Source organism: Streptomyces flaveolus (genome assembly GCF_014648815.1).
Taxonomy (GTDB): Bacteria; Actinomycetota; Actinomycetes; order Streptomycetales; family Streptomycetaceae; genus Streptomyces; species Streptomyces flaveolus.
Map to the genome: position 1 here is coordinate 393,407 of NZ_BMRV01000002.1, position 225,440 is coordinate 618,846.

Consider the following 225,440-nt stretch of genomic DNA (forward strand, 5'->3'; position numbering starts at 1 on the left):
AGGTCCACGCGGACCTCCGTGCCCCGCGCGTGGCCGCCCCGTCCGATGCGGATGCGGGCACCCACCGAGGCGGCCCGCTCGACCATGCCGACCAGGCCGAAGTGACCGGAGCCGCGCAGGCGTTCGAGGTCGGTGCCCGGAGGGAGGCCAGTGCCGTCGTCGTGCACGCTGATGCGCAGGAGGTCGCCCCGCACGGCCGTGCGGACGTGGACGTGGGCGGGTGCGGCGTGACGGTGGGCGTTCTCCAGGGCCTCGGAGACGATCGTGAGAAGCTGGCGGGCCACCGCCGGGGGCACCGGGGGGACCGGCGCGTCGGGCGCGGGATGGTGGCAGATGGCGGGCACGCCGGTGCGGGCCGTGAAGTCCCGGACCCTTTCGGCCAGTTCCGCCGCGAGGTCCGTGCCGTGCGCCGGGTCCGTCTCGCGGCGCAGGTCGGTCAGGAGTTCGCGGGACTCGGCCGCGGCTCTGCGGGCCGAGCGGGCCACCAGTTCTGCCTGGCGTCTGGCCTGCGCCGGGTCCATGCGGTCGCTGCCCGCCGTGGCGGCCAGGGCGTCGGCCGCCAGGGCGACGCCGTGCAGGGTCTTGGCGACGGAGTCGTGCAGTTCGCGGGCGAGACGGGCGCGTTCGGCGCTCACCGCCTCGGCGACCGCCAGTCGGGCCCGGACCGCGGTCAGGGCCTCGGTGGCGGAGCCGAAGCGCAGCAGCAGCCCGCGCAGGCTGGAGCCCGCCGCCCCGGCGATGACGCACAGGCCCGGCAGGAGCGAGGCCTCCGCCACGCCCGGGTGCGGGTTCAGCGTCGCGTGGACCAGCAGCAGGATCAGCGACTGGAGCGACGCGAAGACGGCAGCGCCGCGCCAGCCGTAGACGAGTCCGGCGAGGAGCGGGGTGCAGACGCTGACGTAGGCGAGGGTCGTGTCGGGGCCGGCGGAGATCAGGAGCAGGGAGCCGAAGAGCGTGTCCACCGCCAGGAGCGTGGGGTGGCGCAGGAGGAGGGGGCCGAAGCGTTCCCAGTCGCGGACGAGGACGTACGAGACCATGAAGGTGACGACCACGGCGGCGCCGACCAGACGGGCGCCCAGGCCCGGGCTGGCGTTGAGCAGGGCGGCGGGGGCGGCCAGCGCGATCATGGCCAGCCGGAAGCCGAAGACCTGGCGGCACAGGGCCTGGAGGGCGTTCACCTGGAGGGTGAGCGCGGGGGCCTGCGGCGTCTCCTCGGTGCCGGGCGCGGGGAGCGGACCCCGCGTCGCGTCCCGGGCGTCCGGGCGTGCGTCGGTGCCGGCCGCCGGCCGGTCGGGTGCCGATGGCGTCTCAGGCGGTGCTTCCGCCGTTTCCCGTCCCGGCGGCGGCGCCGTCGGCGACTCCAGCGGTTCCCAGCCCGGCGGCAGTACGGGGGTCGCCGGGACGCTCGGTGCGGCCTCGCGGGCGGTGCCGGCCGGCGGAGCCGCGTCCGCGGGTGGGGCGGTGACCGGCGGAGCCGGCCGCGGCGGGCGGTGGCGGCGCCGCGTGCGGGTGGGCCTGTCGCCCGGCTGGTGTGCCGTCAGGTCCCTCGCCGGCGGGTTGGTCGTGGCCATGCCGTCCGTCCTCCCCTACTCGCCCGTGATCGTGCCGAAGTCCGTGCCCGAGCCGAGGATCAGCCCGGCGCCGAGCAGGATCATCGTGGCCGGGACCATGAACGTGGTGATCATCATCGTGGCCTTGGGGACGGCGCGGGCGGCCTTGCGGCGGGCGTTCTGGGCGTCCGTGCGGCGCATGTCCTTGGCGAGGGACACCAGGGTGTCCACGATGGGGGCGCCCAGCTCCTCGCCCTGCTGGAGTGCCGTCACGAACATCGCCACCTGTTCGGAGTCGTTGCGCCGGCGCAGTTCCGCGAAGGCCTGGCGTCGGCTCATGCCGAGGTCCATCTGGCGCAGGGTGATGCGCAGTTCGTCGGCCCAGGGACCCTCGTAGCGCATCGCGACGCGGTCCAGGGCCTGGCGGAAGCCGAGGCCGGCGCTGACCACGACCGCCAGGACGTCGAGGAAGTCGGGGAGCGTGCGCTCGATGACGTCCTTGCGGATGCGGATCGCCGACCAGATGCCGACCTCCGTCCAGAACGCCCCGAAGGCCAGCAGCAGCAGCGCGACGAGGTACTGGCCGCGCAGCAGGAAGACCAGGAAGCCGACGGCGCCCAGGAAGCCGTAGACGGCGCGGCGGGCGGCGTAACGGTCGATGGTCAGGCCGCCGGGGTTGCCCGCCAGGTCGATGCGGCGGCGGTACCTGGCGACCAGGGCCGGGCCCATGAGGCGCAGCACGGCGGGGGCGTAGCGCATGCCGAGGCGGTCGACCAGGGAGTCGACGGCGCCGGTGCGGGTGGAGCCGACCTCCAGCGCGAGGGCGAGGTCGCCGGGGAGCTTGGCGTCGGCGCGATACATGCGGATCCCGGCGAACGCGCCCCAGACGCTCAGGCCCATGACCAGTGCGAGCAGCAGTCCCATGGCTCCTCCTTCCTCAGACGTCGATGCGGGACAGGCGGCGGATGAGGACGAAGCCGACGGCGTAGAGGCCGAAGGCGGTGATCACCGCGACCTGGCCGACCGGGGAGCCCGTCATCCGCTCCAGGGCGCCGTCCTTCACCCCGTTCATCAGGAACAACGAGCCGACGCCGAGCACCGGTACGGCGTACGACGTCATGCTGACCTGGGACAGCTGGGTGCGGACCTCGCGCCGGGTCTCCTTGCGTTCCTCCAGGGTCTCCGTGAGGTTGCGCAGCGCGCTGACCACCTGGCCGCCCGCCCGGTTGGACAGGACGAGGGTGGTGACCAGGACGACGAGCTCGCGGGAGGGGAGGCGTTCGGCGAGTTCGCCGAGGGCGTCGTCCATCGAGGAGCCGATGGCCAGCTGGTCGGCCACCTTGCCGAGTTCCTCGCCGGCCGGGGCCTCCAGCTCCTCCGCCGCCATGCCGATGGCGGTGCGCAGGGCGAGGCCGGCCTGGGTGGCGTTGGCGAGGATGCGGGCGAGTTCGGGGAGCTGGTTGATGAACTTCTCGATGCGCTTCTGGCGTTGCCAGGTGAGGAACTGCATCGCCGCCCAGATGCCCAGCAGGCCGGCGAGCGGGCCGAAGAACGGTGCCAGGGCGGCCTGGCCGACCAGCCACAGGCCCGCGACGGTGGCGAGCATGTAGGCGAAGAACTCGCCGGGGGTGATGTCCAGGCCGGTCGCCGCCAGGCGCAGTTCCAGTTTCCTGCCGAGCCGCGTGCGGCGCAGGCGGCGGTCCAGGGTGCGGAAGCGGCGCCTGCGGCCGGCGGAGGGGAGCTGCCCGGTGGCGGAGAGGCGGTCGACCAGGGCTTCGCGCTGGGCCTTTCCGGCGGCGTAGGAGTGCAGGCCCATGACCGCCAGGGCGCAGGTCAGCAGCGTGATGCCGGTGGTGAGCGTGACGAGCGTGTGCAGTTCCATCGGGCGGTCCTACCTGGCTTCTCGGGTGGCGAGCTGTTCTGCGGAGTGGGCCACGCCGAAGGCCTGCGGAATGGGCTGGCTCGCCATGTAGAGGCGCTCGGCGGTGCGGCGCGGGAGGGGGTAGTACTCGAAGGCGCCGTAGATGCGGCCGTCGGCGGTCATCGGCTGGGCGTTGAACCGGGCGACCGTGGCCAGGCGGTAGGGCTCGCCGCCGTGGCTGGCCAGCAGGGCGATCTCGGTGATGCGGCGGGCGCCGTCGGCGAACCGGGTGAGCTGCACGATGACGTCGACGGAGCTGTTGATCTGGTCGTGCAGCGCCACGAAGGGGATCTCGACGTCCGACATGGAGGCGAGGGTCTGGAGCCGCATCAGGGCGTCCTCGGCGCTGTTGGCGTGGACGGTGGCGAGCGAGCCGTCGTGGCCGGTGGACATGGCCTGGAGCATGTCCAGGGACTCGCCGCCGCGGACCTCACCGACGACGATGCGGTCGGGGCGCATGCGCAGCGAGTTGCGGACCAGGTCGCGGATGGTGACGCGGCCCTTGCCCTCGACGTTGGGCGGGCGCGACTCCAGGCGGATCACGTGGGCCTGCTGGAGCTGGAGTTCGGCGGAGTCCTCGATGGTGATGATGCGTTCGGTCTCGGGGATCAGGCCGGACAGCGCGTTGAGGAGGGTCGTCTTCCCGGTGCCCGTGGCGCCCGAGACGATGATGTTGAAGCGGGCCTGCACCAGTCCGGCCAGCAGGTACAGCATGTGCTCGTCGAGCGAGCCGAGGCCGATCAGTTCCTGGAGGGTGAAGGAGCGCGGGAAGCGGCGGATGGTGAGCGTGGCGCCGGTCAGGGACAGCGGCGGGATGATGACGTTGACGCGCTCGCCGGAGGGGAGGCGGGCGTCGACCATCGGATTCGACTCGTCCACACGGCGGTTGACGGTGGACACGATCCGCTCGATGGTCTGCATCAGCTGGTCGTTGGAGGCGAAGCGGAGCGGGAGCTGTTCCACGCGGCCGCCGCGCTCGACGAAGATCGAGTCCGGTCCGTTGACCATGATCTCCGTGATCGAGGCGTCCTCCAGCAGGGGTTCGAGGATGCCGAGGCCGAGGGCCTCGTCCACGACCCGGCGGATCAGCTGGGAGCGCTCGACCGTGGACAGGACCGGGCCCTCGCGACTGATGATGTGCCCGAGGACGCGCTCCAGCCGGGCCCGGCGCTCGGCCATGGCGAGCGAGCTCATCTCCGCGAGGTCGATCTCCTCCAGGAGCTTGGCCCGGTAGGAGGCGACGAGGTGTCCGTCCTCGCCCCGGCTGCCGTGCTCCTCGGGCGAGTGGATGCGTGCGCGCAGGCTCATGCGTCCGGTGCTCCTTGCTCCTCGTTCACGCGGTCACTCGTCCGCTCGGTGGTCGAGCGGCATGGTCGCCGTCCTGGTCGCGTCCCCGAAGTCCCAGCCCGGGACGATGGAGGGGATGTCGACGGAGGCGGTGACCGTCACCTCGTCCCCGCCGTACGAGGGCGGGCAGTCCGTGCCGTCGGCCAGCCAGTCGCTGACCGCCGTGTGGCAGGCCTCCTGGGCGCTCTCCTGGAGCGAGGCCCCCCGGGCCCCGGCGCGGGCCGCGGTGCCGGCCTGCTGGGCGGTGTACGCGATGAGGCCCAGTTGTACGGCGGCCATGGCGACGATGATCAGGATCGGGAGGAAGCCGAGGTACTCGATGGCGACCTGGCCGCGGTCGGCGTCCCGTCCGCGCCGGTGGGAGTACGGCATCTCAGTCGTCCTCCTCTTCCTCGACGGCGCCCGCGTGCCCGTGCACGGTGTAGGGGAAGCCGACGACCCCCGGGAAGAGGATGGGGACCTCGAGCCGCACGTCGGCCGTGACGTACCCGTTCGCGGTGCCGCAGTCCACACCGGCGCCCCCCTCCCAGGCCCCCGGCAGCTTGTCCCGGCCGGCGTCCTGGCAGGCTCCCTGCCGCGCCCCCGGACCGGCCGCCGTCGCCGCCCGTACCGCCTCGTCCGCAGCATTACCCGCGAGGGTGAACGTGTATCCCACGAGGACGAGCTGCCACAGCACCACCAGCGTGACGATGATCGTCGGTGTCATGCCGAGGAACTCGACGGTGACCTGGCCGCGGTCGCCGTAGCGGTCCCCGTTCCCCGCCCGCCGCAGGGGTAAGCCGTAGGTCCTCATCCCCCACCGTCCTTCCGGCGCCGGAAGCTCACCGACCCCCGGTCGCTGCGGAACCGGCCGCCCTTCCGGTCGCCCCCGGCCGCCTTGGCGAGCCCCAGCTCGCCCGCGAGAGCCCACAGGGCCTGCTTCACGGTGCTCCGGCTGTCGAGTTCGTGGATGCGCCCGGAGTCGACGGCGCCCTGGAGTTCCTTGAAGCCCGCGGGGACGGTGGTGGCGGCGACCGCCGTGCCGGTGATCCTGCGGACCAGCGGGGGCTGGATCTCCGTGGCGCGCGTGTGCCGGTTGACGACCACGGTCGTCTCCTCCGCCTTGCGGATCTGCAGCCGGTCCCACATCCGCACCGCCCGCTTGGCGCCCCGGACGGCGATCACGTCCGGGGTGGTGACCAGCAGCGCCTTGTCGGCCATCTCCACGGCCGCCGCACCGGCCCCGCCGAGCTGGGCGCCGCAGTCGATCACGACGACCTCGTAGCGGGAGCGCAGGGCGCTGACGACCTGGCGTGCGGCGCGGTCGGTGACCTCCTCGCCGCGTTCGCCCTCGCCGGGGGCGAGCAGCAGGGCGAGGCCGGTGTCGTGGCGGAAGACGGCGTCGGCCAGGACGCGCGGCGAGATGTCGTTGATGGCGGCCAGGTCGACCACGGACCGGCGGAACTGGACGTCCAGGTAGGACGCGATGTCGCCGGCCTGGAGGTCCATGTCGACCAGGGCGGTGGCGCGCCCCGACGCCTGTGCGGCGAGCGCCAGCTGGATGGCGGTCAGGGTCGCTCCGACCCCGCCCTTGGCGCCGCTGACCGTGACGACGGTGCCGCCGACGCCGGTGAACACGTCGCCGCCGCTGCCGAGGTGCCGGCGTACGCCCACCGACCACTGGGCCACCGCCTGGACGCGGCTGGCGAGTTCCTCGTAGCTGAGCGGCAGGGCGACCAGGCCGCGGGCGCCGTAGTCCATGGCGGCCTGGAAGAGGCCGGGGCTCGCGTCGGAGGTGACGAGGATGACGCCGACGGCCGGGAAGCGCAGGGCGACCTCGCGGATCAGCTCCAGCGCCGGGACCGGGCCGATCCGCTCGTGCACCACGACGACCTCGGGCAGTTCGTCGACCGACTCGGCGGCCAGCCGGGCGAGGGTGTCGACGAGCTGGGTGGAGTCGGTCACCGGGGCGACCGGTTCGGCGTCCGGGAGCTGGCTGAGCAGGGTCGTGATGGACCGTACGGCGTCCGCGTCGCCGACTGCCGGGAGGATCCTCGTGGGCATGCGGGCCTCTCACTTGTCCTTCGCGAGTTCGTACGTACGGTCCTGGTCCGGGACCGTGGTGTCGCCGCCCGGCGCCACGAGCGCGAGCCGGACCCGCTGGGCGAACGACTCGGCGTAGGTGATGCGCTGGGCGTCGATGGTGGACAGGGCGAAGGTGATGGGGACCGCGTCGGTGGGCCGGCGGTCGTTGCTCTTGTCGCCGGGCTGGAGCGAGGTGAGTTCGCCGACGTCGATGACCTTGGCGTTCGTCACGATGATCTTGGACAGGTCGGGGGCGCCCTCGCGCTCTCCCTCGAAGGTGGCGTACACGTTCACGGTGGCGCCCGGCGTGATCTTGCCGGCGACGCCGGTCGCCGCGTCGATCATGATGGCGACCTCCTGCTGCCCCGGCTGGAGGGCGGGCTGGTCGACGATCATGTCGCTCTGCAGCAAGGAGCCCGCCTTCAGCGTCGTCACGGCGATCTTGCCGCGGATCCCGGAGAGGTCCGTGACCGCGTTGTCCGACAGCCAGCGCTCGGGCATCTCGATCTTCTCGAACTGGTCCGCGCTGAGGGACGTGTAGGGCGCCACGTTCTTCTTGACCTGGTACGCGGTGACCTCGGGGCCGACCTTGGACTTGGCGTCGTTGATGACGGACAGCACGCCGGCGAAGGCGCCCAGGGCGCAGAGGACCGACAGGATCAGCAGGATGATGCCGCGGCGCTGACGGGAGTTCATGGGCCGTGCAACCTCATTGGGGGAATCGGTTGAGCCGGATCGGAGGGCGGGACGATGGACGGTTCGGGCCTACCCGGTGAGCGCGCGTCTGCCCCGTTGGAGCTCGCGGCGGGGGCCGGGAGCGGGGTGGCCGCCGTCGGCGGGTGGTGTCGCGGAGCAGAAGACGCAGCGGTCGCCGATGACGTCGATGCCGCACCAGTGGCAGGTGCTCTGCCGTACGGAGGTGACGAGCTGGTAGAGGACCGACAGGTCGGGCAGGTACGCGCAGAACTCGGTGAGCCTGCCGGTCCCCCACCAGCCGGGGGACTCCGCCGGGAGCGGGGTCTCGCGCAGCCCTTGGACCTTCCAGGAGGGGGCCAGGGTGCCGGTGACCCAGTCGGACGCGAGCTGCCCCTTGGCGAGGAGCATCCAGGTCCCGAACTCGGGTCCGGCCAGGGCCGCGTCCGGGCCGATCCGCACCAGCTGCGGCTCGGGGTGCGCGACGACGCCGAACTGGCTGCCCGGCACCCATGACTTGGCGTGCGACTTCAGACCCACGGGGACGTGGTCGAGGCGGGCGACGGAGCCGAGCAGCGCGCCGGCGTGGATGTAGTGGGTGAGCAGCCGGCCGGCCGAGGCGAGGACGCCGGGGCTGAGGTCGCAGGAGGCCAGCTGCCGTAACTGGCGGGCCAGCACGGCGAGCCCGAGCGGCGGCAGGGCCGGCCGGAACAGGGCGATCCGGTCGGTCTCCAGCAGGGACCGGACGGTGTGCAGCCGTCGCTCCACCCCCGGGGAGACGCCCTGCGAGCACACCACGATCACGTGCCCGTGCTGCTCGACCAGCGCCTGCAACTCGCCCAGCGCCTGCTCCAGGGGACGCTGGTCGACGTCCTGGAGCACCACCGCGGGCATGGTCCGTTCGTCCTGCGGCGGCAGCGCCATGTCGGCACTGGTCACGGCAATGGCAGTTGGCACGCGCGGCTCCCCGTCTCCCCATGCCCCCGGGCCGGCCGGCATCACTGCGGCCCACCCGGACGACTTCACTGCGTGACTACGTGAGCACTGTAACCACGCGTCTGTGACCGGAGAACAGCGTTTCTGTACCTCAAGGGGAACTTACGGGGCACAAGAGGCGGCAAAACGGGACAGGTTGAGCAATCCGCCGCCGGCCGGGGCCGGGGCGGGCTCGCTCAGGGTGAACGGGCTTGCCGGGACCGGAAGACTGCGTCGGGCCGGGGCGTTGGGTCTCGGTATGAAGATCGGAGAAGCCTCCAGGGCCAGTGGCGTGAGCGCCAGGTCGCTCCGGTACTACGAAGACGAGGGTTTGATCGTCCCCGGCCGGTCCGGCAACGGATACCGGGACTACTGCCGGTCCACCGTCGACCGGGTCCGCGTCATCCGCTCCCTGCTGGAGTCCGGGCTGCCGGTGCGTCTGATCCGGGAGGTGCTGCCCCACCTGGCCGCCGCGCCGGATGCCGACGCGGGTGCGGTGTGCGCGGAGTTCCTGCGAGAGGTGGAGGACTACCGCGACCGGCTCGCCGCGCGCATCGCCGGTCTCAGCGAGCAGCAGGCGGCTCTCGACGCGTACCTGCGCGAGGCGCGGCAGAGCGACCGCTGAGGGCGGCCACTTGACCTTGACATCTGTGTGAGGCTTCTACGTTCCCGTGCATGGACATCGAGGAGCAGCGGCAGGCCGCTGAGCAGACGGTACGGGCATTGGTGCAGGGGACGCGGCGGGGCCCGGGTGACCTGGCCCTCACCACCGATCGGCGGATCCCTGTGCCGGGCCCCGGGGAGTACCTGATCCGCGTGGGTGCGGCGGGGGTCAACTTCGCGGACGTCATGCAGAGCCGTGGCACCTACGGGGGTGGCCCACAGGCGCCCTACGTGGCGGGCTTTGAGGCCGCCGGCGAGATCGTGGGCGCCGGCCCGGGCATCGAGCGCCCGATCCCCCACGGCACTCACGTCGTCGGCACCGGGCCGGGGGCGTTCGCGCAGTACATGACGATGCCGGCCGCGGGCGTGCTCCTTGTCCCCTCCGGCTGGAGCGACGCCGAGGCTCTGGGCCTGGTGCTGAACTGGGCCACGGCACTGGCGGCACTGAAGCCGCTGGGGGAGATCTCGGCCGGTGAGGTGGTCCTCGTCCATGCCGCGGCCGGCGGAGTGGGGCAGGCCGCCGTCCGCCTGGCCCACCACTACGGGGCGCGCGTGATCGCCACCGCGTCGCCGGGCAAGCACGACACCGTCACGGCGCTCGGCGCGGACGCGGTCCTGGACAGCGCACGACCCGATCTGGCCGCGGAGATCACCCGCCTGACCGGCGGTGTCGACCTGGTCCTGGAGTCGGTGGGCCGCGCCACGATGGGCGTCAGCCTGTCGGTCACCAAGCCCTTCACCGGCCGCGTGGTGGTGTTCGGCGCCGCGTCCGGCGAGGCCGACATCAACACCCACGACCTGGTGTTCAGGCACCAGGTCCAGCTCAAGGGCCTGCACATCGGCGCGCTCGCGACCGCGGCGCCGTCCCTGTACGGGTCACTGCTGACCGAGCTGACGGACCTCATCGCGCGGGGGGTGTACCCACCGGGCACCCCCGAGGTTCACCCGCTGGCGGAGGGGCCGGCTGTGCTGCGACTCCTGGAGGCGGGGCGGACGCGGGGGAAGCACGCGCTTGATCCGTGGCGCTAGGAACGTGGCCCGAGGGGGCGGACCGAGTGTCTCAGTCGGCGGCCTGGGATGATCGCGCGGTGTTGCGAAGCGTCGAGATCACTGCCGAACTGGCCGTCCCCGCGCGGGACGAGAGCTTTCACAACCTGCACTGGCAGAAGGGGCTGGAGCTGAGCCTGGACTGCTTCGTCTGCCGACGCACCCGGCGCACGACCTCCTTCCAGCACGGTCAGGAGCATGCACTGTGCTCAGCCGACGACGAACACCCCGAGCACCCTTCCCCGGCCAGGATCGCCGCCTTCGACGTCACCAACGAGCGGGAACGGACGTCGCTGCGGGCCGTCGTCGACTATTGGTGGGCGCCGTTCCACGACACGAAGGGAGGCCGGGCGGCCACCGCACTGTCGCTCACGCCGTGGGTCCGCCTGCACCTCGGGTACTACTGCCCTCAGGCCCAGGAGTCCGGAACGTTCAGCACGCAGACCAACCTGGTCCGACCGGTGCACGACACATGCGCCCACTGCACCCACCCGCTCGCCACCAGCAAGAACGCCCCCTGCATCCGGCTCCTCACCTGAGCGCCTCCGCGAGCCTTCCCTTGTTCCGGAAGATCGGCCCTTCTGACCAGTACTGCGCCGTACGGGAAGAAGGTCTACGGCGGCAACCCCAAGCTGCGAGACGCGCTGGAGAAACGCGGCACCGGCTACATCCTCGCGGTGGCCTGCTCGCACGAAGTCATTACCGGCGCGGGGAAGTTCCGTGCGGACACGCCGGCCAAGGAGGCACCCAAACGGGCCTGGCAGAAGCTCTCCGCCGGGTCCCGAACCAACGGCCATCGCTTCTACGACTGGACCGTCGTCGACCTCGCCGACCAAAGGCCCGGCAGTCGCCAACTGCTGATCCGCCGCCACCGCAGCACCGGCGAACTCGCCTACTACCACTGCTACTCGCCCACACCTGTGCCGCTGACCACGCTGGTGCGAGTCGCTGGATCAAGATGGCGAGCAGAGGAGTTCTTCCCATCCGGAAAGGGCCTGGCCGCCCTGGACGAGCATCGGGTCCGGCACTACGCGTCCTGGTCCCGCTGGGTCACCCTGGGCACGCTCGCGCACGCCTTCCTCGCCATCCTCCCAGCAGACGAGCACGCCCGCCGTCCTGCACGAGACGCTCACGCCTCGAACAGTAGTCAGGAACTCCGAAGGGTCACCCGTGGGCCCCATGCCCATTCAGCACGAATCCGACATCAGGACCGGACACCCGAGCCGGAGTCAGGCCGGAAGCCAAGCATGCGATTTACTTCCGCGGAAATTGCAATCAGATCATCTCGAGCCACAGATGGCACCGTAAAATCATGCTCATGCATAAATTGGATGAACTCTTGAGGCAAGGCGATGGAATGATGACTCACATAATTCGCGAGATCCAACCGCCAGGCATACGATCCATCGGTCAGCACTGACGACCCTCCGGGTACGCGGAACTGGCCCCCTATCACGTCCGTCGTCAGTTCCATAACATCAAGCACCGGGTGCCCAGAAGTTAGGTACCGTTCCACACTCCTGGTCGGATATTGACCAATCCCTGAACTCGCCTGCGGAATGACCTCTTCATACGGCGACTCTCCCTGAGACATTTCGCGATAGAAACCAACGAGTTTCATCAATTTCCTCCTATGATGGGCAGGAAGGTTCTCCAGTACCCGTCGTTTGCGATCTGAGGGACCTGCCCTCTCCCAAGAACGGGATTCGTTCCCACCTTATCCGTGGGTGCCTTCACTGTCACGCCGAGCTCGTTGGCTATTTGCTGAGCTATGCCAGAGGTGTCAGCCCCGGAATGACAGACCATGAGGCGAAGCGGCCCGCCATTATAGTGCGGGTTATTGATAACGGCATCGACAATTTGCCCCCCATTGACATTGCCGCCCGGAAACTCGAGGAAGCCGTCCCGTGAACCATGCGCAACCACATCGTGGCGGCCTTCGTTCAGTACGTTCTGGAAGTTCCGCATGCTTGCTGCATCGTTGCCGATCAACGTGCTGCTAGGGCCATGCGTGACCGGCGCTCCCGCAGGGATGCCGCTGTCCTCCATGTAATCAACGCTCGGCCCCCCAGGGCGGCAGGGTGCGAGTCCCAGCGGATCCGCCCATGCGTGCGGGTTAGGAACATACGACACGGAATTGGGTGCAGGTGTCAGCCCGAACGGGTCTGGAGTCAGGTATCGGGCCGTTTCGGGGTCGTAATGGCGAAAGTAGTTGTAGTGCAGGCCCGTTTCCGGGTCGTAGTACTGGCCCGGGAAGCGCAGGGGTGTGTACGTCGTGCTGTTCGTTGCCCAGGCTGTCGTGCCCCACAGGGTGCTCTGGGTTCGCCAGGCGATCTCGCCCTGTTCGTCGATCAATTCGCTCGGAGTGCCGACCAGGTCGGTGACGATGGCGAAGAAGCGGGTGTCGATCTCCGTTTGCGTGGCCTCGCCGGAGAGGATGCGTTCCGTTTGGGCGAGGGGGCGTAGGCCTTGGTGGTCCCAGGTGACGGCAACCGGGTGGGGAAGGTCCGGTGAGGTCGTGGTCTGTTCGCACAGGGTCGTGCCGTCCCAGGTGAAGTTCACCCGCTCCACGACCGTCTCGCCGTCTTCCGCGAGGCGGAGTTTCGCCGTGCGGCGGCCGAGCGGGTCGTAGGTGTAGCGCCAGCGGGTGCCGTCCGGGGTGGTCACCGCTGTCAGGCGGTCCTCCGCGTCCCATTCATAGCGCCATGTGTCCGGCTTGCGTGACACGCGAGTCTTCTGGCGCAGGGTGATGCGGCCCAGGGCGTCGTGCTCGTAACGGACCCGGCCGGCGCGGGTGATGCGCGTACCCGTGTAAGCGCGTTCGCCGGTGGCCTCGGTGCCCGGGTGGGACGCCGGCCACTCGGCGTGCGCCTGGTTGCCGGCCGCGTCGTAGGCGTACGTCTCCGTCCAGTCGGCCGCGTGGACCGCCGTGACCCGGCCCGTGGCGTCCAGGTCGAAGCGTCGGCGCCCGGTGAGCTGGTCGTCGATGCCGATCAGGTTGCCGTCGGCGCGGTAGGTGTACGTGCGGTGCTGGACCGTACGGCCACCCGCCCCCGTGACCGACTGCGTCGTCAGGCGGCCGAGGGCGTCGAAGGTGTGGTCCAGCGCGACATTCTCGCCGACGCGGCGGGACAGCTCGCGGCCCGCCGCGTCGTACGTGATGTCGATCGGGCGGCCCGAGGCCACCAGGTCCGTCCTGCGGCCCGCCTCGTCGTACGACCACGTCGTCGTCGCGCCGGTCGGAGTCGTACGGCCGGTGCGACGGCCCAGTTCGTCGTACGCGTACGTCAGCGTGCGGCCGTCGACCGTCTCCTCGCGCACCCTGCCGTAGCGGTCCCGCAGGATCGTCAGCGTCGAACCATCCGGGCCCGTGGCCTGGGCGAGGCTGTCCGTGAAGTCGTACGCGTAGGTCGTGACCCGGCCCTCGGCGTCCTTGCGGGTCACCTGGCCAAGGTCGTTGTGCTCGAAGCGGATCGTCTGGCCCAGCGCGTCCGTGCGCGAGATCAGCCTCCCCACCGGGTCGTGGGTGTAGGCGAGGGTGCGGTCGTCGAAGTCCGTTTCCCTGACCAGGCGTCCGGCCGGGTCGTACGCGTAGGTCCACGTCAGGCCCTGCGGGTTGGTGACCTTCGTGAGGCGCAGTTCCGTGTCGTGGTCGAACTCGTAGCGGACGCCGTCGGGGCCCGTGCGGGCCGTGAGCAGGTCGAAGTGCGTGTACTCGTACCGGGTCACGCCGCCCATGGGGTCGGTGTGGCTGGTGTTGTTGCCCTCGCCGTCGTAGGTCCAGGACTCCGTCGTGCCGTCGGGGGCCGTGCGGCGCAGCAGGTGACCTTCCACGGACCAGTCCAGCCTGGTCACCGCGCCCGTGGGGTCCGTCACGGCGACCGGGCGGCCCAGTTCGTCGCGCTCGTAGGTCGTGACCGCGCCGAGCGGATCGGTGACCGAGATGGGCAGGCCCGAGCGGTCGCATCGGACCGTGGTGACGTTGCCGCGCGGATCGGTCACCGAGGTGAGGCGACCGGCCTCGTCGTACGTGAAGGTGCTGGTGTTGCCCGCCGGGTCGGTGACCGACGTCCGGTTGCCTCGGTCGTCGTACGTCTGGCGCCAGACCCTGCCGTCGGGGTTCACCACCTTCACCGGGAGGCGCAGGTCGTTGTACTCGGCCCTCGTCTCCCGGCCGTCGGGACGGGTGACCCCGGTCAGGTTGCCGGTGTCGTCGTAGCGGAACGACGTGGTGTGGCCCAGCGGGTCGGTCCGCGACAGCAGGCGGTTGTAGCGGTCGCGTTCGTAGCGGGTGACCGCGCCCAGCGGGTCGGTCTCGGCCACCACCTGGCTGGCCTCGTTGACCAGGAAGCGGCGTGTGTGCCCGGCGCCCGTGGTCGTCGTGGTGGTACGGAGTCCGGTGTCCGGGTCCGGGTCGCCGTAGGCGAGGCGCAGGCTCATGTGGCCCGCCGGTCCGCCCTCGGCGACGCAGCGGTCGCGGTCGTCGTACTCGTAGGTGTAGCTGAGGTCGTTCGTGTCGGTCCACGAGGTGACGCGGCCCGCTGGGTCGTAGGTGAAACGCAGTGGCCGCCCGGACGAGTTGACGACTTCGGTGAGGTTGCCGTCCGTGTAGCCGTAGCGCTTCAGCTCCTGGCCGGTGGCGGCCAGGTGAAGGGCCGTGATTCTGCCCTCGTCGGTGGTCACGCGGACCTCGTGACCACCGCTGGAGGCGACCGTCAGCGGCGTGCCGTCGGCGTCGTACTCGAAGGTGATCCAGTTGCCGTTGCGGTCGTCGATCTGCTCCAGCACGGCGAGGTGCTCGCCGCGGTCGGCGAAGTGCCGGACGCTTCGGGTGCGCGGGTCCGTGATCGTGTAGCCGCCGTCCTCCCGGTCGAGCGGCCAGCGGGGACCGTGGCTGGGCAGGGTGGGGACGCCCGGTGCCGGATGGGGGTACGTCAGCAGCATGCCGTCCTCGGTGACGAAGACGACGCCCTCCGGGTCGATCTCCAGCCGCTGGTCGAGCGTGGAGGACCAGGAGGGACCGAACCATCGGCCGAGATGGTAGCCCGACTCGACGCGTCGGCCGAGGACGAGGGGCAGGGCGCCCGGCAGGTCGACGTCGGTCTGCGGGAGGTACATCTTGCCGGTGGCGAGGTCGACGGGGTCCGTTCCCCTGTTGACCCGGGCGTCCTCGGCGACGGAGGCGGCCGAACGGTCCGCTTCGGCGGCGTTGCGCGCGGTCCGCCGCGCCCCGGCAGCCGCCGCTTGCTCCGCCCCCTCCTTCGCCGCCACCCGCAACCCGCCCCGGGCCAGGCCCAGGCCCTTGGTGCCGACCAGCTCCGGGATCAGGCGTCCGATGCCCTCGGAAGGGTCCTGCTTGAAGCCCTCCCACGCCGTCTTCAGCGTCCGTTCCGGCTGGGCGACGGTGGAGACCAGACCGGAGAGCGTCATGCTGACGTTCTGCAGGTACTGGGCCGGGTGGGTGATGTTGTACAGGTCGAGCGGGTTCAGTCCGCGGACGAAGTTGACCAGGCCGGCTCCACCCTTGACCACGCCGCCGACGACGTGGGTGAGTTCCGTGGCGGCCGACTGGGCTCCGTCGACGGTGTTCGCCATGAGCCGGTCCAGTGGCGGCGGTTCGGCCGGGGCGTGCGCCAGGGCGGCGCGGACCGAGTCCGCGGCGGTGCCGCCCGCGTCGTTGCGCTGCCGGCGAGCCTCGGACAGGATCTCGTGGGCGCGTTTGACGTCGGCGGCGCCAGGGTCCTTGAAGGGCTCCGGGCGCGGGCCCGGGTCCTCGTTCGCCTTGACGGCGGAGTTGTAGGCGTCGACGCGCTTGTTGTACGCCTCCACCGCCTCCTTGGAGGCCTTCTGCCCCTTCTCGTACAGCTCGACGGCCTCCTTCGCCTGCCCCTGCGCCCACTTGACCGTGTCGGCGTAGGACTCCAGGGCCTTGGCGGCCTTGTCGCAGGCGTCCGCCGCGTGCAGCCACTTCGTGGGGTGCATCGCGAACTTCTTACGGAAAGCCTCCGCCGCCTCGCCCTTCCACTGCGAGGAGTCGAGCTTGCGCATCCCGTCGCCGACCTTGTCGAAGCCCTTGTGGAAGTCCTTGAGGTGCTTCGCGCTGGACCGGATCGTCTCCGGGTTTCCGTGGATCAGTTCGTTGGCCTGGTCGGTCTGTCCGAGTTGCTGCTCGCCCGGGGTGGCGCCGAGGTCGGAGGCCCATTCGTCACCGAGGTCCTCGACCTTGTCCGCCCAGCCCTCGGCACCGACCTTCTCCAGACCGGCACCGAGCAGGTCGGAGCCCTTGTCGATGCCCTGGCCGACGATCTTCTTGCCGGCGTCGAAGCCGTCTTCCAGTGCTCCGAGGCCGGAGTTGACGAGATCTCCCACTCCCATCAGCCGGCGCTCCCGTCCTGACGGGCCTGCCAGTGCTGCCGGGGCTGCTCCGGCTGCGGTTGCTGGGCCGCCTGGGCGCGCTCCTCCGGTGACGGCCCGAAGGTCTCGTCCAACGCCTGCTCGTACTGTTCGTCACTGATGCCGGCCCGGTGGCGCAGGTCTTCGGGGCTCAACCCCGGCGGCATCATCGTGTTCGAGGTCATGACGTCCCGGCCGGCGTCCATCCACCCCTGTTTGCTGTTCGCCCAGGCCTGGTCGAACGACTCCTTGCTGTAGTCGGGGTTGAGGTAGGCGTCGACGGTGTCGCTGCCCAGTTGGGACCAGCTCTTGCCGGTGATCTCCTCCTCGGTCGCGTACGGATTGCCCACGAGGGAGTTCGTCGCGACCTTCAGCGTGCCCTCCACGTACTGGTCGGTCTCGTACAGCGTCCCCGCCGCGAGCCCCACGCCGGCCGCGAAGTTGTTGCCCTCGACCACCAGAGCGCGCACGCCCCACTCCCAGCGCTCACAGAAGGACGTGAACGCGGACGTCAGGCCCTCGTGTCCGACCTCCAGGCCCGAGAGGGAGATGTCGGAGAAGCCCCGGCCCGCTCCGGCCTGCCCCACCATGCCGAGCTCGCGAAGCTCCTCCAGGGTGAGGGTGATGCCCTGGGTGATCAGGTTCAGGCCCTCGGCCTGCAGGTCCTTGCCGTCAGCGCCGCTCATCGCGGTTCCTCCCCGTCCCCGTTCCCGTCGGCGTCCACAGCCATGGCCTCCGGCACGACCCCCGACACCGGAGGCAGCAGCACTGCGTCGTCACTCCCGACGTCCACGGCCACCCCGCAGGGGACCCCGGCCGCGGGGACGCCGACGTCCAGCAGCCGCGCTCCAAGGACCCGCCGATAGGCCCACTCGCGCGTCTGTTGCCCCCTCGCCATCGCGAATCGCGCGAGGGCCGCCTCGTCGGTGAAGGCGTAGATCCACCGCACACCGCCGTGGTCTCCCGTCAGCGGTACGTCGTCCTCGTCGAGCGGGACGAGGACGGCCGTCCGCCGGAACTCCCCCACCAGGGCTGCGAACTCCCGGCGTGCCGCGGCTACGCCCGCGCTGTCTCCCGACGAGTCCTCAACAGGCGGTACGTCGTCCGGCACCGTCGCGCTCACTGTCTCCGTGATCGGCGGCACGGCGCTCCGTGCCGCTTCCGCGTACTCGGCCAGGCGCGACCGCTGTCCGCTGCTGGTCGTCCCGTCGGCTCCCCCGTGATCAGCCATGCCCGGGATCATCACATTGTCACTTTGCTGACTGCAACGCGAACACGTCGCGACCGGGCAAGGAGGGGCGATCTCCGGTCATCTTCCGTAGGCCGGCGTCGACTTGGTCCGTACCTACCCCTTGACACCCTCAATTGGTCTGGACCACCTTGTAGGTCAACGCGGTGGCCACCGTCGGCAGTTCGTGAGTCCCTCCCCCTTCCTCCCCACTCCCCCACCGGAGGCCCCAGTGGAGCCCGTACTCAGACGGCGCGGACAACGACGGATACGGGTCGGGTCCGCGGCCGGTGCCGTGGCCGCCGCTCTGGCGCTCACCGTCAGTGCCGTCGGCCAGGCGTCCGCCGCGGACGTCAACAACGCGAAGAACGCCGGTTTCGAGGCCGGCCTGAGCAACTGGACCTGCTCCGCGAACAGCGGGACGACCGTCGCCTCCCCCGCGCACTCCGGCAGCGCCGCGCTCAAGGCGACGCCCGGCGGGCAGGACAACGCCCGGTGCGCGCAGACGGTCAAGGTGCAGCCCAACTCCACGTACACGCTCAGCGCGTGGGTCCAGGGCGGGTACTCCTACCTGGGCGTGACCGGTACGGGGACGACCGACGTGTCGACCTGGACCCCCGACTCGGCCTCCTGGAAGCAGCTGTCGACGAGCTTCAGGACCGGCGCCTCGACCACCTCCGTGTCCGTGTACACGCACGGCTGGTACGGGCAGTCGGCGTACTACGTCGACGACGTGTCCGTGTACGGCCCGGACGGGGGCGGCGGCAGCCAGGAGCCCGGCCCGACCGTTCCCGCCGCGCCGGCCGGGCTGAGCGTCTCCGGGACGACCTCCTCCTCCGCGTCACTGGCCTGGAACGCGGTCTCCGGTGCCACCGGCTACAGCGTCTACCGCGACGGTACGAAGGTGACGGCCGTGACCGGCACCTCGGCCACCGTGACCGGCCTCGCGGCCTCGACGTCGTACTCCTTCCAGGTCACGGCGACCAACGCGGCCGGGGAGTCCGCGAAGTCGGCGGCCGTGACCGCCCGTACGGCGGAGTCCGGCGGCGGTGGCGGCGGCGACGTGCCCAAGCACGCCGTCACCGGGTACTGGCAGAACTTCAACAACGGCGCCGCCGTCCAGAAGATCTCGGACGTCTCCCCGCAGTACGACATCATCGCCGTGTCCTTCGCGGACGCGACGACGACGCCGGGCGCCGTCACCTTCAACCTCGACACGGCCGGGCTGAACGGCTACACCGTCGACCAGTTCAAGGCCGACATCCGCGCCAAGCAGGCGGCCGGGAAGAAGGTCATCATCTCCATCGGCGGCGAGAAGGGCACCGTCACGGTGAACGACTCCGCCTCCGCGACCAACTTCGCCAACTCCGTCCATTCCCTCATGCAGACGTACGGCTTCGACGGCGTCGACATCGACCTGGAGAACGGGCTCAACCCGACCTACATGACGCAGGCCCTGCGCGCGCTGTCGGCGAAGGCCGGCCCGGGCATGGTCCTCACCATGGCGCCGCAGACCATCGACATGCAGTCGACGTCCGGTGGGTACTTCAAGACCGCGCTGAACGTGAAGGACATCCTCACCGTCGTCAACATGCAGTACTACAACAGCGGTTCCATGCTGGGCTGCGACGGCAAGGTGTACTCCCAGGGCACCGTCGACTTCCTCACCGCCCTGGCCTGCATCCAGCTGGAGGGCGGCCTCGACCCGTCCCAGGTCGGCCTGGGCCTGCCGGCCGCCACCCGCGCCGCCGGCGGCGGCTACGTGTCGCCGAGCGTCGTGAACAACGCCCTCGACTGCCTGACCAAGGGCACGAACTGCGGCACCTTCAAGCCGTCGAAGACGTACCCGTCCCTGCGGGGCGCCATGACCTGGTCCACGAACTGGGACGCGACGGCGGGCAACGCCTGGTCGAACGCGGTGGGAGCGCACGTCCACGCCCTGCCGTGACCCGTCCGGCTCCCCGCAAGCCCCTGCCCACGGTGACGTGGGCAGGGGCTTGCGCCGTTCGGCAGTGCACGCGCATGCCCGTGAAGTCGTATGAAACATTTCCCGGGCCCCACCGCATCAATGAGGTGTAGGCAGTACCGGGCGAGCGCAGGGGGACGCGTCGTATGGGGCAGGGGCGGGCGGACGACTACGCCGAGTTCGCGGGGGCGCGGGCCGGGCATCTGTACCGGTCCGCGTGTCTGCTCACCGCCGGGGACACGCATCTGGCCGAGGATCTCGTGCAGGACACCCTCGGGCGGCTGTACGTCCGCTGGGGCCGCGTCTCCCGGGCCGAGAACCCGGCCGCCTACGCGCAGACCGTGCTCACCCGGGCGTTCCTCGCCCACCAGCGGCGGCGCAGCAGCGGCGAGCGGGCGACGGATGTGTTCCCCGACCTGCCGGGCGCCGCGGACGGGGACGCTCCGCTGCGGCTGACCCTGCTGGCCGCGCTCGCCCGGCTGCCCGCCAAGGACCGGGCCGTCATCGTCCTGCGGTACTGGGAGGACCGGTCCGTCGACCAGACCGCCGATGTGCTCAACGTCAGCTCGGCGGCCGTGCGGACGCGGTGCTCGCGGGCGCTCGGCCGGCTGCGGGAGCTGCTGGGCAAAAATCTCGCCGAGTACGCCAGACCCTGACGGCCACCGCCTCCCTCACCTCTCTCCTCTCACCTTGTCGAAAGGGTGGTTCGCCATGCCCGAGAACCAGCACCGGGATCCCTTCGAGGACCGGCTCAGCGCCGCACTGCGCGACACCGGCGACAGCTTCGACGCCGACCGGACCGCGCTGGCCGCCGGTGGGCAGACCCGCGGGCGCCGGGCCCGGCTGCGGCGGCGGGCCGGTGTGCTCGGCGGGGCGGCCGGGATCGCCCTGGTCGGCGTCGGCGGGGCACTGCTGCTGCCGGGCGGCGGTGACGCCGCCGAACCGCGGCAGGCGTCGGTCGCGGCGCCGCCGAGCGCCACCACCGCGAGCCCCGCACCCACCGCCTCCTTCTCCGGCGACGACCTCCTCCAGGCCCTCAAGGAGCTGCTGCCCGAGGGCCAGGTCAGCGAGGAGCAGGCCCAGGGACCCGGCCCGGGGCTGCCCCCGTACGCCCACGTCGTGTTCGACGACGGCGAGGGCGCCGCGGCCGTCGGCATCAGCCTCGACCGGGTGGAACCGGGCAGCCGGGACGTCCGCGAGCGGACGACCTGCCCGGACAGGACGATCGTCGCGTACGACGACTGCACCACCAGCCGGCTCGCCGACGGCTCGGTGCTCATGATCTACCAGGGCTACGAGTACCCCGACCGGCGCGTGGACACCAAGTGGTGGTCGGCGGAGCTGGTCACGCCCCGGGGACAGCACGTGTCCGTGAGCGAGTGGAACGCTCCGGCCGAGAAGGACGCCGCGATCACACGGCCGCAGCCGCCGCTGTCGCCCGCCGAGTTGCAGAAGGTCGTCACCGCCGACGTGTGGCGCCGGGTCGTGGACGCCATCCCCGAGGACCCGAAGGCGGGCGCCAAGGCCAAGGCGTCGGAGTCCGCGGCACCGAGCCGGATGCCCGAGGCGTCCGGCACGGCGATCGGCAAGACGCTGGTGTCGCTGCTGCCCGACGGCGTCGACGTCGTCTCGCGGGGCGAGCAGGAGACGGGATACGCCTACCTCGTCCTCGACGACGGCGAGGGCAGCAGCCTCGTCCAGATCAACGTGCAGCCCGACATGCGCGACGTCGCCGACCAGCTCTACGGCAACGCCGAGACCCGCCCCGACGGCACCCTGCTCGCCACCTCGCAGGGGCCCGGCGAGAAGGGCGGCTCCGGGGTGGTGATGTGGACGGCCGACGCCATGCGGCCCGGCGGCCTCCGCGTCGTGGTCAGCGCCTTCAACACCGGAGCCCAGCACGAGGACGCCACCCGTGACGCCCCCGCGCTGACCATGGAGCAGCTGGAGAAGATCGCGCTCAGCCCCGAGTGGGACCGGTTGCGCTGAGCCACTCGGGCGGGCTCAGAAGAACTCCGACCACGGCTGGTCCCAGACCTGCTTCACGCACAGCACCAGGAACAGCAGGCCGGCGACGGCGAGCATGCCGTTGCTCAGCGCGCCGTTGCGCCATTCGCGCGGTGTGCGGGCGGAGTTGAGGAGCCAGATCAGGGTGAGGGCGAGGAAGGGCATGAAGGCGGCGCCCAGGACGCCGTAGATGATGATCAGGCGGAAGGGCTGGCCCTGGAAGAGCAGGACGATGGGCGGGAAGGTGAGCCAGAGCAGGTAGGCGCGGAAGGCCCAGGAGCGCTCCCGGCTGCCCGACGCCAGCTCGTCGCCGCGCGCCTCCCGCTCGCCCCGCTGCCGGGCCAGGAAGTCGGCGAACATCAGGCTCACGCCGTGCCAGACGCCGATCAGCGAGGTGAAGGAGGTGGCGAAGAAGCCGATCAGGAAGAGCTTGCCGGTCGCGGTGCCGTACTGGGCCTCCAGGACGTCGCCGAGCTGGATCAAGCCCTTGTCGCCGCTCGCGATGGCGATGTTCGCCGAGTGCAGCAGCTCGGCGCCGACGAACAGCATCGCGACGACGAAGATGCCGGTGGTGGCGTAGGCGACGCGGTTGTCGAGGCGCATGACCTTCATCCAGCCGGTGTCGGTCCAGCCCTTGGCGTTGACCCAGTAGCCGTAGGCGGCCAACGTGATCGTGCCGCCGACCCCGCCGATCAGGCCGAGCGTGTTGAGGACGGAGTCCTTCTCGTCCGGGAGGACCGGCAGGAGGCCGGCGAAGGCGTCGCCCAGGTGGGGTGTGACCCTGATGGCCAGGTAGACCGTCACCACGAACATGACGCCCACCAGGACCGTCATGACCTTCTCGAAGACGGCGTACTTGTTGAACCAGACGAAGACCAGGCCGACCAGGCCGCAGGCCACGCCCCACCACTTGAGGTCCATCACGTCCGGGAACAGGGCCTGCAGCGGCAGGGCACTGGACGACATCGCCGCCGCGCCGTAGACGAAGCCCCAGATCACGGCGTAGACGGCGAAGAACCACATGGTCCAGCGGCCGAGGCTCGCCCAGCCGTCGAAGAGCGTGCGGCCGGTGGCCAGGTGCCACCGGCCGCACGCCTCCGCGAGGGAGATCTTCACCAGACAGCCGACGATCGCGGCCCACAGCAGCGTGTAGCCGAAGTTGCTGCCCGCGATCAGGGTGGCCACGAGGTCGCCGGCCCCCACACCGGTCGCGGCGACGACGATGCCGGGCCCGATGTGGCGCCAACTGGACTTACGGGGGGCCGAGTCGGCCCCGGCTCCGAGTGGTGCACCGGTGTCCCTGGTGTTGCCCGTGGTGTCCGCCATGCGAGTCAAGGAAGCGGAAAGCGGCCCGTGGGGCAAGAGGGCGTGCGGGGATCTTCACGTGATGTGCCTACTCGGCGGTGGCTCGCTCGGGTTCCTCGGAGGGCTCGGGGGCGCCGTCCTCGAAGTACGCGTCGAGGACCTCGTCGAGTGCCGCCTCCCAGTCCTTGAAGCGGCTGCGGGACGTGGCCTCGATCTCGATCGGGTACCAACGGCGGTCCGGGGTGTGCACCGTGATGGTGAACCGCCTGCCGAAGCGCCCCGTCTCCGTCTCCACCGCGCCGATCTCGTCCCAGCGGAACTCGCACTCCTGGTCGTCGAGAGCCAGGCGTACGCCCTTGTGGTCGGCGACGATGCGGGCGCGGCGGTCGGACGCCTCGAAGACCGGGCCGTCGGGGACCTCCTCGGTGCCGGGTTCCGCGTCGTCGTCGGGGCCGGAATCCTCGACGGTGGCCGTGTCGGCGGTGGGCTCCGCGGCCGCCGGTGGCTTCTCCTCCTCCACCTCCTCCGGCTTCGCGTCCTCCGGCTCGCCGGACACGGGCGAGGTGAGCCCGGGGATGAAGGCCGGGTCGAAACCGGCGCCTTCCAGGGGCTTGCTGCTCGAACCTATGCGCTGCTCCACGGCGGAAGTATGGACGACTTTCCTGTGCCGGGAACAGCCGGACCGCGGGTCACCCGCGTTCACGCACGTCACAGTTGTGCGTCGGCCCCCGCCGCGCCCGTCATTCGTCCATGAAGACGATCCGCCGCGTCCGCGCCCCGTCGCCCGGGACCGGCGTCACCGCGCCGCGGCCGGCCGGTACCGCGCGTTCGCGGCCCCAGGCGCGGATCTCCTCGATCTGCTCGGGGTTGCTCACGCTCAGCGGCCGTACGTCGGCGAACGTGTCGAGGACGAAGGAGTCCTTGAGCGCCGCGACACCGCCACGGATCAGGGCCTCCTCGCCGACGTCGTGCAGCGCGGCCTCGATGTCGGAGCCCGCGAAGCCCTCCGAGAGGTCGACGAGCCGGTTGATCAGATCGGGCTCCGGCTCGGTCTCCAGGTAGCGGCGGTAGTAGATGCCGAGGATCTCCCGGCGGTCCTCGGCGTCGGGCAGGTCGACGAAGAACAGCTCGTCGAAGCGGCCCTTGCGCAGCAGTTCGGGCGGCAGGCTGCGGATGTCGTTGGCGGTGGCGACGACGAAGGCGCGGGACTGGGACTCCTGGAGCCAGTACAGGAACTGGCCGATGATGCGCTGCGGCACACCGGACATGTCGTCGCGGCCGGCGAGGCCCTTCTCGATCTCGTCGATCCACAGGATGCAGGGGGCCACCCGGTCGGCCATGGCGAGCGCCTCGCGGAAGCGGCCCTCGGACTCGCCGAGGTACTTGCCGTGGATGCTGGCCATGTCGAGCCGGTACAGCGGCAGCCGCCATTCGTGGGCGATGGCCTTGGCGGACAGGGACTTGCCGCAGCCGGGGACGCCGACCAGCAGGACGCCGCGGGGCGGGCGCAGCGCGGTCTGCCGCAGGTCGCGGGAGATCATGTCGTTCTTGCGGCGCAGCCAGGTGCGCAGGCCGACGAGGCCGCCGACGGCGTAGTCGCTGTCGCGGAGCTGGACGCGTTCGAGGCCGGTCAGGTCGCTGAAGATGCGGTCCTTGGCCTGGGCGAGGCCGAGGACGTCCTCCTTGAGGATGGCGCCCTTGGCGGCGATGGTCGCCATCAGGTTGATGCACTCGGCCTCGGTGACGCCGCTGAGGAACTCGGCGGCGCGGCGGGCGTCCTCCTCGGTCCACTCGATCGGGATGTGCCCGTGGTGGTCGCCGAGGAAGCCGCTGAGGATGGCGTACATCTCCTCGGAGTCCGGCAGGTCGAGCCTGAGGCTCATGCCGAGCCGCTGGAGGCCGCTCCAGACGGGCGTGTCCGTGATGATCACGATGCTGCCCATGTTGCTGTCGGCGAGCCGGGCCAGTTCGGCGAAGTGCCGGGTGACGGGGGTGTCCGACTCGAGCTCGTCGGGGTCGACGAAGACGACGGTGGCGTTGGCGCGGCTGCCGAACTGGGTGGCGGCGAAGTCCATGGCGCCGGTGAGCGAGCGGTCGTCCTGCACGGAGGCGTTGGTCCGCAGGTCGCGCAGGCCGGTGGCGCGGGTGTAGATCCAGAACGGCATGTTGCTGCGCCGGGACTGGGTGGCCGCCTCCCGCAGCAGCCTCAGGGCGCGCTGCTGTTCGATGGTCCGCATGGCGATGACCGGGACGCGGGCGGAGATGTAGCTGTCGAGGTGGGTGAGGCTCTCGGCGTAGTTCGACATACGGGTGCGGCCTTCGGGGCGAGGGTGGGCGGGGTGCGCGTGCCGGTGCGGGGCGGGTCTGTGCGGGCGGCCCCTGGGGGGTCAGCCGGGGACGATCCGGCGCCGGGGCGGGCTGCCGGGGACGTCGGCCGCCCAGGGGTCGGGCACGGTCGGCGTGGCCGGCGGGGGCGCGGCGAGGACGCCGGTGAGGGCGTTGTCCCGCAGGGTGCGGCGGCGGCGTTCCAGCAGGCGCCGGTCGGCGCCGCGGCGTTCCTCCTCGGCCAGCTGGTGCTCCAGCTGTTCCTGCACGTGGGGGATCTGCTGGTCGACGAGGCGGAGCAGTTCGGTGCGCAGGGACTCGGGCAGCCCGGGGTGGGCGGCCAGGGCGCGGACCTCGCGCAGTCCGGCGCGGGCCTGGGTGAGTTCGCGGCCGTAGCTGAACTCGTCGCGGGCCTGGTCCAGGGCCCGTACCAGCGCGTCGGCCCAGGAGCCGAGGCGGGTGTTGAAGGCGCTGGTGAGGTGGGCGCCGAGGCGTACCCAGGTGGCGGCGTCGTACTGCTCGTCGGTGAGGGCGGGCAGGGCGGCCGGGTCGACGGGCTCGCGCGCCGCCCAGCGGCGCAGGAAGTCGGCCCAGGCCTGGTAGGCGCCGCCGTGGCCCCACAGTCCGCTCACGGGGCGGTGCTCCCGGGGCGGCGTACGAGGGTCTCGCCGGGCGGCAGCGGTTCCCAGTCGGGCAGGCCCTCGACGAGCTTGCGCAGCCTGCTGGTGACGCGCTCCTGCTGCGGCCGGCGGACGGCGCCCCACGGGGAGGACTGGGTCCGTCCGGCGTCGGCGGAGCCGGCCCACGGGGACGCGCCCGGGGGTGTGCGGGGGTGGGGCGGGGTGGGGGAACCGGCCGGCGGGGTGCTGGGGGTGGTCATCGGTTGTCGTCCTCCTGGCGTACGGTGCGGCCCTCGAACGGCGAGGCCGGTCCGCTCTCGGTCCGCAGGGACGCGATCAGTTCGCGGACCTTCGCCTCCACCTGGTCGGCGGCGCGGAACTTCTCGTACCAGTCGGTGAGTTCGGCGGAGGCGCCGCGCAGGGCGTGCAGGGACTCGGTCTTGGCCTGTTCCAGGGCCTGGCGGGCGGTGTCCTGGTTGCGCCGGGCGGCCTGGGCGCCGTTGTTCAGGACGAGGCCCCATACGACGCCGACGACCGCGGCGGCGCCGAGCGCGAAGCCGACGCTCGCCTGGGTGACGATCAGCAGGATGCCGATCACGACCGCGACCAGCGGCGCGGCCTTCTTCAGCCACGGGTAGCCGAGCGCTTCGACGAACGGGGTCATGTGCCGGTCCCAGTGGTCGGCGAGGGACTTCTCCAGGGTGGCCAGGGGCTGGGTGAACGAGCCGGTCCAGGGCGGCAGCCGGAAGGACTGGGCGGCGACGGTGTACGCGGTGTCGAAGTGCGCCTGGACGTCCTGCGGCATGGCCGCGCGGTAGTCGCGGGTGTGTCCGGCGTGGGCCTGCTGGAACCATTCGTGGCAGGCGGCGACGGCCAGGCGCTGCGTGGCCGGTGAGGTGCCGATGGCCTCCGGGTTGAGGGCGGCCGTGGTCTGCACGGTCAGGTAGTCGAGGGTCTCCTCGTACGAGGCGGCGTCGGCGTCGGCGACCCGGCGCGCGGAGTCGAGGTCGCCGTCGTGGTCGACGACCGCCTGGTTGAAGGCGAGGTCGCGGCGCAGCGGCAGCTCCTCGTTGTCGTACTCGGAGACCAGCCGGTCGAGGATGTCGTCGACGGCGTCCTCGATGCGTTCCGAGGGTGCGAACTCCCGGTCGAGGATGGCCCGGTACTTGTCGAGCAGGAGCTGCTGGCCGCGGGCGCCGGAGAGCACGCCGTCGAGCTGGCCCCACTGCGGGGAGACGGCCGCGAGCCGCGGGAACTCCTGTTGGCTGGAGGCGCCGCGCAGGGCGGCGATCTCCTCGCGCCAGCGGGTGATCTGCTTGGTCTGCGCGTCGGCGCTGTCCGCGAGCTGGGAGCGCCATTCGGCGAGGGTGCGGTCCAGCAGGTCGCGGCCCACGACGCCGAAGGCGCCCTGGGCGATGGCCTCCAGGATGACGGCGAACTCGCGGCCGAGCGAGGCCGGGTCCTGGGCCAGCAGGTAGTGCCGCAGCCAGCGCACGGCGCCCTCGCGGCGTCCCTGGCGGCGCAGGACGAGGGCGAAGAACAGTGCGGTGCGGTCGGGTGAGCGGCGGAACGCCTCGTCGACGGCGCGCTCGCACAGGCCCCGGTCGTCGGCCGACCAGGAGGCGAGGGCGACGAGGGCGGGCGCCAGCCAGTAGCGGGGCGTCTGGATCATCAGCTGGTCGCTGACCATCCGGACGTTGTCCTCGGAGACGAGGCCCACGTCGAAGGCCTGGAGCATGCCGACGGCGGTGCGGCGGACCGTCTTGTGGTGACCGAACTCGTGGTCGATCTTGTCCTCGATGACACCGATGCGGGTCTCGGCGCGCTGCACGTTGGCCGTGGTCTCGGCCTGCCGCACGAAGGCGAGGAACTCGTCCCGCAGCTCCTGGAGTTCGGTGCGGGTCTGCTGCTGGTTGGCCTCGACCGTGGAGACCTGGCCGGACACCGAGCCGACCTGTTCGGTGAGTCTGACGACGAGGTTGCTGACCTCCTGCACCTTGCGGTGCAGTGCGTAGTCGACCTCGGACATGCGCGAACTCCGTTCACGTGCGGGGGCTTCGGGTGCCGGCGTTCTTCTCGGGGCGGGGCTGTGTCAGGGCCGTACGACCGTGCCGTCCTCGAGGACCGGCAGGATCAGTCCGTCGCTGTACACCTCGATGTACGCGTAGCCGCCGGAGCGGGCCAGCATCCGGGCCGAGGAGTACGGGTCGGGCATGGGCTCGGCGGGGGCGAAGTGCCGCACGATGACGCCGAAGAGGTTGAGCATGTGGTCCACGTAGGGCGGGCCGAGGTAGCAGCGGGCGACGAAGCCGAGCGGGACCGCGCCGTACGTGGTCGTGTACTCCTCGCGGATCCACTCGGCGAGGGAGCGGCAGGCCTGGTCGTCCAGTCCCGCGTCCAGCCGGTGGAGGGCGTCGCGCAGTGCCTGCGGGCGCGCCCGGTACAGCTCGCGGCGGGTCACGTCCGGGCCCGGGGCGCCGCCGGCCTGGCGCCGGGGCGTACCGAGGTCGCCGACCAGGCGGCGGCCGGCGCCCGGTGACGACAGGGGCCGGGCGGACTGTCCCTGTGGCCCCTGCTGTCCGGGCCGGACGATGCGGCGTGGGTGTTCTGCGTACCCCATGGTGTCCCCCGAGAGTCATGGGTGGCGCGCACCGGAGGACCGGTTGCGTGATGCACGGGAAGTGAAGCGTAATGACGTTCCGTCAAGAGCGCGACTCCAATCACCAAACGACCTGTCGGTGACCCGAACACGCCCGGAATGGACCCGGTTTGGTCATCGCGTTCGCGCGGCGTGGTGTCGCGGGCACTGACAGACTCTCCGGCATGGGGAAGATCCATGCGCTCCTGGTGGGAGTGGACGGTTATCCGGCCGACGTGGCGCCGGCCCTGTCGGGCTGCGGCAACGACATCGCCGAGGCGCGCCGGCTGGTCGCGGACCTCGCCGGCGAACGGGCGGTCGTCACCGTGCTGCTGGACGGCGCGGCGACGGTGGCCGCGGTGGAGGACGCGGTCGTACGGGAGTTGGGCAAGGCGGGGCCCGGGGACACGGCGCTGCTGTGGTTCTCCGGGCACGGCACGCAGCTGCCCGCCACGGGGGCGGACCTGCTCGTCGAGGCGACCGGCATGAACCAGGCGGTGCTGTGCGTGGACGGCCCGCTGCTCGACAAGCGGCTCGGTGCGCTGCTGAACACGGTCGCGGCGGGCGGTGCCCAGGTCACGGCGGTGCTGGACTGCTGCCATTCGGGCGGAGGGACCCGGTGGCCGGAGGGGGTGCGGTACGCCACGCCGAGCCCCGCCTGGAGGGTCCCGGCGGACGGTGCGGCGGCGCGGGAGGCGGTGGTGGAGGCGCCCGGCGGGCATCTGCTGATGGCGGCGAGCCGGCTGAACCAGCCGTCGTACGAGGACTGGTTCGACGGGCGGCAGCACGGTGTGTTCACGCACGCCCTGGTCGGCGCGGCGCGTGCCGCGGGGCCGGACGCCACTTGCCGGCAGCTGCTGGCGGCCGCGGCCGGGCGGGTCGCGCGTGCCGGGCGCGAGCAGCATCCGGTACTCCTGCCGGACGCGCCGGGCGGCCCGGCGGACCAGCCGTTCCTCGGCGTGCAGCACCACCGCTCGGCACCGGCGGGCCCCCACCTGCTGCGCTACGGCCCGGACGGCTGGGAGGTCGACTGCGGCACGGTCCACGGGCTCCGGGAGGTGACCGACGGGGCGGAGTTCACGGTGGCGGACACGGAGGCGGGCGGAGCCGGACCGGCTCCAGGCACGCCCACCGGAGCCGTACCGAACCCTGCGGGGCCCGTGGGCCCCGGGGCTGGGACGCCCCTGGCCGGGCCGGGCGGGGTCGGGCTCACCGCTGCCGGGCCCCACGGAACCACGCAGGCCGCGACCGAGCCGGTCGGCGCCGGGGCGGGCCTGGCCGGACCGGGCGGGAGCGGACCCACCGCTGCTGCGCCGAACGGAACCTGGCCCATCGACGCCGGGCCGGGAGGGGCCGGTCAGGCCACGTCCGAGTCGGTCGGCGCCGGGGCCGGTGCTGCTGGAACCGTCGCGGGCGGGCTCGTGCTGCGGGCCCGGGACGTGCGGATGGAGCGGACGCTCGTCGATCCGGTGGGCTGGGTGCCCGATCGGGGCCGGGTCTACCCCGTGGTGGTCTCGGCGCTCGCGTTGGCGCCGGGCAGCGTGCGGCTGGAGGGCCCCGCCGGGGCGGTGCGGGAGCTGGCCGAGGCGGTGGCGCCGTTGCCGTTGCTGCGGGTGGTCGACGGGCCCGGGCAGGCGGCCAACCTGGAACTGCGGGTGCGGGTGGTGGAGCACGAGGCGCACGTGGAGCGGCGCGACGGGACGCCGTTCACCGCGCCGCTGCCGTACCGGGACGGCGGCGACGCCGCGCGGGTGGCCCTCTGCCTGCAGCACCTGACCCGCTGGCACGAGATCCGCGACCTCACCCCCCGGCCCTCACCGCTGGACGGCCTGGTCCGGGTGGAGATCGCGCCGTGGAACGCGGCGGGCGAGGTGCTGCTGCCGGACGGCGGCGGGGAGATCGTCTGCCCGTACACGCCCGGTCAGGCCGGCCTGGAGGCGCCCTGGGTGTCGATCCGGCTGCACAACCGCTCCCCCGACCGCACCCTGTGGTGCCTCCTGCTCGACCTGACGGACAGCTACGCCTGCCACTCCCTGCTGTACCCGGGGCACTTCATCGGCCCCGGCCGCACGGGCCACGCCCTGGACGGCAGGCCCGTTCAGCTGGCCCTGCCGCCCGACCGGCCGGCGACGCCCGGCGCCCAGGTCCGGGACTGGCTCAAGCTGATCGTCGCCGAACGCGAGCTGAACACACTGCCCTTCCAGCTGCCCGCGTGGGATCCGCACACCGTCCCGACCCCCCGCGACCTGGGCCCGGCACTCGGGCCCGCCCCGGGACAGTGGACGACGCTCACCGTGCCGCTGCGCACGCTCGTACCGGGCGGGGAGGCCGGACAGGCCGGTCCGGTCACCGGCCCAGGTGGGTGAAGCCGGCCCAGGCGGTCAGGTCGTGCGGGTCGATGCGGCGGGAGCGGGCCGCCAGGGCCGGGGGGAGGTCGTCGGGGAGCTCCCGGTCGGGGTTCAGCATCCACAGCTGGGCGCGGCGCAGCGCCTTCGCCGGGGGCTCGCCGTGGGTGCGCAGGAAGTGGTGCGTGAGGAACATCAGCACCGAGGTCGCCTCGTCCGGGACCGGCCACAGCGAGCCGACGACCGAGTCCGCGCCGGCCACGAGGAACGCGGTGGAGAGGCTGAACGCCTCGTTGTGGCCACGCCCCGACACATGGCTGCTGCAGGCGGCCAGCAGCACCAGTGACAGCCGGCGGTTCTGCCCGCCGGCCGCGTCGGTCAGCTCCTCCGCGGCCAGCCTGCCGCCGTTCAGGGCGAGATAGGCGCTGCGGCGGGCGTTGGCGGCGACGGCGGCGTGGCAGGCGAGGTGCAGCACGCCGCCGTCCTCGGCCGCCGCCGGGCCGCGCAGCCAGTCCAGCACCTCCCGCGGGGTGCCCGCGCCGTCCGGTGTGTCCGCGGCGGCGGTGGTGCGGCGGCCGAGGAAGCGGCCCTGCGGATAGAAGACGCGCTGCACGGCGTCGGCCTCCTCGCCCGCGTAGCGCAGGTCGCCGGTGGGGTTGCCGACGACGAGCGCGGGGCCGGTGTGCGGTGCGGCGGGCCGGGCCGCGACCTGGCACAGCAGGCGGGCCGAGGCGGCGTAGGAGATCTCGGCGGCCTGGAGGGCGTAGCGGCGGCCCCGCGGCCCGCCGGACTCCCAGGCGGCGTGCCACGGGACGAGCCCGAGCGTGCCCATCGGTACCAGTACCAGGCGCGGGGGCCGTCCGCCCGGCATCTGGAACGCCTCCAGCAGCGGCCGCATCGCCGCGTACCAGGCCCAGCCGCACAGCCGCTCGATCTGCTCCCGCAACCGGGTCTGCGCGTCCTGGGGCCGCCCGCCGTCACCGGGGGTGTAGCCCGGCACGGGACCGAGGTCGCGGCCGGGAGCGGCCCCGTCGGTGCGGGCGAATGCCTGGGACGCCGGGGCGTACGCCCTCAGCGGTGCCGCCTCCTGGCTGAGCGTGGGCAGCGGTACGGCGTGCACCTGGGCGGAGGAGGTGACGACCAGGGCGGTGCCGGGGACGTCGTCGCCGGCCGGGACCAGGTAGACCAGGGCGTCCTTGTCCACGGCGCGCAGGGCCCGGCCGATCTCCTCCGGCGTGGGCGGGTCCAGGAGCTGCGCCGCGCCCGGGGCGTCGTCTCCGGTGAGCGCGGCGAACACCCGCCGGCGCAGCGAGCTGGGCACGCTCGGCGGGGTCTGCGCGGCCGTGAGCGGGTCGGCCGGATCCTCGGCGGCAACGGCGCCGGAGGCACGCCACTCGTCGGCGAGGTCGGTGCGGCCGGCCGCCGCCAGCAGGCCGGGCACGGTCGTCGAGGCGACGGCCGCGTGCAGCACGAGCCCGCGGCAGGCGTCGAGAGCCTGGAGGGCCTCCTCGGGCCTGCCGTCGTTCAGGCACCAGCCGGCGACCTCCAGCGCCGCCCCGGTGGCCTGTGTCACGGCCAGGGCGGCGTGGTCGGTGCCGGTCTGGAGCAGCGCGGCCCAGGTGTGGCCGCGCAGCGAGGACAGGCCGACGCGGCGGGCGGTGGGACGGTCGCGCCGGTGGAGGTCGTCGCGGGTGCGGTAGGCCCGGGCCAGGGCGAGGCCGATCTCCGCGTAGAGGCGGTGCTCGGGCCCGCCGGCCTCCTCGAAGACGGTTTCCAGGAACGTGATGCCCTTGGCCAGCCGCTCCCGGCTGTGCAGCCGGTCGAACTGGAGCGTGGACAGGGCGCAGTGGGCGACGCCGAGGCAGTAGGCGTAGCGCAGCCGGTCGTCGCTGCCGTCGGCGGACAGGTCGTGGGCCTCCTGGAGCAGGCCGACGGCGTCCACCAGGCCCGGCCCGTCGTTCGCCTCCCCGGCCCGCATGAACCGGCGCATGCCGTTGTCGCCGAGCACCCAGGCACGGTGGTCGCGGGGCAGGCGCTTGGCCTCGCGCCGGAGTTGAGCCGCGCTGGGACGGCCGACGAGCGGGGGCAGCGGCGCGGCCCCCAGGTTGCGGGCGAGGGCGTCGCGGGCGTCCCGCACGTTCTCCAGGGCGGTGAAGGCCTCGATCCGCGAGGGGTCCTCGTCCGGCATCGCGGCGTGCCCCTCGGCCAGGGCCGCGATGTGCCGGTCGGCCGCGGCCAGGTCCCCGCGCCGGACGGCGGTCTGCGCGTCGAAGCCCGCCTGCTGGAGGTCCAGCGTGCGGCGCACGTGCGCGGGCAGGTCGGGGTCGTCCCGCAGCCGCCGCCAGACGGCCGCGCCCTCCTCCATGTCGTCCGCCGCGCCGCCGGTCTGGCCGCGCTGGGTCCGCGCCATGAACCGGGCGAGGGCGAGCCCGTAGTCGTCCTGACCGCCGGCCTCCTCGGCCCGGTCGAAGTGGGCGAGGACCTCGTCGAGCCCGGCACCGGAGCCGGTGCTGGTCTCCTCGTGGAGGCGAGCGATGCCGATGACGGCGTGCGCCCGGCCGGCCCAGCCGGGGTCGGTCTCGGCGCGCCGCAGCACGGCCTCGGTCAGCTCCCGCCGGATGTCGGGACCGATCAGGTCGCCCTCGGGGTCGATCATGGGCAGGTTGCTCAGGATCATCGCGGCGGCGTGGGCGCGGGCCTCGCCGCCCGGCTCGGCGGCGTGGAACTGCTCCAGCAGCCGGGCGAGATGTCCGGTGCGGGCGCGCCGTGACGTCATGTCCCGGCCGATGCCGCGCAGGAACTCGTCCTCGCCGAAGTCGACGAAGGACCGGCCCTCCTGGAAGTCTTCGAGAAGGCCGCCGGTGGCCTTCCTGAGCGCGTCGAGGTCGAGGCCCTGCGGCTGTCCGTCGACCTCCGGCAGCATCCCGTGGTCGGCGAGCATGTACCGGGCCCAGCCGTCCAGCGCGCGTGCCATCCGGCCGATCTCCGAGTCCGCGGACGTCCGCTCCAGCAGCCGCCCGGTCGCCACCAGCACGTCGTCGAGGCGTCGCGCGTCGGGATCGCCGGTGTAGCGGGCCTGCTGGAACGCGGCGAGGAAGAACGCGGTCGCGGTGAGGTCCCCGTCGCGGGCCGGCTCCCACCGGGTGAGGGCCCGCCGCACGAGCGCGATGCCCCGGTCCCGGCCGGTGTCGTCGTCGCGGTCGGCGGCCCGCTCGTAGAGGAGCCGGCCGAACAGGTCGAGGTAGGGGGGTGCCAGCCGGTCCTCGGCGTCCGGCCGGGCCAGCAGGTCCCGCAGCTCGACCTCGGCGGCGGCGCACTGGCCGTTGTCCCGCCACGAGGTCCAGATCAGCGCGCGTACGAAGACGGCGTCGGCCTCGGACTGGAACGCCCAGCCGGGTTCTTCCCCGCCGGTCCGGCCGGCCCGGCGCAGCTCCGCGCGGGCCGTGCCGAAGGCGTCCCGCGCCGCCTCCAGCAGGGTGCGGTCGGCGGTGGTCCGGCCGCGCAGCAGCAGGGCCAGGCCCAGGCTGTGCCGGACGTGCGGCAGGTCGACGCCCGGCGGGCCGGCGTCGAGGACCGCCGCGTAGTGGCGTGCCGACTCTGCGGCGGCGCCGGGGTCGGAGCGCAGCTCGGCGCGCTGCAGATGCAGGAAGCCGAGGGAAATGTGCAGTTCGGTCTCGTCCTCGTCTCCGGGTGTCGCGTCGTCCAGGGCGTCGGCGTGGCGGAGCACCGCCTCGTCGAGCAGCGCGCCCGGGTCGTCGTCCGCGCCGCGCCGCACGTAGCGCTCCTTGGCGCAGTTGGCGAGGACGCGGCGGCCGAGGACGCGGATCTCGTCGAAGTCCGGGTCGTCGGTGGTGGGGTCGTCGGGGGCGAGCGCGTCGGCGCCTGCCCGCAGCAGTTCCCGTGCCCGGTCCAGGAGTTCGAGGTCCTGTGACTCGTCGTACTCGATCGCCAGCAGGTGTCCGTACAGGATCCGCCAGGCGGACCAGGCGGGTTCGGGCCCGGGCTTGCGGAAGGCGCGCTCGAAGGCCTCCACGGCCAGGGCGAGGTCCTCGCCCTGCGGGCCGGCGCCGTCCAGGTGGTGCAGCCGGTAGCTGAGTTCGCCGACGTACGCGCACATGCCGGGCACGTCGGGGTCGTCGGCGGACAGCCCGGCGAGCGCGTCGAGGGTCCGCTCGCGTTCGGCGGCGAGTTCCTCGGGGGAGACGGGGGTGTCGGGCACGGTGCGGGCCTTCTACTGGGGGGCGAGCTGCGCGTGGTAGGGCTGGAGCACGGAGTCGAGGTAGCGGCGTCCGTCGGCCGTGGAGAAGTCGACGGTGTGGCCGGGGAGGGCTTCGAGGGCGCCGGGCGGGCAGCGGTCACCGAAGAGGACCACCGTACGGTCGCCCGGCTCGCGCTTGGAGGCCCAGACGAAGCCCTGTGCCCAGGGTGCGGTGTGGCGGCGGATCCAGTGCGCCCAGTCCCGGGTGTAGGCGTAGTCCTGTGCCTCGGTCTGCACCAGCCAGCTGTCCTGCCGTACTCCGGCGAGGTCCTGAGCGCTCATCAGGGAGACGACGGTGAGGTCGGCGGTCAGCCGCAGGGTGCTCAGGCCGCGCCGGGCGACGCCGACGCCGGGCACCAGGCGCGGGCCTCCCTCGGGGTCGAAGGGCAGGGAGCGCAGCAGGGTCTCGCACACGGCGGCGCCCGGGGTCGTACCGGCGTAGAGGTAGCCGTAGCGGTCGCAGGGTGTGGCGTCGAAGCGTCCGCCGCCGTAGAGACAGTGCGCCGGCTGCGGGTTGAAGGCGGTGGCGTTCCGGTGCAGGGCGTGGACGCGGTGCAGCAGGGTGCCCTGCGCGAGCGTCGCCTTGGCCGGGGTGCCCGTCAGGTTCTCGGGCGGCCGGTAGTTGGGCACGGCGGGTCTGCCTCCTCGTACTGCGCGGTCGGTGCGGTCACACGTCCTCCGTCAGCAGGCGCGCGGTGTCGGCGAGCCGCCGCTCCTGTCCGGTGCCGAGGAGGGCGGCGGGCGCGGTGCCGAGCCAGGCGTTGCCGGCCAGCCACCAGTCGGCGGCGCCCCACGGGTCGCGGGCGGCGTCGAGGAGCCCGTTGACCTCCAGGACGACCAGCCAGGGCAGGCAGCCCTCGGAGAACTGGAACCGGGGCAGCCGGGCCAGTCCGCCGGGTCCGGGCAGCCGGATCAGGTCGCGGGCGTACGGGTCGCCGCCGTCGCGCAGCACGGTGGCCGGGTCCAGGGCGGGTTCGGCGAGCAGCCGGTCGCGCACCGGGCCGAGCACGGGTCCGACCATGCGGTGCCCGTCGAGGAGCAGGACGGCGAGGTCGTCGGCGCGGAAGCCCAGGTAGGACGGGTCGGTGCCGGTGTCGGTGGCGCTGCCCGTGCCGGTCGTGACGCCGGTGGCGAGCCGGGCCTCCTGCGCGGTGCCGAACTCGTCGGGCAGGGCCCGGCGGAGCAGCCCGGCGGCCTCCTCCGCGGCACCGCGGCGGGCTGGTTCGCCGGCCTCGCGGTGGCGTACGACGGTCAGCAGGGCGGCGAGGCGCTCACGGGTGGGTCCGGTGACGCGGTCGGCCAGCCGGTGCCATTCGGCTGCCGCCGCGGCCAGCACGGCGTACGGATTCACTGGTCCCCCTTGTCGTCGGTACCGGTCGTCGGGTCGGGCGCCGCCGCCCGCCCGGCCGCGGCTATGGGCGCCGCCCGGTGAGGAGCCGTTCCACCAGGTCGGCGCGGGCCTGGCGGCGCATCACCAGGTGGATGTCCCACGGGGCGCCGCGCGCCAGTTCCGCCTCCACGGCCGTCCACAGCGCGCCGAAGCTCTCCAGGGCGGGCAGGCCGCCGCGGCCGGCTCCGAGCAGCGGCAGGCAGACGGAGGTGAGCGGCGGGTCGTGTCGCCCGGACTCGGCGGCGAGCAGCGTGAAGGCCCGGTCGACGGCGCGGGTGATGTCGGCGGGCTGGACGTCGTAGTCGTTGGTGCCGGGCCGGGGTACGGCCACGGCGAGGTGGTAGATGCGGCGCACCCCCTGGGCTGCCATGGCCCCGGCGGAAGTGGGGGCGACGGTGCCGGGCAGGGCCGCGCGGCCGGGGATGCCGTGGCGCAGGGCCCAGTCGCGCAGTTCGTCGTGGACGTGGTCCTCGACGACTCCGCCGGTGGCGTCGGTGCGGGCCGCGGCCCGGCGCAGCGTCGCGGCGACCGAGGCCTTGTACGGCGCGGGGAGAGCGAAGTACGTGTTGGACGGGGAGACGACGACGTCGACGCCGCGCAGGAGGTCCACGGAGTGGACGTGCAGGGTGACGGGGACGACGCGGTCGTGGACGCGCGGCTTGATCACGCGGTGGGCGGGGGCGAGCTGGCGCGGCCCGGGGGCCGGTGCGTCCAGGCCGTCGGCCGCGTCGTGGGCCGTGCCGGCGTCGTCGTCGGCCGTGGCGACGGCGACGGCGGTGGCGGTGGCGGTGGCGGTGGCGGTGAGGCCGAGGATCTGCTCGGTGATCTGGTCCAGCACCATCACCTCGTGGTGCTTGCGGAACCGTTCGACGCTGACGCCGTACACCTCGGCGGCCCGGCGGCGCCGGTCGGCCGGGGGCCAGTCACGAGTGCCCTGGGCGAGGCCGAGGGTGTACTCGGCGGCGGTCTGGAGGGTGCCGCCGCCGATGCCGGCGACGGCGTCCCGGAGCAGCCGTTCGACCGCGAGGCCGGGTAACTCCCCCGGTGTCCCCAGCCGTTCGCGGGCGAGGCGGGAGAGCTCCGGGATGTCCAGTCCGCGGAGCCTGACGACTCCGGCCCGCCGCACCGCCCTCACCTCGGCGAGCACCGTGGCGTGATCGGACTTGTGAGGGGGATGCGGCATGGAATCAAGAATCCCATCGCCGCCTCCGCCCTCACAAGCCCGTTCCGGTGCTCCCCCCGTGCTTCCATTGCACCGCACGGGCCGGTCGGGGCCGGGGCTCTTTCCGGGCGGATACCGGGCGGGGGGACGGGAGTTGCCGGGCAGGCCCCTACACGAACAGGCTGAGCACCGCCGCCATCACGAAGCCGCCGAGCGACAGCACGCTCTCCAGCACGGTCCACGTCTTGAGGGTGTCCCGTTCGCTGATGCCGAAGTACTTGGCCACCATCCAGAAGCCGCCGTCGTTGACGTGCGAGGCGAAGATGGAGCCCGCCGAGATGGCCATGATGACCAGCGCGACGAACGCCTGGGAGTGGTCGCCCTCGGCGAGCAGGGGCGCCACGATACCCGCCGTCGTCACGATGGCGACCGTCGCCGAGCCCTGGGCGACCCTCAGCACCAGGGAGATCAGGTACGACAGGACGATCACGGGCAGGCCGACGTCGTGGAAGGTGTCGGAGAGCGCCTGGGCGACGCCGCTGGCCTTGAGGACCGCGCCGAAGACACCGCCCGCGCCGACCACCAGCAGGATGTTGCCGACCGGCTTCAGCGAGGACGTCGAGACGGTCTCCAGGGACTTGCGGGACCAGCCGCGCCGGATGCCGAGCAGGTAGTAGGCGAGGAACAGGGCGATGGTCAGGGCCACGAAGGGGTTGCCGAAGAACTCGATCACCGAGCGGGTGGTGGACGGGTCCAGGGCGATGGAGGAGAAGGTCGCGGCGAGGATGAGCACCAGGGGGGTGCCGATGATGCCGAGGACCGTGCCGAGCGGCACCGGGGTCTCGCGGGGCGCGACACCGGCCTTGCGCTGCTCGTCGATGACGGCCTGCCTGGCCTCCTCGGCGGCCTCGACCATGTCCTGCGGTACGGGGACGAAGATGCGGCGGCCGACCCAGGCGGAGTACGCCCAGGCGGCGAGCACGGCCGGGACACCGCAGACGACGCCCATGAGGATCACCCAGCCGAGGTCCACGTGCAGCAGTCCGGCGGCGGCCACCGGGCCGGGGTGCGGCGGCAGGAAGGCGTGGGTCATCGACAGGCCGGCGAGCAGGGGCAGGCAGTAGAGCAGGACCGACTTGCCGGAGCGCTTGGCGGCGGCGTAGACGATGGGCGCGAGGACGAAGATGCCCACGTCGAAGAAGACGGGGACGCCGAAGATCAGGCCGGTCAGGCCCATGGCGAGCGGGGCGCGCTTCTCGCCGAACAGGCCGAGCAGGCGGGAGGCCAGCACCTCCGCTCCGCCGCTCACTTCGAGGATCGCGCCGAGCATGGTGCCCAGGCCGATGATGATGGCGACGTGGCCGAGGATGCCGCCCATGCCGGACTCGATGGTGGAGACCGCGTCGGACTTCTGGACGGTGCCGAAGAGCTCGGTGACCGACAGGCCGGCGAGCAGGCCGACGGCTATGGAGACGGCGAGCAGCGCGACGAAGGGCTGCAGTCGCACCTTGATGATCAGGAAGAGCAGGAGCGCGATGCCGATCGCGGCGACGGTCAGCAGCCCTGCCGTTCCGTCGATCAGGGTGAGCAGACCGCCGGTGTGCGGCGGGGTCTCGGCGGCGGCGAGCTGGAGGGACATGTAGGACATTCGGGGGTCCTCTGGGTAAACACATACGACTTTCGGGCAGGGAGGAGCGCGGCACGGCGCCCCCGTGGTGGGGAGCGCCGTGCCGTTCACAGACCGGCGGGGTGGAGAAGGTCAGCCGAGGACGGCCAGCGCGTCGATCTCGATGAGGAGTCCGGCGGGCAGACCGACGTAGACCGTCGTGCGCGCGGCGGGCGGCTGGGTGAGACCCTGCTCCTCGAAGTACGCGTTGTAGATCTCGTTCATCTCGGCGAAGTGGTCGACGTCGGTGAGGTAGACGCGGATCATCATCACGTCGTCCCAGCTCGCGCCGCCCTCTTCGAGGATCGCCTTGACGTTGGCGAGGGTCTGGAGGGTCTGCTCGCGCAGGGTGGGGCCGGCCGGGGTGGGGGCCTTGCCCTCCTCGTGGGGGAGGAAGCCGACCTGGCCGGCGACCTGGAGGATGTTGCCCTTGCGGACGCCGTGCGAGAACTTCGCCGGCGGGACGGTGTGGGTCGCGGGGGTGAGGGCGGTCTTCTCGGTCTTGTCGGTCATACCGTGTCCTTCTCGGGGTGGTGCTCGGGGTGCTGCACGGGGGTCCTGCCGGAGTACTCGCCGCTGATGGCGTCCGCCGTACGGCGCACCAGCGGGAGCAGGGTGAGGAGTTCGTCGGCGGTGACGACGACGTTCGGCGCGGAGACCGACATCGCGGCGGCCACCCTGCCGTCGGCGCCCCGGATGGGGGCGGCGACGCAGTTGATGGACTCCTCGTGGCCGCCGAGGTCGGTGGCCCAGCCCTGTTCGCGCACCTTGGCCAGCTCCTTGAGGAAGGCGTCGGCGTTCGGAGTCGAACGGGCCGTGTAGAGGGGGTAGTCGAGCTTCTCCACGATGGCGCGGCGCTCGTTCTCGGGAAGGTCGGCGAGCAGCAGCTTGGCCACGGCCGCGACGGTGATGGCGACGGGCTTGCCGATCCGGGAGTACATGCGGACCGGGTAGCGGCTCTCGACCTTGTCGATGTAGAGGACCTCGTTCTCCTCGTAGACGGCGAGGTGGACGGTGTGTCCGCACTGCTCGTTGAGGCGTACGAGGTGGGTGTGGGCGATCTCGCGGACGTCCAGGTTCTCCATCGCCTCCTGGGCGAGGGCGATGAGCCGGGCGCCGAGGCGGTAGCGCTGGTCGGACTGGCGGTAGACGAAGCCGTGCTCGTGCAGGGTGCGCAGCAGGCGCAGGGCGGTGGACTTGTGCACGCCGAGCCGGTCGGCGACCTTGCCCAGGTCGGCGGGTCCCTCGGCGAGCAGCGGCAGGATGCTGAGCGCGCGGTCGACGGTCTGGCTCATGGTGTGCGTACCTCCTCGTCGGCCCCTTCGTCGGCCTGTGTCCAGCCGGGGCCGAGTCGCAGTCTCCCCCACGCGTCGTCGTCGAGGGCGGCCAGGCGGTCGGCGTGGTGACGGGCGGGGGGTGTGGCGAGGTCGCCGGGGGCGGTGAGGGCGGCGGCGGCCATCAGGTGGCCGTGGCGCAGGCGCTCGCGCACGGGCAGGTGGCGCAGGGTGGCGGAGAGGAACCCGGCGGCGAAGGCGTCGCCCGCGCCGACGGCGGCGACGACGTCGACGTGCAGGGCGGGGACGGAGGTGACGTGCTCCCCGTGGAAGGCGGTGGCGCCGGTCGCGCCCTGCTTGACGACGAGCAGCTCCGGTTCGGGCAGCGCGGCGCGCACGGCCTCGGGGCCGCCGAGTCCCCAGGCCTCGTCCTCGCCGACGAACACGAGGTCGGCGCCGCGCGCCAGCTCCAGCAGCACGGCCGGGCCGTCGCCGTCCCGCCACAGTCCGGGGCGGTGGTTGACGTCGAAGGAGACCAGGGGACGGCCGGGGCGGCGGGTGGTCAGTTCGCGCATCAGGCCGAGGCAGTCGGCGGAGAGCGCGGCGGTGATGCCGGACAGGTGGAGGACGCGTCCGGAGCGGATCGCGTCGAGGTCCAGGGTGGCGGCCGACATCGCGGAGGCCGCGGAGCCGGCGCGGTAGTAGGCCACCTCGTGCGCGTCGGTGGCGCGGTCCCCGGCGGTGCGGAAGTAGATGCCGGTCGGCCGGCCCGGGTCGCGGCGGACGGCGCGGACGTCGACGCCGTACCCGCCGATCGCCTCGACCAGGTGGTCGCCGAAGCCGTCGGCGCCGACCGCGCTGACCCAGCGGGCGGTGTGTCCGGCCGCGGCGAGCACGCAGGCCACGTTGGACTCGGCGCCGCCGATGGCGCGGTCGAAGGAGGGCACGTCGGCGAGGCGTCCGGGGCGGGAGGGCAGGAAGGTGACCATGGACTCGCCGAGCGCGACGACGTCCACGACGTCGGGGGTGGTGCTGGTGGGGCCGTCGGCGGTCACGATGGTGGGGCTCCTTGTCCTGTCGCGGGCGGAGGCTCCGTTGACCCCGCGTTGGCCGAGATGTTAGACAGCAGTGAGCGATATACGCAACGGTTGTTGCAGAGGATGCAACGACCCACCTCAGGGAGGCTCCATGGCCCTCGACACCGGCACCGAAGCCCTCGCCCGCCTGGCCGAGGAGCACGTCGACCACCGCTTCAAGGGCCTCCCGCCGGACGCCGCGGGCCTGACCGTCGCCGAACTGGCCGCCCAGCGCCGCAACCTCTTCACCGGCGGCTTCACCACCCCCGTGCTGGCCCTCTCCGCCGAGCGCCTGGAGCACAACCTGAAGCTGATGGAGACGTACGCCGCCCGGCACGGGCTCGCGTTCGCCCCGCACGGCAAGACCTCGATGGCCCCCCAGCTCTTCCACCGGCAGATCGAGCACGGCGCCTGGGGCATCACACTCGCCGTGCCGCACCAGGTGTGGGTGGCCCGCGCCTTCGGCATCGGGCGGATCTTCCTGGCCAACGAGCTGGTCGACGCCTCCGCCCTGCGCCGGATCGCCGCGGAGCTGGACGCCGACCCGGACTTCCGCTTCGTCTGCTACGTCGACTCCGTCCCCGGCGTACGGCTGATGGACGCGGCACTGGCCGACGCGGGGGCCTCCCGCCCGCTGGACGTCGTGGTCGAGCTGGCCGCCGGTGAGGGCGCCCGGACCGGGGTGCGCACGGAGGCGGAGTGCGCGGCGGTCGCCGACGCGGTGGCCGCCGCACCGACGCTGCGGCTGGCCGGTGTCGCCGGGTACGAGGGCGAGGTGCCGGACGCCGACCCGGAAAAGGTGCACGCCTGGCTGCGGCGGCTGGTCGCCCTGGCCGTGGACTTCGACAAGGCCGGGCGGTTCGCCGGGCTGGACGAGATCGTGCTCAGCGCGGGCGGCAGCGCCTGGTTCGACGCCGTGGCCGACGTGTTCGCCGAGGTCCCGGACCTCTCCCTGCCCGTGCTGAAGCTGCTGCGCTCGGGCGCCTACGTCTCGCACGACGACGGGCACTACCGCGAGCTGACCCCCTTCAACCGCGTCCCCGCCGAGGGCGCCCTGGAGCCCGCGTTCCGCCTGTGGAGCCAGGTCGTCTCCCGCCCCGCTCCCGAGCAGGCCTTCACCAACGCCGGCAAGCGGGACGCGGCCTACGACCTCCACCTGCCCTTCGCCCAGGTGGTCCGCCCCGCGTCCGGCGGCCCCGAGCGTGGGGCGGACGGTGTCACGGTGACGGGCCTGTCCGACCAGCACGCCTGGCTGCGCACCGCTCCGGACGCGGACCTGGAGGTCGGCGACTGGGTCGGCCTGGGCCTGTCCCACCCGTGCACGTCCTTCGACAAGTGGCAGCTGATCCCCGTCGCGGAGGCCGACGGGACGGTCGTCGACTACATCCGCACGTTCTTCTAGAGGAGGCCCTGGTGGAAGAGCTGGTCATCCGGGACGCCGAGGTCGTCGACGGCACCGGTGAGCCCTCGTACCGCGCCGACGTGGTCGTCGACGGCGGCCGCATCGTGTCGATCGTCAAGGAGGCGGCGTCCGCCGGCTGCCAGCGCCCCCGGGCCCGCCGCGAGCTGGACGCCGAGGGTCTGGTCCTGGCCCCCGGCTTCATCGACATGCACGCCCACAGCGACCTGGCCCTGCTGCGCGACCCCGACCACAGCGCGAAGGCCGCCCAGGGCGTCACCCTGGAGGTCCTCGGGCAGGACGGGCTGTCGTACGCGCCGGTCGACGACCGCACCCTCGGCGAGGTGCGCCGCGCCATCGCCGGGTGGAACGGTCCCGGCGACGACATCGACTTCGACTGGCGGTCGGTCGGCGAGTACCTGGACCGCCTCGACCGGGGCATCGCCGTCAACGCCGCCTACCTGATCCCGCAGGGCACGGTCCGCGCCCTCGCGGTCGGCTGGGAGGACCGGGAGGCGACACCGGCCGAGCTGGAGCGGATGCGCCGGCTGGTCGCCGAGGGCATGGAACAGGGCGCGGTCGGCATGTCGTCCGGGCTGACCTACACGCCGGGCATGTACGCCGAGGACGCCGAGCTGACCGAGCTGTGCCGGGTGGTGGCGTCGTACGGCGGCTACTACTGCCCGCACCACCGCTCCTACGGCGCCGGGGCGCTCCAGGCGTACGAGGAGATGGTGGAGCTGACCCGGGAGGCGGGCTGTCCGCTGCACCTGGCGCACGCCACCATGAACTTCGGCGTGAACAAGGGCCGGGCGCCCGAGCTGCTGACGCTGCTGGACGACGCGCTGGCCGCCGGCGCCGACATCACGCTCGACACCTACCCGTACACCCCCGGCTGCACCACGCTCGTGGCGCTGCTGCCGAGCTGGGCGAGCGAGGGCGGCCCGGAGCAGATCCTGAAGCGGCTGGCGGACGACGAGACCGCCGAGCGCATCCGGCACCACATGGAGCGGATCGGCTCCGACGGCTGCCACGGCGTGCCCGTGGAGTGGGAGACCATCGAGATCTCCGGCGTGAGCGACCCGGCCCTCGCTGAGTACGTCGGCCGGACGGTCCTGGAGTCGGCCGGGCTGCGCGGCGAGACCCCGTGGACGGTCGCCCGGCGGCTGCTGCTGGCCGACCGGCTGGCCCCGACGATCCTCCAGCACGTCGGCCACGAGGAGAACGTCCGGGCGATCATGCGCCACCGCGTCCACACCGGCGGCTCGGACGGCATCCTCCAGGGCAGCAAGCCGCACCCGCGCGCCTACGGCACCTTCCCGCACTACCTCGGCCACTACGTGCGGGAGCTGGGCGTGCTGTCTCTGGAGGAGTGCGTGGCCCATCTCACCGCCCGCCCGGCGACCCGGCTGCGGCTGCCGGACCGGGGCAGGATCCGCGAGGGGTACCGGGCCGACCTGGTCCTCTTCGACCCGGCGACGGTCGCGGCCGGCAGCACGTACGAGGAGCCGCGCCGGCTTCCGACGGGCATCCCGTACGTGCTGGTCGACGGACGGTTCGTGATGGAGGACGGGCGCCGGACGGACGTCCTGGCCGGACGGTCGGTCCGCCGGAGCCCGCGCTGACTACGGCTTGGGCAGGACGCAGCCGCTGCGGCCGAGGTCGAGCTTGCTGTCGAGGCCGAAGCAGGCCGGGATCTGGTAGGTCTGCTGGCCGTAGTTGATGCCCTTGCGGACCGTGACCGTGCCGTTCTCGGAGACCTCGCAGGGGTTGTTGTCGGTGCAGCGTCCACCGTCCTCGTTGCCGGTGTTGTTGACGGCCACGACCTTGCCCGTGGCGTTGTCGACGACGGGCGAGCCGGAGGTGCCGCCGATGGTCCGGCAGGCGGAGGTGTAGCGGACCGAGTCCTTCCAGGTCCACTCCCCCTCCTTCAGCCGGTAGGCGAACCCGTCGATGCTGCAGGCGTAGGTCCGCTTCCAGTAGCCGGAGACGACGGTGATCGCGGTGCCGGCCGACGGGTGGGTGTCGTTGAGGGTGAGCGGGCTGATCCCGTAGGTGCCGCGGATCTGGGCGTACGTGCTGGTGAGCTGGTACAGCGAGACGTCCGTGTCGGTCATCGTCGCGTAGGCGATCTTGCTGGCACGCAGGGTGCCGACTCGGGTGCCGGAGGCGTTGAGCAGCCCGAAGGTCCGGCTGGAGGGCTGGTCCACGACGACCTCGCCGGCCGCCGGGAAGCCGGTCTCCAGGCAGTGGCCGTTGGACATGACCAGCGCCGGGTCGTCGTCCTCGGAGGCGGGCAGGCGGACGACGGAGCCGGAGCAGTTGCTGAGCGCGACGGTGCCGGCGAAGGTCACGGCGCGGACGGCGGGAGCCGCGGGTGACGCGGGAGCCGTACGGGACGTGGGAGCCGCGGGTGACGCGACCGCCGGGGCCACGCCCACCCCGGTGACGGCCAGGGTGGCGAGCGCGGCAAGGAGAGGCTTGTTCATGTGGGGGTCCCCTCTATGGAGGGCACCGGCCGGAGGTCTTCCGGGCGGCGCCCTGATTGTCATGCGCATTGTCATGATGGAGAGGGGGTGCGGACAAGGAGCGGTATCCGGCCGCGAGTTGGCGCGATCCGGTCCACCGGGCACGGCCGAGGACGGCGGCAGCCACCCGGGGCCGCGCGTCTCACGTGGTGGAAAACACGACCCGGGGGCCGTAACCGGGTCGTAAGCTCGCGGACATGCAGGTGATCCAGTCGACCAAGCTCGCCAACGTCTGTTACGAGATCCGGGGCCCGGTGCTCGAGGAGGCGATGCGGCTGGAGGCGGCCGGTCACCGCATCCTGAAGCTGAACACGGGCAACCCGGCGGCCTTCGGCTTCGAGTGCCCGCCCGAGATCCTGGAGGACATCCTCCGCAACGTCTCGACGGCACACGGCTACGGCGATGCGAAGGGCCTGCTGGCCGCACGCCGGGCGGTCGTCATGCACAACCAGACCCTCGGCATCGAGACGGACGTCGAGCACGTCTTCATCGGCAACGGCGTCTCCGAGCTGATCGTGATGGCCATGCAGGGCCTGCTGGAAGACGGCGACGAGGTCCTCGTCCCGGCGCCGGACTACCCCCTGTGGACGGCCGCCGTCTCCCTGTCCGGCGGCACGGCGGTGCACTACCGCTGCGACGAGCAGTCCGACTGGATGCCGGACCTCGCGGACGTGGAGCGCAAGGTCACCGACCGCACCAAGGCCATCGTCATCATCAACCCGAACAACCCGACGGGTGCGGTGTACGACAAGGAGATGCTGCGCGGGCTGACCGACATCGCGCGCCGGCACAACCTGCTGGTCTGCTCCGACGAGATCTACGACAAGATCCTCTACGACGACGCGGTGCACACCCCGACGGCCGCGATCGCCCCGGACCTGCTCACCCTGACCTTCAACGGCATGTCGAAGGCGTACCGGGTGGCCGGCTACCGGGTCGGCTGGATGTCCGTCTCCGGACCGCGCGCGCACGCCGAGTCGTACATCGAGGGCCTGACGATCCTGGCGAACATGCGCCTGTGCGCCAACATGCCGGGCCAGCACGGCGTGGTCGCCGCGCTCAGCGGGCGGCAGACGATCAAGGACCTGGTGCTGCCGGGCGGCCGGCTGCGCGAGCAGCGCGACGCCGCGCACGAGGCGCTGACCAGCATCCCGGGCGTGACCTGCGTGAAGCCGAAGGGGGCGCTGTACCTCTTCCCGCGCCTCGACCCCAAGGTCTTCAAGATCAAGGACGACCGGCGGATGGTCCTGGACCTGCTGCGCCAGGAGAAGATCATGGTCGTCCAGGGCACCGGCTTCAACTGGCCCGAGCCCGACCACTTCCGTGTGGTGACCCTGCCGACGGCCGGTGACCTGCGCGAGGCGGTGGGCCGGATCGGGAACTTCCTGGACGGCTACGGACAACCCTGAGCCAAATCCCGACGCCTCTCAACTTTAGATTGAATCCAATGTAGGATGGTTTCCTGAAGCACTCAGGAGGCCGTCCCATGTACGAACCGATCCGCAGCAAGTCGGTCCACAGCACGGTGGCCGGCAGCACCTCGGACTTCCCCCACCGGTCCCGTGAGGAGGAGCTGGACATCCAGCTCGCGGGTCATCTCGCGGCCCTGCTCGCCGCCACGGACGAGCTGCGCGCCCTGGACCCCTCCGACGAACTGGACACGGCGGCCGCCCGGCTCGCGGAGCAGGTCGCCCGGCTGCGGGGAGGTCACGCGCCGGCCCGTGTGCCGGTGACCGCCGCGCCGCCCGCGCCGCACCTGGCGGCACTGCACCGCAGGGCGCACACCCTGGCGAGCCGCGCCCTGGTGGTGGCCGCCTCCCGCGCCGACACGGCGGTCGCGATCCTGACCGCCGAGCGCATGGACGCCCACGCCGCGGCCCTGGAGCCGCGCGAACTGGCGTCCCACTGAGCCCTCACCGGGCTCCCTCCGACGGCCCCGGTCCGCGCGCACCCGCAGCGACGCGCGGACCGGGTGCCATTCACTGCGTGGCTCGGGCGGGTCGCGGCGGCGCCGTGGGGGTGTTTGTGCGTCGGCGGCTTTCGGTCGTGTGTGGTTGGTCGCGCAGTTCCCCGCGCCCCTTCGGGACGCGTCAGCCACCGGCGTCTCATGGTGAGGCCAAGGAATGTCGAAGGGCCGGGTCCGTCGCACGCCGTTGTGCGGGGACCCGGCCCGAGCGGGGTCTCTCCGTGCTCCGGGACATCGAGCTACTGGAGCGTGAGGAGACCCCTCGCGGCCGGCCTTCGTGACGACTTCGCGGGTCAGGGCTAGCCGGACCGGCCGCGGAACCAGGGGGGATCAGCCCAGGCGCTGCACCAGCGCGCGGTACTGGTCCCACAGCTCGGTGGGCGTGTGGTCGCCGAAGGTGTTCAGGTGCTCGGGGACGAGCGCCGCCTCCTCGCGCCACACCTCCTTGTCGACGCTGAGCAGGAAGTCCAGGTCGGCGTCGGCCAGGTCGAGGCCGTCGGTGTCCAGGGACTCCTTGGTCGGCAGCACGCCGATCGGGGTCTCGACGCCGTCAGCCTTGCCCTCCAGGCGCTCCACGATCCACTTCAGGACGCGGCCGTTCTCACCGAAGCCGGGCCAGACGAACTTGCCCTCGTCGTCCTTGCGGAACCAGTTGACGTAGTAGATCTTCGGCAGCTTGGACTGGTCCTTGTCCTTGGCCACGTCGATCCAGTGACCCATGTAGTCGCCCATGTTGTAGCCGCAGAACGGCAGCATGGCGAACGGGTCGCGGCGCAGCTCGCCGACCTTGCCCTCGGCGGCGGCGGTCTTCTCGGAGGCCACGTTGGCGCCCAGGAAGACGCCGTGGTTCCAGTCGAAGGACTCCGTCACCAGCGGGACCGCGGTGGCGCGGCGGCCACCGAAGAGGATCGCCGAGATCGGCACGCCCTTGGGGTCCTCCCACTCCGGCGCGATGATCGGGCACTGCGCGGCGGGCGTGGTGAACCGGGCGTTGGGGTGCGCGGCCGGCGTGCCGGACTCGGGCGTCCAGTCGTTGCCCTTCCAGTCCGTGAGGTGGGCCGGAATCTCCTCGGTCATGCCCTCCCACCACACGTCGCCGTCGTCGGTGAGGGCGACGTTGGTGAAGACGGAGTTGCCCCACAGGGTCTTCATCGCGTTGGCGTTGGTGTGCTCACCGGTGCCGGGCGCGACGCCGAAGAAGCCGGCCTCGGGGTTGATGGCGTACAGGCGGCCGTCCTCGCCGAAGCGCATCCAGGCGATGTCGTCGCCGATGGTCTCCACGGTCCAGCCGGAGATCGTGGGCTCGAGCATCGCGAGGTTGGTCTTGCCGCAGGCCGACGGGAAGGCGGCGGCGACGTACTTGGGCTCCCCGGTGGGCGGGGTCAGCTTCAGCACGAGCATGTGCTCGGCGAGCCAGCCCTCGTCGCGGGCCATGACGGAGGCGATGCGCAGGGCGTAGCACTTCTTGCCGAGCAGGGCGTTGCCGCCGTAGCCGGAGCCGTAGGACCAGATCTCGCGGTCCTCGGGGAAGTGCGAGATGTACTTGGTGCTGTTGCACGGCCACGGGACGTCCGCCTCGCCCTCCGCGAGGGGGGCGCCGAGGGTGTGCACGGCCTTGACGAAGAAGCCGTCGTCACCGAGCTCGTCCAGGACCGGCTGTCCCATGCGGGTCATGGTGCGCATGGAGACGGCCACGTACGCGGAGTCGGTGATCTCCACGCCGAGCGCGGACAGCGGCGAACCGAGCGGGCCCATGCAGAAGGGCACGACGTACATGGTCCGGCCGCGCATGGAGCCGCGGAACAGACCGCCCTCGCCGCCCGTACCCCGGAAGATCTCCCGCATCTCCGCGGGGTCCTTCCAGTGGTTGGTCGGGCCGGCGTCCTCCTCCTTGGCGGAGCAGATGAAGGTGCGGTCCTCGACGCGGGCGACGTCGGAGGGGTCGGAGGCCGCGTAGTAGGAGTTGGGGCGCTTGATCGGGTCGAGCTTCTTGAAGGTGCCCTTCGCCACGAGCTCCTCGCACAGGCGCTCGTACTCGGCCTCGGAGCCGTCACACCAGACCACGTTGTCCGGCTGGGTCAGTTCGGCGATCTCGTTCACCCACGAGATCAGTTCCTGATGCCGGGTGGGGACGTCCGGGGATGCCACGATGTCGCGCGCCACGATTGCTCCTAGATGAGGGGTTTTTTGTTGGAGGCCCCGTGGGGGCTGCGACCCGGACGCGTCACGCGAGGAGCTCACGCTGCTCATCCGGTGCCGACCGCACTCATTTGATCATCCGACGAGAGTGCCCATATGTCCAGAGGGCCTCACACCTGAGCGGGGTGAGGATCGCCACGTATCAGTGGTCGGCTCCGTGATTCTTTGCGTGCGCCTGGAGTTCGCCTGGAACTTCTTTTACCTCGGCGGCCGACGGCGCGCATGCGAGATCGCGGACGGTGCGACTGGGAAGCGCCGGACCGGGTACTCCCGTGAGACGATGACCACTTGTCATCTGCCCGACGTCCGTACTGATGCGTAACTTACGGTCCCGTAGGTACGATACGAACATGACTGCGTCCGCCTCCGACGCGCCCAGGGACACGCCGGCCGCCGGCCGCGGTCCCGTGGCGCTCTCCCTGCCGCACCCCGTCAAGCCCAAGCTGCGCGGCTGGCTGCACCTCGGAATGTTCCCGGCCGTCCTCGTCGCGGGCCTGGTGCTCACCGCCCTCGCCGACACGTCCGAGGGACGCATCGCCTGCGGGATCTACGCCGTCACGGCCTGCCTGCTGTTCGGCGTCAGCGCCCTGTACCACCGGGGCAACTGGAGCCCGCGCATGGACGGCGTCCTGCGGCGGCTCGACCACGCCAACATCTTCCTGATCATCGCGGGCACCTACACCCCCCTCACGATGCTCCTCCTGCCCGGCGCCCAGGGGCAGTGGCTGCTGTGGGGCATCTGGGCCGCCGCGGCGGCGGGCATAGTCTTCCGGGTCTTCTGGGTCGGCGCCCCGCGCTGGCTCTACACCCCCTGCTACCTCGCCATGGGCTGGGCGGCCGTCTTCTACCTCCCCGAGTTCATGCGGGCCGGCGGCATCGCCGTACTCGTCCTGGTGATCGTGGGCGGACTCCTCTACAGCGCGGGCGGCGTGATCTACGGCCTCAAGCGCCCGAACCCCTCACCGCGCTGGTTCGGCTTCCACGAGGTCTTCCACGCCTTCACCCTGGCCGCCTTCATCGCGCACTACGTCGGGATCTCGCTGGTCGCGTACCAGCAGGCGTAGCGCCTCACGGGCGTGACCGCGGCCCCCGGTGGTGTCCGACAATGGACCGTATGACGGCCGCACCTGCCTCCCCGCCCTCCCCCGCCGACCGTCCGCGGCCCGGCCTGCGGGAGCGCAAGAAGATCAAGACCCGCGAGGCGATCCGCGCCGCGACGTACGGGCTGATCCGGGAGCAGGGGTACGACACCACCACGGTCGAGCAGATAGCCGACCGCGCCGAGGTGTCGCCGTCCACCGTCTTCCGCTACTTCCCGGTCAAGGAGGACATCGTCCTCACGGACGCCTACGACCCGGTCCTGCTGGCGGAGCTCCGGGCGCGGCCCGCGGACGAGCCGTGGCCGGACTCCGTCCGGTACGTGCTGCGCAAGGTGATCGGCCAGGGCGTCGAGGCGGAGCCCGAGGCGGCCCGGCTGCGCACCCGGCTGATGTCCGAGGTGCCCGCGGTGCACTCCCGGATGCTGGAGAGCATGTCCATCACCGGCCGCCTGCTCGGCCGGGCCGTCGCCGACCGCACCGGCCTCGACCCCGAGGCCCTGGAGCTGCGGGTCCTGACGGCGTCCCTGGTCGCCGGGCTGATGGAGGTCTCGCGGTACTGGGCCGAGCACGGTCATGAGGAGAACCTCGCCGACCTGGTCGAGCGCGCCCTCGACGTCCTGGAGCACGGCCTGCCGGCCCCCGGAAAACACTGAGGGCACGGATCTCCCGCGTGGCATCCTGACCAGGTGAACGGTCCCGAGATCCACGTCGAATTCGCTCCCGGACTGCGCCTGTTCGTGCCCCGGGCCCGCCTCACCGGCGCCGCCCGTGCCGCCACCGACGGCGTCTCCACCCTCGGCCACGTGGTCGAGTCCCTCGGCGTCCCGCTGACCGAGGTCGGCGCGCTCCTCGTGGACGGCCGCGAGGTGCCGCCCGGACACGTCCCCACCGGCGGCGAGACGGTGACCGTCAGGGCCGTCGAACACCCCCAGCGGGTCCCGGGCGCTCCCCTGCGCTTCCTCCTCGACGTGCACCTCGGCACTCTCGCCCGCCGGCTGCGCCTGCTCGGCGTGGACACGGCGTACGAGTCGACGGACCTCGGCGACCCGGCGCTCGCCGCGCTGTCGGCGGCCGAGAAACGGGTCATGCTCAGCCGCGACCGGGGACTGCTGCGCCGCCGCGAGCTGTGGTCCGGCGCCTACGTCTACAGCACCCGCCCCGACGAGCAGCTCCACGACGTCCTGGACCGCTTCCGGCCCGAGCTGCGGCCCTGGACCCGGTGCACCGCCTGCAACGGCCTGCTGAGGAAGGCCACCAAGCAAGAGGTGGCGGACCAGCTCAAGGGCGGCACCGAGCGCTCCTACGACGTGTTCGCCCAGTGCACCGCGTGCGGGAGGGCGTACTGGAAGGGCGCGCACCACGAACAGCTGGAGGCCATCGTGGAGCGCGCCCTCGCCGGGACCAGGCGCGAGCCCTAGCGCTTCTTCCGCAGGTCCCCCTGCCCGCAGGCCACACCGTCGCGGTCGGGGTCCAGGCGCAGCGGGTCGTCCTTGCCGTTGACCTCCAGGCGGCCGTAGTCGTTGCGGGCCAGCCAGGTGCAGCGGGCGGCCGTCGTCTTCTTCGCCTCGGCCGGGAAGACGGTCGGCACGCAGACGTTGGCGGAGCCGTAGTGCCGGTCGCAGCCGGAGGCGGTGGGGCCGACCGGCTGCGAGGCACGCTTCCTGCCGGGGCCCGTGACCTTGCCCTGCGGGGCGTCGGCGAAGGAGTGGACGTGCGCGGACGCGTCCTTGGCGGTCAGGGCCGCGGGGCCCTGGAGGTGCACCCACTTCGCTACCGAGGGCACGCCGTTCGCGTCGACCGCGAAGAGCATGTACCAGCCCGGCGGGGCCAGGTTCGGGTTGCTCGTGACGTTCAGGTCGACGTTGTCCCCGTCCACGGACAGCGGCAGGTCCACGAACCGCTGGTTCGGGTCGGAGGAGTGGGTGACGGCGGCCGGGCGGATCAGCTCGGCCTTGGCGACGGGCCGGTCGACGGTGATCCGCTGGGTGTCGCCGTAGGTCCACTCGGTGTCGATCACCGAGGTGATCACGGGCCGCTCGCCCTTGAGCAGGTACGGGGGCGTGTAGAGGGACACGTCGTGGTTCCAGGAGCCGTTGCCCGGGTTGTCGCCGGTGGACATCACCCGGCCGTCGGGCAGCAGGAACGACGACGAGTGGTAGCCGCGGGCCTCCGGGTCGGCGGCCACCGGGTCGAAGGTCTCGGTCGCCGGGTCGAAGATCGAGGACTCGAAGACCGGGTTCGCCCGGTTGTGCAGCGCGCCGCCGGTCTCCAGCACCTTGCCGTCGGGCAGCAGCACGGCGGAGACGTACATCTTGCCCTGGTTCCCGGTCTGCGGCACCGGCCCGGCACCGAGGTCGACCGTGCCCTGCGGGAGCGGGGGCCCGGCGACGTAGGCGGGGTTCGGCTGCTTGAGGTCGATGATGTCGGTCAGGCGGTTCGCGTCCGGGTTGGAGTCGATGTTGCCGCCGCCGATGGTGAGCACCTTCTGGTCCTGCGCCGGCGGCAGCAGCACGCTGGCCGACTGGTCCCGTACGTCCTTGTCCTGGAGGCCCGGCACCTGGGTGACGGTGTTGGCGTCGTAGTCGTAGATCGCCGAACCGGTGCCGGGGATGTTGTTGCCGAAGACGTGGCTGCCGGAGTAGAAGAGGCGGCCGTCCTGCATGAGGATCATCGACGGGTACAGGCCCCAGTACGACCAGGTCTGGTTGACCTGCCAGGTCGGCAGCCACTTCTGCTGCGCGTCCGACCACCGCTCGGCCGTCACCGACCCGGTGGAGTCCTCGCGCAGCCCGCCGAAGGAGATGACGTCGCCGTTGCCGAGGACCGTCGCCGACGGGTACCAGTGGCCGTCGTTCATGTCGTTGGTCTTGGTGTAGGTCTCGGTCTCCGGGTCGAAGACGTACGAGTCCTTGAAGCCCTGGTAGCCGATGGTGCCGTCCGCCGACGGGTAGCCGGCGTTGCCGCTCATGACGAGGACGCGGCCGTCCTGGAGCTGGACGTGCCCGGCGCAGAACATGTCCTTGGGCGTCGGGATCGTCCGGTACTCACCGGTCGCCGGGTCGTACACCGCCGATGTGAAGGTGCCCGCCTCGAACATCTCCGGGTCGTTGCCGGAGCCCGCGATCAGCAGCACCTTGCCGTTGTGGAGGACGACGGAGTGCATGGAGCGGACCGGGTTCTCGGTGGGCAGCACGTCCCAGCGGCCGTCGGCGCACTCCTTCGCGGTGCCCGTGCACTCCGGCTCCGGGACCGGGTCGGCGACCTGCTCCATCGTGTAGTCGTCGGTGGTCGCGGAGCCGGTGCCGTACACGGAGACGCCCCAGCTGATGCGGTCGGTGCCGGCCGGGACCTCGGGCGTGCGGACGCTCGCCTCGGTCCAGTCGGCGGCCGGGGCGAGGGTCTTGAGGTCGGTCCAGTACTGCCAGCCCGCGGTGGCGTCGTGCCGGAAGAGGGTGAGGGAGGCGTCCGGGGTCGTGGTCTTGTACCAGAGGGACAGGTCGTACTGCTTGCCCGCCGTCACCACGGGCGCGCACGCGGCGGACTCGGTGATCAGGGCCTTGCGGTCACCGTCCAGCCGGCGGGTCAGCTCGACCTTCATGGCCTTGGAGCCGGTGTGCGCGTCGGCGGTGGTGGTGAAGGTGAAGTCGTTGTCGCCCCAGCCGGACTTCTCCCAGCAGTACGGCATGTCGCCGGTGCCGGCGGTCTCGAAGCCGGGGTTCTTGATCAGGTTGGCGGCCGAGGCGGGCTGGGGGGCGGTGAGCAGGAGGCCGCCGGTCAGCGCGGACACCGCCAGGAGGGCGGAGGTTCTCCTTCGTGGTCTTCTCATGCCTCGCTCCTCGCTGTGCGGGCCGTACGGCTGTCCTTGCGCCGCTGCTCCGACGCGTTCCCCGGCCCGTTCTCCGGCGCGCCCTTCCGGCGCGGGCGCGGGCGCGGGAGGTAGACGAGTGCCTCCGTGCCGGCGAAGCGCAGGACGAAGGTGATGACGAGGGCCAGCGCGGTGGCCGGCAGCACGGCCAGCCCGAACTGTCCGACGAGCAGGGCGATCAGTGGGATGCGCAGCACCAGGTCGGCGTTGGCGATCAGCGCGAACCGCAGTGTCCGGTCGGCCCAGTGCCGGTGCCGGCGCCGGTCGCGGAAGAGCAGCCGCTCCAGCAGGAGGAAGTTCCAGGCCACCCCGAACTGATTGGCGAGGATCTCGGACGGCAGGTAGTGCAGCCCCGCCGCGGTCAGCGCCCACAGGGCGGCCAGGTTGGGCACGAAGCCGCTCAGCCCGATCAGCCCGAAGGCGATCATGCGGGCCGGTGCCGACGCGGTGCGCAGCCCGGCCAGGTGGCGCAGGAAGCGCAGCCCTTCCCGCGCGGTGGACTTGGACTCGCCCGCGAACCGCTCCTCGAAGACGAACGGCACCTCGGTGACGGCGTGGGGGCGGCTGCGGACGGCGAGTTCGAGGAGGATCTTGTAGCCGAGCGGCTGGAGGACGTCCGCGGTGACCTCGCTGCGGCGGATGGCGAAGAAGCCGCTCATCGGGTCGCTGATGCCGTGCAGCCGGCGCGGGAAGAGGGCCTTGGTCAGCCAGGTCGCCGCGCGCGAGACGGCCACCCGGTAGCTGCCCGCGAGTCCGGCGCGGCTGCCGCCCTTGATGTACCGCGAGGCCACGACGAGCCCGGCGCCCGCCCGCTCGCCGGTGGCGACCAGCTCGGGGACCAGGGACGGCGGGTGCTGGCAGTCGCCGTCCATGACGACGATCCAGTCCGACCCGGCCGCCTTGAGGCCCTCGACGACCGCGCCGCCGAGTCCGCCGGCCGGCTCGTCCCGGTGCAGGACGGTGACCGGGAACGGGCAGTCCAGGGCCGCCTCCCGGATGACGTCCGGGGTGTCGTCGGTGGAGTCGTCCACGAAGACGACCTCGCAGGGCAGGCGGGCCGGCACCGACTCGGTGATCCGGTGCAGCAACTGCCGTACGTTGGCGGACTCGTTGAAGGTCGGTACGACGATGGTGACGGCACCCGGCTCGGGCACCTCCGAGGCCGCGGGGCGCACGGCCGGACGGCCCAGCTCGCCGGGGACGGTGGACTCGTGGCTCATCGGGCGGCTCCGGAAGGCTGGATACGGCGGATCTCGATGCGGTCCGCGCCGGTGCCGAAGACGGCGACCGGGGTGGAGTGGTTCATCGCGGCCCGGACGTTGGGCAGGTCGGCCGCGTCGCGCCGTACCGTCGGGGAGGCGACGACGTAGTCGAGGTCGCGCCAGCCGCCCGGCATCGTCTTCGTCACCGCCGGGTCGAGGTCCGCCTTGTAGAACCAGATGACCCCGAGTCCGGGCCGGTACCCCGCGTGCACCAGATCCAGCCACAGCGCGTCGTCGACGAGGACCCGGGTGTCGGCGGGGTCCGCCACCTCCTCGGCCAGCCAGTCGGCGGCGGCCTCGTAGGGGGCGTTGGCGTCGGCGGTGACGGCCGTGCGGTCGCCGTCGTACCAGCGGGGCACGACGTAGGCGCCGGCGGCGAGCACCAGGACGCCGGCGAGGGCGTACCGGCCCGCGGTGACTCCTCGCTTCTCGGCCTCGGAGCGCCATCTGCGCAGCACGGCGTGGGCGATGCTCGCCGCGCCGCCGGCCAGGACCAGGGCGAGGAAGGGCAGGGCCTGGATGACGTACATGGCGGGCAGGTAGCCGTTCGGGCGCAGGGCGAGGGCGGCGAGGATCGCCACCGTCAGGGCCGGTCCGGCCAGGGACCGTGCGGTGACCGACCAGCGCCAGGTGACCAGCAGGAGCAGCGCCCCGGCGAGGCCGCCGAGGGGCAGCACGCGGTCGTAGTACAGCCAGGACTGGAGGACGCCCCAGGAGCCGGAGCCCTGGTCGAGGATGAAGCCCGACCCCGGCCTGGTCATCTGGTACGCGACGCCGTCCCACAGGGAGACGTGTCCGCCGCCGGGCAGCAGCTCGCCCTTCAGCAGGGCGAACAGCGGGTAGGAGAACCCGATGAGCGCACAGGCCGTGACGGCACCGGTCAGCGCGAACTTGCGGGTGTCCCGGTGGCTGTGGCGCCACATGGTGACCAGCAGGGCGGGCAGGACGACGAGCATCGTCTCTTTGGTGAGCACGGCCGTGGCGGCGGCGACGCCCGCGCCGAAGTGGTGCCACAGGTGGCGGCTCGGGGAGGCGGCCAGCGCGAACGCCAGCAGGGTCCACATCACCGCGAGGTTGTCGAGGAAGATCTCCCGCTGGAGCACGACCGACAGCGGGGAGAGCCCGAACAGGGCCATGGCGAGCCCGGCGGCCCAGCGGGGCAGGGAGAGCCGGCGGGCGATGACGTAGACGAGGACCGCGGAGACGGCGCTGATCAGGAGCATCACCGCGCGCATGGTGCCGACGGTCATCGACTCGGGGCTGATCAGCGTGGGTATCCAGGTCAGCACGGCTATCTGGATCCAGCCGAGCGGCGGGTGGTCGTACCAGTAGGTGTAGTGGGCGAGGCCGTCGCCCTGCTGGACGGCCCAGGCCTGGGCGAGGTAGGTGCCCTCGTCGTCGCTGAGCGCCGGGTAGTCGGAGATGTTCCAGCCCTGCACGACCATGATCGCCAGGAGCAGCGCGCCGCACAGCAGCAGGTCGGGGCGGGAGGAGCGGAGCCGGCCCGGCGGCGCGGCGCCGCGGGGTGCCGGGTCGGTGTCGTGGGCAGGCCGGCGTTGCGCGGGGACCGTGGTGCCGGTCGCCGCGGGAAGGGTGGAGGTCACGCGGGAACGTCCTCTCGGTCCACGGGCGCGAGGTGGGCGCCGACATGGCTGGTCAACTCCCAGTCGTTGCGGCCGCGTTGCTCGCGCCATACGGCGCGGACGGCTGCTCCGGCGAGGAGGACCTGGTAGAAGGGGCCGCCGACGATCAGCTTCAGGTAGTGGGTGAGGCGGACGCGGAGTCCGTACTGCTTGCCGAAGTCGTGCAGGCCGACGACCTCGAAGACGAAGGTGACCAGGGCCGTGACGGCCGGCAGGAAGGTGATGAAGGCGATGCCGACCGGCACGTCCAGGAAGAGTGCGACGGCCGCGTTCAGCGGGATGATCACACCGGTGAAGGCCTGGAGGAACGGCGTCATCAGGGTGTAGCGGGCCAGCAGCCGCTGGGTGAAGGTGGGCAGCTGCTTCCAGTCCTTCTTCCGGTACACCTGGAGGAACCCCTGGTTCCAGCGGGTGCGCTGCTTGAGCAGCGACATCAGCGTGCCCGGGGTCTCCTCCCGGGTGACCATGTCGGAGTCGTAGGCGACGACGACCTTCTTGCCGGTGCTGGAGAGCCGGACGCCGAGGTCGCAGTCCTCGGCCAGGCAGTCCGGGTCCCAGCCGCCGGCCTCGCGGAGCACGTCCGTGCGCACGAAGACGGTGTTGCCGCCGAGGGGGATGAACCCCTTCTGGGCGTGCAGGTGCAGCCGGGAGCGGAACCAGAAGAAGTACTCCAGGCAGTTGCGCAGGCTGTACCAGCTGGAGTGGAAGTTGATCAGCTGGACGCCGCCCTGGACGACGTCCGCGCCGGTGGTGCGGAAGGCGTGGTCGACGTGGGCGAGCAGCTCGGGATGGACCTGGTCCTCGGCGTCGAAGACCCCGACGACGTCACCGCGGCAGTGCGGCAGCGCCGTGTTCATGGCCTTCGGCTTGTTCTTCTTCTCGTGGGTGTCGACGACGACCTGGACGCGCGGGTCGCGGCCGGCGGCCCGCTCGGCGACCTCGGTGGTCTCCGGGTCGTCGTGGCCGACTATCACGATGATCTCGAAGTCGGTGTGCGTCGAGGTCAGCAGGCGCTGGATGGTGTGGTCGAGCACGGCCTGTTCGTGCCGTGCGGGCAGCAGCAGCGAGAACGACACGTGCTCGTCGCCGTCGGGTCTGCTGAACCGGGTGGAGGCGAGCACCTCTGGCGTGCGCCAGGCGTGCATCTGCCACCACAGCGTGAAGGCCGCCATCCAGAAGAGCGCGAGCGAGACGGCGGCGACGAAGACAGACGTCAGCAAGAAAAGATCCCCCCAGATCTTCGAAAACTCCCCCTGCGCGACGGCCCGCCCGGATCAGGCGTCCGCCGCGTCACGGTGAAGAGGCTAGGGGTCTTCTGTGAAACACATCGGCTGTTTCGGTGAAGAGCGTGTTTCCTCACAACAGGAACCGGTTCTGAACAGTTCGCCCACCGGTTCCGTTGCGGTTGGTTTCGTCCGTGTCGTTTCAGCTGTTCAGTGTGGTCCGCAGTCGCTCCGGATCCGTCGTCGGCGCGTCGCAGGTGAAGTTGCGGCAGACGTACGCGGCCGGCGCGCCGCCCACCAGCGGGCGGCCCGCGAGCAGCGGGAACTCGTCGCTGCCCTCGGCGCCGACGGCGACCACCGCGCCCGGCGCCGTCCCCAGCAGGGCCGTGCGGTGCAGGCCCCGGGTGGCGGCGTCGCCGAGGTCCGGCCCGACGACGGCGACTTCGCGGGGCCCGTCGAGCAGGGCCTCGGCGGCGGCGAGGCCCCAGCCGATGAAGCGCGGGACGCGCGGGCCGAGCGCCTTCACCACGCCGAGCGCGTGCTCGGCGGCGGTGCGGTGGGGTTCGGAGCCGGTGTGGGCGGCGTAGGACAGCAGGGCGCCCGCGGCGGCGGTCCAGCCGGACGGGGTGGCGTTGTCGGTCGGGTCCTGCGGGCGGCGGATCAGCCGCTCGGCGTCGGCGGCGGTGTCGTAGAGGGAGCCGGAGTCGTCGGTGAAGCGGGTGAGGACGTGGTCGAGCAGCAGCCCGGCGAAGTCCAGCCAGACGCCCTCACCGGTGACGGACGCGAGGGCGAGGAAGCCCTCCGCCACGTCGGCGTAGTCCTCCAGCACCCCGGCGTTGGCGCCCGCACGGCCGTCCTTGCTGGTGCGGCAGAGCCGGGCCTGCTCGTCGAGGTGCAGCCGCACCAGCAGGTCGGCGGCGGCCACGGCGGCCTCGACCAGATCCGGGCGTTCGAAATAGGCGCCGGTCTCGGCGAGCGCGGCGATCGCCAGGCCGTTCCAGGCGGCGACCACCTTGTCGTCGCGGCCGGGGGCGGGACGCTCCGCACGGGCGGCCAGCAGCCGTTCCCTTACGGACGCGACCCGCACGGCGTCGAACACGCCCTCCTCCTGGGGCAGTTGCAGTACCGAGGCGCCCTCCTCGAAGGTGCCCTCCTCGGTCACGCCGAAGTACTGGGCGGCGAGCGCGGCGTCGTCGGCCCCGAGCACCTCGGTGAGCTGCGCGGGCGTCCACACGTAGTACGCGCCCTCGACGTGCCGGCCCGTCCCGTCGTCGCTGTCCGCGTCCAGCGCGGAGGCGAACCCGCCCTCGGCGGTGCGCAGTTCGCCGACCATGAAGTCGGCGGTCTCCAGGGCCACCCGGCGGGCGAGCTCCGACCCCGTGGTACGCCACAGGTGGGCGTAGACCCGGCACAGCAGGGCGTTGTCGTACAGCATCTTCTCGAAGTGCGGCACCACCCAGTCCCGGTCCACGGAGTACCGGGCGAAGCCGCCGCCGAGCTGGTCGTAGATCCCGCCGCGTGCCATGCGCTCGCAGGTGTCCTGCGCCATCTGCAGCGCGCCCTCGGCGCCGGTGCGTGCGTGGTGCCTCAGCAGGAACTCGATGACCATGGACGGCGGGAACTTCGGCGCCCCGCCGAACCCGCCGCGCTGCGCGTCGTACTCCCGGGTCAGCCCGAGCAGCGCCTGCCCGAGCTCGGCGTCGCCGGGCGCCTGCGCGTCGCCGTAGGAGATCTCCCGCCCGGCGAGATCGCGCACGATCTTGCCCGCGACCTCGGTGACCTCGCCCCGTCGCTCCGTCCAGGCCTGCTGGACGCCCTGGAGCACCTGCCGGAAGGACGGCATGCCGTGGCGGGGCTCGGGCGGGTAGTACGTGCCGAAGTAGAAGGGCTCCGCGTCCGGGGTGAGGAAGACGGTCATGGGCCAGCCGCCGTGGCCGGTCGCCGCCTGCACCGCTTCCATGTACACGGCGTCGACGTCGGGGCGCTCCTCGCGGTCCACCTTGACGCTGACGAAGTGCGAGTTGAGGAACGCGGCGGTCGGGCCGTCCTCGAACGACTCGTGGGCCATCACGTGGCACCAGTGGCAGCTGCTGTACCCGACGCTCAGCAGCACCGGCACGTCCCGCCGCCGCGCCTGAGCGAAGGCCTCGTCCGACCAGGGCCACCAGTCGACGGGGTTGTCGGCGTGCTGAAGGAGATACGGGGACGTCTCGTGCGCCAGTCGGTTCGGCATGGTGTCCATCCTGCCCCAGTACCCCCGCCCCGCCGGACAGCACACCGCCGTGCCCCGGTCCTCTCCCCAGGGTCTCCTCACCGCGGCACATTTGACCGGCGGACAACCGGGGAAGGACCCGGGGGCGGGCCGGGAGGGACCCGGCGATGCCTGGGGACACCAGGGGGATGCCATTGCCGCCGGAGGGGGACGGGACATGCGGGACAGTCATCGGGTGGAGGCCGAGCGGCTGCTGACGCGGGCCGTGGAGGAGGAGGTGCGGCGCTCGGGCGGGCGCACGGACGGGAACGTGCTGCTGTCGCGGGCCCGCGGGGCCCTGGACGCGATGGCGGAGACGGCCGCCGAGGAGTACGAGGCCTACACCCACGCGCTGGACGAGGCGTCGGCCGGACAGCTCACCTTCCGGCAGCGCTACGCCCAGGAGGGCGGCGGCACTCCCCTGCTGGTGGCCGCCGTGGCGGCGGTCTCCGCGGTCGTCGCCGACGTGGCGCTCGGCACCGGCACGGGCACGGCGGTCGGCGCGGGCGTCGCCGTGGGCGTCGTCGGCGCGGCGGCGGCCGTGGTCAAGGTGGCCGGCTCCCACGTGCCGGCCGCCCATCGCCGCGCCGGTGCGGCGAGCCAGCCGGGCGGGCCCGAGCAGCTGCGGCTCCAGTGGCTCACCGCGCTGGAGGTGCGCGGCATCCGGCCGTTCCTGGACCAGCAGCGGGTGCTCGCCGCGTCCACGGGGCCGAAGAAGGCCGGGCCGAAGCTGCGGGGCGCCGACAAGAGCGCTGCGGCCCGGGGGCGCAGTGTGCTGGAGCAGTCGTTCGCGCAGCTGCCGCAGCCCGAGGGCGCGTTCGCCGGGCGGCGCCAGGAGATGGCGCGGCTGCGGCAGTGGGTGCAGGCGGCCCGGGCGAGCACGGAGACGCAGCCGACGGTCGTGGTGCTGCACGGGGCGCCCGGCAGCGGCCGTACGACGCTCGCGGTGCGGGCCGCGCACGAGCTGCGGGACCACTTCCGCGGGGCGTGCGTGGTCGATCTGCGCGGGGACAGCGCCTCCTCGGGGGGCGAGTCGCCGCTGACCACCCGGGACGCCCTGCTGCATCTGCTGAACCGGCTCGGGGCGCCCCGCGAGCAGTTGCTGTTCCGGGAGCGGTCCTCGGCGGACCAGCAGGTCAAGCGGCTGAGCGAGCTGTACCACCAGCATCTGACGGGCGTGCCGGTCACCATCGTGCTGGACGACGCCTCGGACCCCGAGCAGGTGCGCGCGCTGGTGCCCGAACGGTCGGACAGCCTGGTGCTGGTCACCGCCCGGAAGGCGCTGGAGCTGCCGCCCGACCTGCCCGCGCGGGTGTTCCGGCTGCCGGTGGAGCCGCTGGACGCGGCCGGCGCGGAGGAGTTGCTCGGCGCCGCCGCCGAGGACGCGTCGGGGCCGTACGACGCCGATTCCGCCGAGCGGATCCGGCAGCTGTGCGGCGGGCTGCCGCTGGCGCTGCGCATCGCGGGCTCGTCGCTGGGCCCGCGCTCGCCTCGCCGGCTGGCCACGGACCTGGGCGCGTACGGTCCGGTGGAGCCTGTCGAGCGGGCGCTGTGGCTGCGCTACACCGACCAGTCGGAGCAGGCCCGGCGGCTGCTGCGGCGGCTGGCGCTGGCCGGGCGCACCTCGCTGGGCGCCGCCGCCGCGGCCGCGCTGCTGGCCACCGACGAGACACAGGCTGCGCGGCAGCTGGCGGCGCTGTCGGACGCGGGGCTGCTCGATCACGTCCGGGGCAGCCGCTACCGGCTGCACGACGTGGTGCGGGCCTTCGCCGGGGCCCGTCTCCTCGACGAGGAGGAGCCGGCGGAGATCGCCGCGGCGCAGGAACGGCTGATCGCGAACTACGCCGAGCTGGCCGACTCGGTGCTGCGCCTGGTGGACGGCAACATGTCGACCCGCTCGGACCGGTTCGGGCAGCACGGCTTCACGTCCCTGGACGAGGCGCTGCGCTGGCTGGACGACGAGTCGAGCTTCATCACGGCGGCGCTGCGGCACGCGGAGGGCGTCGACCAGGGCACGGTGCTGAACCTGCTGGGCGCGCTGTGCGACTACTGCCTGCTGCGGGGCGACCTGTACCGGCTGGGCGAGATCAGCGAGCTGGCGCAGTCCGTGGACCAGGGGCTGCTGGTGCGCTCCGTGCAGTGGCGTACCGGTATCGCGGCCCGGCAGCTCGGCGAGCTGGACAAGGCGCGCACCACGCTCACCTCCGTGGTCGACCTGTACATGGAGGCCCATCACGACGCGGGGGCGGCGCGTGCCCTGTGCTCGCTCGGGATCACGCTGCATCACCAGGGCAATCTGACCGAGGCGGCGGCGAAGCTGCGGGAGGCGCTGGACCTTCAGGCCTCCCCGGAGCTGGCCACGGACCGGGCGTGGACGCTGCACGCGCTGGCGGCCGTGCAGCGGGACCGGGCCCGGCTGGCGGAGGCCATGGACCTGCTCACCGAGTCCCTGGTCCTGCACCGCGCGGGCGAGTCGGTGCACGGCCAGGCGTGGGCCCACTTCCAGCTCGGCCAGCTGCGGCTGCGGATGGGCGACGTACCGCGGGCGGAGTCGGAGCTGCGGGCCGCCCTGGAGCTGTACGGCCGTACCCAGGACGCCCGCGGCGAGGCGTGGGCGCTGACCCAGCTGGCGCGGGCCCGGCTGATGGACGGCGACGCCTCCGAGGCGGCCGAGGAGCTGCGGCAGGCCGCGGCCCGGCACCGCGAGAACGAGGACGCGCGCGGCGAGGCGTGGAGCATCTACTACCTGGGGCAGGCCCTCGAGGAGACGGGCGCCCTGGACCGGGCGGTCCGTGAGCTGGAACGCTCCCGCACCATGTTCTCGCGGATGCGGGACGTGTACGGCCTGGCCTGTGCCCGGCACCATTCGGCGCGGGTGACCCGGGACCAGCGGGCCGCCCAGACGGGCTCGCTCAGGAATTCGGGCTTCGCCCGCCAGCTCCTCGTCGACGCGCGCGCCGACTTCCAGCGGATCGGTGTCGGCCACGGGGAGGCGTGGACGTGCCTGGAGCTGGCCGTGGTGGACGCCGGCAACGCCCGTACGCCGCAGGCGCTGGCCCTGTGCGACGAGGCGGCGGCGCTGTTCGCGGCGTACGGCGACCGGCGCGGTGAGGACTGGGCCCGCTTCCTGCGCTGCACGCTGCTGCCGTACGCCGCCCCCGGCGGGGTGGAGGTCGGTACGGCGGTGGCGCAGGAGGAGCTGGCCCAGCTGTCCCGCGCCCGGCATCCGGCACGCGACACGAAGCTGGACGACTACGTGGAGGCGTACCAGCTGCTGCTGGAGCGGGGGGTGCGGCTGGAGGCGGGCTGGCAGGCCTGGCGCCTCGGCATGATCCCGGACCGGCACGCGCGTGAGGTGATGGGCGTGGCGGTGACGGCGGGGCAGTGAACCCCGACGGTCACCGGGCCGGGCGGCACGACAGCCGCTCCGGCCCGGTGCGCGGACGTCCCGGGGCGGGTCAGCCCTGCTGCGGCTCGGCCCGGCCGGAGGTCTTGCCCGTCCCGCCGCCGGGGGCACCGGCCTCCGGGTCCGGGGACTCCTTGAAGTCGACCCTGCCCATGTGCCGGTTCATGGACTTCATCAGACCCCACACCGCCAGGGCCATCACCGCGAAGACGATGAAGCCGAGGACGCCGGGGGTGACCTTGTCCTCGTCGATCTCGGCGAGGGTGACGAGGTGCGTCATTGCCAGGCTTGCGCTTGCGCTCATGTCAGGCATTGTCCCGGATGCCCGCGAAGAGGTCGTCCTCGGGGAGGGAAGTGTCCACGAGGGACTTCGCGAGCTCGTACTCCTCGGTGGGCCAGACCTCCTTCTGGATCTCCATCGGCACCCGGAACCAGCCGCCGTCCGGGTCGATCTGCGTGGCGTGCGCGATCAGCGCCTTGTCACGGACCTCGAAGAAGTCGGCGCAGGGCACGTGCGTGGTGAGCGTGCGCTCCTTGCGCTCGAACTCCGACCAGCGCTTGAGCCAGTCCCCGTACGGCGACTCCAGGCCGCGCTCCAGCAGCGCGTTGTGCAGCGCCTCGGTGCGGGGGCGGTTGAAGCCCTGGTTGTAGTACACCTTCAGCGGCTGGTACGCCGGGCCGTACTCGCTCTCCGGGTACTTCTCGGTGTCGGCCGCGCCCTCGAAGGCCACCATCGTGATCTTGTGGGTCATGATGTGGTCGGGGTGCGGGTAACCGCCGTTCTCGTCGTAGGTGGTGATCACCTGCGGGCGGAAGGAGCGGATCTTGCGCACCAGCTCGCCGGCCGCCTTGTCGACGTCCTCCAGGGCGAAGCAGCCCTCCGGCAGCGGCGGCAGCGGGTCGCCCTCGGGCAGGCCGGAGTCGACGAAGCCGAGCCATTCCTGCTTGACGCCCAGGATCTCCCGGGCCTCGTCCATCTCCTTCTTGCGTACCTCGTGGATGTTCTCCTCGATGTACGCGTCGCCCTGCAGCTTGGGGTTGAGGATGGAGCCGCGCTCGCCGCCCGTGCAGGTCACCACCAGCACGTCCACCCCTTCGGACACGTACTTCGCCATGGTGGCCGCGCCCTTGCTCGACTCGTCGTCGGGGTGGGCGTGGACGGCCATCAGTCGCAGCTGGTCAGTCAAGACTCAATCCTCGGTCAGTCGGCGCCCTGTGTGCGGTGGCGCGATCCAATAGGTGCCGCCCCGTAGGGGCGTCGTCGTTCAGGGGCGGCGGTCGGGTGGCGGGCGGGAGGCTTCTATAGTGACCGAATCGGGGGGCGAATAATTCCGGGGTCCGGGAACAACACGCTTCGGGGCCCCTTTCGGGACATTCTCCCGCTCCTGCCGAGAGGACGATCATGAGCACGGCGACCACGAGAGCGCCCGAGGGCCGTTACGGCCGCTCCTCGGACGAACGGTCCGACCGCACCCTCAAGGTCGTCGGCGCCGCGCTCGGTGCCGTGCTGCTCGTGGTGATCGGCTGGTTCGGCTACCACTACGTCGGCCAGAACAAGATCAGCGCCGAGGTGATCAGCTTCGAGATCACCGACAAGGCGGTCCAGGTGCATCTGGAGGTCCGCAAGGACGCCGGGGCCGCCGGCTACTGCACGATGCGCTCCCAGGCCGAGAACGGCGAAGAGGTGGGCCGGGCCGACTTCCGTTTCGGCGGGGACGCCACGCGCATCGACAAGGTCGTCACGCTGCGCACGAAGGCCCGCGGCACCTCGGCCGAGCTGCTCGGCTGCCACGCGGAGTGACGCCCCGGGAATCCGTCGACGCTGACCTGCGTTGACGTGAATCTAGTGGCTTATGTCCTCCCCCTTTGCCCACTGAATTGTTAGGCTCGTGGTTTCGCCCTTCCGTGGAGGAACATCCTTCTGGGTAGGGCGTTGCTTTGTATTCCCAGTACCGACGAGGAGCACCTGTGACCCAGACCAGCGAGAACGTCACCTGGCTGACCCAGGAGGCGTACAACAAGCTCAAGGAGGAGCTTGCGTACCTTACTGGTCCCGCGCGCACCGAGATCTCTGCCAAGATCGCCGCGGCGCGCGAGGAGGGGGACCTGCGCGAGAACGGCGGGTACCACGCTGCCAAGGAGGAGCAGGGCAAGCAGGAGCTCCGCGTGCGCCAGCTGACCCAGCTCCTCGAGAGCGCGAAGGTGGGCGAGGCCCCCGCCGCGGACGGCGTGGTGGCGCCCGGCATGGTCGTCACGATCGCCTTCGACGGCGACGAGGACGACACGCTGACCTTCCTGCTCGCCTCGCGCGAGTACGCCAGCTCGGACATCGAGACCTATTCGCCGCAGTCCCCGCTGGGCTCCGGCGTCAACGGCCACAAGGTCGGCGAGGACGCGGAGTACGAGCTGCCGAACGGCAAGTCGGCCTCCGTGAAGATCCTCAAGGCCGAGCCCTACAACGGCTGATCCCTGTCCTTCGCGAGCCCCCGGCGTCCTCGTGACGCCGGGGGCTTCGTCGTCCCGGGGGCTCAGCCGCCCTGCCGCTCCAGCCGGAAGGCGGGGCAGGCGTCCGGGTCGTCGTCCGCGTAGAGGTGGGTGTGCCCGTCGCCCTCGGCGATCGACAGGGCGTCGAGGGTGTCCCCCTTCAGGAAGCGCTGCGGCGCGGTGAAGGAGAGGGACAGGCGTGCGAACTCGGTGGCCGAGGTGCCGCCCTGCACGACGGCCCACGTGCCGGTCCCGTCGAAGGTCTCGCCGAGTTCGCTCCGGTACCAGTCGCCGGTCGGCCAGTCGTGCACGGTGACCGTGCCGCTGCCCGGCTCGTCCTGCGAGGCCTTCAGGGTGAGCGTCACGCCCCCCGCGTCGCCCTCGCCCCGGTAGGTGCCGGCGAGCTGCCCGGAGGTCGCGCCGACCGCCTGCTCCCCCATGCAGGCCTCGACGGCGGTGGGCGCCGACGAACAGCCCGGCAGGCAGGTCAGCAGGGCCAGCACGGCGGCCGCCGCCGGCAGTCGTACTCGGGACACCGACTCACTTCTCCTTCGCCGGAATGCGCTCGGTCCAGACGACCTTCTGGTCCACGGACGAGAAGGCGCCCTCCTCGCGGTTGAACTTCTCCAGCCAGTCGTAGTAGCCGACGTAGTGCAGGAACGACTCGTTGCTGGTGTTGTTCTTCAGGGTGTACTCGACCACCAGGGAGCCGTCGGGGTCCTGGCCCTTGACCGTGTAGTTCAGGTTGTACGAGCCGGTGAACGCCTCGCCCAGATGGTCCTCGTCGCCGGTGACGATCGCCGGGATGTCCGTGGTGATGAGCTTCTTGAACGCGCCCAGCTTGCCGCTCTCCGAGATCGAGTACGCCACGCTGCCCTCCGGCTGACCGGTGGACCGCCACTGCTGCAGCGTGTCCAGCCGCAGCTGCTCCATGCTCTCGCTGGACCTGATCAGCTCGGTCATCTCGTCGCCGTGGTAGTAGTCGCGGTGCCGGGTGCCGCCGCCGGTCACCCAGTCCCAGCCCAGCGAGTACGGATCGTCCGAACTGAGCCCGGGGTAGGGGTCCTTGCCCTGGAGGGCGAGGTCCAGCGCGTTGTAGGCGTCCTCGCTGATCTTTTTCGTGGAGTCGATGTCGGTGAGCCCCGGTGCCTGGTTGAACCACTGGCCCAGGCCGATGTCGGCCATCAGACTGAAGGAGAGGTTGCGGTCGGCCGTGACCCCCCGCTTGAGGATCCGGGCGATCTCCCGGTCCGCCGCCTCGATGGTCTTCTTCTCCTCGTCGGTCAGCTCGACCTTGCAGACGTTGCCGATGACGTCCGGGGACAGCGTCCCGTCCTTGTTGATGTACAGGCCCTTCTCCTTGGCCTGCCGGGCGGCGTCCTTGAGGTCCTTCTGGGCGGACTTCAGCTCGCCCACGCCGTCCTCGACGACGCGTCGGGCCGCGTCCGCCACCTTGGTGGCGTTCTCCAGCTGGCGCTCGATGTCGTCGATCATCTTCCAGGCGTACGGGGCCGCCGCGCCTTCCCAGTACCCCTTGTCGCGCAGCGGTGTGAGCGCTTCGTCGTGCATGCGCTTGCCGAGGCCCTTGATGTCCCGGTGGATGCTCTCCCAGCGGTCCGCCAGGTCGTCCAGCGCCGTCAGGTCCACGGACAGCAGCGTGAGGTAGAACGTCTCCGCCATCAGTAGTCCTCCAGCGGCGAGCGGAGCCGCACCTGGCCGGCGGTCTGGCCCACGGCCAGGTCCGTCTTGGTGTAGGTGCCGTCGCTGAGGCGCAGGCTCTCGGCGATGTGCGCGAGCCATCCCGTGACCGTGCCGGCCTGCCGTTCCCACTGCCGGTGGGCAAGCCGGACCGCCCGCGCCGACTCCAGCCCCTCCAGAGCGCCCACCGCCTTCAGCGCGGGCTCCTCCAGGGACGCGGCGGGCTTGTAGAAGTGGTCGTAGATGTCGTCGATCTGGCCGGCGACCTTCTTGAGCACGCCTGGTGCGATCTTCAGGTCGACCGGCCGGCCGCCGGCGGGCGGCGGCGGGAGGAGGCCGGGGGTGGACGGTTGCAGCGGCGGCCGGTCCAGCGGGTCGGCGGTGCTGCTCGCGGGCGGCGCGGTGTAGTGGCCCTCCCAGCCGGGGAGGACCTTGTGCCGCTCGATCTCGTCCGGGGACAGCGGGAGCTTCGCCCCCTCCGGCTCCGGGAGCCGGTCGTCCCCCGTGGTCCTGCCGTCACTGCCCGCGTTCTTGCCTTCGCTCATGTGTGATCCCCCGTTCGATGTCACCCCTTCAGATAATCATGATGACGATCGGACGATCACATCGGTTTGACGCCGAAGGCCCGGAGCGCGGGCACTCCGGGCCTCGACCTGCACCGCCTGCGGCCTCAGCCGTCGGCCGAGCGGTACTTGCGCACCGCCAGTGTCCGGAAGACCGCGATGATCAGGACGGACCAGATCACCGAGGCCCAGACGGGGTGCTGCATGGGCCAGGCGTCGGACTGCACGACGCCCGGATTGCCGAACAGCTCCCGGCAGGCCTGCACCGTGGCGCTGAACGGGTTCCATTCGGCGATGTGCCGGAGCCAGGGGGTCATCTGGCTGGAGTCCACGAAGGCGTTCGACACGAACGTCACGGGGAACAGCCAGATGATCCCTCCCGAGGTCGCCGCCTCCGGGGTCCGCACGGACAGGCCGATCAGTGCTCCGATCCAGGTGAAGGCGTACCCGAGGAGAAGCAGCAGGCCGAAGCCGGCCAGGATCCGTCCGGCGTTGGTCGGCTCCGCGGAGCCCGTGCGCCACCCCACGATCAGCGCGACGATCGCGAGGACGAGCAGCGTGATCGCCGTCTGCACCAGGTCGGCTACCGTGCGGCCGGTCAGCACGGCGCCCCGGGCCATCGGCAGGGAGCGGAAGCGGTCGACCAGCCCCTTCTGCATGTCGTCGGCGATGCCGGCCGCCGATCCGGCGGTGGCGAAGGTGACGGTCTGCGCGAAGATGCCCGCCATCAGGAAGTCCTTGTACACGCCCGGGTCGGTGGTGTTCCCGATCTGCATCGAGCCGCCGAAGACGTACGTGAAGAGGATCACGAACATCACCGGCTGGATGACCCCGAACAGGACCATCTCGGGGATCCTGGTCATCCGGATCAGGTTTCTGCGGGCGATGACCAGGGAGTCGGCCATCATGCTCACTTGGTGACCTCCTTCTCCTGCGGGTGACCGGCGTCCTCCGGCCGGCGACCGGCCCCCTCCGCCGGGTCGTTCGCCTCGTCCTTCGCTTCTGCCGCATGGCCGGTGAGGGAGAGGAAGACGTCGTCGAGGGTGGGGCGGCGCAGGCCGATGTCGTCGATCTCGATCCCGCGGGTGTCGAGTTCGCGGATGACCTCGGCGAGCAGCTTGGCGCCGCCGGTCACGGGCACGGTGAGCTTGCGCATGTGCTCCTCGACGGTCGTCTCGCCCTTGCCGAAGCCGCGCAGCACCTCCGACGCGGTCCGGATGTGCTCGCGCTCGTGCACGACCAGTTCGACGCGCTCGCCGCCGGTGCGGGCCTTGAGCTGGTCGGAGGTGCCCTTGGCGATGACCCGGCCGCGGTCGACCACCGCGATCTCGTGCGCGAGGTGGTCGGCCTCCTCCAGGTACTGGGTGGTCAGCAGCAGGGTCGTGCCGCCGGAGACCAGCTGTTTGATGACCTCCCACAGCTGTTGGCGGTTGCGCGGGTCCAGCCCCGTGGTCGGCTCGTCCATGAACATCACGGGCGGCGAGACGACGAGGGCCGCCGCGAGGTCGAGCCGGCGGCGCATGCCTCCGGAGTAGGTCTTGGTGGGGCGGTCGGCGGCGTCCGCGAGGTGGAACTGCTCCAGCAGCTCGGTCGCCCGGCGCTTCGCCTCCTTGCCCCGCATCTGGTAGAGCTGGCCGACCATCTGCAGGTTCTCCCGGCCGGTCAGGTATTCGTCGACCGCGGCGAACTGGCCGGACAGGCCGATCGAGCGGCGTACGGCGTCGGGCTGCCTGAGCACGTCGAGGCCGGCGACGACGGCCTTGCCGCTGTCGGGCCGCAGCAGGGTGGTCAGGCAGCGGACGGTGGTGGTCTTGCCCGCGCCGTTCGGCCCGAGGAGGCCCAGGACCGTGCCCTCGGGGACCTCGAGGTCGACGCCGTCCAGAGCCCTTACGTCACCGAAGGTCTTCACCAGGCCTTCGGCATAGATGGCGCCTGGCATATGAGTCTCCACGTCGTCGGGGATTCTTCGGAAAGCCTAGGATCGTGCGATTTTTTCCGCTTCTTCTTTTGCCGGTTCCCCGGCGCTCCGCGCGGTGCCGCTCGCCCGTACCGCCGGACGCGGAGCAGCCCGGTGGCACACGCAACACACTAACGCGATGTATCGCGTCTCGCCAGACAGTTCCCCGAACGAGTGACCGAACGGGAGCCGTCAGCCGATGACCGGGTAGCCCGCGTCCTGCAACGCCCGGCCGACCTCGGCGCAGTGCTCCGGGCCCTTCGTCTCCAGGTGCAGCTCGACCTCCGCCTCCGTCAGCCCGAGGCGCGGGTCGGTGCGGACGTGGCTCACGTCCAGCACGTTCGCGTCGACCACCGACAACACCCCGAGCAGCGTGGCGAGGGCGCCCGGCCGGTCCGTCAGCCGCAGCCGGACCGCCAGGTAGCGGCCCTGCGCGGCCATGCCGTGCCGCAGCACGCCCTGCATCAGCACCGGGTCCACGTTGCCCCCGGACAACACGGCCACCACCGGGCCCTCGAAGGCGCCGGGATCGCTCATCAGCGCCGCCACCGGACTCGCCCCGGCCGGCTCCACGACCAGCTTGGCCCGCTCCAGGCACAGCAGCAGCGCGGTGGACAGCTCGTCCTCGGAAACCGTGCGGACCTCGTCCACCAGATCGCCGACGATCTCGAACGGCACGTCACCGGGCCGTCCCACCTTGATGCCGTCGGCCATCGTCACCGGGTTCTCGACGGCCACCGGGCGCCCCGCGGCCAGCGACGGCGGATACGCCGCCGCGCCCTCCGCCTGCACGCCCACGATCCGCACGTCCGGCCGGATCCCCTTCACCGCGACCGCCGTCCCGGCCACCAGCCCGCCTCCGCCGATGCCGACCACCACGGTCCGCACCTCGGGGCACTGCTCCAGGATCTCCAGCCCGACCGTCCCCTGACCGGCGATGACGTCGGGATGGTCGAAGGGGTGGATGAAGACCGCGCCCGTGCGCTCCGCGTACTCCTGCGCGGCGGCCAGCGTCTCGTCGACCACCTGGCCGTGCAGGCGGACCTCGGCGCCGTAGTCCCGGGTGGCGCTGATCTTCGGCAGCGGGGCGCCCTTGGGCATGAACACCGTCGACCGCACACCGAGCAGGGTCGACGCCAGGGCGACGCCCTGCGCGTGGTTGCCCGCGCTGGCCGCGACGACCCCGGCGGCCCGCTCCTCGGGCAGCAGCCCGGCGATCCTCACGTACGCGCCGCGCAGCTTGAACGAACCCGTCCGCTGGAGGTTCTCGCACTTGAGGTGCACCGGCGCCCCGACCAGCTGCGACAGGTACCTGCTGCCCTCCATCGCCGTCACCCGCGCCACACCCGAGAGCATCTTCTGGGCTCCGCGCACGTCGTCGAGGGTTACGGGTCGGACAGCGGCGGCGGTGCTGTAGCTCATGCCTTCAGCATCGCAGTTCACGGGCGCGGGCGACCGTTGTGACCAACCTCCGAGACCCGCTTTGCGCAGCGCCGGTACGTCTCGCCGCCCGGCCGCGTACCCTGTCCCCCAATTAGCAGCCCTCCACGAAGTGAGCCCCCGGCCATGCCCACAACACCTGAATTGTCGATGGACATGACGACCGCCGGTGACCCCGGTCTTCTCGAGACGCTCCAGCACGAGGTGGCGCTCTTCGCCCGCCGCGCGGAACAGACCCGGCTCGGCGGGGTCGGGCAGGTCCGCAACTCCATGGACCGCGCCGCCTACCTGCTCCTCAACCGCCTCGACAAAGAGGGCCCGATGGGGGTCAAGGCCCTCGCCGCGAGCATGGGGATCGACTCCTCGACGGTCACCCGTCAGGTGGCCCCGCTCGTCGACACCGGACTCGTCAAGCGGACGTCGCACCCCGAGGACGGCCGCGCGGTGGTGCTCCAGCTGTCCCCGCGCGGGGTGTCACGGCTGGACGAGGTGCGGTCCTCGCGGCGTCAGCTGATGGCCGAGCTGACGCACGACTGGGCGCCGGAGGAGCGCGAGGCGTTCTGCACGCTCCTGTCGCGCTTCAACAGCGCCCTGTCCGCCCGTACGGCCCCGCAGAGCGCGGGGGGACCTGAGTCGTCGGCCTCCTGACCCGCCGAGCCCCGGGTTTCCGGGGCTTTCCCGGGGCTTTCCCCGGCTCCCCCGGACGGACGGCCCCGCACTCTTGACCCGCGGGCCGACCCTGGCCTGATATGAGACCGGACCCCCGGTGCAGGCGCCCGGAGGTCACGGGTGTCGCCCACCAGGCGGGAGGCGCGGTGCGAGAACGGCATGCGGTCCGGGGCGCCCTGCGGACCCGGGAGTTCGAGGCGTTCGTCGCGGGCGCGGCGGGCCGGCTGCTGCACGCCGCCACCCTGCTCACCGCCGAGCCGCCGGACGACAACCCCGGCGCGCGGCGTCTGCTGGCGCTGTCCCTGGCCCACACGTACGCGTGCTGGGACGGGCTGCGCGGCGAGGACCCCTACGACCGCGCCCGCCAGTACCTGGCCACCCGGTTCGCCCGCGAGGCCTGGCACCGCCACGGCGGCGCCCTCGGCCTGACCCGGCGGCGCCCCGCGGGCGCGCTGGGCGGACTCACCCCGCAGGAGCGCCTGGTCCTGGTGCTCAGGCTGTACGAGGGGGTCGCCGAGGAGCAGGTGGCGGCCCTGCTGGCCCTGCCCGTGGAACGGGTGCGGACGGTCCACGACCGGGCGATGGCCGCCTTGCTGTATCCGCGGCCGGAGCCCGCCCGGCGGGTGGCGAAGGCGGCGGCGTCGTGACCGGCACGCGTGCGCGGGACACCGCGCGGGCCACCGGGGGGCGGCGGTGAACCGGCTCGAACGGGAGGCCACCGCGCGGCGCATCATGGAGCAGTCGCCGCCGCAGGTACCGCCCGAGCTGTACGCGGACGTCCTGCGCCGCGGGAGCCGGATGCTGCGGCGCAGGACGGCGGCCCGCCGCCTGATGTGGCTGGTGCTGTGCGCCGCGGCCGTGGCGTTCACGGTGTGGGCGCTGACCGTCCGGCCCTGGGTGGAGCCGCCGTCCGTGACGACCCCACCCGTGACGGGCTGGGAGGGCTGGTGAGCCCGGCGTCCTAGCCGAGCGCCTGCTTGAGGTCCTCCAGCAGGTCGTCGGCGTTCTCGATGCCGACCGAGAGGCGCACCAGGTCGGCGGGCACCTCCAGGGCCGAACCGGCCGCGGAGGCGTGCGTCATCCGGCCGGGGTGCTCGATCAGCGACTCGACGCCGCCCAGGGACTCGCCGAGCGTGAACACCTTCGCGCGGTTGCAGACCTCGACGGCCGCCTCCTCGCCGCCCTCGACGCGGAAGGAGACCATGCCGCCGAACGCCTTCATCTGCTTGGCGGCGATCTCGTGCCCGGGGTGGTCCGGCAGCCCCGGGTACAGCACGCTCGTCACGCGCGCGTGCCGGGTGAGCATCTCGGCGACCTTGCCGGCGTTCTCGCTGTGCCGGTCCATGCGGACCGCGAGCGTCTTGGTGCCGCGCAGCACCAGCCAGGAGTCGAAGGGTCCGGCGACGGCGCCCATCGCGTTCTGGTGGAACGCCAGCTCCTCGCCGAGCTCCTGGTCGTTCACGATCAGCGCGCCGCCGACGACGTCCGAGTGGCCGCCCATGTACTTGGTCAGGGAGTGCACGACGACGTCCGCCCCGAGCGCCAGCGGCTGCTGGAGGTAGGGCGTGGCGAAGGTGTTGTCGACGACGAGCCGGGCGCCGGCCTCCCGGGCGACCTGGGCGACGGCCGCGACGTCGGTGATGCCGAGCAGGGGGTTGGACGGCGTCTCCACCCACACCGCCTTGGTCTTCGGCGTGAGGGCGGCCCGCACGGCGGCGGGGTCGCCGCTGTCGGCCACCGACCACTCCACGCCCCACCGGGTGGCGACCTTGGCGAAGAGGCGGAAGGTGCCGCCGTAGGCGTCGTTGGGGATGACCACGTGGTCGCCGGGGCGCAGCAGCGTACGCAACAGGCAGTCCTCGGCCGCCAGTCCGGACGCGAACGCGAGGCCGCGACGGCCGCCCTCCAGGGCGGCGAGGTTCTCCTCCAGCGCCGTCCGGGTCGGGTTGGCGCTGCGGCTGTACTCGTAGCCGCCGCGCAGGCCGCCCACGCCGTCCTGCTTGTAGGTCGACACCTGGTAGATCGGCGGGACCACCGCTCCCGTCAGGGGATCGGCGGTGTTGCCCGCGTGAATCGCGAGCGTCTCGAAGTGCTGACTGATGTGCCTGTCGCTCATGGGCACCGAGAGTAGTGCCGCGAGCGGCTCCGCGCGTTTTCCACAGGCACCCGGCACAGGTTGGCCAAGTGGCGGCGGCGTCTGGTTCGCTGGTGGCATGGAGATTCTCTGGGTCCTGATCGCCCTGGTCATGCTGGGCTTCGTGCTGCTCCCCGTGCTGCGGCGCCGACGGAGCGCGGTCGGGCTGGTCCCGCCCGGCCACCCGGACGCCGCGGACCCCGCGAACTACGGCTTCGCCCGCGAGGAGGAGCTGGACGTCCGCATGCCGGGTCCCGACCAGGACCTGCTGGACGTCCTGGACCTGGTCCAGCGCACGCAGGACTACCGCGGAGCGCAGCAGCTGCTCGCCGGCACGGAGACCGACGGCGAGCGCCGCTGGCAGCGCGTGCAGGCGTTCGCGGGTGCCGCGTCGCTGGAGCTGCAGCAGCGGCCCGGCGGGGTCGGCGAGATGCCGGGCGGGCAGTGGCTGCGGGTGTGGCGGGCGGAGGCCCCCAAGGACGCGGGCGGCGCGGCGGTGCACGCCGAGTTCCTGGTGCAGCAGGCGTGGCGGACGGCGACGCCGGGCACGGACGAGTTCCGGATCATCATGGAGGAGGCGAAGGCGGCGTGCGGTGAGGCGGCGCTGCTGGCACCCGGCGATCCGGTCCCGTACATCATCGAGCTGTCGGTGGCGCGCGGCCTGGCCTACCCGCGCGAGGAGTTCGAGCAGCTGTGGCTGAAGATCCTGGACCGCGCCCCGGCCCACATGGGCGCGCACCTGGCCGCCCTGCCCTACTGGTGCGAGAAGTGGCACGGCTCGCGGGACCTGGCGTACTCGTTCGCGGAGGCCGCCGCGGCCCGCGCGCCCCAGGGGTCACTGCTGGCCGCGATGCCGCTGTTCGCGGTCTTCGAGCACCTGCCCGAGGTCAATCTGGTCAGCGGTTTCTACCAGGGCGAGGTCGTCACCAAGGCGGTCCACGGCGCCCTGCACGCGGTCCACTCGGCGCGCCCCGACGACCCGACGCAGGCGCACGTGCGCCATCTGCTGGTCTTCTTCCTGGTCCGCGGCGAGCGCTGGGCGGAGGCCATGAACCAGCTGATGGTGATCGACGGCCATGTCGGCGCCCTGCCCTGGACCCTGTCGCCCGACCCGGCGGCGGAGTTCGCGGTCTACCGCGCCCTGGCGGTGGCGGGCTACGAGGCGAACGGCGGCAGCCCGGCGACGCTGCCGCACTGAGCCGCCGCGCGTCATCCCGGGGTGCCGGGCGGGGGTGCGTGCCCGCCGCCGGCGGGCTCGAAGCCGGCCAGCATCTGCTCCAGCGCCGCCTGGTCCGGCCCGGTGAAGGCCGGTGCCCCGGGTGCCGTGACCAGTGTGTCGATCATCGGCCCCGTCATTGCCGGGGCCGGCGGCAGATGCGTGGAGAGAACGAGTTCCGGCTCCCTGTCCCGCAGTTGCCGGAAGGTGCCGAGGAACTTCTGGACGTCCACGTTGTGCACCCACGGGCTGTCGACCGTGGCCCACAGCAACTGCGCGGCCCGCAGGTCCTCCGCGCCGACCGCACCGGCGTCATCGGCGTGTGCCAAGTCGGCACTGGGCATGGGCCCGCCGAAGCAGTCGGAGCTGAAGCAGGCCCCCGACCGGTCGTCGAAGAGGCCGACCGTGGCCGGGTTGTCGTACAGGGGCGGCCGGAATCCCGTGAGGGTACGGTCGCCGGCGTCCAGTTGCTGTCCCGGGTTGAGCAGGTACAGGCGATCGAGCGGCAGCGGCCGTTCGCAGGACATGAACCCGGCGGACAGGAAGGTGGTCACGAGGCGCGCCTGTGGCGCCGCGTCCAGCAGATCGAAGATTCCGCCCGTGTGGTCGCGGTCCGGGTGCGTGAGCCAGATCCATCGCACGTCGGCGGGATCCAGCACGGATGCGACCGCTTCCAGGAAGTTCCGGTCGGGCAGCCCGAGTCCGGTGTCGATCACGACGGGCTGCGCGGCGTGCAGGACGAAGGCGTTCACCGGGAGGTACCCGATCCCCGGCACCTCGATGCTGTCGTTCAGGACGCTGATGTCCGGGCGTACTTGGTGTACCGGCATCTCAAACCTCCACGCCCCCAGGGTGGTGATCGCGCCGCGGCCTGCCCTTCCATCGTCGTCCCTTTCCCGGGGCCCCGCACCCCAGGCACGGGCGCGGCGGCGGCCCGGCCGGAACGCCCGGCCGGGCCCCTCGGGTCAGCCCTCCGTGCGGGCGGGCAGTCGCCATCCCGGGCGCGGGAAGTGGCAGGTGTAGCCCTCCGGGTAACGCTGCAGGTAGTCCTGGTGCTCGGGCTCGGCCTCCCAGAAGGGGCCGACCGGCTCCACCTCGGTGACGACCTTGCCGGGCCAGAGTCCGGAGGCGTCCACATCGGCGATCGTGTCCTCGGCGATCCGCTTCTGCTCGTCGTCGACGTAGTAGATCGCCGAGCGGTAGCTGAGGCCGATGTCGTTGCCCTGGCGGTTCTTGGTGCTCGGGTCGTGGATCTGGAAGAAGAACTCCAGGATCGCGCGGTAGTCGGTCACCTCCGGGTCGAAGAGGATCTCGATGGCCTCCGCGTGAGTGCCGTGGTTGCGGTACGTCGCGTTCGGCACGTCACCCCCGGTGTATCCGACCCGGGTCGCGGTCACACCCGGAAGACGGCGGATCAGCTCCTCCATCCCCCAGAAGCATCCGCCCGCCAGCACGGCCCTCTGCGTCTGCGCAGCCATTACGGCCCCTCCAAAATCGTTCGGTCCGGTCGCTCGGGCTGCCCGGCTCGCACACCGCCGGCATTCCTCGCCCGCTTCCCTCAACGCACGAGGGTTCCGCGCGATTCCGTGCCCGCCGGGCCGCTCACCGTGTCATGGCCCAGGACGGCCGCCAGGACGGGCCGGGGGGCGGTGGCAGGGTGGCGAGGTGGTCGATGACCGCCCTCAGGCCCGGGTGCGGATTGGTCGCGGGGAGCATGAGCGAGAGCGGGTAGGCGAGCGTCGGGTTCACGATCGGGATGCGCCGCAGGTCGTGCTGGGCCGGCCAGATGTACCGGTCACGCGCGCCGACGAGGGTGGCGACGTCGGCGGAGTCCGCGAGGGTGTCGAGGAGCACCTCGTTGCCGAAGTTCGGGCCGGTCGCGTCGATACGCAGGTCGAAGGCCTCGGTGAGCTGGTCGTAGAAGTCCGCCCACTCGCTGCGTGGCGCGATGCCGGGCACCCAGATCCGCAGCCCGCGCAGCCGGGACGGTGTCAGGGTGCGTGCCGAGGCGAGCGGGTGTCTGGGGCCGACGAGGAGTTCCAGCGGGGAGTCGAAGGCGTGCATCATCCGCACGTCGGGCGGCAGCGTGGCCGGATCGGTGACGCTGCGGAACGAGGCGTCGATCTCGCCCGCCTGGACGGCGGCGGCCGCCACGTGGGGGTCGTCGACCCTGAGGGTCACCACGTCGAGGTCGGTCCCGGGACGCGAGCGCCAGTAGTCGTGCAGGACGACGGCCTGCGCGCTCCGCAGGCCGAGCACGTCGATCCGCAGGGCCCGCGAGGCCGGCCTGACCGCGGCGACGGCACGGTCGACACCCGCGACGATGCTCCGGGCGTGCGGGAGGAGCGCCTGGCCGTCCAGCGTCAGTTCGACCCCTCGGGCGGTACGGGTGAACAGGCGGGCTCCCAGCTCGCGTTCCAGGGCGGCGATCCGCTTCGAGACCGCCTGCTGTGTCACGCCCAGCTCGTCGGCCGCGTGCTGGAGCTGTCCCAGCTCGGCCGCCCGGACGAACGATCGCACTGCCTCGGTGTCCATGGGAGCACCCTAAGCATGCTCAACCTGTGGTTGTGGCTCACCCAAGGGCGGTTGTTTGATCCTGGGCTGCCATGACCGATGTGATGGGCGGACCCAAGCATCGGTTGTTCCGGAGGAGTCGTGCGCGTGGGACCGGGGTCCGATTTCGGCCGGCTGTGGCTGGCCTACGCCGTCAGCACGTACGGCACGTGGACGGCGTTCGGCGCCTTCCCGCTGATCGCGGTGCGCGTGCTCCACTCGTCGGCGTTCGCGGTTTCCCTGCTGGAGGCGGCCGGGCTCGCGGTCGCGGCGATCGCCGCGTTCCCGCTGGGGCCGTGGGTCGAGCACCGGGCCAAGCGTCCGGTGATGATCGCCACGGACCTGGCCCGGTTCCTGGCAATGGCGAGCGTCCCGGTCGCGTACGTCCTCGGCCTGCTGTCCTACGTCCAGCTGCTGGTCGTCTCGGTCGTCTCCGGGACCGCGGGCATCGCCTTCACCGCCGCGTCCGGCGCCTACCTGAAGCACCTCGTCCGCGGTGACCGCCTCCTCGTCGCCAACGGCAGGTTCGAGGGCACCAACTGGGTGGCGACCGCGGCGGGCCCGCCCATCGGCGGCGCGCTCGTCGGGCTGCTCGGCCCGGTCGTCACGGTCCTGGCCGACTCCCTCAGCTACCTGCTGTCCGCGCTCGGCATCCTGCGCATCCGCGGCGGCGATGTCGCGACACCACGCGACCCGGCGACCGGGTCGGGCCGAGCCGGTCTTCTCGCCGGATGGCGGTTCATCCTCCACGACCGGGTCCTGCGGCGGCTGTTCCTCAACTCGGTCCTGGTGAGCGGCCTGATCATGGCCACCGTCCCGCTCCTGGCCGTCCTCCTGCTGGGCGAGTACGGCTTCCCGGCCTGGCAGTACGGGATCGCTTTCGGTATCCCGGCGCTCGGCGGCTTCGTGGGCGCCCGCCTCTCGGCCCGCCTGGTGAGGCGCTACGGCCGGTACCGGGTGATGGCCGTCTCCGGCTGGCTGCGGTCCCTCTTCCCGCTCGGTCTCGCGTTCGTCCGGCCCGGCGTCCCCGGGCTCCTCACCGTGATCGTCGTCGAGGGCCTGCTGATCACCTGCATGGGCGTCTTCAACCCGATCTACGCCACGGAACGCCTGCAACGGACCCCCGCGGACCGTGCCGCGCGGGTCATCGGTACGTGGAGCGTCAGCAGCAGACTCGTACAGGCCGCTCTGATGATGATCTGGGGCGTCCTCGCCGGCCTCACCGGCCCCCTGACCGCGATCACCGTCTCGGGCGTCCTCCTGCTCGCCACCCCGCTCCTGCTGCCCCGGCGGACGCACATGACCGGCCTTGCGTCCGCCGCTCCGCCGGAGGGCGTCCCGGCCGCGTGACCCACCGCGGTGCCTCAGCCGGCCGTCCGGACCTCGCCCCCCTGCCGCCCCAGGCCAGGAGGCGGAGCCGGGATGCGGTGCCGATCTTCTCGGACGAGGCGAGGATGGAGGTGTCCGCGGCCCGTGCGGCCAGGGCGCGCTTCATCGCGGCTTCCTCGGCGTCGCCGGTCCACCCGACCCCGGTGGGAGCCACCCGGCCCCAGGAAGCGGCCGAGCGCGCCCCCGGAGGGACGCGCTCGGCCTGCGGGTGCGGTCGACCGGTCAGATCGTCGCCGTGTCGATCACGAAGCGGTAGCGGACGTCGCTCGCCAGGACGCGCTCGTAGGCCTCGTTGATCTCGGACGCGGCGATCAGCTCGATCTCGGCGCCGATGCCGTGCTCCGCGCAGAAGTCCAGCATCTCCTGGGTCTCGGCGATGCCGCCGATCATCGAGCCGGCGAGGGTCTTGTTGCCGCCGATGAGGGAGAAGAGGTTCAGCGAGATCGGCTCCTCGGGGGCGCCGACGTTCACCAGGGCGCCGCCCGTCTTCAGCAGGCCCAGGTACGCGCCGAAGTCCAGGGGCGCGGAGACCGTGGAGAGGATCAGGTCGAAGGAGCCCGCCAGCTCCTCGAAGGTCTTCGGGTCGCTCGTCGCGTGGTAGTGGTCGGCACCCAGCTTGAGGCCGTCGTCCTTCTTGCGCAGGGACTGGGAGAGGACCGTCACCTCGGCGCCGAGGGCGTGCGCGATCTTGACGCCCATGTGGCCGAGGCCGCCCAGGCCGACGACGGCGACCTTCTTGCCGGGGCCCGCGCCCCAGTGCTTGAGCGGGGAGTACGTGGTGATGCCGGCGCACAGCAGCGGCGCGGCAGCGTCCAGCAGCAGTCCGTCCGGGATGCGCAGGGTGAAGGCCTCGTCGACGACGACCTTCTGCGAGTACCCGCCGTAGGTGGGCTCGCCGTCCTTGCCGACGCCGTTGTACGTCGGCACGTTGCCGCGGACGCAGTGCTGCTCGACGCCCGCCACGCAGTTCTCGCACTCACCGCAGGAGTCGACCATGCAGCCGACGCCGACGTGGTCGCCGACCTTGAACTTCGTCACACCGGAGCCGACCGCCTCCACGACGCCCGCGATCTCGTGGCCGGGGACCATCGGGAAGATGGCCTCGCCCCAGCCCTCGCGGGCCTGGTGGATGTCGGAGTGGCAGATGCCGGCGAACTTGATGTCGATCAGGACGTCGTGCTCGCGCACCTCGCGCCGCTCGATGGTGGTGCGCTCCAGCGGAGCCTTGGCGGCGGGGGCGGCGTATGCGGCGACAGTGGTGGTCATGCCGGAGTCTCCGGGATTCTCGTAGAGGGGTGTTCGCTCTCCACCCTGCCTCTCCCGCCGGAGTCCACCCAGACCACGGTTGTGCCTACGTCCAGCGTGCCTACCACCAGCGGGGACAGGCTCCTGTGCGTACGACCGGGAATACTGGAGGGCATGGATGGACAGCTGGACCGGCGTGCCGAACTGAGCGAGTTCCTTCGGACCCGGCGGGCCCGGCTGAAGCCGCAGGACGTGGGGCTGGCGGAGTACGGACGGCACCGCCGGGTGCCCGGACTGCGCCGCGAGGAGCTGGCGCAGCTCGCCGGCGTGTCCGTGGCGTACTACACACGGCTCGAGCAGGGCAACGGACAGAACGTGTCGACGGAGGTCCTGGACTCCATCGCCCGGGCGCTCAGGCTCACCGACGCCGAGCACGCCCACCTGACGCACCTCGCCAAGCCGAAGCAGCAGCGCAGGCGGGCCTCGGCGGGGCGGGCGCAGCAGCCGGTGCGGGTGGCGCTGCTCCAGCTGCTGGAGTCGATCGACACGGTGCCCGCCTACGTGACGGGCCGCCGGTCGGACATCCTTGCCTGGAACCGCATGGCCGCCGCCCTCTTCGGCGACTGGGGCGAACTGCCGGCCCAGGAGCGGAACTGGGCGCGGCTGGTCTTCCTGAACCCGGAGTACCGCGAGCTGTTCGTCGACTGGGACCAGAAGGCGTACGACATGGTCAGCTTCCTGCGCATGGACGCGGGCCGGCACCCGGACGACCCGCGGCTGTCCGCCCTGGTCGGCGAGCTGTCCGTGAAGAGCGAGGAGTTCCGGCGGCTGTGGGCCACGCACGACGTCAAGGAGAAGAGCTACGGCGTCAAGCGGATGCGGCACCCGCTGGTCGGCGACCTGACCCTGTCCTTCGAGACGTTCCGCCTGGTCGACGACGAGGAGCAGGCGTTCATCACCTACCACGCCGAGCCGGGCTCGTCGTCGGCGGAGGCGCTGCGGCTGCTGGCGAGCTGGGGGACGGACGCGGCGGCCTCGCTGACGCCGTGACCCTGCGGCCGGCCTCCGCTCTCAGGCCAACGCCTCCTCGACGAGGTCGGCGGCGCGCCGGGTGCCGCCCTCGGCGCGTGTGTCGGCACGCAGCCGTGCCGACCGGCGGCGCACCTCCGGGTCGGTGAGCAGGCCGTGCAGGGCCGCCCGCAGGGTCTCGGCGGTGGCGTCGGCGGTGTCGACGCGCCGGGCCACGCCCAGTTCCATCAGCCGGTCGGCGTTCATGAACTGTTCGGCGGCCTGCGGTACGGCGATCATCGGGACGCCCGCCAGCAGTCCCTCGCCACAGCCGCCCATGCCGGCGTGGGTGACGAACGCGTCGGCCCGCTCCAGGATCGCCCGCTGCGGAACCCAGGAGTGGACCTCGACGTTCGGCGGGATCTCGCCGAGTTCCCGGGGGTCGGTGTGCGTGCCGATCTGGAGGACCACGTGCAGGCCGGGCCGGTCGCCGAAGGCCGCGAGGCACTGGCGGTAGAACTCCGGTTGCCGGGTGTACGCCGAGCCCAGGGAGATCAGCAGCACGGTCTCCGCGTCCGCGGGACGGGTCCACGTGTCCGCGTTTTCCGGCGCTTCGAGGCAGGGGCCGACGAAGGTCACCGTGCCCGGGTCGACCCGGTCGGCGTGCGGCTGCATCGCCCGGGGGATCAGGGCCAGGGCCCGGGCAGGGGGGCCGGAGAAGGCGTCGACGTCGGTGGTGGCCGCCCCGCACTCGGCGAGCCACCGGGCGAACCTCGTCCGGTACGCGTCGGCGCCGGGCAGTCTCCGCAGGGGTGCCCCGACGTCCTGGTCGTAGCCGTCCCAGGCCACGAACGTCGGGGACAGCTGGAGGACGGGCCGCCTCTGGGACTCGGCCAGGGCGCGGGCGGCGTAGGCGCCGATGTCGTACAGGTACAGGTCGGCCGGGTCGTCGTCGTAGGCGGCGCGCAGTCGGGGCAGTGCCTGGACGGCGTCGTCGAGGAAGAGACTCATCGCGGCGACGGGGTCCTGGGGCCAGTCGTTGTCGGCGACCGGCAGTACGGAGGGGCAGGGGACGGGCTCGGCACCGGTCGGAGCGATCAGGTCGCCGACCGCCGGGTCGTTGGCGTAGGTCACCCGGTGGCCGCGTGCCACCAGTTCGCGGATGACCGCGAGGCTGGGCAGCACGTGACTGACGACGGGGATGCCGACCATCGCGATGTGGGCAGGACGCCGGGGCACGACGACACCTCGTTCCGGGTTGCGGGGCGGGCGGGGGCGGGGGTCCGGCCGTCCGGGGTCACGGGGACCGGCCGGGGTCACGGGGCCACGGCCTCCAGTCCGGCGACGGTGCCCGACATGATCGTGCGGATGTGCTCGGTGAGGTGCTCGACGGGCCAGTCCCACCAGGCCACCGCGAGCAGCCGGGCGATGTCGGACGCGTCGTAGCGGGTGCGGATCAGCCGGGCGGGGTTGCCGGCGACGATGCCGTAGTCGGGCACGTCCGAGGTGACCACCGCGCCGGTGCCGATGATCGCGCCGTGCCCGATCCGTACGCCGGGCAGCACGGTGGCGCCGTGGCCGAACCAGACGTCGTTGCCGACGACGGTGTCCCCGCGGCCGGGCAGGCCGGTGAGCAGGTCGAAGTGGTCGGCCCAGGAGCCGCCCAGGGTGGGGAAGGGGAAGGTGGAGGGACCGTCCATGCGGTGGTTGGCGCCGTTCATGAGGAAGCGCACGCCGGTGCCCAGGGCGCAGAACCTGCCGATCACCAGCTTCTCCGGGCCGTAGTGGTAGAGCACGTTGCGGGTCTCGAACGCGGTCGGGTCGTCCGGGTCGTCGTAGTAGGAGTACTCCCCCACCTCGATGAGCGGCGACTTCACCAGCGGCTTGAGCTGCACGACGCGCGGCTGCCCGGGCATCGGGTGGAGCACGGTCGGATCGGCGGGGACGAGTGGCATCGCGGTTTCCAGCTCCATTAATGCGACGGCTGATGCATTAGGATGCTGCCACGTCCCCACGTCCATGAGCAATCGGGATTTCCCATGACCGACCCGCCGGGCCCTCCGCCGGACCGCGGCCGCCCCGCCGACGACCGCCCCGCCGACGGCGCGCCCGCCTCCCCGGGCGCACGCCGGCCCGGGGGCCGTACCGCCCGTGTCCGGGCCCAGGTGATCGCCGCGGTGTGTGCCGAACTCGGTGACCACGGTTTCGAGGGGCTCACGCCGGAAGGCGTCGCGGCCCGCGCGGGCGTGCACCGCACCACGGTCTACCGGCGCTGGCGGGATGTCGGCGGCCTGCTCGCCGATGTCCTGGACGCCGCGGGCGAGGACGACTGGCAGCCCCCGGACACCGGATCCCTGCGGGGCGACCTGCTGGCGCTCAACACCGAGATCCAGGAGTCCCTCGTCGCCCGGCCGTCGGTCGCCGCGGCCCTGATCGCCGCCTCGTTCCGCTCCGAGCAGGCCGCCCGGGCCCAGCAGCGGCTGTGGGAGGACCGGTACACGCGCTGCGAAGCCGTCGTGGAGCGCGCCGTGCGGCGCGGCGAACTCCCGTCGGACACCGACGCCCGGCGCCTGCTGGTCGCCTCGACCGCGCCGCTCTACCACCACCTGGTGCTGCTGCGGGCCGCTCCCGACCCGCGGCTGCCCGAACAGGCCGCCGCCACGGCCACGCTGGCCGCGGCGGCGGGGGCCTTCGCCCGCCCGTGACGGCCGGGGCTCACGCCGAGGCGTTCTCCCTGATGCTGATCCGCCCCTTGCGGATCGTGGCCAGGCGCGGGGCCTTCTTCGCGATCGCCGAGTCGTGGGTGACCATCACGAAGGTGAGCCCCAGCTCCTGCCACATGCGGTCGAGTACGTCCATGATCTCGTCGCGCGTCGACTCGTCGAGGTTTCCGGTGGGTTCGTCGGCGAGCAGCACCTTCGGCTGCTTGACCAGCGCACGGGCGATGGCGACCCGCTGCTGCTGGCCGCCCGACATCTCGCCGGGCAGATGACCGAGCCGCTCGCCGAGCCCGACGGACTCCAGCGCCTCGGCGGCCTTCTCGCGCCGCTCCTTCGTCCTGACGCCGAGTGGGACCAGCGCGGTCTCGACGTTCTCCTGCGCGGTCAGGGTCGGTATGAGGTTGAAGGACTGGAAGACGAAGCCGATGCTCTCGCTGCGCACCCGGGTCAGCCGGGCCTCGGGCAGCTTGGCCAGGTCGGTGCCGTCGAGGACGATCTCGCCGGAGGTGGGCCGGTCCAGGGCGCCCAGCATCTGCAGCAGGGTGGACTTGCCGCCGCCGGTGGGGCCCTGGATGACGAGCCGGTCGCCGTCGGCGATGGTCAGGTCGACGCCGTCGAGGGCGTGCACGGTGTCCTTGCCGCGGGTGTAGCGCTTGGTGACGCCGCTGAGTTCGTACATGGTGCAACTCCTGGGAAAGGTGTGGAGGTTGGCGCTACTCGACGCGGCGCAGGGCGTCCGCGGGGCGCAGCCGGGAGGCGCGCCAGCCGCCGAAGCCGCCCGCGACGAGTCCGCCGGCCACGGCGAGGGCGACCGCGAGGGCGATGGTGGTGAGGCTGACGGGCGCGGTGAGCGCGATGTCCAGGGTCTTCGCGGCGGTCCCCCGGCCGGGGCCGCCCATGCCGCCACCCCCGAAGCCGCCGACCGCGCCTCCGCCGCCGGTGCCGCCGCCGAGCTGGGCCTCGAGCGTCGGGCTGACCGCGGTGACGGCGTACGCGCCCGCCAGGCCGAGCGCGATGCCGAGGACGCCGCCGACCAGGCCGTTGACGACGGCCTCGCCGACCACCTGCCGGGTCACCCGGCCCGAGCGCCAGCCCAGCGCCTTGAGCGTGCCGAACTCGCGCACCCGGCGGGAGACCGCCGAGGAGGTGAGCAGGCCGGCGACGAGGAACGCGGCGGCCAGCACCACGACGGAGAGCCACTTGCCGACGCCGGCGGCGAGGGAGGAGGCGGTGGACAGCGACCCGGAGACGGTGTCGGCGAGGTCGGCGGACGTGGTGACCGTGGTGCCCGAGATGTTCTTCTGGATCGCGGACTTGACGCCGTCGATCTGCTGCGAGTCGGTCGCCTTGACGTAGATCGTGGTGACCTTGTCCTTCGCGTCACCCAGCGTCTGGGCCTGCGCCAGGGGCACGTAGAGGTTGGCCGCCGCGTCGCCGCTGTCGGCCGTGGCGATGCCCACGACCAGGAACTTCGTGCTCTTGATGGTGACCGTGGAGCCGGTCTTGAGCTTCTTCTCCCTGGCGTACGCCGCGTCGGCGACGGCGACCTTGGCGTCGGTCTCCGACGTCTTGAAGGTACGGCCGCTGGTGATCGAGGAGGAGGTCAGCGGGCCGAGCGCGGGCTCGGTGACGTCGGTGCCGTAGACGGAGTAGCTGTTGACGTCGAAGTCCGCGCCACCGCCCTGGACGCGGCCCTCGGGGGCCTGCTGGGCGCCCGGCCCGCCGTCCTGTCCCTGGCCCTGGCCGCCGCCCGAGCCGTCCTGCTGGAACTGACCGCGTGTGAACTGTCCGCTGACCTTGACGACTTGCAGGCTCAGCCCGCCCACCGCGTCCGCGACGCCGCTCTGCCCGGCGACCTTGCCGACGGTCGAACTCGCCAGTGTCTGGAAGCCCTGCACCATGACGCGGTCGGTGCTCTGCTCCTCCTCGGAGCCGTCGTCCTGCGCGTCGAAGCGGAAGCGCGGCCGTTCGGAGGTGCTGGGGGTGGGCGACGCGGCCTTGGTGACCGTCATGTCCGTGCCCAGGCCGTACAGGGACTGCAGGACCTTGTCCTGAGCCCTGCCCATGCCGGAGGAGACGGAGTCGACGACGATGACCAGCGCGATGCCCAGCGCCAGGCCGGAGGCGACGACGAGGGCCGCCCTTCGGCGGCGGCGCAGCTCGCGCCTCAGGTAGGTGAAGAACATGGCCGAAAGGTAGGGACGGCCCGTGATGAAGGGATAAGGCCCGCGTAAGAGGAGGATGAGAAGCGGGGGGGGAACGGCGGACGCCCGCCGCCCCCGGTGAGGGGCGACGGGCGTCCGTCGTGAAGTCGCGGTGAGCCGCGGGAGGTTCGGCGTCAGACCGCCGAACCCGCCTTCCACTGGGCCCAGTCCATGTTCCAGCCGTTGAGGCCGTTGTCCGGGGCGATGGTCTTGTCGCCGGTGTTCTGGACGACGACCACGTCACCGACGATGGAGTTGTTGTAGAACCAGGCGCCCGGCGTGTTCGGGTCGTCGGCGCCCTTGGCGTCCTCCAGGCCCACGCAGCCGTGGCTGGTGTTGGCGCTGCCGAAGATGCCCTTGCCCCAGTAGTTGCCGTGGATGAAGGTGCCGGAGGTGCTCAGACGCATGGCGTGCGGCACGTCCTTGATGTCGTACTCGCCCTTGCCGTCGTCGTCGGTGAAGCCGACGGTCGAGCCGTCCATCCGGGTCTCCTTGTACTTCTCGGAGATCACCATCTGGCCCTCGTAGGTCTTGTTGTCGGGCGAGCCCGCGGAGATCGGGATGGTGCGGACGGTCTTGCCGTCCTGCGTGACCTTCATCTGCTTGGTCTTCGCGTCGACGTACGAGACCTGGTTGCGGCCGATCTTGAAGGTGACCGTCTTCTGCTGGACGCCGTAGACGCCGTCGGCGCCCTCGACGCCGTCGAGCGCCAGCTTGAGGGTGACGGTGGAACCCTCCTGCCAGTAGTTCTCGGGGCGGCAGTCCATGCGCTGGGTGCTGAACCAGTGGCAGGCGACTTCCTGGCCGCTGGTGGTGTTGACGGTGATCGCCTTCTGGACAGCGGCCTTGTCGGTGATCTCCTTGTCGAAGTTGATCGACACGGGCATGCCCACACCGACGGTCTTGCCGTCGTCCGGGGTGAAGGTGCCGATGAAGCTGTTGCTCTTGGAGACCGTGGTGAACGAGGAGTTCTCGTGGGCGGCGCGGCCCTCGGAGTCCTGCGCGGTCGCCGTCAGCTTGTAGGTGGTGGCCCGCTCCAGCTGGGTGCTGGGCTTCCAGCTGGTCTTGTCGGCGGATATCTCGCCCTTGACCTCGGTGCCGTCCGTCGTGGTCATCTTGACCTCCGTGAGCGTGCCCTTGCTCACGGTGACGGTGGCCGAGTTGTTGATGGAGGCGTTGTCCGAGCCGTTCTCAGGCGTGATCTTGATCTGGGCCTCGGAGGTCTTCTTGGCTGCCGCCTCGTCGACCTGCGCCTGCGAGGTGCCGTCGTCCCCACCCCCGGAGGCGCCGGCGTCATTGCTGGAACATGCCGAAAGCACCAGCACACCGCCGAGCAGTGCGGACGCGGCCGCCAGGCCCTTGCGCCGCTTACCGTCCGTCATCACACGCTTCTCCATCGTTGCCGATTCCCGAAACCCCGAGCTCCCCCGTCAAGACGTTCAACGCTACGACCGGTTCGTCCCGTTCCATATCGTCAGCCGGTGTGGGACATACCACTCCGCCTCGGGGCGATGGTGGTGCGGGGGCCGGTCGGTGCGCCCCTTGAGACGGCGAAACCCCTGACGGCGGTTGCCGCCGGGGGGCACGATTTTCCCCACGGCGCGTCAGCCGGCCGCTGATTTCCCGTCTTCCGGATCGTCCTGGCCGCCATCATCCTCGTCCAGGTCCCAGTCGGGCGAGTCGGGGTCGTAGTCGATCTGCTCACTGCTCCAGGAGGCCTGCTGGAGTTCAATCCCGGGCACCGCGCTGACCAGGTCGAACGGATCCACGAGATAGGCCAGGGCCTCGGCGGTGTCCTCGGTCACAGCACGCTCGGCGTGCGCCCGTTCCGCGTCGGGCAGCTCGGAGTCGTCAGCGAGGGTCTGCAGCGCGGCTCCGGTGACCGCCTCCTCGTCGTCGATCGCCAGGACGAGGTCCACGCGAAGCCGCACAAAACGTGATGTCTCTGGAGTGCTCATGCCCGGAGAGTACGACCGACCGCTCCCGTGACTTTCCTGTGACCCGCGCCTTTCACTAACATCTGCCCACACGGCCAATTCGCCAGCGCCACAAGGGGATCGATATTCCGTGTCATCCGCTCGCCGTCCGTTGCTGACCGCCGCCGCCGCGGGGGGCCTGCTGTGCGCCCTGTGGTTCGTCCCGTCCGCGAACGCGACACCCGGGACCCAGGCCGCGGGTACCGCCTCCACGAGCCCGTCCCCGCAGGTCACCGAGCAGGCCAGAGCCGTGTCGACGGACACGGCGGCCACCGGCGAGCAGAGCGCCCGGCTGGCCGACACCGGAAGCTTCGACAGCACCCCGTACGTCATCGGCGGCACCGCCTGTCTCGGCCTCGGTGCGGGGTTCGTCGTGTACTCGGTGCGCCGGGAACGCCTTGATTTTTGAAATCACTTGACGTTCTTTTGGCAATCTTGACTTTGCCGGGCGCCGCCCCGCGTGTGCGCCGTCGCCCGGGGAGTCGCCGTCATGCCACGGGGCCCGTCGCACAGCTGCGCGACGGGCCCCGTGGGCTCGGCTAGCGCAGCGGTCCGGTGACCGTCTCCGCCGCCGCCACCAGGCTCCCCGCACGCACGAAGGCGTCCGCGGCGGCCAGGTCGGGGGCGAGGAACCGGTCCGGTCCGGGGCCCTCGACACCGGCCGCCCGCGCGGCGTCGATGACCGCCCGCGAGGCCGGCGCCGGGGTGAGGCCCTCGCGGAGCTGGATCGCGCGCGTGGCGGCGTACAACTCGACGGCGATCACCCGGGTGAGGTTGTCCACGGCCGTGCGCAGCTTGCGCGCCGCCGACCAGCCCATGGACACATGGTCCTCCTGCATGGCGGAGGACGGGATGGAGTCCGCCGAGGCCGGTACGGCGAGCCGCTTCAGCTCGCTGACCAGGGCGGCCTGCGTGTACTGGGCGATCATCAGGCCGGAGTCCACGCCAGCGTCGTCCGCGAGGAACGGCGGCAGGCCGTGGCTGCGGTTCTTGTCGAGCAGCCGGTCGGTGCGCCGCTCGGCGATGGAGCCGAGGTCGGCGACGGCCACGGCGAGGAAGTCCAGGACGTAGGCGACCGGGGCGCCGTGGAAGTTGCCGTTGGACTCCACGCGCCCGTCGGGAAGGACGACGGGGTTGTCCACGGCCGCCGCGAGCTCCCGCTCGGCGACCAGGCGGGCGTGGGCGATCGTGTCGCGCCCGGCACCGGCGACCTGCGGGGCGCAGCGCACCGAGTAGGCGTCCTGGACGCGGGGGGCGTCGTCCTGGTGGTGGCCGGTCAGGCCGGACCCCTTGAGCACGGCGGCCATGTTGGCGGCGCTCGCGGCCTGTCCGGGGTGCGGGCGGATGGCGTGCAGCTCGGGCGCGAGCACCCGGTCCGTGCCGAGCAGGGCCTCCAGGGTCAGCGCCGCGGTGACGTCGGCGGACTTGTAGAGGGTGTCGAGGTCGGCGAGGGCCATGACCAGCATGCCGAGCATGCCGTCGGTGCCGTTGAGGAGCGCGAGGCCCTCCTTCTCGCGCAGCTCGACGGGGGCGATCCCGTGCTCGGCGAGCAGCTCGCCCGCCGGCCGTACGGTGCCGTCGGGACCCTCGGCGTCCCCCTCGCCCATGAGGGTGAGGGCGCAGTGGGAGAGCGGCGCGAGGTCGCCGGAGCAGCCGAGGGAGCCGTACTCGTGCACGACCGGGGTGATCCCGGCGTTGAGGACGTCGGCCATGGTCTGCGCGACCTGGGGGCGGACGCCGGTGTGCCCGGAGCAGACGGTCTTCAGACGCAGGAACATCAGCGCGCGCACGACCTCGCGCTCGACGCGCGGCCCCATGCCGGCGGCGTGCGAGCGGACGATGTTGCGCTGCAGCTGGGCGCGGAGGTCCGGGCTGATGTGCCGGGTCGCCAGGGCGCCGAAGCCGGTGCTCACGCCGTAGACGGGGTCCGGCTTGGCGGCCAGCGCGTCCACGATGCCGCGGGCCGCGGCCAGCGCCGCCACCGCTTCCTCGGAGAGCTCGACCCGGGCGCCGGCACGCGCCACGGCGAGGACGTCGGACGCGGTGACCCCGGACGTCCCCACCACCACAGTGTGCATATTCATATTCAGGAGCGTACGCAGTGAATTCGATGATGTCACCCCTGGTCGCGGGGGGCACCCCTTACCCGGACGGCGCGGGGGCGCCGCACGGTCCCTAGGGCGAATGGCGCCCGCGGAAACGCCGCCGCTCCCCGTTCTCCTCCCGGGGCGGCTGGTCCGCCAGCCGCACGACGGGATCGTCGGGTCCCTCGCGCCCGGCCACCACCGGCCGGTCGGCCCGCTCCGCCTTGGCCCGGTACTGCGCGGCGTCCGCCAGCCGGAACAGCCGGCGGGCGGAGCGAACGGGCCCCACGGGGTCCTCGGTGGACGCGACCCCGCAGGCCACGCCGTCGCCCAGCTCCAGCTCGGCCGCCCGGCGGCACAGCTCCTCGGCCGCCTTGACCACCGCGTCGGCGGGCGGCCCGACCGCGAGCAGACAGAACTCGTCACCGCCGAGCCGGGCCGCGAGCGCCCCCGGCAGCATGGCCCCGCACAGCGACAGCACCGACCCGAAGCGCTCCAGGAGCCGGTCGCCGACGGCGTGCCCGTGGGTGTCGTTCACCCGCTTGAGCCCGTTGAGGTCGCACACGACGAGGCTGACGACGACACCCTCCGTACGGTGCCGCTCCACCGCCTCGTCCAGACGGGTGTCGACCGCCCTGCGGTTGGCGAGCCCGGTGAGCGCGTCGGTGTACGCGAGGCGCCGGACCTCCTCGAGCCGCTCGGTCTGCGCGATCCCGGCGGCCACCACCGAGGCCAGGACGGTGGCGAAGTCCGCGTCGCCCCGCGCGAAGACGGCCTCGCCCACCGGTCGGGCCACGTACAGCTCGCCCCAGGCGCGGCCGTGCAGCACGATCGGCGCGACCACGCAGCAGCCGCGCCCGCGGCGACGCAGGGCCGCGACGCGCTGGTGGACGTACCCGGGGCTCCCCGCCGCGGGTCCCGCGGCCGTCTCGACCCAGGCGTCGGGCTCGCCGCCGCCGGCCCAGCGCTCGTGCAGGAACTCGGTGATCTCCGCGAACTGGTGCACGGGGTAGGACTCGTCCTCGGGGAACTCCTCCTCGTCCTCGGCCCGCTCGCCCACGTTCACCAGGACCCGGAGCCGGCCGAGCTCGCGCTCCCACACCGACAGGGCCGCGAAGCTGCCGCCCAGCGCCCGGCAGGCGCCCAGGGCCGCCGCCCGCCACGCCTCCCGGGAACTGTGCGCGGCGGCCATGCCCTGCGCCAACGCCACGACGGCCGCGAGCCGTCTGTCCTCACCCATCACTCCAGGCTAGGGACGATTTACCCAAAAGTGGACATGGGTGACGCGAACGGGGGCCGGAACGGACCCTTCGCCCGTCACTCCCCGGGCCAGCGCGGCGCCCGCTTCTCGTTGAACGCCGCGACCCCCTCCGCCCGGTCCCCCGAGAAGGCCACCGACCGCCACGCCGCGTCCTCTACCTCGAGGCCGGCCCGCAGATCCAGCCCGTGCCCGAGCCGCAGCGCGCGCTTGGCAGCCCGCAGCCCCACGGGCGAGTTCGCGGCCATCCGGGACGCCAGGCCGAGCGCCTCCTCGCGGTCCTGCCCCTCGCCCACCAGCTGGTCGACGAGGCCCAGCTCGCGCGCCTCCGCGGCCTCCACCCGCCGCGCCGTGAACACCAGCTCGGCGGCGCGCGCCGCCCCCACCCGGCGCGGCAGCAGCTGCGTACCGCCGCCGCCCGGGATCACCCCGACCGACACCTCGGGCAGGCCCACCACCGCCGTGGGGTCGGCCACGATCACGTCGCACGACAGCGCCAGCTCGAAGCCGCCGCCCAGCGCGAACCCGTGCACGGCCGCGACCGTCGGCACCGGCAGCTCCAGCACCGCGGTGTACGCGCCCCGCGTCACCGGCCGCTGGCGCAGCAGGTCGGCGTCGGAGAAGGAGTTGCGTTCCTTCAGGTCCGCGCCGACGCAGAACGCCCGCTCGTGCGTCGAGGTCAGCACCACCACCCGTACGTCCCGGTCCTCGCCCAGCGCCGCGCACGCCGCGCCGATGGACCGGGCCATCGCGGTCGAGACGGCGTTCATGGCCTTCGGCCGGTCGAGGGCGAGCTCCGCGACATGCCCGTCCCCGTGCCGCCGCACCAGGACGAACTCTCCGAACCGCTCCTCGCTCATGACACCCTCCGGTTAACGCGGGTTAACAACTCGACGGCCCGATCATCGCAGGCGCGGGGGCGCGGGGAAAGGCCGGGCGCGTGCCGCCGCGGGACCACGCCCCCGTCCACCCGTTCGAGTGACATCCGGTCGATGCCGCCGGCCCGGCACGCCGCAGCGCCTATGGTCGCTCGCCAAGCGCAGCGGCGGGGGGCACCTGCGCACCGGGGAGGGTTCATGACGACGACGGACACGCCGACCACACCGCGCCCGCGGCTTCCCCGGATCCGGGGCCGTCATCGCCGGCCGCGTCCCCGCAAGGCCGTCCTCGCGGTCGGCGGCCTGGCGCTGGCGGCCGGCGCCCTGAGCCTCGTACGCCTGGTCCCCGAGCCCGGGGGCGGCGCCCTGGACGGCTACGGCGCCGAGGCCGCACCGCGCGTGGAGACGGGCAGGAACGGCACGGGGGACTCCGACGAGCACCCGGGCACCGGCTCCACCTCGGGCGGCGGCGCCACGCCCGGGGTGAGCCCGTCGGCGACGTCCGTCATGGGCGGCCTGAGCGCGTCCCCCCGACCGGGCGACCCGATACCGGACCCGTCCGCGAGCGGCTCCACGACACCACGCCCGCCGGCGTCGGGTGCTTCCGCCGCGGACCCGTCGGCGGCCGGCTCCACGACCGTCCCACAGCGCCCGAACACGCCGGACACCCCGCACGCGCCGGGCACCGGCGCCGGGGATCCGACGCCCGCCGAACCGCAGCCCCCGCAGCCCCCGGACGCCGGCACTCCCACGCCGCGCCCCACGCCCGCGCCGAGCCGCACGACGCCCGCCCCGCGTCCGGAGCCGCCGGGGGGACTGTGCGTGCCGCTGCTCGGGCTGTGCGTGGACCTGCTGGACGGCGACGGCTGACACCCGCCCACGTCCGCTCCCGGCCGTCTACTCCCCGCCGTCGCCCCGCCGGGTGAGCAGCCACGGCTCGACCACGCCGAGACCACGCACCGGCCGCTGCCACATCGGCTGGAGCCCGAAGCGGTACGCCGGGGGCTCCTCGCCCTCCTTCTCCGCCGCGGCGGCCTCCTCGGCCGCCTCCGCCTCGGAGGACGGGGCGTCGCCGGTGCGGATCAGCTCCTCGGCGAAGGCGGAGTCGATGAGCACGGCGTCCTTGGGGGCTATCGAGGTGAGCCGGGAGGCCAGGTTCACGGTCGTCCCGAAGACATCGCCCATACGGGTGGTCACCGTGCCGAAGGCGAGGCCGACGCGCAGCTCCGGCATGGTCTCGTCGTTCGCCATCGTCTCGATGAGGCGCAGCGCGATCTCGGCGGCGGTGCCCGCGTCGTCGGCGGCGTACAGCACCTCGTCGCCGAGGGTCTTGATCAGGCGCCCGCCGCGGGCGGCCACCAGGTCGGCGGCGGTGGTCTCGAAGGCCTCGACGAGCTCGCCGAGCTCCTCCTCCTCCATCCGTCGGGTCAGCCGCGTGAAGCCGACCAGATCGGCGAAGCCGACCGCGAGGCGCCGGTCCACCATCTCCTCGTCGTCACCGGCCTGCACGACCCGGCCGGTCGCGGCGGCGAGCTGACGGCGCCAGACGTAGACGAGGAACTCCTCCAGCTCCGGCAGCAGCAGCTCGACCAGCGGATACGTCACCTCGGTGCGGGTCATCCCCGGCTCCGGCGGCTCGGTCAGGCCCTCCAGGAAGGAGTCGATCTGCCACTCGGCCAACCGGGCGGTGGTCTGCCCGGTGGACCGGGCCACCTGCACGGCCATGGCCTCGCTGAGCAGCCCCGCCTCGACCAGACCGGCCAGGCGGCGCAGGGCCAGGACGTCGGCCTCGGTGAGCGCCTTGGCCTGGCCTATGTCGGCGAAGCCCATGGCCCGCCAGAAACGCGAGGCCAGCTCCATGGAGACGCCCGCGCTGCGGGCGGCCTGGAAGGGGGTGTAGCGACGCTCGGCGCCCAGGATCAGTCCCTCGAGGCGCAGCGCGAGCGGGTCCTCGCCGGAATCGGCGGAATCCGGGTCGGGCTCGGGGTCCACCCGGCCGTCCCCGTCCGCGCCGGAGCCCGTGTCGTCGACGGTCACGCCTGCTGCCCTTCCGATCTGCCGCGGTCAGGTTCGACCGGCCCCAACTTTACGTCAGGTGTGCCCCAGCTCACTCCCGCGAGCCGTCTCCCGACGGGACGCGTAACCCGGCGTTGCGGGGTGCCCGGCGTGCATGTGGGCCGGGGGTGGGTTCGCGTGGCCCGGCGTTGCCGGGGTGCCTCCCAGGCCGTTCAGGCACTGGGGGAAGGCACGACTGCCCGCAGCCGGGGCGGAGGCGAGACGGCCGTCAGCCGCGTACGGCGCGGAGGGGACGTGTCGGGGGGTGTCCGCCCGCAGCGGTTGGCGCGTCAACGCCCCGCCTGCTCTTGAGGGACCGATTCCGCGCCGTTCCGAGGACGGACACCCCCCGACACGTCCCCGACCCACAGCACCCCGCACCGCGCTACCCGCACCCCCACCGAACCCGCACAGGCCGCCGCAGGCAACGACGCCCCACCACCGGAGGCACCCGCAGGCCCCCCGCCCCACCGCCGGAGGCACCCGCAGGCCCCCGCCCCACCGCCGGAGGCACCCGCACAGGCCGCCGCAGGCACCCCGCGCCACCGCCGGAGGCCGCACGCACCCTCACGCCAAGCGCAGGTGCACGATGTCCCCCGCCCCCACCGGCTCCTGCACCCCCGCCTCCGTGGCCAGCACCAACCGCCCGTCCCCGTCCACGGCCACCGCCTCCCCCACCAGCGACCGATCCCCCGGCAGCTCCGCCCGCACCACCCGCCCGAGCGTCGCGCACCCCGCCGCGTACGCCTCCTGCAGCCCGCTCACCGCCGGGTCCCCTTCGGCCGACCGCCACCGCCCGTACCAGTCCTCCAGCGCCCGCAGCACCCCCCGCAGCAACGGATCCCGGTCCGTGCTCACCGCCCCGGCCAGCGCCAGCGACCCCGCACGCGGGACCGGCAGCTCCTCCGCCCGCAGCGTGACGTTGACACCGACACCGATGACCACACCGTCACCGGCCCGTTCCGCCAGGATCCCCCCGGCCTTGCGCTCCTCGCCGCCCACCGTGACGAGCAGGTCGTTGGGCCACTTCAGGGCCGTGTCCACCCCCGCCGCCCGGGCCAGCCCGGTCGCGACCGCGACGCCGGTGAGCAGCGGCAGCCAGCCCCAGCGGGCCACCGGCACCTCCGTGGGCCGCAGCAGCACGGAGAAGAAGAGACCGGAACGGGCCGGTGCCGTCCACTGCCGGTCGAGACGCCCCCGCGCGGCCGTCTGCTCCTCGGCGACGAGCACGGCGCCCTCGTCCGCCTTCCCCTCCGCGGCGAGCGCCACCAGGTCGGAGTTGGTGGAGCCGGTGCTCTGCACCACGTCCACCTGCCGCCACAGCCCTCCCTCGCGCACCAGTCCCCGGCGCAGCGCCGTGATGTTGAGGGGCGGCCGGTCCAGGTCGGACCAGCGGCTGTGGGAGGGGTCGGAGCCATCTCGGGGTGTCATGCAACCCACACTAGGTGTGGGAAACACCGCACTGCCGATCGGAGGACCCCCTACTACTCTACGGATGAGTAACCGTCCCCCCTTTTGAGCAGGCAGGGAGCCGCATCCCGATGTCCGAGCCGGAAGAGCAGCAGCCTGACATCCACACGACCGCGGGCAAGCTCGCGGATCTCCAGCGCCGTATCCAGGAGGCTACGCACGCCGGTTCGGAACGCGCCGTCGAAAAGCAGCACGCCAAGGGCAAACTGACGGCGCGTGAACGCATCGACCTCCTCCTCGACGAGGGTTCCTTCGTCGAGCTGGACGAGTTCGCCCAGCACCGGTCCACCAACTTCGGCCTGGACAAGAACCGCCCCTACGGCGACGGTGTCGTCACCGGCTACGGCACCGTCGACGGCCGCCCGGTCGCGGTGTTCTCCCAGGACTTCACCGTCTTCGGCGGAGCCCTCGGCGAGGTCTACGGCCAGAAGATCGTCAAGGTCATGGACTTCGCGCTGAAGACCGGCTGCCCGGTCATCGGCATCAACGACTCCGGCGGCGCCCGCATCCAGGAAGGCGTGGCCTCCCTCGGCGCCTACGGCGAGATCTTCCGCCGCAACACCCACGCCTCCGGGGTGATCCCGCAGATCAGCCTGGTCGTCGGTCCCTGCGCGGGCGGCGCGGTCTACTCCCCCGCCATCACCGACTTCACCGTCATGGTCGACCAGACCTCGCACATGTTCATCACCGGCCCGGACGTCATCAAGACGGTCACCGGCGAGGACGTCGGCTTCGAGGAGCTGGGCGGCGCCCGCACCCACAACTCCACCTCGGGCGTGGCCCACCACATGGCCGGCGACGAGAAGGACGCCATCGAGTACGTCAAGCAGCTGCTGTCGTACCTGCCGTCCAACAACCTCTCCGAGCCCCCCGCCTTCCCCGAGGAGGCGGACCTCGAGGTCGGCGACGAGGACCGCGAGCTGGACGTGATCGTCCCGGACTCGGCGAACCAGCCCTACGACATGCACACGGTCATCGAGCACGTCCTCGACGACGCCGAGTTCTTCGAGACCCAGCCGCTGTTCGCGCCGAACATCCTCACCGGCTTCGGCCGCGTCGAGGGCCGCCCCGTCGGCATCGTCGCCAACCAGCCGATGCAGTTCGCCGGCTGCCTGGACATCACCGCCTCCGAGAAGGCCGCCCGCTTCGTGCGCACCTGCGACGCCTTCAACGTGCCCGTCCTCACTTTCGTCGACGTCCCCGGCTTCCTGCCCGGCGTGGACCAGGAGCACGACGGCATCATCCGCCGCGGCGCCAAACTGATCTTCGCCTACGCCGAGGCCACGGTCCCGCTGATCACGGTCATCACCCGCAAGGCCTTCGGCGGCGCCTACGACGTCATGGGCTCCAAGCACCTGGGTGCCGACCTCAACCTGGCCTGGCCCACCGCCCAGATCGCCGTCATGGGCGCCCAGGGCGCCGTCAACATCCTGCACCGCCGCACCCTCGCCGAGGCGGAGGCGAGCGGTGAGGACGTCGAGGCGGTGCGGGCCCGCCTGATCCAGGAGTACGAGGACACCCTCCTCAACCCCTACACGGCGGCCGAGCGCGGCTACGTCGACGCGGTGATCATGCCGTCCGACACCCGCCGCCACATCGTCCGCGGCCTGCGTCAGCTGCGCACCAAGCGGGAATCCCTGCCCCCGAAGAAGCACGGCAACATCCCCCTGTAAGGAGCCGCTGTGACGATCAAGGTCGTACGGGGCAACCCGACCCCCGAGGAGCTCGCCGCCGCCCTGGCGGTGGTCCGAGCCCGCGCCGCGACGGCGGAGGCCGAGCCGTCCGGCGCGCCGGCCACCAGGGACGCATGGTCCGACCCGTCCCGCATCGCGGCACACCGGCTGCCTCAGCCGGGTCCGGCGTCCTGGGGCCGCACGTACTGGCCCAGCTGACGGAGACGACCTCAGGGGCGCGGGGCTGTGTCCATCCGCGGCTCCGCCGCGCGGACGCACCTAAGTGGAACCCCGCGCCCCTTCTTGAGTACGCATACTCAGGCGCCGCTCCCCCGCTCAGCCGCACGCTGGTGGAATGCTGTGGTCCGACCCTGAGAACGAGCCGCCCGAGGAACTGCGCGACATGCAGGTCATGCTGCGCCGGCTGGGCGTGTTCCTGGCGCTGGCCATGGTGCTCGCGATGATCGTGACCGGTCTCAAGTAGCCCGCCGGGCCTCCGCCGCTACGCTGGCCGCATGACAGACCAGCAGCCGCGCCGCCGACTCGTCCTAGCCTCCCAGTCCCCCGCCCGGCTCGGGCTGCTGCGCCAGGCCGGGCTCGACCCGGAGGTGCTCGTGAGCGGCGTCGACGAGGACGCCGTGACCGCCCCCACCCCCGCCGAGCTGGCCCTCGCCCTCGCCGAGGCCAAGGCCTCCGTGGTGGCCGCGAAGCCCGAGGTGCACGGTGCCCTGGTGATCGGCTGCGACTCGGTGCTGGACCTGGACGGGCAGGCCCTCGGCAAGCCCGCGGACGCCGAGGAGGCCACCGCCCGCTGGAAGGCGATGCGCGGGCGGGCGGGCACGCTGCAGACCGGCCACTGCGTCTGGGACACCGCCACCGGCCGCCACGTCTCGGCCACCGCCTCCACCGTCGTCCACTTCGGCGAGCCGGCCGACGAGGAGATCGCCGCCTACGTCGCCTCGGGCGAGCCGCTGTACGTCGCCGGGGCCTTCACCCTGGACGGCCGCTCGGCGCCGTTCATCGACGGCATCGAGGGCGATCACGGCAACGTGATCGGCATCAGCCTGCCCCTCGTCCGGCGTCTGCTGGCCCAGCTCGGGGTCGGCATCACGGAGCTGTGGGCGCCGGCGGAGGGCTGACCGGGGAGCCGCCGTCGCCCTTGCCGTCCTCGGCCGGCCCGGCGGCCGGCTCCTCCCGGCCGTCGTAGGTCATCAGCAGCAGCACGATGAGGCCGAGCACCAGGAGCATGAACAGGAAGGCGCTCCAGCCCACCAGGCCCCAGGTGAAGGCGCCGAGCAGCCCGTGCACCACGGCCGCGCTGATCAGCAGGATGCGGCCCACACCGGCGGGCGGGCGGTTGCGCAGCGCCACGAGCAGGGCGACCAGCCCGCAGAGCGCGAAGTAGAGACCGAAGACAACGCCGCCGATCTTCGAGGACACGGACATGGTGTCCGGGTCGAGACCGGCCAGGGACATGTCCTGCCGGTCGACGACGATCCCCAGGAACCAGTTCAGCGCGGCGACGCCGAGTGCCTCCACGAAGAGGACGACCGCCACGATCCACGCCACCGGCCTGCGCACCGTCACCGGTCCCCACCCACTTTCGACCGCTGCCGCACAGGACAGCTGTTACCCCAAGTACGTTCGAGACGACCTGAACGCTACTAACGGGTAAACCTCGGGACAAGGGGTCTGCCGCGAGCAAAGAATCATTGGGCCATTCGTAGGGACTCCACAAAGAAACGGAGTGGCCCGCAGCACGCTCTCACAGAGACCTTGGCCACATGAGGGGGCTAGGGTTTGCCCGAGGAGTCCTGCGTATCGCGGTACTGCAAGGGATTTCGCGGTCGAGCGAGCCTCGAATCACGCTCCGTGTGGGCAAGCTCACCATTGGGGACGGGTCGAAGTGCCGTGTCGGCAGTCCCTAAACTCGGCTTGTTTCAAGGAGGGAGCCTCAATCGTGCGCAAGGTGCTCATCGCCAACCGTGGCGAAATCGCTGTCCGCGTGGCCCGGGCCTGCCGGGACGCCGGGATCGCGAGCGTGGCCGTCTACGCGGACCCGGACCGGGACGCTCTGCATGTCCGCGCCGCTGATGAGGCGTTCGCCCTGGGTGGTGACACCCCAGCCACCAGCTACCTGGACATCGCCAAGGTACTGAAGGCCGCGAGCGAGTCGGGCGCGGACGCCATCCATCCCGGCTACGGCTTCCTCTCGGAGAACGCCGAGTTCGCGCAGGCGGTCCTGGACGCCGGTCTGATCTGGATCGGTCCGCCGCCGCAGGCCATCCGCGACCTGGGTGACAAGGTCGCCGCCCGGCACATCGCCCAGCGTGCCGGTGCCCCGCTGGTCGCCGGCACCCCGGACCCCGTCTCGGGCGCGGAGGAGGTCGTGGCCTTCGCGAAGGAGCACGGCCTGCCCATCGCGATCAAGGCCGCCTTCGGCGGTGGCGGACGCGGTCTGAAGGTCGCCCGCACCCTCGAAGAGGTGCCCGAGCTGTACGACTCGGCCGTGCGCGAGGCGGTGGCCGCGTTCGGCCGCGGCGAGTGCTTCGTCGAGCGCTACCTCGACAAGCCCCGCCACGTGGAGACCCAGTGCCTGGCCGACCAGCACGGCAACGTGGTCGTCGTCTCCACCCGTGACTGCTCGCTGCAGCGCCGCCACCAGAAGCTGGTGGAGGAGGCCCCGGCCCCCTTCCTGTCGGACGCCCAGATGGAGGAGCTGTACTCGTCCTCCAAGGCGATCCTGAAGGAGGCCGGCTACGTCGGCGCCGGCACCGTCGAGTTCCTCGTCGGCATGGACGGCACGATCTCCTTCCTGGAGGTCAACACCCGCCTGCAGGTCGAGCACCCGGTCACCGAGGAGGTCGCCGGCATCGACCTGGTCCGCGAGATGTTCCGCATCGCCGACGGCGAGGAGCTCGGCTACGGCGACCCGGAGCTGCGCGGCCACTCCTTCGAGTTCCGCATCAACGGCGAGGACCCGGGCCGGGGCTTCCTGCCGGCCCCCGGCACGGTCACCACGTTCGCCCCGCCCAGCGGCCCCGGCGTCCGCCTGGACGCGGGCGTGGAGTCCGGCAGCGTCATCGGCCCGGCCTGGGACTCGCTGCTCGCCAAGCTGATCGTCACCGGCCGCACCCGCAAGGAGGCCCTGCAGCGCGCCGCCCGCGCGCTGGAGGAGTTCCAGGTGGAGGGCATGGCCACGGCGATCCCGTTCCACCGCGCGGTGGTGCGTGACCGCGCCTTCGCCCCGGAGCTGACCGGCTCGACCGACCCGTTCACGGTCCACACCCGGTGGATCGAGACGGAGTTCGTCAACGAGATCAAGCCGTTCGCGGCCCCCGCGGACACCGAGGCGGACGAGGACGCGGGCCGTGAGACGGTCGTCGTCGAGGTCGGCGGCAAGCGCCTGGAGGTCTCCCTCCCGTCGTCGCTGGGCATGTCCCTGGCCCGCACCGGCCTGGCGGCCGGCGCCAAGCCGAAGCGCCGCGCGGCGAAGAAGTCCGGCCCCGCGGCCTCCGGCGACACCCTCGCCTCCCCCATGCAGGGCACCATCGTGAAGATCGCGGTGGAGGAGGGCCAGGAGGTCCAGGAAGGCGACCTGATCGTCGTCCTGGAGGCCATGAAGATGGAGCAGCCCCTCAACGCCCACAAGTCCGGCACCATCAAGGGCCTGGGCGCCGAGGTCGGCGCGTCCATCACCTCGGGTGCCGCGATCTGCGAGATCAAGGACTGACGCCCGCACGACAGCAGCACGCCCGGGGCGCCCGGCGGACCACCTCACACGGTCCGCCGGGCGCCCCGGGCGTTCAGGGGGGCGACGGACCGTGCGGCCCCTCAGCGCCGGCGCAGGTCCGCGACCCGGGCCCGTTCGGTCCCGGCCCCCGGCTCACCGAGTGCGGTGGCCGTCCGCAGTGCCGACCCCGCGCCGGGGACCTGACGGCGCGGCCCGGGCAGCGGGACGTCCCGGCGCTGCTGACGTGCCGGGGCGGTGTCAGCCCCGGCGGCCTGGGGGTTTCCCGCGCCGCTCGCACCCCCCGACGCCCCGGCCACGGCGATGTGCACGCCCTGGTCGGCCAGGGCCTGGAGCTCGGTGGCCGCACGGTCGTCGTGACCGGGCGGCTCGTCGGTCACCAGGCGGGTGATGAGATCCGTCGGCACGGTCTGGAACATGGTGTCCGTGCCCAGCTTGGAGTGGTCGGCGAGGACGACGACCTCGGCGGCGGCCTGCACCAGCGCACGGTCGACGGACGCCGACAGCATGTTGGACGTGGACAGGCCCCGCTCCGCCGTCAGACCGCTCCCGGACAGGAAGGCCTTGGACACCCGCAGCCCCTGGAGGGACTGCTCGGCACCGCTGCCGACCAGGGCGTAGTTGGACCCCCGCAGGGTGCCGCCGGTCATCACGACCTCGACGCGGTTGGCGTGGGCGAGGGCCTGGGCCACCAGCAGCGAGTTGGTGACGACGGTCAGCCCGGGCACCCGCGCGAGCCGGCGCGCCAGCTCCTGGGTCGTGGTCCCCGCCCCCACCACGATGGCCTCACCCTCTTCGACGAAACCCGCGGCGAGGTCGGCGATGGCCGTTTTCTCGGCGGTCGCGAGATGGGACTTCTGCGGAAAGCCGGATTCTCGCGTGAACCCGCCCGGCAGTACCGCACCGCCGTGCCGGCGGTCGAGGAGTCCTTCTGCCTCCAGTGCGCGCACGTCCCGCCGTACGGTCACTTCGGAGGTCTGGACGACGCGGGCGAGCTCACGGAGCGACACGGCCCCGTTCGCTCGCACCATTTCGAGGATCAATTGGCGACGTTCTGCAGCGAACACGAAACTGACAGTAACCCCAACGACCGTCTGCTTTCAGCAGTATGCGCCGAATAACAGAAGTTGTTCGCACACCAGGGACGGAAGTGGTATACGCACGACTATGCCGCCCGCACACCCCGCAACTCCCCGTGACCGAGGGGGAGTCGAATCCGGCCGCCGCTAGCCCTCCCCGTTGGCCTTCCGGGTGTGCAGCTGCCGCGCCACCTCGGCGATCGACCCCGACAGGGAGGGGTACACGGTGAAGGCGTTCGCGATCTGTTCGACCGTCAGGTTGTTGTCGACCGCGATCGAGATGGGGTGGATGAGCTCCGAGGCGCGCGGCGCCACGACCACACCGCCCACCACGATCTCGGTGCCGGGCCGGCAGAAGATCTTGACGAAGCCGTCCCGGATGCCCTGCATCTTGGCGCGCGGGTTGCGCAGCAGCGGCAGCTTCACCACCCGGGCGTCGATCTTGCCGGAGTCGACGTCGGACTGCGAGTACCCGACCGTGGCGATCTCGGGGTCGGTGAAGACGTTGGCGGAGACGGTCTTGAGGTTCAGCGGCGTGACCGCGTCGCCGAGGAAGTGGTACATGGCGATCCGCCCCTGCATCGCCGCCACCGAAGCCAGCGCGAAGACACCGGTGACGTCACCGGCGGCGTACACGCCGGGGGCCGAGGTCCTCGACACCCGGTCGGTGCGGATGTGCCCGGAGTCCTTGAGCTTGACCCCGGCCTCCTCCAGGCCCATGCCCTCGGTGTTGGGGATGGCGCCGACGGCCATCAGGCAGTGCGACCCGGTGATGACACGCCCGTCGGCCAGCGTCACCTCGACCCGGTCACCCACCCGCTTGGCGGACTGGGCCCGCGACCGCGCCATGACGTTCATGCCGCGCCGCCGGAACACGTCCTCCAGGACGGCGGCCGCGTCCGGGTCCTCGCCGGGCAGCACCCGGTCCCGCGAGGACACGAGCGTCACCTTGGACCCGAGCGCCTGGTAGGCGCCGGCGAACTCGGCACCGGTCACACCGGAGCCGACCACGATGAGCTCCTCCGGCAGTTCGTCCAGGTCGTAGACCTGGGTCCAGTTGAGGATGCGCTCACCGTCGGGCCGCGCGTCGGGCAGCTCACGCGGGTGCCCGCCGGTCGCGATCAGCACCGCGTCCGCGGTCAGCGTCTCCTCGGTCCCGTCGGCGGCACGGACCACGACCTTCCGTGACCCGTCGAGGGCCTGCATGCCCTCCAGCCGTCCGCGCCCGCGCATCACCCGCGCACCGGCGCGGGTCACCGAGGCGGTGATGTCGTGGGACTGCGCCAGCGCGAGCCGCTTCACACGCCGGTTGACCTTCCCCAGGTCGACCCCCACCACCCGGGCGGCCTGCTCCATCGGCGGGGTGTCGTCGGCGACGATGATCCCCAGCTCCTCGTACGAGGAATCGAAGGTGGTCATCACCTCGGCCGTGGCGATCAGAGTCTTGGACGGCACGCAGTCGGTCAGCACCGACGCCCCGCCCAGGCCGTCGCAGTCGACGACGGTCACCTCCGCGCCGAGCTGCGCGGCCACCAGGGCCGCTTCATATCCGCCGGGTCCGCCACCGATGATCACGATCCGAGTCACGTACTCCATTGTCCCGCACCGCTCGATGCGGAGCCGCCCGGGGGCACGTCTGTGACAAGAGCGACGCCCGGGACGCCTGCCGTACGCTCTCCCCATGTCGCTCTACGCCGCATACGCCGGCAACCTCGACGCGCGGTTGATGACCCGCCGCGCCCCGCACTCGCCGCTGCGCGCCACCGGCTGGCTGAACGGGTGGCGGCTGACGTTCGGGGGCGAGCACATGGGCTGGGAGGGCGCGCTCGCGACACTGGTGGAGGACCCGGTCTCCCAGGTCTTCGTGGCCCTCTACGACGTCGCCCCGATGGACGAGGACTCACTCGACCGCTGGGAGGGCGTGGGCATGGACATATACCGCCGGATGCGCGTCCGCGTCCACACCCTGGACGGCGAGGAGGGCGCCTGGACGTACGTCCTGAACGCCTACGAGGGCGGCCTGCCCTCGGCCCGCTACCTGGGCGAGGTGGCCGACGCGGCGGAATCGGCGGGCGCACCCCACGACTACGTCATGGAACTCCGCAAGCGCCCCTGCTGAGCGGCGCCCTCGTCAGAAACGACAAAACAACAATCGCAATCCCGTGAGCTCCGTCATCTACGCGCGTAGGCGTAAACCGGCTACCCTCATCGGCGTGAACGCATCTCTTCTTCCGGACGACATCCAGGGCGATCCCTACGCCGCCGCCGACGCCGCCGCGGCCCGCCTGCGCGAACTCACCGGCGCCGAGACCCACGACGTAGCCCTCGTGATGGGCTCCGGCTGGGCACCGGCCGTGGACGCCCTGGGCGACCCCGAGGCCGATCTCCAGGTCACCGACCTGCCGGGCTTCCCCAAGCCCGCAGTCGAGGGTCACGGCGGCAGGATCCGCTCGTACTCCATCGGCGACAAGCGCGCGCTGGTCTTCCTGGGCCGCACCCACTACTACGAGGGCCACGGCGTCGCCGCCGTCTCCCACGGCGTCCGCACGGCCGTCGCCGCCGGCGCCAAGACGATCATCCTGACCAACGGCTGCGGCGGCCTGCGCGAGGGCATGCGCCCCGGCCAGCCGGTCCTGATCAGCGACCACATCAACCTCACCGCCACCTCCCCCATCGTCGGCGCGAACTTCGTCGACCTCACCGACCTGTACTCCCCGCGCCTGCGCGCGCTGTGCAAGGAGGTCGACCCCACGCTGGAGGAGGGCGTCTACGCCCAGTTCCCCGGCCCGCACTACGAGACGCCGGCGGAGATCCGCATGGCCCGCGTCATCGGCGCCGACCTGGTGGGCATGTCGACGGTCCTCGAGGCGATCGCCGCCCGCGAGGCCGGCGCGGAGGTGCTGGGCATCTCGCTGGTGACCAACCTGGCGGCGGGCATGACGGGCGAGCCCCTCAACCACGAGGAGGTCCTCCAGGCGGGCCGCGACTCCGCGACCCGGATGGGTGCGCTGCTGACGCAGGTGCTGGGCCGGCTGTAGCCGGAGCCGCGGGGCCACGTGGCCCGGCGTTTCCCGCGCACCCGGGGCGCGGGGTGGGTCGCGTGGCCCGGCGCCACCCGGTCACCCGGCGTGGGTGCGGGCCAGGGGTGGGTCGCGGGGCCCGGCGCTTGCCGGGTGCCGCTGCGCCCACCCGTGCCGCCCCTGGGGGTACCTCCCAGGCCGTTCAGGCACTGGGGGAGGCACGACTGCCCGCAGCTACGCGCGCGGGACGGCGACCCGCAGCTGCGGCGGCGTAGCGCGGAGGCCCGCGGCCCAGCGGGAGGACGGCGGTCAGCCGCGTACGGCGAGCAGGGGACGTGTCGGGGGGTGTCCGCCCGCAGCGGTTGGCTCGTCAACGCCCCGCCTGTTTGTGAGGGACCGATTCCGCGCCGTTCCGAGGACGGACACCCCCCGGCGCGGCCCCGACCCACAGCACCACGCACCGCGCTACCCGCACCCCCACCGAACCCGCACAGGCCGCCGCAGGCAACGACGCCCCACCACCGGAGGCACCCGCACAGGCCGCCGCAGGCACCCGGCACCACCGCCGGAGGCACCCCGCACCACCACCGCAGGCATGACATACGACCGACCCACCGACCACACGAGAGGCTGACCGACGTGCACGACGACCTCCTCGCACGGGCCAAGGCATGGCTGGCCGAGGACCCCGACGCGGACACCCGCGCGGAGCTCGCCAAGCTCATCGACACCGAGGACCACGCCGAGCTCACGGCACGCTTCGCCGGCACCCTCCAGTTCGGCACCGCGGGCCTGCGCGGCGAACTGGGCGCCGGCCCGATGCGCATGAACCGCTCCGTCGTCATCCGGGCCGCCGCCGGCCTCGCCGCGTACCTCAAGAAGCAGGGGACCCCCCACGGGGACGACACCGCCGGCCTCGTCGTCATCGGCTACGACGCCCGCCACAAGTCCGCGGACTTCGCCCGCGACACCGCCGCGGTCATGACCGGCGCCGGCCTGAAGGCCGCCGTCCTCCCCCGCCCCCTCCCCACCCCCGTCCTGGCGTTCGCCATCCGGCACCTCGGCGCGGTCGCCGGAGTCGAGGTCACCGCCAGCCACAACCCGCCCCGCGACAACGGCTACAAGGTCTACCTCGGCGACGGCTCCCAGATCGTGCCCCCCGCCGACGCCGGCATCGCCGCGGAGATCGACGCCGTACGCTCCCTGAACGACGTCCCCCGCCCCACCACCGGCTGGCAGACCCTGGGCGACGACGTCCTGGACGCCTACCTCGCCCGCACGGACGCCGTCCTCGCCCCCGACTCCCCCCGCACCGCCCGCACCGTCTACACGGCGATGCACGGCGTCGGCAAGGACACCCTCCTCGCCGCCTTCGCCCGCGCCGGTTTCCCGGAGCCCGTCCTCGTCGCCGAGCAGGCCGAGCCCGACCCGGACTTCCCCACCGTCGCCTTCCCCAACCCGGAAGAGCCCGGCGCGATGGACCTGGCCTTCGCGAAGGCCCGCGAGACCGCCCCCGACCTGGTCATCGCCAACGACCCGGACGCCGACCGCTGCGCCGTCGCGGTCCACGACGGCACCGACTGGCGCATGCTCCGCGGCGACGAGGTCGGCGCGCTCCTCGCCGCCCACCTGGTCACCCGCGGAGCGCGCGGCACGTTCGCCGAGTCGATCGTCTCCTCCTCCCTCCTCGGCCGCATCGCCGAGAAGGCGGGCCTGCCGTACGAGGAGACCCTCACCGGCTTCAAGTGGATCGCCCGCGTGGAAAACATCCGCTACGGCTACGAGGAGGCCCTCGGCTACTGCGTCGACCCGGAGGGCGTCCGCGACAAGGACGGCATCACCGCGGCGCTGCTGATCACGGAACTCGCCTCCGTCCTCAAGGCGACTGCGTCCGACAGCGGCTCCGCCGCGGGCCGCACCCTCCTCGACCTCCTCGACGATCTCGCCGTCGAGCACGGCCTGCACGCGACCGACCAGCTCTCGGTCCGCGTCGAGGACCTCTCCCTGATCGCCGCCGCGATGCACCGCCTGCGCGAGCAGCCTCCGACCCGGCTCGCCGGTCTGCCGGTCACGAAGGCCGAGGACCTCACCCGGGGCACGGACACGCTCCCGCCCACGGACGGCCTGCGTTACACGCTCGACGGCGCCCGGGTGATCGTCCGCCCGAGCGGCACGGAGCCCAAGCTGAAGTGCTACCTGGAGGTCGTCGTCCCGGTCGCCACGCACGCCGACCTCCCCGAGGCCCGCACGAAGGCGACGGAGCTCCTCGCGGCCCTGAAGCGAGACCTCTCGGCAGCGGCGGGCATCTGACGGAAGGCCCACCCGGGCCCCACGGACGCCCCTCCCAGGCCCACCCCGGCCCACCCCGGCCCCGACGATGGGGTGCCCCCACCCGGCGGCACCCCATCGGGTGATTTCCCCCCACCCATTGACCCGCCCTGCACTCTCCTGGCTGCCCTCCGGGCAACGGTGGATCGGAAACCGCACCACCGAGCACCGCCAGGGAGCCGCCGCCGTGTCCTCGACCGCCCCCCGAACGACCCAGAGCGGACACATCCCGGGCACCCGGCGCCCCCACACCCGCACCCCCGCCACGCCACCCCCGCAGCGCGGCACCCGCGCCCGCACCCGCGCCCGCCGGCTGCTGCGCGCCGCGCACCGCGCCGCACACCACGCCGTCCCGGCCCTCGGCGCCTATCTCGCCGTACGCGGCACGGGCCTGCTGCTGCTCGCCGTCTGGGCCCACCGCCGGCACCAGGACCTCTGGGTGGTCCTGGCCGCGCAGTGGGACTCCGACTGGTATCTCGGCATCGCCGACCACGGTTACACCCGCGAGCTCGGCACCGCACTCAATGCCAACGACCTGGCCTTCTTCCCGCTCTACCCGGTCCTGGTGAAGGCCGTCGCCGTCCTCACCCCGGGCACCCGCGCCTCCACGGGCCTCGGCCTCGCGGTCGTCGCCTCGCTGGTCGCCGCCTGGGGGATCTTCGCGGTGGGCGACCGTCTGTACGGCCGGCGCGTCGGCGTACTGCTCACCACGCTGTGGGCCGCGTTCCCGGTCGGCGCGGTGCAGTGGATGGGGTACACGGAGTCCCTGTTCACGGCGTGCGCGGCCTGGTCCCTGTACGCGGTGCTCAGCGGCCGCTGGCTGTGGGCGGCAGGCTGTGCCGCGCTGGCGGGCCTGACCCGGCCGACCGGCATCGCGGTGGCGGCGGCGGTCACCGTGACGGCCCTGGTGCACCTGGCCCGCCACCGCACCCTCCGGCCCCGCGTCCTGGCCGCAGCGGCCCTCGCACCGCTCGGCTGGTGCGCGTACCTCGGCTGGGTGGGTCTCAGGCTGGGCCGTTGGGACGGCTACTTCGCCGTGCAGCGGCTGTGGCACAACGAGTTCGACGGCGGCCTGCGGACGCTGCACCAGGTGCGCTGGCTGCTGTGGCGCGATCCGACGCCGCAGCTGTTCCTGGTGATGGTGACGCTCACGCTGATCGCGTCGGTGGTGCTGTTCGGCCTGTCGGCGTGGGACCGCCAGCCGCTGCCGCTGCTGGTCTTCACCGGCGCCCTGCTGGTGATCGTCCTGGGCAGCGGCGGGGTCTACTTCCCGAGGGCCCGTTTCCTGCTGCCGGCCTTCCCCCTGCTCCTGCCGCTGGCCGTGCACCTGTCCCGCGCATCCGCGCGCCACCGCGCGCTGACCCTGACGGCGGCGGTGCTGGGCTCGGCGTACTGCGGGGCGTACATGCTCCTGATCTGGCCGGCCGCGCCCTAGGCCCTGGGCACGACGCGACGCGACGGCCGGCCGCCGGGCCGCGTCACCCCACGGCCAGCAGCACCGCCAGCAGCACGGCCCCGGCCACCGCCGGTGCGACGATCTCGTAGGCCCAGCGGACGGTGATCTCGCCCTGCGCGGCGTCGGTCCTCTCCGAGGCCCGCTGCTCATGCGCCTCCAGCAGGGCGCGCAACTCGTCCATGGCCCGGTCGCCCTCCGCCCGCACCGGCCCGTCGTCGACGGCCCCGGGCCCGCCGCCGGTCAGACCCCCGAGGCCGCCGCGTCCGCGGGTGTCCCCGGCGAGGCGCCGGTCCTCCCGCTGCGCCGCCTTCTTGCGGGCCCGCAGCGAGACGGGGATGGCCCACAGCTGGTACTTGGTGCCGGACTTGTCGAAGACCTCGTTGGAGTAGCCGGCCCGCAGCGAGGCGACCTGGTCCCAGGGCAGCACGAGGACGCGGAGGGGGTTGCGGACGCGCAGCCGCTCCTCGTTCGCGAAGACGGCGGGCCGCAGGGTGTAGGCGGCGGCGAGCGGCACGATGAACAGCATCGTGGCCAGCGCCATCCACGGGGTGCTCCCCTCGCCCGAGACCACCGCGTCGATGCCGAGCCAGGCGACGAGGGCCAGCAGCAGGACGCCGCCGACGATGCCCGCGAGCGAGCGGTAGACCCTGTCCTTGGACGCGGGTTCCGAGGGCTGGGGCGCGGGTGACTGGGACTCCGGGGTCGTCATGCTGCCGATTGTGCCCGACGGGCGGGGCGACCTTCGGCCGCGGTGCCGGTGGGCGGGAGGAGCGCCGGGGACTGTACAGCCGCTACGCGCGTAGATATGCTCGTCTGGTGACCATGCCCACCACTGCATCCGCTGCACCCGTTGCATCCGCTGCGTCCGCCCACGGACTCACGGACGTCACCGCGTCCGACAGCACGCTGCGCCGCTTCCTCCACGGGCTGCCCGGCGTCGACGCGGTCGGCCTGGAGGCGCGCGCCGCCTCGCTCGGCACCCGTTCCATCAAGACCACCGCGAAGGCGTACGCGCTCGACCTGGCCATCTCCATGGTCGACCTGACGACGCTGGAAGGCGCGGACACCCCGGGCAAGGTCCGGGCGCTCGGCGCCAAGGCGGTCCGCCCCGATCCGACGGACCGGACGAGCCCCGCCACGGCGGCCGTCTGCGTCTATCCCGACATGGTGCCCGTGGCCAAGGAGGCCGTCGCCGGCTCCGCCGTCAAGGTCGCCTCGGTCGCCACGGCGTTCCCGGCGGGCCGCGCCTCGCTGGCCGTCAAGCTGGCCGACGTGCGGGAGGCCGTCGCGGCGGGCGCCGACGAGGTCGACATGGTCATCGACCGCGGGGCCTTCCTCGCGGGGAACTACCTGAAGGTGTACGACGAGATCGTCGCCGTGAAGGAGACCTGCGGGACGTCCGCCCGTCTGAAGGTCATCTTCGAGACCGGCGAGCTGTCGACGTACGACAACATCCGCCGCGCGAGCTGGCTCGGCATGCTGGCGGGCGCCGACTTCATCAAGACGTCCACCGGCAAGGTCGCCGTCAACGCGACCCCGTCCAACACCCTGCTGATGCTGGAGGCGGTCCGCGACTTCCGCGCGCAGACGGGCGTCCAGGTCGGCGTGAAGCCGGCCGGCGGCATCCGCACCGCGAAGGACGCGATCAAGTTCCTGGTCCTGGTCAACGAGACGGCGGGCGAGGACTGGCTGGACAACCACTGGTTCCGCTTCGGCGCCTCCTCGCTCCTGAACGACCTGCTGATGCAGCGCCAGAAGCTGGCCACCGGCCGCTACTCCGGCCCCGACTACGTGACGGTGGACTGAGACCTCATGACCATGGACAAGCAGACACCTGTTTTCGCATACGCACCGGCGCCCGAGTCACGCGCGGTCGTCGACATCGCCCCGTCGTACGGCCTGTTCATCGACGGCGAGTTCACCGAGGCGGCCGACGGCAAGGTCTTCAAGACCGTCTCGCCGTCCACCGAGGAGGTCCTCTCCGAGGTCGCCGAGGCCGGTGAGGCGGACGTCGACCGCGCGGTGAAGGCCGCCCGCAAGGCCTTCGAGAAGTGGTCGGCGCTGCCCGGCTCCGAGCGCGCGAAGTACCTGTTCCGCATCGCCCGGATCATCCAGGAGCGCAGCCGTGAGCTGGCCGTCCTGGAGACCCTGGACAACGGCAAGCCGATCAGGGAGACCCGCGACGCGGACCTCCCCCTGGTCGCCGCGCACTTCTTCTACTACGCGGGCTGGGCCGACAAGCTCGGTCACGCCGGCTTCGGTGCGAACCCGCGGCCGCTGGGCGTGGCCGGCCAGGTCATCCCGTGGAACTTCCCGCTCCTGATGCTGGCGTGGAAGATCGCCCCGGCGCTGGCGACCGGCAACACGGTGGTCCTCAAGCCCGCCGAGACGACCCCGCTCTCCGCCCTGTTCTTCGCGGACATCTGCCGTCAGGCCGGGCTGCCCAGGGGCGTCGTCAACATCGTCACCGGCGACGGCCGCGCCGGCGCCGCGCTGATCGCGCACCCCGACGTGAACAAGGTCGCCTTCACCGGCTCCACGGCCGTCGGCAAGGAGATCGCGCGCACGGTCGCGGGCACCCGCAAGAAGCTCACCCTCGAACTGGGCGGCAAGGGCGCCAACATCGTCTTCGACGACGCCCCGGTCGACCAGGCCGTCGAGGGCATCGTCAACGGCATCTTCTTCAACCAGGGCCAGGTCTGCTGCGCGGGCTCGCGCCTCCTCGTCCAGGAGTCGATCCACGACGAACTGCTGGACTCCCTCAAGCACCGCCTGTCCACGCTGCGCCTGGGCGACCCGCTGGACAAGAACACCGACATCGGCGCGATCAACTCCGCCGAGCAGCTGGCCCGGATCACCGCGCTGGCCGACCAGGGCGAGGCGGAGGGCGCCGAGCGCTGGTCGCCGTCCTGCGAACTGCCCTCCTCCGGCTACTGGTTCGCCCCGACGCTGTTCACCAACGTCACCCAGGCGCACACCGTCGCCCGCGACGAGATCTTCGGCCCGGTGCTGTCGGTGCTCACCTTCCGCACCCCGGACGAGGCCGTGGCCAAGGCCAACAACACCCCGTACGGCCTGTCGGCGGGCATCTGGACGGAGAAGGGCTCGCGCATCCTCGCGGTCGCGAACAAGCTCCGCGCGGGCGTCATCTGGTCCAACACGTTCAACAAGTTCGACCCGACCTCGCCGTTCGGCGGTTACAAGGAGTCGGGCTTCGGCCGCGAGGGCGGCCGCCACGGCCTGGAGGCGTACCTCGATGTCTGACCACGTATCCGTCAGCGGCTCCGCCGCGGGGCGACTGAGCGTCTTCAAGACCTACAAGCTGTACGTGGGCGGGAAGTTCCCGCGTTCCGAGAGCGGCCGGGTGTACGAGGTGACCGACGCAAAGGGCAAGTGGCTGGCGAACGCCCCGCTCTCCTCCCGCAAGGACGCCCGTGACGCGGTGGTCGCCGCGCGCAAGGCGTTCGGCGGCTGGTCCGGGGCGACGGCGTACAACCGCGGTCAGATCCTCTACCGCATCGCCGAGATGCTGGAGGGCCGCCGCGACCAGTTCCTCGCGGAGGTCGCCGACGCCGAGGGCCTGTCGAAGTCGAAGGCGGCCGCGGTCGTTGACGCGACGATCGACCGCTGGGTCTGGTACGCGGGCTGGACCGACAAGATCGCCCAGGTGGTCGGCGGCGGCAACCCGGTCGCGGGCCCGTTCTTCAACCTCTCCTCCCCGGAGCCGACGGGCGTGGTCGCCGTCCTCGCCCCGCAGGAGTCGTCCTTCCTGGGTCTGGTCTCGGTCGTCGCCCCGGTCATCGCCACCGGCAACACGGCGGTCGTGATCGCGAGCGAGAAGTCCCCGCTCCCGGCCCTCTCCCTCGGCGAGGTCCTGGCCACCTCCGACCTTCCCGGCGGCGTGGTCAACCTCCTCTCCGGCCGTACGGCGGAGATCGCCGCGCCGCTGGCCGCCCACCAGGACGTCAACGCGATCGACCTCGCGGGCGCCGACGAGGCGCTGGCGAAGGAGCTGGAGATCGCGGCGGCGGACAACCTCAAGCGCGTCCTTCGTCCACAGCCTGTGGACGACTGGTCGGCGATGCCCGGCACCGACCGCCTGACGGCGTTCCTGGAGACCAAGACGGTCTGGCACCCCACGGGTTCGCTGGGCGCGTCCGGCTCCGCGTACTGAGGCGCCCGCGGCACCGAAGCCCCCACGAGCGAGCCGCGTCCTCCCCCCGTCCGGGGAGGGCGCGGCTCTGCGCATGCCGGGGGGTGGCGGGCGTCAGCGCACCGCTTCGGTCGCCCGCCCCGCCACCGGTACGTCGCCGAACGACTTCGCCTGGGCCACCGGGCGGGTCAGTGCCGTCGAGGACACCGGCCGGAAGTCAGCCACCTGGGTGCCGACGCCGTTGTCGAGGGGGTCGACGCCGGTGCCGGCCAGCGGGTTGGGCCTGAGGCCGGCGACCGGGCCGGTGACGTGGCCGACGCTGCCGGTCAGGGCGCGCGCGCCCGCCTGCGGGTCGACGGGATCCGACGAGGTGACCCGGGTGTGCGCCGGGCCGGCGGCCGGCTCGCCACTGTCCGCGGAGGCCGTCGCCGCGCCTGCCGCCAGGGCCGCTCCGGCGGTCGCGAGGGCGACCAGGGCGCGCTGGGCGTTCGGGGTGCGGGGGGAGACGTGTCGGGCCATCGCTGCTGCCACCTCTTGCTGCGGGTTGCCACGGGGTGCTTCGGACTACGGTGACAACACCGCGGAGGGTGATGAGGTCACCGCTCGGCGTGGTCGGAGTGTGTGACGCACGCTGCAAAGCGGGCCCGCGGGCTCGTACGACGGCCGGCCGATGCCTCACACTGGTGTCCCGTGACCTCCCATCCGCCCATACCGACGCGAGTCGTGCTGCTCTGCGGCCCCTCCGGCTCCGGCAAGTCCCTCCTCGCCGCCCGCTCCGGTCTCCCGGTGCTGCGGCTCGACGACTTCTACAAGGAGGGCACCGACCCGACGCTGCCGCTGGTGGCCGGGAGTTCCGACATCGACTGGGACCACCCCGGCTCGTGGGACGCGGACGCGGCCGTGGCCGCGATCACGGAGCTGTGCCGGGCGGGCCGTACGCACGTGCCCGTCTACGACATCTCGCTCAGCGCGCGCACCGGCGAGGACGCGGTCGACATCGGACGCACCCCGCTGTTCCTCGCGGAGGGCATCTTCGCCGCCGAGATCGTCTCGCGCTGCCGCGAACTGGGCCTGCTGGCCGACGCGCTGTGTCTGAGCCGGGGGCCGCTGACGACCTTCCGCCGGCGCTTCCTGCGGGATCTGCGGGAGGGCCGCAAGTCCGTGCCGTTCCTGCTGCGCCGCGGCTGGCGGCTGATGCGTCAGGAACGGTCGATCATCTCCCGGCAGACGGCCCTGGGCGCCCACGCCTGCGACCGGGACGAGGCGATGGGCCGCCTGGCCGCCGCGGCGGCGGGCCGGCGCCCCACGGCCCGTACGACGCGAACGACGCGTACGGCGGTGTGACGGACGTACGCGGGGCGCGTACGCAAAGAGAACGGGACTGGACGGACCCCCCGGCCCTCCAGTCCCGCTTCTTTGTGCTCCCCCGTGTTCCCCGTTCCCCCGTGTTCCCCCGTCCCCCGTTGTTCCCCCGTGGTGCTTCCCCGTGAGTAAGAGCCCGGGATTCCCCCCGTGATACACCCGGACTCCAACTTTTTTTCGAGGGTCCCCCCCAGGTCCCCCCGGACCTTCAGGCGACCAGTTCGCCGAAGGCGTCCTCCCGGTCACGGCCGAAGCTGAGGACCTCGTCCTCGCGCAGCCGGCGCAGCGAGCGCCAGATGCTGGACTTCACCGTGCCGACACTGATGTCGAGGATGTCCGCGATCTCCGGGTCCGTGCGGCCCTCGTAGTAGCGGAGGACCAGCATGGTGCGCTGGAGTTCGGGGAGCCGGGCCAGCGCCTGCCACAGGACCGTGCGCAGTTCGGTGCCGCGCATGGCGTCCGTGTCGCCGGGCGTCTCCGGCAGTTCCTCGGTCGGGTACTCGTTGAGCTTGCGGCGCCGCCAGGCGCTGATGTGCAGGTTGGTCATGGTGCGGCGGAGGTATCCGCCGACGGCCGCCTTGTCACTGATCCGGTCCCACGCCCGGTAGGTCGAGAACAGTGCGCTCTGCAGCAGGTCCTCGGCCTCGAAGCGGTCGCCGGTCAGGTGGTAGGCGGTGGCGTACAGGGAGGCGCGGCGCTCCTGGACGTAGGCGGTGAACTCCGCCTCCGACAGCGAGCTCCGCTCCCCCGGAACCTCCCCGTACGTCGATCCCCCGTTGGTTCCCCCCTTGGCGGCGTCCACCACCGTCATGTAGGTGATGTGCTGCCGCCCGGTGCCGCGAGCGCACCCCCGCCCGCTCACGGCACCGGACTTCTCGGCGGACCGGTGTGTGTGCACGTCGTGCAGACGCGTGACCACTGCGCTGGTGCTGGTGCCCTTCAGCGTGTTCATCTCGCGCCCCCCGTCGTGGACTTCCGGTCTTCGGCTTGCTGTGTTGCCTGTGCCGAAAAGCTTGCCGCGGTGACTTCATGGCCGTGTCCGCCGACTGTCACAGACCTGTCACAGGGGTCGGCCACGGTTGCGCCACACATCCTTCACAGGGCCCGTCGGCAGGTGGGGAGCTGATCCGGGCCCGCGGGTCGAACCCCGGCCCCTCCATGGGCCAGAATGAGCCCGTGCCTTCCCTGTTGCTGATCGAGGACGACGACGCCATCCGGACGGCCCTGGAGCTCTCTCTGACGCGCCAGGGTCACCGCGTGGCGACCGCTGCCAGTGGTGAGGACGGTCTGAAGCTGCTGCGCGAGCAGCGGCCGGATCTGATCGTGCTGGACGTGATGCTGCCCGGCATCGACGGTTTCGAGGTGTGCCGGCGCATCCGGCGCACCGACCAGCTGCCGATCATCCTGCTGACCGCGCGCAACGACGACATCGACGTGGTCGTCGGCCTGGAGTCGGGCGCCGACGACTATGTCGTCAAACCCGTGCAGGGCCGTGTGCTGGACGCCCGTATCCGGGCCGTGCTGCGCCGCGGCGAGCGGGAGTCGAGCGACTCGGCGAGCTTCGGCAGCCTGGTCATCGACCGCTCCGCGATGACGGTGACCAAGAACGGCGAGGACCTCCAGCTCACGCCGACCGAGCTGCGGCTCCTCCTCGAACTGAGCCGGCGTCCGGGGCAGGCCCTGTCGCGCCAGCAGTTGCTGCGCCTGGTGTGGGAGCACGACTACCTGGGCGACTCGCGGCTCGTGGACGCCTGCGTGCAGCGGCTGCGCGCCAAGGTCGAGGACGTTCCGTCGTCGCCGACCCTGATCCGTACCGTGCGGGGCGTCGGCTACCGGCTGGATCCGCCTCAGTGACACAGGAACACCAGGGGGGTTCGCGCGGCTGGACCGCGACGCGCAAGGGAGTCCGGTCGCGGCTGCGCCTGACCAGCCTGCGCCTTCGGCTGGTCGTCGTCTTCGGTCTGGTCGCGCTCACCGCCGCCGTGACGGCGTCGGGCATCGCGTACTGGCTGAACCGCGAGGCGGTGCTCACCCGTACCCAGGACGCCGTGCTGCGCGACTTCGAGCAGGAGATGCAGAACCGGGCGGGTGCGCTGCCCGCGCGCCCCACGCAGGACGAGTTGCAGCACACCGCGGGCCAGATGGCCAGCAGCAGCCAGCGCTTCGGCGTGCTGCTCGTCGCCGAGAACGCCGACGGCGAGGCCGTGTACGGAAGTTCCGGCGGACTCGGCGGCTTCTCGCTGGCCGACGTGCCCGAGTCGCTGCGTACCGCGGTGAACAAGGAGCAGAAGGTCTCCTCGGCCAACAAGTACCCGTACCACCTGTACTGGCAGCGGGTCGTCGACGACGGCACCCCCTATCTCGTGGCCGGTTCGAAGGTGATCGGCGGCGGGCCGACCGGTTACATGTTCAAGTCGCTGGAGCCCGAGGCCAAGGACCTGAACTCGCTGGCCTGGTCGCTGGGCATCGCGTCCGCCCTCGCGCTGCTCGGCTCCGCGCTGCTCGCCCAGGCCCTGGCGACGACCGTGCTGAAGCCGGTACACCGGCTCGGGGTAGCGGCGCGACGGCTCGGCGAGGGCAAGCTGGACACCCGGCTGCGCGTGTCCGGCACCGACGAACTGGCCGATCTGTCCCGGACGTTCAACAGCGCGGCGGAGGCTCTGGAGAAGCGGGTCGCGGACATGGCCGACCGGGAGCAGGCCTCGCGGCGCTTCGTGGCGGACATGAGCCACGAGCTGCGTACGCCGCTGACGGCCATCACCGCGGTCACGGAGGTGCTGGAGGACGAGCTGGAGTTCGAGGGCGGCGGCATCGACCCGATGATCGAACCGGCCGTACGGCTGGTGGTGAGCGAGACGCGGCGGCTGAACGACCTCGTGGAAAACCTGATGGAGGTCACCCGCTTCGACGCGGGCACCGCCCGGCTGGTCCTGGACGACGTCGACGTCGCCGACCAGATCACCGCCTGCATCGACGCCCGCGCCTGGCTGGACGCGGTCGATCTGGACGCCGAGCGCGGCATCCACGCCCGCCTCGACCCGCGCCGCCTGGACGTCATCCTGGCCAACCTCGTCGGCAACGCGCTCAAGCACGGCGGGTCGCCGGTCAGGGTGTCGGTGACGCGGGCGGACGACGAGGTCGTCATCCGGGTGCGGGACCACGGCCCCGGCATCCCCGAGGACGTCCTGCCGCACGTCTTCGACCGCTTCTACAAGGCGAGCGCCTCCCGGCCCCGCTCCGAGGGCAGCGGGCTCGGCCTGTCCATCGCCCTGGAGAACGCCCACATCCACGGCGGTGACATCACCGCCGAGAACTCCCCGGAGGGCGGTGCGGTGTTCACGCTGCGGCTGCCGCAGGACGCGGAGGAGGACACCGGTGACGCGGTGGCGGGCGAGGACGGCGGGGACGCGGGCCGGGACCAGGGCAAGGACGCGAAGGGACAGGCCTGATGACCGTACGCCGCCTGCCGGCACTCGCCGTGCTCCCCGTGCTTGCCGTGCTGCTCGCCGGGTGCGGGATCCGCTCCACGGAGGTGCCCACGGACTACGGCCCCGCGCCCTCGCGGGTGCGCTGCTCGCTCGCCGAGCCGGACGGGTCGGACGCCACGCCCGGCCTGCCGGTGCGGGTCTTCCTGCTGTGCGGCTCGTCGCTGGTGAGCGTGGACCGGGCGGTACGGGTGCCGGACGGCGCCGCGGACTCCGCGCGGCGGGTGCTGGTCGCCCAGGGGCTGCTGGACCAGCTCGCCGCGCAGCCGTCGGCCACGGAGAAGCAGGCCGGGTACACCACGGACGTGCACGCGGGCATCACCGTGAAGGGGCCCCGCCCCGGCGACCCGGAGGACACCCTCCGGCTCGGCACCGCGCCCGGCGACCTCACGTCCTACGCGCGCGCCCAGGTGGTCTGCACCTTCGCCGACTCGGCCGCGACCGAGGGCGACGGTTCCGTGATCCTGGCCGGGCCCGACGACCGGGCCCCGCGCCGCTACACCTGCACGGACGAGGTCCGCGCCCGGCCCGGCAGCAAGGAGCCGCCGTCGCGGGCGGTCGCCGGCGGGTGACGCCGGGGCCGGGGCCCGTGTGGCGCAAGCCTCACCCTTGCGTGGGAGGGGCCGGAACCGACCGAGCCGGAGGCCGCGTCTAGGGGGGCGTGCAGCGTCAAGGGTTCATCGGCGGCAGCGCCGCGCACCGCATCCGTGTGACAGGAGGTGTCCTCCTCGTCGCACACCTCGCGTTCGTCGCCTGGTACACCCTGCGGCCCCTGGACGTGCCCTGGGTGCTGCCGCCCAACGTGCACCCGCTCGCGGGTATCCGCGCCGACCTGGCGCTGGGCTGGCCGGCGGCGGCCCGCTCCCTCGGCGGGGCGCTCGCCCTGCTGGCGCCGCTGGGTGTCCTGCTGCCGATGGTGAACGGGCGGCTGGCCGTCTCGCCGACGGCGTCCCTGCTGCGCACCATGGCCGCGGGCGCCCTGCTGTCGCTGGGCATCGAGCTGCTGCAGACCGGGGTGCCCGGTCAGGTCGTGGACGTCGACTCGCTGCTGCTGAACACCCTGGGCGTGGCCCTCGCCCACCTCGCCGTCGTCCCCGCGGGCCGGGCGCGGCTGCGCCGCAGGTCGGATCGGGGGCACCGGGAGGACGTTCCCCAGGAGGAGCCCGCTCAGGGTAGGACCCCGACGATTCCCAGGGTCGGTATCGCACCGTAGAGCGACGCTTTGTTCCGTTCGTCTCCGTAGCGTTGAGGGCAGATGAGGGGCAGTCGACCGGCCGCCTCCACCACACGCTCACGAAGGAGCCGCGATGTCCCGCCTCGCCCGCCCCACCCACGGCCGCATGATCGGCGGAGTGTGCGCCGCGCTGGCACGGCGCTTCGGCACCTCCCACACCACGATGCGGGTGATCTTCGTGGTCTCCTGCCTGCTGCCCGGCCCGCAGTTCCTGCTCTACCTCGCCCTGTGGATCCTCCTGCCGTCGGAGGAGAAGGCGGCCCGGACGGCCTGGTAGCGCGTACGCCGACGGGGCGCACCCGGTGACCGGGTGTGCCCCGTCGGCGCGTCGTGGCGGGTGCGGCTCAGCCGAGCGGCACGTTGTTCAGCGTCACGCCCTTCGTGGGCAGGCCCTTCGCCGGCACCCCGCCGAGCAGACCGGTGACCTGGTCGGCCGGGCCCTTGTCCAGCGTGTTGTTCGCGGCCGGCAGCACGCTGCTGACGTTCTCCGCGGGGAGCGTCCGGGTGACCTGGTCGAGGGCCTGGACGGAGCCCTGGGCGACCGGGGCGGCGTTGGCGGCACCGGCACCGACGGCGGCGAAGGCGGCACCGAGGGCGGCGACGCCGAGGGTCTTGGCAGCAGACTGCTTCATGAAATGCGTCCTCGCAATGGATGACGGGGGATGTGAGCGGTTCTCGACCGTAAACACGTGGCACTGTCCGCCGCAAACATCGAGATGCGGACGGATCGTGAACACCCGTCCACATCCCGCTTTTCTCCCGGCGTCGCCCGGTTCCTATTCTTCGGAAGAACCGCTGGTGGAGGCCGTCTGACGGAACAGCCATTCGGACTTCAGTTCTGCATGTCCCGGCTTGATCACGTCATTGATCATGGCCAGTCGTTCATCGAAAGGAATGAATGCCGACTTCATGGCATTGACGGTGAACCACTGCATGTCGTCGAGCGTGTAGTCGAATGCGTCGACAAGGTGCTCGAATTCGCGGCTCATGCCCGTGTGGGACATCAGTCTGTTGTCCGTGTTGACGGTGACGCGGAAGTGCAGCCGGCGCAGCAGGCCGATGGGGTGCTCGGCGTACGAGTCCGCCGCCCCGGTCTGGAGGTTGGAGCTGGGGCACAGCTCCAGCGGGATCCGCTTGTCGCGTACGTAGGAGGCGAGCCGGCCGAGCTTGACCGTGCCGTCCCCGTGGACCTGGATGTCGTCGATGATCCGCACCCCGTGTCCGAGGCGGTCGGCGCCGCACCACTGCAGGGCCTGCCAGATGGACGGCAGCCCGAAGGCCTCGCCGGCGTGGATGGTGAAGTGGTTGTTCTCCCGCTTGAGGTACTCGAAGGCGTCGAGGTGCCGGGTGGGCGGGTGGCCGGCCTCGGCGCCCGCGATGTCGAAGCCGACGACGCCGAGGTCGCGGTAGCGGTTGGCGAGTTCGGCGATCTCCAGGGAGCGGGCGGCGTGGCGCATGGCGGTGAGCAGGGCGCCGACGCGGATGCGGTGGCCGTTCTCCCGGGCCCGCCGCTCGCCCTCGCGGAAGCCCTCGTTGACGGCCTCGACGACCCCTTCGAGGCTCAGCCCGTCCTCCAGGTGCTGCTCGGGGGCGTAGCGCACCTCGGCGTAGACGACGCCGTCCTCGGCGAGGTCCTCGGCGCACTCGGCGGCGACCCGGACGAGGGCGTCGCGGGTCTGCATGACGCCGACGGTGTGGGAGAAGGTCTCCAGGTACCGCTCCAGGGACCCGGAGTCGGCGGCCTCCCGGAACCAGGCGCCGAGCCGGTCGGGATCGGTCTCGGGGAGATGCTCGTAACCGGCGGCGCGGGCGAGTTCGACGACGGTGCCGGGGCGCAGGCCGCCGTCGAGATGGTCGTGCAGCAGAACCTTCGGCGCCCGGCGGATCTGGTCCGGCGTCGGAGTCCTCCCGGCGGTCTTCGCGCCGGCGTTCGCGGTGTTCTGGCTCGTCATTTCCGCACTCTAGCTCCACGCGCGTAGAACAGCAGGAGTACGGGCGAGTAGGGACGGAAGTGCCCGCGAGTAGGAACTTCCCGGCGAATCGGTGTACGCGACCGCCGATATGTAACGGTGACTGCGAGGACAGGTCGCGTCCACCTCGTCTTCTGAGAATGTTCTGTCATGGCACAGCAAGCGACGCCGGTCCGTCAGGCCCGGCTGGGGCGAACGCTCGGTCCGGAGGGGGCAGCGGTCAGCGGCGTGGTGCTGCTGCTCCCCGGTGGCGACGAGGTCTCCAGCCGCAGGCCGTCTCCGCTGCTGGCGAGCGCGTCGGTACGCGCGCTGGGGCGCCGGCTGGCCCGCGCGGGCCGTGACGAGGGCCTGGCCACGCATGTCGTGCACTACCGCTACCGGGGCTGGAACGGCGCCGAGGCGCATCTAGCGCGCGACGCCGACTGGGCCGCCGCCGAGGCGGTGCGGCGCTACGGCGACGTCCCGGTCTGCCTCGTGGGCGTGGGCATGGGCGGACGGGCAGCGCTGCGGGCGGCCGGGCACGAGGCCGTCAACTCCGTGCTGGCGATCGCCCCTTGGCTGCCGGACGAGGACGTGGCGGCGGCACCCGAACCGGTGAAGCAGCTCGCCGGGCGCCAGGTGCTGATCGTGCACGGCACGAACGACGAACGCAGCGACCCCGAGCTGTCGTTCCGGCTGGCGTCCCGGGCGAAGAAGGCCAACCGTGACGTGTGCCGGTTCGAAGTGCACTCCGACGGGCACGGGTTGCGGCAGTACCGGGACGAAGTCGCTGCGCTGGCGGAGGACTTCGTGCTGGGCGTGCTGTTCGGGCAGTCCTTCTCGCGGCCGGTGGAGGACGCGCTGGCCGCGCCACCGCCGCTGGGGCTGCGGATGCCGCTGGCGGTGGGGTTCGGGAAGTCGCTGCGCCGGTAGGGGCGACGGGCCGGGGTCAGTCCGGCAGGAGGTGGCCCCTCCTGGACAGCAGGAACTTCTTGAAGGCCGCCACCGGGGGCGTGTCCGTGCGGCCCGCCAGCCAGGCGACGCCGATCTCGCGGGCCGCGCGCGGCGCCGTGACCGTCAGTTCGACCACGCCGGGGCGCGGCACGGTGGGCGGCGGCAGGAGCGCCACGCCGAGGCCCGCGGCGACCAGGCCGCGCAGCGTCTCCGCCTCCTCCCCCTCGAAGGCCACGCGGGGCCGGAAGCCGGCCTCCCCGCAGAGGTCGTCGGTGATGCGGCGCAGTCCGTAGCCGGGCTCCAGGGTCACGAAGTTCTCGTCGGCCGCCTCGGCGAGCCGGATGCGCCGGCGGGCGGCCAGCGGATGGTCGGCCGGGACGACGAGGCGCAGCTTCTGCTCGTCCAGGCGGCGGGCTACCAGGTCGGGGGCGTCCGGGACCGGGGAGGTCAGGCAGAGGTCGAGCTCGCCGGCGCGCAGCCGCTCCAGCATGGCCTCGCCGTAGTTCTGCACGAGGCTGAAGCGGACGCGGGGGTGGTCGGCGCGGAAGGCGTGCAGCAGCCCGGGGACGGTCTCGGCGCCCATGGTGTGCAGGAAGCCGAAGGCGACCTTGCCAGTGGCCGGGTCGACGTCCGCGCGTACCTCCTCGGCGGCGCGCTCGATCTCGGCGAGGGCGCGTTCGACGGAGCCGAGGAAGCTGTGCCCGGCGGGGGTCAGGGCCAGGGTGCGGCCCCGGCGGACGAACAGGTCCACCCCGAGGTCCGCTTCGAGGCGGACGAGGGCACGGGAGAGGGTGGACTGCGGGACGTTCATCTCCTGCGCGGCCCGGGTGACGTGCTCGGTGCGGGCGACGCCGGCGAAGTGCGCGAGGCGCGGCGCGAGCAGCGTGACGATGTCTTCTGTGTCACTGGACGGTGACAGACGGGCTCCTGAGCTTTGCTGATGCACCATGGGAACGATTATGACGATTCCATGCATTGGACGGATGAGTCCCGTGGTCCTTACCTTCGCAGCATGACTCCCGCCGATACCGGGGCGTCCACCACCGTGGGCGCCGCGTCTGCCGTCTCCGTCCCCTCCGCCCCCGACGCCTCCGACTCGCGCATGACCCCGGGCGGTCCCGGTTACCGCCGGATGAGTCTCGCCCTCTTCCTGGCGGGCGTCGCGACCTTCGCGCTCCTCTACTCCACCCAGGCCCTGCTGCCCCTGATCTCCGGCGACCTCGGGGTGACGGCGAGCGACGCGAGCTGGACGGTGGCCGCCGCGACGGGCGGCCTGGCGGTGTTCGTGCTGCCGATGAGCGCCCTGTCGGAGCGCTTCGGACGGCGCACGGTGATGACGGCGTCGCTGGCGGTCGCGGTGACCCTCGGGCTGCTGGTGCCCTTCGCCCCGTCGCTGCCGGCGCTGGTCGCGCTGCGCGCGGTGCAGGGCGCGGCGCTGGCCGGGCTGCCGGCCTCGGCGACGGCATACCTCGCGGAGGAGGTGCGGCCGCGGGCGCTGGTCACCGCGATCGGCCTGTTCGTGGCGGGCAACAGCGTCGGCGGCATGAGCGGCCGGATCATCACCGGCTGGGTCGCGCAGGAGTGGGGCTGGCGGGTCGCCGTCGGGGTGATCGGCCTGGTCGCGGTGGCGTGCGCGGTGGCCTTCCGGCTGCTGCTGCCGGCGCCGCGGCACTTCACGGCGGGCTCGCTGCGCCCGCGGGTCCTGGTCCGCACGGTCCGCGACCACCTCGCCGACCCCTTGCTGCGCCGTCTGTACGCGATCGGCGCGCTGTTCATGACGGTGTTCGGCGGCGTCTACACGGTGATCGGCTACCGCCTGACCGAGGCGCCGTTCTCCCTGCCGCAGGGTGTCATCGGCTCGATCTTCCTGGTGTACCTGGTCGGTACGGTCTCGGCGTCCACGGCGGGCCGGCTGGTGGGCCGGCTCGGGCGCCGCGGGGCGCTGTACCTGGGCGGCGGCACGACGGCGGCGGGCCTGCTGCTGTCCCTCGCGCCCTGGCTGCCGCTGGTCCTGCTGGGGCTGGTGCTGATCACGGCGGGCTTCTTCGCCGGGCACGCGGTGGCCTCGTCGGCGGTCGGCAAGACCGCCACGCACGGCCGCGCCCAGGCGTCGGCGCTCTACCAGTCCGCCTACTACATCGGCTCCAGCGCGGGCAGCACGGTGGGCGCGGTGGCCTTCCACTCCGGTGGCTGGGCCGGGACGGTCGGGGTCGGGCTGCTGGCGGTGCTGGGCGTCGTGGCGATCACGGCCCTCGGGTCGCTGGCGGCGCGCCGCCAGGGCGTGGGGGCCCCGGTGCGGGGTCTGCCCGCCACGCGTTGACGTGCGCCTTTCCTGACTCCGCGGGCCATTGTCAGTCCCCTGCGGTAGCTTCCGAAGTGCGAGGCGCGAGAACGCGCACGACGGGACGGCCCAGGGGTGGGTGGGTGGACGATGACCAACGGCACCATGACGCCGGAGCTGGACTCCGCGCTGGAGAAGCACCGGGTCGAGCTGACGGGGTACTGCTACCGGATGCTCGGTTCCTCCTTCGAGGCCGAGGACGCGGTGCAGGACACCCTGGTCCGCGCCTGGCGGAGCTACGACAAGTTCGAGGGCCGCTCCAGTCTCCGCTCCTGGCTGTACCGCATCGCGACCAACGTCTGCCTGGACATGCTGACCGCGGGCAACAAGCGGGCCCGTCCGATGGACCTGACGGACTCGACACCGCTCGCCCAGGCCGCCCTGTCGCCCCGCCCGGACAACACCTGGCTGGAGCCGATGCCGGACGCGCGGGTGCTGCCGACGACGGCCGACCCGGCGGAGGCCGCGGTCGCCAAGGAGTCGGTGCGGCTCGCCTTCATGGCGGCGCTCCAGCAGCTGCCGCCCAAGCAGCGGGCGGTGCTGATCCTGCGCGAGGTGCTGGCGTGGAAGGCGAGCGAGGTCGCCGAGCTGCTCGGCACGACGGTCGCGTCCGTCAACAGCGCCCTCCAGCGGGCCCGGGCGACGCTCGCCGAGCGGGCGGACCAGGGGGCGGGCGCGGCGGTGTCCGACCCGCTGGACGAGGAGCAGCAGAAGCTTCTGGAGCGCTATGTCGCGGCCTTCGAGGGCTATGACATGACGGCGCTGACGGCACTGCTGCACGAGGACGCGGTCATGACCATGCCGCCGTTCGACCTGTGGCTGGCCGGTCCGGCGGACATCACCGGGTTCATGGCGACGCTCGGCGCCGCGTGCGCGGGCTCGCGGCTGCTGCCGGTCGAGGCCAACGGGCTGCCGGCCTTCGCGCACTACAAGCCCGACCCGGAGGCGGGTGGCTTCGCGCCGTGGGCGGTCCAGGTGCTGGAGATCTCAGACGGCCGCATCACCGGGTTCCACTGCTTCCTGGACACCAAGCGGTGGTTCCCGCTGTTCGACCTGCCGCTCCGCCTCGAAGCGGAGACCGACGAGGTCCAGTAGGGCGCCCAGGGCGGGGTCGGGGTCGCGCAGCCGTATCCGGCCCCCGGCCCGCCGGGCGGCGAGTTCCAGCCGGGCCAGCAGGTCGACGACGGCGAGGCCGGGCGGTCCCAGTCCGCCGACGTCGCAGACGACGACGCCTGCCCGGGTGGCTTCCAGCAGCGCGCGCACCTCGTCGCAGAGCCGGGGTGTCTCCCCTCGGGAGACAGGCCCCAGCAGCACGAGTACGGCGGGTGTCACGGCGTCCACGTGCGGTAGACCAGGCGGACCGGTGGAACTCATCGGTGCGGGCACGTCGAAGATCACGTTGACCCGGTGCGGCCCGACCCGGAGGGTTGGCATGTGCCCCACATACCTCCGCGTGCCGCGCTGCCCGACGCCCTCCGCCTCCTCGTCCCCGGGGAGGCGTCGCCGTGCAGGGGGTGCTGACCGGCTTCGCGGTGATCGCGGTGGTGATCGGCGTCGGCTATGTGCTGGGGCTGCGCGGGTACCTCGGCGATCAGGGGCGCCAGGTGCTGACCAAGCTCGCCTTCCACGTGGCGTCCCCGGCGCTGCTGTTCACCACGCTCTCGGGGGCCGACCTGTCGGTGGTCTTCTCCAGCCGCCTCCTGGTGACGGCGCTGTCCACGGTCGCGGTGGCCGGGGTCTTCGTCGCGGTGGGTGCCGCCCGGGGCTGGGGCGTGGGGCGTACGACGATCGGCGCGCTGTGCTCCGGTTACGTCAACTCCGGCAACCTCGGCATCCCGATCGCCGTGTACGTGCTGGGCGACGCCTCGCTGGTGGCGCCGGTGCTGCTGTTCCAGCTGGTGCTGGTGACGCCGGTGGCGGTGACGATCCTGGACCTGTCGGGCGAGGCCGCGAAGGGCTCGTTGTGGCGGAGGCTGCTGACGCCGCTGCGCAATCCGATAGCGCTGGGCTCGCTCGCCGGGGTGGCGGTCGCCGCGAGCGGGCTACGGGTGCCGGACGCGGTCATGGACCCGGTGACGCTGATCGGCAACATGTCGGTCCCCGCGGTGCTGATGGCCTTCGGTATCGGTCTGTGCGGCTCCACGATGCCGTTGCGGGGCGCGGACCGGCGGCCGGTGCTGCTGGCGGTGGCGTTGAAGGCGGTGGGTCAGCCGGCGGTGGCCTGGGCACTGGCGTCGGGGGTGTTCGGGCTGCGGGGCGCCCAACTGCTGGACGTGGTGGTGACGTCGGCACTGCCCGCCGCGCAGAACCTGTACACGTACGCCACGACCTACGGGGTGGGCGAGCGGCTGGCGCGGGACGCGATCCTGGTGTCGACGGTGGTGTCCGTGCCGGTGCTGGTGGGGGTGGCCGCGGTGCTGGGGTGAGTCAGGCCTCGGGGAACTCGCTGGTGTCGAGGGTCAGGTCGAAGGGGGCGGGGAGCGTGAGGGGGTCGCCGAACTTCGCGGCACTCAACACCCGGTAGACGTCACCCTTCGGTTCGCCGTACAGCGTCGCTGTGGGGCCGCCGGGGGCCCAGCGGTCGATGAGGAGGTAGAGCGGAATACCGGCGGTCGCGTAGGCGGCGGGCTTGCTGATGCGGTCGTGCCGGGCGTTGGACTTGGAGGTGACCTCGACGACGAGTTCCGCGAGGGCGGCGGGGATGTGGGTGTCGGATTCCGTGTGGTCGGGCAATGGTGCGACCACGAGGTCGGGGATGAGCATTCCGAGGCGGGACGGAACGGCGATCGCCAGTGTCTGGAAGATCTCCCAGTCCTCCGGGATCGCTGAGTACAAGCGACGCTGGATGCGTGCAGCGATCACGTTGTGCGGCAGTCCCGGAGCTGGTGACACGGTGATGATCCCCTCGATGATCTCCACCTTGCTGCCCTCGGGCCAATCCATCTCCTCCCAGAACCGGACGAGGTCGTCCCAGTTCCGGTCGGGCTCCTGGCTCACGGTGAGTGCGCTCATGGCGGTTCTCCTATCGGTGCGTCACCGCTCTCAGCATGCCGAACGGGACCGGCACTGGTCTACCGATCCCGTTCACCCGTATGGGGAAATGCCTGGTCAGGCGATACGTTCCAGCACCACCGGCGCGGCGGTGAAGTCCGTGCCCGCCGGGGCGATGTCGTACGAGCCCTCCACGGCCGCGAGCGCGTACGCGAAGCGGTCGGGGGTGTCCGTGTGGAGGGTCAGGAGGGGCTGGCCCTCGGTGACCGTGTCGCCCGGCTTGGCGTGGAGTTCGACGCCCGCGGCGGCCTGCACCGGGTCCTCCTTGCGGGCGCGGCCAGCGCCGAGGCGCCAGGCGGCGACGCCGATGTCGTAGGCGTCGAGGCGGGTCAGGACGCCCGAGGAGGCGGCCTTCACCACGTGCTGTTCCTTCGACGTGGGCAGGGCCGCGTCCGGGTCGCCGCCCTGGGCCGCGATCATGCGGCGCCAGACGTCCATCGCGGAGCCGTCGGCGAGGGCCTTCGCCGGGTCGGCGTCCTTGATGCCGGCGGCGTCGAGCATCTCGCGGGCCAGGGCGAGGGTCAGCTCGACGACGTCGGACGGGCCGCCGCCGGCCAGGACCTCGACCGACTCGCGGACCTCCAGGGCGTTGCCGGCGGTGAGGCCGAGCGGGGTGGCCATGTCGGTGAGCAGGGCGACGGTCTTCACGCCGTGGTCGGTGCCGAGGCCGACCATCGTGGAGGCCAGCTCGCGGGCGTCCTCGATGGTCTTCATGAAGGCGCCGGTGCCCACCTTCACGTCCAGGACCAGGGAGCCGGTGCCCTCGGCGATCTTCTTGGACATGATGGAGGACGCGATCAGCGGGATCGCCTCGACCGTGCCGGTCACGTCGCGCAGGGCGTACAGCTTCTTGTCGGCGGGGGCGAGACCGTCACCCGCCGCGCAGATCACCGCGCCGACGCCGTCCAGGACGTTCAGCATCTCCTCGTTGGACAGCAGCGCGCGCCAGCCGGGGATCGACTCCAGCTTGTCCAGGGTGCCGCCGGTGTGGCCGAGGCCGCGGCCGGAGAGCTGCGGGACGGCCGCGCCGCAGGCCGCCACCAGGGGCGCCAGCGGCAGGGTGATCTTGTCGCCGACGCCGCCCGTGGAGTGCTTGTCGGCGGTCGGGCGGGACAGGGACGAGAAGTCCATGCGCTCGCCCGAGGCGATCATCGCGGCCGTCCAGCGGGCGATCTCGCCGCGGTTCATGCCGTTGAGCAGGATCGCCATCGCGAGGGCCGACATCTGCTCGTCGGCCACCTCGCCGCGGGTGTACGCGTCGATGACCCAGTCGATCTGCTCACCGCTGAGTTCGCCGCGGTCCCGCTTGGTGCGGATGACGGAGATGACGTCCATGGCCATGTCTGGCTTTCCTTACTTCGTGAGGTGGTCGGGGCCGAAGGCCTGCGGGAGCATCTCCGCGAGCGGGAGCACCCCGGCGGGGGTCTCCAGCAGCATCTCCGGGCCGCCGAACTCGAACAGCAGCTGACGGCAGCGCCCGCACGGCACCAGGATCTCGCCGTGGCCGTCGACGCAGACGAAGTGCGTCAGCCGGCCGCCGCCGGTCAGCTGGAGCTGGGAGACCAGGCCGCACTCGGCGCACAGGCCGATGCCGTAGCTGGCGTTCTCCACGTTGCAGCCGCTGACGGTGCGGCCGTCGTCGACCAGGGCGGCGGCGCCGACGGCGTACCCGGAGTACGGGGCGTACGCCCGGGACATCGCGTCCCGGGCCGCCGTGCGCAGGGCCTCCCAGTCGACGCCGGTCACTTGCCCTGCCCCTTCCGGTACTGCATGCCGTCCGCCTTCGGCATCCGCAGCCGCTGCGCGGACAGCGCGAGGACGACCAGGGTGACGACGTACGGGGTGGCGGAGACGACCTGGTTCGGGACCTCGTTGGTGCCCGCGTACCAGGCGAAGACCAGCGCGCCGACGACGAACGTGATCGCGGCCTTGACGTACTTCTTGCGGACCGCGAGCCAGATGGCGCCGGCGACCAGCAGCAGCGCGCCGAGCAGCAGCAGGGCGTGCACGTTGGCGGAGCCGCCGCGCAGGTTGAGGCTGTCGGTGTAGCCGAAGAGACCGGCGCCGACGGCGAGGCCGCCCGGCATCCAGTTGCCGAAGATCATCGCCGCGAGGCCGATGTAGCCGCGGCCGCTGGTCTGGCCCTCCAGGTAGAAGGGGTTGGCCACGATGGAGAGGAAGACACCGCCGAGGCCGGCCAGGCCGCCGGAGATGATCACGGCGAGGTACTTGTACTTGTAGACGTTGACGCCGAGCGACTCGGCGGCGATCGGGTTCTCGCCGCACGAGCGCAGGCGCAGGCCGAACGGGGTGCGCCACAGGATCCACCAGGTGGCGGGGATCAGCGCGACGGCGATCAGGGTCAGCCAGGACACGTCGGTGACCAGGCCGCCGAGCAGGCCGGCGACGTCCGAGATCAGGAACCAGCCCTTGTCGTTGAGGGTCTGGAGGCCGTCGGACAGGCCCGGCACCGTGAAGTGGCCGAGGGAGTCGACCGGCGGGGACTGCTTGGCCGAGCCGCCCTGGTGGCCCTCGAAGGCGAGCGGGGCCAGGTAGCGGGTGGCGCCCAGGGCGAGGATGTTGATGGCCACACCGGAGACGATGTGGTTGACGTTGAAGGTGACGGTGACGATCGCGTGCAGCAGACCGCCGATCGCGCCGCCGACGATGCCGACGAGGACGCCGGTCCACGGGCCCCACTGGAAGCCGGCCCAGGCGCCGAACCAGGTGCCGAGGATCATCATGCCCTCGAGGCCGATGTTGACGACGCCCGCGCGCTCGGCCCACAGGCCGCCGAGGCCGGCGAGCCCGATGGGCACGGCGAGCTGGAGCGCGGTGGACATCTGGCTGACGTTGGTGATGCCGTCGGCGCCGGTGATCAGTCGGACGATCGAGGTCAGCGCCAGGGCGCCGACGATGACCAGGAGCAGTACGGGCCACGACATGCGGCGGCCGGTCGGCGCCGCGGGCTGCAGCGTGGGCTGGTTGAGGTCGGTCGCGGTGGTCATCGGCCAGCCACCTCCTTCTTGGTGTTGTCGGTGGCGCCGAGGACGTGACCGGCGGCCAGCTCCGCGCCGACCCGGCGCTGCTGGCGGCGCAGGCCCCACTCGCGGACGGCCTCGTAGGAGACGACGACGGAGAGGACGATCAGGCCCTGCATGATGACCGCGATCTCCTTGTCGTAGCCGTGGAAGTCCAGCTCGGGCGAGGCCTTGTCGAGCCAGGCCCACAGCAGCGCGGCGAAGGCGATGCCGACCGGGCTGTTGCGGCCCAGCAGGGCGATGCCGATGCCGAGGAAGCCGATGCCGGTGGGGAAGTTGAGGCTGTAGGTGTGGGTGTCGCCGAGCAGGATCGGCAGGCCCGCGAGACCGGCGAGCCCGCCGGAGATGAGCATCGCGGTGAGCACCATGCGCTTGGGGTCGACACCGCTGGCCGCGGCGGCGGACTCGGAGGCGCCCGAGGCGCGCAGGTCGAAGCCGAAGCGGGTGCGGTTGAGGACGATCCAGTAGCCGATGCCGAGCAGGACGGCCAGGATCACCAGGCCGTAGATCTCGCCGGCCGCGCCCATGTCGATGCCGGGGATCCAGCCGGACTCGTGCATCTCGCCGGTGGTGTTGTTGTTGCCGATCTTGACGCCGAAGACGTCCGGCAGCCAGAGGTAGCCGATGACGGCGGTGGCGATGGCGTTGAGCATGATCGTCGCGACGACCTCGCTGACACCGCGGGTGATCTTGAGGACGCCGGCGATGCCGGACCAGAAGGCACCGGTGCACACGGCGGTCAGCAGCAGCAGCGGTACCTGGAGGAACGCCGGCAGGTTCGCGTGGGCGCCGACGATCGCGGCCATCATCGCGGCGAGCTGGTACTGGCCGTCGACGCCGATGTTGAACAGGTTCATCCGGAAGCCGATGGCGACCGCGAGGGCCGCGATGTAGTACATCGACGCCTGGTTGATGATCAGGACCTGGATGTCGGAGAACCCGGCCTGCTCGAACATCAGGGCGAACGGTTCGACGGGGTTCTTGCCCGAGGCGATCAGGACGATCGCGCTGAGCACGAAGGCCACGGCGAGCGCGATGACCGGTCCGGCCACCGCGAGGAGCACGCGCTCCTTGTCGAACTTCTTCATCAGCGGGCCTCGTCTTCCGGAGACTCGGGAGACTTGCGGATCTCGGGGGTCTCGTCGTGTTCCAGGTGGCCGGAGGCGGCACCGGTCATCGCCGAGCCGAGCTCCTCGGGGGTGATGGTGGCCGGGTCGGCGTCCGCGACCAGCTTGCCGTCGTAGATCACCCGGAGGGTGTCGGACAGACCGATCAGCTCGTCCAGGTCGGCGGAGATCAGCAGCACCGCCAGGCCCTCGCGGCGGGCCTCGCGGATGTGGTCCCAGATCGCGGCCTGTGCGCCGACGTCCACACCGCGGGTGGGGTGGGCGGCGATCAGGAAGCGCGGCTTGTGGCTCATCTCGCGGCCGACGATCAGCTTCTGCTGGTTGCCGCCGGACAGCGAGGCGGCGGTGACGTCGATGCCGGGGGTGCGGACGTCGTACGCCTCGACGATGCGGCGGGTGTCCTCCTGGGAGCCCTTCGGGTCCAGCCAGAAGCCCTTGCTGTTCGGCTTCTCGGTGACGTGGCCAAGGATGCGGTTCTCCCAGAGGGGGGACTCCAGGAGCAGGCCGTGCCGGTGACGGTCCTCGGGGATGTAGCCGACGCCCTGCTCGCGGCGCTTGCGGGTGGGCAGCGAGGTGATGTCCTGATCGAGGAAGCGGATCGTGCCGGAGTCGGCGTGCTTGAGGCCGATCAGCGCGTCGACCAGCTCCGTCTGGCCGTTGCCCTCGACACCGGCGATGCCCAGGACCTCGCCGGCGTGGATGGTGAAGGAGATGTCGTCGAGCAGGGCCTTGCCGCCCGGCGCCACCAGGCGCAGCGTGTCGACGGTGAGGACCGGACGGTCGGTGACCGTCGACTCCGCCGTCTCCGGCGTCGGCAGTTCGCTGCCGACCATCAGCTCGGCGAGCTGGCGCGGGGTGGTCTCGGACGGGACGGCGGTGCCGACCGTGGTGCCGCGCCGGATGACGGTGATGTCGTCGGCGACGGAGAGGACCTCGCCCAGCTTGTGGGAGATGAAGATGACGGACAGGCCCTCGGCCTTCAGCTCGCGCAGGTTGTCGAAGAGGGCGTCCACCTCCTGCGGCACCAGGACGGCCGTCGGCTCGTCGAGGATCAGCGTGCGGGCGCCGCGGTAGAGGACCTTGAGGATCTCCACGCGCTGGCGGGCGGCGACGCCGAGCTCCTCGACCAGGACGTCGGGGCGCACGCCGAGGCCGTAGCGCTCGGAGATCTCCTTGATCTTGCGGCGGGCCTTGCCGCCGATGCCGTAGAGCTTCTCGCTGCCGAGGACCACGTTCTCGAGGACCGTGAGGTTGTCGGCGAGCATGAAGTGCTGGTGGACCATGCCGATGCCGCGGACGATGGCGTCGGCGGGCGACGAGAAGGAGACCTGCTCGCCGTCGATCGCGATGGTGCCCTCGTCCGGCTTCTGCATGCCGTAGAGAATCTTCATCAGCGTCGACTTGCCGGCGCCGTTCTCGCCGACGAGGGCGTGGACGGTGCCCTTGCGGACGGTGAGGTGAATGTCGTGGTTGGCCACGACACCGGGGAAACGCTTGGTGATCCCGGCGAGTTCGACGGCGGTCACCGATTCGTTGACCGCCGCTCCGGCCGGAGGGCTGCTGGACGCGTTGATGGCGCACTCTCCTGGGGACGGGGGTCGTCTACGCGCGTAGCGCCCCTACGGCATCTGAAGCGGCGGCGGCACATCGACACGACGGGGTACGAGGAGGACCTGGAGGTGCCCTTCCCGTACCCCGCCGAGCGGCGCAACCCCGCGGTTACACGCTGTTCGAGGTGGTGCTCAGCTCAGTTCAGCTGCTCTTGACCTTGATCTCGCCGCTGACGATCTTCTCCTTGGCCGTCTTGATGGCTGCCTGGAGCTCGGCGTTGTCCGCGAACTTCGGGTTGGAGACCGCCAGGCCGACCTCGCCGGACTTCAGATCGCCCTTGACGATACCGGTCGCGGGCTTGCCGTCCTTGACCGACTTCGCAAGGTTGTACACGGCCTTGGCGACGTCCTTGGTGGCCGAAGTCAGGATGGAGTCCTTGTACTTGGCGAGGGCTTCCTGCTTGTACTGGTCGGAGTCGACGCCGATCGCCCAGATCTTGTGCGCGGCGGCGGCCTCGATCACGCCCTGGCCGGACAGACCGGCGGCGGCGTAGACGACGTCGGCCTTCTTCTCGATCTGGCCCTCGGCGGCGGTCTTGCCCTTGTCGGGGCTGGAGAAGCCGCCCTCCTCCGCCGTCTGCGTCAGGTACTGCGACAGCACCTTGACCTTCGGGTTGGTGTCGGTGACGCCCTGCTCGAAGCCGGCCTGGAACTTGTGGATCAGCGGGACGTCCACACCGCCCACGAAGCCGACCGTGTTGGTCTTGGTGCTCTTGGCGGCGGCGACACCGGCGAGGTAGGAGGCCTCCTCCTCGTTGAAGACCAGGTCCGCCACGTTCTTCGCGTTGATCGTGGCGTCGTCCACGATGCCGAAGGTGGTGTCCGGGTACTTCTCGGCGGCGCTCTTCATGGCGGTGGCGTACGCGTAGCCGACGCCGATCACCGGGTTGTAGCCCTGCTTCGCCAGCGACGCGAGGCGCTGCTCCTTGTCGGCGTCGGTCTCGCCCTCGGTGGGCTCGATGTCGGCCGTCTCGTAGCCGAACTCCTTCTTCGCCTGCTCGAGACCCGAGAAGGCGGCGTCGTTGAAGGACTGGTCGCCCTTGCCGCCGACGTCGTAGGCGATGGCGAGACCCTTGTCCCCCTTCGACTCCGACGACCCGGAGGAGGTCGAGGTACCGCCGCAGGCGGCGAGGGCGAGGGCCAGGGAGGCGGTCGCTGCGCCTGCGACCGTGATCCGGGTAATCCGGCGCATTGTGGAGCTCCTGTCGTACAAGCGCCGTACGGTTCGGCTTCGGCGCTGGCTTCGCCGCAGATTAACGCGCGTAGACCTGCCTGAAAACCCCTTCTGTCCACCTTGTTATCCGCCCGTGAGCAAGGCAACGCGCAGGAGCGTCCGAGGCTTGCCGCCCGCGAACGCCGGGTGGCGGAGGGTGACGCGACGGGGCCTGGGCAGGCCGGCGGGAACGCCGAAGCGGGCGGGTGCTGGGGGCGCCCGCCCGCTTCGTGAGGTTCCGTACGGTCCGCTACTCGGTCTTGACCTTGATCGAGCCGCTGACGATGCCTTCCTTGGCCTTGGCCACGGCGTCCTTGGCGCCCGGGACCTCGGCGAACTTCGGGTTGCTGTCGGACAGGCCCACGCCGTCGGACTTCAGGTCGAAGGTCTGGGTGCCGGTCAGCGGCTTGCCGTCCTCCACCGACTTGGCCAGGGCGAACACCGCGCCGTTGATGTCCTTGAGGGCGGAGGTGAGGATCTGGTCCTTGTACGCGGCGAGGGCTTCCTGCTTGTACTGGTCGGAGTCGACGCCGATCGCCCAGACCTTGGCCTTCGCGGCGGCCTCGATCACGCCCTGGCCGGACAGACCGGCCGCCTGGTAGACGACGTCGGCCTTCTTCTCGATCTGGCCCTCGGCGGCGGCCCGGCCCTTGTCGGGGCTGGAGAAGCCGCCCTCCTCCGCGGTCTGCGTCAGGTACTGCGACAGGACCTTGACCTTGGGGTTGGTGTCCTCGACGCCCTGCTTGTAGCCCGCCTCGAACTTGTGGATCAGCGGGACGTCCACGCCGCCCACGAAGCCGACCGTGTTGGTCTTGGTGGCCTTGGCCGCGGCGACGCCGGCGAGGTAGGAGGCCTCGTTCTCGGCGAAGACGAGGGACGCCACGTTCTTGCCCTCGACCACGGAGTCCACGATGCCGAAGGTGGTGTCGGGGTACTTCTCGGCGACGGCCTTCATCGCCGGGCCGTAGGCGAAGCCGACGCCGATCACCGGGTTGTAGCCCTGCTTCGCCAGCGAGGCGAGGCGCTGCTCCTTGTCCGCGTCCGTCTCGCCCTCGGTGGGCTCGATGTCGGCGGTCTTGTAGCCGAACTCCTTCTGGGCCCTCTGCAGACCGGCGTACGCGGCGTCGTTGAAGGACTGGTCGCCCTTGCCGCCGATGTCGTACGCGATGGCGAGGCCCTTGGCGTCCTTGTTGCCGTCGTCGCCGCTGTCGCTCTCGCTGCTGGTGCCTCCGCAGGCCGTGGCGGCGAGTGCGAGCGACGCGACCCCCACCGCGACGCGGGTCAGTCTCGATATCCGACGCATCTGAAGCTCCCCATTCTCCAAAGCCCCGCAGCGGGCGCTCGGTTCGGCGCACATTAACGCGCGTAGAAACTCCTGGGAACGGGGTTCCGCAGTGCCGTTACCCATTCGTGCCGCTGGCCGGTGACGGCCCGGTGAACCACCGGGCCGAACGCGGCCGAACGGTACCGAAGCGGGCTACTGCACGGCGTCGATGAGGGCGGCCGCGGTGAACATCTCCACGCCGACGGTGATGGCGTGCTCGTCCACGTCGAAGTCGCCCTGGTGCAGGTCCCGCACCATGCGCTCGCCGGGCGGGCGGACGCCGAGCCGGGCCATCGCGCCGGGCACGTGCTCCAGGTACCAGGAGAAGTCCTCGCCGCCGAGGCTCTGCTCGGTGGTCTCGACGGAGTCCGTGCCGCGCCGGGCGGCCATGGCGGCCTGGAGCAGCTCGGTGCTCGTCACCTCGTTGACGACGGGGGGCACGCCCCGGACGTAGGTGATCTCGGACTTGGCCCGGTGCAGGTTGGCGACCTCGTCGATGGCGCCGACCACGAGGTCGGGCGCCTGCCGCCAGGCGTCGAGGTCGAGGCAGCGCACGGTGCCCGCGAGCTCGGCGTGCTGCGGGATGACGTTCGGGGCGTGGCCGCAGTCGATCCGGCCCCAGGTCATGGCGAGGCCGCTGCGGCTGTCCACCCGCCGGGCGACGATCGCGGGCACGTCGACGACGACCCGCGCGGCGGCGGTGACCAGGTCGGTGGTCAGGTGCGGCCGGGCGGTGTGCCCGCCGGGGCCGTTCAGGGAGATCTCCAGCCGGTCGCAGGCGGAGGTGATGGGGCCCACCCGCAGCCCGACCTTGCCGGCGTCCACCCGGGGATCGCAGTGCACGGCCAGGATGCGGCGCACCCCGTCGAGCGCGCCGCCCTCGATGGCGTCGGCGGCACCGCCGGGCAGCACCTCCTCCGCGGGCTGGAAGATCAGCCGCACGGGCCGGGGCAGCAGGCCCTGCTCGTGCAGGGCGGCGAGCACGAGGCCGGTTCCGAGGACGACGGTGGTGTGCACGTCGTGCCCGCAGGCGTGGGCGCGGTCCGGGACGATCGAGCGGTACGCGCACTCGCTCTTGGTGTCCGGGATGGGCAGCGCGTCGATGTCGGCCCGCAGCGCGAGCATGCGCGGCCCGCCGGCCCACTGTCCCGAGTCGGTGCCGATGTCGCAGACGAGTCCCGTGCCGACGGGGAGCACCCGCGGCTTGAGGCCGGCCCGCTCGAGCCGCTCCTTGATCGCGGCGGTGGTGCGGAACTCCTGATTGCCCAGCTCGGGATGCATGTGCAGGTCGCGGCGGAAGGCCACGAGCTCAGCGCGCAGTGCCTCGGGCAGGGTGCCGGGAAGCAGCGCTTCCCCTGACGGATCGGCCTCGGACTCTCGGGACATCAATTGCTTCACCCTCTGAAGGGTAGGACGCCGAGGCGGTCAACTGTCCTGCGATCAACAAAAGTTCAGCCCGTTAGGGGAAGAAAAGTTGGCCGTCCGGCGCATGGGTGCCGACGGAGGTGGGTAAACTCACCCGCTTTTGGCCCTCGTACCCGTCTCCGCTTTCCTTGCTCCTTCCACGCATACCACGGTACGGGTGTGCCACGCCGGGGCTGTCCACGTGGTGGCCCGGCCGGGTGTCCGCTAACCGGCCCCCGCCACCGCCGACAGCCGGTGCACGTCCCGGGCCGCGCCCGTGACGCCCGACAGGAAGCCGCTCGCCCGGGGTGAGGCGGAGCGGGTGAGCCAGGCGGGGTCGATGTCGCAGACGGCGACGCGGACCTCCGTGCCGGCGAGGGCGAGCGGGAGGGTGTGGACGACCGTGGACGGAAAACTGAGGACGGTACGGCCGATCGGGCCACGGCGGGCTATCAGTTCCAGGGGCAGGTCGGGGCGGACGATCTCCAGGCCCGTCTCGACGGCCAGGCGGTGCAGCTTCTCGGTGCTCTCGCGCCGGTGGGCGAAGTAGCGGGCCGCTCCGTGGGTCTTCGCGAGGGAGCGGACGGCGTCCAGGTAGCGGTCGGAGTCCACGACGCCCGTCTCCACCAGGGAGGTGCCGACCATGTCGGCGCCCTTGGTGATGCGGGGCGGGCCGAAGCGGGAGCGCGTCCAGGCGAAGGCGTTGGCGGTCACGGTGACGCCGTCCGGGGTCTCCTCCACGGGCATGGCGGAGAAGACCTCCACGTGGCGGCCCCGTGCCGGGGTCAGGCGGCGCCGGGCGGACCGCGACACGGGGGCGAACAGCAGGTCGCGGGGGCCGGGGCGGCTGCCCTTGCGGTGCCAGCGGACCAGGCGTTCGCCGCGGGCCAGCTGGGTGACGAACTCCATGGTGGCCGTGCCGTCGTCGACGACGACCAGGTCCCGGGCCCGGGTGATGGTCAGGAGCAGTTGGACGTAGCGGGAGAAGGGGTCGCCCATGACGACCCGGTCGGCGCGGCGCAGGGGGGTCGTCAGGCTCCCCACCGTGCGGAAGGGGGCCGTGGCGCCGCCCCGCGCCTCCTCCCAGCGGACCTCGTGGCCCTCGCGCCGGGCCAGTTCCGCCATGCGGCGCAGCTGGCCGCGGGTCATCGGGTCCACCGGGGACAGGACGACGAGGGTGAGCTCCGCGCCGGGCGCACGGGTGTGCGCCCACTCCAGCACGTTCAGCAGTTGCACCGGGCTCTCGACGAAGGCGAGAGTGCGGGGGCCGGCGTTCCCGGCGCGGGGGCTCATCGGCGTGCGACCGTCCCGTCGTAGGGCGTGGTGGGGGGTGGGAGTGGGTCAGACCGTGACCGGCTCGCCGGCGGCCGCGGCGATCTCCGCCTCGGCGACGACGCCGGTGACGCGACGCAGCTTCTTCATGGGGGCGAGCTCGGAGTCGTAGACCTTCTTGACGCCGTCGCCGAGGGAGGCCTCGATGGTGCGGATGTCGCGGACGAGGCGGGTCAGGCCCTGCGGCTCGACCGAGGCGGCCTGGTCGGAGCCCCACATGGCGCGGTCGAGGGTGATGTGCCGCTCGACGAAGGTGGCGCCGAGGGCGACCGCGGCGAGGGTGGTCTGCAGGCCCGTCTCGTGGCCGGAGTAGCCGATCGGGACGTTCGGGTACTCCTGCTGGAGGGTGTTGATGACGCGGAGGTTCAGCTCCTCGGCCTTCGCCGGGTAGGTGGACGTCGCGTGGCAGAGCAGGATGTTGTCGCTGCCCAGGACCTCGACCGCGTGGCGGATCTGCTTGGGGGTCGACATGCCCGTGGAGAGGATGACCGTGCGGCCCGTGGCGCGCAGGGCGCGCAGCAGCTCGTCGTCGGTCAGGGAGGCGGAGGCGACCTTGTGGGCGGGGACGTCGAACTTCTCCAGGAAGGCGACGGCCTCGGTGTCCCACGGGGAGGCGAACCAGTCGATGTTCTTGCTCTTGCAGTACTCGTCGATCTGGCGGTACTCGTCCTCGCCGAACTCGACGCGGTGGCGGTAGTCGATGTACGTCATCCGGCCCCAGGGGGTGTCGCGCTCGATGTCCCACTGGTCGCGCGGGGTGCAGATCTCGGGGGTGCGCTTCTGGAACTTGACGGCGTCGCAGCCGGCCTCGGCGGCGGCGTCGATCAGCTTGAGCGCGTTCTCGATGTCGCCGTTGTGGTTGATGCCGATCTCGCCGGTGACGTAGACGGGGCGGCCGGGGCCGGCCTCGCGGGTACCGAAGGTGCGGATGCGGGAGTCGGTGCTCATGGCTGGGGGTTTCCTTACGTGGACTGGATGAGCGGAGCGGGGGTCGTGGAAGGGTCGAGGGAGGGGCCGAGGAGCCAGCTCGCGATCTCGCGGATCGCGCCCTCTCCGCCGGCGACGGTGGTGACGGCGCGGGCGGCGCCGCGGACGACGTCGTGGGCGCTCGCGACGGCCACGGGCCAGCCGACGAGGGCGAAGCAGGGCAGGTCGTTGACGTCGTTGCCGACGTAGAGCACGCGCTCGGGGGCGATGCCCTGGTCCTCGCACCACTGCTTGAGCGCGAGGTCCTTGCGGTCGATGCCGTGCAGCACGGGCAGCTTGAGCTTGCGGGCGCGGGCGGCGACGACCGGGTTCACCTCGGTGGACAGGATCAGCATCGTCAGGCCGCTGCGGCGCAGGGCGGCGATGCCGAGTCCGTCGCCGCGGTGCACGGAGACGAACTCCCGTCCGTCGGAGTCGATCAGCACCCGGTCGTCGGTCTGGGTGCCGTCGAAGTCGAGGACGACCGCGTCGATGTCCTCGGCGGTCGGGAGGGCGCCGGGCCGGGCGCCGTCGAAGAGGGGCGCGAGCGCGCGGGCGCGGGCCAGGTCGTGCGGGTCGTCGATCTCCAGGACGCGGGCCGGGTCGGTGCGGACCAGTTCGGTGCGGCCGAAGAAGCGGTGGCCGTGCTCGCGGAAGCCCGCCGCGTCCATGGCGTAGGCGGCGCCGGTCTCCAGCAGGTCCTGGGGGCGGTCCTGGCGGCGGGGGCGGTAGGACTTGTCGTGGTTGACGCCGTGGCCGCCGTCGTCCCCGCCGGTGCCGTCCCGCCAGACGAAGCCGTGGAAGGGGGCGACGGTCACCGCGGTGTCGGCGCCGTCCTCGGCGACCGCGCCGGCCACCGCGTCGACGTCGTCGCGGACGAGGAAGGGGCTGGTGCACTGCACGAGCAGCACCACGTCGACGGCGGCGCCGTGCAGGGCCTCGTGGGTGTCCATGGCGTGCAGCACCGCGGCCTCGGAGGTGGCCGTGTCCCCGGCGATGGCGGCGGGGCGCAGCACGACCTCGGCGCCGGCCTCCCGGGCGGCAGCGGCGATGGCGCGGTCGTCGGTGGAGACCACGACGTCCGTCACCAGGCGGGTGGCCCGGCACTCGCGGACGGCGCGGGTGACGAGGGGGACGCCGCCGACGGGGGCGAGGTTCTTCGCGGGCACGCCCTTGGAGCCGCCGCGCGCGGGGATGACGGCGAGCACGCGGCGCACCGAGGCGCCTCGGCCCGCTTCCGGGTCGTCCGGCTGGGTCATGGCAGGGGCTCCTCGGTCTCCTCGGGCGGGTACGCGGGTCTGGGGCGGGGTGGGGTGCGGGCCGGTCACAGCTCCCCCATCCGGCGGATCACCGGGGCGACGCGCTGGACGCCGTGCCGGTAGGCGCCGCGTGCGGCGCGGCGCACGATCTGGCGGACCGGGCCGGGCTCCCTGTCGGCGGCGGGCGCGCCGGGCAGCGGGCTGCCGTCCGGGGCGAGGTGGTGGCGGGCGAGGATGCCGGGCAGATAGCCGGGGGCGGTGACGGGTGTGTAGTAGGGGCGGAGCGGAGGCAGGCCGCCCGGCCGGCCGAGCAGCTCGGTGATGCGGGCCCGGGCGGTGTCGAAGGCGGTGGCGTAGGTGCCGTCGGCCGCGACGCCCTGCCGGGCGACCCACGCCGGGTCGGGCACGGGCAGGTGGCCGTCGTCGAGCTGGTCCCAGGAGGCGAGGCAGCCGGAGCCGGTGAAATGGTGGTTGCCGAGGGCCTCGCGCACCCCTAGGTCGGTCAGCACGGCCGTCGGGATGCGGCGGTGCAGGGACTCCAGGGCGGCCGTGGAGCTGACGGTGACCAGCAGGTCGGTGCGGTCGAGGACCTCGCCCATGTGGCCGTAGACCAGGCGGAAGTTGGGCGGCGGGTCCGTCTTCTGCACCAGCTTCTGGTAGGGCAGCTCCTCGATGTGCGTGGTGTGTTCGCCCGGCTTGGAGCGCAGCTTGAGCAGCACCTCCCGCTCGGGGTGCCGGCGGGCGTGCCGTACGAGCCGGTCGAGCAGGTACGTACGGTCCCGGCGGCCGTCCGGGACGGAGGGCTGGGCGGCGAAGACCACGGTGTACGGGTGGCCGTGCTCGCCGGTGTGCTCCGCACCGCCCAGGAAGGGCAGCGCGACCTCGGTCACTGCCGAGGCGTCGGCGCCGACCCCCTCGTACACGGTCCGGAAACGGTCCGCGTCCTGCCGGGAGTTGGCGAGGACGAGGTCGGCGCCGTGACGCAGCAGCAGGCCGTCGGTGAGCTTCTCGTAGACGACGCCGACGTAGCCGGTGACGACGACGGGCCGGTCGGTGCGGCCGTCCCACACGTGTCGCAGGCCGTGCAGCACGGCCTGGACGCCGCCGCCGACCAGGGCGAGGACGAGCACGTCGTACGGCTCCTCGGCCATGGCGCGCAGGAACTCGGCGGCGGTCACCTCGCGGAGCGAGTCCGCGTCGGCGCCGACTTCCGCCAACTGGCGGGCGGTGGGGGTGGCTCGGCCCCGCAGGAGGTAGCCGTCCAGGTGGAGGTCCGCACCGTCGGGGGAGATGCGGGACGCGGTGAGCGCGCCCCATTTCCACCGGGTGTCGGAATCCGCGAGAACGGCGATCCGCCGGGCCTTCGTTGCACTTGCTGGCACACCGAGGACGCTAGGAAGCCATTTCTAGTAACCGCCCAACCGGAATGCAACAAACGGTGAACAGCACATCGCCGAACGGCGAATCGGGCCGCGGGGCGCCGGAAATCCCATCCACTTCACGGCTTCGCCACGCCTCGTTCACCTCGCATCAAGGCACAGGTAAAGCGACATGCCGGGCTGCCGCCTAACGTCGCGGACGTGCCCAAGCTCTCCGTCATCGTGCCGTTCTACAACGTGCGGCCATACGCACCCGACACCCTGCGGAGTCTGCGCGCGAACGCGCGGGACGACTTCGAATTCATTCTCGTCGACGACTGTTCGTCCGACGGCACCGCGGACCTTCTCGCGCGCGCGGAGGACGAGCTGCCGGGGGCGGTGCTGGTCCGCCACGAGCGCAACGGCGGTCTGGCGACCGCCCGCAACACCGGCATCGACCGGGCGCGCGGCGAGTACCTGACCTTCCTGGACGGCGACGACTGGCTGGCCCCCGGCCACTACGACCGCCTGGTCGCCGCGATCGAGGACCTGGGCTGCGACTTCGTGCGCACCGACCACGTGCAGTGCACGGCCAGGTCCCGGGCCGTGGTCCGGGTGCCGCACGGGCGCAGGAACGTCTCCCTGCGACCGCGCGACGCGATCCTGCCCGCCCACCGCTCCACCTCGGTCGACTACGCGTACGCCTGGGCGGGGATCTACCACCGCCGGCTGGCCGACCGGGGCCTGCTGCACTTCACCGACGGGCTGCGCACGGCCGAGGACCGGCCGTGGATCTGGAGGCTGCACCGGGAGGCGGAGTCCTTCGCGGTGACCGGGCTGCTCGGCGTCTTCTACCGGCGCGGGGTGGCGTCCTCGCTCACCCAGATCGGGGACGTGCGCCAGCTGGACTTCATCCGCGCCTTCGACCAGGTCGTCGCGGAGACGGCCGCGGACGCCGACGCCGCGCGGCTGCTGCCGAAGGCGGTGCGCACGTACTGCGCGATCATCTCCCACCATCTGGGTTCCATCGAGAGGTTCGAGCCTGCCGTGGCACGCAAACTGAAGGCGATGAGCGCCGCCGCGCTGCGGCGGATGCCGCAGGACGCGCTCGACGAGGTGCTCGCCTCGATGGACACCGAGCGGGCGACACGGCTGCGCCGGCTGCGCCGCCGTCCGGCGCCGGCCGCGGAGGTGGCGGCGTGAGCACGCAGATCTTCCTGGCGTCGACGCTGTACGGCACGGCCACGCTCGCCGCCGCCCTGGACGCCGGCTGCTTCGACGCGGCCGACCGGCGGATCCTGCTGGTGTCCAACAACGCGGCGACGCCCGAGACGACGCCGGCCCTGGACGCGATGCCGGGGTTCGAGCGGCTGCGGGACCGGTTCGACGACGTGGTGTCGTGGAACGAGACCATCTTCCCGTTCCACCCGGGCGGCTGGGCGCCGCGCGTGGACGACGCCCCGATGTGGGAGCGGTATCTGCGGCTGGCCTGGGGCCTCGGGGACGACGACGTGGCGCTGGTGGTGGAGTCCCTCCAGGTGCAGCCCGCACTGGGGGTGGCGCAGCTCTTCCCGGACGCGCCGCTGACCGTGTACGCGGACGGCCTGATGAGTTACGGGCCGACCCGCAACAAGCTCGACCCGCTGGTCGGCACCCGCGTGGAGCGGCTGCTCCACCTCGACCTGGTGCCGGGGCTCACCCCGCTGCTGCTGACCGAGTTCGGGGTGGGCCCGGAGCTCGTGCCGACCCAGGCGTTCACCAAGGTGCTGGCCGAGCTGGCGGACACCGGCGCCGGTCTGCCGGACGTCGAGGGGCCCGCGCTGCTGCTCGGGCAGTACCTGTCGGCGCTGGGCATCCTCTCCGCCGAGGAGGAGGAGGCCCTGCACGTGCGGATGCTCACCGGTGCCGTCGGCCTCGGGCACACCCGCGTGGTGTTCAAGCCGCACCCCACGGCCCCGGCCCGCTTCGCCCGCACTCTGGAGGAGGAGGCGGAGCGGCTCGGCGTCGCCCTCACGGTGGTGGACACGCCGGTGCTCGCCGAGGTGCTGTACCAGCGGATGCGTCCGGCGCTGGTGGTCGGCTGCTTCTCCACGGCGCTGCTCACCGCGTCCGCGCTGTACGGCCTGCCGGTCGCCCGGGTCGGCACCGAGACGCTGCTGGACCGGCTGACGCCGTACGAGAACAGCAACCGGGTGCCCGTCACCATCGTCGACGCGCTGCTGCCCGAGCCGGACGACGCGGCGGCCGTCGCGGAGGGGCGCCGGGCTCTGGACACGGAGGCCCTCGGTGCGCTGGTGCGGGCGGTGGGTTTCGCGATGCAGCCGAAGATCCTGACCGAGCTGCGGCCGGACGCGGAGGAATTCCTGCACGGGAATCTGAACACCCGCACCTGGCGGTATTTCAAGAAGCGGCGGCTCACCTCACTGGGACTGCCCGGCGGAATTCCGGAGCGGCTGGCCTTTCTGCCGCACAATTCCACCGCGCGGAAGGTGGTGCGGCGGGCGCGGGCCATTCGTCGCTCGATCAAACGCTGAGGTGATGTCGGGTGACGGGACGGTGAACCGCGCGGGAGGACCGGCCGCCGTCGCCGTTCCGTCATCCGGCGTTCCGCGGAAATTCCCCCAGTGGTCCGCCCGGCGGCGCCGTTCCCGGCCGGGGGCATGCCTAGCCTTGCCCCACCCACCACACACGCGTTCCTCGCACTGCCGTTCGCAACTCGGCCTGTCCGCGGGCGTCCTGACCGACGACGAGTGAGGGAACGGCCGAAGGAGACCAGCAGTGACCGAGACGGTCGTGAGCACGACGGCAGCGGGGCCCGGCGCGGCCACCGCACCGGCGCCCGGCGCACCGATACCGGGGGTGCCGCGGGCGAAGGCGGCACCGGCCCGGCTGCGGGCCCTGGACGGGCTGCGACTGGTGGCCGCGCTGATGGTGGCGGCGTACCACTACGGGGGACGCGGCGGCTCCGTCACCGACGCGTGGGGCAGCTCGGCCCAGTTCCAGTTCCCGACGCTGCACACCTTCTTCGCCTACGGCTGTCTCGGCGTCCAGGTCTTCTTCGTGATCAGCGGCTTCGTGATCTGCATGAGCGGCTGGGGCCGGTCCCTGACGTCGTTCGTCGCCTCCCGCGCCTCCCGGCTGCTGCCGGCCTACTGGGCGGCGGTGATCCTCGTGACGGCGGTGTTCGCGCTGCCGGTGGTCGTCTACGAGGCGGTGTCGCCGAGCGACGCGCTGGTCAACCTGACGATGCTTCAGCAGCCGCTGGGCGCCGACCGGGTACTGGGCGTGTGCTGGACGCTGTGGGTGGAGGTCCGCTTCTACGCGCTGTTCGCGCTGTGCGTCGTCCTGCCCGGCGCGAACCGCCGGCGCGTGCTGATGTTCTGCGCCGGCTGGCTGCTGGCCGCGGCCCTCGCGCAGGCCGCGCACGAGCCGCTGCTCGAACTGGTGCTGATGCCGGAGTACGCCCCGTTCTTCGTGGGCGGCGTGGGCCTGTACCTCGTCCACCGCGACCGGCGGGACGCGCACGCGTGGGGCCTGGTGGCCGCCGGCTTCCTGATCGGCCAGCACTACGCGGTGCGCGATCTGTGGAACGCCACCGACCCGAACGCCTTCGCGCACCGCACCACCTTCGGCATCGTCCTGGTCGTCGCCTTGGGCTTCCTGGCGGTCGCGGCGGTCGCGCTGGGGTGGCTGAAGCGGGCGAACTGGCGCTGGCTGACGGTGGCCGGTGCGCTGACGTACCCGTTCTACCTGGTCCACGAGCACCTGGGCTGGGTGGCGATCCGTTTCCTGCACCGCGGGCTGCACGTGCCGTCGGCGGTGACCTTCGCGCTGACGGTGGCCGGGATGCTGGTGCTGGCCTGGCTGCTGCACCGGTTCGTCGAGAAGCCGCTGACACCGCGGCTGCGGAACGTGCTCAGCCGATCACATTGAGCGATTCGTGCGATATTCCGTCCACCGGGCCGCGCGCGCCCGCTGCCTTTCCGGTGCCGAGGAGGCATCCTCCCTTCATGGCGACCGCGCAAGCTACGCACACGTATCCCGCTGAGCTGAACGACGTCCCCGGCTGGTTCTGGCCGCTCGACCAGGTGCTGTTCTCCTGGTTCCTGGAACGGCAGGAGGCCGCGGGGACCCGCGGCGACCTGCTCGAACTGGGTGCCTACATGGGCAAGAGCGCGATCCTGCTGGGCCACCACCTCCAGGACGGCGAGAAGCTCACCGTCTGCGACCTGTTCGAGGCGGACGCCCCGGACGAGGCGAACCGGGCCGAGTCGGCGAAGTCGTACTCCACGCTCACCCGGCAGGCCTTCGAGCGGAACTACCTGTCCTTCCACGACACCCTGCCGACGATCGTGCAGGCCCCGAGCTCCGCGATCACCGGGGAGGTCGCGCCCGGCACCTGCCGCTTCGCCCACATCGACGCCTCGCACCTGTACGAGCACGTCGAGGGGGACATCGGAGCGGTCCGCGACCTGCTGCTGCCCGAGGGCATCGTCGTCCTCGACGACTACCGCACCGAGCACACCCCGGGCGTGGCCGTCGCCGCCTGGGAGGCCGTGCTCAACCGCGGGCTGCGTCCGGTCTGCCTGAGCACCCAGAAGCTGTACGCCACCTGGGGCGACCCCGAGCCCGTCCAGGAGCGGCTGCTCGCCGCGCTGCGTGAGCGCGACGACTGCTCGGTGACGGTGGAGTGGGCCGCCGGGCACCGGCTGGTCCGGTTCCGCGCCAAGGGGAAGACGATGCGGCTGCCGTCGCTTCCGGTCTCCCGGCACCGGGCGCCCGCGTCGGGCCCGCAGGGCCGGCAGCCGGGGGCCGCGTCACTGCCGGGGCAGACGAAGGCGGCACGGCAGGACGGCCGCACGGCGCGGCCGGCGTCGGCGCCGTCCCCCCGCGACCGGGCCCGCCGCCTCGCCCTGGACCTGCTGCCGCCGGTCGTCACCCGGGCCGTACGCCGCCGGCTGGCGGCACGGCGGCGGGCGGGGGCCGGGTCTCAGTCGAGGCCGTAGCGCGCCGCGATTCCGTCGATCACCAGCGCCAGCCCTTCTTCGAAGTGCCGGTCGTAGTCCGCGAAGATCTCCGCGCCCGCCGCGGCCGACAGGGGGAAGTCGGCCATCCGGCGGGCGCGTTCGTCCATGTCGTAGCCCTCGCGCCGCTGGTCGGGCAGGGGTGCGACGCCCTGTTCCTCGGTGACGAAGCCGAGCGTGTAGACGTACGTCGTCGAGGCCGCCCGCACCGCCTGGGGGAGGGTGAAGCCGGCGGCGGTGAACAGGCGCAGGCTGTCCTCCATCTGTTCGGCGTGCTCCAGGCCGGTGAAGCGTGAGCCGCTGAAGACCTTGGCTCCGTCGCGGTAGCCGAGACGTCGGCTGGGCGGGCGAGGACGCGGCCGGCCTCGGCGGTCACCTGGCCCGCTTCGGCCTGGTCTGACGGCCTGCGCCTAGGCGCTGGCCACCGACAGCTTCACCGCGAAGCCCAGGAACAGCGCACCCGCCGCCGAGGTGGCCCCCGCCGACAGCCGCTTGCGGCGCCGGAAGGCCGCGGCCAGCTTGGTGCCGCTGAAAATCAGCGCGCTGAGGTAGAGGAAGCTGAAGAACTGGGCGAAGGCGCCGAGAACGACGAAGGACAGGGCCGGGTAGGCGTAACCGGGGTCGACGAACTGCACGAAGAAGGCCACGAAGAAGAGGATCGCCTTCGGGTTGAAGAGGCTGACGACCAGGGCCCGGCGGAAGGGCCGTTCGTCCCCGGCCACGGGGGCGGCGGCGTCCGGCGCGGCCTCCTCCCGGCGTGTCCGCCACATCGCCCACGCGGCCCGCATCATCCCGACCGCGAGCCAGGTGAGGTAGCCGGCACCGGCGTACTTCACGATCCCGAACAGCAGGGCGTTGGCCTGGAGCAGCGAGGCCACTCCGGCGGCCGACAGCGTCATCAGCACCGCGTCCCCGCACCAGACCCCGGCGGCGGCCGTGTACCCGGCGCGCACGCCCCGGCGGGCGGCCACGGAGAGGACGTAGAGGGAGTTGGGGCCGGGCAGGAGGACGATGAGGACGAGGCCTGCCAGGTAGGTGGGGAGGTCGATGACGCCGAACATGGAGGGAGTGTCGCACGGGGGTGCGACACTCCGCGCCGGTGTTTCAGCCGTCGGTACGGACGCGCACCCAGCGCGTCCGACGGGTGATCAGAAACGTGCTCAGAAGGCGTCCGAGGGCACGTACGTCCCCCACACCTCGCGCAGTGCGTTGCACACCTCGCCCACCGTCGCCCGGGCCCGCAGCGCATCCTTCATCGGGTACAGGACGTTGTCCTCGCCCTCGGCGGCCTTCTTCAGGGCGGCCAGGGCCGTGTCCACCGCCTGCTGGTCGCGCTCGGCGCGCAGCCTGGCGAGGCGTTCGGCCTGCTGGGCCTCGATGGCCGGGTCGACGCGGAGGGGCTCGTACGGCTCCTCCTCGTCGAGCTGGTAGCGGTTGACGCCGACGACGACCCGCTCGCCCGAGTCGGTCTCCTGGGCGATGCGGTAGGCGCTGCGCTCGATCTCGTTCTTCTGGAAGCCGTGCTCGATGGCGCTGACCGCGCCGCCGAGGTCCTCGACCTTCCGCATCAGCTCCAGGGCGGCGGCCTCGACGTCGTCGGTCATCTTCTCGATGACGTAGGAGCCGGCGAACGGGTCGACCGTCGCCGTCACGTCCGTCTCGTAGGCGAGGACCTGCTGCGTGCGCAGCGCGAGGCGGGCGGACTTGTCGGTCGGCAGCGCGATGGCCTCGTCGAAGGAGTTGGTGTGCAGCGACTGGGTGCCGCCGAGGACGGCCGCCAGGCCCTGGACGGCGACGCGGACCAGGTTCACCTCGGGCTGCTGGGCCGTCAGCTGGACGCCGGCCGTCTGGGTGTGGAAGCGGAGCATCAGCGACTTGGGATTCTTCGCGCCGAACTCCTCCTTCATCACCCGCGCCCAGATCCGGCGGGCCGCGCGGAACTTGGCGACCTCCTCCAGGATCGTCGTGCGGGCCACGAAGAAGAAGGAGAGGCGGGGCGCGAAGTCGTCGACGTCCATGCCGGCCGCAACGGCCGTGCGCACGTACTCGATGCCGTCCGCGAGGGTGAACGCGATCTCCTGCGCGGGCGACGCGCCCGCCTCGGCCATGTGGTAGCCGGAGATCGAGATGGTGTTCCACTTCGGGATCTCGGCCCTGCAGTACTTGAAGATGTCCGCGATCAGCCGCAGCGAGGGCTTGGGCGGGAAGATGTACGTCCCGCGCGCGATGTACTCCTTCAGCACGTCGTTCTGGATCGTGCCGGTCAGCTGGTCCGCGCCGACGCCCTGCTCCTCCGCGACGAGTTGGTAGAGCAGGAGCAGCAGCGAGGCGGGCGCGTTGATCGTCATGGACGTGGAGACCTTGTCCAGCGGGATCCCGCCGAACAGCACCCGCATGTCGTCGATCGAGTCGATCGCCACGCCGACCTTGCCGACCTCGCCCGAGGCGATCGGGGCGTCGGAGTCGTGGCCCATCTGGGTGGGCAGGTCGAAGGCGACGGACAGGCCCATCGTGCCGTTGGCGATCAGCTGCTTGTAGCGGGCGTTGGACTCCGTCGCCGTGCCGAAGCCGGCGTACTGGCGCATCGTCCAGGGGCGGCCGGTGTACATGGTCGGGTACACGCCGCGGGTGAAGGGGTACCGCCCCGGCTCGCCCAGCTTCTCGGCCGGGTCCCAGCCCGCCTGGGCGTCGGGCCCGTAGACCGGTTCGATGGGCAGTCCGCTCTCGGTGGATCGGACACTGCCCGACTCGCGCGTCATGGTGTGTTGCCTCCCGCTGAGCATGTGTTCGAGCTGCTCGAACTACCCGTCAGTTACTCGCCAGTACAGACCGACCCTCCGACGGACTGTATCGGCGGGTGTGCGCCCGGGTGGAGGGGCACACGCTGGGACCTTGCTCACAGGCGCGCTGCGGCCCCGGTCACAACGATGCCGCGCCGTTCGCCGCGCGTCATCCGCGGGGAGCATCTCTGGGGGACATCCGTGCGGAACCCTGAGGCGACGGGGACAGTGATGCGTATGAGGGGCATGAGGAGTGCGCGGTACAGGTCGGGCGCGGTCGCGTGCGCCCTGGGCACCGTGCTGGCGGCGGGCGGCTGCACGGTGACGGGCCCCGGCATCGACGGCACGGGCCCACCGGCGCCGGGCGTCGGCGGTACGGGCCGGCCGGCGCCCGGCGTCCACGGTCCTGGGGGCACACCGGCGTCCGGCGTCAACGGCACGGTGCGCTCTCCGGCGCCCGGGACCGACGGTGCGGGGGGTCGCCCGGCCGCACCCGGGGCCGCACCCGCGGTACCGCCCGAGCGCGCCCCGTCCGCCCGCCGGCCGGCCCCCGCGCCGCCCGCCCGCCCCGCGCCACGGGTGCTGTGGAAGCGGGGCGACACGGGCCGCGACGTCCGCGAACTCCAGGCGCGGCTGCGTCAGATCGGCTGGCTCGCCGGCGGGCCGACGGGTACGTACGACGACCGGACCGAGCGCGCGGTGAGCGGCTTCCAGCGCAAGCGCGGGCTGCCCCGGACGGGCCGGACGGACACCGTCACCTGGCAGCGGCTGGTGGCGATGACGCGCGAACCGGGGACATGGCAGCTGTACGCGATGGGCGGGCAGCCGGCCGCCGCACCGGACCCGCGCTGCCTGACGGGGCGGGTGCTGTGCATCAGCAAGTCGAGCCGGACGCTGCGCTGGATGGTCGACGGGCGGACGGTGTCGACGATGGCGGTGCGGTTCGGCTCCCAGTACACGCCGACCCGGGAAGGTGTCTTCCACGTCTACTGGAAGTCCCGGCACCACTTCTCGACGCTCTACCGCGCACCGATGCCGTACGCGATGTTCTTCAGCGGCGGCCAGGCCGTGCACTACTCGTACGACTTCGCCGCCCGCGGTTACGCGGGGGCCTCGCACGGGTGCGTCAACGTGCGGGACGAGAGGGCGATCGCGGACCTGTACGCGCGCGTGCGCAACGGCGACAAGGTCGTCGTGTACCGGTGAGACGGCGCGGTGGCGGATGGGGCGCGGGCGGGACCGGGGGAACGTGTCCCGCCCGCGCCGAGGTGCACGAGCCGTAGGTACGGGGGGAACCCCGGCTCAGTGCAAGAAGCCGATGACCAGTCGGCTCACTCAGTACTGCGCCCCGGCGGCCAAAAGTGTCACACCTACGGCGGGAAAAATTCCGCCCGCTCGCAAAAGTGCAGGTCAGGCGGTATTGCCAAGACCCTGCAGCTCCTGCGGAGCGTACTTCGGCCGCAGGTCCGGCAGGGGCAGCACGGCCGCGGGCGCGCCCGTGGCGTGGGCGGGCCGCAGCGCCGGGGCCCCGTGAGCGCGGGGGGCTATGTGCGGGCCGTCCTCGCCCTCGTCCCCGCCGTCGTCGCCCTGCTTTCCGCCACCCTGCTCGCCGCTGCCGTCCTTTTCACCCTGGCCGCTCTTGCCGCCCTTGCCGCCCTTGTCGCTCTTGCCTTCGTTGCCGTTTTTGCCGTCGTTGCCGTTCTTGCCGTCATTGCCGCTTGTGCCGCCGGCGCTCTTCCGGGGCTCGCCGTCGCCGGCCGCCCCGCCCGGGGCACCCTCCGTGGCCTCCCCGGTGCTGCCCCCGGTCCGGCCCCGGGTCGTGGCACCGGTGCCCGCGAGGACGCTCCGGCAGTACGTGCCCACCCGTGCGGTGCCGCCGGCCGCCTCCGTCAGCGCGCGCCTGCGGGCACCGTCGAGTGCCTTGCCGGCGCTCACGTCACGGCAGGACGTGGCGAGTTCCCGCCGGTGGCCGTCCGCTGCGCCCGACGCCCGGTCGTCGGCGTCGGGGCCGCGGTCGCCGGCCGAGCCGCCGCCCGCCTCGTCGCGCGTGGTCCCGCTGCCGGAGGGGCCGGACGTGGCACCGTCGGGCGTGGGCCCGCCCCGCAGGCCGTCCAGTGGGGTGGGTGAGCCGAGCGGGCGGCCGGGGGTCGCCGCCGCCGAGACGGTGGCGGCGGGGTCCGGGCCGGTACCGCCGAACGGGGTCGGCAGGACTCCGGTTCCGGCCGCGACCGCGACGCCGCCGACCATGCCGGCGGTCAGCGCGGCGGCCAGTCCGAGGCGCAGCGGACGGCCCCAGCGGGCGCGCCCGGCGCCGTCGCGGTGGGGGCCGATGCGGACCAGCCCGGCGTCGGACGGCGTCGTCGCGGTGCCGTGGCCGAGGGCGGCCGGACCGCCGGCCCACTCCGCCGCGTCGTCGGCGCGCGCCTTGCGGAAGGCGGCCAGCGCGGCGGCCTCACCGGGCAGTTCCCCGCTGGTCGGCGCGGGGTACGCCGCCAGCGCGTCCAGGGTTTCGGCGAGCCGTTCGGCCCGGTCCCGGACCGCGGGGTCGACAGCGTTCAGCGACTCTCCGCGCAGCAAGATCTCCGCCGTTTCGCGGTCCAGCCACCCGTCCTGCTCGTCGGCCATCACATGTCCTTCTGCGTCCGCGCACGCGTATGCGTCACAGTCGCGGACGTCACCGCACGGCGGCGCGGTTCTCGCTGGGGCGGCAGGGCGTCGAGCACCCCGGTGGATTCCGGATCGCCGCCGAGCAGTTCGGCCAGGCGCTTCAGACCCCGGTGCGCCGCCGTGCGGACGGCACCGGGGCGCTTGCCCAGCGTCTCGGCCGCGCTCTTGGCGTCGAGGCCGACGACCACGCGCAGGACGACCGCCTCGGCCTGGTCCTGGGGCAGCCGCGCGATGAGGGAGAGGGTGCTGTCGGTGGCCAGGGCCTCGATGGCCTCGCCGGCGGTGTCCGACTCGGCGGGCTTGCCGGTCAGCTCCGTCTCGTCGCCGCCGATCGCCGGCCGGCGTCCGCGCATACGGATGTGGTCCAGCGCGCGGTTGCGGGCGATACGGGCGGCCCAGCCGCGGAACCGGTCCGCGTCACCGTCGAAGCGTTCCAGGTCACGGGCGATCTGCAGCCACGCCTCGGACGCCACGTCCTCGGCGTCCGGATCACCGACCAGCGTCCGCACGTAGGTGAGCAGGCGCGGGTGCACAGCGCGGTACACAGTCCGGAACGCGGTCTCGTCCCCGTCCTGTGCCGCACGCACCGCGGCGGTCAGCTCCGCGTCGTCCCCCAGCACCGAACGCGCCTCTCTTTGCGCCTCAGCCGGCGCCGCTCTCGCGGGCCGGATGCTCGCCGTCGTGGTTCCTCAATGAGTGGTTGCGGTGGTCCACCGCTGCTGTGATGCGGGAAACGTCCCCCGCTGGTCGGCGCGAAAGGCACGTTACGTCTTGAAACCGCCGCTCGTCCATGTCCTCATCGCATTGCCGTACAAGACGCAACTAAGCCGTGACGCGGTGGGGTGTGACAGAAAACGCATCGGCGGCGCTGTAGGGAGTACGGGTCGCCGCGCGGCCCGTGCCGCGCGACGGCCGGGGCCTCTCCTGTGGGGGGTGGCGGCCCCGGCCGTTGCCTTGGCCACCGCCTTCGCCTCCGGCGCGGGGCTACTCGCCCTTGCCGCGGTCCTGGCCCGCCTGCCGGCCGCCATCGGCGTTTCCGTCGGCGCTCTCGCCGCCCTCGGTGCCGTTGCCGGAGGTGCCGGAGTTGCCGGTCGCCTGGGCCGGCCCGTCCGGCCCGCTCCCAGCCGTTCCGGTGTTCCCGGCCGTCCCGGGGTTCCCGGCGGCCCCGCTCCCCGAAGTCCCGTTGCTCTCAGATGTCCCGGTGTTCCCGGTAGCCCCGGTGTTGCCGTCGTTCGCGGTCGCGGGTTCCGTCTGCCGGGTGCGCTGCCGGGCGCAGTACGCCGCGACGTGCCGCTCACCGCCCGCCGCCGCGACGAGCCGCTGCCAGGCCGTGGCGTCCAACGCGCGGCCGCGCCCCTCGACCCGCTCGTAGGCACGGCAGCGGGCCTCGGAGTCCCGGCCGGCGGTCGGGGCGCCGGACGCGGCGGTGGCACCGGAGGGCGGGACGGAGGGCCCCGGCCCGGCGGGGCGGCCGGTGCTGTCCGTACCGGCGGGGGCGGCGGTGGACGCCGGACCGCGGTTCCCGGCGGAGGGAGTGCCCTCGGCGGGGGAACCGCCCGCGTCGCCCGCCCCGATCGCCGCGTACGCGACGCCGCCGAGCGTGAGGCTCGCCAGCACGACGGAGAGGGTGGTCCTCAGGGAGCGGCGCGCGCGTCGCCGCTCCCGGGGCCGCCAGTCGTCGCGGCGGCGGACCCGCGCGGTGCGCCCCGCACGGTGCGCCCCCGCGTCCCGGGCCGCCCGGAAGGCGTCCACCGCCCGTTGCTCACCCTCGGCCCCGAGAGCGCCACCGCGCAGGGCCGCGACGAGCAGCCCCTCGACCACCGCCACGTCGAGGGCGCCCTGGGCATCGGGCTGAGCAGACCGGCGGACCCGGGAACCGCCCTCGCCGCCTCGCGAGACGCCAGAAGTGTCCCAAGCGCCCCGAGCGTCCCGGCCATCGGGCCCGGCAGACCAGTGCCCCTGGGAACCGCCCACCTCGGCCCGCGAGACGCCAGAAGTACCCCCGGCGCCCCGAGCGTCCCGGCCATCGGGCCCGGCAGACCAGTGCCCCTGGGAACCGCCCACCTCGGCCCGCGAGACACCCGAAGCGCCCCCGGCGCCCCGAGCATCCCGGGCATCGGGCCCGGCGGACCGGAGGCCCTCGGACCCGCCGTCACCGGGCCGCGAGACGCCCAACGTGTCCCGGGCGTCCCGGGCGTCTGGGTGGGCAGGACGGTGGCCGTGGCCGCCGTCGCTCCGCTGTGCACCCATGTCCGCTTCCGTTCCCGCTCGGTCCCCCGGGCCGCCGCCGTCGGCGTCCCTCATGTCGACTCCCCCAGCGTCCTGGGCCCCTCATCCGTCACACCGTCGGTGCCCAGCTGCCGGGCCAGCCGCTTCAGCCCCCGGTACGTCGCCGTGCGCACCGCGCCCGGCCGCTTGCCGAGGACGCGCGCGGCCGCGGGGCCGTCGAGGCCGACGACGACGCGCAGCAGCACGGCCTCCGCCTGATCCCGCGGCAGCCCCCGCACCAGGCCCAGGGCGGCCTGGGTGGACAGCGTCTCCAGCGCCTGGTCGTGGGTGGAGTGCGGGCCGGGCAGGTCCAGCACGTCCTGTTCCAGCGCCGACGCCCGGGGCCGCACCTTCTGGCGGCGCAGGTGGTCCAGCGCCCGGTGCCGGGCGATGGTCGCCGTCCAGCCCCGGAAACCGGCCCCGTCGCCGCGGAAGCGCCCCAGGTCGCGGGCGATCTCCAGCCAGGCGTCGGACGCCACGTCCTCGGCGTCGTCCCCGACCAGCCCGCGCAGATAGCCGAGCAGGCCGGGCTGCACGAGCCGGTAGGCGACCGCGAAGGCGGCCTCGTCACCCTCCTGGGCCAGCGCGACGGCCGCGCCCAGTTCCCCGTCGTACGCCTGTACGCGGCGGGGTTCCCCTCCTCGGCCCAAGAAGCGTCCTCGTCCGTACCGGATTGCCGGCGCGCTCGTCGAGCCCGCCCCCAAGGTCATCAGCGTCGGGCCGCACGGAAGTGTCACAGCGAGCGCCTGGGCGTCACCGGCCCGCCGTCGCCTCCCGGCACAGCAGGCGCAGCGACCCGTCGCCGGCGAAGCAGCGGCGGGCCTCGTCGATCGGGTCCCAGAGGCGGCCGTCACGGGTGCGGATCCAGTGGTCGCCGCCGGTCGCCCACCACTCGGCGCCGCTCTCCCGCACGATCACCTCACCGGCGTAGGCGCCGAGCCCGCGCAGGACGGTCTCCACCGCGGCGTAGGGGGCTCCCTCGCCCCGGATGCCGTCGATCATGCGGTCGACGCGCCACAGACTCTGGGGTGAGTAGTCCAGGCGCAGCCGCGCGCCCTCGCGCATCACGGCCACCGTGTCGGCCGCCCACCGCACCGGCCTGGTGGCGGCCCGGGGCCGCTCCACCGCCGGATCGGCACCCGTGGTCCCGGCAGCCGGGGTGGTCGGGACCGTGGTCCCGCTGGTCACCGTCGCTTCGCTGGTCACAGTCGTCACACCCGCAAGAGCGTCGTCCGGCGGCGTTTCGTCACACCGTTTCGCCGGTGGTTCCGCAACCGGCGCAGGACCGCCCCACCTCCCCCACGTCCACCGCACCACCGCCGCGCCGTCCCCGCAGGACGGTCACAGCCCGGCCGGCGTCAGCCGCGTCCGCGCGCCCTGCGGGAGACCACCGCGCGCAGCACCCGGCGTCCCTCCGTGGACACGTCCAGGGCACCCCGCAGCCCGGCCGGGCCGTGGCCCGCGAGCAGCTCCAGGACGGTGACCTGGCGGCGCAGTTCGGCGGCAACCAGCGGCGACGCGCCCCGGGCGGGCTCCTCGCGGCCGGCGTCGGCACCACCGCCGGCTTCCGTGGCGGGGTCGAGGAGCCGGTGGATGCGCAGCGAGGCCACGGAGCAGGCGTCGGCCCAGGCCCGCACCTCGGCGGCCGAGCACCCGGCCGGGGCGGCGGCCAGCATCCGCCGGGCCAGCAGGACGGCCTCGTCCTCGTCGGCCGCGTCGGGCCCGGCGAGCTTGCCGCGGACCTGCTCCCACGCCTGCGCCCAGGCGGGGCCGTCCCCGCTCACGTCCCCGTCGGCGAGGGTCGCCCACAACGGCCGCAGCACGTCGTCGTCGCCGTCCAGCAGGGGCAGGCAGCGGTCCAGACAGGCCAGTCCGCTCGCGGCGAGCCCGCGTGCGTCGGCCTGCGCGATCAGTTCCACCAGACTCATCCGGCGCCTCCTCGTCCCTACCGCCCCGGCCCGCGTTCCGCCACGGAACTCGCACTTCCCCTTACTGCGTGCGACGGCCCGTGAGTGTCACAGCGGCACCACGCCGAGCCGGTCGAGGAAGCGGAAGAAGAGGTCTTCGGCCGTCGGGGCCGCCCCGGACGCGGGGCCCGCGCCGGGAGCCGCGTCGTCCCCCGGATCGGCCGCCAGCACGTCGGCCAGCTCCCCGGCGTCCGCGGTGCGCCCGGCCTCGGCGGCCCAGGCGACGGCGCGCTCGGCGGCGTCGCGGGGCTCGAGGAAGTAGTCCTCCAGCGTGAGCCCCTCGTTCTCGGCGCCGAGGTACCCGGCCATCGCGGCCCGCACCAGACAGGTGGTCCACGCCCCGCTCGCGGGCGCCGCCGCCTCCACGACCACGCAGTCGCTGTCCATGACGTACCCGAACAGCGCGGGCGCGCCGGTCTGCGCGGCCAGGTCGTTCATGTTCCCGACGTCGCCGTCGCCGCCCGGGTACTCCCACACCTGCCACCCGTCCGGCGCGGACAGCCGCAGGGTCATGTCCGCGGCGCCCTCCAGCGCGTCCAGCTCCGCGAGCGGCCGCTCGGCGCGGCCCACGACGAAATACCCCCAGTAGCCCATGTCCCGGCTCCCCCCGGCGTGTCGGTTCGGCTCGCCCAAACATCACCACAGCCGTACGGGAGTTCGCAGCCTTATCGGACAATCCGGCGCTGCCCGGTCGGGCGGGGGTCAGTCGAGCCGGTCGGCCAGCGCCTTGAAGTCCGCCCAGGACAGCTCGGGCTTGCCCGGGTCCCACAGCTTCTGGACCGTCGCCGCCAGCGGCAGCCGGATGCCGGCGGCGACCTGTGCCTGCGTCTGGGCGTTCGGGATGTCGCCCCAGACCGCGAAGCTGCCGCCGAGGATCTGGTCGTCGTACTTCGCGTCGACGGCCGTGGTGCCGCGCAGGACCCGCGGGGTCCACTGCTCGTAGATGCGCCGGCCGGTCGGGTAGACGAAGGTCTGCGGCTCGCCGAGCACGTAGTAGAGGAACTCGTCGTTGTAGTTGAGGACGTCGCGGCCCGCGCTCAGGTACTCCGCCGGCGGGCGGGCGCCGATCTCCTTGCCGGTCCAGTAGGCGACCTTGATGTCCTTCAGGGGTGCGACGGACGTGTCCTTGAAGAAGCCGTCGTTCCAAGCGCGCGGGGTGCGGTCGTGGGCGAGGACGGTCTTGGCGCGGCCGTTGAGCCAGCCGGTGGTCAGGTCGGCGACGGTGCCGCCGGAGCCGTAGGCCTCGCGGGCGGCGGCGGCCAGCGTCGGGTAGGACGCCTCGGGGTCCTGCACCACGAGCGCCTGGTACTCGTCGGCGCCGAGATGGAACTGGGAGCCGGGGAAGAGATCGGCGTACTCGTTCAGCAGGTCGTCGACGATCTCGGCGGCCTCCGGCTTGGAGATGTCGATCGCCCCGCGCGTGGCCGTGCCCCGGACGTTGCGCAGCTGGAGGTCGGGGTGCGCGGCGATCACCGCGCCGAGGTGGCCCGGCGAGTCGATCTCGGGGACGACGGTGATGTGCCGGGAGGCGGCGAGGTCGGTGATCTCCTTGACCTCGGCCTTGGTCAGATGGTCCTGGGAGACGATCTCCGGATGCGAGTCGGACTCGATGCGGAAGGCCTGGTCGTCGGAGAAGTGCAGGCCCAGCTCGTTGTACTTCAGGTCGCCCAGCTCGCGGACCCGGTCCTTGATCCAGTCGGCGTCGTAGTGCTTGCGGGCGATGTCGAGCATGAAGCCGCGCTTGGGCTTGGCCGGCTCGTCCTTCACGACCCCCTCCGGCGCGGTGCCGCCGCCGTCCACCGACTGCTTCAGGGTGCGGGTGCCGTAGAAGACGCCCGCCTCGGCCGGCCCGCTGACGGTCACCCGGCCGTCGCGCACGGTCATGGAGTACGACTCGGGGTTCGCGCCCTTGTCGGCCTTGATCTCCAGCCGCAGGTCCCCGGCGCGGGCGTCGTCCTGCTCACCGGCGTACGTCATCCCCAGCTCGCCGGCCACCAGACGCCCCTCGTCGGCGAGGGACGGGTCGGCGACGACGACCCGGTGACCGGGGCCGGGCTGCCAGCCGGGGCCGCGGGCCGGGGTGTGCTGCCGCACGGCCGGTACGGTCCGCGGCTCCTGGGAGAGGGCGTAGGAGCGGCTGGGGCTGGGCGGGGCGGAGGGGGCGGCGGCCTCGCCGGAGGACCGCGCCGTGGAGCCCGCGGGCCCGCCGTTCCCGTCGCCGTCGGTGGCCCACAGGCCGACTCCCACGCCGAGCGCCGCGACCGCCGCGCCGGCGATCACTGCCCGCTGCCTCACCTTGTGCGCCGGTGTCCGGCGTCCGTGCTGGCTCACAGCGCCAACCTAAGGCCGCCGACTCCATCATGCGTCCACCACATGTTCCGAAACTCTCCCGTTCGAGTGAAATTCGGGCAGCGTACGGACATGCGATGCCCTCTCTCGATAACGTGTCGCCACATATTTCGCACAATCCCCTGCCGACACACACGTGACGCCCACAAGGACCCACGCTGCCTGCGCACCGCCTCCCAGACCTCTCCGGCCGAGTCGCCATACCCGTGCCGGAGCAAACCCGCGCCTCACAGGTCACGCATTCCTCGCTGGAGCGCTTCAACGCGGCCCCCACCGACGAGGCCGTCCGCTCCCTCCTCACCTGCCTGAACAGCCGTGACTGGGCCCGCCGCGTGACCGCCCACCGCCCCTACCCCGACCTCCCGTCCCTCCTGGCGGCGGCCGACGAGGCGGCGTACGACCTGACCCCGCAGGATCTGGCGGAGGCCCTGGCGGCGGAGGCCCTGCCCGCCCTGCCGGAGGACACGTACGCGGCGGCCCACACGGCCCTGAGCGCGGCGACGGCGGCGTACGAGGCCCGCTTCGGACATGTGTTCGTCATTTGCCTGGACGACATGCCGCCGAACGAGGCCCTGGACCACGTGCTCGCAGGCATCCGGTCACGTTTGGCAAACGATCCGGACGAGGAACGGCTGGTCGCGTCCGACGAACTGCGCCGCCTGGCGCGCGGGCGACTGACCCGACAGCTGGGGGCGCGGGGCCCTGACATCAGCGACTCCGCCGCGTGGGCGCGACCGGCCACCGACGACCGGCACCCGGCAAACCACCCAAACCCCCCACTCCAGTAGCCGCCCGCAGCCACCCCACTGCTCCTTTGAGTGCAACTTTGATCACATAGGCAGGCCCCCCGTAAGCACCACAGGCAACCGTCGCTACGATGCTGGGGGCCGGTGGACCGTACCCGGCCGGGCCCGACCGACAAGGAAAGCCGGCGCGGCCCCAATCCCCGCTCCCGGAGGAAACTTCCGTGCCGGCTGGAACGCTGTACCGCGGCCGGGAAGGAATGTGGTCCTGGGTGGCTCACCGAGTCACCGGCGTCCTCATTTTCTTCTTCCTGTTCGTTCACGTGCTGGACACCGCTCTCGTCCGTGTGTCCCCCGAGGCCTACGACACCGTCGTGGCCACGTACAAGACGCCGATCGTCGCGCTTCTGGAGTACGGCCTCGTCGCCGCCATCCTGTTCCACGCGCTCAACGGCCTGCGTGTCATCGCCGTCGACTTCTGGATCAAGGGCGCCCGCTACCAGAAGCAGATGCTCTGGACCGTCGTCGCCGTCTGGGTCCTGCTGATGCTCGGGGCGATCTACCCCGTGCTCGGCCACGCCGCTCGTGAACTGTTCGGGAGCTGACGCGCATGTCCACTACTGAAAAGTCCGCTTCCGGCATCGGCCCCGTCGAGGGTGCCTCCGTCTACACGGTCGACAACCCGGCGCCGCTGATCGAAGCCCCTCGTCAGCGCACGAAGAAGACCCCGAAGTCCACGCGCGGCAACTTCGAGCTGTACGGCTGGCTGTTCATGCGCCTGTCCGGCGTGGTGCTGGTCGTCCTGGTCATCGGGCACCTGCTCATCCAGCTGGTGCTGGACGGCGGCGTCTCGAAGATCGGCTTCGCCTTCGTCGCCGGCCGCTGGGCCTCGCCGTTCTGGCAGGTCTGGGACCTGCTGATGCTCTGGCTCGCGATGCTGCACGGCGCGAACGGCCTGCGCACGGTCATCAACGACTACGCGGAGCGCGCGAACACCCGGCTGTGGCTCAAGGGCCTGCTCTACACCGCCACGGTGTTCACCATCCTGCTGGGCACGCTGGTGATCTTCACCTTCGACCCGAACATCCGCTAGGCACGGGGCTGCGAGAATCATGAAGATCCACAAGTACGACACCGTCATCGTCGGCGCCGGTGGCGCCGGCATGCGCGCGGCCATCGAGTCGACCAAGCGCAGCCGCACCGCCGTCCTGACGAAGCTCTACCCCACCCGCTCCCACACGGGCGCCGCGCAGGGCGGCATGGCCGCCGCGCTGGCCAACGTGGAGGAGGACAACTGGGAGTGGCACACCTTCGACACGGTCAAGGGCGGTGACTACCTGGTCGACCAGGATGCCGCCGAGATCCTGGCGAAGGAGGCCATCGACTCGGTCCTCGACCTGGAGAAGATGGGCCTGCCGTTCAACCGGACCCCGAACGGCACCATCGACCAGCGCCGCTTCGGCGGTCACAGCCGCAACCACGGCGAGGCCCCGGTCCGCCGCTCCTGCTACGCGGCCGACCGCACCGGCCACATGATCCTCCAGACGCTGTACCAGAACTGCGTCAAGGAGGGCGTGGAGTTCTTCAACGAGTTCTACGTCCTGGACCAGCTGATCACCGAGGTCGACGGCGTCAAGAAGTCGGCCGGCGTGGTGGCCTACGAGCTGGCGACCGGCGAGATCCACGTCTTCCAGGCGAAGTCCGTGATCTACGCCTCCGGCGGCACCGGCAAGTTCTTCAAGGTGACGTCGAACGCGCACACGCTGACCGGTGACGGCCAGGCGGCCGTGTACCGGCGCGGGCTGCCGCTGGAGGACATGGAGTTCTTCCAGTTCCACCCGACCGGCATCTGGCGCATGGGCATCCTGCTGACGGAGGGCGCCCGCGGTGAGGGCGGCATCCTCCGCAACAAGGACGGCGAGCGCTTCATGGAGAAGTACGCGCCGGTCATGAAGGACCTCGCGTCCCGTGACGTCGTCTCCCGCTCGATCTACACCGAGATCCGCGAGGGCCGCGGCTGCGGTCCCGAGGGCGACCACGTCTATCTGGACCTCACCCACCTCCCGCCGGAGCAGCTGGACGCCAAGCTGCCCGACATCACGGAGTTCGCGCGGACCTACCTCGGCATCGAGCCCTACACGGACCCGATCCCGATCCAGCCCACCGCGCACTACGCCATGGGCGGCATCCCGACCAACGTCGAGGGTGAGGTCCTCGCGGACAACACCACCGTCGTGCCGGGTCTGTACGCGGCCGGCGAGGTCGCCTGCGTGTCGGTGCACGGCGCCAACCGCCTGGGCACCAACTCGCTGCTGGACATCAACGTCTTCGGCAAGCGGGCCGGCATCGCCGCCGCGGAGTACGCGCAGAAGGCGGACTTCGTCGAGCTGCCGGAGAACCCGGAGTCCCTGGTCGTCGAGCAGATCGAGCGGCTGCGTACCTCCACCGGCAACGAGCGGGTGGCCGAGCTGCGCCGCGAGCTGCAGGAGACCATGGACGCCAACGTCATGGTGTTCCGCACCGAGCAGACGATCAAGACGGCCGTCGAGAAGATCGCCGAACTGCGCGCGCGCTACAAGAACGTGGCCATCCAGGACAAGGGCAAGCGGTTCAACACCGACCTGCTGGAGGCCGTCGAGCTGGGCAACCTGCTCGACCTGGCCGAGGTCATGGCGGTCTCCGCGCTCGCCCGCAAGGAGTCCCGCGGCGGTCACTACCGCGAGGACTACCCCAACCGCGACGACGTCAACTTCATGCGCCACACCATGGCGTACCGCGAGGTGGGCGACGACGGCGCCGAGTCCATCCGTCTGGACTACAAGCCGGTCGTCCAGACCCGCTACCAGCCGATGGAGCGTAAGTACTGATGGCTACCCCTGTCATGGAGAAGAGCGACAAGGCCCCCGAGCCCGGTTTCGCCGACTCCCCCTACATCACCGTCACCATGCGGGTCCGCCGGTTCAACCCGGAGGTCTCGGCGGAGGCGACCTGGCAGGACTTCCAGCTGGAGATCGACCCGAAGGAGCGCGTCCTCGACGCCCTTCACAAGATCAAGTGGGACCTGGACGGCACGCTGACCTTCCGTCGTTCCTGCGCCCACGGCATCTGCGGGTCCGACGCCATGCGGATCAACGGCAAGAACCGGCTGGCCTGCAAGACGCTGATCAAGGACATCAGCCCCGAGAAGCCGATCACGGTCGAGCCCATCAAGGGCCTGACGGTCCTCAAGGACCTGGTCGTCGACATGGAGCCGTTCTTCCAGGCGTACCGGGACGTGATGCCCTTCCTGATCACGAAGGACATCAACGAGCCGACGCGTGAGCGCCTGCAGTCCGCCGAGGACCGCGAGCGCTTCGACGACACGACGAAGTGCATCCTGTGCGCCGCCTGCACGTCCTCGTGCCCGGTGTTCTGGAACGACGGCCAGTACTTCGGCCCGGCCGCGATCGTGAACGCCCACCGCTTCATCTTCGACTCGCGTGACGAGGCCGGGGAGCAGCGGCTGGAGATCCTCAACGACCGCGACGGCGTCTGGCGCTGCCGCACGACCTTCAACTGCACGGACGCCTGCCCGCGCGGCATCGAGGTCACCAAGGCGATCGCGGAGGTGAAGCGGGCGCTGATCACGCGCCGCTTCTGACGTCCGCCGGTTCGCCGCCGTAGGCCGGTGAGGGCCCCGTTTCCCCTGGAAACGGGGCCCTCTGGCATATGCCACACGATCGGGTGAAGGGGCGATGAAGGGCCTCGCGGGCCCGGTCCGGCCTACGATGATGGTCTCGACACCAGCCCCCTAGGAGGCACGCGATGTCCGCAGCATCCGTCGAGCTGCCCCACGGCGACCTTCCGCTGATCGCGGAAGCGAACCGCCTCATGGACCGCAATCCGGGCTACCGCGTCGAGATCATCGGAGGCCAGCTCCTCGTGACCCCGCCACCGGACGGCCCGCACTCCCGCGCCCTGACCAAACTCATGCGCCCGTTCATCGCGGCGGGCCTTGACGACGGCGAAACCGAAGTGCGCCAGGGCATCGGTCTCTGGCTGACCACCGACGCCGAGGACTACGCGATTCCCGACCTGGCGATCGTGGACGCCGACGTCGACGACCACCTCGTCGAGAACAACTGCTACGACCCGGTCTGCTTCCGCCTCGTCCTGGAGGTCACCTCCAGCAACTGGAAGAACGACCTGAAGGCCAAGGTCACCGCCTACGCCGCCGCCATGGTCCCCGTCTACGTGATCGTCGACCGCAAGCACCAGCGCCTGCACGTCCTCACCGACCCCGACTGCGCCGACTACTCCACCCACCGCGTCCACTCCCCCGGTGAGACCGTCACCCTCCCCGGCTCCCTCGGTGCCGAGGTCACCCTGGACGTCGCCGAGATCCTTGCCGCCGGACGGCCTAAGCGCGCACCCGACGAGGGCTGACAATCAGCCGTTCCGGGCGATGACCGTCCTAGCCTGACTCCATGTCAGATGACGAGTCGTACGAACTGCTCGGGTTCGACAACGTGCTGCTGCCCGTCGGTGACCTCGGTGAGGCCGTCGGGTTCTACGAGCGGGCCGGCTTCCCCGTGGCCTTCCGGCTCGACGAGGCCGGGATCGCGCTGCTGAAGGTCGGCGGAGAGACACCGGGCGTCCTGCTGCGGGCCGAGGAGGAGTTCGGGCGGCGCCCGCCGCTGTGGCCCTCCGCGCGGGTGTGGCTGGAGGTTCCCGACGCCCGTACGGCCGCCGGGGCGCTGCGCGAGGCGGGCATCACGCCGCTCGACGAGCCGTTCCCCGTCGCCACCGGCTGGACCGTCGAGTTCGCCGACCCCTGGGGCAACGTCATCGGCCTGACCGATTACTCCAAGCGTCCCGAGCTCGGCCGCCGGCCGTAAGCGCCGGTCCCGTGACGCGGACCACTCCACCCTCGAGTTGAACACGTTCAAAAGCAGGTCTACAGTCAACCCTGTCAGCGTTTTGAACGCGTTCAAGAAGGGGTGGGGCATGGACCGCACCGTCATCGCCTACGTCATCTACCTGGTCGTCAGCATCGGTCTGACCGTCTGGGTGGCCCGCACGCTCAGCCGCAACGGGCGGGTCTTCCTCGCCGACGTCCTGCACGGCAACGAGAAGCTCGCCGACGCCGTCAACCACCTCCTGGTGGTCGGCTTCTACCTCGTCAACCTCGGCTTCGTGGCCCTCTACCTGAGCGACGACGAGACCATCACCGACACCCGCGGCATCTTCGAGGCGCTGTCGACCAAGGTGGGCGTGGTGCTGCTGGTGCTCGGCGTGATGCACCTGGGCAACGTGTACGTGCTCAACAAGATCCGGCGGCGCGGCCTGATGGAGCGGGAGCAGGTGCCGCCGGTCCCGCCGCAGGGCTGGGTGGCCCCGACGGCCGGGGCCTGAGCCGATGGCTCCCGCTCCCGGGACGGCCGGCGCCCCCGTGCGCCGGCTCACCGTCCTCTACGACGCCGAATGCTCCCTGTGCGCCCACGTGCGGGACTGGCTGCTGCGCCAGGCCCGGCTGGTGCCGCTGGACCTGGTCCCGGCCGGATCGGACGAGGCCCGGCGGCGGTTCCCCGGCCTCGACCACGGCGCCTCCCTCGACGAGGTCACCGCCGTCGGTGACGCCGGGCAGGTCTACCGGGGCGCCGCCGCCTGGATCGTCGTCCTGTGGGCGCTGCGCAAGTACCGCAGGCTCGCCCACCGGCTCAGCACGCCCACCGGGGCGCGGCTGGCCCGCGGAGCCGTCCTGGCCGCCGCCAAGTGGCGGGACGGGCAGAAGCGGTGGGGCGGCAACGGGTACCGCCGCGCCGACGGGTGGGCCTACGAGCCGGGGCTCGGCTGGCTGTACACCGGACCGGGCTGCGACGACGGCGCCTGCGTCACTCGTTAGGCTCTCTTCCTGTGCCTGCAAAGAACGACGGCCCCGACGACGGTGCCTCCCTCAGCAAGTCCGAGCAGACTCGCGCGCTGATCCTGGAGACGGCCATGCGGCTGTTCCAGGAACGCGGCTACGACCGGACGACCATGCGGGCCATCGCCCAGGAGGCCGGCGTCTCCGTCGGCAACGCCTACTACTACTTCGCGGGCAAGGAGCACCTGATCCAGGGCTTCTACGACCGGATCGCCGCCGAGCACCAGGCGGCGGTCCGTGAGGTCCTGGCGCGGGAGACCGACCTGGAGGCGCGGCTCGCGGGCGTGCTGAAGGTGTGGCTGGACATCGCGACGCCGTACCACGAGTTCGCGGTGCAGTTCTTCAAGAACGCCGCCGACCCGGACAGCCCGCTCAGCCCCTTCTCCCCGGAGTCGGAACACGCGCGCGTGGAGGCGATCAGCGTCCACCGCGCGGTGCTGGCCGGCGCGAAGACCAAGGTGCCCGAGGAGCTGCGGGACATCCTCCCCGAGCTGATGTGGCTCTCCCAGATGGGGCTGGTCCTGTACTGGGTCTTCGACCGCACCCCGGGGCGCGAGCGCAGCTACCGGCTCGCCGAGCGCGGCGCCCGGCTCACCGCGCGGGGTGTGGCGCTGGCCCGGTTCCGGGTGCTGCGCCCGCTGGTGCGCGAGGTGCACGAGCTGTTCACGGACTTCCTGCCCGGCATGACCAGCGCGCTGCCCGACCCGGCGGCCAGGAAGACCACCGGTCAGGCCTGACGGGACGCCAGCTCGATCACCGTGATGTCCGACGGCGCCCCCACCCGGGTGGGCGGGCCCCAGGCGCCCGCGCCCCGGCTGACGTACAGCTGGGTGTCGCCGTAGCGCTCCAGGCCCGCCAGCGTCGGGTTGGCGGCGCCGGCGATGAGGTTGCCGGGCCAGAGCTGGCCGCCGTGGGTGTGGCCGGAGAGCTGAAGGTCGACGCCGTGGTCGACGGCGTCGTGGATCTGCACGGGCTGGTGGGCGAGCAGCACGCAGGCGCGGGCCCGGTCGCGGTCGCCGAGGGCGCGGGCGTAGTCGGGGCCCTGGCCCTCGTCCTCGCCCGCCACGTCGTTGACGCCGGCCAGGTCGAAGTGGGGCAGCTCGGTGCGGGCGTTCTCCAGCGGGATCAGGCCCAGGCGCCGTACCTCGGCGACCCACTGTTCGGCGCCGGAGAAGTACTCGTGGTTGCCGGTGACGAAGTACGCGCCGTGCCGCGCCCGCAGCTGCGCGAGCGGGGCCGCCGCCGGGCCGAGGTCCTTCACGCTGCCGTCCACCAGGTCGCCGACGACGGCGACGAGGTCGGGCTGCGTGGAGTTGATCGTGTCGACGACCGTCTGCGCGAAGCCCCGGCCGAGCACCGGGCCGAGGTGGATGTCGCTGACCACGGCGATGCGGAAGCCGTGCGCGGCGCGCGGCAGCTTGGCCAGCGGCACGGTGACCCGCTTGACCCTCGGGCCGCGCAGCACGCCGTACGTGCCGTACCCGACCGTCCCGACGGCCGCCGCGGCAGCGGCACCGGCGACGACGCGGGAGACGAACAGACGGCGCGAGGGGACGGCGAGGGGGCTCGCGGGCGTGGCGCCGGACGCGGCGGACGGCTCGGGGCCGGCGGGGGGTGTCCTGGGCGGCGCGGTCCCCGCCGGTATCCGCTCCGGGTCCGCGGCCGGAGCCCGCAGCTCACCCGGGTCCGCCGGCCGCGCGGCCGCCCGCCGCTCCAGGAAGCGGCGCAGCAGCGGCCGTACGGCCTCGCCCGCCAGCACCGCCAGCAGCAGGTAGACCGACAGGGCCAGCCACAGGAAGCCGGGCCAGGCCAGGACGCGCTGGAGCCAGAAGGGGGCGCCCGTGCGCTCGGCGACCAGGGCGCCGACGGCCAGCGCCCAGCCGCCGGCGATCACCACGGTGCCGATGCGGCGCGCGGTGCCGGGCCCGCGGGTCGTGTCGCGGAACAGGCGCCGCCACACGTACCAGTTGGCCGTCACCAGGACGCCCACCACGGCCAGTGCGACGAGCGCGAAGACGACCACCATGCCGTCGGATCCCCTCAGTTGTGACGTCCGTGACGTTATGACGTTCGGCGCAGTGCGCGCACTCCGCGCAACCCGATGACCCCGACGACCGTCCCCAATACGAAGGAGACGATCGCGAGCAGCAGGTGCACCCAGAAGTACGCCGTGGGGTCGCCGTCCTCGAAGGCCAGCCCGCTGCCGTCCTTGACCAGGTTTTTGACGAAAGTGATCCAGATGATCCAGCTCCACACCCCGAAGGCGAGCAGGAACCAGGAGACGGGGCGGCTGAGCTTCATGTCCTCAGTATCTCCGCCGCCTGTCCGGTTCCGTGTCCGGGGTGGGGAGGTGGCTGGGCCCGTGCCGCGTCCGGGCGGTACGTTCTCGCTCGTGCCCGCACCCAAGAAGACCGTCCGGCGATCCCTGCTGGTCACCTCCGCCGCCCTGACCGCCCTGTCCCTCACGCCGGCCGCGTACGCGGCGCCCGGCCCGTCGACGAGCCCCTCGGCGAGCCCGACGGCCACACCTCCGGCGACGATGTCGTCCGTGGGCGGCACGCGGCTCGGGCAGCCCGGGACGCAGGTCGACCTCGCGGGCGGGGCCCCGGTCCTGCCCAAAGACCTCACCGCCCGCTCCTGGATCGTGGCCGACGCCGAGTCCGGCGACGTGCTCGCCGCGCACAACGCGCACTGGCGGCTGGCCCCGGCGAGCACCCTGAAGATGCTGTTCGCCGACACGCTGCTGCCGAAGTGGCCGAAGACCACGCGGCACAAGGTGGCGGTGTCCGACCTCGCGGGCGTCGGCGCCGGGTCCAGCCTGGTCGGCATCAAGGAGGAGGAGACGTACACCGTCCACGACCTGTGGCTCGGCGTCTTCCTGCGCTCCGGGAACGACGCCGTGCACGTACTGTCGGCGATGAACGGCGGCGTCGACAAGACCGTGGCGGACATGAACGCGCACGCCGAGGAGCTGCAGGCCCTCGACACCACCGTGGTCAGCCCCGACGGCTACGACGCGCCCCGCCAGGTCTCCTCCGCGTACGACCTGACGCTGTTCGCCCGCTCGGGGCTGCAGAAGAAGGACTTCCGCGAGTACGCCTCGACGGTCCGCGCGAAGTTCCCGGGCAGGACGGCCAAGGACAAGAAGGGCAAGGTGTCCCGTGAGTCCTTCGAGATCCAGAACACCAACCGGCTGCTGGCCGGCGACTCCGACATAGGGGTCTACCCCGGCATCGCCGGCGTGAAGAACGGCAACACCACCAACGCGGGCGCCACCTTCACCGGTGTCGCCGAGCGCGGCGGCAGGGTGCTGCTCGTCACCGTGATGAACCCGGCGAAGAGCGAGCACAACGAGGTCTACAAGGAGACCGCCCGGCTGTTCGACTGGGGTTTCCAGGCGGCCGGCAAGGTGAAGCCGGTGGGTGAGCTGGTGCCGCCGAGGAGCGCGGTGCAGGCGAGTCCGGGACCCGAGGCCTCGGGTCAGGCCGGGGGCGGCAGCGGGAAGGCCGCCGTGGGGACGAAGCCGGTGGCGGGCGCCCCGGCCGTGGACGGCTCCACCGGCGTCGGGATGGCGGCTGGCATCGCCGCCGGGGTGCTGGTGCTGCTCGCGGGCGGCGCGTTCCTGGTCAACCGTCGCTGGCCGCTGCCGGAGCTGGTGCGTCGCCGGTCCCGTCCGTGAGTTCCTCGGCCTTGCTGCCCGTGGCCGTCCAGGCGGCGCAGAACAGCACCAGCTTCGAGGTGAAGTTGATCCACAGCAGCAGGGCGACGGGGACGCCGAAGGCGCCGTACATGCTCTTCGTGGCCACGCCCTGCATGTAGCCGCTCAGCAGCAGCTTGAGCAGTTCGAAGCCGACCGCGCCGATCAGGGCGGCCACCAGCAGGCGGCGGCGGGACGGCTGGACGCCGGGGAGCAGGGTCAGTACGTACAGCAACAGGAGGAAGTCGGCGAGGACGGCGACGAGGAAGGCGGCGATGTAGAGCAGGACGCCGCCGAAGCCGCCCTCGGCGATGCCCAGCTGGCGGATGATCCAGCCGACGAGCGCCGAGGCGACGGTGGAGATGCCGACGGTGACCAGGAGGGCGCCGCCGAGGCCGACGAGGACGCCCGCGTCCTTGGCCCGGTGCAGGAGCGGGTTCTCCTCCTCGTCCGGCACCTCCCAGACGGCACGCAGACAGCCCCGGGTGGCGTCGACCCAGCCGATGCCGGTGAAGAGCAGCAGGAGGCCGGCGATGAGGCCGACGGTGCCGGCGTTGTCGACCAGGCCCTGGATGTTCAGCTGGTCGGAGATGCCCGGCACCTGCTCGGCGATCTTGTCCTGGAGCTTGTCCTGCTGCTCCTTGCTGAGCGTGGCGGCGGCGACGGCGGCGGCGAGGCTGAGCAGCGGGAAGAGCGCGACGAAGCTGGTGAACGTCATCGCGGCGGCCAGCCGCGTCCACTTGACCCGGTCCAGCCGCTCGTACGACCGCCACGCGTGCGTGGTCGTCAGCCGTGCGATCCACGGCCCCACCACGGGGAGCTTCTTCAGCCAGTCCATGATCCGACTCTGCCCCCGGTTGTCCCGGTCCATGATCCCGGCCGGCGGCCGGTCGTCTCCCCGGAGCGGAAGACCAGTGTCCTTGTGCCCCAAAAACGCAGGATGGTGGCCAGTGCCATGCCGATTCCCGCGCCCGAGACGGTGTCGGCGCGCTGCGAGGTGAGGCCGAGGCCGTAGTGGCTGACGGCCAGGCACAGCAGCTGCACGGCGGCACCGGCGGCGTTCACCGCGAAGAACACGGCGTACGGGCGCAGGCCCCGCGGGCGGGTGTGCCGGTAGGTGCCCAGCGCGTTGCCCGCGTAGGCCACGGAGCAGCCGGCGACGAAGGACAGGGCCTTGGCGGTGAGCGGGCCGAGTCCGGCGGGGCCGCGCAGCACGGTGAAGAGACCGAGGTCGACGGCGTAGGCGAGCAGTCCGGCGGTGGCGAAGCCCAGCAGTTCGCGCCGGCCGGCTACCAATTGGCCACCGCCAGGCCGTACATCGCCACCCACACCACGCCGATCAGCGCGAGGGCCCGGTCGCGCAGGACGACGTCCTCGGGTTCGCCCGCGGTGCCGCGGTCGGCGAAGACGGCGTAGCGCAGCACGGCGAGGATGAAGGCGACCATGGACAGCTGGCGCCAGGGCAGCACGCTGGTGTGCGGGACGCCGCCCTCCTCCATGGCCCACAGGCAGTAGCCGAGGACGGCGACACCGGCCGCGAGCTGCCAGACGAAGCGGAGGTAGCCGGTGGTGTACTCGGTGAGCAGGGCGCGGGTGGCGCCCGCCTTGCCGGCCATCTGCACGGCCTCGCTGTAGCGCTTGGCGGAGACCATGAACAGGGCACCGAAGCCGGTGGTGATGAGGAACCAGCGCGACAACGGGATGCCCAGCGCCAGCCCGCCGATCATGGCGCGCATCAGGAAGCCGGTGGTGACGACGGCGAGGTCGACGACCAGGACGTGCTTGAGGCTGACGCAGTACGCCACCTGCATCGCGAGGTAGGCGATCAGCAGGGCCACGACGGGCGGCGGGCACAGCCAGGCCGCGACGAGCGGCGCGAGGACGCCCAGGGTGGCCCCGACGGCGTAGGCGGCCGGGACCGGGACCTGTCCGGCGGCGACCGGGCGGTGGCGTTTGACCGGGTGGGCGCGGTCGGCCTCGGCGTCGCGGGCGTCGTTGACGAGGTAGACGGCGGCGGCGCAGGCGGTGAACAGGACGAAGACGAGGGCGAGCTGTGCCAGGGCGTGCCGGGAGAACAGCTCGCCGGCGGCGGCGGGGGCGGCGACGACCAGGACGTTCTTGATCCACTGGCGGGGGCGCGCGGTCCTCAGCAGGCCGCCCGCGAGGCCGCCGCGGCGGGGCGGTGCGGGCTGCGGGGGCTGCTCGGGGGCGCGCTGCCGCAGGACGGCCGTGTCGGTCATGGGGTCCCTCCCCACATCCAGTCGGCGCCGAGCCGGGCGGTGAGCGCGCCCAGCGCGGCGCCCGCCGCCACGTCGGACGGGTAGTGGACGCCGACGACCAGCCGGGACACGCACACGGCGGCGGCCAGCGGCCAGGCCGCGCGCACGCCGAGCGCGCCGAAGACGACGGCGGCGGCCGCGGCGGAGGTGGCGTGGGAGCTGGGGAAGGAGTGCCGGCCCGCGGTGCGCACCAGGGGCTGGACGTGCGGGGGGCGGGGGCGGCGCACGACCCGCTTCACCCCCATGCTGGCCAGGTGCGCGCCCGCGGTGAGCGCGGTGCCCCGCAGCCAGGCCGCCCGTCGCGGGCCGTCCACCGCGGCCGAGGCGAGGCCCGCGGCGAGCCACAGGGCTCCGTGCTCCCCGGCCCAGGACAGGGCGCGCGCGGCAGCGGCCACGCGCGGGTCCGTGCCGCAGGCTCTGAGCGCCGTCACGATCCGGTGGTCCATGTCGTCGAGGTCGTCCATGGGGACTCACTGTTCACGCCGACGGCGCGGTAAGTCCGGCATTATCGGGCGACATACCATTAATCACCCGTTTCGGGGAGGGACGGAATGTTCCGGAACTGATCGCCCGTCCAAGGGGGATACGGTCACCGGCATGTCTGCCGACACCGTTCCCGTCGACGAGTGGGGCCCCGTCACCGGCTGGGGCCGCACCGCGCCCACCGCGGCCCGTCTGATCCGTCCGCGGACGTACGAGGAGGCCGCGGCGGCCGTCCGGAACTGCGGGGCCCGCGGCGGCATCCCGAGGGGGCTGGGCCGGGCGTACGGCGACGCGGCGCAGAACGCGGGCGGTGCCGTGCTCGACATGACGGGCCTGGACCGGATCCACGCCATCGACGTCGACGGCGGCACCGTGCTGTGCGACGCGGGCGTCTCCCTGCACCGGCTGATGGAGGTCCTGCTGCCCCTCGGCTGGTTCGTCCCGGTCACGCCCGGCACCCGCTATGTGACGGTCGGCGGGGCGATCGGCGCCGACATCCACGGCAAGAACCACCACGTGTCCGGCTCCTTCGCCCGGCACGTGCTGTCCGTGGAGCTGCTCACCGCCGACGGCGGGGTCCGCACCGTGGACCGGGGCACGCCGCTGTTCGACGCCACCGCCGGCGGCATGGGTCTGACCGGGGTGATCCTCACCGCGACCGTGCGGCTCCAGCCGGTCGAGACCGCGCTGATGTCGGTCGACACCGAGCGCGCCGCCGACCTCGACGACCTGATGGACCGCCTGACGGCCACCGACCACCGCTACCGCTACTCGGTCGCCTGGATCGACCTCCTCGCGCGCGGGGCGGCGACCGGCCGGGCGGTGCTCACCCGCGGCGATCACGCCCCGCTGGACGCGCTGCCCGCCCGGGCCCGCCGCGAGCCGCTGGTCTTCCGCACCTCGCGCCTGCCGGCCGCCCCCGGTTTCCTGCCGGAGGGGCTGCTCAGCCGGACGAGCGTGGGCCTGTTCAACGAGCTCTGGTACCGCAAGGCCCCCCGTGCGCGCCGCGGGCAGCTCCAGCGGATCTCCACCTTCTTCCACCCCCTGGACGGGGTGCCCCACTGGAACCGGATCTACGGCCGCGGCGGCTTCGTGCAGTACCAGTTCGTCGTCGGTCACGGCCGGGAGGAGACCCTGCGCCGGATCGTGCGGCGCATCTCCGCGCACCGCTGCCCGTCCTTCCTGGCCGTCCTCAAACGCTTCGGGGAGGCCGACCCGGGCTGGCTGTCGTTCCCGGTGCCCGGCTGGACCCTGGCGCTGGACGTCCCGGCCGGGCTGCCGGGGCTCGGTGCCTTCCTCGACGAGCTCGACGAGGAGGTCGCCGCGGCCGGTGGCCGGGTCTACCTCGCCAAGGACTCCCGGCTGCGGCCCGAGCTGCTCGCCGCGATGTACCCGCGCCTGGACGACTTCCGCGCACTGCGTGCGGAGCTGGACCCGCGCGGGGTGTTCATGTCCGACCTGTCCCGGCGCCTCGCCCTGTGACCCCCTCTGGAGCTGTCGTGAAGGACGCCTTCGGCCTCCCCCAGTCCCTTCTCGTCCTCGGCGGCACGTCCGAGATCGCGCTGGCCACCGCGCGCCGGCTGGTCGCCCGCCGCACCCGCACCGTGTGGCTGGCCGGCCGCCCCTCCCCCGCGCTGGACGCGGCGGCCGGGCAGCTGCGCGGGCTGGGCGCCGAGGTGCGCACCGTCGCCTTCGACGCGCTGGATCCCGAGTCCCACGAGGAGGCGCTGGGCAAGGTGTTCGCCGAGGGCGACATCGACCTGGTGCTGCTCGCGTTCGGCATCCTCGGCGACCAGGCGCACGACGAGCGCGAGCCGCTGAACGCCGTGCGGGTCGCGCAGACCAACTACACCGGCGCGGTCTCGGCCGGTCTGGTGAGCGCCCGCGCGCTGCAGGCGCAGGGGCACGGCTCGCTGGTGGTGCTGTCGTCCGTGGCCGGGGAGCGGGCCCGCCGGGCCAACTTCATCTACGGCTCCAGCAAGGCCGGCCTGGACGCCTTCGCGCAGGGCCTCGGCGACGCGCTGCACGGCACGGGCGTGCACGTCATGGTCGTACGCCCCGGGTTCGTGCGGTCGCGGATGACCGCCGGTCTGGAGGAGGCGCCGCTCGCCACGACGCCCGAGGCGGTCGCGTCGGCCATCGAGCTGGGACTGCGGCGCCGCTCGGAGACGGTGTGGGTGCCGGGCGCACTGCGGGTGGTGATGTCGGCGCTGCGGCACCTGCCGCGGGGGGTGTTCCGGCGGCTGCCGGTGTAGGGGCCGTGCGCTAGCGGGTCGGCAGGGAGCCGGTCTCCACGCGCCCGGCCTGCGGAGGCACGACCGCGCTGCCGAAGGGGAACTCGCGCAGCTTGCGCCACACCCCGTCGGCGCCCTGCTCGTAGAGCGCGAAGCCGGTGCACGGCCACTGGGCCTCGTAGTCGGCCAGCTCCTCGTAGGCACGGTCCATCGCGGCCTCGTCGATGCCGTGCGCGACCGTGACGTGCGGGTGGTACGGGAACTGCAGTTCGCGCGGGACGGGCCCGGAGGAGTCGCGGACCCGCTTCTGGAGCCAGGAGCAGGCCGCGGCGCCCTCGACGACCTGGACGTAGACCACGGGCGACAGCGGGCGGAAGGTCCCGGTGCCGGACAGCCGCATCGGGAAGGGCCGGCCGCGGGCCGCCACCTCCGCCAGATGCGACTCGACGGCGGGCAGCACCGCGCCGTCGATCTCGGTCGGCGGCAGCAGGGTGACGTGCGTGGGGATGCCGTGTGCCGCGGCGTCGCCGAAGCCCGCGCGCAGCTGCTGAAGCCGGCTGCCGTGAGGCTCCGGGACCGCGATCGACACGCCGATCGTTACGGTCCCCACGTCGTCTCCCTGTCGTTCTGTCGGTGCCGCCCGCCCACCGGCGTGCGGCGGTGGCCGCCGATGCGGCCACCCGGATATCGACTGTACGGCCACGACCCCGTCCCGGGCAGGCGCAACCGGAGTGATGTGCAGCGCTACGGCGGCTGTGCCGGGCGCTCGGCGCGGTACCGCCGGTCAGTGCTTCGCGGGCAGGAAGCCCATGCCGTCGTAAGCCCGGGCGAGGGTCTCGGCGGCGACGGTGCGCGCCTTCTCCGCACCCTTGGCCAGCACCGCGTCGAGGGTCTCCGGGTCGTCCAGGTACTGCTGGGTGCGCTCCCGGAAGGGCGACACGAACTCGACCATGATCTCGGCGAGGTCCGTCTTCAGGGCGCCGTAGCCCTTGCCCTCGTACTGCTGCTCCAACTCGGGGACCGTCGCGCCGGTGAGCGTGGAGTAGATCGTCAGCAGGTTGCTGACGCCGGGCTTGTGCTCGCGGTCGAAGCGGATCACCGTGTCGGTGTCCGTGACCGCGCTCTTGACCTTCTTCGCGGTGGCCTTCGGCTCGTCGAGCAGGTTGATCAGGCCCTTCGGGGTGGCCGCCGACTTGCTCATCTTGGCGGTCGGGTCCTGAAGGTCGTAGATCTTCGCCGTCTCCTTGAGGATGTAGGCGCTCGGCATGGTGAAGGTGTCGCCGTAGGTCTGGTTGAACCGGTCGGCGAGGTCGCGGGTCAGCTCGAGGTGCTGACGCTGGTCCTCGCCCACGGGGACCTGGTCGGCCTGGTAGAGCAGGATGTCGGCGACCATCAGCATCGGGTACGTGAACAGGCCGACGGTGGTGCGGTCGCTGCCCTGCTTGGCGGACTTGTCCTTGAACTGGGTCATCCGGGAGGCCTCGCCGAAACCGGTGATGCAGTTCATCAGCCAGCCGAGCTGGGCGTGCTCGGGCACGTGGCTCTGCACGAACAGCGTGCAGTGCTCCGGGTCGAGTCCGGCCGCGAGGAGCTGGGCGACGGCGACGCGGGTGTTCTCCCGGAGCACCTTCGGGTCCTGCGGGACCGTGATCGCGTGCAGGTCGACGACCATGTAGAACGCGTCGTGGGTGTTCTGCATGTCGACCCACTGGCGGACGGCGCCGAGGTAGTTGCCGAGGTGGAACGAGCCGGAGGTCGGCTGGATACCGGAGAGCACGCGGGGACGTTCAGAGGCCATGTCCGTCATTCTCTCAGAGCCGGGAGGGTGGCTCCCGGGGTGGGGAACTGCGGGCCGTCCGTGGCCGAGCGCGCAGTTCCCCGCGCCCCTTTCGGGGCGTGTCAGCCCAGGTCGATCTCCGGGTAGAGCGGGAAGCCCGCCACCAGGTCCGTCGCGCGGCGGGAGATCTCGTCGGAGACCTTCTCGTCCAGGACGTGGGACGCCTTGGAGGGGGCGCCCGACTTGGTGGTGCCCGGCTCGGCGGCCGTCAGGACGCGGTCGATGAGGCCCGCGACCTCGTCCATCTCGGCGGTGCCGAGGCCCCGCGTGGTCAGCGCCGGGGTGCCGATGCGGATGCCGGAGGTGTACCAGGCGCCGTTCGGGTCGGCCGGGATGGCGTTGCGGTTGGTGACGATGCCGGAGTCCAGCAGGGCCTGCTCGGCCTGGCGGCCGGTGAGGCCGTAGGAGGACGCGACGTCGATCAGGTTCAGGTGGTTGTCCGTGCCGCCCGTCACCAGGGTGGCGCCGCGGCGCATCAGGCCCTCGGCGAGGGCGCGGGAGTTGTCGACGATGCGCTGGGCGTAGTCCTGGAACGCGGGCTGCCGGGCCTCGGCGAGGGCGACGGCCTTGGCGGCCATGACGTGCGGGAGCGGGCCGCCGAGGACCATCGGGCAGCCGCGGTCGACCTGGTCCTTGAGGGAGTCGTCGCACAGCACCATGCCGCCGCGCGGGCCGCGCAGCGACTTGTGGGTGGTCGTCGTGACGATCTGGGCGTGCGGGACCGGGTCGAAGTCGCCGGTGAGGACCTTGCCCGCGACCAGGCCGGCGAAGTGCGCCATGTCGACCATGAGGGTCGCGCCGACCTCGTCGGCGATCTCGCGCATGATGCGGAAGTTCACCAGGCGGGGGTACGCGGAGTAGCCGGCGACGAGGATCAGCGGCTTGAACTCGCGGGCCTGGGCCCGCAGGGCCTCGTAGTCGATGAGGCCGGTCGCGGGGTCCGTGCCGTAGGACCGCTGGTCGAACATCTTGCCGGAGATGTTCGGGCGGAAGCCGTGGGTGAGGTGGCCGCCCGCGTCGAGGGACATGCCGAGCATGCGCTGGTTGCCGAAGGCCTGGCGCAGCTCGGCCCAGTCGGCCTCGGAGAGGTCGTTGATCTGGCGGACGCCGGTCTTCTGGAGGAACGGCGCCTCCACGCGGTCGGCGAGCACGGCCCAGAAGGCGACCAGGTTGGCGTCGATGCCGGAGTGCGGCTGGACGTAGGCGTGGCGGGCGCCGAAGAGCTCGCGCGCGTGCTCGGCGGCCAGGGACTCGACGGTGTCGACGTTGCGGCAGCCGGCGTAGAAGCGGCGGCCGACGGTGCCCTCGGCGTACTTGTCGCTGAACCAGTTGCCCATGGTCAGCAGGGTGGCCGGGGAGGCGTAGTTCTCGGAGGCGATCAGCTTGAGCATCTCGCGCTGGTCGGCGACCTCCTGGCCGATGGCGTCCGCTACGCGGGGTTCCACCGTGCGGATGACGTCGAGCGCGGCTCGGTAGGCGACGGACTCGGGGGTGAGCTGCTGCTCGGCAGACATGGGGACCTCCGGACGTAGTGGTCGGCGTTCGGGTCGGCCCAGGCGCACGGCTCTCGTTGCTCGGGCCGCTCCCCGATGGTTGGTCCCATCCCAGCGCGCCAGTCACGGCCCACGGTCAGCGTACCCGGGCCCGCGGAGGGGTGCGGGAGGTGTCCGGGATGCGGGAGCGCCTGCGCGGCGGAGCCGCATATGTCACGGCCCTGCGCCCCTTAAGGGGCGCTCACCCCGAGGTCCCTTCAAAGGATCACGTGGGGCAGGAACCTCGCGTACTCGTCCGTGATCAGGCCCGAGGACTCCCTGATGCCCAGGCCCGCCGACTCGTTCTCGACGACCCACGCGCCCAGGACGACGTGGTTGCCGTCGAAGGTGGGCAGGGGGGCCAGCTGCTGGTAGCAGCAGGGTTCGTCGCGGGGCGTCGGGTCGGTGCCGGGGGCGTGGATCGTGACGCCGGCACCCTCGCGGCCGAGGAGGGGCTTGGCGACCCAGCCCGTGCCGCCGGCCAGCTCGCGCGGGCCGTCCAGATAGGCCGGGAGGAGGTTCGGGTGGCCGGGGTACAGCTCCCACAGGATCGCCAGCAGGGCCTTGTTGCTGAGCAGCATCTTCCAGGCGGGCTCGATCCACAGGGTGGTGCCGGTGCCGCCGCCGTTGTCCAGGGTGTCCAGGACGTGGCCGGCGAAGCGGTCGGTGGTGAGCCACTCCCACGGGTAGAGCTTGAAGATGCTGCGGATGAAGCGGAGCTTGTTGTCGACGAAGCGGCCGGAGAGGCGGTCCCAGCCGATCTCCTCCATGGAGATCCAGTCGGTGGCCAGGCCGGCCTGCTCGGCGGTCTCCTTGAGGTAGGCGACCGTCATCAGGTCCTCGCCGAGCTCGTCGTCCGAGGAGTGCGCGAAGTACAGGGGACTGCCCGGCGGAAGGAGGGCGGCCTGCTTCTTCCAGGCGTCGACGAGGCGCTCGTGGAGCGAGTTCCACTGGTCGGCGCCGGGGAAGCGCTCCTCCATCCAGAACCACTGCGGGGAGGCCGCCTCGACCAGTGAGGTCGGGGTGTCGGCGTTGTACTCCAGAAGCTTGGCCGGGCCCGTTCCGTCGTAGCGAAGGTCGAAGCGGGCGTACACGGAGGGGAGTTCGGCGCGCCGCCGCCAGGCCTCGGTGACCGCGTGGACGACGCGCGGGTCGGTGATGCCGAGGTCGGTGAAGCGGCCGGCGGTCACGATATGCTCGGCCGCCGCCAGGCACATGCGGTGCAGTTCCTCGACGACCTCCTCCAGCGCCTCGACCTCGTCCAGGGGGAAGACGTAGTAGGCGCTCTCGTCCCAGTAGGGGCGCAGGGAGCCGTCGGGGTAGCGGGTGAGGGGGTAGATGAGCCCCTGTTCCTCGACGGTCTGCTGCCAGCCGGGGCGGGGGGCGACGGTGCGGCGTTCCACGGGGGCTCAGCCGCCGCCGCTGCCGTTGCCCGAGCAGCCGAAGCCGCCGCGGTCGACGGCCTCGTCGCGACTGAAGGTGCCGGAGTCGGCCCAGCCCTTGCTGACGTCGGCGTCGTAGTACCAGTCGGCGTCCGTGACGCGCGAGGTCTTGCGGCCCTTGCCGGAGGAGCTGCCCGACGAGCCCGACTTGCAGTTCTTGTCGGCGACGACCTTGTAGCCGTTGAGGTAGTCGTAGCTGTCGCGGTCCACGCAGCGGCGGTCGGGGTCCGAGCCGCACGCGCTGAGGGCCGCCGCGAGCACTCCCATGCCGCCGAGCACCACGGTGCTCGACCGCAGCCGTCGCCGGGTCTCTGCCATGTCCTTGTCTCCCCGTTGTCCAAGCACCTGTACGACAGTTGGGCCGATCGAGTGTACGGCCCGCGCCGCGGGTGGACTCTACGGCAGCGCCCGGCACAGCGCGTCCAGGGCCCCCGCCCAGGCATGGTCGGGCGGGGTGCCGTAGCCGACGACCACGGCGTCCCGCGGTTCCGTCACCGCCTCGGGGTGCCGGAAGAGGGACAGGCCGTACAGGGCGAGGCCCTGCCAGGCCGCCGCCCGGACGACCTGCTGCTCGGTGCCGGGCGGCAGCCCGAGGACGGCGTGCAGACCCGCCGCGATCCCGGTGACCCGCACCTCGGGGGCGCGGTCGGCGAGCGCCGCGACCAGGGCGTCCCGGCGGCGCCGGTAGCGCAGGCGGGATGAGCGGACGTGACGGTCGTAGGCGCCGGAGGTGAGGAACTCGGCCAGGGTCAGCTGATCCAGCACGCCGCTGGTGTCGAGGCCCCCGCGGGACGCGGTGAGGTCGTCGGCGAGGCCCGGCGGGAGCACGGCCCAGGCCAGCCGCAGGCCGGGGGCGAGGGACTTGCTCGCGGTGCCGAGATAGACGACGCGGTCGGGATCCAGGCCCTGGAGGGCGCCGACGGGCTGGCGGTCGTAGCGGAACTCGCCGTCGTAGTCGTCCTCCAGGACCAGGCCGCCGGTGCGCCGCGCCCAGTCCACGACGGCGGCCCGCCGGTCGGGGTGCAGGGGCACGCCCATCGGGAACTGGTGGGCGGGGGTGAGCAGCACGGCGCCCGCGCCGGCCGGTCCGACGGGGTCGGTGCCGCGCGCGTCGAAGGGCAGCGGGACGGTGCGCAGTCCGGCTGCGGTCAGCAGGTCGCGGTGCACGTGGAGGCCGTACGACTCGACGGCGACGGTGTGCACGCCGCGCGCCTTCAGCACGGCGGCGAGCAGGGTCAGGCCGTGCGCGAACCCGCCGAGGACCAGCAGGCGTTCGGGGTCGGCGCGCACGCCGCGGGCCCGGGCGAGGTAGCCGGCCAGCGCGGTGCGCAGCTCCGGGCGGCCCCGGGGGTCGCCGTAGCCGAGGGCGTCGTGGGGGGCGGCGGTGAGGGCGCGGCGGGCGGCCCGGAGCCACTCCGCGCGCGGGAAGGACGCCAGGTCGGGCGTGCCCGGGCGGAGGTCGTAGGCGGGGCGGGTGCGGGTGCGGGGGCGCGGCGTCTGGCCGGCGGGCGGGACGACGGCGCGGTCCGCGACGCGGGTGCCGGAGCCCTGGCGGGCGGTGAGCCAGCCCTCGGCGACGAGGTCGGCGTAGGCGTCGGCGACGGTGTTGCGGGCGATGCCGAGGTCGGCGGCGAGGGAGCGGGAGGAGGGCAGCCGGGTACCTGCGGCCAGGCGGCCGGTGCGGACGGCCTCGCGCAGGGCGTCGGTCAGCCCGCGGCGCAGGCCCGGCCCGGCCGGTTCCAGGTGCAGGTCGACGCCGAGAGTGGCCCAGGGTTTCGCCATGGAAATGGACCATACTCCTGGGCTGCTTCGTTCCTAGGGTCGAGGCATGACGACGCACACCGATGACACGACGACCGTGGAGTACGCCTCCGAACTGCCCGTACGACTGGAATGGGCCAAGCACGCCCCCGATGTGTACAAGGCGATGATCCGGCTGGACACGGCCGCCCGGCGGGGGGTGGACCCGACGCTGTACGAGCTGGTGAAGATCCGCGCCTCCCAGATCAACCGCTGCGCCCTGTGCGTCGACATGCACAGCAAGGACGCCCTCGCGGCCGGGGAGAGCGTGGAGCGGATCATCCAGCTCAGCGCCTGGGAGGAGTCGCGGCACTTCTACACCGAGAAGGAGCTGGCGGCCCTGGAGCTGGCGGAGGCCGTGACCGTGCTGACGGACGGTTTCGTCCCCGACGAGGTCTACGAGAGGGTCGCGAAGCACTTCGACGAGCCGGAGCTGGCGCAGCTCATCGCCGTCATCACGGTGATCAACGCCTGGAACCGCTTCGGCGTGACCTGCCGCATGACCCCGGGGCACTACCGGCCGGGACAGCACGGATGACGGTCCGCACGCGGCTCCTGGACCGGGAGGTCGCGCAGGCCATGTCCGCGCTCAGCGCGGCGGCGAAGAAGGGGCTCGGCGATCCCTCGCTCGCCGAGCTGGTGATGGTCCGGGCCTCGCAGATCAACCACTGCGCGTTCTGCCTGGACATGCACCTCACCCTCGCCCGGAAGAACGGGGAGAGCGAGCAGCGGCTCGGTCTGCTCGACGCCTGGGAGGAGGCCGAGGAGCTCTACAGCGAGCGGGAGCGGGCCGCGCTCGCGCTGACCGAGGCGGTGACGGTCCTGACGGACGGCTTCGTGCCCGACGCCGTGTACGAGCGGGCCGCCGCGCACTTCCCGGCCGGCGAGCTGGCCCACCTCGTCGGGCTGATCGCCGCCATCAACAGCTGGAACCGGGTGATGGTCGGCCGGCGTGTCCCGCCGGGGGGCTACACACCATGAGCAAGGTCGGCATGTTCCGCGCCCTGCACCACGGCCGGGCGCCGGACGACCCCCTCGTCCTGCCCGGCCCCTGGGACGCGGCGAGCGCCCGCGTGTTCGCTCAGGCCGGGTTCCCGGCGCTGGCGACGCCCAGCGCCGGGGTCGCCGCCTCGCTCGGGTACGAGGACGGGCGGACCCCGGCCGACGAGATGTTCGCGGCGGTCGCGCGGATCGCCCGGGCCGTCGACGTACCGGTGTCGGCGGACGTGGAGGACGGGTACGGGCTGGCACCCGGGGAGCTGGTGGAACGGCTGCTGGCGGCGGGTGCCGTGGGCTGCAACCTGGAGGACTCCACGGGCGGGGTGCTCAAGGACCCGCGCGAGCACGCCGAATGGCTGGCCGAGGTGCGGGCGGCGGCCGGGGACCGGCTGCTCGTGAACGCCCGCGTCGACACGTTCGTCCGGGGCATCGCGGACCCGGACCGGGCCATCGAGCGTGCCGCGCTGTACGTCGCCGCGGGCGCCGACTGCGTGTACCCGATCGGCGCCCCCGTCGACGTGCTGCCCCTGCTGCGGGCCGGTGTCCAGGGGCCGGTGAACGTCGTCGCGCGGCCCGGGGAGGGCCCCTCGCCCGCCGAGCTCGGCGAACTCGGGGCCACCCGGGTCACGTTCGGGCCGGGTCTCCAGCGGCGCGCGGAGCGGGCGGTGCGGGAGATCGCGGCGGAGCTGACGAAGTGAGGGTCAGGGCAGCCACTTCCGCCAGACGGACTCGTGGCTGTCCACCCACTTCTTCGCCGCCTCCTCGGGCCGCATCTTCTGCTCGGCGATCATCAGGGAGACCTGGTTCTGGTCCTCGGTCGTCCACCGGAAGTTCCTGAGGAACTCCGCCGCCTTGCCGCCGTCCTTCGCGAAGCCGGCGTTGAGGTACTTCTGCAGCGGCGTGACCGGATAGGCGCAGTCGACCTTCTCCGGGTCGGCGTCGCAGCCCTCCTTGTACGGCGGCAGCTTCACCTCGGTCATCGGGACCTTCTCGAACAGCCACTGGGGCGTGTACCAGTAGGTCAGGAAGGGCTTCTTCTCCTTGGCGAACTGCTTCATCTGGGTGATCTGAGCGGCCTCGGAGCCGGCGAAGACGACCTGGTAGTCCAGGCCCAGGTTCTTCACCAGCGCCTTGTCGTTGGTGACGTAGGACGGGGAGCCGTCCATCAGCTGGCCCTTGCCGCCGCTCTCGGCGGTGCGCAGCAGCTCGGCGTACTTGTTCAGGTTCTTCCAGTTCGTGACGTCCGGGTGCTTCTTCGCGAAGTACGTGGGGACGAACCAGCCGATGTGTCCGGTGACGCCGAGGTCGCCGCCGGCGGCGATGGTCTTCTTGTCCGCGACGTAGCGCTGTTCCTGCTCGGGGTGGCCCCAGTCCTCCAGGATGGCGTCGACCCGGCCCTGGCTGAGCGCGTCCCAGGCGGGGACCTCGTCGACCTGGACGGTGTCGACGCGGTAGCCGAGCTCGTGCTCCAGCAGGTACTGGGCGACGGCCACGTTGGCCTGGGCGCCGACCCAGGACTGCACGGACAGGGTGACGGTCTTCGCGCCCTGGGCGTTCGCGAACGGGGACGCCTGCTTGGTCATGTCGGCGGCGCCGCAGCCGGTGGCCAGCACCAGCACGGCGGCGGCCGCCGCGATCCGCTTGCGGGACATCTCAGGCTCCCTTCTTCGTACGGCGTTGGGTGGGCTGGGTGACCCGGTCGAGCATCAGGCCGAGGCAGACGATCGCCGCTCCGGCCACCAGGCCGGTCGCCAGGTCGCCCTGGGCCAGGCCGAAGACGACCTGGTAGCCGAGCGCGCCACCGCCGACCAGGCCGCCGATGATGACGACGGCGAGGACGAGGACGACGCCCTGGTTGACGGCGAGCAGCAGGGACCGGCGGGCCAGCGGGAGCTGGACCTGGCGCAGTTGCTGTCCGCTGGTCGCGCCGAGCGAGCGGGCCGACTCCATCGCGGCCGGGTCGACCTGGCGCAGCCCCTGGGTGGTGATGCGGACGACGGCCGGGAGGGCGTAGACGACCGCGGCGGCGACGGCGGGGGCCCGGCCCACGCCGAACAGGGCGACGACCGGGATCAGGTACACGAACTGCGGCATCGTCTGGAAGACGTCCAGGACGGGCCGCAGCAGGCGTTCGAAGCGGTCGCTGCGGGCGGCGGCGATGCCGGTGGCGAAGCCGATGACCAGGGTCACGGCGACTGCCGCCAGCACCTGGGAGAGCGTGTCCAGGGAGGGGTTCCACACGCCGAGCACGCCGATCGCGGCCATGGCGAGGACGGCGGTGAGGGCCGTGCGCCAGGTGCCGATCAGCCAGGCCAGGGCGGCGACGATCAGCAGCACGGACCACCAGGGCAGCCACTGGAGGCCGTCCCGCAGCGGGTTGAGGACCCAGCTGGTGAAGTGGGCGGCCCAGTCCGCGGTGCCGCCGACGACGGGGACGCCGAAGTAGAGGTGCGCGGTCATCCAGTCGACGGCCCGGTTGACGGGCTCGGCGATGTTCACCTCCCACGCCTCGGGCCAGTCGAGGAGGCCGGCGAGACGTCCGGCGACCGCCACGACGACGGCGGCGGCGAGGGCGTACAGCCAGGTCACCGGGGACTTGCCGGCCTCTCCGAGCCGCTCCCCCGCCGCGCCGGTGACGCGGTCCAGGACGATGGCGAGCAGCACGATCGGGATGCCGGCCGCGAGGGCGGCGCCGACGTCGACGGAGGCGAGCGCCTGGTAGACGCGGTCGCCGAGGCCGCCGGCGCCGATGACGGAGGCGATGACCGCCATGGACAGCGCCATCATGATCGTCTGGTTGAGGCCGAGCAGGAGTTCCTTGCGGGCCAGCGGGATGCGCGCGGTCAGCAGCCGCTGGCGGGCGGTCGTGCCGAGGGACTCGACGGCCTCCAGGACCTCCTTGTCGGCGCCGCGCAGGCCGAGGGCGGTGAGCCGGGCCATGGGCGGGGCGGCGTAGACGACGGTGGCCAGGACGGCGGCGGGGACGCCGATGCCGAAGACCAGGACGACGGGGAGGAGGTAGGCGAAGGCGGGCAGCACCTGCATGGTGTCGAGCACGGGGCGCAGGACGCGGTCCATCCGGTCGGACAGACCGGCGGCGAGGCCCAGCAGGGCGCCCACGGCGACCGACGCGAGGACGGCGACGACCATCAGGGCGAGGGTCTGCATCGTCGGTACCCACATGCCGAGCAGGCCGCAGGCCAGGAACGCGGCGGCGGTGCCCAGCGCCAGCTTCACGCCGGCCGCGCGCCAGGCGACCAGGGCGCCGATCGCGGTGACCCCGGCCCAGCCGACGGCGAGGAGGGCGAGGTAGACGGCGCGTACGGCGAGGGTGACGGCGTTGCTGATGTGGCCGAAGAAGTAGAGGAAGAGGGGGTGGCTGTCGCGGTTGTCGATGATCCAGTCGCTGGCGCTGCCGAGCGGGGCGGAGACGTCGACGGTGAGGGCGGCGGGCCAGGTCGCGCCGGGCCACTGGGTGACGGCGAGGGGGACGAGGACGGCGGCGGCCACGGCGAGCGTGAGGAGCTTGCGGGCGGCGGGGTGGGTGAGGATGCCCGGCGGCGACACCTTCTGGGACGTTGTGGTGATCGTTGCCATCAGACCGGCTCCTCGCTGGGGGCGGGGTCGGTCGGCTCACGGCGCTTCGCAGGTGCCTCCCCCGCTCTCGGCTTCGCTCGAGCGGGGGAACCCCCATCGCCCACCCGTGCCGCCGCAGCGGCACGACTGCCCGCAGCTGCGTCGGCGGGGCCCGCTGGGTCGGCTGCGGCGGCGGGGGCCGATGCGGCTGTGGCTGGGGCTGTGTCGGTCGTGCCCGCCACCACCGACAGCAGGGCGTCCGCGTCGATGACGCCCAGGCAGCGGCCGTCGGACATCACGCGGGCCGGGGAGCCGGCGCGGGCCACCGCCTCGATGGCCTCGGTCACCGTGGCCTCGGGGCGCAGCGCGGGGCCGGTGCCGGCCTCGCCGGAGGAGGAGGCGGGGCGCATGGCCGTACGGACCGTCAGGACCTGCTCGCGCGGGACGTCACGGACGAACTCACGGACGTAGTCGTCGGCGGGCGAGCCGACGATCTCTTCCGGGGTGCCGAGCTGCACGACGCGGCCGTCGCGCATCAGGGCGATGCGGTCGCCCAGCTTCAGGGCTTCCTGGAGGTCGTGGGTGATGAAGACCATCGTGCGGCCCTCCTCGCGGTGCAGCCGGACGACCTCCTCCTGCATCTCCCGCCGGATCAGCGGGTCGAGCGCGCTGAACGGCTCGTCGAAGAGCAGCACCTCGGGGTCGACGGCGAGGGCGCGGGCGAGGCCGACGCGCTGGCGCTGGCCGCCGGAGAGCTGGCCGGGGCGGCGGTGCTCCAGGCCCTCCAGGCCCACCTTGGCGACGATCGCGGCGGCGCGTTCGCGGCGCTCTGCGCGGCCCATGCCCTGGACCTCCAGGCCGTACGCCACGTTGTCGAGGACCGTGCGGTGCGGGAGCAGGCCGAAGTGCTGGAAGACCATCGCGGCGCGGTGCCGGCGCAGTTCGCGCAGCCGGGACCGGTCCATGGCGCGGACGTCCTCGCCGTCGATGGCGATGGTGCCCGCGGTCGGCTCGATCAGCCGGGTCAGGCAGCGCACCAGCGTGGACTTGCCGGAGCCGGACAGGCCCATGACGACGAAGACCTCGCCCTTGCGGACGTCGAAGGAGACGTCGCGGACGGCGGCCGTGCAGCCGGTGCGGGTGCGCAGCTCGGCCGGGGTCAGGGCGGTGAGCTCCGGGTCGCCGGGGACGCGGGCGGCCTTCGGGCCGAAGACCTTCCACAGGCCGTCCACGGAGAAGACCGGCGGCCGCACCTGCGTGGTGCCGTTGACGGTGGCGGTCATCGGGCATCACCACCGATCAGCTCGACGGCACGTTCCCCGACCATGAGGACACCGATCATCGGATTCACGGCGGGCATGGTCGGGAAGACGGAGGCGTCGGCGATGCGGATGCCGTCCAGGCCGCGGATGCGCAGCTCGGGGTCCACGACGGCCTGCTCGTCGTCGGCGGCGCCCATCCGGCAGGTGCCCGCCGGGTGGTAGACGGTGTGCGCGACCTTGCGGGCGTACTCGCTCAGCTCCTCGTCGCCGGTGATGTCCGGGCCGGGGCAGACCTCGCGCTTGAGCCAGTGCGCGAGCGGCTCGGCCTTGGCGATCTCACGGGCGATGCGGATGCCGTCGACCAGGGTGCGGCCGTCGTAGTCGTCCTCGTCGGTGAAGTAGCGGAAGTCGAGGGCGGGCTTGACCTCCGGGTCGGCGCTGGTGAGGTAGAGGCGGCCGCGGCTCTTCGGCTTGGGGATGTTCGGGGTCATGGAGACGCCGAACTCCGGTCGCTCGTAGCCCAGTCGCTCCGGGTTGTCCGTGAACGGGATCTGGTAGAAGTGGAACATCAGGTCGGGGCCCGCGTGTTCGGGGTCGCGGCGCACGAACAGACCGGCGTCGGAGTCCATTGCGGAGTTCTCCGGGATGGGGCCGTTCGTCTCCCACACGATCACCGACTCGGGGTGGTCGAGCAGGTTCTCGCCGACGCCGGGCAGGTCGAGCGCCACGGGTATGCCGAGCGCCTCGAGGTCCTCGCGGGGGCCGACGCCGGAGTGCAGCAGCAGGCGCGGCGAGTCGACGGCTCCGGCGCACAGCACGACCTCGTTGCGTGCCTTGACCAGGATCTCCTCACCGTCCTTGGTGCGGACGTGGACGCCCTCGGCGCGGGTGCCGTCCAGCTCCAGCTTGTACGCCCAGGTCTCCAGCAGGAGGGTGAGGTTGGGCCGCTCGTCCATCACCGGGTGCAGGTACGCCACCGAGGCCGACGAACGCTTGTTGGTCTCCGGGTGGTAGGCCAGGTCGAAGAAGCCGACGCCCTCGGTGAACGGCTTCTTGTTGAAGCCCTCGACGCGGGGCACCTCGAGTGCCTTCTGCGCCGCGTCGACGAAGTCGCGGGCGATGGCGTTCCGGTCCTTCTCGTCGACCGGGACGATGTTGTTCTCCAGCCGGGCGAAGTACGCCTCCATCTGCACCGCGCCCCAGCCCTTGGCGCCCGCGGCCTCCCACTCGTCCCAGTCGGACGGCAGCGGCTTGAAGGCGATGAGGGTGTTGTGGGAGGAGCAGCCGCCGAGCACGCGGGCGCGGCTGTGCCGGATGTGGGAGTTGCCGCGGGGCTGCTCGGTGGTGGGGTAGTCGTAGTCGAGCTCGCCGCCGAGCAGGCCCATCCAGCGGCGCAGGGTCAGCACGTCGTCGCGGCCGACGTCGCTGGGGCCGCCCTCGATGACGGCGACGGTGACGTCCGGGTTCTCGGTGAGGCGGGCGGCGATGACGGAGCCTGCGGTGCCACCGCCGATGACGACGTAGTCGTAGACCTGGGGGGTCTCGGGCATGGGGGTACTCCAGAAGGGCGTGGGGACGGGGAGAGGTGGGCGGGGAGGTCAGCCGGCGAACCAGCGGACGGGCTGCGGCGCGAGGTTCTGGTAGACGTGCTTGGTCTCGCGGTACTCGGCCAGGCCCGCGGGGCCCAGCTCGCGGCCGACACCGCTCTTGCCGAAGCCGCCCCACTCCGCCTGCGGAAGGTAGGGGTGGAAGTCGTTGATCCAGACGGTGCCGTGCCGCAGCCGGCCGGCGACCCGGCGGGCGCGGCCCGCGTCGGCGGTCCAGACGGCGCCGGCGAGTCCGTACTCGGTGTCGTTGGCGAGGGCGACGGCCTCGTCCTCGGTGCGGAAGGTCTCCACGGTCAGGACCGGTCCGAAGACCTCCTCCCGGACGACCCGCATCTCGCGGTGGCACTGGTCGAGGACGGTCGGCTCGTAGAACCAGCCGCTCTCGGGCCGCTCGGGCGACGGCTCGGGGCGCTTGCCGCCGCAGCGCAGCACGGCGCCCTCGGCGAGGGCGGAGGCGACGTAGTCCTCGGTCCTGGCGCGCTGCTGCTCGGAGACGAGCGGGCCGCACTCGACGCCGTCCTCGGTGCCCCGGCCGAGGCGGATCCTCCCGGCGCGGCGGGCGAGTTCGGCGACGAAGCGTTCGCGGACCGATTCCTCGACGATGAGCCGGCCGCCCGCGGAGCAGACCTGGCCGCTGTGGATGAAGGCGGCGTTGAGGGCCTGGTCGACGGCGGTGTCGAAGCCCTCCTCGGTCTCGCAGGCGTCGGCGAAGACGACGTTGGGGTTCTTGCCGCCGAGTTCGAGGGCGACCTTCTTGACGGTGACGGCGGCGGCCTGCGCGACCTTGGTGCCGCTGACCAGGCCGCCGGTGAAGGAGACCAGGTCGACGTCGGGGTGCTCGGCGAGCCGGGCGCCGACCGTGTGACCGGGGCCGGTGACGATGTTGGCGACGCCGGTGGGGAGCCCGGCCTCGACCAGCAGGTCGATCAGCGCGACGGTGGTGAGCGGGGTGATCTCGCTGGGCTTGATCACGAAGGTGTTGCCGGCGGCGAGCGCGGGCGCGATCTTCCAACTGGCCTGGAGCAGCGGGTAGTTCCAGGGCGTGATCATCGCGCAGACACCGACCGGCTCGTGCACGACGACGCTGTGGACGTCGGGCGAGCCCGCGTCGACGACCCGGCCGGGGGCCTCGCCGGCGACCAGGTCCGCGAAGTAGCGGAACGCGTCGGCGACGCAGTCGATGTCGACCCGGCCCTCCTCGACGGTCTTGCCCGCGTCGCGGCTCTCCAGCAGGCCGAGTTCCTCGCGGTCGCGGACGAGCAGGTCGGCGACGCGGCGCAGCAGGGCGGCGCGTTCGGCTACCGGGGTGCGCGGCCAGTCGCCGGTGTCGAAGGCGCGCCGGGCGGCGGCCACCGCGAGGTCGGTGTCCTTCTCGTCGCCCTCCGCGACCACGGCGAAGGGCAGGGCGTCCGCGGGGTCGAGGATCTCGCGCGTCGCGCCGGAGGACGCTTCCCGCCACTCGCCGCCCGCGTGAATGGTCCGGTGCGCCCGCGCTGCCCGGGTTTCCGTTCTGTTCGCCATGATCCGGTACTGCCTTCCGTTCCTGTTCCGTGCCCCTGCGTCACACGCGTGTCACTCTCGGGACCGGGAGCCCCTGCCCTTTTCCCTCTGTTGCATGCCGGATCGGTGGCCGAAAGTGCGGTGGGTCACGGGGAAGAAGGGCGAAAAGGGTCAAACACGGACATGTCCGTGCCGTCGTCTAGGCGCACTCCCCGCCGGCCGGGCAGAAGGAGTCCACCGCCGTGGTGAGCGGCTCGCGCAGCAGCGCGCCGTCGAGCGTCTCGGGACCGCTGGAACGGATGGCGTAGAGGGTGCCGTCGGCGGCCCGGAAGCGGTGGTCGATCACCTGGCGGGGGCCGCGGTCCTCGTCGTCGTAGCGGTAGACGAGCTCGGAGAACGCGTCGCCGTCCGAGCTGCGGGTGAGGGCGCGGTAGCCGGGCTGCCGGGCGAATCCGTAGCCGGTGGCGTTCTCGGCCAGGTCCAGGGAGGCGGCCGGGGTCTCCTCCACCAGCGCGAAGATCTGCAGCTGGCGGCCGCCGTCCGGGGAGTCGTAGGTCACGACGGCGGCGGACTCGCCCTGCTTCTCGTGGCGCCGCCAGCCCTCCGGGACGGTGATCGCGTAGCCGACGGGGTCCTGGGCGTGGCGGTAGCCGGGGGCGGTGGACGGGGCTACGGATGCGGTGGTGGCGGTGGCGGAGGTGTCCGGTGAGGCTGCCGGTGCGTCGGAGGTCGGCCCGCTGACCGAGGCGGGGGCTGTCGGCGCGTTGGTGACGGTGACGCCCGTGGCCGGGGTGGCGCCCGCCCGGTCGGTGCCGTCGTCGCGGGTGAGCGCCCAGACCCCGGCACCGACGCCCGCGCCGAGGACGGCCGTCGCGGTCAGGGCGACCAGCACCCGGCGCAGCCCGGGACCGGAGCCGCGGCCCGGCCCGGGTGGCGCCGGCTGGTACGGGGGTGCGGTGGGGGCGGGCTGGGGTCCGTACGTCCAGGGGGCGGGTGGCGCCCCCGGGGCGCCGGGCGGCGGGCCGGCGGGATCGGGGGCCCAGGGGCCGGCAGGCGCCGGGCCTGCGGGGTCCGGGGCCCACGGGGTCGCGGGCGCGGGGCCGGCGGAGTTCGATGCCCAGGGGGCCGCGGGCGCCGGGCCGGCGGGCGTCGCGCCCCCGGCGTCGGGCGCGGTGGGCGTCGGGTCCCCGGCGTCGGGTGTGCCGGGCGGCGGTGTCGGGGCGGGGGTCCACCGAGGCGGCGGGACCGCGGACGGCAGCGGGGGCGGCGGGGTGAGGCTCGTACGGGTCTGGGCCGAGGCCCAGGCGGGCGGTTCGGCCAGCCCGTCCGCGCCGTCCCCGCCGTCCGGCGTCCAGGCCGCCCGGCCTCTCTCCTCGCTCGGCCCGTGGCCCGAGCCCGTTTCCGGCTCCGCCTGCGTCCCCGCTCGCGACTCCGGCTCCGGCTCCGGCTCCGAACCGTCGCGCTGCCAGCCGTTCATCCGTACCCCCCGAACACGTCGAACCCGGTGTTCCGAAGGTAGCGGCGAAAACGGCAACGGGCTCCGTTCCGGCCGAAACCGGAACGGAGCCCGTGCGGGGTCGTGACGTGCGGCCCGCGGAGCGGGTCGGCTCAGAGGAGGCCGAGACCGCGAACCGCCTCGCGCTCGTCCGACAGCTCCTTGACGGAGGCGTCGATGCGGGCGCGGGAGAACTCGTTGATGTCCAGGCCCTGGACGATCTCGTACTTCCCGTCCTTGGTGGTGACCGGGAAGGAGGAGATCAGGCCCTCCGGGACGCCGTAGGAGCCGTCGGACGGGATGCCCATGGAGGTCCAGTCGCCCTCGGCGGTGCCGTTGACCCACGTGTACACGTGGTCGATGGCGGCGTTGGCGGCGGAGGCGGCCGAGGACGCGCCACGGGCCTCGATGATGGCCGCGCCGCGCTTGGCGACGGTCGGGATGAAGTCGTCGGCCAGCCACTTCTCGTCGTTGACGACCTCGGCGGCGTTCTTGCCGGCGACCGTGGCGTGGAAGATGTCCGGGTACTGGGTGGCGGAGTGGTTGCCCCAGATGGTCAGGCGCTTGATGTCGGCGACCGTCGAGCCCGTCTTCTTCGCGAGCTGGGTCAGCGCGCGGTTGTGGTCGAGGCGGGTCATCGCGGTGAAGCGCTCGGCCGGTACGTCCGGGGCGGCGGCCTGGGCGATCAGGGCGTTGGTGTTGGCCGGGTTGCCGACGACGAGGACCTTGATGTCGTCCGCGGCGTGGTCGTTGATGGCCTTGCCCTGCGGCTTGAAGATGCCGCCGTTGGCCTCGAGGAGGTCACCGCGCTCCATGCCCTTGGTGCGGGGGCGGGCGCCGACGAGGAGGGCGACGTTGGCGCCGTCGAAGGCCACGTTCGGGTCGTCGGTGATCTCGATGCCCTGCAGGAGCGGGAACGCGCAGTCGTCCAGCTCCATCGCGGTGCCCTCGGCGGCCTTGAGCGCCGGAGTGATCTCCAGGAGGCGCAGCTTGACCGGCACGTCCGCGCCGAGCAGCTGGCCGGAGGCGATGCGGAAGAGCAGGGCGTAACCGATCTGGCCGGCCGCGCCGGTGACGGTGACGTTCACGGGAGTGCGGGTCATGGCGTTCTCCGTATGACAGCTGGCGGTGGGGCGGTCCCTGCCCCGGGGTGCGGGATCCCGCTCCGGCTCGTGACCGGCCCGCCGTGATGATCGATCACCGGTGCGGATGGATCACCGACGGATGATCGATCTCTTGGCGTCAAGAGAGATCCAGCGGTCAGGCTATCGCGCCCGCGGTGTCCGGGACGTCGGGGTCGGTGTGGCCCACCCCACAGCACCGCTTCCGGTCACCCGGAGGGGTCATGCGGTGCGCCGGCCGCGGACAGGAAGAGGCGGCCGCCTGGTCCGGGAGAGGGGGGGACTGAGGCGACCGCCGTTCGGGGACCGTTGCCGGACTCCCGTGGGGGATATCTCTCGCGTGCCCGCGAGTCCGCCGCCCATGCCTATGACAGGAAGATTTTCTTCCGTACGCCCGCGGTTCCCCCGAACGGCCCACCGCATCGCCGCCCGAGCCGCGGCTCGGGACGGTCGGGCCCGGGCGCGAGGCCCGGGCCGGGTGCGGCCGGGCTCAGTCCGTGCAGCCCTTGCCGCCCGCGGCCAGGGTCACGCACGCCTTGGCGTCGGCCGCGGTCTTCACCGCCACCATCGGGGTGTACGCGACCGTGTCGCCGGCGCCGGCGACACTGCCCGTCTGCTCGTTCTTGCCGCCCGCGCTGACCCGGACCTCGTCGCCCTGGCCGGCCTGGGTGACGCGGGCCCACGCGGCGCCGCAGACCTTGCTGTAGCGGACCTCGACGGACGCCGTGCCGACGGTGGCCTTCGCGGCGGTGGTCACCAGCTCGCCGCCGCAGCCCATGGTCTCGGGGTCCTTGCCGGTGCACTGGTCGCCGCTGCACTTCACGCCGGGCGGCAGCTGGGGGTTGGTGCTCACGGTGGGCGACGGGGACGGCTCGGTGCCCTCGTCCTTCTTGTCGCCGCCGCCGTTGAGGAGGAAGAAGGCACCGGCCACCACCACGAGCACGCCGACGACACCCGCGACGAACGTCCCCATCCGCTTGCCGCCCCCCGGGGCACCGTTCCGCGCCCCGGAGCCGCCCTGCGGGGGACGGCCGTGGGTGCCCGCGGCCCCGTGGCCGTCCGGCACCGGCGCGGCGGCGGCCGGACCGCCCGCGTACGCCCCCGAACCGGAACCGGAACCGGCCCGGGTCCCGTTGCGCGGCGCGCGCTCGCCGGTCGGTGACGGCCCCCGGTACCCCGCGATCCCCCACGAGTTGCCGTCGGAGGGACCGCCGGAGGACGAGCCCGAGAACCCGCCGGGCGTACCGCCGCCCCGGACCGGACCGACGGCCGAGTCGGGGCTGTCGGCGGCCGTCGGCTGCGCGGGGACGGTCGTCGGCGGCAGCGTGGGCGCCACACCGGCAGGCCCGGCGATCCCCGGCTTCGCCGCCGCACCGCCGCCGTGCCGGCCCGACTTGCCGCTCCGGCCGTTCCGGGAGCCGACCGCGGGCGTGCCCAGCTCACCGAGCGCGGCCCGCGCCTGCGAGATCCGGATGGCCTCCATGGTCATGTCGTGGCGCATCTCCGAGCGGCTCCAGGCCCGCTCGGCAAGCTCCCACATGGTGGTCAGGTGGACGGGGTTGGTCCCCGTCACCTCGGCCAGGGCCACGATCGCGCCCTTGGGCGCGAGCAGCCGGCCGTTCAGATAGCGCTCCCAGGACGTCTTGCTGTAGCCCGTCGCGTCGGCCAGCGACGCGATGCTCAGCTCGCTGCGGTCCACGAGCCGGCGCAACTGGCTGGCGAACTCTCTGATCTGCGGATCGAGTTCCTCCGGCAAGGCCTTCCAACGAGGCATTGCTTCCCCCTCTTCCCCCCGGTGACGTGCTGTTTCTTTCCCCGCTCGGTCCCCCGCGGTCCTCGCGCGCGGCGTCCCGCGCCGAGTCCCCGTTCTGGCTACCCACAGGGATGCGCCCGGTCAGGATCTCAGTTCCCGGGGTGGGGGCGCACAGGAGCACAGAGGCCGCGAGCATGCACCGTCGCACGCCCGCTGGTCCGTGGTCCAGTGTCCCACCGGCGTTCCCGTGCATCGAACGGAACCCCTGCCGTCGTACGGAACGACCCCCGACCGCCGTACGGGACGTCCCGGACCGTCCCGATCGCCCACGCTAGACCCGTCGTCGGGCGACTTGCGGGCACATCCGCGAACTTGTCGACACTTCGGCACACGGAACGCACATGTGCGGTCACGCCCGGCACACCGACCCCGCCATTCACGGACTCCGTAGCGGAACGGTCACTTCCGTGCCACAGCGACCCGTCAGGCGTTGAACAGGGCGTTCCGCGTGCAGGAGGGTTGGTCGCGGCGGCGGCCCGTTCTCCCACGGGGGTGGAGGACGGGCCGCCGTACGCGGGCCGGTTACTGGCTGACCGTGAAGTGCAGCGTGTCCTTCAGGAAGGGGATCTGCAGCACCGGCTTCGGCTGCGCCATCAGCGCCAGCAGGGAGATGCAGAGCCCCAGCACGGCGTACGTGACGATGTCCGTGAAGCGCGAGCGCACCGCGAGCATGCCGACGTCGGGCACCGCCCAGCGCAGGACGGCGCCGACCAGCAGCGCGACGCCGATCAGCAGCGTGCCCCAGCGGAAGACGTCCAGCGCGGTCATCAGCAGGCCGATCCCGACGAGGGTCACCACCGTGAGCACCGGCCACTGCCGGGCGGGCGCCGGGGCGTCACGGGGCGCGGCCCGGCCGCCGCCCTCGGGGCGCGCGGTGTCCCGCGTGAAGAGCGGGAAGCGCCGGGTGGCGCGCCGCGGTCTGCCCTCGGCGTCGGGCGCGCTGACGGGATCCCGGACGGTGAGCTCGTCCTCCGGGCGCTCCTCGTCCGGGCGGCCGTCGTCCGGACGCCCGTCGTCGCCCTCGGTCCCCTTCTTGCCCTCGGCCGGCACCGCGCTCCGCCCCTCAGCCGGCACTGCGCTCCGCCGCCTCGACCACGTTGACGAGCAGCTGGGCCCTGGTCATCGGGCCGACGCCGCCGGGATTCGGGGAGATCCAGGCGGCCACCTCGGCCACGTCCGGGTGGACGTCGCCGAGGATCTTGCCCTCGGCGTTGCGCGAGACGCCGACGTCGAGGACGGCCGCGCCGGGCTTGACGTCCTCGGGGCGGACCAGGTGCGGGGAGCCGGCCGCGGCGACGATGATGTCCGCGCGCTTGAGGTGGGCGGACAGGTCACGGGTGCCGGTGTGGCACTGGGTCACGGTGGCGTTCTCGCTGCGGCGGGTGAGCAGCAGCGGCATCGGGCGGCCGATGGTGACGCCGCGGCCGACGACCACGACCTCGGCGCCCTTGATCTCCACGCCGTAGCGGCGCAGGAGGGTGAGGATGCCGTTGGGGGTGCAGGGCAGCGGCGCCGGCTCGTTCAGCACGAGACGGCCGAGGTTCATGGGGTGGAGGCCGTCGGCGTCCTTGTCCGGGTCCATCAGTTCGAGGATGCGGTTCTCGTCGATGCCCTTGGGCAGCGGCAGCTGGACGATGTAGCCGGTGCAGGCCGGGTCCTCGTTCAGTTCACGGACGACCGCCTCGATCTCCTCCTGCGTCGCCGTGCCGGGCAGTTCACGCTGGATGGAGGCGATGCCGACCTGGGCGCAGTCGCGGTGCTTGCCCGCGACGTACTTCTGGCTGCCGGGGTCGTCACCGACCAGGACGGTGCCGAGGCCGGGCGTGACGCCCTTCTCCTTCAGCGCCGCCACGCGGGCGGCCAGTTCGGACTTGATCGCGGCTGCGGTGGCCTTGCCATCGAGAATCTGGGCGGTCATGCCCCCATCCTCGCGGATGACCGGCCCCCTGTTCCAATCCGGCCGCCGTGCGGGCACCGACCGGGACCCCCCGGGCAGGCCGGGGCGGGTCCCGCCGTTTCCGGTCATGATCAGCGATGTTGCACTTGCACAACACCTGGCGAATCCGGCTGGACAACCCCGTGACGGTCGAGAACGATGGGGCAGCACAGTGCCGCGGGCAGTACCGGGGGGACGAACCGCAACCATCTGTAGAAATTCCTCCGAGCCGTGCCGCGCGTCCCCGCACATGGAGCACATCGGAGGAAGGACCGCCATGAGTTTCGGCGACCCGAACAATCCCTACGGGCCCCCGCCCGCACAGCCGCCCGCACCGCCCCAGCCGGGTTACGGCTTCCCGCAGCAGCCGCCCGCCGCTCCCCAGCAGGGCTACGGCTTCCCGCAGCAGCCGATGTACCCGGGCTATCCGGGCGGGAACCAGATGCTGCCGCAGTCGATGCCGGGGCTGCTGGTGACGGCCCGGGTCTTCCTCTTCATCATCTCGGCCGTCCAGATCATCGCCGGCCTCGGCTGGCTGTACGTCGCCGCCATCGCCAACGACGTCTCCGACGCGGCCGACGACCTGAGCTCCTCCTCCGACGACCCGTTCAGCTCGATCAGCGACGGCGGTGACATCGCGGCCGGCGTGCTCGTGGTGATCGCCCTGATCGCGTTCGGTCTCGCGGCACTGTCCATCACGCTCGGCGTCAGGTTCGGCAAGGGCGGCCAGGGCATCCGGATCACGACCGTGGTCTACGGCGCGCTCGGCACGATCGTCGGGCTCATAGGCCTGTTCATCGGTCTCGACTCCGGCCTCGCCACGGCGATCATCTTCCCGCTGCTGTGGGTCGTCTTCGGCGCCATCATCACCGCCGCCCCGGTGGTCTCCAGCGGCACGGCCTGGTTCAGCCGCCCGCGCTACTGAACACCCCGCGGCGACTGAACAGTTCGCGCCAATCACTTCCAAGGGCCGTGTCTCACCCGTACGAGGGGAGACACGGCCCTGGTGCGTCGCCCTAGTCTGGCCGGGTAGCCGTCAGGCACGGGGAGACGCACCTTGTACAGCATCATCGTGGTACCTCCGCCGACCACGGAGGACGAACGCGACCGCAGCCGCGCCCAGTTCCGGCTCGCCCCCGGCGAACGGCTCGCCTTCGGGCGGTCCGTACCCGAGGGCGGCCTGCTGATCGGGCACGACGGGGTGTCCCGCAGAGCGGGTGAGATCACCGCCCACGGCACCTTCTGGACGCTGAGCAACCTGTCGTCCCACCAGACGTACGTGGTGGAGAACCCGGAGGGCGCGGGCGAGCACATCAAGGTGGCGCCGGGGCGGCTGGACGCGCCGGTGCCGTTCGAGTTCTCGCGGATCGTGCTGCCCGCCGCGGGCGATCTGCTGCCCGTCGAGGTGTGGGCGCCGCGCCACGACTACCTGCGCGACGAGGCAGGCGCCGACGGCGAGCCGACCGCCCCGGCCTTCTCCGTGGACCGCACCAAGCGGTACTTCGCGGTCCTGGCCGCCCTGTGCGAGCCCCGGCTGCGGGGTACGCCGCACGCGCCGCTGCCCACCATGGACCAGGTCGTCGAGCGGCTGCGCCCGACCTGGCCGGCCGCCTCCCGTACGTCGGTGCAGTGGAACATCGACTACCTGGCCGTGAAGCTGCGCCTCAAGCCGGGCCCGGAGACGGCCGAGCCGGGTCCGCGGCTGAACGGCAAGAAGGAGTCGCTGGTCTCGCTGGCGCTCCGCTTCGACCTGGTCCGCGAGGACGACCTGGTGGTCCTCACGGCACCGTCCGAACGGCCGCTGCGGTGACCGAGCCGTACGCCGTGCCCGTGCCCAGGGGGTACCGGGTGGGCGTCTGGGAGGTGCGCGAGCCGATCGCGACGGGGGCCTTCGGCAGCGTGTACGCCGCCCGCCGCACCGGCGACGCGGGCGGCGGCCTGCCCCGCACGGCCGCCCTGAAGTTCCTGCCCACCGGCACGGGCACCCCGCGTCAGCTCGCCCACCTTCGCGAACTGGTCGAGCGCGAGGTCCAGTTGCTGCGGCGACTGCGGCAGCCCCGGCTGATCCGGATGTACGAGACCCTCACCGTCGACGACCCGGCCCGCCCCCGGCTCGACGGCGCCACCGTGCTGGTGCTGGAGCGGGCCGAGGGGTCCCTCGCCACCCGGCTGGCCGCGACGCCCCGCCCGCCGGACGGGCCCGCGCTGCTGGCGCAGGTCTGCGCGGGGCTGGCCCAGCTGCACCGGGCGGGCTGGGTGCACGGGGACCTGAAACCGGCCAACGTGCTGCTGATGGCCGACGGTTCGGTCCGGCTCGCCGACTTCAACATGGCCGCCGAGCTGGAGGGCACCCACGCCTACACGCCCGCCTTCTCCACGCCCGACTACACGCCGCCCGAGCTGCTGTGGTCCGAGATCGGCGAACGGGGCCGCCGGATCCGCCCGTCCGCCGACGTGTGGGCCTTCGGCGTCCTGGCCCACCTGGTCCTCACCGGCGCCTTCCCGCTGCCCGGCGGCACCCCGACCGCCCGCCGCGACGCCGCCGTCGCCTACGCCCGCGGCACGGACGAGCTGCGCCTGTCGCCCGGCCTGCCGGACGCCTGGCGGGACATCGTGCGGGACTGCCTCACCCGTACGCACGCCGGGCGCGTCGGCACGGACACGCTGCTGCGCCGCGTGGCGGCGGCCACGGGCGGGGCGGGCGGTGCGGCGGGGGCCGTGCGCCGGTTCCGTGGGCGGCCCCGGCGGGCGGTGCTCGCCGCGTCGGCCGCGGGGGTCGTCGCGCTCGCCGTGCTCGGCTACGGCATCGGTACCCTCGCCGACGGCGGCCCGGACCCGTCCGGCCGGGGTTCCGGCGCCCCGGGTCACGGGGGCACCACCACCGTGGCCGCCGCGTCCTACGGCGCGGCCGAGCTCCGCACCGACCGGGGTGTGCCGCCCGCCTACCGCCTGCTGATCGTCGAGACGGCCCACGACTGCGACCGCGACGAGGTCACCCCGGCCCTCATCGCGGCGATGCTCAAGGTGGAGAGCGACTTCGACCCCGCCCTCTCCGACCCCGCCAAGAACGAGTACGGCATCGCCCGCTGGACCCCGAGCGTGCTGCGCTGGTGGATGAACGCCGACGGCACGCCCGGCGAGACCGTGCCCGAGCCGCCCTTCCCGCCCGCCGAGTCGATCCCGGCGATGGGCAGGTACCTGTGCTGGATCTCGCCCCGGCTGGACGCCGGTCTGCCGGGCGACCGCCGGGTGCTGGTGGCCGCCGCCTACCGGACGTCGTACGACAAGGTGAACGACGCGGGCGGGGTTCCCCCGCGGTACCGCGACTACGCCGACCGCGTCACCCACTACCTCGAGGAGTACACGCCTCCCGGCGCGCGGTGACCCTGTGAGGTCCGAGGTGGCCCGGTCGCCCGGCGCCCGGCACGGTGAACGCACGGAGCGGGCCTCCGGCTCCCTCGGGGGAGAGCCGGAGGCCCGCTTCCGATGTGCGGTACCGCCCGGATCAGTGGAAGAAGTGCCGCGTCCCGGTGAAGTACATCGTCACGCCGGCCTTCTTCGCGGCCTCGACGACCAGCTCGTCGCGGACCGAGCCGCCGGGCTGGACCACGGCCTTCACGCCGGCCGCGGTGAGGATCTCCAGGCCGTCCGGGAAGGGGAAGAAGGCGTCGGAGGCGGCGTACGCGCCCTGCGCGCGCTCGGCGCCCGCGCGCTCGACCGCGAGCTTCGCGGAGTCGACACGGTTGACCTGGCCCATGCCGACGCCCACCGAGGCGCCGTCCTTGGCGAGGAGGATCGCGTTGGACTTGACCGCCCGGCACGCCTTCCAGGCGAAGGCCAGCTCGGCCAGTTCCGCCTCGGAGAGCGCCTCGCCGGTCGCGAGGGTCCAGGTGGCCGGGTCGTCGCCGTCGGCCTGGAGGCGGTCGGTGACCTGGAGGAGGGCGCCGCCGTCGATGGGCTTGACCTCGACCGGGGCCGCGGGGGCCTCGGGGGCGCGCAGCACGCGGATGTTCTTCTTCTTGGTGAGGGCTTCGAGCGCGCCGTCCTCGTAGTCCGGCGCGACGATGACCTCGGTGAAGATCTCGGCGACCTGCTCGGCCATCTCCCTGGAGACCGGACGGTTGACCGCGATCACGCCGCCGAAGGCGGACAGCGGGTCGCAGGCGTGCGCCTTGCGGTGCGCCTCGGCGACGTCCGCGCCGACGGCGATGCCGCACGGGTTGGCGTGCTTGATGATCGCGACGCAGGGCTCGTCGTGGTCGTACGCGGCACGGCGGGCGGCGTCCGTGTCCGTGTAGTTGTTGTACGACATCTCCTTGCCGTGCAGCTGCTCGGCCTGCGCGAGGCCGCCGCCCTCGGGGGAGGTGTAGAGCGCGGCCGGCTGGTGCGGGTTCTCGCCGTAGCGCAGGGTGTGGGCGCGCTCGTAGGTGGCGCCGAGGAAGTCGGGGAACCGCGACTCGTCGACCGGGGCGTAGTCGGCGGCGAACCAGGAGGCGACGGCCACGTCGTACGCGGCGGTGTGCTGGAACGCCTCGGCGGCCAGGCGCTTGCGGGCGGCCAGGTCGAAGCCGCCGTCCTTCACCGCGGAGAGCACGTCGGCGTACCGGGCCGGGCTGGTGACGACCGCGACGGACGGGTGGTTCTTGGCGGCGGCGCGCACCATCGACGGGCCGCCGATGTCGATCTGCTCGACGCACTCGTCGGCGGTGGCGCCCGAGGCGACGGTCTCGCGGAACGGGTACAGGTTCACCACGACCAGGTCGAACGGCTCCACGCCCAGCTCGCCGAGCTGCCGGCGGTGGCTCTCCAGGCGCAGGTCGGCGAGGATGCCGGCGTGCACCTTCGGGTGCAGCGTCTTGACCCGGCCGTCCAGGCACTCGGGGAAGCCGGTCAGCTCCTCGACCTTGGTGACGGGGACGCCGGCGGCGGAGATGCGGCCGGCGGTGGACCCGGTGGAGACGAGTTCGACGCCGGCCTCGTGGAGCCCGCGGGCGAGCTCCTCGAGCCCGGTCTTGTCGTAGACGCTGACGAGCGCGCGACGGATGGCCCGCTTGTTGCTCTCGGCGGTGGCGGTCACTGGATAACTACCTTTCGTCCCTCAATGCGATAGCCGTTGCGGGCGAGACGCCCCACGACATCGACGAGCAGCCTTCGCTCGACTTCCTTGATGCGCTCGTGCAGAGCGCTCTCGTCGTCCTCGTCCCGGATCTCCACCACGCCCTGCGCGATGATCGGCCCGGTGTCGACGCCGTCGTCGACGAAGTGGACGGTGCAGCCGGTGACCCTGGCGCCGTACGCGAGCGCGTCCCGCACACCGTGGGCTCCCGGGAAGCTGGGGAGGAGGGCGGGGTGGGTGTTGACGAACCGCCCGCCGAACCGCGCGAGGAACTCCTTCCCCACGATCTTCATGAACCCGGCCGAGACGACGAGGTCCGGCTCGTGGGCGGCGACGGCCTCGGCGAGCGCCGCGTCCCACTCCTGGCGCGTCCCGTAGTCCTTGACCTTGCGCACGAAGGTCGGCAGCCCGGCGCGCTCGGCGCGCGCGAGGCCCTCGATGCCGTCGCGGTCGGCGCCGACCGCGACGATCTCGGCTCCGTAGGCCTCGACGCCGGTGGCGGCGATCTCGTCGAGGAGCGCCTGCAGATTGGTACCGGATCCGGAGACCAGCACGACGAGGCGCTTGGCTCGCCGGTCCACGGGCTTGGCGGCCACGGTGGGGGCCTTTCTCGGGGGAGCGGGTCTGTGCGGTCGGCTCCCGCATTCGCCGGTTTGTACAGTCCTACGAATGCTTCGCGCCCCGGGATACGGGGAAGTCTACGAAGCGGCCGACCGTCAGCAACGATACCGGCACACCGGACGGCCCCCTCGGGACGGGGGCGCGGCCGACAGGTAGCGTCTGCGTGGAGCCGGACCGGGAACGGGACCCGCGTGCCACGCGTTCACCAGTCGTGCCGCCCCGTTCGGGCCCTCCACTCCGTTGTCGCCAGTTCGTTATCGCCAAGGGGAAGACGCTCACTTGATGCCGGACCGCAGCCTGCGACTGCTCACGCTCCCCCAGCAGTCGGCGCAGCCAGACCAGCGCAGCGCCGTGTTGCTGCGGGAACGTCCCTCCACGCCGCCCGACTCCTCATCGGACCGGAAGAACGGCGACGAGCAGGGCGGCGGCACTCCCCAGGACGACAACCCGTTCGCCCCGCCCCCGGAGGGCTCCCCGGACCGCCCCTGGCAGCCGCGGCACCCGTCGGGCGGCGACGGCTCGCAGGGCCCGCAGGGCGACGGCGGGCGCTCCCCGTGGGGCCGCCAGTGGAGCGACCGCCAGCCCGGCCGTTCCTCCGGCGGCTTCGGCGAGCGGCCCGGCGGCTCCGGCCCCGAGAGCCCGGGCGGCGGCGGGAGCCCGCGCTGGGACCCGACGGACCCCGCCCAGCGGCGCGCCCGCTATGCCCTCCTGTGCGGCATGTGGGCCCTGTTCTTCGCGCTCTTCAGCTGGTCGTACGTGGCCCTGCTGCTCGGCGCCCTCGCTCTGTACTGGGGCATCAGCTCCCTGCGTGCCAAGCCCCGCACCGCCACCGACCCGGACAACCCGGCCCCGGCCGCTCCCCAGGACGCCCGCCCCCAGCGGACCGCCGCGATCAGCGGCCTGGTCACGTCCTCCCTGGCCGTCCTCTTCGTCGCCGCGTCGTTCACCGCGCAGCTGGTCTACAGCGACTACTACACCTGCCAGAACGACGCCTTGACCAACGAGGCCGAACAGACCTGCAGCAAGCTGCTCCCGGAACACCTGCGCGGAGTCCTGGGCACGGAAGACTGACCGCGCCTGACCAGCCCGCCCGGCGCTTCAGCCCGTCCGGCGTTCGGGGACGAGGCCGTCCAGGCCGAAGGGGGGTCTGGGGGCGCAGCCCCCAGGGACGGGGAGGGAAGGGGCGGCGGGGGCGAAGAAAGCTCCACGGACGGACACGGGGCCCCGCCGCTCAGTGCCCTCGCGGCGGCTTCCCCGCAGCGTCGACGGGCAGCAGATCGTACGCCTCCCCACCCCCCGACGACCGCCCCGCACCACGCCCCCACCACTCCCCCACAGAAGGCATCCGCACCCACCCCCACCGCCCCCGGCCGGACCCGGCACCGGCACGCACACATCGCGTCCCGTCCCCCCGCCGCAACCACCACCGCCCCACCACGGCCACCGGCGCCCCCACCACCGTCACCCACGCCACCATCGCACCCCCGGCCTGCCACCACACCGGCCCGAACCGCGCCAGCCCCGCACCCCCGAGCGGCCCACCGGCCCACGCGGCCAACAGCGCGACCAGCCCCCCGCACAACAGCGCGGCCACCCACACCGCGACGACGGTCCGCCGCACGTCCCACGGCTCGACCGCGCCCCCACGCCGCTCCCCGGCCGCCTCCCGCCGCACCCCCGTCGTGGCGGACGCCACCGTGACGAACTGCGTCGTGGCGAATCCCACCGCCCCGCCCCCCACCGCGGCGACCCGCGCCGTGAACCACCCCACCGCCACCCCGGCCGCCAACGGCACCGCTCCCGCCGCCCAGTGCAGCGGCGTACCGGGCCCCGCGGCCGGCACCGCCGCCAGCAGCGGGAACGGCGGCAGCAGCGGAGCGGCGGAGGAGGACAGGGGCCCCACCACATGCCCGGCGCCGAGCACGAAACCCGGCCCGAGGCCGTACGCCGCCGCCCAGACGGCCGCGTTCGGCACCAGCGTCAGACAGAGCAGCAGCACGGCGAACTGCCCCGACCACCCCTCGCTCAGCCGCAGGAAGGCCCCGCGCGCGGCGCCCCCGTGCCACACCAGCGAGGTCACGAGCAGCAGCGCTCCGCCCCCGACGAGCACCGTCACCCCCGCGGCGGCGGCGCGCGTCGCGGCGCCCAGGCGCGCGTCCGGCAGCACGAGCAGCTCCCGCAGGTTCCGGGGCAGCACGCGCAGCGCCCGCCCCACCGGACCGCCGGGACGGCCGAACGCCGTCCACGCGCCCGCACCCGCCGCCGCCATGGTGACCAGCGGCAGGCACACCGCGGTCCAGCCCGGGGAGGGCCGCAGTTCGCCGCCCGCCGCGTACAGCACGACGGGCGTGGCGACGCCGAGGTAGCCGACGACGACCCCGGCCCAGGCGAGGCGCGCGGAGAGGGGGTGCGGCCCGTCGCCCCGTCCCCCGGCCCCGCCCACGCGCACACCGACACCCGCCTTCGCGCCCGCCCCCACGGCCACCCCCACGCCGTCCCCCGGGTCCGTGGCGTCCCGGGCCGCCCGGTGCACCAGCCACACGGGCGGCACGAGCAGCAGCAGAGGCGTGACGCCCATGGGCGCGGGGACGCCGGAGAGCGTGTCGGTGCGGATCAGCTCGGCGCCGTGCGCCAGCACCCACAGCGCGGCGGCGACGTGCAGGGCGTCGCCGGGACCGCGGACGGGGTACGGCGAGCTGATCCACAGCAGCGTCACGAGCACGGCGACCGCGGCCAGCCCGAGGCCCGCGGCGAACGCGCCGCCCAGGAGGCCGGCGGCCATTCCGGGCGCCCGGTCGTGCCACCGGGTGCGGAGCAGGGACAACGGGGCTCGGCGAGCGGTCGTCTGGATCACGCCCGCCATGCTCCCAACGACACGCGCTTTCGCGGCGTAACGAGCGAAGCACCGTTGTGTCGCTCAATATACGTTTATGTACCTTTTCGTACGGAGGGGTGTCCTGTGAAGCGGAGCCCCGCACCCCCGCTCCCTCCTCCCGAGGTGCGCCGACGCGTGCGGGTGACCGCCACGCTGACGCAGGATCAGGTCGCCGAGCGGGTGGGTGTCACCCGCGAGACGGTCGCCGCGTGGGAGAGCGGCCGCGAGACTCCGCGCGGCCGGAAACGGGACGCGTACGCGAAGCTGCTGGGCACCCTGGCCGACGCGTCGCCGGCCGGACAGCCGCAGCCGGAACCCGTACCCGAACCGGCGCCGAAGTCCGTGCCCGTGGTCGTGGCCGTCGGTGGCGGACCGGCGAAGACGGCGCCGCCGCCCGCGTTGACGCCCGCTCAGGCCTTCGACGCGTTGTACGAGTTCGGCGCCCCCGCCCTCGTACGCCAGGCGTACCTGCTGACGGGTCGCCGCGAGCTGGCGCGCGAGTCGGTGGAGCGGGCCTTCCAACTCGCCTGGGAGCACTGGCCCGAGGTGGCCAGGGACCGGGACCCGGTGGGCTGGGTGCGCGCGACGGCGTACGAGTACGCCCTCTCACCGTGGCACCGGTTCCGGCGGCGCCACCGGCAGCCGGAACCGCCGCCCGCCGATCCCGCCGACCGCACCCTGCTGAAGGCCCTGCTGAAGCTCCCCCCGCCGCACCGCCGCACGCTCCTGCTGTACGACGGCGTCGGCCTCGACCTGCCCGAGACGGCCGCGGAGACGGAGGCGAGCACCCCGGCGGCGGCCGGCCGGCTGATGCGCGCCCGTGAGGCCGTCGCCGACCGGCTGCCCGAGCTGGGCGACCCCGAGGTACTGCACCGCCGGCTGGCCGAGCTGGCGTCCACCGAGCGTCTGCGGGCGTCCCGGCCGCCGACGGTGCGGGCGGGCAGCGAACGCCGGGCGCGATTCTGGACGCGGGCCGCGATCGCCTTCACGGTCACCCTGATCGGGACCACGGCCCTGACGCTGCGCACGGCTCCGACCCACTACGAGCCGCCCGTGCCCCGGGGTGAGGCGGTGGGCGGCGTACCGCCCAGGGTGGCGCCGGGCGCGCTGTCGGACGAGGAGCTGGAGCTGCGTCAGAAGCTGCGCGACGAGCTCCAGGACGGGCCGGAGCGGCTGGTGCCGAGAACCGGGTGAGCGGGGGGCCGGGTGAGTGGGTGGGCCGGGTGGGCCGGGTGAGCGGGAGGGCCGCCGGAACGCGAGTGGGCCCGCCCCCCGTGCGGGAGCGGGCCCACTCGTGTGGTGCGGGTCGCTCAGCCGGCGAGGATCTCGCGGGCGAGCTTCGCCGTCTCGGTCGGCGTCTTGCCGACCTTGACGCCGGCGGCCTCCAGGGCCTCCTTCTTGGCCTGTGCGGTGCCAGAAGAACCGGAGACGATGGCGCCGGCGTGGCCCATGGTCTTGCCCTCGGGCGCGGTGAAGCCCGCGACGTAGCCGACGACCGGCTTGGTCACGTTCTTCGCGATGAAGTCCGCGGCCCGCTCCTCGGCGTCGCCACCGATCTCGCCGATCATGACGATCAGGTCGGTCTCGGGGTCGGCCTCGAACGCGGCGAGCGCGTCGATGTGCGTGGTGCCGATGATCGGGTCGCCACCGATGCCGACGGCGGTCGAGAAGCCGATGTCACGCAGCTCGTACATCATCTGGTACGTCAGCGTGCCGGACTTCGAGACCAGGCCGATGCGGCCCGGCTTCGTGATGTCGCCCGGGATGATGCCGACGTTCGACTGGCCCGGGGTGATGATGCCGGGGCAGTTCGGGCCGATGATCCGGGTCTTGTTGCCCTTCTTGCCGGCGTACGCCCAGAACGACGCCGAGTCGTGCACGGCGATGCCCTCGGTGATCACGACGGCCAGCGGGATCTCCGCGTCGATGGCCTCGACGACCGCGTCCTTGGTGAACTTCTCCGGCACGAAGATGACGGAGACGTTCGCGCCGGTCTTCTCGATGGCCTCCTTGACGGTGCCGAAGACCGGTACCTCGGTGCCGTCGAAGTCCACGGACTGACCCGCCTTGCGCGGGTTGACGCCGCCCACGACGTTGGTGCCGTCGCCGAGCATGAGCTTGGTGTGCTTCATGCCGGTGGCGCCGGTCATGCCCTGGACGATGACCTTGCTGTCCTTGTTGAGCCAGATAGCCATGGTGTGTTGGTGTCCTCGTCCTAAGTGCTTACTTGGCGGCGTGGGCCAGCTCGGCGGCCTTGTCGGCCGCGCCGTCCATGGTGTCGACGCGCTGGACCAGCGGGTGGTTGGCGTCGGTGAGGATCTTGCGGCCCAGCTCGGCGTTGTTGCCGTCGAGGCGGACGACGAGCGGCTTCTCGACCTTCTCGCCGCGGTCCTCCAGGAGCTTCAGCGCCTGGACGATGCCGTTGGCGACCTCGTCGCAGGCGGTGATGCCGCCGAAGACGTTGACGAAGACGGACTTGACGTCCGGGTCGCCGAGGATGATCTCCAGGCCGTTCGCCATGACCTGGGCGGAGGCACCGCCACCGATGTCCAGGAAGTTGGCGGGCTTCACGTTGCCGTGCTTCTCACCGGCGTACGCGACGACGTCCAGGGTGCTCATGACGAGACCCGCGCCGTTGCCGATGATGCCGACCTCACCGTCGAGCTTGACGTAGTTGAGGTTCTTCTCCTTGGCAGCGGCCTCGAGCGGGTTGGCCGCGGCCTTGTCGTGGAGGGCCTCGAAGTCGGGGTGACGGAACTCGGCGTTGTCGTCGAGCGACACCTTGCCGTCCAGGGCGAGGACCTCGCCCGAGGCGACCTTGGCCAGCGGGTTGACCTCGACCAGGAGGGCGTCCTCCTTGATGAAGGTGTCCCACAGCTTGACCAGGACGTTGACGACCTTGTCGGCGACCTCGGCCGGGAACTTCGCGGCCTCGACGATCTCGCGCGCCTTCTCCGGCGTCACACCGTCGATGGCGTCGATCGGGGTCTTGGCGACGGCCTCCGGACGGGTGGCGGCCACCTCCTCGATCTCCATGCCGCCCTCGACGGAGGCGATGGAGAGGAACGTGCGGTTGGCACGGTCGAGGAGGAAGGAGACGTAGTACTCCTCGACGATCTCCGGAGCGGTCTCGGCGATCATCACCTTGTGGACCGTGTGGCCCTTGATGTCCATGCCGAGGATGTCCGTCGCCCGGGCGACGGCCTCGTCCGGGGTGGCGGCGAGCTTCACGCCACCGGCCTTGCCGCGGCCACCGACCTTCACCTGAGCCTTGACGACGGACTTGCCGCCCAGACGCTCGGTGATCTCGCGCGCCGCCTCAGGCGTGTCGATGACTTCACCGGCCAGCACCGGTACATCGTGCTTGGCGAAGAGGTCCCTCGCCTGGTACTCGAACAGGTCCACGCGCTTCCGTCCCTATCAGTGATCTCGCGGTTCGTTGGATGCGTGGGCGTGCCGCGAAGGGCAACGTGACGTCCGCTGTGTCACAAGGGGGGCGCACACGGTGACCGAGCGCGCGGCATGTCCGTCTCGCAGGTTATCGCCGCTTGCGGGGGGTCCCTAAATCGAGGGTCACACCTGAGCGGTGATACCTGTCACATGATGCCGCCCTCACTGGCACGGGGTGCCGGATGTGAGGGGTGCAAAGGGGCCGGACCTGCCAGGGGTGAGGGACCTCACCGGGTTGGGGTTGACCCGGTGAGGTCCGTGGTGCTCCTCCGAGGGGCCGCACGGGTGCGGCCCCTCGGAGGGCGGGCCGGCTGATCCCCACCCCAATGGGGACCGACCGGCACCGTCCGCAGGGTTTCGGCCGGACGGGTGCCGACGGCTTTCGGCCGTCCGTCCGGGGCCTGAGGCCCTCACGGAGTCTCTTGCCCGCCCCGACGCCGTTCGCCGCCGCGCCGCCGGGGGCGTGGGGGCGTCCGCTCACCGGTCGGGGCGCGGGGCGGGCCGGGGTCGGTCAGAGGCGGTGCGGGGCGGCCACCCGGTACGCGCCCTGCGCGTAGCCCGGGGTGAGCGACTCGGCGAGCCCGTCGGCACCGGTGACGGCGTGGCCGGTCAGCGCACCGGCCTCGCCCGCCACGCCGTACCCGACGGGCGCGGCCCGCCCGGCGACGCCGTCGGCGAACGGGGCGACCTCACCGGCCACCCCCTCGGCGAAGGGCGCCGCCTGGCCCCCGACGCCGTACGCCAGCTGTGCGGCGCTGCCGCCGACGCCCCGCACGAGAGGCCGGACGGTGTCCGTGACGGCCTCGATCACGGGCCGCACGGCGTCGGTGACGCCCGCCGTGAACGGCGGCACCTCGCCCACGACCCCCTCGGCGAGCAGGCCGGCCTGCCCCGTCGTCCCGTACGCGAACGGCGGCACCTCCTCCACGACCCCGGCCGCGAGGTGCCGCACGTCGCCCGCGGCGCCGTACGCCAGCCCGCCGGCGTCCCGCACGGCCTGACCGGCGACGGGCACGACCCCGTCCACGGCGGTGTTCGCGACCGGCGGCAGCACGGCGTCCCTGGTGTCGCCGGTGGCCTGGCCGAGCAGGCCGGTGGCGTACGGCGGCACGTCCGCGACGACGCCTTCCATGACCGGGACGACCCCGGCCACGGCACGCTCGGCGACCGGCACCGCGCCGGTCACGGCACGCTCGGCGACCGGCGGGGCGACCGCGTCGACCGTCTCCCGCGCGGCGGCCGGGGCCTGCGCCCGGGCCTGCTCCAGCTCGGGCGCGAAGGCGGAGAGCGGGCCGAAGAGGTAGTCGACGTCGTCGTCGCCCTGGACCGTGCGGTCCGGCCCGGCGGTGACACCGGCGGCCGGGGCGGCGACGTCCTGCCGGACCGTGGCGATGTCGTCGGCCGTCGCGGCCACGGCCTCCGTGGCGTCGGCGGTCGTGTCCGCGGCGGTCTGCGGCACGTCCGGTACGGACACGGGGGCGGCGGGCAGCTCCTCCGCGCCGGCCACGGCCGAGCCCAGTGCCCAGGCGCCGGAGACGCCGGCGGCGATGACGAGGGAACGGCGGATGTTCTTGTTCATGGGTACGTCAGGTCCTTCGGAAGACTGGGGGACATGTCCGGTGCCGGGCCGGTGACGCTCCACCGCGGTCGCGTCGTCGAGCACGGACGGCTCACGACCGGCGACCCACGGCTTCGGGTGCGTACGGCTCCGGCGGCTTCCGTCCGGGCCAGGGGAAGGCGTCCCGGACGGACGGGCGGGCTCTCCACGCCCGCGCGGCAGATCCGCGGCGGAGGGAGGGCGGCGGCGCCTGTCCTAGGCCGGAGAGACGGGAATGTCCCGGTACCGCTCCCGGGGCTCGGGCACGTCGGCGTGTGCGACGGCGCCGGGCACGAGCCGGACCGGTACCTGGTGGTGCGGGGCGATCGCGTGGGCGTCGCCGTGACGCGGCGCGCCGCCGTCGGCGCCCGCGCCGGCGCCGAGCGCACCGTCGGCGCCGCCGGTGGGCGCCTGGTGGGCCGGGCTGTGGACGGTGGGCCCCGAGGTGACGTCTCGGGCGTCGTCGTGCGCCGTGAAGCGGGTCCCGTCGTCCCCGTCGAGCCCCGGCCCGTACGCGACCGTGACGATCGCCGCGTCTGCCGGGCCGTCGGAGGCATCCCGGGCGTCTGCGCCGTCGGCTTCGGTGACGCCAGCGTCGGCGTCGGCGTCGGCGTCCGGAGTGGTCGGCGGCGCGGTCGCGGGGTCCGGTTCCTGGTCGCCCGGGATCAGCCGCACGGGCGGTTCGGGCAGGTCGGGGCCGTCGGGCAGGCCGGAGACGTCCGGCAGCGTCGACAGCGGCGGCGACGAGGGGACCGGGGGCAGGGAGGGCGACGGCTGCGGCAACGCCTCCAGCGGCGGCACCTCGGCCGGCACGGCCGCCCCGAGCTCCTCGGTCACCGCTGCCACCACGTCACCGACCGGCCGCACGACCACGTCCGTCACCGTGCGGACGACGTGACCGGTCACCGGGCGGAGGACGTCCCGCACCGCCGGACCGGCGGGAGGCACCTCGACAGCGGGAGACGCCTGCGCGAGCTCGACCGGAACGATGGCCGGCATCCTGCCCACGGCCTCCGGCACCGACGGCACGCCCTCGGCCGCCTGCGCCCGCTCCCCGCAGACCACACCCAGCAGGAACAACCCGCCCACCAGCAGCGCCAGGCGCAGCGCACGCCACCCGGCCGCCGTGCGCATCACGCGCAGAGCGGCTCCGGGCAGGGCGGCTGACGGCATCAAGGGAGTTTCCTCCGGTGCGGCGAACGGACGCGCGATCCTCGCACGGGACTCCGGAGGTTGCGCAAGCTCCCCGTTACCGATGGGTAGTCATGTCCGTTTTGCCGCACGGAAACGAGCCACCGTACATCGACACATCCTCACCCGGCGTCCGGTATCGGCAGCGGCCGTCTCTCGATCGCCGCCGCCATCACCTCCGGGAAGAGATCCGGCGTGCAGGCGAAGGCCGGGGTGTCCAGCGCGGCGAGCGCCGCCGCGTGCTCCCGGTCGTACGCGGGCGCCCCCTCGTCGGACAGGGCCAGCAGCGTCACGAACTGCACCCCCGCCGCCTTCATCGCCGCGACCCGCTTGAGCATCTCGTCGCGGATGCCTCCCTCGTACAGGTCGCTGATCAGCACGACCACCGTCTCCGCGGGCCGGCTGATCTGCGACTGGCAGTAGGCCAGCGCCCGGTTGATGTCCGTGCCGCCGCCCAGCTGCACGCCGAAGAGCACGTCCACCGGATCGTCGAGCTGATCGGTGAGGTCGACGACCGCGGTGTCGAAGACGACCAGCCGGGTGTCGATCGACCGCATGGAGGCCAGTACCGCCCCGAACACGGAGGCGTGGACGACGGACGCCGCCATCGACCCCGACTGGTCGATGCAGAGGATGACCTCCTTCTTCACCGACCGCGACGCCCGCCCGTAGCCGACCAGCCGCTCCGGGACCACGGTCCGGTACTCGGGCAGGTAGTGCTTGAGGTTGGCCGCGATGGTGCGGTTCCAGTCGATGTCGTGGTGGCGGGGCCGGCCGATCCGTGCGCTGCGGTCGAGTGCGCCGGTGAGGGTGGCCCGGGTGCGGGTGGCGAGCCGCTTCTCCAGGTCCTCGACGACCTTGCGGACGACGGCCCGGGCCGTCTCCTTCGTCTCCTCCGGCATCGCCTTGTTGAGGGACAGCAGCGTGCCGACGAGGTGGACGTCGGCCTCCACGGCCTCGAGCATCTCCGGCTCCAGCAGCAGGGAGGCGAGGCCCAGCCGGTCGATGGCGTCCCGCTGCATGACCTGGACCACGGAGGACGGGAAGTAGGTCCGTATGTCCCCCAGCCAGCGCGCCACGGACGGGGCGGAAGCCCCGAGCCCCGCCGAACGGTCCCGCCGCTCCCCCGGTCTGCCGCTCTTGCCGTAGAGCGCGGTGAGGGCCCCGTCCATCGCGGCGTCCCGTCCGGACAGCGCGCATCCGGTGCCGTCGGCCGTGTCACCGCCGAGCACGAGCCGCCACCGCCGCAACCGCTCCCCCGCCGGGTCCGTCCCGACACGCTCGGTCGTCATGCGTCCACCCCCACGAGATCGTCGTCCTCCGCCTCCAGGCCGAGCAGGAGGCGGACCACCGGCAGCACGGCGTCCGCGCGTGCGGTGTCGAGCACGGCGGAGAAGCCGGGTACGGCCGAGCCGGCCGTCGTCACGGCATCGCGCCCCTCCGGTCCGCGCCGGACCAGCTCACCGAGGGTGCGGCGCACCCCCGGTTCGTAGGCCGAGAAGGTGCGTCGCAGCAGCGGCAGCACGTCCGTGAACGCGTCCGCCGGTACGCCGGTCAGCCAGGCGTCGACCAGGGCGAGCAGCCGCTCGTCGTGGACGAGGAGCATCCCTCCCCCGGAGCCGCCTCCGACGAAGCCCTCGATCCAGGCCGCCGCGTCCGCCGGTGGTGTCCCCGGTGAGAGCACGAGCGCCATCTGCCGCGCCGCCTCGTCCGGCGCCAGAGCGCCGTCGTCCAGCAGGAGCCGTACGGCGCGGCCCCGGACGACGCCGGCCACGGTGTCCCGCGCGGACAGCGCCCGCAGCACCACCTGCCAGCGGGGCCGCAGGTCGCCGTGGCCGGGTGCGGGGTCGTCGCCGAGCAGGCCCACCGCTCCGTGCACGGCGTCCACGTGACGCCGCATCTCCTCGGCGGCGTCGGCGTCCAGCGCGGCACAGGCCGCCGGGAGGCCGACGAAGACCCGCTCGGCGATCCCCGCGGCGACCTCGGTCAGCGCACCGGTGTCGGTGCCACGGACGTCGCCGTAGCGCAGCGCGCGGACGAGGGCGGGCAGGGCCTGGGCGAGGTGGCCGACGTCGGTGTCGAGCGCGGCCCGGTCGGTGAGGACCCGCATCACCGTGGGGAGCGCGTCCGGCAGTCCGGCCGGCAGGCAGCGCTCGGCGAGCGCGGTGACCTCGGCGAGCCCTTGGGCGGTCACGGCGTCCGCCTCGGCCTTGGCGGTCGCGGCGGCGAGCACGGTCGTGCCCCACACCCCGGCCTCGGCCACCCGCACGGACAGCTCGGGCTCCCACCGCAGCCGCCAGGTCTCCCGGAACGTGCCCGTGCTGCCCCGCGAACCGGCCGGCTCACCCCATCCGATGCCGAGCAGCCGCAGCCGGTGCAGCAGTCTGCTCCGGCCGGCGTCGGTCTCCTTGCGCAGGTCGAGCTCCAGCTCCCGCTCCCGCGCCTCCGGTTTGAGCCGCAGCCGTCGCTGGATCCCCGCGAGGTCGCGCTGCAACGGCACCGCGGGCGCCCCCGCCGGCACCTTTCCCAGCACGTCCCCGACGACCAGCCGGTCGTGCACCAGGGCCAGCGGCACGTCCGAGCCCTCGCACATCACCGCCCGTACGGCGTCCGTCGTCTCGCTCAGCCCGGGCAGCGGGCGGCCGCGCATCACCGCGAGGGTCTCGGCCAGCCGTACCGCCTCGATGACGTGCGCCGAGGAGACGGTCCGGCCCTCCTCCCGCAGCAGTCCGGCCACCCTGGTCAGCCAGCGTTCGACGGGCCGGTCGGGGGCACTGAACAGATGCCCGTACCAGCCGGGCGAGTCGATGCCCGCCCCGTATCCACTGGCCCGGGACAGCCGGCGGTGGGTCCAGGGCACCCAGGTCATGTCGGTCTTGGTCTTGGGCAGCCCCTTCAACAGGGCCCGGTCGGCGGCGACGGTGGTCCTGCGGCGCAGCGCGGGCACGTGCCAGGCCCCGCACACCACGGCCACGCCCGCCGCGAACTCGCGCCGCGCGGCCCGCACCTGGAGCCGCATGTACGCCTCCCGGACCAGGTCCCGGTCGCGCCCGCCGTCCCGCTCCGTCTCCCGCAGCGCCCCCATGGCCTCTTCCAGTGCGGTGAACGGCGCGAACGCGTCCCCCTCTCCGGCGCCCCGGTGCTCGACGACGTCCTCCCACCAGCGCTCCGGGTCGTCGTAGCCGGCGGCCTCCGCGAGCACGGCCAGCGGATCGACCCGGACGTCGGCGCCGCCCTCCGGATGGCGCTCCTCCCCCGGGCCGATCTCCCCCGTGGCCCCTGCCTCCGGGCGCTGCTCCCCCTCCTCCGGGCTCGTGTCCGCCGACTCGCTCCCGGGGGCGTCCCACGCCAGCGTGTGGGTGGCCGGGAGGTCGATGAAGCGGGCCGGTACGTCGTGCTCCAGGGCCCAGCGGACGGCCACCCACTCCGGGGAGAACTCGGCGAGCGGCCAGAACACCGAGCGCCCGGGTTCGTCCACGGCATGGGCGAGCAGGGCGACCGGCGGCCGCATGTCCTCGTCGGCGGCCAGCGGAACGAGGGCGTCGGCCTCGGGCGGGCCCTCGATCAGCACGACCCCCGGCCGGGCGGCCTCCAGCGCCGCCCGGACCGCCCGCGCCGAACCGGGCCCGTGATGGCGCACGCCGAGCAGCAGCGGCCCGTCCCCGGGCTTCCACCCGGCTGCCCTGTCAGTGCCCGTCACGCCGTCCCCCTCGCCGCCTGGACCAGGACGAATCCCCGTCGTCCCCCGTCGGGCCGGTGACCGGAAGGGCCGCCCGCGACCGCGTCCGCACGCCGTTCACGCGCTCACCTCCCGGCAGGCCCGGTAGAAGTCCTTCCAGCCGTCGCGCTCCCGGACGACGGTCTCCAGGTACTCCTGCCAGATGACGCGGTCGGCCGCCGGGTCGCGGACGACGGCGCCGAGGATGCCGGCGGCGACGTCACCGGAGCGCAGCACTCCGTCGCCGAAGTGGGCGGCCAGCGCGAGGCCGCTGGTGACGACGGAGATGGCCTCGGCCGTCGACAGGGTGCCGCTGGGCGACTTCAGCTTGGTGCGCCCGTCGGCCGTCACCCCGTCGCGCAGCTCGCGGAAGACGGTGACGACCCGTCGGATCTCGTCGATGCCGTCGGGTGCGGCCGGCAGGTCGAGGGACCGTCCGATCTGGTCGACACGGCGCGTGACGATGTCGACCTCCGCCTCGGCGCTCTCCGGCAGCGGCAGCACCACGGTGTTGAAGCGGCGGCGCAGGGCGCTGGACAGGTCGTTCACCCCCCGGTCGCGGTCGTTGGCGGTGGCGATCAGGTTGAAGCCGCGGACCGCCTGCACCTCCTGGCCCAGCTCCGGTATCGGCAGCGTCTTCTCCGACAGGATGGTGATGAGCGTGTCCTGCACATCGGCCGGAATGCGGGTCAGTTCCTCGACCCGGGCGGTCATGCCCTCCGCCATGGCCCGCATGACCGGGCTGGGCACCAGGGCGTCGCGGCTGGGGCCGTGGGCGAGCAGCCGCGCGTAGTTCCAGCCGTAGCGGATGGCCTCCTCCGGAGTACCGGCCGTGCCCTGCACCAGCAGGGTCGAGTCGCCACTGACGGCGGCGGCGAGGTGCTCGGACACCCACGTCTTCGCGGTCCCGGGCACGCCGAGCAGGAGCAGCGCGCGGTCGGTGGCCAGGGTGGTGACGGCGACCTCCACGATGCGGCGCGGTCCCACGTACTTCGGGGTGATCACCGTGCCGTCGGGCAGCGTGCCGCCGAGCAGGTAGGTGGCGACGGCCCACGGCGACAGCTTCCAGCGGGCCGGGCGCGGGCGGTCGTCCTGCGCGGCCAGCGCGGCGAGTTCGGCCGCGAAAGCGTGCTCGGCGTGCGGCCGCAACGCCTCCGCGGCGGGCCCGTTCCGGGTCGGATCGACGGGCGTCGGTTCTGCGGACACAGACATGGCGGAGTCCCCCTCCAGCTCGGCCGGTTCGGTCTGGAACCAACCGTGCACCACGCCACTGACAATCGCTCTGACCTGCACAAACGCCACGGCGAGAGCTTTCGCGGAGCCGATTGTCAGTGGCACGATCTACCTTCGAAGACATGACTCAGCAGGGGGTGCGCTGGACCGCGGACCAGGTGCTGGCACTGGCACCTGACGCCGCTTCGCGCAAAGCGGGAAGCAAACTCGGCGTGGCCGGGCCGTGGTCCGACACGGGGAGTTCCGACGACGGGACGGTGTGGGGGCTGTGCAAGGGCAGTGGGAGCAAGCCGTACCAGACGGTCGTCGACGTCTCGGACGTGTCCGGACCGGCGTACACGTGCAGTTGTCCCAGCCGGAAGTTCCCGTGCAAGCACGCGCTCGGGCTGCTGCTTCTGTGGGCGGGCGACCCCGGCGCGGTGCCGCGGGCGGAGGCACCGGACTGGGCCGAGGGGTGGATCACGGGCAGACGCGAGCGCGCCAAGAAGAAGGCGGAAGCTGCGGAGGGCTCCTCCGATGCCGCGGGCGGGTCCGGTGATCCCGAGGCGGCGCGACGCCGGGCGGAGCGCCGGGCCGAGCGGGTCACCGCGGGCGCGACGGAGCTGGAGCAGCGCCTCGCGGACCTGCTGCGCGACGGCCTGGCCGGCGCGGAACAGGCCGGGTACGCGCTGTGGGAGGAGACCGCGGCCCGCATGGTCGACGCCCAGGCGCCGGGACTGGCGGCTCGCGCTCGCGAGTTGGGCGCGCTGCCGTCGTCGGGGCCCGGCTGGCCGGTCCGGCTGCTGGAGGAGTGCGCCCTGCTCCACCTCCTCGACCAGGGCTGGCTGCGTCGCGAGCGGCTCCCGGAGGCGCTGGCGGCGACGGTCCGGTCCCGCGTCGGCCTGCCGGCGTCGGCGGACGGTCCGCCGCTGCGGGACCGCTGGCTGGTCCTCGCCCAGTACGACACGGCGGACGCGCGGCTGACGACCCGGCGTATCTGGCTGTACGGCGCCGAGTCGGAGCGCACGGCGCTGCTCCTCTCCTACGGGGCCGCCGGCCGGTCCCCGGAGCTCGCGCTTCCGGTGGGCCTGACGCTGGAGGCGGAGGTGTCCTTCTATCCGGGCGCGGTCGGGCAACGGGTCGCCCTCGGCGCACAGTTCGCCGCTCCCGCGGGGACGGAGACACGCCCACCGGGAGTGACGACCTCCCGTGCGGTCGTCCGCTACGGCGAGGCGCTCCGCGCCGATCCGTGGCTGGAGTCGGTCCCGGTGACCCTGGGCCGGGTCGTGCCCGTACCGGACGGCGACTCCTGGCAGCTGGCGGACGCCGACGCGGACACGGCGCTGCCCCTCGCCCCGGCGGCCCGCAACCGCCCCGGCCTGTGGCGCCTGGTCGCCCTGGCGGGCGGCAGACCGGTCACGGTGTTCGGCGAGTGCGGCCACCGGGGCTTCACCCCGCTGACGGCCTGGCCCGGCGGACCGGGCCCGGCGGTGACGCTGTGCTGACACACCCCATGGAAGGGAACCGCATGACCAGGACGCCCGCTCCCCAGGCGCCCCTGCCGGGCGCCTGGGAGGACCTCGTCACCTCGGCGCTGCTCGGCACGCAGCGGCGCACCCCCCGGGGCTGCGAGCCCGGCCGGGACGCACCGGCGGCGCTGCTGGACGCCGCGGCCGTGGAAACCGTCCGCAGACGCGCCGGACTGACCCCGGCCCGCGCGGCCCGGCGTCTGGAGCCGGCCCCCGACGACGACCGTCCACCGCTGCCGGCCGCGGCCGCCCGCCGGCTCACGATGCTCCTCACCGACCGCCCCGGAACGGGGGGCGGCGGGCGCAGAGGCACGGCACCCGACCTGATGGAGCTGCTGCCGCAGTGGCTGGCGACGGCGAACGCCCGCGGTTTCGCGGCGCCGCCCGAGGCGCTTCCGGCCCTGCTGGACGCGGCCCGGGGGCGCACGGACCTGCGCCCGGCGGCGCTGGCCTTCGCGGGGCCACGCGCCTTGTGGCTGGCCCGGCTGAACCCGGACTGGCGGTTCGCCCTGCGCACGACGCCGGGCAGCGGCAGCGCGCTGCCCGGCCCCGAGGCGACGGAGCGGATACGGCAGTTGTGGCAGGAGGGCCTGTTCGCCGAGCGCGTCGCCCTGCTGGCGTCCCTGCGCTCCCGTGATCCGGCCGCCGCCCGTGACCTGCTCGCCTCCACCTGGGCGACGGAGCGGGCCGAGGACCGGCTGATGTTCCTCGACTCCCTGCGGACGGGGCTGACGCCGGCGGACGAGCCGTTCCTGGAGCAGGCGCTGGCCGACCGCAGCCGCAACGTACGGGCGACGGCGGCGGAGCTGCTGTCGGCGCTGCCGGAATCGGCGCTGGCCGCGCGGATGGCGGCGCGCGCCCTGTCGAGCGTGTCGCTGGACCGCGCCACGGACCGACCGGCGATCACCGTGGAGGCGCCGCACGAGTGCGACGCGGGCATGGAGCGGGACGGGGTCGTGCCCAAGCCGCCCGCGGGACGGGGCGAGCGGTCCTGGTGGTTCGGCCAGTTGGTGGAAGCGGCACCGCTCGGGGCCTGGCCGGCCCGGCTGGGCGGGCGCACACCGGAGGAGATCGTCGCGCTGCCCGTGAGGGACGACTGGCAGGGCGAACTGCACGCGGCGTGGTGCCGGGCGGCGGTACGGCAGCGGGACGCCGCGTGGGCGAGGGCGCTGCTGGGAGCGCCTACGGCGCCGGAGGCCGGCGGCCCCGGTGCGGTGTCGCTGGCCGAGCGGGCCAAGCTGCTCGGCACGCTGGGTGGTGACGAACGGGCCGAGTGGGTCGCCGGGTTCATCGCGACGCACGGTCTGTCGGAGGCGTTCCAGCTGCTCGGCATGTGCGGTGTGCCGTGGGCTCCGCCGCTCGGTCGTGCGGTGGTCGACGCGCTCAACATAGCGCGGGACGCCGGGAGTTACCCCTGGAGCTTCAGCGGGGTCATGGGCCTGGCCGAGCGCTGCCTCGATCCCTGTGAGGCGGGCCGCCTGGACGGGCTGCTGGCGATACCGGACGAACCGGAGGACGCGTCGCCGGGGGCGGGCGGGTACTGGGCGGAGGCGTTCCAGCGCCTGGTCACGACGCTGCGGCTGCGCGCGGCGATGACCGAGGAGTTGGGGGCGGTGTAGGGGTGCGCGGCGCTGACGCCGGGCCGGTACAGCCGCGGGACACGTGGTCCGGCACACCCGACGGTGCCAGGGCCGCCGAGAACAGCGCACCGCCCGACGGCGGGCGTCCGTCCGCCTCGGCCCGGCGACGCGGGCGGCGACGAAGACGTACGCCGGCGCACCGCCCGGGGCGATGCGTGGATTCGGGCGCGTCGACCGACGTCACGGCCCGCAGCCCCCGCGCGAACGCCCCCGACCTGGTGCTCTGCCTGGGGCAGGGCGTCGAGGGAGTCGCCGAACACGCAGGGCGTTCGGGGGCGGTGAGGGCGCGCCGTCCATCACACCCGGCGGCACCCAAGCCCAGGGACGGACTCGCGGCCCGGCACCACCGCCCGCACCAAAGCCCGCGAGCGAGGAGCGCGGCCCGGACCTCCGCCCGCGCCACGACCCGGGAGCCAGAAGCGCGGCCCGGGCCACCTGACACCGCCACGGCAGGAGGCGGGACATGCTGCGCTACGGGCCCGAGGGGGGGGTGACGCAGACGCTCAGTCCCGCCACCCGACGTGCCGTCACTTCAGCACGCGCCTCCGGGCGCCACCCTGGGGGGGCGTGCGCCGTGGCACCGAACGCCCGGCACCCGCACTGGCACCCGCGCCGGCCGCCGCACCCGACCCGCCGACCGAGCGGAGCCGTTACGCCTCTGCCGGTTCCCGCACGTTCGCCCGTACCCAGTCCACGATCGACGCCGTCGTCGCGCCGGGGGTGAAGATCTCCGCGACGCCCTTCTCCTTCAGCGGGGCGATGTCCGCCTCGGGGATGATCCCGCCGCCGAAGACCAGGATGTCCGCCGCGTCCCGCTCCCGGAGCAGGTCGATCACGGCGGCGAAGAGCGTGTTGTGCGCACCGGAGAGGATGGACAGCCCGATCGCGTCGGCGTCCTCCTGGATCGCGGTGTCCACGATCTGCTCGGGTGTCTGGTGGAGGCCGGTGTAGATGACCTCCATACCGGCGTCGCGCAGGGCCCGCGCGATCACCTTGGCCCCGCGATCGTGGCCGTCGAGCCCCGGCTTGGCCACCACCACGCGGATCGGACCGGCTGCCACACCCATCACTGCCTCCATGAAGCGACTACATCCATCCGTACCGACAAGTACCGCACATATCACCCATGCCCGTACACAGGGGCACGGTGCGCATGGGCCGCACATTCCCGCACCAAGTGCGCGAAGTGCGCGCCCCCGCGGTACAGACGCCCCGCACCATGCCGTCCGGGGGAAGTGAACGAACGTTATCGCCAGCATCCCGCAACCGGCAGTTTCGCGGTGGAGACAGAGGGGGAAATCACACGGTGGGACATGTTCGCCGCGCACCGTCTCAGGGGCCGCGGAGTGAACACGCGCACGGAGAGCCGCAGCGAGGGCAGGACGGGGCAGGGCAGCCGCAGGCCTCGGCGCCGTATCCAACGGCACCAAAGGGCACAGAGCCCACCACACTGGCACACTGGTTTACGTAAACCTCGCAAACACCACCCATCACTGGTGTCACGGCTCTCCACGAGGGCACACGGGGACAGAGGCGTTCCTCCGCGTGCCGACAGGAGGTCGGCCCATGAAGGTCACGACGGCAGCACTGCCCCTTCTCCCGCTCTGTCAGCGTTTTCTGCCCGCACTCCCGGCGATCCCGGCGCTCACGGCCCTGCCGGGGCTCCCAGGGCTCCCGGGGATGTCGGCGCTCACCGGCTTTTCGGGCCTCTCCGGCCTGGCCGCCCTTCCGGGCAGGGTGACGGGGCTCTCCACGGCCCTCCTGAAGGCGACGGTCCTGGAGGCCGCGATCCTCGCCGGGCATCTCCTTCTCTACCCCTCCGGCATCGCCCAGGAGCGCCGGTGCGTCCCCGGGCCGTCCCGTGCGGTCTCCCGGGACCCGAAGTCCTCCTCCGCACCCACCGCACAGCTGGCGGCCCCCACCAGCCCCCCGGTCGTCCTGCTGCACGGTTTCATCGACAACCGCTCGGTCTTCCTCCTCCTGCGCCGCAGCCTGGCCCAGCACGGCAGGCAGCAGATCGAGTCGCTGAACTACTCACCGCTGACCTGCGACATCCGCTGTGCCGCCGAGCTGCTCGGCCGGCACATCGAGGAGATCTGCGAGCGCTCGGGCAGTGACCGCGTCGACGTCGTCGGGCACAGCCTCGGCGGGCTGATCGCCCGGTACTACGTGCAGCGCCTCGGCGGTGACCTGCGCGTCCGGACCCTCGTGACGCTCGGTACCCCGCACGCGGGCACCCGGGTGGTACCGCTGGCGAACGCCCACCCGATCGTGCGCCAGATGCGCCCCGGTTCGGCGGTGCTCGAGGAGCTGGCCCTGCCGGCGCCCGGCTGCCGCACCCGGTTCGTCAGCTTCTGGAGCGACCTGGACCGTGTGATGGACCCGCTGGAGACGGCCTGTCTCGACCATCCCGACCTGACCGTCCAGAACGTCCGGGTGAGCGGCATCGGCCACCTGGCCCTGCCCGTGCACCCCGCCGTGGCCACCGGGATCCGGCAGGCGCTCGACACGCCCGGGCCGGATGCGGACACGGCGGCCGGCGGCCGTTCGGGCGGACTGACCGTCGCCTGAGCGCGGAATTCTCACCCGATCGGCCGCCGGAACGGCCTCCGAAGCCCTCGCCGAGGCGCTCACCACGGCCGTAATCACGGCGACACACCCCGGTCAAAGTCGAACAAACGTCGAACACAAAGCCAAGCTCGCGCCCGTCGTCCCCCAAAACACGGCCGAATGCCCGTTTCCTGCGGGGGCGAAACCTGCAGAAGATTGTCGCGCCCGCATACCGCCGGGTACAGTCGCCGCACTGCTCTGGCAGCCCTGTTGTCGAGGCGAAAGAGAAGTTGGTGAACGACCGTCACCCGTCGGGGGGCATGACCACCCCGGCCTCGGCTTCCGACGCCGACCCGGCGCACTACGCGCCGTACGGCACCGGTGAAGCCCAGTACGGCGACCTCACCACGTACGGCGGCTACGACGCCACCGGTTTTGCCACCGGCCCCCACGCCACGGCGACCTTCGCCGCGGATCCGCTCTTCGGCAGCCTCCCGGACCAGAACACGGGCGGCTACGACACCACCGGCTCGTACGACACCACGGCCTACGCCGCCACCGGCACGTACGACTCCACCCAGTGGGCCACCGGCAGCCACCAGACGCTGCACCACGACGCGTACGCGGCCCAGCACCACGCCGCCTACGACACCGGCGCCTACGACACGACCACGTGGACGGCCGACGGGCAGCAGCCCGTCATGGTGCCGGCGCAGGCGACGAGCGTCGAGTCGACGGGCCAGTGGGACACGGCCGCCTGGGCCCAGCCCGACCAGTCCGGCAACCCCGCCGACCGGACCCAGCAGTGGGACTGGGGCACCCAGACCTTCGCCACGGGGACGTTCGAAGCAGCGGCCTTCGAAACCGGCACCTTCGACACAGGGGCCTTCGAGGCCGTGGCCTTCGGCACCGGCACCTTCGACACCGGCGCCTACGACGCCACGCAGTGGAACTCGGACGGCGCGACGCAGGACACCACGGCGCAGGACTCCGCGACCGACACCGCTCCGGCCGCCTCCGACGAACCCGCCCCGCGCGACGACGGGTTGACGGCCACCGGCGAACTCCCCGCCGTGACCCCGCTGCTCGAGGAGCAGGAAGAGGTCGTCCCGGCCCCCCGGATCCCGGCCGCACGCGCCGCCTCCCGGGGCGGGTCGCGTTCCCGTCGGCGTCAGCCGGCCAAGCGCTCGGCACTGATGACCATCGCCGTCCCCTCGGCCTGCGTGATGAGCGTCGCCGGCATCGCCGCGGCCTCCGTCGGCGGTCTGAGCGGTGAGGACGGCAAGGAGACCACGGCGTCGGCGGCGGACGCGGCCGACGCGGACGCCGCGCCGGTGAAGCCGTCCACCGCCAACAACAAGCTGGACACGCAGCTCGCGAGCCTCTCCGCCGGTGCCGA

203 protein-coding genes, 3 pseudogenes and 1 riboswitch (2 of these 207 running past the window's edge) are annotated in these 225,440 nt (G+C 72.6%); of the genes and pseudogenes, 79 read left to right on the plus strand and 127 right to left on the minus strand.

Annotation, left to right across the window (positions count from 1 at the left end; genetic code table 11):
- The 9 genes from IEZ05_RS05695 to IEZ05_RS05735 form a co-directional block, all read right to left on the minus strand.
- On the minus strand, positions 1–1,571 hold the 5' portion of the coding sequence (locus tag IEZ05_RS05695; protein WP_189228891.1) for a histidine kinase. It extends 55 nt beyond the left edge of the window; 1,571 of the gene's 1,626 nt are visible here — the first part of the coding sequence; the start codon lies at positions 1,569–1,571; its stop codon lies beyond the left edge, outside the window.
- Positions 1,572–1,586: 15 nt separating this feature from the next.
- On the minus strand, positions 1,587–2,474 hold the full coding sequence (locus IEZ05_RS05700; protein WP_189228892.1) for a DUF5936 domain-containing protein: 888 nt from the start codon (positions 2,472–2,474) through the stop codon (positions 1,587–1,589).
- A gap of 13 nt (positions 2,475–2,487) precedes the next feature.
- Complete coding sequence (locus tag IEZ05_RS05705) at positions 2,488–3,432, minus strand: type II secretion system F family protein (protein ID WP_189228893.1); 945 nt, start codon at positions 3,430–3,432, stop codon at positions 2,488–2,490.
- A gap of 9 nt (positions 3,433–3,441) precedes the next feature.
- Positions 3,442–4,779: a CpaF family protein gene (locus IEZ05_RS05710; protein WP_189228894.1), complete on the minus strand. Its 1,338-nt coding sequence runs from the start codon at positions 4,777–4,779 to the stop codon at positions 3,442–3,444.
- 33 nt (positions 4,780–4,812) lie between these two features.
- Positions 4,813–5,190 carry a TadE/TadG family type IV pilus assembly protein gene (locus tag IEZ05_RS05715; RefSeq protein ID WP_189228895.1) on the minus strand — a complete coding sequence of 126 codons (378 nt, stop codon included), beginning with the start codon at positions 5,188–5,190 and terminating at the stop codon, positions 4,813–4,815.
- A gap of 1 nt (position 5,191) precedes the next feature.
- Positions 5,192–5,611 carry a pilus assembly protein gene (locus IEZ05_RS05720; protein WP_189228896.1) on the minus strand — a complete coding sequence of 140 codons (420 nt, stop codon included), beginning with the start codon at positions 5,609–5,611 and terminating at the stop codon, positions 5,192–5,194.
- Entirely contained in the window at positions 5,608–6,861 is a 1,254-nt protein-coding gene (locus IEZ05_RS05725) for an AAA family ATPase (RefSeq protein WP_189228897.1), read from the minus strand. The genes IEZ05_RS05720 and IEZ05_RS05725 overlap by 4 nt, the downstream gene beginning before the upstream one ends.
- 9 nt (positions 6,862–6,870) lie before the next feature.
- The gene (gene cpaB / locus IEZ05_RS05730; protein ID WP_189228898.1) at positions 6,871–7,578 is read right to left on the minus strand and encodes a Flp pilus assembly protein CpaB; all 708 of its coding nucleotides are present in this window, start codon (positions 7,576–7,578) and stop codon (positions 6,871–6,873) included.
- A gap of 69 nt (positions 7,579–7,647) precedes the next feature.
- Positions 7,648–8,574: a hypothetical protein gene (locus IEZ05_RS05735; protein WP_189228899.1), complete on the minus strand. Its 927-nt coding sequence runs from the start codon at positions 8,572–8,574 to the stop codon at positions 7,648–7,650.
- A gap of 235 nt (positions 8,575–8,809) precedes the next feature.
- Here IEZ05_RS05735 and IEZ05_RS05740 point away from each other — a divergent pair, with 235 nt between their 5' ends.
- The 4 genes and pseudogenes from IEZ05_RS05740 to IEZ05_RS05755 all read left to right on the plus strand — a co-directional run.
- Positions 8,810–9,175 carry a MerR family transcriptional regulator gene (locus tag IEZ05_RS05740; protein WP_189228900.1) on the plus strand — a complete coding sequence of 122 codons (366 nt, stop codon included), beginning with the start codon at positions 8,810–8,812 and terminating at the stop codon, positions 9,173–9,175.
- 50 nt (positions 9,176–9,225) lie between these two features.
- A complete protein-coding gene (locus tag IEZ05_RS05745; RefSeq protein ID WP_189228901.1) occupies positions 9,226–10,242 on the plus strand; it encodes a zinc-binding dehydrogenase in 1,017 nt (338 codons plus the stop codon).
- Positions 10,243–10,301: 59 nt separating this feature from the next.
- On the plus strand, positions 10,302–10,799 hold the full coding sequence (locus IEZ05_RS05750; protein WP_229869576.1) for a hypothetical protein: 498 nt from the start codon (positions 10,302–10,304) through the stop codon (positions 10,797–10,799).
- 63 nt (positions 10,800–10,862) lie between these two features.
- Positions 10,863–11,426 (plus strand): annotated as a pseudogene (locus tag IEZ05_RS05755) (IS701 family transposase); the annotation flags it as partial.
- Between the two features lie 38 nt (positions 11,427–11,464).
- Here the strand turns inward: IEZ05_RS05755 and IEZ05_RS05760 are convergent.
- Genes IEZ05_RS05760 through IEZ05_RS05775 form a run of 4 tightly spaced genes read right to left on the minus strand, consistent with a single transcriptional unit; the run spans position 11,465 to position 17,884 of the window.
- Positions 11,465–11,881 carry a hypothetical protein gene (locus IEZ05_RS05760; protein ID WP_189228903.1) on the minus strand — a complete coding sequence of 139 codons (417 nt, stop codon included), beginning with the start codon at positions 11,879–11,881 and terminating at the stop codon, positions 11,465–11,467.
- Positions 11,881–16,635, minus strand: coding sequence for a putative T7SS-secreted protein (locus IEZ05_RS05765; protein ID WP_189228904.1), 4,755 nt, complete (start codon positions 16,633–16,635; stop codon positions 11,881–11,883). The genes IEZ05_RS05760 and IEZ05_RS05765 overlap by 1 nt, the downstream gene beginning before the upstream one ends.
- Entirely contained in the window at positions 16,635–17,339 is a 705-nt protein-coding gene (locus IEZ05_RS05770; RefSeq protein WP_189228905.1) for a hypothetical protein, read from the minus strand. The genes IEZ05_RS05765 and IEZ05_RS05770 overlap by 1 nt, the downstream gene beginning before the upstream one ends.
- A complete protein-coding gene (locus IEZ05_RS05775; RefSeq protein ID WP_189228906.1) occupies positions 17,336–17,884 on the minus strand; it encodes a hypothetical protein in 549 nt (182 codons plus the stop codon). The genes IEZ05_RS05770 and IEZ05_RS05775 overlap by 4 nt, the downstream gene beginning before the upstream one ends.
- Positions 17,885–18,113: 229 nt before the next feature.
- On the opposite strand from IEZ05_RS05775, the gene IEZ05_RS05780 reads away from it, so the two are divergent.
- From IEZ05_RS05780 to IEZ05_RS05790, 3 genes are all read left to right on the plus strand, one after another.
- Positions 18,114–19,829, plus strand: a complete 1,716-nt coding sequence (locus tag IEZ05_RS05780; protein ID WP_189228907.1) for a chitinase — start codon at positions 18,114–18,116, stop codon at positions 19,827–19,829.
- A gap of 164 nt (positions 19,830–19,993) precedes the next feature.
- A complete protein-coding gene (locus IEZ05_RS05785; protein ID WP_189228908.1) occupies positions 19,994–20,503 on the plus strand; it encodes a SigE family RNA polymerase sigma factor in 510 nt (169 codons plus the stop codon).
- Positions 20,504–20,558: 55 nt separating this feature from the next.
- The gene (locus IEZ05_RS05790) at positions 20,559–21,836 is read left to right on the plus strand and encodes a hypothetical protein (protein ID WP_189228909.1); all 1,278 of its coding nucleotides are present in this window, start codon (positions 20,559–20,561) and stop codon (positions 21,834–21,836) included.
- 15 nt (positions 21,837–21,851) lie between these two features.
- Here IEZ05_RS05790 and IEZ05_RS05795 read toward each other — a convergent pair whose 3' ends face one another.
- From IEZ05_RS05795 to IEZ05_RS05825, 7 genes are all read right to left on the minus strand, one after another.
- Positions 21,852–23,180 (minus strand): Nramp family divalent metal transporter, encoded by a 1,329-nt coding sequence (locus IEZ05_RS05795; RefSeq protein WP_189228910.1) that lies wholly within the window; start codon positions 23,178–23,180, stop codon positions 21,852–21,854.
- A gap of 67 nt (positions 23,181–23,247) precedes the next feature.
- Positions 23,248–23,799 (minus strand): hypothetical protein, encoded by a 552-nt coding sequence (locus IEZ05_RS05800; RefSeq protein ID WP_189228911.1) that lies wholly within the window; start codon positions 23,797–23,799, stop codon positions 23,248–23,250.
- Positions 23,800–23,899: 100 nt separating this feature from the next.
- Entirely contained in the window at positions 23,900–25,465 is a 1,566-nt protein-coding gene (locus IEZ05_RS05805) for an AAA family ATPase (protein WP_189228912.1), read from the minus strand.
- A gap of 81 nt (positions 25,466–25,546) precedes the next feature.
- Positions 25,547–26,116 carry a hypothetical protein gene (locus IEZ05_RS05810; protein WP_189228913.1) on the minus strand — a complete coding sequence of 190 codons (570 nt, stop codon included), beginning with the start codon at positions 26,114–26,116 and terminating at the stop codon, positions 25,547–25,549.
- Entirely contained in the window at positions 26,113–26,364 is a 252-nt protein-coding gene (locus IEZ05_RS05815) for a hypothetical protein (RefSeq protein ID WP_189228914.1), read from the minus strand. Before IEZ05_RS05815 ends, IEZ05_RS05810 begins: the two co-directional genes overlap by 4 nt.
- Entirely contained in the window at positions 26,361–28,133 is a 1,773-nt protein-coding gene (locus IEZ05_RS05820) for a hypothetical protein (protein WP_189228915.1), read from the minus strand. Before IEZ05_RS05820 ends, IEZ05_RS05815 begins: the two co-directional genes overlap by 4 nt.
- Positions 28,134–28,196: 63 nt before the next feature.
- A complete protein-coding gene (locus IEZ05_RS05825; RefSeq protein WP_189228916.1) occupies positions 28,197–28,724 on the minus strand; it encodes a hypothetical protein in 528 nt (175 codons plus the stop codon).
- A gap of 203 nt (positions 28,725–28,927) precedes the next feature.
- Here IEZ05_RS05825 and IEZ05_RS36180 point away from each other — a divergent pair, with 203 nt between their 5' ends.
- The gene (locus tag IEZ05_RS36180; RefSeq protein WP_229869577.1) at positions 28,928–31,108 is read left to right on the plus strand and encodes a caspase family protein; all 2,181 of its coding nucleotides are present in this window, start codon (positions 28,928–28,930) and stop codon (positions 31,106–31,108) included.
- Here IEZ05_RS36180 and IEZ05_RS05835 read toward each other — a convergent pair.
- The 8 genes from IEZ05_RS05835 to IEZ05_RS05870 all read right to left on the minus strand — a co-directional run bounded on the left by IEZ05_RS05835 (position 31,089) and on the right by IEZ05_RS05870 (position 41,892).
- Complete coding sequence (locus tag IEZ05_RS05835; protein ID WP_229869578.1) at positions 31,089–35,306, minus strand: CHAT domain-containing protein; 4,218 nt, start codon at positions 35,304–35,306, stop codon at positions 31,089–31,091. The two genes, IEZ05_RS36180 and IEZ05_RS05835, sit on opposite strands and share 20 nt — an antisense overlap.
- A 12-nt stretch (positions 35,307–35,318) precedes the next feature.
- On the minus strand, positions 35,319–35,975 hold the full coding sequence (locus IEZ05_RS05840; protein ID WP_189228917.1) for an RES family NAD+ phosphorylase: 657 nt from the start codon (positions 35,973–35,975) through the stop codon (positions 35,319–35,321).
- 37 nt (positions 35,976–36,012) lie between these two features.
- Entirely contained in the window at positions 36,013–36,696 is a 684-nt protein-coding gene (locus IEZ05_RS05845) for a hypothetical protein (RefSeq protein ID WP_189228918.1), read from the minus strand.
- 61 nt (positions 36,697–36,757) lie between these two features.
- The gene (locus IEZ05_RS05850) at positions 36,758–37,918 is read right to left on the minus strand and encodes a macro domain-containing protein (RefSeq protein ID WP_189228919.1); all 1,161 of its coding nucleotides are present in this window, start codon (positions 37,916–37,918) and stop codon (positions 36,758–36,760) included.
- A 148-nt stretch (positions 37,919–38,066) separates the two neighbouring features.
- Positions 38,067–39,545 carry a GntP family permease gene (locus IEZ05_RS05855; RefSeq protein WP_189228920.1) on the minus strand — a complete coding sequence of 493 codons (1,479 nt, stop codon included), beginning with the start codon at positions 39,543–39,545 and terminating at the stop codon, positions 38,067–38,069.
- Positions 39,546–39,656: 111 nt separating this feature from the next.
- The gene (locus IEZ05_RS05860; RefSeq protein ID WP_189228921.1) at positions 39,657–40,076 is read right to left on the minus strand and encodes a RidA family protein; all 420 of its coding nucleotides are present in this window, start codon (positions 40,074–40,076) and stop codon (positions 39,657–39,659) included.
- Positions 40,073–40,858: an IclR family transcriptional regulator gene (locus IEZ05_RS05865; RefSeq protein ID WP_189228922.1), complete on the minus strand. Its 786-nt coding sequence runs from the start codon at positions 40,856–40,858 to the stop codon at positions 40,073–40,075. Before IEZ05_RS05865 ends, IEZ05_RS05860 begins: the two co-directional genes overlap by 4 nt.
- A complete protein-coding gene (locus tag IEZ05_RS05870) occupies positions 40,855–41,892 on the minus strand; it encodes a sugar kinase (protein ID WP_189228923.1) in 1,038 nt (345 codons plus the stop codon). The genes IEZ05_RS05865 and IEZ05_RS05870 overlap by 4 nt, the downstream gene beginning before the upstream one ends.
- Before the next feature lie 133 nt (positions 41,893–42,025).
- Between IEZ05_RS05870 and IEZ05_RS05875 the strand changes: the two genes are divergently transcribed.
- Positions 42,026–43,315, plus strand: coding sequence for an amino acid deaminase (locus IEZ05_RS05875; RefSeq protein ID WP_189228924.1), 1,290 nt, complete (start codon positions 42,026–42,028; stop codon positions 43,313–43,315).
- Positions 43,316–43,326: 11 nt separating this feature from the next.
- Positions 43,327–44,937 (plus strand): N-acyl-D-amino-acid deacylase family protein, encoded by a 1,611-nt coding sequence (locus tag IEZ05_RS05880; RefSeq protein WP_189228925.1) that lies wholly within the window; start codon positions 43,327–43,329, stop codon positions 44,935–44,937.
- Here the strand turns inward: IEZ05_RS05880 and IEZ05_RS05885 are convergent, their stop codons facing one another.
- Entirely contained in the window at positions 44,938–45,801 is an 864-nt protein-coding gene (locus IEZ05_RS05885) for a S1 family peptidase (protein ID WP_189228926.1), read from the minus strand.
- 236 nt (positions 45,802–46,037) lie between these two features.
- Between IEZ05_RS05885 and IEZ05_RS05890 the strand changes: the two genes are divergently transcribed.
- The gene (locus IEZ05_RS05890; RefSeq protein ID WP_189228927.1) at positions 46,038–47,249 is read left to right on the plus strand and encodes a pyridoxal phosphate-dependent aminotransferase; all 1,212 of its coding nucleotides are present in this window, start codon (positions 46,038–46,040) and stop codon (positions 47,247–47,249) included.
- Between the two features lie 77 nt (positions 47,250–47,326).
- The gene (locus IEZ05_RS05895; RefSeq protein ID WP_189228928.1) at positions 47,327–47,749 is read left to right on the plus strand and encodes an SCO4983 family protein; all 423 of its coding nucleotides are present in this window, start codon (positions 47,327–47,329) and stop codon (positions 47,747–47,749) included.
- A 387-nt stretch (positions 47,750–48,136) separates the two neighbouring features.
- On the opposite strand, the gene IEZ05_RS05900 is transcribed toward IEZ05_RS05895, so the two are convergent.
- Positions 48,137–49,969 (minus strand): phosphoenolpyruvate carboxykinase (GTP), encoded by a 1,833-nt coding sequence (locus tag IEZ05_RS05900; RefSeq protein ID WP_189228929.1) that lies wholly within the window; start codon positions 49,967–49,969, stop codon positions 48,137–48,139.
- Positions 49,970–50,355: 386 nt separating this feature from the next.
- Between IEZ05_RS05900 and trhA the strand changes: the two genes are divergently transcribed.
- From trhA to IEZ05_RS05915, 3 genes are read left to right on the plus strand one after another with little or no spacing between them, the layout of a single operon-like run.
- Positions 50,356–51,069, plus strand: a complete 714-nt coding sequence (gene trhA / locus IEZ05_RS05905; protein WP_189228930.1) for a PAQR family membrane homeostasis protein TrhA — start codon at positions 50,356–50,358, stop codon at positions 51,067–51,069.
- Positions 51,070–51,119: 50 nt separating this feature from the next.
- Complete coding sequence (locus IEZ05_RS05910) at positions 51,120–51,758, plus strand: TetR/AcrR family transcriptional regulator (RefSeq protein ID WP_373298728.1); 639 nt, start codon at positions 51,120–51,122, stop codon at positions 51,756–51,758.
- 33 nt (positions 51,759–51,791) lie between these two features.
- The gene (locus IEZ05_RS05915) at positions 51,792–52,523 is read left to right on the plus strand and encodes a Mut7-C RNAse domain-containing protein (protein ID WP_189228932.1); all 732 of its coding nucleotides are present in this window, start codon (positions 51,792–51,794) and stop codon (positions 52,521–52,523) included.
- Here IEZ05_RS05915 and IEZ05_RS05920 read toward each other — a convergent pair.
- The 5 genes from IEZ05_RS05920 to IEZ05_RS05940 form a co-directional block, all read right to left on the minus strand.
- Entirely contained in the window at positions 52,520–54,931 is a 2,412-nt protein-coding gene (locus IEZ05_RS05920; RefSeq protein ID WP_189228933.1) for a galactose oxidase-like domain-containing protein, read from the minus strand. The two genes, IEZ05_RS05915 and IEZ05_RS05920, sit on opposite strands and share 4 nt — an antisense overlap.
- Positions 54,928–56,190 carry a glycosyltransferase gene (locus IEZ05_RS05925; protein ID WP_229869579.1) on the minus strand — a complete coding sequence of 421 codons (1,263 nt, stop codon included), beginning with the start codon at positions 56,188–56,190 and terminating at the stop codon, positions 54,928–54,930. The genes IEZ05_RS05920 and IEZ05_RS05925 overlap by 4 nt, the downstream gene beginning before the upstream one ends.
- Entirely contained in the window at positions 56,187–57,836 is a 1,650-nt protein-coding gene (locus IEZ05_RS05930; protein ID WP_189228934.1) for a phospholipid carrier-dependent glycosyltransferase, read from the minus strand. The genes IEZ05_RS05925 and IEZ05_RS05930 overlap by 4 nt, the downstream gene beginning before the upstream one ends.
- Entirely contained in the window at positions 57,833–59,095 is a 1,263-nt protein-coding gene (locus IEZ05_RS05935) for a glycosyltransferase (protein ID WP_189228935.1), read from the minus strand. The genes IEZ05_RS05930 and IEZ05_RS05935 overlap by 4 nt, the downstream gene beginning before the upstream one ends.
- A 205-nt stretch (positions 59,096–59,300) precedes the next feature.
- Positions 59,301–61,331, minus strand: a complete 2,031-nt coding sequence (locus tag IEZ05_RS05940) for a thioredoxin domain-containing protein (RefSeq protein ID WP_189228936.1) — start codon at positions 61,329–61,331, stop codon at positions 59,301–59,303.
- A gap of 196 nt (positions 61,332–61,527) precedes the next feature.
- On the opposite strand from IEZ05_RS05940, the gene IEZ05_RS05945 reads away from it, so the two are divergent.
- A complete protein-coding gene (locus tag IEZ05_RS05945) occupies positions 61,528–64,737 on the plus strand; it encodes a tetratricopeptide repeat protein (RefSeq protein ID WP_189228937.1) in 3,210 nt (1,069 codons plus the stop codon).
- A gap of 70 nt (positions 64,738–64,807) precedes the next feature.
- On the opposite strand, the gene IEZ05_RS05950 is transcribed toward IEZ05_RS05945, so the two are convergent.
- Both IEZ05_RS05950 and mca read right to left on the minus strand, forming a co-directional pair.
- A complete protein-coding gene (locus IEZ05_RS05950) occupies positions 64,808–65,068 on the minus strand; it encodes a hypothetical protein (protein WP_189228938.1) in 261 nt (86 codons plus the stop codon).
- A complete protein-coding gene (gene mca, locus IEZ05_RS05955) occupies positions 65,061–65,942 on the minus strand; it encodes a mycothiol conjugate amidase Mca (protein ID WP_189228939.1) in 882 nt (293 codons plus the stop codon). Before mca ends, IEZ05_RS05950 begins: the two co-directional genes overlap by 8 nt.
- 215 nt (positions 65,943–66,157) lie before the next feature.
- Here mca and IEZ05_RS05960 point away from each other — a divergent pair, with 215 nt between their 5' ends.
- Both IEZ05_RS05960 and greA read left to right on the plus strand, forming a co-directional pair.
- The gene (locus IEZ05_RS05960) at positions 66,158–66,556 is read left to right on the plus strand and encodes a DUF4307 domain-containing protein (protein WP_189228940.1); all 399 of its coding nucleotides are present in this window, start codon (positions 66,158–66,160) and stop codon (positions 66,554–66,556) included.
- 167 nt (positions 66,557–66,723) lie between these two features.
- A complete protein-coding gene (gene greA, locus IEZ05_RS05965) occupies positions 66,724–67,221 on the plus strand; it encodes a transcription elongation factor GreA (RefSeq protein ID WP_161167970.1) in 498 nt (165 codons plus the stop codon).
- A gap of 62 nt (positions 67,222–67,283) precedes the next feature.
- On the opposite strand, the gene IEZ05_RS05970 is transcribed toward greA, so the two are convergent.
- From IEZ05_RS05970 to ilvA, 6 genes are all read right to left on the minus strand, one after another.
- Complete coding sequence (locus IEZ05_RS05970) at positions 67,284–67,775, minus strand: hypothetical protein (protein ID WP_189228941.1); 492 nt, start codon at positions 67,773–67,775, stop codon at positions 67,284–67,286.
- A gap of 4 nt (positions 67,776–67,779) precedes the next feature.
- Positions 67,780–68,919, minus strand: coding sequence for a hypothetical protein (locus IEZ05_RS05975; protein ID WP_189228942.1), 1,140 nt, complete (start codon positions 68,917–68,919; stop codon positions 67,780–67,782).
- Complete coding sequence (locus tag IEZ05_RS05980) at positions 68,919–69,482, minus strand: hypothetical protein (protein ID WP_189228943.1); 564 nt, start codon at positions 69,480–69,482, stop codon at positions 68,919–68,921. The genes IEZ05_RS05975 and IEZ05_RS05980 overlap by 1 nt, the downstream gene beginning before the upstream one ends.
- A 125-nt stretch (positions 69,483–69,607) precedes the next feature.
- Positions 69,608–70,405, minus strand: a complete 798-nt coding sequence (locus IEZ05_RS05985) for an ABC transporter permease (RefSeq protein WP_229869596.1) — start codon at positions 70,403–70,405, stop codon at positions 69,608–69,610.
- Positions 70,406–70,410: 5 nt separating this feature from the next.
- The gene (locus IEZ05_RS05990; protein ID WP_229869580.1) at positions 70,411–71,439 is read right to left on the minus strand and encodes an ATP-binding cassette domain-containing protein; all 1,029 of its coding nucleotides are present in this window, start codon (positions 71,437–71,439) and stop codon (positions 70,411–70,413) included.
- 210 nt (positions 71,440–71,649) lie between these two features.
- Positions 71,650–72,879 carry a threonine ammonia-lyase gene (gene ilvA / locus IEZ05_RS05995; RefSeq protein ID WP_189228945.1) on the minus strand — a complete coding sequence of 410 codons (1,230 nt, stop codon included), beginning with the start codon at positions 72,877–72,879 and terminating at the stop codon, positions 71,650–71,652.
- Positions 72,880–73,047: 168 nt separating this feature from the next.
- Here ilvA and IEZ05_RS06000 point away from each other — a divergent pair, with 168 nt between their 5' ends.
- The 3 genes from IEZ05_RS06000 to IEZ05_RS06010 all read left to right on the plus strand — a co-directional run bounded on the left by IEZ05_RS06000 (position 73,048) and on the right by IEZ05_RS06010 (position 74,517).
- A complete protein-coding gene (locus tag IEZ05_RS06000) occupies positions 73,048–73,545 on the plus strand; it encodes a MarR family winged helix-turn-helix transcriptional regulator (protein WP_189228946.1) in 498 nt (165 codons plus the stop codon).
- Between the two features lie 167 nt (positions 73,546–73,712).
- The gene (locus tag IEZ05_RS06005) at positions 73,713–74,213 is read left to right on the plus strand and encodes a sigma factor-like helix-turn-helix DNA-binding protein (RefSeq protein ID WP_189228947.1); all 501 of its coding nucleotides are present in this window, start codon (positions 73,713–73,715) and stop codon (positions 74,211–74,213) included.
- Positions 74,214–74,259: 46 nt separating this feature from the next.
- The gene (locus IEZ05_RS06010; protein WP_189228948.1) at positions 74,260–74,517 is read left to right on the plus strand and encodes a hypothetical protein; all 258 of its coding nucleotides are present in this window, start codon (positions 74,260–74,262) and stop codon (positions 74,515–74,517) included.
- A 10-nt stretch (positions 74,518–74,527) separates the two neighbouring features.
- Here IEZ05_RS06010 and IEZ05_RS06015 read toward each other — a convergent pair whose 3' ends face one another.
- Entirely contained in the window at positions 74,528–75,682 is a 1,155-nt protein-coding gene (locus IEZ05_RS06015; RefSeq protein WP_189228949.1) for a cystathionine gamma-synthase, read from the minus strand.
- 97 nt (positions 75,683–75,779) lie between these two features.
- On the opposite strand from IEZ05_RS06015, the gene IEZ05_RS06020 reads away from it, so the two are divergent.
- Positions 75,780–76,898, plus strand: a complete 1,119-nt coding sequence (locus IEZ05_RS06020) for a hypothetical protein (RefSeq protein WP_189228950.1) — start codon at positions 75,780–75,782, stop codon at positions 76,896–76,898.
- Positions 76,899–76,909: 11 nt separating this feature from the next.
- On the opposite strand, the gene IEZ05_RS06025 is transcribed toward IEZ05_RS06020, so the two are convergent.
- The 3 genes from IEZ05_RS06025 to IEZ05_RS06035 all read right to left on the minus strand — a co-directional run bounded on the left by IEZ05_RS06025 (position 76,910) and on the right by IEZ05_RS06035 (position 79,451).
- Entirely contained in the window at positions 76,910–77,746 is an 837-nt protein-coding gene (locus tag IEZ05_RS06025; RefSeq protein WP_189228951.1) for an MBL fold metallo-hydrolase, read from the minus strand.
- Positions 77,747–77,881: 135 nt separating this feature from the next.
- Positions 77,882–78,394 carry a peptide-methionine (S)-S-oxide reductase MsrA gene (gene msrA, locus IEZ05_RS06030; protein ID WP_189228952.1) on the minus strand — a complete coding sequence of 171 codons (513 nt, stop codon included), beginning with the start codon at positions 78,392–78,394 and terminating at the stop codon, positions 77,882–77,884.
- A 124-nt stretch (positions 78,395–78,518) separates the two neighbouring features.
- On the minus strand, positions 78,519–79,451 hold the full coding sequence (locus IEZ05_RS06035) for a LysR family transcriptional regulator (RefSeq protein ID WP_189228953.1): 933 nt from the start codon (positions 79,449–79,451) through the stop codon (positions 78,519–78,521).
- Positions 79,452–79,571: 120 nt separating this feature from the next.
- On the opposite strand from IEZ05_RS06035, the gene IEZ05_RS06040 reads away from it, so the two are divergent.
- Entirely contained in the window at positions 79,572–80,819 is a 1,248-nt protein-coding gene (locus tag IEZ05_RS06040) for an MFS transporter (RefSeq protein WP_189228954.1), read from the plus strand.
- On the opposite strand, the pseudogene IEZ05_RS37040 reads toward IEZ05_RS06040, so the two are convergent.
- Both IEZ05_RS37040 and IEZ05_RS06045 read right to left on the minus strand, forming a co-directional pair.
- Positions 80,710–80,988 (minus strand): annotated as a pseudogene (locus IEZ05_RS37040) (hypothetical protein); the annotation flags it as partial. The gene IEZ05_RS06040 and the pseudogene IEZ05_RS37040 overlap by 110 nt on opposite strands.
- A gap of 92 nt (positions 80,989–81,080) precedes the next feature.
- A complete protein-coding gene (locus tag IEZ05_RS06045) occupies positions 81,081–82,124 on the minus strand; it encodes an NAD(P)-dependent alcohol dehydrogenase (RefSeq protein WP_189228955.1) in 1,044 nt (347 codons plus the stop codon).
- Positions 82,125–82,277: 153 nt separating this feature from the next.
- Here IEZ05_RS06045 and IEZ05_RS06050 point away from each other — a divergent pair, with 153 nt between their 5' ends.
- A complete protein-coding gene (locus IEZ05_RS06050) occupies positions 82,278–83,153 on the plus strand; it encodes a helix-turn-helix transcriptional regulator (RefSeq protein WP_189228956.1) in 876 nt (291 codons plus the stop codon).
- Positions 83,154–83,174: 21 nt separating this feature from the next.
- Here IEZ05_RS06050 and IEZ05_RS06055 read toward each other — a convergent pair whose 3' ends face one another.
- Together IEZ05_RS06055 and IEZ05_RS06060 are read right to left on the minus strand one after the other, a co-directional pair.
- On the minus strand, positions 83,175–84,323 hold the full coding sequence (locus tag IEZ05_RS06055; RefSeq protein ID WP_189229218.1) for a macrolide family glycosyltransferase: 1,149 nt from the start codon (positions 84,321–84,323) through the stop codon (positions 83,175–83,177).
- A gap of 104 nt (positions 84,324–84,427) precedes the next feature.
- Positions 84,428–85,066: a CatB-related O-acetyltransferase gene (locus IEZ05_RS06060; protein WP_189228957.1), complete on the minus strand. Its 639-nt coding sequence runs from the start codon at positions 85,064–85,066 to the stop codon at positions 84,428–84,430.
- Between the two features lie 84 nt (positions 85,067–85,150).
- Between IEZ05_RS06060 and IEZ05_RS06065 the strand changes: the two genes are divergently transcribed.
- Entirely contained in the window at positions 85,151–85,816 is a 666-nt protein-coding gene (locus tag IEZ05_RS06065) for a TetR/AcrR family transcriptional regulator (protein WP_189228958.1), read from the plus strand.
- Positions 85,817–85,826: 10 nt separating this feature from the next.
- Here the strand turns inward: IEZ05_RS06065 and IEZ05_RS06070 are convergent, their stop codons facing one another.
- The 4 genes from IEZ05_RS06070 to IEZ05_RS06085 all read right to left on the minus strand — a co-directional run bounded on the left by IEZ05_RS06070 (position 85,827) and on the right by IEZ05_RS06085 (position 89,993).
- Positions 85,827–86,510: an ABC transporter ATP-binding protein gene (locus tag IEZ05_RS06070; protein ID WP_189228959.1), complete on the minus strand. Its 684-nt coding sequence runs from the start codon at positions 86,508–86,510 to the stop codon at positions 85,827–85,829.
- A 34-nt stretch (positions 86,511–86,544) separates the two neighbouring features.
- Positions 86,545–88,017 carry an ABC transporter permease gene (locus tag IEZ05_RS06075; protein WP_189228960.1) on the minus strand — a complete coding sequence of 491 codons (1,473 nt, stop codon included), beginning with the start codon at positions 88,015–88,017 and terminating at the stop codon, positions 86,545–86,547.
- A gap of 152 nt (positions 88,018–88,169) precedes the next feature.
- Complete coding sequence (locus IEZ05_RS06080; RefSeq protein ID WP_189228961.1) at positions 88,170–89,417, minus strand: L,D-transpeptidase; 1,248 nt, start codon at positions 89,415–89,417, stop codon at positions 88,170–88,172.
- A gap of 222 nt (positions 89,418–89,639) precedes the next feature.
- The gene (locus IEZ05_RS06085) at positions 89,640–89,993 is read right to left on the minus strand and encodes a hypothetical protein (RefSeq protein ID WP_189228962.1); all 354 of its coding nucleotides are present in this window, start codon (positions 89,991–89,993) and stop codon (positions 89,640–89,642) included.
- Between the two features lie 109 nt (positions 89,994–90,102).
- Between IEZ05_RS06085 and IEZ05_RS06090 the strand changes: the two genes are divergently transcribed.
- The gene (locus IEZ05_RS06090) at positions 90,103–90,420 is read left to right on the plus strand and encodes a hypothetical protein (RefSeq protein WP_189228963.1); all 318 of its coding nucleotides are present in this window, start codon (positions 90,103–90,105) and stop codon (positions 90,418–90,420) included.
- A 130-nt stretch (positions 90,421–90,550) separates the two neighbouring features.
- Here the strand turns inward: IEZ05_RS06090 and hutH are convergent, their stop codons facing one another.
- The 3 genes from hutH to IEZ05_RS06105 all read right to left on the minus strand — a co-directional run bounded on the left by hutH (position 90,551) and on the right by IEZ05_RS06105 (position 94,213).
- A complete protein-coding gene (gene hutH / locus IEZ05_RS06095) occupies positions 90,551–92,089 on the minus strand; it encodes a histidine ammonia-lyase (protein ID WP_189229219.1) in 1,539 nt (512 codons plus the stop codon).
- Positions 92,090–92,186: 97 nt separating this feature from the next.
- Positions 92,187–93,335 carry a GGDEF domain-containing protein gene (locus IEZ05_RS06100; protein WP_189228964.1) on the minus strand — a complete coding sequence of 383 codons (1,149 nt, stop codon included), beginning with the start codon at positions 93,333–93,335 and terminating at the stop codon, positions 92,187–92,189.
- 77 nt (positions 93,336–93,412) lie between these two features.
- Positions 93,413–94,213 (minus strand): enoyl-CoA hydratase/isomerase family protein, encoded by an 801-nt coding sequence (locus IEZ05_RS06105; RefSeq protein ID WP_189228965.1) that lies wholly within the window; start codon positions 94,211–94,213, stop codon positions 93,413–93,415.
- 216 nt (positions 94,214–94,429) lie between these two features.
- Here IEZ05_RS06105 and IEZ05_RS06110 point away from each other — a divergent pair, with 216 nt between their 5' ends.
- Positions 94,430–95,101: a hypothetical protein gene (locus IEZ05_RS06110; protein ID WP_229869581.1), complete on the plus strand. Its 672-nt coding sequence runs from the start codon at positions 94,430–94,432 to the stop codon at positions 95,099–95,101.
- Between the two features lie 27 nt (positions 95,102–95,128).
- Here the strand turns inward: IEZ05_RS06110 and IEZ05_RS06115 are convergent, their stop codons facing one another.
- Both IEZ05_RS06115 and IEZ05_RS06120 read right to left on the minus strand, forming a co-directional pair.
- Positions 95,129–96,268, minus strand: coding sequence for an adenylate/guanylate cyclase domain-containing protein (locus IEZ05_RS06115; RefSeq protein ID WP_189228966.1), 1,140 nt, complete (start codon positions 96,266–96,268; stop codon positions 95,129–95,131).
- Between the two features lie 585 nt (positions 96,269–96,853).
- A complete protein-coding gene (locus IEZ05_RS06120) occupies positions 96,854–97,717 on the minus strand; it encodes a biotin--[acetyl-CoA-carboxylase] ligase (protein WP_189228967.1) in 864 nt (287 codons plus the stop codon).
- Positions 97,718–97,827: 110 nt separating this feature from the next.
- Between IEZ05_RS06120 and IEZ05_RS06125 the strand changes: the two genes are divergently transcribed.
- From IEZ05_RS06125 to IEZ05_RS06135, 4 genes are all read left to right on the plus strand, one after another.
- Positions 97,828–99,429 carry an acyl-CoA carboxylase subunit beta gene (locus IEZ05_RS06125; RefSeq protein ID WP_189228968.1) on the plus strand — a complete coding sequence of 534 codons (1,602 nt, stop codon included), beginning with the start codon at positions 97,828–97,830 and terminating at the stop codon, positions 99,427–99,429.
- 9 nt (positions 99,430–99,438) lie between these two features.
- Positions 99,439–99,648, plus strand: a complete 210-nt coding sequence (locus IEZ05_RS06130) for an acyl-CoA carboxylase epsilon subunit (RefSeq protein WP_189228969.1) — start codon at positions 99,439–99,441, stop codon at positions 99,646–99,648.
- Between the two features lie 136 nt (positions 99,649–99,784).
- Positions 99,785–99,913 carry a morphogenic membrane protein MmpB gene (gene mmpB / locus IEZ05_RS36740; RefSeq protein ID WP_268255154.1) on the plus strand — a complete coding sequence of 43 codons (129 nt, stop codon included), beginning with the start codon at positions 99,785–99,787 and terminating at the stop codon, positions 99,911–99,913.
- 31 nt (positions 99,914–99,944) lie between these two features.
- Positions 99,945–100,568 (plus strand): Maf family protein, encoded by a 624-nt coding sequence (locus IEZ05_RS06135; RefSeq protein ID WP_189228970.1) that lies wholly within the window; start codon positions 99,945–99,947, stop codon positions 100,566–100,568.
- Here IEZ05_RS06135 and IEZ05_RS06140 read toward each other — a convergent pair.
- Positions 100,537–101,016: a hypothetical protein gene (locus tag IEZ05_RS06140; protein WP_189228971.1), complete on the minus strand. Its 480-nt coding sequence runs from the start codon at positions 101,014–101,016 to the stop codon at positions 100,537–100,539. The genes IEZ05_RS06135 and IEZ05_RS06140 overlap by 32 nt on opposite strands.
- 373 nt (positions 101,017–101,389) lie before the next feature.
- Here IEZ05_RS06140 and IEZ05_RS06145 point away from each other — a divergent pair, with 373 nt between their 5' ends.
- On the plus strand, positions 101,390–103,162 hold the full coding sequence (locus tag IEZ05_RS06145) for an acetyl/propionyl/methylcrotonyl-CoA carboxylase subunit alpha (protein WP_189228972.1): 1,773 nt from the start codon (positions 101,390–101,392) through the stop codon (positions 103,160–103,162).
- 101 nt (positions 103,163–103,263) lie between these two features.
- Here the strand turns inward: IEZ05_RS06145 and IEZ05_RS06150 are convergent, their stop codons facing one another.
- Positions 103,264–104,247, minus strand: coding sequence for a DeoR/GlpR family DNA-binding transcription regulator (locus tag IEZ05_RS06150; RefSeq protein WP_189228973.1), 984 nt, complete (start codon positions 104,245–104,247; stop codon positions 103,264–103,266).
- 159 nt (positions 104,248–104,406) lie between these two features.
- Positions 104,407–105,855 (minus strand): NAD(P)H-quinone dehydrogenase, encoded by a 1,449-nt coding sequence (locus tag IEZ05_RS06155; protein WP_189228974.1) that lies wholly within the window; start codon positions 105,853–105,855, stop codon positions 104,407–104,409.
- 85 nt (positions 105,856–105,940) lie between these two features.
- Between IEZ05_RS06155 and IEZ05_RS06160 the strand changes: the two genes are divergently transcribed.
- The 4 genes from IEZ05_RS06160 to IEZ05_RS06175 all read left to right on the plus strand — a co-directional run bounded on the left by IEZ05_RS06160 (position 105,941) and on the right by IEZ05_RS06175 (position 111,042).
- A complete protein-coding gene (locus IEZ05_RS06160; protein WP_189228975.1) occupies positions 105,941–106,378 on the plus strand; it encodes a gamma-glutamylcyclotransferase in 438 nt (145 codons plus the stop codon).
- A 94-nt stretch (positions 106,379–106,472) separates the two neighbouring features.
- Positions 106,473–107,297, plus strand: coding sequence for a purine-nucleoside phosphorylase (locus tag IEZ05_RS06165; RefSeq protein WP_077797007.1), 825 nt, complete (start codon positions 106,473–106,475; stop codon positions 107,295–107,297).
- Positions 107,298–107,918: 621 nt separating this feature from the next.
- Complete coding sequence (locus IEZ05_RS06170; protein ID WP_189228976.1) at positions 107,919–109,589, plus strand: phospho-sugar mutase; 1,671 nt, start codon at positions 107,919–107,921, stop codon at positions 109,587–109,589.
- Positions 109,590–109,794: 205 nt separating this feature from the next.
- Positions 109,795–111,042, plus strand: coding sequence for a glycosyltransferase family 39 protein (locus IEZ05_RS06175; RefSeq protein WP_189228977.1), 1,248 nt, complete (start codon positions 109,795–109,797; stop codon positions 111,040–111,042).
- 43 nt (positions 111,043–111,085) lie between these two features.
- On the opposite strand, the gene IEZ05_RS06180 is transcribed toward IEZ05_RS06175, so the two are convergent.
- Positions 111,086–111,772 carry a PH domain-containing protein gene (locus IEZ05_RS06180; RefSeq protein ID WP_189228978.1) on the minus strand — a complete coding sequence of 229 codons (687 nt, stop codon included), beginning with the start codon at positions 111,770–111,772 and terminating at the stop codon, positions 111,086–111,088.
- Between the two features lie 113 nt (positions 111,773–111,885).
- Between IEZ05_RS06180 and deoC the strand changes: the two genes are divergently transcribed.
- From deoC to IEZ05_RS06195, 3 genes are read left to right on the plus strand one after another with little or no spacing between them, the layout of a single operon-like run.
- Positions 111,886–112,869, plus strand: coding sequence for a deoxyribose-phosphate aldolase (deoC, locus tag IEZ05_RS06185; RefSeq protein ID WP_189228979.1), 984 nt, complete (start codon positions 111,886–111,888; stop codon positions 112,867–112,869).
- 12 nt (positions 112,870–112,881) lie between these two features.
- Positions 112,882–114,327, plus strand: coding sequence for an aldehyde dehydrogenase family protein (locus IEZ05_RS06190; protein WP_189229221.1), 1,446 nt, complete (start codon positions 112,882–112,884; stop codon positions 114,325–114,327).
- Positions 114,320–115,237, plus strand: coding sequence for an aldehyde dehydrogenase family protein (locus tag IEZ05_RS06195; protein WP_189228980.1), 918 nt, complete (start codon positions 114,320–114,322; stop codon positions 115,235–115,237). Before IEZ05_RS06190 ends, IEZ05_RS06195 begins: the two co-directional genes overlap by 8 nt.
- 93 nt (positions 115,238–115,330) lie before the next feature.
- Here IEZ05_RS06195 and IEZ05_RS06200 read toward each other — a convergent pair whose 3' ends face one another.
- Entirely contained in the window at positions 115,331–115,735 is a 405-nt protein-coding gene (locus IEZ05_RS06200; protein ID WP_189228981.1) for a hypothetical protein, read from the minus strand.
- Between the two features lie 102 nt (positions 115,736–115,837).
- Here IEZ05_RS06200 and IEZ05_RS06205 point away from each other — a divergent pair, with 102 nt between their 5' ends.
- Positions 115,838–116,560 (plus strand): uridine kinase, encoded by a 723-nt coding sequence (locus IEZ05_RS06205; RefSeq protein ID WP_189228982.1) that lies wholly within the window; start codon positions 115,838–115,840, stop codon positions 116,558–116,560.
- 226 nt (positions 116,561–116,786) lie between these two features.
- Here IEZ05_RS06205 and IEZ05_RS06210 read toward each other — a convergent pair whose 3' ends face one another.
- Positions 116,787–117,530, minus strand: coding sequence for a SigE family RNA polymerase sigma factor (locus tag IEZ05_RS06210; protein ID WP_189228983.1), 744 nt, complete (start codon positions 117,528–117,530; stop codon positions 116,787–116,789).
- Between the two features lie 224 nt (positions 117,531–117,754).
- Here IEZ05_RS06210 and afsQ1 point away from each other — a divergent pair, with 224 nt between their 5' ends.
- From afsQ1 to IEZ05_RS06235, 5 genes are all read left to right on the plus strand, one after another.
- The gene (gene afsQ1, locus IEZ05_RS06215) at positions 117,755–118,432 is read left to right on the plus strand and encodes a two-component system response regulator AfsQ1 (RefSeq protein WP_029394402.1); all 678 of its coding nucleotides are present in this window, start codon (positions 117,755–117,757) and stop codon (positions 118,430–118,432) included.
- The gene (locus IEZ05_RS06220) at positions 118,429–120,027 is read left to right on the plus strand and encodes a sensor histidine kinase (RefSeq protein WP_189228984.1); all 1,599 of its coding nucleotides are present in this window, start codon (positions 118,429–118,431) and stop codon (positions 120,025–120,027) included. Before afsQ1 ends, IEZ05_RS06220 begins: the two co-directional genes overlap by 4 nt.
- Positions 120,027–120,635, plus strand: coding sequence for a hypothetical protein (locus IEZ05_RS06225; protein WP_189228985.1), 609 nt, complete (start codon positions 120,027–120,029; stop codon positions 120,633–120,635). The genes IEZ05_RS06220 and IEZ05_RS06225 overlap by 1 nt, the downstream gene beginning before the upstream one ends.
- Before the next feature lie 89 nt (positions 120,636–120,724).
- Positions 120,725–121,276 carry a VanZ family protein gene (locus IEZ05_RS06230; protein ID WP_189228986.1) on the plus strand — a complete coding sequence of 184 codons (552 nt, stop codon included), beginning with the start codon at positions 120,725–120,727 and terminating at the stop codon, positions 121,274–121,276.
- A 94-nt stretch (positions 121,277–121,370) separates the two neighbouring features.
- Complete coding sequence (locus IEZ05_RS06235; protein WP_189228987.1) at positions 121,371–121,574, plus strand: PspC domain-containing protein; 204 nt, start codon at positions 121,371–121,373, stop codon at positions 121,572–121,574.
- 67 nt (positions 121,575–121,641) lie between these two features.
- On the opposite strand, the gene IEZ05_RS06240 is transcribed toward IEZ05_RS06235, so the two are convergent.
- Complete coding sequence (locus tag IEZ05_RS06240; RefSeq protein ID WP_189228988.1) at positions 121,642–121,929, minus strand: ATP-binding protein; 288 nt, start codon at positions 121,927–121,929, stop codon at positions 121,642–121,644.
- Between the two features lie 144 nt (positions 121,930–122,073).
- Entirely contained in the window at positions 122,074–123,249 is a 1,176-nt protein-coding gene (locus IEZ05_RS06245) for an adenosine deaminase (RefSeq protein ID WP_189228989.1), read from the minus strand.
- A gap of 168 nt (positions 123,250–123,417) precedes the next feature.
- Between IEZ05_RS06245 and IEZ05_RS06250 the strand changes: the two genes are divergently transcribed.
- The gene (locus IEZ05_RS06250) at positions 123,418–124,179 is read left to right on the plus strand and encodes an alpha/beta hydrolase (RefSeq protein WP_189228990.1); all 762 of its coding nucleotides are present in this window, start codon (positions 123,418–123,420) and stop codon (positions 124,177–124,179) included.
- Between the two features lie 16 nt (positions 124,180–124,195).
- Here the strand turns inward: IEZ05_RS06250 and IEZ05_RS06255 are convergent, their stop codons facing one another.
- On the minus strand, positions 124,196–125,149 hold the full coding sequence (locus tag IEZ05_RS06255) for a LysR family transcriptional regulator (RefSeq protein WP_189228991.1): 954 nt from the start codon (positions 125,147–125,149) through the stop codon (positions 124,196–124,198).
- Positions 125,150–125,212: 63 nt separating this feature from the next.
- On the opposite strand from IEZ05_RS06255, the gene IEZ05_RS06260 reads away from it, so the two are divergent.
- Both IEZ05_RS06260 and IEZ05_RS06265 read left to right on the plus strand, forming a co-directional pair.
- Positions 125,213–126,520: an MFS transporter gene (locus IEZ05_RS06260; protein ID WP_189228992.1), complete on the plus strand. Its 1,308-nt coding sequence runs from the start codon at positions 125,213–125,215 to the stop codon at positions 126,518–126,520.
- 111 nt (positions 126,521–126,631) lie between these two features.
- Positions 126,632–127,636, plus strand: coding sequence for a sigma-70 family RNA polymerase sigma factor (locus IEZ05_RS06265; protein ID WP_189228993.1), 1,005 nt, complete (start codon positions 126,632–126,634; stop codon positions 127,634–127,636).
- Here IEZ05_RS06265 and IEZ05_RS06270 read toward each other — a convergent pair.
- Positions 127,529–127,915 (minus strand): STAS domain-containing protein, encoded by a 387-nt coding sequence (locus IEZ05_RS06270; protein WP_189229222.1) that lies wholly within the window; start codon positions 127,913–127,915, stop codon positions 127,529–127,531. The two genes, IEZ05_RS06265 and IEZ05_RS06270, sit on opposite strands and share 108 nt — an antisense overlap.
- A gap of 131 nt (positions 127,916–128,046) precedes the next feature.
- Between IEZ05_RS06270 and IEZ05_RS06275 the strand changes: the two genes are divergently transcribed.
- Complete coding sequence (locus IEZ05_RS06275) at positions 128,047–128,967, plus strand: AEC family transporter (RefSeq protein WP_189228994.1); 921 nt, start codon at positions 128,047–128,049, stop codon at positions 128,965–128,967.
- A gap of 1 nt (position 128,968) precedes the next feature.
- On the opposite strand, the gene IEZ05_RS06280 is transcribed toward IEZ05_RS06275, so the two are convergent.
- The 13 genes from IEZ05_RS06280 to IEZ05_RS06340 form a co-directional block, all read right to left on the minus strand.
- Positions 128,969–129,553 (minus strand): Uma2 family endonuclease, encoded by a 585-nt coding sequence (locus IEZ05_RS06280; protein WP_189228995.1) that lies wholly within the window; start codon positions 129,551–129,553, stop codon positions 128,969–128,971.
- 96 nt (positions 129,554–129,649) lie between these two features.
- Positions 129,650–130,927, minus strand: a complete 1,278-nt coding sequence (locus IEZ05_RS06285; RefSeq protein WP_189229223.1) for a thymidine phosphorylase — start codon at positions 130,925–130,927, stop codon at positions 129,650–129,652.
- 18 nt (positions 130,928–130,945) lie between these two features.
- On the minus strand, positions 130,946–131,338 hold the full coding sequence (locus IEZ05_RS06290; protein WP_189228996.1) for a cytidine deaminase: 393 nt from the start codon (positions 131,336–131,338) through the stop codon (positions 130,946–130,948).
- Positions 131,335–132,600, minus strand: a complete 1,266-nt coding sequence (locus tag IEZ05_RS06295; protein ID WP_189228997.1) for an ABC transporter permease — start codon at positions 132,598–132,600, stop codon at positions 131,335–131,337. The genes IEZ05_RS06290 and IEZ05_RS06295 overlap by 4 nt, the downstream gene beginning before the upstream one ends.
- Positions 132,597–133,721 carry an ABC transporter permease gene (locus tag IEZ05_RS06300; RefSeq protein ID WP_189228998.1) on the minus strand — a complete coding sequence of 375 codons (1,125 nt, stop codon included), beginning with the start codon at positions 133,719–133,721 and terminating at the stop codon, positions 132,597–132,599. The genes IEZ05_RS06295 and IEZ05_RS06300 overlap by 4 nt, the downstream gene beginning before the upstream one ends.
- Entirely contained in the window at positions 133,721–135,286 is a 1,566-nt protein-coding gene (locus IEZ05_RS06305) for an ABC transporter ATP-binding protein (RefSeq protein ID WP_189228999.1), read from the minus strand. The genes IEZ05_RS06300 and IEZ05_RS06305 overlap by 1 nt, the downstream gene beginning before the upstream one ends.
- 226 nt (positions 135,287–135,512) lie before the next feature.
- A complete protein-coding gene (locus tag IEZ05_RS06310) occupies positions 135,513–136,562 on the minus strand; it encodes a BMP family lipoprotein (protein ID WP_189229000.1) in 1,050 nt (349 codons plus the stop codon).
- Between the two features lie 271 nt (positions 136,563–136,833).
- Positions 136,834–137,886 (minus strand): BMP family lipoprotein, encoded by a 1,053-nt coding sequence (locus IEZ05_RS06315; protein ID WP_189229001.1) that lies wholly within the window; start codon positions 137,884–137,886, stop codon positions 136,834–136,836.
- A 174-nt stretch (positions 137,887–138,060) separates the two neighbouring features.
- Positions 138,061–139,293 (minus strand): M20 family metallopeptidase, encoded by a 1,233-nt coding sequence (locus tag IEZ05_RS06320; protein ID WP_189229002.1) that lies wholly within the window; start codon positions 139,291–139,293, stop codon positions 138,061–138,063.
- 243 nt (positions 139,294–139,536) lie between these two features.
- Positions 139,537–140,604, minus strand: a complete 1,068-nt coding sequence (locus tag IEZ05_RS06325) for a hypothetical protein (protein ID WP_189229003.1) — start codon at positions 140,602–140,604, stop codon at positions 139,537–139,539.
- A gap of 48 nt (positions 140,605–140,652) precedes the next feature.
- Positions 140,653–141,591, minus strand: a complete 939-nt coding sequence (locus tag IEZ05_RS06330) for an N-acetylneuraminate synthase family protein (RefSeq protein WP_189229004.1) — start codon at positions 141,589–141,591, stop codon at positions 140,653–140,655.
- Between the two features lie 14 nt (positions 141,592–141,605).
- The gene (locus IEZ05_RS06335; protein WP_189229005.1) at positions 141,606–142,868 is read right to left on the minus strand and encodes an N-acylneuraminate cytidylyltransferase; all 1,263 of its coding nucleotides are present in this window, start codon (positions 142,866–142,868) and stop codon (positions 141,606–141,608) included.
- Between the two features lie 65 nt (positions 142,869–142,933).
- On the minus strand, positions 142,934–144,250 hold the full coding sequence (locus tag IEZ05_RS06340) for a DUF6716 putative glycosyltransferase (RefSeq protein WP_189229006.1): 1,317 nt from the start codon (positions 144,248–144,250) through the stop codon (positions 142,934–142,936).
- Between the two features lie 198 nt (positions 144,251–144,448).
- On the opposite strand from IEZ05_RS06340, the gene IEZ05_RS06345 reads away from it, so the two are divergent.
- The 4 genes from IEZ05_RS06345 to IEZ05_RS06360 all read left to right on the plus strand — a co-directional run bounded on the left by IEZ05_RS06345 (position 144,449) and on the right by IEZ05_RS06360 (position 149,232).
- Positions 144,449–145,429, plus strand: coding sequence for a glycosyltransferase family 2 protein (locus IEZ05_RS06345; protein ID WP_189229007.1), 981 nt, complete (start codon positions 144,449–144,451; stop codon positions 145,427–145,429).
- Positions 145,426–146,760: a polysialyltransferase family glycosyltransferase gene (locus IEZ05_RS06350; protein ID WP_189229008.1), complete on the plus strand. Its 1,335-nt coding sequence runs from the start codon at positions 145,426–145,428 to the stop codon at positions 146,758–146,760. The genes IEZ05_RS06345 and IEZ05_RS06350 overlap by 4 nt, the downstream gene beginning before the upstream one ends.
- A 244-nt stretch (positions 146,761–147,004) precedes the next feature.
- A complete protein-coding gene (locus IEZ05_RS06355) occupies positions 147,005–148,159 on the plus strand; it encodes an acyltransferase family protein (RefSeq protein ID WP_189229009.1) in 1,155 nt (384 codons plus the stop codon).
- A 77-nt stretch (positions 148,160–148,236) separates the two neighbouring features.
- Positions 148,237–149,232, plus strand: a complete 996-nt coding sequence (locus IEZ05_RS06360) for a class I SAM-dependent methyltransferase (RefSeq protein WP_189229010.1) — start codon at positions 148,237–148,239, stop codon at positions 149,230–149,232.
- On the opposite strand, the pseudogene IEZ05_RS06365 reads toward IEZ05_RS06360, so the two are convergent.
- From IEZ05_RS06365 to IEZ05_RS06375, 3 genes and pseudogenes are all read right to left on the minus strand, one after another.
- Positions 149,217–149,582: pseudogene (locus IEZ05_RS06365) on the minus strand (TetR/AcrR family transcriptional regulator C-terminal domain-containing protein); the annotation flags it as partial. The gene IEZ05_RS06360 and the pseudogene IEZ05_RS06365 overlap by 16 nt on opposite strands.
- A gap of 78 nt (positions 149,583–149,660) precedes the next feature.
- Complete coding sequence (leuE, locus tag IEZ05_RS06370; protein WP_189229011.1) at positions 149,661–150,311, minus strand: leucine efflux protein LeuE; 651 nt, start codon at positions 150,309–150,311, stop codon at positions 149,661–149,663.
- A gap of 99 nt (positions 150,312–150,410) precedes the next feature.
- Positions 150,411–152,009: an acyl-CoA mutase large subunit family protein gene (locus tag IEZ05_RS06375; protein WP_189229012.1), complete on the minus strand. Its 1,599-nt coding sequence runs from the start codon at positions 152,007–152,009 to the stop codon at positions 150,411–150,413.
- Positions 152,010–152,276: 267 nt separating this feature from the next.
- On the opposite strand from IEZ05_RS06375, the gene IEZ05_RS06380 reads away from it, so the two are divergent.
- On the plus strand, positions 152,277–153,236 hold the full coding sequence (locus IEZ05_RS06380; protein ID WP_189229224.1) for a L,D-transpeptidase family protein: 960 nt from the start codon (positions 152,277–152,279) through the stop codon (positions 153,234–153,236).
- Positions 153,237–153,440: 204 nt separating this feature from the next.
- Here the strand turns inward: IEZ05_RS06380 and IEZ05_RS06385 are convergent, their stop codons facing one another.
- From IEZ05_RS06385 to IEZ05_RS06420, 8 genes are all read right to left on the minus strand, one after another.
- A complete protein-coding gene (locus IEZ05_RS06385; protein ID WP_189229013.1) occupies positions 153,441–154,655 on the minus strand; it encodes a serine/threonine-protein kinase in 1,215 nt (404 codons plus the stop codon).
- Positions 154,655–155,317 carry an RNA polymerase sigma factor gene (locus tag IEZ05_RS06390; RefSeq protein ID WP_189229014.1) on the minus strand — a complete coding sequence of 221 codons (663 nt, stop codon included), beginning with the start codon at positions 155,315–155,317 and terminating at the stop codon, positions 154,655–154,657. The genes IEZ05_RS06385 and IEZ05_RS06390 overlap by 1 nt, the downstream gene beginning before the upstream one ends.
- Positions 155,318–155,681: 364 nt before the next feature.
- The gene (locus IEZ05_RS06395; RefSeq protein ID WP_189229015.1) at positions 155,682–156,524 is read right to left on the minus strand and encodes a hypothetical protein; all 843 of its coding nucleotides are present in this window, start codon (positions 156,522–156,524) and stop codon (positions 155,682–155,684) included.
- A 473-nt stretch (positions 156,525–156,997) separates the two neighbouring features.
- The gene (locus tag IEZ05_RS06400; RefSeq protein ID WP_189229016.1) at positions 156,998–157,615 is read right to left on the minus strand and encodes an RNA polymerase sigma factor; all 618 of its coding nucleotides are present in this window, start codon (positions 157,613–157,615) and stop codon (positions 156,998–157,000) included.
- Positions 157,616–157,718: 103 nt separating this feature from the next.
- A complete protein-coding gene (locus IEZ05_RS06405; RefSeq protein WP_373298732.1) occupies positions 157,719–158,153 on the minus strand; it encodes a hypothetical protein in 435 nt (144 codons plus the stop codon).
- 170 nt (positions 158,154–158,323) lie between these two features.
- Entirely contained in the window at positions 158,324–158,893 is a 570-nt protein-coding gene (locus IEZ05_RS06410) for a hypothetical protein (RefSeq protein ID WP_189229017.1), read from the minus strand.
- Between the two features lie 87 nt (positions 158,894–158,980).
- Positions 158,981–159,526 carry a hypothetical protein gene (locus tag IEZ05_RS06415; protein ID WP_189229018.1) on the minus strand — a complete coding sequence of 182 codons (546 nt, stop codon included), beginning with the start codon at positions 159,524–159,526 and terminating at the stop codon, positions 158,981–158,983.
- A 108-nt stretch (positions 159,527–159,634) separates the two neighbouring features.
- Positions 159,635–161,212: a beta-N-acetylhexosaminidase gene (locus IEZ05_RS06420; RefSeq protein WP_189229226.1), complete on the minus strand. Its 1,578-nt coding sequence runs from the start codon at positions 161,210–161,212 to the stop codon at positions 159,635–159,637.
- Between the two features lie 275 nt (positions 161,213–161,487).
- Here IEZ05_RS06420 and IEZ05_RS06425 point away from each other — a divergent pair, with 275 nt between their 5' ends.
- The 10 genes from IEZ05_RS06425 to IEZ05_RS06470 all read left to right on the plus strand — a co-directional run bounded on the left by IEZ05_RS06425 (position 161,488) and on the right by IEZ05_RS06470 (position 168,666).
- Entirely contained in the window at positions 161,488–162,069 is a 582-nt protein-coding gene (locus IEZ05_RS06425; RefSeq protein WP_189229019.1) for a 2-oxo-4-hydroxy-4-carboxy-5-ureidoimidazoline decarboxylase, read from the plus strand.
- A gap of 179 nt (positions 162,070–162,248) precedes the next feature.
- A complete protein-coding gene (gene sdhC, locus IEZ05_RS06430; RefSeq protein WP_189229020.1) occupies positions 162,249–162,629 on the plus strand; it encodes a succinate dehydrogenase, cytochrome b556 subunit in 381 nt (126 codons plus the stop codon).
- Between the two features lie 5 nt (positions 162,630–162,634).
- Positions 162,635–163,117 carry a succinate dehydrogenase hydrophobic membrane anchor subunit gene (locus tag IEZ05_RS06435; RefSeq protein WP_189229021.1) on the plus strand — a complete coding sequence of 161 codons (483 nt, stop codon included), beginning with the start codon at positions 162,635–162,637 and terminating at the stop codon, positions 163,115–163,117.
- A 19-nt stretch (positions 163,118–163,136) separates the two neighbouring features.
- On the plus strand, positions 163,137–164,891 hold the full coding sequence (sdhA, locus tag IEZ05_RS06440) for a succinate dehydrogenase flavoprotein subunit (protein WP_189229022.1): 1,755 nt from the start codon (positions 163,137–163,139) through the stop codon (positions 164,889–164,891).
- Complete coding sequence (locus IEZ05_RS06445; RefSeq protein ID WP_189229023.1) at positions 164,891–165,664, plus strand: succinate dehydrogenase iron-sulfur subunit; 774 nt, start codon at positions 164,891–164,893, stop codon at positions 165,662–165,664. The genes sdhA and IEZ05_RS06445 overlap by 1 nt, the downstream gene beginning before the upstream one ends.
- 164 nt (positions 165,665–165,828) lie before the next feature.
- Positions 165,829–166,449 carry a Uma2 family endonuclease gene (locus IEZ05_RS06450; RefSeq protein WP_189229024.1) on the plus strand — a complete coding sequence of 207 codons (621 nt, stop codon included), beginning with the start codon at positions 165,829–165,831 and terminating at the stop codon, positions 166,447–166,449.
- A gap of 41 nt (positions 166,450–166,490) precedes the next feature.
- Positions 166,491–166,901, plus strand: coding sequence for a VOC family protein (locus tag IEZ05_RS06455; protein WP_189229025.1), 411 nt, complete (start codon positions 166,491–166,493; stop codon positions 166,899–166,901).
- A 109-nt stretch (positions 166,902–167,010) separates the two neighbouring features.
- Complete coding sequence (locus IEZ05_RS06460) at positions 167,011–167,418, plus strand: hypothetical protein (protein ID WP_189229026.1); 408 nt, start codon at positions 167,011–167,013, stop codon at positions 167,416–167,418.
- A 4-nt stretch (positions 167,419–167,422) separates the two neighbouring features.
- Positions 167,423–167,908 carry a thiol-disulfide oxidoreductase DCC family protein gene (locus IEZ05_RS06465; protein ID WP_189229027.1) on the plus strand — a complete coding sequence of 162 codons (486 nt, stop codon included), beginning with the start codon at positions 167,423–167,425 and terminating at the stop codon, positions 167,906–167,908.
- An 11-nt stretch (positions 167,909–167,919) separates the two neighbouring features.
- Complete coding sequence (locus tag IEZ05_RS06470; protein ID WP_189229028.1) at positions 167,920–168,666, plus strand: TetR/AcrR family transcriptional regulator; 747 nt, start codon at positions 167,920–167,922, stop codon at positions 168,664–168,666.
- Here IEZ05_RS06470 and IEZ05_RS06475 read toward each other — a convergent pair.
- Both IEZ05_RS06475 and IEZ05_RS06480 read right to left on the minus strand, forming a co-directional pair.
- Entirely contained in the window at positions 168,657–169,955 is a 1,299-nt protein-coding gene (locus IEZ05_RS06475) for a metallophosphoesterase (RefSeq protein WP_189229029.1), read from the minus strand. The genes IEZ05_RS06470 and IEZ05_RS06475 overlap by 10 nt on opposite strands.
- Positions 169,956–169,990: 35 nt before the next feature.
- Positions 169,991–170,230: an SCO4848 family membrane protein gene (locus IEZ05_RS06480; RefSeq protein ID WP_003974124.1), complete on the minus strand. Its 240-nt coding sequence runs from the start codon at positions 170,228–170,230 to the stop codon at positions 169,991–169,993.
- 91 nt (positions 170,231–170,321) lie between these two features.
- Between IEZ05_RS06480 and IEZ05_RS06485 the strand changes: the two genes are divergently transcribed.
- Positions 170,322–171,608 carry a D-alanyl-D-alanine carboxypeptidase family protein gene (locus IEZ05_RS06485; RefSeq protein WP_373298729.1) on the plus strand — a complete coding sequence of 429 codons (1,287 nt, stop codon included), beginning with the start codon at positions 170,322–170,324 and terminating at the stop codon, positions 171,606–171,608.
- On the opposite strand, the gene IEZ05_RS06490 is transcribed toward IEZ05_RS06485, so the two are convergent.
- From IEZ05_RS06490 to IEZ05_RS06505, 4 genes are read right to left on the minus strand one after another with little or no spacing between them, the layout of a single operon-like run.
- Entirely contained in the window at positions 171,556–172,464 is a 909-nt protein-coding gene (locus tag IEZ05_RS06490) for a YihY/virulence factor BrkB family protein (protein WP_229869584.1), read from the minus strand. The two genes, IEZ05_RS06485 and IEZ05_RS06490, sit on opposite strands and share 53 nt — an antisense overlap.
- Positions 172,452–172,922 carry a GtrA family protein gene (locus tag IEZ05_RS06495; RefSeq protein ID WP_189229032.1) on the minus strand — a complete coding sequence of 157 codons (471 nt, stop codon included), beginning with the start codon at positions 172,920–172,922 and terminating at the stop codon, positions 172,452–172,454. The genes IEZ05_RS06490 and IEZ05_RS06495 overlap by 13 nt, the downstream gene beginning before the upstream one ends.
- Positions 172,916–173,866: a decaprenyl-phosphate phosphoribosyltransferase gene (locus IEZ05_RS06500; protein ID WP_189229033.1), complete on the minus strand. Its 951-nt coding sequence runs from the start codon at positions 173,864–173,866 to the stop codon at positions 172,916–172,918. Before IEZ05_RS06500 ends, IEZ05_RS06495 begins: the two co-directional genes overlap by 7 nt.
- Positions 173,863–174,369, minus strand: coding sequence for a phosphatase PAP2 family protein (locus tag IEZ05_RS06505; RefSeq protein ID WP_189229034.1), 507 nt, complete (start codon positions 174,367–174,369; stop codon positions 173,863–173,865). The genes IEZ05_RS06500 and IEZ05_RS06505 overlap by 4 nt, the downstream gene beginning before the upstream one ends.
- A gap of 133 nt (positions 174,370–174,502) precedes the next feature.
- On the opposite strand from IEZ05_RS06505, the gene IEZ05_RS06510 reads away from it, so the two are divergent.
- Together IEZ05_RS06510 and IEZ05_RS06515 are read left to right on the plus strand one after the other, a co-directional pair.
- Positions 174,503–175,870, plus strand: a complete 1,368-nt coding sequence (locus tag IEZ05_RS06510; RefSeq protein WP_189229035.1) for an FAD-binding protein — start codon at positions 174,503–174,505, stop codon at positions 175,868–175,870.
- A 17-nt stretch (positions 175,871–175,887) separates the two neighbouring features.
- Positions 175,888–176,643 carry a decaprenylphospho-beta-D-erythro-pentofuranosid-2-ulose 2-reductase gene (locus IEZ05_RS06515; protein ID WP_189229036.1) on the plus strand — a complete coding sequence of 252 codons (756 nt, stop codon included), beginning with the start codon at positions 175,888–175,890 and terminating at the stop codon, positions 176,641–176,643.
- 10 nt (positions 176,644–176,653) lie between these two features.
- Here the strand turns inward: IEZ05_RS06515 and IEZ05_RS06520 are convergent, their stop codons facing one another.
- The 6 genes from IEZ05_RS06520 to pdxR all read right to left on the minus strand — a co-directional run bounded on the left by IEZ05_RS06520 (position 176,654) and on the right by pdxR (position 183,215).
- Complete coding sequence (locus IEZ05_RS06520) at positions 176,654–177,232, minus strand: 2'-5' RNA ligase family protein (protein WP_189229037.1); 579 nt, start codon at positions 177,230–177,232, stop codon at positions 176,654–176,656.
- A 174-nt stretch (positions 177,233–177,406) separates the two neighbouring features.
- The gene (gene trpS, locus IEZ05_RS06525) at positions 177,407–178,420 is read right to left on the minus strand and encodes a tryptophan--tRNA ligase (RefSeq protein ID WP_189229038.1); all 1,014 of its coding nucleotides are present in this window, start codon (positions 178,418–178,420) and stop codon (positions 177,407–177,409) included.
- Positions 178,421–178,521: 101 nt separating this feature from the next.
- Complete coding sequence (locus IEZ05_RS06530) at positions 178,522–179,973, minus strand: glycine hydroxymethyltransferase (RefSeq protein ID WP_189229039.1); 1,452 nt, start codon at positions 179,971–179,973, stop codon at positions 178,522–178,524.
- Positions 179,974–180,002: 29 nt separating this feature from the next.
- Positions 180,003–180,089, minus strand: a riboswitch (ZMP/ZTP riboswitch).
- A gap of 120 nt (positions 180,090–180,209) precedes the next feature.
- Positions 180,210–181,394 carry a glutathionylspermidine synthase family protein gene (locus IEZ05_RS06535; RefSeq protein WP_189229040.1) on the minus strand — a complete coding sequence of 395 codons (1,185 nt, stop codon included), beginning with the start codon at positions 181,392–181,394 and terminating at the stop codon, positions 180,210–180,212.
- 6 nt (positions 181,395–181,400) lie between these two features.
- A complete protein-coding gene (locus IEZ05_RS06540; protein ID WP_189229041.1) occupies positions 181,401–181,751 on the minus strand; it encodes a hypothetical protein in 351 nt (116 codons plus the stop codon).
- Positions 181,752–181,829: 78 nt separating this feature from the next.
- Entirely contained in the window at positions 181,830–183,215 is a 1,386-nt protein-coding gene (gene pdxR, locus IEZ05_RS06545; protein WP_189229042.1) for a MocR-like pyridoxine biosynthesis transcription factor PdxR, read from the minus strand.
- A gap of 46 nt (positions 183,216–183,261) precedes the next feature.
- On the opposite strand from pdxR, the gene IEZ05_RS06550 reads away from it, so the two are divergent.
- From IEZ05_RS06550 to IEZ05_RS06560, 3 genes are read left to right on the plus strand one after another with little or no spacing between them, the layout of a single operon-like run.
- Positions 183,262–183,771 (plus strand): carboxymuconolactone decarboxylase family protein, encoded by a 510-nt coding sequence (locus IEZ05_RS06550; RefSeq protein WP_189229043.1) that lies wholly within the window; start codon positions 183,262–183,264, stop codon positions 183,769–183,771.
- Entirely contained in the window at positions 183,768–184,214 is a 447-nt protein-coding gene (locus IEZ05_RS06555) for a carboxymuconolactone decarboxylase family protein (RefSeq protein ID WP_189229044.1), read from the plus strand. Before IEZ05_RS06550 ends, IEZ05_RS06555 begins: the two co-directional genes overlap by 4 nt.
- Entirely contained in the window at positions 184,211–184,930 is a 720-nt protein-coding gene (locus tag IEZ05_RS06560) for an isocitrate lyase/PEP mutase family protein (protein ID WP_189229045.1), read from the plus strand. The genes IEZ05_RS06555 and IEZ05_RS06560 overlap by 4 nt, the downstream gene beginning before the upstream one ends.
- 3 nt (positions 184,931–184,933) lie before the next feature.
- Here the strand turns inward: IEZ05_RS06560 and IEZ05_RS06565 are convergent, their stop codons facing one another.
- The 10 genes from IEZ05_RS06565 to IEZ05_RS06610 all read right to left on the minus strand — a co-directional run bounded on the left by IEZ05_RS06565 (position 184,934) and on the right by IEZ05_RS06610 (position 198,524).
- Positions 184,934–185,884 carry an ABC transporter substrate-binding protein gene (locus tag IEZ05_RS06565; RefSeq protein ID WP_189229046.1) on the minus strand — a complete coding sequence of 317 codons (951 nt, stop codon included), beginning with the start codon at positions 185,882–185,884 and terminating at the stop codon, positions 184,934–184,936.
- Between the two features lies 1 nt (position 185,885).
- Positions 185,886–187,829, minus strand: a complete 1,944-nt coding sequence (locus IEZ05_RS06570; protein ID WP_189229047.1) for an ABC transporter permease — start codon at positions 187,827–187,829, stop codon at positions 185,886–185,888.
- Complete coding sequence (locus IEZ05_RS06575; protein ID WP_189229048.1) at positions 187,829–189,091, minus strand: quaternary amine ABC transporter ATP-binding protein; 1,263 nt, start codon at positions 189,089–189,091, stop codon at positions 187,829–187,831. The genes IEZ05_RS06570 and IEZ05_RS06575 overlap by 1 nt, the downstream gene beginning before the upstream one ends.
- Positions 189,088–190,620 carry a GMC family oxidoreductase gene (locus IEZ05_RS06580; protein ID WP_189229049.1) on the minus strand — a complete coding sequence of 511 codons (1,533 nt, stop codon included), beginning with the start codon at positions 190,618–190,620 and terminating at the stop codon, positions 189,088–189,090. The genes IEZ05_RS06575 and IEZ05_RS06580 overlap by 4 nt, the downstream gene beginning before the upstream one ends.
- A 48-nt stretch (positions 190,621–190,668) precedes the next feature.
- Entirely contained in the window at positions 190,669–192,198 is a 1,530-nt protein-coding gene (locus IEZ05_RS06585; protein ID WP_189229050.1) for an aldehyde dehydrogenase family protein, read from the minus strand.
- Positions 192,199–192,376: 178 nt separating this feature from the next.
- A complete protein-coding gene (locus IEZ05_RS36190; protein WP_229869585.1) occupies positions 192,377–193,654 on the minus strand; it encodes a hypothetical protein in 1,278 nt (425 codons plus the stop codon).
- A 131-nt stretch (positions 193,655–193,785) separates the two neighbouring features.
- Positions 193,786–194,775 carry a malate dehydrogenase gene (locus IEZ05_RS06595; protein ID WP_189229051.1) on the minus strand — a complete coding sequence of 330 codons (990 nt, stop codon included), beginning with the start codon at positions 194,773–194,775 and terminating at the stop codon, positions 193,786–193,788.
- Between the two features lie 508 nt (positions 194,776–195,283).
- On the minus strand, positions 195,284–196,567 hold the full coding sequence (locus IEZ05_RS06600) for an XRE family transcriptional regulator (RefSeq protein ID WP_189229052.1): 1,284 nt from the start codon (positions 196,565–196,567) through the stop codon (positions 195,284–195,286).
- A 561-nt stretch (positions 196,568–197,128) separates the two neighbouring features.
- Entirely contained in the window at positions 197,129–197,680 is a 552-nt protein-coding gene (locus tag IEZ05_RS06605) for a DUF3017 domain-containing protein (protein WP_229869586.1), read from the minus strand.
- On the minus strand, positions 197,670–198,524 hold the full coding sequence (locus IEZ05_RS06610) for a bifunctional methylenetetrahydrofolate dehydrogenase/methenyltetrahydrofolate cyclohydrolase (RefSeq protein WP_189229054.1): 855 nt from the start codon (positions 198,522–198,524) through the stop codon (positions 197,670–197,672). The genes IEZ05_RS06605 and IEZ05_RS06610 overlap by 11 nt, the downstream gene beginning before the upstream one ends.
- A 295-nt stretch (positions 198,525–198,819) precedes the next feature.
- Here IEZ05_RS06610 and IEZ05_RS06615 point away from each other — a divergent pair, with 295 nt between their 5' ends.
- The 3 genes from IEZ05_RS06615 to IEZ05_RS06625 all read left to right on the plus strand — a co-directional run bounded on the left by IEZ05_RS06615 (position 198,820) and on the right by IEZ05_RS06625 (position 201,926).
- Entirely contained in the window at positions 198,820–199,467 is a 648-nt protein-coding gene (locus tag IEZ05_RS06615) for a hypothetical protein (protein ID WP_189229055.1), read from the plus strand.
- A 132-nt stretch (positions 199,468–199,599) separates the two neighbouring features.
- Complete coding sequence (locus tag IEZ05_RS06620; RefSeq protein ID WP_189229056.1) at positions 199,600–200,352, plus strand: FHA domain-containing protein; 753 nt, start codon at positions 199,600–199,602, stop codon at positions 200,350–200,352.
- On the plus strand, positions 200,349–201,926 hold the full coding sequence (locus tag IEZ05_RS06625) for a protein kinase domain-containing protein (RefSeq protein ID WP_189229057.1): 1,578 nt from the start codon (positions 200,349–200,351) through the stop codon (positions 201,924–201,926). Before IEZ05_RS06620 ends, IEZ05_RS06625 begins: the two co-directional genes overlap by 4 nt.
- 121 nt (positions 201,927–202,047) lie before the next feature.
- On the opposite strand, the gene purH is transcribed toward IEZ05_RS06625, so the two are convergent.
- The gene (purH, locus tag IEZ05_RS06630) at positions 202,048–203,619 is read right to left on the minus strand and encodes a bifunctional phosphoribosylaminoimidazolecarboxamide formyltransferase/IMP cyclohydrolase (RefSeq protein WP_189229058.1); all 1,572 of its coding nucleotides are present in this window, start codon (positions 203,617–203,619) and stop codon (positions 202,048–202,050) included.
- On the minus strand, positions 203,616–204,254 hold the full coding sequence (gene purN / locus IEZ05_RS06635) for a phosphoribosylglycinamide formyltransferase (RefSeq protein ID WP_189229059.1): 639 nt from the start codon (positions 204,252–204,254) through the stop codon (positions 203,616–203,618). Before purN ends, purH begins: the two co-directional genes overlap by 4 nt.
- 307 nt (positions 204,255–204,561) lie before the next feature.
- Here purN and IEZ05_RS06640 point away from each other — a divergent pair, with 307 nt between their 5' ends.
- Positions 204,562–205,350, plus strand: coding sequence for a hypothetical protein (locus tag IEZ05_RS06640; protein WP_189229060.1), 789 nt, complete (start codon positions 204,562–204,564; stop codon positions 205,348–205,350).
- Between the two features lie 160 nt (positions 205,351–205,510).
- Here the strand turns inward: IEZ05_RS06640 and IEZ05_RS06645 are convergent, their stop codons facing one another.
- Positions 205,511–207,142: a cell division protein PerM gene (locus IEZ05_RS06645; RefSeq protein WP_189229061.1), complete on the minus strand. Its 1,632-nt coding sequence runs from the start codon at positions 207,140–207,142 to the stop codon at positions 205,511–205,513.
- 96 nt (positions 207,143–207,238) lie between these two features.
- Between IEZ05_RS06645 and IEZ05_RS06650 the strand changes: the two genes are divergently transcribed.
- Positions 207,239–208,348 (plus strand): helix-turn-helix domain-containing protein, encoded by a 1,110-nt coding sequence (locus IEZ05_RS06650; RefSeq protein ID WP_189229062.1) that lies wholly within the window; start codon positions 207,239–207,241, stop codon positions 208,346–208,348.
- 116 nt (positions 208,349–208,464) lie between these two features.
- Here IEZ05_RS06650 and sucD read toward each other — a convergent pair whose 3' ends face one another.
- The 7 genes from sucD to IEZ05_RS06685 all read right to left on the minus strand — a co-directional run bounded on the left by sucD (position 208,465) and on the right by IEZ05_RS06685 (position 218,322).
- Complete coding sequence (gene sucD / locus IEZ05_RS06655; RefSeq protein ID WP_189229063.1) at positions 208,465–209,349, minus strand: succinate--CoA ligase subunit alpha; 885 nt, start codon at positions 209,347–209,349, stop codon at positions 208,465–208,467.
- Between the two features lie 28 nt (positions 209,350–209,377).
- Positions 209,378–210,559, minus strand: a complete 1,182-nt coding sequence (gene sucC / locus IEZ05_RS06660; RefSeq protein WP_189229064.1) for an ADP-forming succinate--CoA ligase subunit beta — start codon at positions 210,557–210,559, stop codon at positions 209,378–209,380.
- Positions 210,560–211,115: 556 nt separating this feature from the next.
- Entirely contained in the window at positions 211,116–212,183 is a 1,068-nt protein-coding gene (locus IEZ05_RS06665; protein ID WP_189229065.1) for a hypothetical protein, read from the minus strand.
- A 234-nt stretch (positions 212,184–212,417) separates the two neighbouring features.
- A complete protein-coding gene (locus IEZ05_RS06670) occupies positions 212,418–213,374 on the minus strand; it encodes a hypothetical protein (protein WP_189229066.1) in 957 nt (318 codons plus the stop codon).
- 140 nt (positions 213,375–213,514) lie between these two features.
- Positions 213,515–214,684, minus strand: a complete 1,170-nt coding sequence (locus IEZ05_RS06675) for a vWA domain-containing protein (RefSeq protein ID WP_189229067.1) — start codon at positions 214,682–214,684, stop codon at positions 213,515–213,517.
- Positions 214,681–217,092 (minus strand): DUF5682 family protein, encoded by a 2,412-nt coding sequence (locus tag IEZ05_RS06680; protein ID WP_189229068.1) that lies wholly within the window; start codon positions 217,090–217,092, stop codon positions 214,681–214,683. Before IEZ05_RS06680 ends, IEZ05_RS06675 begins: the two co-directional genes overlap by 4 nt.
- 96 nt (positions 217,093–217,188) lie before the next feature.
- Entirely contained in the window at positions 217,189–218,322 is a 1,134-nt protein-coding gene (locus IEZ05_RS06685; protein WP_189229069.1) for an ATP-binding protein, read from the minus strand.
- A 143-nt stretch (positions 218,323–218,465) separates the two neighbouring features.
- On the opposite strand from IEZ05_RS06685, the gene IEZ05_RS06690 reads away from it, so the two are divergent.
- Positions 218,466–219,827: an SWIM zinc finger family protein gene (locus tag IEZ05_RS06690; RefSeq protein ID WP_189229070.1), complete on the plus strand. Its 1,362-nt coding sequence runs from the start codon at positions 218,466–218,468 to the stop codon at positions 219,825–219,827.
- 23 nt (positions 219,828–219,850) lie between these two features.
- Positions 219,851–221,470 carry a DUF5691 domain-containing protein gene (locus IEZ05_RS06695; protein ID WP_189229071.1) on the plus strand — a complete coding sequence of 540 codons (1,620 nt, stop codon included), beginning with the start codon at positions 219,851–219,853 and terminating at the stop codon, positions 221,468–221,470.
- Positions 221,471–222,141: 671 nt separating this feature from the next.
- Here the strand turns inward: IEZ05_RS06695 and IEZ05_RS06700 are convergent.
- Positions 222,142–222,558, minus strand: coding sequence for a cobalamin B12-binding domain-containing protein (locus IEZ05_RS06700; protein ID WP_189229072.1), 417 nt, complete (start codon positions 222,556–222,558; stop codon positions 222,142–222,144).
- 613 nt (positions 222,559–223,171) lie between these two features.
- Between IEZ05_RS06700 and IEZ05_RS06705 the strand changes: the two genes are divergently transcribed.
- Both IEZ05_RS06705 and IEZ05_RS06710 read left to right on the plus strand, forming a co-directional pair.
- Positions 223,172–224,062 carry an esterase/lipase family protein gene (locus IEZ05_RS06705; RefSeq protein WP_457852739.1) on the plus strand — a complete coding sequence of 297 codons (891 nt, stop codon included), beginning with the start codon at positions 223,172–223,174 and terminating at the stop codon, positions 224,060–224,062.
- 272 nt (positions 224,063–224,334) lie between these two features.
- A protein-coding gene (locus IEZ05_RS06710) for a M23 family metallopeptidase (protein ID WP_189229074.1) crosses the window boundary here: on the plus strand, positions 224,335–225,440 show its 5' portion. Its footprint extends 511 nt past the window's final position; 1,106 of the gene's 1,617 nt are visible here — the first part of the coding sequence; it begins with the start codon at positions 224,335–224,337; the stop codon falls past the right edge of the window.

Bases quoted from the DNA above. Each gene is read 5' to 3' on its own strand.
- IEZ05_RS05700 (WP_189228892.1), bottom strand. From the start codon at position 2,474: ATGGGACTGCTGCTCGCACTGGTCATGGGCCTGAGCGTCTGGGGCGCG.
- IEZ05_RS05705 (WP_189228893.1), bottom strand. From the start codon at position 3,432: ATGGAACTGCACACGCTCGTCACGCTCACCACCGGCATCACGCTGCTG.
- IEZ05_RS05710 (WP_189228894.1), bottom strand. From the start codon at position 4,779: ATGAGCCTGCGCGCACGCATCCACTCGCCCGAGGAGCACGGCAGCCGG.
- IEZ05_RS05715 (WP_189228895.1), bottom strand. From the start codon at position 5,190: ATGCCGTACTCCCACCGGCGCGGACGGGACGCCGACCGCGGCCAGGTC.
- IEZ05_RS05720 (WP_189228896.1), bottom strand. From the start codon at position 5,611: ATGAGGACCTACGGCTTACCCCTGCGGCGGGCGGGGAACGGGGACCGC.
- IEZ05_RS05725 (WP_189228897.1), bottom strand. From the start codon at position 6,861: ATGCCCACGAGGATCCTCCCGGCAGTCGGCGACGCGGACGCCGTACGG.
- cpaB (WP_189228898.1), bottom strand. From the start codon at position 7,578: ATGAACTCCCGTCAGCGCCGCGGCATCATCCTGCTGATCCTGTCGGTC.
- IEZ05_RS05735 (WP_189228899.1), bottom strand. From the start codon at position 8,574: ATGCCGGCCGGCCCGGGGGCATGGGGAGACGGGGAGCCGCGCGTGCCA.
- IEZ05_RS05740 (WP_189228900.1), top strand. From the start codon at position 8,810: ATGAAGATCGGAGAAGCCTCCAGGGCCAGTGGCGTGAGCGCCAGGTCG.
- IEZ05_RS05745 (WP_189228901.1), top strand. From the start codon at position 9,226: ATGGACATCGAGGAGCAGCGGCAGGCCGCTGAGCAGACGGTACGGGCA.
- IEZ05_RS05760 (WP_189228903.1), bottom strand. From the start codon at position 11,881: ATGAAACTCGTTGGTTTCTATCGCGAAATGTCTCAGGGAGAGTCGCCG.
- IEZ05_RS05765 (WP_189228904.1), bottom strand. From the start codon at position 16,635: ATGGGAGTGGGAGATCTCGTCAACTCCGGCCTCGGAGCACTGGAAGAC.
- IEZ05_RS05770 (WP_189228905.1), bottom strand. From the start codon at position 17,339: ATGAGCGGCGCTGACGGCAAGGACCTGCAGGCCGAGGGCCTGAACCTG.
- IEZ05_RS05775 (WP_189228906.1), bottom strand. From the start codon at position 17,884: ATGGCTGATCACGGGGGAGCCGACGGGACGACCAGCAGCGGACAGCGG.
- IEZ05_RS05785 (WP_189228908.1), top strand. From the start codon at position 19,994: ATGGGGCAGGGGCGGGCGGACGACTACGCCGAGTTCGCGGGGGCGCGG.
- IEZ05_RS05790 (WP_189228909.1), top strand. From the start codon at position 20,559: ATGCCCGAGAACCAGCACCGGGATCCCTTCGAGGACCGGCTCAGCGCC.
- IEZ05_RS05795 (WP_189228910.1), bottom strand. From the start codon at position 23,180: ATGGCGGACACCACGGGCAACACCAGGGACACCGGTGCACCACTCGGA.
- IEZ05_RS05805 (WP_189228912.1), bottom strand. From the start codon at position 25,465: ATGTCGAACTACGCCGAGAGCCTCACCCACCTCGACAGCTACATCTCC.
- IEZ05_RS05815 (WP_189228914.1), bottom strand. From the start codon at position 26,364: ATGACCACCCCCAGCACCCCGCCGGCCGGTTCCCCCACCCCGCCCCAC.
- IEZ05_RS05820 (WP_189228915.1), bottom strand. From the start codon at position 28,133: ATGTCCGAGGTCGACTACGCACTGCACCGCAAGGTGCAGGAGGTCAGC.
- IEZ05_RS05825 (WP_189228916.1), bottom strand. From the start codon at position 28,724: ATGGGGTACGCAGAACACCCACGCCGCATCGTCCGGCCCGGACAGCAG.
- IEZ05_RS36180 (WP_229869577.1), top strand. From the start codon at position 28,928: ATGGGGAAGATCCATGCGCTCCTGGTGGGAGTGGACGGTTATCCGGCC.
- IEZ05_RS05850 (WP_189228919.1), bottom strand. From the start codon at position 37,918: ATGCCGCATCCCCCTCACAAGTCCGATCACGCCACGGTGCTCGCCGAG.
- IEZ05_RS05855 (WP_189228920.1), bottom strand. From the start codon at position 39,545: ATGTCCTACATGTCCCTCCAGCTCGCCGCCGCCGAGACCCCGCCGCAC.
- IEZ05_RS05860 (WP_189228921.1), bottom strand. From the start codon at position 40,076: ATGACCGACAAGACCGAGAAGACCGCCCTCACCCCCGCGACCCACACC.
- IEZ05_RS05865 (WP_189228922.1), bottom strand. From the start codon at position 40,858: ATGAGCCAGACCGTCGACCGCGCGCTCAGCATCCTGCCGCTGCTCGCC.
- IEZ05_RS05875 (WP_189228924.1), top strand. From the start codon at position 42,026: ATGGCCCTCGACACCGGCACCGAAGCCCTCGCCCGCCTGGCCGAGGAG.
- IEZ05_RS05885 (WP_189228926.1), bottom strand. From the start codon at position 45,801: ATGAACAAGCCTCTCCTTGCCGCGCTCGCCACCCTGGCCGTCACCGGG.
- IEZ05_RS05890 (WP_189228927.1), top strand. From the start codon at position 46,038: ATGCAGGTGATCCAGTCGACCAAGCTCGCCAACGTCTGTTACGAGATC.
- IEZ05_RS05895 (WP_189228928.1), top strand. From the start codon at position 47,327: ATGTACGAACCGATCCGCAGCAAGTCGGTCCACAGCACGGTGGCCGGC.
- trhA (WP_189228930.1), top strand. From the start codon at position 50,356: ATGACTGCGTCCGCCTCCGACGCGCCCAGGGACACGCCGGCCGCCGGC.
- IEZ05_RS05910 (WP_373298728.1), top strand. From the start codon at position 51,120: ATGACGGCCGCACCTGCCTCCCCGCCCTCCCCCGCCGACCGTCCGCGG.
- IEZ05_RS05920 (WP_189228933.1), bottom strand. From the start codon at position 54,931: ATGAGAAGACCACGAAGGAGAACCTCCGCCCTCCTGGCGGTGTCCGCG.
- IEZ05_RS05925 (WP_229869579.1), bottom strand. From the start codon at position 56,190: ATGAGCCACGAGTCCACCGTCCCCGGCGAGCTGGGCCGTCCGGCCGTG.
- IEZ05_RS05940 (WP_189228936.1), bottom strand. From the start codon at position 61,331: ATGCCGAACCGACTGGCGCACGAGACGTCCCCGTATCTCCTTCAGCAC.
- IEZ05_RS05945 (WP_189228937.1), top strand. From the start codon at position 61,528: ATGCGGGACAGTCATCGGGTGGAGGCCGAGCGGCTGCTGACGCGGGCC.
- IEZ05_RS05950 (WP_189228938.1), bottom strand. From the start codon at position 65,068: ATGCCTGACATGAGCGCAAGCGCAAGCCTGGCAATGACGCACCTCGTC.
- IEZ05_RS05960 (WP_189228940.1), top strand. From the start codon at position 66,158: ATGAGCACGGCGACCACGAGAGCGCCCGAGGGCCGTTACGGCCGCTCC.
- IEZ05_RS05975 (WP_189228942.1), bottom strand. From the start codon at position 68,919: ATGGCGGAGACGTTCTACCTCACGCTGCTGTCCGTGGACCTGACGGCG.
- IEZ05_RS05980 (WP_189228943.1), bottom strand. From the start codon at position 69,482: ATGAGCGAAGGCAAGAACGCGGGCAGTGACGGCAGGACCACGGGGGAC.
- IEZ05_RS05985 (WP_229869596.1), bottom strand. From the start codon at position 70,405: ATGGCCGACTCCCTGGTCATCGCCCGCAGAAACCTGATCCGGATGACC.
- IEZ05_RS05990 (WP_229869580.1), bottom strand. From the start codon at position 71,439: ATGCCAGGCGCCATCTATGCCGAAGGCCTGGTGAAGACCTTCGGTGAC.
- ilvA (WP_189228945.1), bottom strand. From the start codon at position 72,879: ATGAGCTACAGCACCGCCGCCGCTGTCCGACCCGTAACCCTCGACGAC.
- IEZ05_RS06000 (WP_189228946.1), top strand. From the start codon at position 73,048: ATGGACATGACGACCGCCGGTGACCCCGGTCTTCTCGAGACGCTCCAG.
- IEZ05_RS06015 (WP_189228949.1), bottom strand. From the start codon at position 75,682: ATGAGCGACAGGCACATCAGTCAGCACTTCGAGACGCTCGCGATTCAC.
- IEZ05_RS06020 (WP_189228950.1), top strand. From the start codon at position 75,780: ATGGAGATTCTCTGGGTCCTGATCGCCCTGGTCATGCTGGGCTTCGTG.
- IEZ05_RS06025 (WP_189228951.1), bottom strand. From the start codon at position 77,746: ATGCCGGTACACCAAGTACGCCCGGACATCAGCGTCCTGAACGACAGC.
- msrA (WP_189228952.1), bottom strand. From the start codon at position 78,394: ATGGCTGCGCAGACGCAGAGGGCCGTGCTGGCGGGCGGATGCTTCTGG.
- IEZ05_RS06035 (WP_189228953.1), bottom strand. From the start codon at position 79,451: ATGGACACCGAGGCAGTGCGATCGTTCGTCCGGGCGGCCGAGCTGGGA.
- IEZ05_RS06045 (WP_189228955.1), bottom strand. From the start codon at position 82,124: ATGACCACCACTGTCGCCGCATACGCCGCCCCCGCCGCCAAGGCTCCG.
- IEZ05_RS06050 (WP_189228956.1), top strand. From the start codon at position 82,278: ATGGATGGACAGCTGGACCGGCGTGCCGAACTGAGCGAGTTCCTTCGG.
- IEZ05_RS06055 (WP_189229218.1), bottom strand. From the start codon at position 84,323: ATGGTCGGCATCCCCGTCGTCAGTCACGTGCTGCCCAGCCTCGCGGTC.
- IEZ05_RS06060 (WP_189228957.1), bottom strand. From the start codon at position 85,066: ATGCCACTCGTCCCCGCCGATCCGACCGTGCTCCACCCGATGCCCGGG.
- IEZ05_RS06065 (WP_189228958.1), top strand. From the start codon at position 85,151: ATGACCGACCCGCCGGGCCCTCCGCCGGACCGCGGCCGCCCCGCCGAC.
- IEZ05_RS06070 (WP_189228959.1), bottom strand. From the start codon at position 86,510: ATGTACGAACTCAGCGGCGTCACCAAGCGCTACACCCGCGGCAAGGAC.
- IEZ05_RS06075 (WP_189228960.1), bottom strand. From the start codon at position 88,017: ATGTTCTTCACCTACCTGAGGCGCGAGCTGCGCCGCCGCCGAAGGGCG.
- IEZ05_RS06080 (WP_189228961.1), bottom strand. From the start codon at position 89,417: ATGACGGACGGTAAGCGGCGCAAGGGCCTGGCGGCCGCGTCCGCACTG.
- IEZ05_RS06085 (WP_189228962.1), bottom strand. From the start codon at position 89,993: ATGAGCACTCCAGAGACATCACGTTTTGTGCGGCTTCGCGTGGACCTC.
- hutH (WP_189229219.1), bottom strand. From the start codon at position 92,089: ATGCACACTGTGGTGGTGGGGACGTCCGGGGTCACCGCGTCCGACGTC.
- IEZ05_RS06100 (WP_189228964.1), bottom strand. From the start codon at position 93,335: ATGGGTGAGGACAGACGGCTCGCGGCCGTCGTGGCGTTGGCGCAGGGC.
- IEZ05_RS06105 (WP_189228965.1), bottom strand. From the start codon at position 94,213: ATGAGCGAGGAGCGGTTCGGAGAGTTCGTCCTGGTGCGGCGGCACGGG.
- IEZ05_RS06110 (WP_229869581.1), top strand. From the start codon at position 94,430: ATGACGACGACGGACACGCCGACCACACCGCGCCCGCGGCTTCCCCGG.
- IEZ05_RS06120 (WP_189228967.1), bottom strand. From the start codon at position 97,717: ATGACACCCCGAGATGGCTCCGACCCCTCCCACAGCCGCTGGTCCGAC.
- IEZ05_RS06125 (WP_189228968.1), top strand. From the start codon at position 97,828: ATGTCCGAGCCGGAAGAGCAGCAGCCTGACATCCACACGACCGCGGGC.
- mmpB (WP_268255154.1), top strand. From the start codon at position 99,785: ATGCTGTGGTCCGACCCTGAGAACGAGCCGCCCGAGGAACTGCGCGAC.
- IEZ05_RS06135 (WP_189228970.1), top strand. From the start codon at position 99,945: ATGACAGACCAGCAGCCGCGCCGCCGACTCGTCCTAGCCTCCCAGTCC.
- IEZ05_RS06155 (WP_189228974.1), bottom strand. From the start codon at position 105,855: ATGGAGTACGTGACTCGGATCGTGATCATCGGTGGCGGACCCGGCGGA.
- IEZ05_RS06160 (WP_189228975.1), top strand. From the start codon at position 105,941: ATGTCGCTCTACGCCGCATACGCCGGCAACCTCGACGCGCGGTTGATG.
- IEZ05_RS06180 (WP_189228978.1), bottom strand. From the start codon at position 111,772: ATGACGACCCCGGAGTCCCAGTCACCCGCGCCCCAGCCCTCGGAACCC.
- deoC (WP_189228979.1), top strand. From the start codon at position 111,886: ATGCCCACCACTGCATCCGCTGCACCCGTTGCATCCGCTGCGTCCGCC.
- IEZ05_RS06190 (WP_189229221.1), top strand. From the start codon at position 112,882: ATGGACAAGCAGACACCTGTTTTCGCATACGCACCGGCGCCCGAGTCA.
- IEZ05_RS06195 (WP_189228980.1), top strand. From the start codon at position 114,320: ATGTCTGACCACGTATCCGTCAGCGGCTCCGCCGCGGGGCGACTGAGC.
- IEZ05_RS06200 (WP_189228981.1), bottom strand. From the start codon at position 115,735: ATGGCCCGACACGTCTCCCCCCGCACCCCGAACGCCCAGCGCGCCCTG.
- IEZ05_RS06210 (WP_189228983.1), bottom strand. From the start codon at position 117,530: ATGAACACGCTGAAGGGCACCAGCACCAGCGCAGTGGTCACGCGTCTG.
- IEZ05_RS06225 (WP_189228985.1), top strand. From the start codon at position 120,027: ATGACCGTACGCCGCCTGCCGGCACTCGCCGTGCTCCCCGTGCTTGCC.
- IEZ05_RS06235 (WP_189228987.1), top strand. From the start codon at position 121,371: ATGTCCCGCCTCGCCCGCCCCACCCACGGCCGCATGATCGGCGGAGTG.
- IEZ05_RS06240 (WP_189228988.1), bottom strand. From the start codon at position 121,929: ATGAAGCAGTCTGCTGCCAAGACCCTCGGCGTCGCCGCCCTCGGTGCC.
- IEZ05_RS06245 (WP_189228989.1), bottom strand. From the start codon at position 123,249: ATGACGAGCCAGAACACCGCGAACGCCGGCGCGAAGACCGCCGGGAGG.
- IEZ05_RS06250 (WP_189228990.1), top strand. From the start codon at position 123,418: ATGGCACAGCAAGCGACGCCGGTCCGTCAGGCCCGGCTGGGGCGAACG.
- IEZ05_RS06255 (WP_189228991.1), bottom strand. From the start codon at position 125,149: ATGGTGCATCAGCAAAGCTCAGGAGCCCGTCTGTCACCGTCCAGTGAC.
- IEZ05_RS06260 (WP_189228992.1), top strand. From the start codon at position 125,213: ATGACTCCCGCCGATACCGGGGCGTCCACCACCGTGGGCGCCGCGTCT.
- IEZ05_RS06265 (WP_189228993.1), top strand. From the start codon at position 126,632: ATGACCAACGGCACCATGACGCCGGAGCTGGACTCCGCGCTGGAGAAG.
- IEZ05_RS06270 (WP_189229222.1), bottom strand. From the start codon at position 127,915: ATGAGTTCCACCGGTCCGCCTGGTCTACCGCACGTGGACGCCGTGACA.
- IEZ05_RS06280 (WP_189228995.1), bottom strand. From the start codon at position 129,553: ATGAGCGCACTCACCGTGAGCCAGGAGCCCGACCGGAACTGGGACGAC.
- IEZ05_RS06285 (WP_189229223.1), bottom strand. From the start codon at position 130,927: ATGGACGTCATCTCCGTCATCCGCACCAAGCGGGACCGCGGCGAACTC.
- IEZ05_RS06295 (WP_189228997.1), bottom strand. From the start codon at position 132,600: ATGACCACCGCGACCGACCTCAACCAGCCCACGCTGCAGCCCGCGGCG.
- IEZ05_RS06300 (WP_189228998.1), bottom strand. From the start codon at position 133,721: ATGAAGAAGTTCGACAAGGAGCGCGTGCTCCTCGCGGTGGCCGGACCG.
- IEZ05_RS06310 (WP_189229000.1), bottom strand. From the start codon at position 136,562: ATGCGCCGGATTACCCGGATCACGGTCGCAGGCGCAGCGACCGCCTCC.
- IEZ05_RS06315 (WP_189229001.1), bottom strand. From the start codon at position 137,886: ATGCGTCGGATATCGAGACTGACCCGCGTCGCGGTGGGGGTCGCGTCG.
- IEZ05_RS06320 (WP_189229002.1), bottom strand. From the start codon at position 139,293: ATGTCCCGAGAGTCCGAGGCCGATCCGTCAGGGGAAGCGCTGCTTCCC.
- IEZ05_RS06325 (WP_189229003.1), bottom strand. From the start codon at position 140,604: ATGAGCCCCCGCGCCGGGAACGCCGGCCCCCGCACTCTCGCCTTCGTC.
- IEZ05_RS06330 (WP_189229004.1), bottom strand. From the start codon at position 141,591: ATGAGCACCGACTCCCGCATCCGCACCTTCGGTACCCGCGAGGCCGGC.
- IEZ05_RS06335 (WP_189229005.1), bottom strand. From the start codon at position 142,868: ATGACCCAGCCGGACGACCCGGAAGCGGGCCGAGGCGCCTCGGTGCGC.
- IEZ05_RS06360 (WP_189229010.1), top strand. From the start codon at position 148,237: ATGGCGACCGCGCAAGCTACGCACACGTATCCCGCTGAGCTGAACGAC.
- leuE (WP_189229011.1), bottom strand. From the start codon at position 150,311: ATGTTCGGCGTCATCGACCTCCCCACCTACCTGGCAGGCCTCGTCCTC.
- IEZ05_RS06375 (WP_189229012.1), bottom strand. From the start codon at position 152,009: ATGACGCGCGAGTCGGGCAGTGTCCGATCCACCGAGAGCGGACTGCCC.
- IEZ05_RS06380 (WP_189229224.1), top strand. From the start codon at position 152,277: ATGAGGAGTGCGCGGTACAGGTCGGGCGCGGTCGCGTGCGCCCTGGGC.
- IEZ05_RS06385 (WP_189229013.1), bottom strand. From the start codon at position 154,655: ATGGCCGACGAGCAGGACGGGTGGCTGGACCGCGAAACGGCGGAGATC.
- IEZ05_RS06410 (WP_189229017.1), bottom strand. From the start codon at position 158,893: ATGAGTCTGGTGGAACTGATCGCGCAGGCCGACGCACGCGGGCTCGCC.
- IEZ05_RS06415 (WP_189229018.1), bottom strand. From the start codon at position 159,526: ATGGGCTACTGGGGGTATTTCGTCGTGGGCCGCGCCGAGCGGCCGCTC.
- IEZ05_RS06435 (WP_189229021.1), top strand. From the start codon at position 162,635: ATGTCCACTACTGAAAAGTCCGCTTCCGGCATCGGCCCCGTCGAGGGT.
- sdhA (WP_189229022.1), top strand. From the start codon at position 163,137: ATGAAGATCCACAAGTACGACACCGTCATCGTCGGCGCCGGTGGCGCC.
- IEZ05_RS06445 (WP_189229023.1), top strand. From the start codon at position 164,891: ATGGCTACCCCTGTCATGGAGAAGAGCGACAAGGCCCCCGAGCCCGGT.
- IEZ05_RS06450 (WP_189229024.1), top strand. From the start codon at position 165,829: ATGTCCGCAGCATCCGTCGAGCTGCCCCACGGCGACCTTCCGCTGATC.
- IEZ05_RS06455 (WP_189229025.1), top strand. From the start codon at position 166,491: ATGTCAGATGACGAGTCGTACGAACTGCTCGGGTTCGACAACGTGCTG.
- IEZ05_RS06460 (WP_189229026.1), top strand. From the start codon at position 167,011: ATGGACCGCACCGTCATCGCCTACGTCATCTACCTGGTCGTCAGCATC.
- IEZ05_RS06465 (WP_189229027.1), top strand. From the start codon at position 167,423: ATGGCTCCCGCTCCCGGGACGGCCGGCGCCCCCGTGCGCCGGCTCACC.
- IEZ05_RS06475 (WP_189229029.1), bottom strand. From the start codon at position 169,955: ATGGTGGTCGTCTTCGCGCTCGTCGCACTGGCCGTGGTGGGCGTCCTG.
- IEZ05_RS06480 (WP_003974124.1), bottom strand. From the start codon at position 170,230: ATGAAGCTCAGCCGCCCCGTCTCCTGGTTCCTGCTCGCCTTCGGGGTG.
- IEZ05_RS06490 (WP_229869584.1), bottom strand. From the start codon at position 172,464: ATGGACTGGCTGAAGAAGCTCCCCGTGGTGGGGCCGTGGATCGCACGG.
- IEZ05_RS06500 (WP_189229033.1), bottom strand. From the start codon at position 173,866: ATGACCGACACGGCCGTCCTGCGGCAGCGCGCCCCCGAGCAGCCCCCG.
- IEZ05_RS06505 (WP_189229034.1), bottom strand. From the start codon at position 174,369: ATGGACGACCTCGACGACATGGACCACCGGATCGTGACGGCGCTCAGA.
- IEZ05_RS06510 (WP_189229035.1), top strand. From the start codon at position 174,503: ATGTCTGCCGACACCGTTCCCGTCGACGAGTGGGGCCCCGTCACCGGC.
- trpS (WP_189229038.1), bottom strand. From the start codon at position 178,420: ATGGCCTCTGAACGTCCCCGCGTGCTCTCCGGTATCCAGCCGACCTCC.
- IEZ05_RS06530 (WP_189229039.1), bottom strand. From the start codon at position 179,973: ATGTCTGCCGAGCAGCAGCTCACCCCCGAGTCCGTCGCCTACCGAGCC.
- IEZ05_RS06540 (WP_189229041.1), bottom strand. From the start codon at position 181,751: ATGGCAGAGACCCGGCGACGGCTGCGGTCGAGCACCGTGGTGCTCGGC.
- pdxR (WP_189229042.1), bottom strand. From the start codon at position 183,215: ATGGCGAAACCCTGGGCCACTCTCGGCGTCGACCTGCACCTGGAACCG.
- IEZ05_RS06550 (WP_189229043.1), top strand. From the start codon at position 183,262: ATGACGACGCACACCGATGACACGACGACCGTGGAGTACGCCTCCGAA.
- IEZ05_RS06555 (WP_189229044.1), top strand. From the start codon at position 183,768: ATGACGGTCCGCACGCGGCTCCTGGACCGGGAGGTCGCGCAGGCCATG.
- IEZ05_RS06560 (WP_189229045.1), top strand. From the start codon at position 184,211: ATGAGCAAGGTCGGCATGTTCCGCGCCCTGCACCACGGCCGGGCGCCG.
- IEZ05_RS06565 (WP_189229046.1), bottom strand. From the start codon at position 185,884: ATGTCCCGCAAGCGGATCGCGGCGGCCGCCGCCGTGCTGGTGCTGGCC.
- IEZ05_RS06570 (WP_189229047.1), bottom strand. From the start codon at position 187,829: ATGGCAACGATCACCACAACGTCCCAGAAGGTGTCGCCGCCGGGCATC.
- IEZ05_RS06575 (WP_189229048.1), bottom strand. From the start codon at position 189,091: ATGACCGCCACCGTCAACGGCACCACGCAGGTGCGGCCGCCGGTCTTC.
- IEZ05_RS06580 (WP_189229049.1), bottom strand. From the start codon at position 190,620: ATGCCCGAGACCCCCCAGGTCTACGACTACGTCGTCATCGGCGGTGGC.
- IEZ05_RS06585 (WP_189229050.1), bottom strand. From the start codon at position 192,198: ATGGCGAACAGAACGGAAACCCGGGCAGCGCGGGCGCACCGGACCATT.
- IEZ05_RS36190 (WP_229869585.1), bottom strand. From the start codon at position 193,654: ATGAACGGCTGGCAGCGCGACGGTTCGGAGCCGGAGCCGGAGCCGGAG.
- IEZ05_RS06595 (WP_189229051.1), bottom strand. From the start codon at position 194,775: ATGACCCGCACTCCCGTGAACGTCACCGTCACCGGCGCGGCCGGCCAG.
- IEZ05_RS06600 (WP_189229052.1), bottom strand. From the start codon at position 196,567: ATGCCTCGTTGGAAGGCCTTGCCGGAGGAACTCGATCCGCAGATCAGA.
- IEZ05_RS06610 (WP_189229054.1), bottom strand. From the start codon at position 198,524: ATGACCGCCCAGATTCTCGATGGCAAGGCCACCGCAGCCGCGATCAAG.
- IEZ05_RS06615 (WP_189229055.1), top strand. From the start codon at position 198,820: ATGAGTTTCGGCGACCCGAACAATCCCTACGGGCCCCCGCCCGCACAG.
- IEZ05_RS06640 (WP_189229060.1), top strand. From the start codon at position 204,562: ATGCCGGACCGCAGCCTGCGACTGCTCACGCTCCCCCAGCAGTCGGCG.
- IEZ05_RS06645 (WP_189229061.1), bottom strand. From the start codon at position 207,142: ATGGCGGGCGTGATCCAGACGACCGCTCGCCGAGCCCCGTTGTCCCTG.
- sucD (WP_189229063.1), bottom strand. From the start codon at position 209,349: ATGGCTATCTGGCTCAACAAGGACAGCAAGGTCATCGTCCAGGGCATG.
- IEZ05_RS06665 (WP_189229065.1), bottom strand. From the start codon at position 212,183: ATGAACAAGAACATCCGCCGTTCCCTCGTCATCGCCGCCGGCGTCTCC.
- IEZ05_RS06670 (WP_189229066.1), bottom strand. From the start codon at position 213,374: ATGCCGTCAGCCGCCCTGCCCGGAGCCGCTCTGCGCGTGATGCGCACG.
- IEZ05_RS06675 (WP_189229067.1), bottom strand. From the start codon at position 214,684: ATGACGACCGAGCGTGTCGGGACGGACCCGGCGGGGGAGCGGTTGCGG.
- IEZ05_RS06685 (WP_189229069.1), bottom strand. From the start codon at position 218,322: ATGTCTGTGTCCGCAGAACCGACGCCCGTCGATCCGACCCGGAACGGG.
- IEZ05_RS06690 (WP_189229070.1), top strand. From the start codon at position 218,466: ATGACTCAGCAGGGGGTGCGCTGGACCGCGGACCAGGTGCTGGCACTG.
- IEZ05_RS06695 (WP_189229071.1), top strand. From the start codon at position 219,851: ATGACCAGGACGCCCGCTCCCCAGGCGCCCCTGCCGGGCGCCTGGGAG.
- IEZ05_RS06700 (WP_189229072.1), bottom strand. From the start codon at position 222,558: ATGGGTGTGGCAGCCGGTCCGATCCGCGTGGTGGTGGCCAAGCCGGGG.
- IEZ05_RS06705 (WP_457852739.1), top strand. From the start codon at position 223,172: ATGTCGGCGCTCACCGGCTTTTCGGGCCTCTCCGGCCTGGCCGCCCTT.